Annotated in this window: 201 protein-coding genes, 3 tRNA genes and 2 pseudogenes (2 of these 206 cut by a window edge); 101 read left to right on the plus strand and 105 right to left on the minus strand. The window is 57.7% G+C overall.

The genetic code is table 11. The features are described from left to right. Together IB213_RS03920 and IB213_RS03925 are read left to right on the plus strand one after the other, a co-directional pair. On the plus strand, positions 1–926 hold the 3' portion of the coding sequence (locus IB213_RS03920) for a response regulator (protein WP_192405454.1). Its footprint begins 3145 nt before the window's first position; 926 of the gene's 4071 nt are visible here — the last part of the coding sequence; its start codon lies off the left edge, out of view; it ends in the stop codon at positions 924–926. Positions 927–936: 10 nt separating this feature from the next. After that, a complete protein-coding gene (locus tag IB213_RS03925) occupies positions 937–2460 on the plus strand; it encodes a transporter substrate-binding domain-containing protein (RefSeq protein ID WP_192405455.1) in 1524 nt (507 codons plus the stop codon). Positions 2461–2492: 32 nt separating this feature from the next. On the opposite strand, the gene IB213_RS18215 is transcribed toward IB213_RS03925, so the two are convergent. The 8 genes from IB213_RS18215 to IB213_RS03960 form a co-directional block, all read right to left on the minus strand. Next, entirely contained in the window at positions 2493–2627 is a 135-nt protein-coding gene (locus IB213_RS18215; RefSeq protein WP_255501817.1) for a hypothetical protein, read from the minus strand. Between the two features lie 53 nt (positions 2628–2680). After that, entirely contained in the window at positions 2681–6871 is a 4191-nt protein-coding gene (locus tag IB213_RS03930; protein WP_192405456.1) for an NACHT domain-containing NTPase, read from the minus strand. A 519-nt stretch (positions 6872–7390) separates the two neighbouring features. Continuing rightward, positions 7391–9760: a DNA polymerase II gene (locus IB213_RS03935; protein ID WP_192405457.1), complete on the minus strand. Its 2370-nt coding sequence runs from the start codon at positions 9758–9760 to the stop codon at positions 7391–7393. A 256-nt stretch (positions 9761–10016) separates the two neighbouring features. Then, positions 10017–10391 carry a DCL family protein gene (locus IB213_RS03940; RefSeq protein WP_192405458.1) on the minus strand — a complete coding sequence of 125 codons (375 nt, stop codon included), beginning with the start codon at positions 10389–10391 and terminating at the stop codon, positions 10017–10019. 13 nt (positions 10392–10404) lie between these two features. Then, the gene (locus IB213_RS03945; RefSeq protein ID WP_192405459.1) at positions 10405–12543 is read right to left on the minus strand and encodes a DEAD/DEAH box helicase; all 2139 of its coding nucleotides are present in this window, start codon (positions 12541–12543) and stop codon (positions 10405–10407) included. Beyond that, complete coding sequence (locus tag IB213_RS03950; protein WP_192405460.1) at positions 12540–13376, minus strand: DUF1837 domain-containing protein; 837 nt, start codon at positions 13374–13376, stop codon at positions 12540–12542. Before IB213_RS03950 ends, IB213_RS03945 begins: the two co-directional genes overlap by 4 nt. Before the next feature lie 80 nt (positions 13377–13456). Beyond that, complete coding sequence (locus IB213_RS03955) at positions 13457–14251, minus strand: hypothetical protein (protein ID WP_192405461.1); 795 nt, start codon at positions 14249–14251, stop codon at positions 13457–13459. A 381-nt stretch (positions 14252–14632) separates the two neighbouring features. Further along, positions 14633–15430, minus strand: coding sequence for a DNA-binding protein (locus tag IB213_RS03960; protein WP_192405462.1), 798 nt, complete (start codon positions 15428–15430; stop codon positions 14633–14635). Between the two features lie 1069 nt (positions 15431–16499). Between IB213_RS03960 and IB213_RS03965 the strand changes: the two genes are divergently transcribed. After that, positions 16500–17513: a hypothetical protein gene (locus tag IB213_RS03965; RefSeq protein ID WP_192405463.1), complete on the plus strand. Its 1014-nt coding sequence runs from the start codon at positions 16500–16502 to the stop codon at positions 17511–17513. A gap of 73 nt (positions 17514–17586) precedes the next feature. Here the strand turns inward: IB213_RS03965 and IB213_RS03970 are convergent, their stop codons facing one another. After that, a complete protein-coding gene (locus IB213_RS03970) occupies positions 17587–17919 on the minus strand; it encodes a helix-turn-helix domain-containing protein (RefSeq protein WP_192405464.1) in 333 nt (110 codons plus the stop codon). Positions 17920–18060: 141 nt separating this feature from the next. Between IB213_RS03970 and IB213_RS03975 the strand changes: the two genes are divergently transcribed. Then, positions 18061–18582 carry a hypothetical protein gene (locus IB213_RS03975; RefSeq protein ID WP_192405465.1) on the plus strand — a complete coding sequence of 174 codons (522 nt, stop codon included), beginning with the start codon at positions 18061–18063 and terminating at the stop codon, positions 18580–18582. Positions 18583–18594: 12 nt separating this feature from the next. After that, on the plus strand, positions 18595–19068 hold the full coding sequence (locus tag IB213_RS03980) for a hypothetical protein (RefSeq protein ID WP_192405466.1): 474 nt from the start codon (positions 18595–18597) through the stop codon (positions 19066–19068). Positions 19069–19795: 727 nt separating this feature from the next. On the opposite strand, the gene IB213_RS03985 is transcribed toward IB213_RS03980, so the two are convergent. From IB213_RS03985 to IB213_RS03995, 3 genes are all read right to left on the minus strand, one after another. Further along, on the minus strand, positions 19796–20569 hold the full coding sequence (locus tag IB213_RS03985; protein ID WP_192405467.1) for a hypothetical protein: 774 nt from the start codon (positions 20567–20569) through the stop codon (positions 19796–19798). A 237-nt stretch (positions 20570–20806) separates the two neighbouring features. Next, positions 20807–22234, minus strand: a complete 1428-nt coding sequence (locus IB213_RS03990) for a UvrD-helicase domain-containing protein (protein WP_192405468.1) — start codon at positions 22232–22234, stop codon at positions 20807–20809. Then, positions 22224–23954, minus strand: a complete 1731-nt coding sequence (locus IB213_RS03995) for an ATP-dependent endonuclease (RefSeq protein WP_192405469.1) — start codon at positions 23952–23954, stop codon at positions 22224–22226. Before IB213_RS03995 ends, IB213_RS03990 begins: the two co-directional genes overlap by 11 nt. Before the next feature lie 635 nt (positions 23955–24589). On the opposite strand from IB213_RS03995, the gene IB213_RS04000 reads away from it, so the two are divergent. Then, on the plus strand, positions 24590–25480 hold the full coding sequence (locus tag IB213_RS04000) for a DUF6602 domain-containing protein (RefSeq protein ID WP_192405470.1): 891 nt from the start codon (positions 24590–24592) through the stop codon (positions 25478–25480). A gap of 165 nt (positions 25481–25645) precedes the next feature. Here IB213_RS04000 and IB213_RS04005 read toward each other — a convergent pair whose 3' ends face one another. The 4 genes from IB213_RS04005 to IB213_RS04020 all read right to left on the minus strand — a co-directional run bounded on the left by IB213_RS04005 (position 25646) and on the right by IB213_RS04020 (position 28340). Continuing rightward, the gene (locus IB213_RS04005) at positions 25646–26365 is read right to left on the minus strand and encodes a hypothetical protein (RefSeq protein ID WP_225560942.1); all 720 of its coding nucleotides are present in this window, start codon (positions 26363–26365) and stop codon (positions 25646–25648) included. 199 nt (positions 26366–26564) lie between these two features. Beyond that, positions 26565–27131, minus strand: a complete 567-nt coding sequence (locus tag IB213_RS04010; protein WP_370551171.1) for a recombinase family protein — start codon at positions 27129–27131, stop codon at positions 26565–26567. Positions 27132–27301: 170 nt separating this feature from the next. Next, on the minus strand, positions 27302–27775 hold the full coding sequence (locus IB213_RS04015; protein WP_192405472.1) for a hypothetical protein: 474 nt from the start codon (positions 27773–27775) through the stop codon (positions 27302–27304). A 190-nt stretch (positions 27776–27965) separates the two neighbouring features. Further along, entirely contained in the window at positions 27966–28340 is a 375-nt protein-coding gene (locus tag IB213_RS04020; protein ID WP_192405473.1) for a hypothetical protein, read from the minus strand. Between the two features lie 84 nt (positions 28341–28424). Between IB213_RS04020 and IB213_RS04025 the strand changes: the two genes are divergently transcribed. Next, on the plus strand, positions 28425–29174 hold the full coding sequence (locus IB213_RS04025) for a hypothetical protein (protein ID WP_192405474.1): 750 nt from the start codon (positions 28425–28427) through the stop codon (positions 29172–29174). Further along, positions 29155–29859 carry a hypothetical protein gene (locus tag IB213_RS04030; protein ID WP_192405475.1) on the plus strand — a complete coding sequence of 235 codons (705 nt, stop codon included), beginning with the start codon at positions 29155–29157 and terminating at the stop codon, positions 29857–29859. Before IB213_RS04025 ends, IB213_RS04030 begins: the two co-directional genes overlap by 20 nt. Positions 29860–30125: 266 nt before the next feature. On the opposite strand, the gene IB213_RS04035 is transcribed toward IB213_RS04030, so the two are convergent. From IB213_RS04035 to IB213_RS04080, 11 genes are all read right to left on the minus strand, one after another. After that, on the minus strand, positions 30126–31934 hold the full coding sequence (locus tag IB213_RS04035; protein ID WP_192405476.1) for a DUF6538 domain-containing protein: 1809 nt from the start codon (positions 31932–31934) through the stop codon (positions 30126–30128). Positions 31935–32079: 145 nt separating this feature from the next. Next, positions 32080–32652, minus strand: a complete 573-nt coding sequence (locus IB213_RS04040) for a recombinase family protein (RefSeq protein WP_192405477.1) — start codon at positions 32650–32652, stop codon at positions 32080–32082. Between the two features lie 17 nt (positions 32653–32669). Continuing rightward, positions 32670–33359, minus strand: a complete 690-nt coding sequence (locus IB213_RS04045) for a hypothetical protein (protein ID WP_192405478.1) — start codon at positions 33357–33359, stop codon at positions 32670–32672. A gap of 602 nt (positions 33360–33961) precedes the next feature. Then, complete coding sequence (locus tag IB213_RS04050) at positions 33962–35143, minus strand: zonular occludens toxin domain-containing protein (protein ID WP_370551159.1); 1182 nt, start codon at positions 35141–35143, stop codon at positions 33962–33964. 7 nt (positions 35144–35150) lie between these two features. Further along, positions 35151–35450 (minus strand): DUF2523 family protein, encoded by a 300-nt coding sequence (locus tag IB213_RS04055; protein WP_192405480.1) that lies wholly within the window; start codon positions 35448–35450, stop codon positions 35151–35153. After that, complete coding sequence (locus IB213_RS04060) at positions 35450–36865, minus strand: hypothetical protein (RefSeq protein ID WP_192405481.1); 1416 nt, start codon at positions 36863–36865, stop codon at positions 35450–35452. Before IB213_RS04060 ends, IB213_RS04055 begins: the two co-directional genes overlap by 1 nt. A gap of 166 nt (positions 36866–37031) precedes the next feature. Next, on the minus strand, positions 37032–37166 hold the full coding sequence (locus IB213_RS18220; RefSeq protein WP_255501820.1) for a hypothetical protein: 135 nt from the start codon (positions 37164–37166) through the stop codon (positions 37032–37034). A gap of 1 nt (position 37167) precedes the next feature. Next, entirely contained in the window at positions 37168–37368 is a 201-nt protein-coding gene (locus IB213_RS04065) for a hypothetical protein (protein ID WP_192405482.1), read from the minus strand. Next, on the minus strand, positions 37361–37618 hold the full coding sequence (locus tag IB213_RS04070) for a hypothetical protein (RefSeq protein WP_192405483.1): 258 nt from the start codon (positions 37616–37618) through the stop codon (positions 37361–37363). Before IB213_RS04070 ends, IB213_RS04065 begins: the two co-directional genes overlap by 8 nt. 2 nt (positions 37619–37620) lie before the next feature. Beyond that, positions 37621–37944: a hypothetical protein gene (locus IB213_RS04075; RefSeq protein ID WP_192405484.1), complete on the minus strand. Its 324-nt coding sequence runs from the start codon at positions 37942–37944 to the stop codon at positions 37621–37623. Positions 37945–38034: 90 nt separating this feature from the next. Next, complete coding sequence (locus IB213_RS04080; protein ID WP_192405485.1) at positions 38035–38337, minus strand: hypothetical protein; 303 nt, start codon at positions 38335–38337, stop codon at positions 38035–38037. A gap of 435 nt (positions 38338–38772) precedes the next feature. Between IB213_RS04080 and IB213_RS04085 the strand changes: the two genes are divergently transcribed. Then, positions 38773–39081, plus strand: a complete 309-nt coding sequence (locus tag IB213_RS04085) for a hypothetical protein (RefSeq protein ID WP_192405486.1) — start codon at positions 38773–38775, stop codon at positions 39079–39081. Here IB213_RS04085 and IB213_RS04090 read toward each other — a convergent pair. Next, a tRNA-Ser gene (locus tag IB213_RS04090) sits at positions 39067–39154 on the minus strand. The genes IB213_RS04085 and IB213_RS04090 overlap by 15 nt on opposite strands. Positions 39155–39365: 211 nt before the next feature. Between IB213_RS04090 and IB213_RS04095 the strand changes: the two genes are divergently transcribed. Then, on the plus strand, positions 39366–39884 hold the full coding sequence (locus tag IB213_RS04095) for an ankyrin repeat domain-containing protein (RefSeq protein WP_192405487.1): 519 nt from the start codon (positions 39366–39368) through the stop codon (positions 39882–39884). Positions 39885–40153: 269 nt separating this feature from the next. On the opposite strand, the gene IB213_RS04100 is transcribed toward IB213_RS04095, so the two are convergent. The 3 genes and pseudogenes from IB213_RS04100 to IB213_RS04110 all read right to left on the minus strand — a co-directional run bounded on the left by IB213_RS04100 (position 40154) and on the right by IB213_RS04110 (position 43102). Then, positions 40154–41128 carry a tripartite tricarboxylate transporter substrate binding protein gene (locus IB213_RS04100; protein ID WP_191723530.1) on the minus strand — a complete coding sequence of 325 codons (975 nt, stop codon included), beginning with the start codon at positions 41126–41128 and terminating at the stop codon, positions 40154–40156. 295 nt (positions 41129–41423) lie between these two features. Continuing rightward, positions 41424–41801, minus strand: a complete 378-nt coding sequence (locus IB213_RS04105) for a cupin domain-containing protein (protein ID WP_191723531.1) — start codon at positions 41799–41801, stop codon at positions 41424–41426. A 272-nt stretch (positions 41802–42073) separates the two neighbouring features. Continuing rightward, positions 42074–43102 (minus strand): annotated as a pseudogene (locus tag IB213_RS04110) (ABC transporter substrate-binding protein). Positions 43103–43220: 118 nt separating this feature from the next. Between IB213_RS04110 and IB213_RS04115 the strand changes: the two are divergent. Then, the gene (locus IB213_RS04115) at positions 43221–43874 is read left to right on the plus strand and encodes a flavin reductase family protein (RefSeq protein WP_192405488.1); all 654 of its coding nucleotides are present in this window, start codon (positions 43221–43223) and stop codon (positions 43872–43874) included. A gap of 139 nt (positions 43875–44013) precedes the next feature. On the opposite strand, the gene IB213_RS04120 is transcribed toward IB213_RS04115, so the two are convergent. The 8 genes from IB213_RS04120 to IB213_RS04155 form a co-directional block, all read right to left on the minus strand. Next, positions 44014–46311: an NADP-dependent malic enzyme gene (locus tag IB213_RS04120; protein WP_191723534.1), complete on the minus strand. Its 2298-nt coding sequence runs from the start codon at positions 46309–46311 to the stop codon at positions 44014–44016. 196 nt (positions 46312–46507) lie between these two features. Beyond that, positions 46508–47995, minus strand: coding sequence for a nucleobase:cation symporter-2 family protein (locus IB213_RS04125; protein ID WP_191723535.1), 1488 nt, complete (start codon positions 47993–47995; stop codon positions 46508–46510). Positions 47996–48290: 295 nt separating this feature from the next. Further along, positions 48291–48968: a GntR family transcriptional regulator gene (locus IB213_RS04130; RefSeq protein WP_191723536.1), complete on the minus strand. Its 678-nt coding sequence runs from the start codon at positions 48966–48968 to the stop codon at positions 48291–48293. A 5-nt stretch (positions 48969–48973) separates the two neighbouring features. Continuing rightward, a complete protein-coding gene (locus IB213_RS04135; protein WP_192405489.1) occupies positions 48974–50284 on the minus strand; it encodes a C4-dicarboxylate transporter DctA in 1311 nt (436 codons plus the stop codon). 450 nt (positions 50285–50734) lie between these two features. Further along, complete coding sequence (locus IB213_RS04140) at positions 50735–52012, minus strand: M20/M25/M40 family metallo-hydrolase (RefSeq protein ID WP_192405490.1); 1278 nt, start codon at positions 52010–52012, stop codon at positions 50735–50737. Between the two features lie 26 nt (positions 52013–52038). Further along, positions 52039–53808: a 2-oxo-4-hydroxy-4-carboxy-5-ureidoimidazoline decarboxylase gene (gene uraD / locus IB213_RS04145; protein WP_192405491.1), complete on the minus strand. Its 1770-nt coding sequence runs from the start codon at positions 53806–53808 to the stop codon at positions 52039–52041. A 77-nt stretch (positions 53809–53885) separates the two neighbouring features. Next, complete coding sequence (gene puuE / locus IB213_RS04150) at positions 53886–54845, minus strand: allantoinase PuuE (protein WP_191723540.1); 960 nt, start codon at positions 54843–54845, stop codon at positions 53886–53888. Positions 54846–54860: 15 nt separating this feature from the next. Further along, positions 54861–55538, minus strand: coding sequence for a GntR family transcriptional regulator (locus IB213_RS04155; RefSeq protein WP_191723541.1), 678 nt, complete (start codon positions 55536–55538; stop codon positions 54861–54863). A 93-nt stretch (positions 55539–55631) separates the two neighbouring features. Here IB213_RS04155 and uraH point away from each other — a divergent pair, with 93 nt between their 5' ends. Then, positions 55632–55982, plus strand: a complete 351-nt coding sequence (gene uraH / locus IB213_RS04160; RefSeq protein ID WP_192405492.1) for a hydroxyisourate hydrolase — start codon at positions 55632–55634, stop codon at positions 55980–55982. A 124-nt stretch (positions 55983–56106) separates the two neighbouring features. Here uraH and IB213_RS04165 read toward each other — a convergent pair whose 3' ends face one another. Both IB213_RS04165 and IB213_RS04170 read right to left on the minus strand, forming a co-directional pair. Continuing rightward, complete coding sequence (locus tag IB213_RS04165) at positions 56107–56586, minus strand: hypothetical protein (RefSeq protein ID WP_192405493.1); 480 nt, start codon at positions 56584–56586, stop codon at positions 56107–56109. Between the two features lie 110 nt (positions 56587–56696). Then, complete coding sequence (locus IB213_RS04170) at positions 56697–57203, minus strand: hypothetical protein (protein ID WP_225560943.1); 507 nt, start codon at positions 57201–57203, stop codon at positions 56697–56699. 90 nt (positions 57204–57293) lie between these two features. Between IB213_RS04170 and xdhC the strand changes: the two genes are divergently transcribed. From xdhC to IB213_RS18345, 4 genes are all read left to right on the plus strand, one after another. Beyond that, a complete protein-coding gene (gene xdhC, locus IB213_RS04175) occupies positions 57294–58121 on the plus strand; it encodes a xanthine dehydrogenase accessory protein XdhC (protein ID WP_192405494.1) in 828 nt (275 codons plus the stop codon). Between the two features lie 216 nt (positions 58122–58337). Further along, a complete protein-coding gene (locus IB213_RS04180; RefSeq protein WP_192405495.1) occupies positions 58338–59627 on the plus strand; it encodes a urate hydroxylase PuuD in 1290 nt (429 codons plus the stop codon). A 183-nt stretch (positions 59628–59810) separates the two neighbouring features. After that, positions 59811–60434 carry a Crp/Fnr family transcriptional regulator gene (locus IB213_RS04185; RefSeq protein WP_191723686.1) on the plus strand — a complete coding sequence of 208 codons (624 nt, stop codon included), beginning with the start codon at positions 59811–59813 and terminating at the stop codon, positions 60432–60434. Between the two features lie 135 nt (positions 60435–60569). Beyond that, positions 60570–62564, plus strand: a complete 1995-nt coding sequence (locus IB213_RS18345; RefSeq protein WP_192405496.1) for a sensor domain-containing diguanylate cyclase — start codon at positions 60570–60572, stop codon at positions 62562–62564. Here the strand turns inward: IB213_RS18345 and xdhB are convergent. Together xdhB and xdhA are read right to left on the minus strand one after the other, a co-directional pair. Next, complete coding sequence (gene xdhB / locus IB213_RS04195; protein WP_192405497.1) at positions 62561–64897, minus strand: xanthine dehydrogenase molybdopterin binding subunit; 2337 nt, start codon at positions 64895–64897, stop codon at positions 62561–62563. The two genes, IB213_RS18345 and xdhB, sit on opposite strands and share 4 nt — an antisense overlap. Further along, positions 64894–66399 (minus strand): xanthine dehydrogenase small subunit, encoded by a 1506-nt coding sequence (xdhA, locus tag IB213_RS04200; protein ID WP_192405498.1) that lies wholly within the window; start codon positions 66397–66399, stop codon positions 64894–64896. The genes xdhB and xdhA overlap by 4 nt, the downstream gene beginning before the upstream one ends. Before the next feature lie 242 nt (positions 66400–66641). On the opposite strand from xdhA, the gene IB213_RS04205 reads away from it, so the two are divergent. The 9 genes from IB213_RS04205 (at position 66642) to IB213_RS04245 (ending at position 77010) form a co-directional block, all read left to right on the plus strand. Continuing rightward, a complete protein-coding gene (locus IB213_RS04205) occupies positions 66642–67436 on the plus strand; it encodes a hypothetical protein (protein ID WP_191723549.1) in 795 nt (264 codons plus the stop codon). 75 nt (positions 67437–67511) lie between these two features. Then, positions 67512–68435, plus strand: a complete 924-nt coding sequence (locus tag IB213_RS04210) for a LysR family transcriptional regulator (protein ID WP_191723550.1) — start codon at positions 67512–67514, stop codon at positions 68433–68435. Between the two features lie 82 nt (positions 68436–68517). Then, the gene (locus tag IB213_RS04215; protein WP_191723551.1) at positions 68518–70107 is read left to right on the plus strand and encodes an ABC transporter ATP-binding protein; all 1590 of its coding nucleotides are present in this window, start codon (positions 68518–68520) and stop codon (positions 70105–70107) included. Then, on the plus strand, positions 70100–71182 hold the full coding sequence (locus tag IB213_RS04220) for an ABC transporter permease (protein WP_191723552.1): 1083 nt from the start codon (positions 70100–70102) through the stop codon (positions 71180–71182). The genes IB213_RS04215 and IB213_RS04220 overlap by 8 nt, the downstream gene beginning before the upstream one ends. Next, the gene (locus tag IB213_RS04225; protein WP_191723553.1) at positions 71182–72102 is read left to right on the plus strand and encodes an ABC transporter permease; all 921 of its coding nucleotides are present in this window, start codon (positions 71182–71184) and stop codon (positions 72100–72102) included. Before IB213_RS04220 ends, IB213_RS04225 begins: the two co-directional genes overlap by 1 nt. 103 nt (positions 72103–72205) lie before the next feature. Then, entirely contained in the window at positions 72206–73363 is a 1158-nt protein-coding gene (locus IB213_RS04230; RefSeq protein WP_192405499.1) for a BMP family ABC transporter substrate-binding protein, read from the plus strand. A gap of 354 nt (positions 73364–73717) precedes the next feature. Then, complete coding sequence (locus tag IB213_RS04235; protein ID WP_192405500.1) at positions 73718–74866, plus strand: BMP family ABC transporter substrate-binding protein; 1149 nt, start codon at positions 73718–73720, stop codon at positions 74864–74866. Positions 74867–74977: 111 nt separating this feature from the next. After that, positions 74978–75952: an aromatic ring-hydroxylating dioxygenase subunit alpha gene (locus IB213_RS04240; protein ID WP_191723687.1), complete on the plus strand. Its 975-nt coding sequence runs from the start codon at positions 74978–74980 to the stop codon at positions 75950–75952. Continuing rightward, positions 75952–77010, plus strand: a complete 1059-nt coding sequence (locus IB213_RS04245) for an adenosine deaminase (RefSeq protein ID WP_191723556.1) — start codon at positions 75952–75954, stop codon at positions 77008–77010. The genes IB213_RS04240 and IB213_RS04245 overlap by 1 nt, the downstream gene beginning before the upstream one ends. 108 nt (positions 77011–77118) lie before the next feature. On the opposite strand, the gene IB213_RS04250 is transcribed toward IB213_RS04245, so the two are convergent. After that, a complete protein-coding gene (locus tag IB213_RS04250) occupies positions 77119–77562 on the minus strand; it encodes an HIT family protein (protein ID WP_191723557.1) in 444 nt (147 codons plus the stop codon). A 176-nt stretch (positions 77563–77738) separates the two neighbouring features. Here IB213_RS04250 and IB213_RS04255 point away from each other — a divergent pair, with 176 nt between their 5' ends. From IB213_RS04255 to dcd, 3 genes are all read left to right on the plus strand, one after another. Continuing rightward, the gene (locus IB213_RS04255; protein WP_192405501.1) at positions 77739–78839 is read left to right on the plus strand and encodes a BMP family ABC transporter substrate-binding protein; all 1101 of its coding nucleotides are present in this window, start codon (positions 77739–77741) and stop codon (positions 78837–78839) included. A 178-nt stretch (positions 78840–79017) separates the two neighbouring features. Beyond that, complete coding sequence (gene guaD, locus IB213_RS04260) at positions 79018–80310, plus strand: guanine deaminase (RefSeq protein ID WP_192405637.1); 1293 nt, start codon at positions 79018–79020, stop codon at positions 80308–80310. A 64-nt stretch (positions 80311–80374) separates the two neighbouring features. Continuing rightward, positions 80375–80941, plus strand: coding sequence for a dCTP deaminase (dcd, locus tag IB213_RS04265; protein ID WP_191723577.1), 567 nt, complete (start codon positions 80375–80377; stop codon positions 80939–80941). Positions 80942–81007: 66 nt separating this feature from the next. Here dcd and IB213_RS04270 read toward each other — a convergent pair whose 3' ends face one another. After that, complete coding sequence (locus IB213_RS04270) at positions 81008–82702, minus strand: diguanylate cyclase (protein ID WP_192405502.1); 1695 nt, start codon at positions 82700–82702, stop codon at positions 81008–81010. A 231-nt stretch (positions 82703–82933) separates the two neighbouring features. Between IB213_RS04270 and IB213_RS04275 the strand changes: the two genes are divergently transcribed. The 3 genes from IB213_RS04275 (at position 82934) to IB213_RS04285 (ending at position 85621) form a co-directional block, all read left to right on the plus strand. Beyond that, positions 82934–83164, plus strand: a complete 231-nt coding sequence (locus tag IB213_RS04275) for a hypothetical protein (protein WP_192405503.1) — start codon at positions 82934–82936, stop codon at positions 83162–83164. A 64-nt stretch (positions 83165–83228) separates the two neighbouring features. Beyond that, positions 83229–84098: a neutral zinc metallopeptidase gene (locus IB213_RS04280; protein WP_191723579.1), complete on the plus strand. Its 870-nt coding sequence runs from the start codon at positions 83229–83231 to the stop codon at positions 84096–84098. A gap of 110 nt (positions 84099–84208) precedes the next feature. Continuing rightward, positions 84209–85621, plus strand: coding sequence for a DEAD/DEAH box helicase (locus IB213_RS04285; RefSeq protein WP_191723580.1), 1413 nt, complete (start codon positions 84209–84211; stop codon positions 85619–85621). Between the two features lie 67 nt (positions 85622–85688). On the opposite strand, the gene IB213_RS04290 is transcribed toward IB213_RS04285, so the two are convergent. After that, positions 85689–86534, minus strand: a complete 846-nt coding sequence (locus tag IB213_RS04290; protein WP_192405504.1) for a symmetrical bis(5'-nucleosyl)-tetraphosphatase — start codon at positions 86532–86534, stop codon at positions 85689–85691. Positions 86535–86772: 238 nt separating this feature from the next. On the opposite strand from IB213_RS04290, the gene IB213_RS04295 reads away from it, so the two are divergent. After that, on the plus strand, positions 86773–87063 hold the full coding sequence (locus IB213_RS04295) for an H-NS family nucleoid-associated regulatory protein (RefSeq protein WP_191723582.1): 291 nt from the start codon (positions 86773–86775) through the stop codon (positions 87061–87063). Between the two features lie 356 nt (positions 87064–87419). Next, positions 87420–88631, plus strand: a complete 1212-nt coding sequence (locus IB213_RS04300) for an FAD-dependent monooxygenase (RefSeq protein WP_192405505.1) — start codon at positions 87420–87422, stop codon at positions 88629–88631. 3 nt (positions 88632–88634) lie between these two features. Here IB213_RS04300 and IB213_RS04305 read toward each other — a convergent pair whose 3' ends face one another. Beyond that, a complete protein-coding gene (locus tag IB213_RS04305; protein WP_225214173.1) occupies positions 88635–89852 on the minus strand; it encodes an MFS transporter in 1218 nt (405 codons plus the stop codon). Between the two features lie 403 nt (positions 89853–90255). On the opposite strand from IB213_RS04305, the pseudogene IB213_RS18350 reads away from it, so the two are divergent. Continuing rightward, a pseudogene (locus IB213_RS18350) lies at positions 90256–90531 on the plus strand (methylated-DNA--[protein]-cysteine S-methyltransferase); the annotation flags it as partial. Between the two features lie 136 nt (positions 90532–90667). Here the strand turns inward: IB213_RS18350 and IB213_RS04315 are convergent. From IB213_RS04315 to IB213_RS04345, 7 genes are all read right to left on the minus strand, one after another. Next, a complete protein-coding gene (locus IB213_RS04315; RefSeq protein ID WP_191723585.1) occupies positions 90668–91315 on the minus strand; it encodes a PolC-type DNA polymerase III in 648 nt (215 codons plus the stop codon). 105 nt (positions 91316–91420) lie between these two features. Then, the gene (gene kynB, locus IB213_RS04320; protein WP_192405506.1) at positions 91421–92056 is read right to left on the minus strand and encodes an arylformamidase; all 636 of its coding nucleotides are present in this window, start codon (positions 92054–92056) and stop codon (positions 91421–91423) included. A 68-nt stretch (positions 92057–92124) separates the two neighbouring features. Next, entirely contained in the window at positions 92125–93492 is a 1368-nt protein-coding gene (locus IB213_RS04325) for an esterase-like activity of phytase family protein (RefSeq protein ID WP_370551162.1), read from the minus strand. Between the two features lie 71 nt (positions 93493–93563). After that, positions 93564–94940: an amino acid permease gene (locus IB213_RS04330; RefSeq protein WP_192405639.1), complete on the minus strand. Its 1377-nt coding sequence runs from the start codon at positions 94938–94940 to the stop codon at positions 93564–93566. 301 nt (positions 94941–95241) lie between these two features. Then, complete coding sequence (locus IB213_RS04335) at positions 95242–96081, minus strand: AraC family transcriptional regulator (protein ID WP_192405507.1); 840 nt, start codon at positions 96079–96081, stop codon at positions 95242–95244. A 10-nt stretch (positions 96082–96091) separates the two neighbouring features. Next, positions 96092–96727: a LysE family translocator gene (locus IB213_RS04340; RefSeq protein ID WP_370551163.1), complete on the minus strand. Its 636-nt coding sequence runs from the start codon at positions 96725–96727 to the stop codon at positions 96092–96094. 192 nt (positions 96728–96919) lie between these two features. Next, complete coding sequence (locus IB213_RS04345; protein ID WP_191723590.1) at positions 96920–97240, minus strand: YkgJ family cysteine cluster protein; 321 nt, start codon at positions 97238–97240, stop codon at positions 96920–96922. 193 nt (positions 97241–97433) lie between these two features. On the opposite strand from IB213_RS04345, the gene IB213_RS04350 reads away from it, so the two are divergent. The 3 genes from IB213_RS04350 to IB213_RS04360 are packed head-to-tail and all read left to right on the plus strand — an operon-like array spanning position 97434 to position 99908. Further along, on the plus strand, positions 97434–97757 hold the full coding sequence (locus tag IB213_RS04350) for a FeoA domain-containing protein (protein ID WP_191723591.1): 324 nt from the start codon (positions 97434–97436) through the stop codon (positions 97755–97757). Further along, on the plus strand, positions 97754–99688 hold the full coding sequence (locus tag IB213_RS04355; RefSeq protein WP_192405508.1) for a ferrous iron transporter B: 1935 nt from the start codon (positions 97754–97756) through the stop codon (positions 99686–99688). The genes IB213_RS04350 and IB213_RS04355 overlap by 4 nt, the downstream gene beginning before the upstream one ends. A 19-nt stretch (positions 99689–99707) precedes the next feature. After that, complete coding sequence (locus tag IB213_RS04360; RefSeq protein WP_192405509.1) at positions 99708–99908, plus strand: hypothetical protein; 201 nt, start codon at positions 99708–99710, stop codon at positions 99906–99908. Between the two features lie 53 nt (positions 99909–99961). On the opposite strand, the gene IB213_RS04365 is transcribed toward IB213_RS04360, so the two are convergent. The 5 genes from IB213_RS04365 to IB213_RS04385 all read right to left on the minus strand — a co-directional run bounded on the left by IB213_RS04365 (position 99962) and on the right by IB213_RS04385 (position 103666). Then, positions 99962–100513 carry a dihydrofolate reductase family protein gene (locus IB213_RS04365; RefSeq protein WP_192405510.1) on the minus strand — a complete coding sequence of 184 codons (552 nt, stop codon included), beginning with the start codon at positions 100511–100513 and terminating at the stop codon, positions 99962–99964. 170 nt (positions 100514–100683) lie between these two features. After that, entirely contained in the window at positions 100684–101049 is a 366-nt protein-coding gene (locus IB213_RS04370; protein WP_192405511.1) for a YkgJ family cysteine cluster protein, read from the minus strand. A 161-nt stretch (positions 101050–101210) separates the two neighbouring features. Next, complete coding sequence (locus IB213_RS04375) at positions 101211–101513, minus strand: hypothetical protein (RefSeq protein ID WP_192405512.1); 303 nt, start codon at positions 101511–101513, stop codon at positions 101211–101213. Positions 101514–101529: 16 nt separating this feature from the next. Beyond that, entirely contained in the window at positions 101530–102453 is a 924-nt protein-coding gene (gene argF, locus IB213_RS04380; RefSeq protein ID WP_192405513.1) for an ornithine carbamoyltransferase, read from the minus strand. 16 nt (positions 102454–102469) lie between these two features. Next, complete coding sequence (locus IB213_RS04385) at positions 102470–103666, minus strand: aspartate aminotransferase family protein (protein WP_192405514.1); 1197 nt, start codon at positions 103664–103666, stop codon at positions 102470–102472. A 241-nt stretch (positions 103667–103907) separates the two neighbouring features. On the opposite strand from IB213_RS04385, the gene IB213_RS04390 reads away from it, so the two are divergent. Further along, the gene (locus IB213_RS04390; protein ID WP_191723599.1) at positions 103908–104237 is read left to right on the plus strand and encodes a DUF3579 domain-containing protein; all 330 of its coding nucleotides are present in this window, start codon (positions 103908–103910) and stop codon (positions 104235–104237) included. Positions 104238–104329: 92 nt separating this feature from the next. Here IB213_RS04390 and IB213_RS04395 read toward each other — a convergent pair whose 3' ends face one another. The 3 genes from IB213_RS04395 to rpsT all read right to left on the minus strand — a co-directional run bounded on the left by IB213_RS04395 (position 104330) and on the right by rpsT (position 108135). Next, entirely contained in the window at positions 104330–105706 is a 1377-nt protein-coding gene (locus IB213_RS04395; RefSeq protein ID WP_192405515.1) for an MATE family efflux transporter, read from the minus strand. Between the two features lie 102 nt (positions 105707–105808). After that, positions 105809–107515 (minus strand): malate dehydrogenase (quinone), encoded by a 1707-nt coding sequence (gene mqo, locus IB213_RS04400; RefSeq protein ID WP_192405516.1) that lies wholly within the window; start codon positions 107513–107515, stop codon positions 105809–105811. Between the two features lie 326 nt (positions 107516–107841). Continuing rightward, the gene (gene rpsT / locus IB213_RS04405; protein ID WP_191723602.1) at positions 107842–108135 is read right to left on the minus strand and encodes a 30S ribosomal protein S20; all 294 of its coding nucleotides are present in this window, start codon (positions 108133–108135) and stop codon (positions 107842–107844) included. Positions 108136–108383: 248 nt separating this feature from the next. Between rpsT and murJ the strand changes: the two genes are divergently transcribed. After that, positions 108384–109946 carry a murein biosynthesis integral membrane protein MurJ gene (murJ, locus tag IB213_RS04410; protein WP_192405517.1) on the plus strand — a complete coding sequence of 521 codons (1563 nt, stop codon included), beginning with the start codon at positions 108384–108386 and terminating at the stop codon, positions 109944–109946. A gap of 59 nt (positions 109947–110005) precedes the next feature. After that, a complete protein-coding gene (locus IB213_RS04415; RefSeq protein WP_191723604.1) occupies positions 110006–110854 on the plus strand; it encodes a SirB1 family protein in 849 nt (282 codons plus the stop codon). 125 nt (positions 110855–110979) lie between these two features. On the opposite strand, the gene IB213_RS04420 is transcribed toward IB213_RS04415, so the two are convergent. Together IB213_RS04420 and purM are read right to left on the minus strand one after the other, a co-directional pair. Further along, on the minus strand, positions 110980–112041 hold the full coding sequence (locus tag IB213_RS04420) for an AI-2E family transporter (RefSeq protein WP_192405518.1): 1062 nt from the start codon (positions 112039–112041) through the stop codon (positions 110980–110982). Positions 112042–112063: 22 nt separating this feature from the next. Continuing rightward, a complete protein-coding gene (gene purM, locus IB213_RS04425; protein WP_191723606.1) occupies positions 112064–113116 on the minus strand; it encodes a phosphoribosylformylglycinamidine cyclo-ligase in 1053 nt (350 codons plus the stop codon). Between the two features lie 359 nt (positions 113117–113475). Between purM and hda the strand changes: the two genes are divergently transcribed. Genes hda through folK form a run of 4 tightly spaced genes read left to right on the plus strand, consistent with a single transcriptional unit; the run spans position 113476 to position 116980 of the window. Next, positions 113476–114174 carry a DnaA regulatory inactivator Hda gene (gene hda / locus IB213_RS04430; protein WP_191723693.1) on the plus strand — a complete coding sequence of 233 codons (699 nt, stop codon included), beginning with the start codon at positions 113476–113478 and terminating at the stop codon, positions 114172–114174. Between the two features lie 54 nt (positions 114175–114228). Further along, a complete protein-coding gene (locus IB213_RS04435; RefSeq protein ID WP_192405519.1) occupies positions 114229–114930 on the plus strand; it encodes an HAD family phosphatase in 702 nt (233 codons plus the stop codon). Continuing rightward, positions 114927–116489: a polynucleotide adenylyltransferase PcnB gene (gene pcnB, locus IB213_RS04440; protein WP_192405520.1), complete on the plus strand. Its 1563-nt coding sequence runs from the start codon at positions 114927–114929 to the stop codon at positions 116487–116489. The genes IB213_RS04435 and pcnB overlap by 4 nt, the downstream gene beginning before the upstream one ends. Further along, positions 116486–116980 carry a 2-amino-4-hydroxy-6-hydroxymethyldihydropteridine diphosphokinase gene (gene folK, locus IB213_RS04445; protein ID WP_192405521.1) on the plus strand — a complete coding sequence of 165 codons (495 nt, stop codon included), beginning with the start codon at positions 116486–116488 and terminating at the stop codon, positions 116978–116980. Before pcnB ends, folK begins: the two co-directional genes overlap by 4 nt. A gap of 162 nt (positions 116981–117142) precedes the next feature. On the opposite strand, the gene IB213_RS04450 is transcribed toward folK, so the two are convergent. Beyond that, entirely contained in the window at positions 117143–117601 is a 459-nt protein-coding gene (locus IB213_RS04450; RefSeq protein ID WP_191723610.1) for a RidA family protein, read from the minus strand. A 173-nt stretch (positions 117602–117774) separates the two neighbouring features. Here IB213_RS04450 and IB213_RS04455 point away from each other — a divergent pair, with 173 nt between their 5' ends. From IB213_RS04455 to IB213_RS04480, 6 genes are all read left to right on the plus strand, one after another. Continuing rightward, positions 117775–120072, plus strand: a complete 2298-nt coding sequence (locus IB213_RS04455) for a DNA internalization-related competence protein ComEC/Rec2 (protein WP_370551164.1) — start codon at positions 117775–117777, stop codon at positions 120070–120072. 507 nt (positions 120073–120579) lie between these two features. Next, positions 120580–121953 (plus strand): SEL1-like repeat protein, encoded by a 1374-nt coding sequence (locus tag IB213_RS04460; protein WP_192405522.1) that lies wholly within the window; start codon positions 120580–120582, stop codon positions 121951–121953. A gap of 370 nt (positions 121954–122323) precedes the next feature. Then, the gene (locus tag IB213_RS04465; protein ID WP_192405523.1) at positions 122324–123868 is read left to right on the plus strand and encodes a circularly permuted type 2 ATP-grasp protein; all 1545 of its coding nucleotides are present in this window, start codon (positions 122324–122326) and stop codon (positions 123866–123868) included. Positions 123869–124003: 135 nt separating this feature from the next. Beyond that, positions 124004–124144, plus strand: a complete 141-nt coding sequence (locus tag IB213_RS18355; protein ID WP_192405524.1) for an alpha-E domain-containing protein — start codon at positions 124004–124006, stop codon at positions 124142–124144. Beyond that, positions 124138–124278: an alpha-E domain-containing protein gene (locus tag IB213_RS18360; protein WP_192405525.1), complete on the plus strand. Its 141-nt coding sequence runs from the start codon at positions 124138–124140 to the stop codon at positions 124276–124278. Before IB213_RS18355 ends, IB213_RS18360 begins: the two co-directional genes overlap by 7 nt. Then, positions 124272–125234: an alpha-E domain-containing protein gene (locus IB213_RS04480; protein WP_191723623.1), complete on the plus strand. Its 963-nt coding sequence runs from the start codon at positions 124272–124274 to the stop codon at positions 125232–125234. The genes IB213_RS18360 and IB213_RS04480 overlap by 7 nt, the downstream gene beginning before the upstream one ends. Before the next feature lie 81 nt (positions 125235–125315). Here the strand turns inward: IB213_RS04480 and bfr are convergent, their stop codons facing one another. Continuing rightward, entirely contained in the window at positions 125316–125798 is a 483-nt protein-coding gene (gene bfr / locus IB213_RS04485; RefSeq protein ID WP_191723624.1) for a bacterioferritin, read from the minus strand. Between the two features lie 236 nt (positions 125799–126034). On the opposite strand from bfr, the gene ahpC reads away from it, so the two are divergent. Then, positions 126035–126598 (plus strand): alkyl hydroperoxide reductase subunit C, encoded by a 564-nt coding sequence (gene ahpC / locus IB213_RS04490; protein ID WP_191723625.1) that lies wholly within the window; start codon positions 126035–126037, stop codon positions 126596–126598. Between the two features lie 95 nt (positions 126599–126693). Further along, a complete protein-coding gene (gene ahpF / locus IB213_RS04495; protein ID WP_192405526.1) occupies positions 126694–128250 on the plus strand; it encodes an alkyl hydroperoxide reductase subunit F in 1557 nt (518 codons plus the stop codon). A 111-nt stretch (positions 128251–128361) separates the two neighbouring features. On the opposite strand, the gene IB213_RS04500 is transcribed toward ahpF, so the two are convergent. Together IB213_RS04500 and IB213_RS04505 are read right to left on the minus strand one after the other, a co-directional pair. Beyond that, positions 128362–130167: an alpha/beta hydrolase-fold protein gene (locus IB213_RS04500; protein WP_192405527.1), complete on the minus strand. Its 1806-nt coding sequence runs from the start codon at positions 130165–130167 to the stop codon at positions 128362–128364. Between the two features lie 65 nt (positions 130168–130232). After that, the gene (locus tag IB213_RS04505; RefSeq protein ID WP_192405528.1) at positions 130233–132218 is read right to left on the minus strand and encodes a TonB-dependent receptor domain-containing protein; all 1986 of its coding nucleotides are present in this window, start codon (positions 132216–132218) and stop codon (positions 130233–130235) included. Positions 132219–132359: 141 nt separating this feature from the next. Here IB213_RS04505 and IB213_RS04510 point away from each other — a divergent pair, with 141 nt between their 5' ends. After that, a complete protein-coding gene (locus IB213_RS04510) occupies positions 132360–133322 on the plus strand; it encodes an AraC family transcriptional regulator (protein ID WP_192405529.1) in 963 nt (320 codons plus the stop codon). Positions 133323–133563: 241 nt separating this feature from the next. Here the strand turns inward: IB213_RS04510 and IB213_RS04515 are convergent, their stop codons facing one another. The 3 genes from IB213_RS04515 to IB213_RS04525 form a co-directional block, all read right to left on the minus strand. Then, positions 133564–134529 carry a tripartite tricarboxylate transporter substrate binding protein BugE gene (locus IB213_RS04515; protein ID WP_191723630.1) on the minus strand — a complete coding sequence of 322 codons (966 nt, stop codon included), beginning with the start codon at positions 134527–134529 and terminating at the stop codon, positions 133564–133566. A 233-nt stretch (positions 134530–134762) separates the two neighbouring features. After that, positions 134763–136022 carry a CaiB/BaiF CoA-transferase family protein gene (locus IB213_RS04520; protein WP_192405530.1) on the minus strand — a complete coding sequence of 420 codons (1260 nt, stop codon included), beginning with the start codon at positions 136020–136022 and terminating at the stop codon, positions 134763–134765. A gap of 316 nt (positions 136023–136338) precedes the next feature. Then, complete coding sequence (locus IB213_RS04525) at positions 136339–137532, minus strand: acyl-CoA dehydrogenase (protein ID WP_191723632.1); 1194 nt, start codon at positions 137530–137532, stop codon at positions 136339–136341. Between the two features lie 225 nt (positions 137533–137757). Between IB213_RS04525 and IB213_RS04530 the strand changes: the two genes are divergently transcribed. Further along, entirely contained in the window at positions 137758–138705 is a 948-nt protein-coding gene (locus IB213_RS04530; protein WP_192405531.1) for a LysR family transcriptional regulator, read from the plus strand. Here IB213_RS04530 and IB213_RS04535 read toward each other — a convergent pair. The 6 genes from IB213_RS04535 to IB213_RS04560 all read right to left on the minus strand — a co-directional run bounded on the left by IB213_RS04535 (position 138693) and on the right by IB213_RS04560 (position 142263). Further along, positions 138693–139415, minus strand: coding sequence for an LrgB family protein (locus IB213_RS04535; RefSeq protein ID WP_191723634.1), 723 nt, complete (start codon positions 139413–139415; stop codon positions 138693–138695). The two genes, IB213_RS04530 and IB213_RS04535, sit on opposite strands and share 13 nt — an antisense overlap. Then, complete coding sequence (locus IB213_RS04540; RefSeq protein ID WP_191723635.1) at positions 139412–139771, minus strand: CidA/LrgA family protein; 360 nt, start codon at positions 139769–139771, stop codon at positions 139412–139414. The genes IB213_RS04535 and IB213_RS04540 overlap by 4 nt, the downstream gene beginning before the upstream one ends. A gap of 273 nt (positions 139772–140044) precedes the next feature. Next, on the minus strand, positions 140045–140509 hold the full coding sequence (locus IB213_RS04545) for a LexA family transcriptional regulator (RefSeq protein ID WP_191723636.1): 465 nt from the start codon (positions 140507–140509) through the stop codon (positions 140045–140047). A gap of 5 nt (positions 140510–140514) precedes the next feature. Continuing rightward, positions 140515–141816, minus strand: coding sequence for a Y-family DNA polymerase (locus IB213_RS04550; RefSeq protein WP_192405532.1), 1302 nt, complete (start codon positions 141814–141816; stop codon positions 140515–140517). A gap of 238 nt (positions 141817–142054) precedes the next feature. After that, positions 142055–142131: transfer RNA gene (locus tag IB213_RS04555), tRNA-Met, on the minus strand. 47 nt (positions 142132–142178) lie between these two features. Beyond that, positions 142179–142263, minus strand: a tRNA-Leu gene (locus IB213_RS04560). Between the two features lie 39 nt (positions 142264–142302). Between IB213_RS04560 and cysM the strand changes: the two genes are divergently transcribed. From cysM to IB213_RS04575, 3 genes are all read left to right on the plus strand, one after another. Then, complete coding sequence (cysM, locus tag IB213_RS04565; protein WP_191723638.1) at positions 142303–143211, plus strand: cysteine synthase CysM; 909 nt, start codon at positions 142303–142305, stop codon at positions 143209–143211. 77 nt (positions 143212–143288) lie between these two features. Beyond that, complete coding sequence (locus IB213_RS04570; RefSeq protein WP_192405533.1) at positions 143289–143900, plus strand: NUDIX domain-containing protein; 612 nt, start codon at positions 143289–143291, stop codon at positions 143898–143900. 91 nt (positions 143901–143991) lie between these two features. Then, entirely contained in the window at positions 143992–144219 is a 228-nt protein-coding gene (locus IB213_RS04575) for a sulfurtransferase TusA family protein (protein ID WP_191723640.1), read from the plus strand. Between the two features lie 73 nt (positions 144220–144292). On the opposite strand, the gene galU is transcribed toward IB213_RS04575, so the two are convergent. The 6 genes from galU to hemC form a co-directional block, all read right to left on the minus strand. Continuing rightward, positions 144293–145180 carry a UTP--glucose-1-phosphate uridylyltransferase GalU gene (galU, locus tag IB213_RS04580; RefSeq protein WP_191723641.1) on the minus strand — a complete coding sequence of 296 codons (888 nt, stop codon included), beginning with the start codon at positions 145178–145180 and terminating at the stop codon, positions 144293–144295. 74 nt (positions 145181–145254) lie between these two features. Beyond that, positions 145255–148152, minus strand: a complete 2898-nt coding sequence (locus IB213_RS04585) for a valine--tRNA ligase (protein WP_192405534.1) — start codon at positions 148150–148152, stop codon at positions 145255–145257. A gap of 175 nt (positions 148153–148327) precedes the next feature. Beyond that, positions 148328–149614, minus strand: coding sequence for a heme biosynthesis protein HemY (locus tag IB213_RS04590; protein ID WP_192405535.1), 1287 nt, complete (start codon positions 149612–149614; stop codon positions 148328–148330). A 23-nt stretch (positions 149615–149637) separates the two neighbouring features. Then, positions 149638–150738, minus strand: coding sequence for a uroporphyrinogen-III C-methyltransferase (locus IB213_RS04595; protein WP_192405536.1), 1101 nt, complete (start codon positions 150736–150738; stop codon positions 149638–149640). After that, entirely contained in the window at positions 150722–151519 is a 798-nt protein-coding gene (locus IB213_RS04600) for a uroporphyrinogen-III synthase (RefSeq protein WP_192405537.1), read from the minus strand. The genes IB213_RS04595 and IB213_RS04600 overlap by 17 nt, the downstream gene beginning before the upstream one ends. 10 nt (positions 151520–151529) lie before the next feature. Then, complete coding sequence (gene hemC, locus IB213_RS04605; RefSeq protein ID WP_192405538.1) at positions 151530–152465, minus strand: hydroxymethylbilane synthase; 936 nt, start codon at positions 152463–152465, stop codon at positions 151530–151532. A 91-nt stretch (positions 152466–152556) separates the two neighbouring features. On the opposite strand from hemC, the gene ppc reads away from it, so the two are divergent. Further along, the gene (gene ppc / locus IB213_RS04610) at positions 152557–155409 is read left to right on the plus strand and encodes a phosphoenolpyruvate carboxylase (protein WP_192405539.1); all 2853 of its coding nucleotides are present in this window, start codon (positions 152557–152559) and stop codon (positions 155407–155409) included. 318 nt (positions 155410–155727) lie between these two features. Here the strand turns inward: ppc and IB213_RS04615 are convergent, their stop codons facing one another. Both IB213_RS04615 and IB213_RS04620 read right to left on the minus strand, forming a co-directional pair. Then, entirely contained in the window at positions 155728–156210 is a 483-nt protein-coding gene (locus IB213_RS04615) for a Fur family transcriptional regulator (RefSeq protein WP_192405540.1), read from the minus strand. 111 nt (positions 156211–156321) lie between these two features. After that, on the minus strand, positions 156322–157338 hold the full coding sequence (locus IB213_RS04620; RefSeq protein ID WP_191723649.1) for a cytochrome-c peroxidase: 1017 nt from the start codon (positions 157336–157338) through the stop codon (positions 156322–156324). Between the two features lie 327 nt (positions 157339–157665). Between IB213_RS04620 and IB213_RS04625 the strand changes: the two genes are divergently transcribed. Then, positions 157666–159312 (plus strand): acyl-CoA synthetase, encoded by a 1647-nt coding sequence (locus IB213_RS04625; protein ID WP_191723650.1) that lies wholly within the window; start codon positions 157666–157668, stop codon positions 159310–159312. A gap of 337 nt (positions 159313–159649) precedes the next feature. Here IB213_RS04625 and IB213_RS04630 read toward each other — a convergent pair whose 3' ends face one another. The 5 genes from IB213_RS04630 to IB213_RS04650 all read right to left on the minus strand — a co-directional run bounded on the left by IB213_RS04630 (position 159650) and on the right by IB213_RS04650 (position 166192). Next, complete coding sequence (locus IB213_RS04630; protein ID WP_191723651.1) at positions 159650–160861, minus strand: ABC transporter substrate-binding protein; 1212 nt, start codon at positions 160859–160861, stop codon at positions 159650–159652. 142 nt (positions 160862–161003) lie between these two features. Next, complete coding sequence (gene mltB, locus IB213_RS04635; RefSeq protein ID WP_192405541.1) at positions 161004–162179, minus strand: lytic murein transglycosylase B; 1176 nt, start codon at positions 162177–162179, stop codon at positions 161004–161006. Beyond that, complete coding sequence (locus tag IB213_RS04640) at positions 162176–164194, minus strand: DUF3488 and transglutaminase-like domain-containing protein (RefSeq protein WP_192405542.1); 2019 nt, start codon at positions 164192–164194, stop codon at positions 162176–162178. The genes mltB and IB213_RS04640 overlap by 4 nt, the downstream gene beginning before the upstream one ends. Positions 164195–164252: 58 nt before the next feature. Continuing rightward, positions 164253–165275, minus strand: coding sequence for a DUF58 domain-containing protein (locus IB213_RS04645; RefSeq protein ID WP_192405543.1), 1023 nt, complete (start codon positions 165273–165275; stop codon positions 164253–164255). Then, on the minus strand, positions 165275–166192 hold the full coding sequence (locus IB213_RS04650; RefSeq protein WP_191723655.1) for a MoxR family ATPase: 918 nt from the start codon (positions 166190–166192) through the stop codon (positions 165275–165277). Before IB213_RS04650 ends, IB213_RS04645 begins: the two co-directional genes overlap by 1 nt. 92 nt (positions 166193–166284) lie before the next feature. Between IB213_RS04650 and IB213_RS04655 the strand changes: the two genes are divergently transcribed. The 14 genes from IB213_RS04655 to IB213_RS04720 all read left to right on the plus strand — a co-directional run bounded on the left by IB213_RS04655 (position 166285) and on the right by IB213_RS04720 (position 183289). Continuing rightward, complete coding sequence (locus tag IB213_RS04655; protein WP_192405544.1) at positions 166285–167190, plus strand: histone deacetylase family protein; 906 nt, start codon at positions 166285–166287, stop codon at positions 167188–167190. A gap of 21 nt (positions 167191–167211) precedes the next feature. Then, positions 167212–167988 (plus strand): enoyl-CoA hydratase, encoded by a 777-nt coding sequence (locus IB213_RS04660; protein ID WP_192405545.1) that lies wholly within the window; start codon positions 167212–167214, stop codon positions 167986–167988. A gap of 77 nt (positions 167989–168065) precedes the next feature. After that, positions 168066–169382, plus strand: a complete 1317-nt coding sequence (locus IB213_RS04665) for a mechanosensitive ion channel family protein (protein ID WP_192405546.1) — start codon at positions 168066–168068, stop codon at positions 169380–169382. A gap of 187 nt (positions 169383–169569) precedes the next feature. Next, positions 169570–170319, plus strand: a complete 750-nt coding sequence (locus IB213_RS04670) for an electron transfer flavoprotein subunit beta/FixA family protein (protein ID WP_192405281.1) — start codon at positions 169570–169572, stop codon at positions 170317–170319. A gap of 160 nt (positions 170320–170479) precedes the next feature. Beyond that, positions 170480–171412, plus strand: a complete 933-nt coding sequence (locus IB213_RS04675; protein ID WP_192405547.1) for an electron transfer flavoprotein subunit alpha/FixB family protein — start codon at positions 170480–170482, stop codon at positions 171410–171412. A 106-nt stretch (positions 171413–171518) separates the two neighbouring features. After that, complete coding sequence (locus IB213_RS04680) at positions 171519–172667, plus strand: ABC transporter substrate-binding protein (protein WP_192405548.1); 1149 nt, start codon at positions 171519–171521, stop codon at positions 172665–172667. A 68-nt stretch (positions 172668–172735) separates the two neighbouring features. Then, positions 172736–174526, plus strand: a complete 1791-nt coding sequence (locus IB213_RS04685; RefSeq protein ID WP_192405549.1) for an acyl-CoA dehydrogenase — start codon at positions 172736–172738, stop codon at positions 174524–174526. A 143-nt stretch (positions 174527–174669) separates the two neighbouring features. Then, positions 174670–175629 carry a nitronate monooxygenase family protein gene (locus IB213_RS04690; protein ID WP_191724663.1) on the plus strand — a complete coding sequence of 320 codons (960 nt, stop codon included), beginning with the start codon at positions 174670–174672 and terminating at the stop codon, positions 175627–175629. Between the two features lie 148 nt (positions 175630–175777). Continuing rightward, positions 175778–177463, plus strand: coding sequence for a thiol reductant ABC exporter subunit CydD (cydD, locus tag IB213_RS04695; RefSeq protein WP_192405550.1), 1686 nt, complete (start codon positions 175778–175780; stop codon positions 177461–177463). Beyond that, positions 177460–179151 (plus strand): ATP-binding cassette domain-containing protein, encoded by a 1692-nt coding sequence (locus IB213_RS04700; RefSeq protein WP_192405551.1) that lies wholly within the window; start codon positions 177460–177462, stop codon positions 179149–179151. Before cydD ends, IB213_RS04700 begins: the two co-directional genes overlap by 4 nt. Positions 179152–179236: 85 nt before the next feature. Next, positions 179237–180823 (plus strand): cytochrome ubiquinol oxidase subunit I, encoded by a 1587-nt coding sequence (locus IB213_RS04705; RefSeq protein WP_192405552.1) that lies wholly within the window; start codon positions 179237–179239, stop codon positions 180821–180823. 18 nt (positions 180824–180841) lie between these two features. Then, the gene (cydB, locus tag IB213_RS04710) at positions 180842–181993 is read left to right on the plus strand and encodes a cytochrome d ubiquinol oxidase subunit II (RefSeq protein ID WP_192405553.1); all 1152 of its coding nucleotides are present in this window, start codon (positions 180842–180844) and stop codon (positions 181991–181993) included. A 113-nt stretch (positions 181994–182106) separates the two neighbouring features. Continuing rightward, positions 182107–182235: a cytochrome bd-I oxidase subunit CydX gene (gene cydX / locus IB213_RS04715; protein ID WP_191724658.1), complete on the plus strand. Its 129-nt coding sequence runs from the start codon at positions 182107–182109 to the stop codon at positions 182233–182235. Positions 182236–182380: 145 nt separating this feature from the next. Then, entirely contained in the window at positions 182381–183289 is a 909-nt protein-coding gene (locus tag IB213_RS04720; RefSeq protein ID WP_192405554.1) for a DUF3014 domain-containing protein, read from the plus strand. A gap of 61 nt (positions 183290–183350) precedes the next feature. On the opposite strand, the gene IB213_RS04725 is transcribed toward IB213_RS04720, so the two are convergent. From IB213_RS04725 to IB213_RS04750, 6 genes are all read right to left on the minus strand, one after another. Continuing rightward, complete coding sequence (locus IB213_RS04725; protein WP_191724656.1) at positions 183351–183941, minus strand: GbsR/MarR family transcriptional regulator; 591 nt, start codon at positions 183939–183941, stop codon at positions 183351–183353. A gap of 106 nt (positions 183942–184047) precedes the next feature. Beyond that, on the minus strand, positions 184048–184461 hold the full coding sequence (rnk, locus tag IB213_RS04730) for a nucleoside diphosphate kinase regulator (protein WP_192405555.1): 414 nt from the start codon (positions 184459–184461) through the stop codon (positions 184048–184050). 191 nt (positions 184462–184652) lie between these two features. Next, positions 184653–185987: a phosphoglucosamine mutase gene (gene glmM, locus IB213_RS04735; protein ID WP_191724654.1), complete on the minus strand. Its 1335-nt coding sequence runs from the start codon at positions 185985–185987 to the stop codon at positions 184653–184655. A gap of 14 nt (positions 185988–186001) precedes the next feature. Then, positions 186002–186844: a dihydropteroate synthase gene (folP, locus tag IB213_RS04740; RefSeq protein ID WP_225560945.1), complete on the minus strand. Its 843-nt coding sequence runs from the start codon at positions 186842–186844 to the stop codon at positions 186002–186004. 69 nt (positions 186845–186913) lie between these two features. After that, positions 186914–188839, minus strand: coding sequence for an ATP-dependent zinc metalloprotease FtsH (gene ftsH / locus IB213_RS04745; protein ID WP_192405556.1), 1926 nt, complete (start codon positions 188837–188839; stop codon positions 186914–186916). 170 nt (positions 188840–189009) lie between these two features. Continuing rightward, entirely contained in the window at positions 189010–189663 is a 654-nt protein-coding gene (locus IB213_RS04750) for an RlmE family RNA methyltransferase (RefSeq protein ID WP_191724652.1), read from the minus strand. A gap of 32 nt (positions 189664–189695) precedes the next feature. Between IB213_RS04750 and IB213_RS04755 the strand changes: the two genes are divergently transcribed. The 4 genes from IB213_RS04755 to IB213_RS04770 all read left to right on the plus strand — a co-directional run bounded on the left by IB213_RS04755 (position 189696) and on the right by IB213_RS04770 (position 192464). Then, a complete protein-coding gene (locus tag IB213_RS04755) occupies positions 189696–190163 on the plus strand; it encodes a YhbY family RNA-binding protein (RefSeq protein WP_191724651.1) in 468 nt (155 codons plus the stop codon). A 21-nt stretch (positions 190164–190184) separates the two neighbouring features. Further along, entirely contained in the window at positions 190185–190934 is a 750-nt protein-coding gene (locus tag IB213_RS04760; RefSeq protein ID WP_191724650.1) for a glycosyltransferase, read from the plus strand. Positions 190935–191039: 105 nt separating this feature from the next. Continuing rightward, complete coding sequence (locus tag IB213_RS04765) at positions 191040–191273, plus strand: VF530 family DNA-binding protein (RefSeq protein ID WP_191724649.1); 234 nt, start codon at positions 191040–191042, stop codon at positions 191271–191273. A gap of 210 nt (positions 191274–191483) precedes the next feature. Then, the gene (locus IB213_RS04770) at positions 191484–192464 is read left to right on the plus strand and encodes a GGDEF domain-containing protein (RefSeq protein ID WP_225560946.1); all 981 of its coding nucleotides are present in this window, start codon (positions 191484–191486) and stop codon (positions 192462–192464) included. Between the two features lie 93 nt (positions 192465–192557). Here IB213_RS04770 and fghA read toward each other — a convergent pair whose 3' ends face one another. Next, positions 192558–193421 carry an S-formylglutathione hydrolase gene (fghA, locus tag IB213_RS04775; protein WP_191724647.1) on the minus strand — a complete coding sequence of 288 codons (864 nt, stop codon included), beginning with the start codon at positions 193419–193421 and terminating at the stop codon, positions 192558–192560. 280 nt (positions 193422–193701) lie between these two features. Between fghA and IB213_RS04780 the strand changes: the two genes are divergently transcribed. After that, complete coding sequence (locus IB213_RS04780) at positions 193702–194235, plus strand: hypothetical protein (RefSeq protein ID WP_192405558.1); 534 nt, start codon at positions 193702–193704, stop codon at positions 194233–194235. A gap of 90 nt (positions 194236–194325) precedes the next feature. Here the strand turns inward: IB213_RS04780 and IB213_RS04785 are convergent, their stop codons facing one another. Further along, entirely contained in the window at positions 194326–195603 is a 1278-nt protein-coding gene (locus IB213_RS04785) for a DEAD/DEAH box helicase (RefSeq protein ID WP_191724645.1), read from the minus strand. Positions 195604–196131: 528 nt separating this feature from the next. Here IB213_RS04785 and IB213_RS04790 point away from each other — a divergent pair. Together IB213_RS04790 and IB213_RS18000 are read left to right on the plus strand one after the other, a co-directional pair. Next, on the plus strand, positions 196132–197751 hold the full coding sequence (locus tag IB213_RS04790; protein WP_192405559.1) for a sodium:solute symporter family protein: 1620 nt from the start codon (positions 196132–196134) through the stop codon (positions 197749–197751). Between the two features lie 51 nt (positions 197752–197802). Next, a complete protein-coding gene (locus IB213_RS18000; RefSeq protein ID WP_225214298.1) occupies positions 197803–197934 on the plus strand; it encodes a putative transporter small subunit in 132 nt (43 codons plus the stop codon). Positions 197935–198034: 100 nt separating this feature from the next. Here IB213_RS18000 and IB213_RS04795 read toward each other — a convergent pair whose 3' ends face one another. Then, the gene (locus IB213_RS04795) at positions 198035–199144 is read right to left on the minus strand and encodes an S-(hydroxymethyl)glutathione dehydrogenase/class III alcohol dehydrogenase (RefSeq protein WP_192405560.1); all 1110 of its coding nucleotides are present in this window, start codon (positions 199142–199144) and stop codon (positions 198035–198037) included. A gap of 510 nt (positions 199145–199654) precedes the next feature. Continuing rightward, on the minus strand, positions 199655–200473 hold the full coding sequence (locus IB213_RS04800) for a hypothetical protein (RefSeq protein ID WP_225560947.1): 819 nt from the start codon (positions 200471–200473) through the stop codon (positions 199655–199657). Between the two features lie 149 nt (positions 200474–200622). Between IB213_RS04800 and IB213_RS04805 the strand changes: the two genes are divergently transcribed. Beyond that, complete coding sequence (locus IB213_RS04805) at positions 200623–201645, plus strand: GlxA family transcriptional regulator (protein ID WP_192405561.1); 1023 nt, start codon at positions 200623–200625, stop codon at positions 201643–201645. 67 nt (positions 201646–201712) lie between these two features. Here the strand turns inward: IB213_RS04805 and IB213_RS18005 are convergent, their stop codons facing one another. Then, a complete protein-coding gene (locus IB213_RS18005) occupies positions 201713–202087 on the minus strand; it encodes a helix-turn-helix domain-containing protein (RefSeq protein WP_225560948.1) in 375 nt (124 codons plus the stop codon). A 54-nt stretch (positions 202088–202141) separates the two neighbouring features. After that, complete coding sequence (locus IB213_RS04815) at positions 202142–203722, minus strand: phospholipase D family protein (protein ID WP_192405562.1); 1581 nt, start codon at positions 203720–203722, stop codon at positions 202142–202144. Between the two features lie 531 nt (positions 203723–204253). On the opposite strand from IB213_RS04815, the gene IB213_RS04820 reads away from it, so the two are divergent. Next, positions 204254–206308: a TonB-dependent receptor gene (locus IB213_RS04820; RefSeq protein ID WP_370551172.1), complete on the plus strand. Its 2055-nt coding sequence runs from the start codon at positions 204254–204256 to the stop codon at positions 206306–206308. A gap of 94 nt (positions 206309–206402) precedes the next feature. Here IB213_RS04820 and IB213_RS04825 read toward each other — a convergent pair whose 3' ends face one another. From IB213_RS04825 to IB213_RS18365, 3 genes are all read right to left on the minus strand, one after another. After that, complete coding sequence (locus tag IB213_RS04825) at positions 206403–208262, minus strand: gamma-glutamyltransferase family protein (protein WP_192405564.1); 1860 nt, start codon at positions 208260–208262, stop codon at positions 206403–206405. A gap of 173 nt (positions 208263–208435) precedes the next feature. After that, entirely contained in the window at positions 208436–209674 is a 1239-nt protein-coding gene (gene gltS, locus IB213_RS04830) for a sodium/glutamate symporter (RefSeq protein WP_191724639.1), read from the minus strand. 480 nt (positions 209675–210154) lie between these two features. Then, positions 210155–211687 carry a diguanylate cyclase domain-containing protein gene (locus IB213_RS18365; RefSeq protein WP_192405565.1) on the minus strand — a complete coding sequence of 511 codons (1533 nt, stop codon included), beginning with the start codon at positions 211685–211687 and terminating at the stop codon, positions 210155–210157. Positions 211688–211910: 223 nt separating this feature from the next. Between IB213_RS18365 and surE the strand changes: the two genes are divergently transcribed. The 19 genes from surE to hflC form a co-directional block, all read left to right on the plus strand. Next, positions 211911–212699 (plus strand): 5'/3'-nucleotidase SurE, encoded by a 789-nt coding sequence (gene surE, locus IB213_RS04840; protein WP_191724637.1) that lies wholly within the window; start codon positions 211911–211913, stop codon positions 212697–212699. Then, entirely contained in the window at positions 212696–213466 is a 771-nt protein-coding gene (locus IB213_RS04845; protein WP_192405566.1) for a protein-L-isoaspartate(D-aspartate) O-methyltransferase, read from the plus strand. Before surE ends, IB213_RS04845 begins: the two co-directional genes overlap by 4 nt. A gap of 13 nt (positions 213467–213479) precedes the next feature. Beyond that, positions 213480–214325: a peptidoglycan DD-metalloendopeptidase family protein gene (locus IB213_RS04850; RefSeq protein WP_192405567.1), complete on the plus strand. Its 846-nt coding sequence runs from the start codon at positions 213480–213482 to the stop codon at positions 214323–214325. Between the two features lie 90 nt (positions 214326–214415). Further along, on the plus strand, positions 214416–215432 hold the full coding sequence (locus IB213_RS04855) for an RluA family pseudouridine synthase (RefSeq protein WP_370551166.1): 1017 nt from the start codon (positions 214416–214418) through the stop codon (positions 215430–215432). A gap of 106 nt (positions 215433–215538) precedes the next feature. Then, on the plus strand, positions 215539–216282 hold the full coding sequence (gene scpB / locus IB213_RS04860) for an SMC-Scp complex subunit ScpB (protein ID WP_192405568.1): 744 nt from the start codon (positions 215539–215541) through the stop codon (positions 216280–216282). 77 nt (positions 216283–216359) lie between these two features. Continuing rightward, positions 216360–217625: a 23S rRNA pseudouridine(2605) synthase RluB gene (gene rluB / locus IB213_RS04865; RefSeq protein ID WP_191724633.1), complete on the plus strand. Its 1266-nt coding sequence runs from the start codon at positions 216360–216362 to the stop codon at positions 217623–217625. Positions 217626–217734: 109 nt separating this feature from the next. Further along, positions 217735–218160 (plus strand): nucleoside-diphosphate kinase, encoded by a 426-nt coding sequence (ndk, locus tag IB213_RS04870; protein WP_191724632.1) that lies wholly within the window; start codon positions 217735–217737, stop codon positions 218158–218160. A gap of 93 nt (positions 218161–218253) precedes the next feature. Further along, the gene (gene rlmN / locus IB213_RS04875) at positions 218254–219375 is read left to right on the plus strand and encodes a 23S rRNA (adenine(2503)-C(2))-methyltransferase RlmN (protein WP_191724631.1); all 1122 of its coding nucleotides are present in this window, start codon (positions 218254–218256) and stop codon (positions 219373–219375) included. 24 nt (positions 219376–219399) lie between these two features. Then, positions 219400–220230, plus strand: a complete 831-nt coding sequence (locus IB213_RS04880; RefSeq protein WP_192405569.1) for a tetratricopeptide repeat protein — start codon at positions 219400–219402, stop codon at positions 220228–220230. Further along, on the plus strand, positions 220223–221179 hold the full coding sequence (locus IB213_RS04885) for a helix-turn-helix domain-containing protein (protein ID WP_192405570.1): 957 nt from the start codon (positions 220223–220225) through the stop codon (positions 221177–221179). Before IB213_RS04880 ends, IB213_RS04885 begins: the two co-directional genes overlap by 8 nt. Positions 221180–221182: 3 nt before the next feature. Further along, complete coding sequence (ispG, locus tag IB213_RS04890) at positions 221183–222454, plus strand: flavodoxin-dependent (E)-4-hydroxy-3-methylbut-2-enyl-diphosphate synthase (protein ID WP_191724628.1); 1272 nt, start codon at positions 221183–221185, stop codon at positions 222452–222454. A gap of 125 nt (positions 222455–222579) precedes the next feature. Next, entirely contained in the window at positions 222580–223875 is a 1296-nt protein-coding gene (gene hisS / locus IB213_RS04895) for a histidine--tRNA ligase (protein ID WP_192405571.1), read from the plus strand. 18 nt (positions 223876–223893) lie between these two features. After that, a complete protein-coding gene (locus IB213_RS04900; protein ID WP_192405572.1) occupies positions 223894–224574 on the plus strand; it encodes a tetratricopeptide repeat protein in 681 nt (226 codons plus the stop codon). Positions 224575–224612: 38 nt separating this feature from the next. Then, positions 224613–225740, plus strand: a complete 1128-nt coding sequence (gene bamB, locus IB213_RS04905) for an outer membrane protein assembly factor BamB (RefSeq protein ID WP_191724625.1) — start codon at positions 224613–224615, stop codon at positions 225738–225740. Between the two features lie 13 nt (positions 225741–225753). After that, on the plus strand, positions 225754–227088 hold the full coding sequence (der, locus tag IB213_RS04910) for a ribosome biogenesis GTPase Der (RefSeq protein ID WP_191724624.1): 1335 nt from the start codon (positions 225754–225756) through the stop codon (positions 227086–227088). A 116-nt stretch (positions 227089–227204) separates the two neighbouring features. Next, entirely contained in the window at positions 227205–227459 is a 255-nt protein-coding gene (gene hfq / locus IB213_RS04915) for an RNA chaperone Hfq (protein WP_191724623.1), read from the plus strand. Between the two features lie 52 nt (positions 227460–227511). After that, positions 227512–228720 (plus strand): GTPase HflX, encoded by a 1209-nt coding sequence (gene hflX, locus IB213_RS04920; protein ID WP_191724622.1) that lies wholly within the window; start codon positions 227512–227514, stop codon positions 228718–228720. A gap of 70 nt (positions 228721–228790) precedes the next feature. After that, entirely contained in the window at positions 228791–230158 is a 1368-nt protein-coding gene (gene hflK / locus IB213_RS04925; RefSeq protein ID WP_192405573.1) for an FtsH protease activity modulator HflK, read from the plus strand. An 11-nt stretch (positions 230159–230169) separates the two neighbouring features. After that, positions 230170–230686, plus strand: partial view of a protease modulator HflC gene (hflC, locus tag IB213_RS04930; protein WP_191724620.1) — the 5' portion only. The gene runs 374 nt beyond the window's last position; only the first 517 of its 891 coding nucleotides appear in the window; its start codon is at positions 230170–230172; the stop codon falls past the right edge of the window.

Genomic DNA, 230686 nt, shown 5'->3' on the forward strand with positions numbered 1-230686 from the left:
ATGCCGTGCTTATGGACTGCCAGATGCCGGTTATGGATGGTTTTGTCGCAACAGCAAAAATTCGTGCACAACGAAAGTTCGATGCGATCCCAATCATCGCTATGACAGCCAATGCAATGGCCGGTGATCGAGAAAAAGTGATTGCCGCAGGCATGGTCGATCACATACCAAAGCCCTTGCGCGTGGGAGAAATGTTTGCCTGTCTGGCACGCTGGATACAGCATCCGCCGGAAAAATCCGTAGCTCGCGAGGACGCCGCAGTAGGCAAGTATGGTGAAGCTCGCATTTCATCTGAGACCAGAAATCACGCCTTGTCCGACATTCAAGATTTGCCCGGTGTGAATTTGCAAGAAGGTCTTCGAATCGCGCAGCAGGATGTGAAGCTTTACCGTCGGTTGCTGAACATTTTTTCACGCGAACACTCAGAGTTCGTAGCCCAATTCACTTCTGCAATTCGAGTTGGCGATCAAACTCAGGCTACACGCTTGGCGCATACCCTCAAGGGGGCATCTAGCACCATAGGTGCCATACCCTTGGCCGCAACAGCTAGTTCGCTTGAATCAGCTTGCTTGTCTGCTGCTAAAGAGGTTGATCTGATGGAGCAACTGGGTCGCGTACAGGTTCATCTGGATCCTTTGATTGATCATTTGCAGAAGTTAGTTAAGGAGTCAGCGTTGCCTGATTCTTCAACTTCATTACGTCCCTCAAAGGGGAGATCAAGCAGCTCACAGAGGATGCTGGAACAGCTTCATCAGCTTTTGCAAGATAGCGACGCTGAGGCCGGTGAATTTCTAGAAACTCTGATAAAGCAACTGGAAGATGAAAATGATCCGCTTGCCAATCAACTGGCTATTGTGACGCGCGCCATTGAAAAGGTGGACTTCGAGGCAGCTTCGGCAGCTCTTGATAAGGCTAGAGGCTTATAAGCGGTACGGTATGAATAACTTCATACATACTTTTCTTGCGCTATTGTTCTTCGCTCTTACGGGAGGAAGTGCACATGGGCGATCTCTCGCAGAGATTCGCAGCACAGGTGAACTTCGCGTGTGCGTGGCTGGATCAAGCGCAGATTTTTATCGAGAGAATGCCGAAGAATTCGCTAGATATTTAGGCGCTCAAGCAAAAACAGAAGTTTTGCTGAACTGGGATGCACAGTTCGCTGTCACTGAAGAATTTGCTGCAAGGCTTGATCAAGCAGATGCTACGCCTTTAGCGTCTGGGCGCTGTGACTTGTATCCCAACGATCTTCACATCACTCCGCAGCGTCAGCTAAGGATGGTGCTAGTGCCATATTTTTCAACTCGCAGCGTAGTAATTGCTAGACCGGAGTTGCGCGCTTCGCTGCGCAATCAGCGTGACTTAAGAGGCCGTACAGCAGCGGTGCAAGCGGGTACTGCCTATGAAGCTTGGTTGCGAACTTTCAATTCCACAATCAAAGATGATCCAGTCAAGATCAATCTTGTCGATACTGCTCAGGCCATGCGGGAGGTCGTTGAACGCCGTGCAGACTTTACTGTGATTGCGGCGGAATCAGCCTTTAAGTGGGTTCGCGATGACTTGGATAACTTAGACCTGCTGTTTCCTATTGGAGATGTTACGCAAGTAGGTTGGGGCATTGCCTCAAACATGCCGGACTTGGAGTTGGCTTTGAATGAGTTTTTTGATCAAAGCCGCCGAGTCGGCTCTGGGTTGGATCGCTCATGGCGTAAAAAGTATGGTGTTTCATTGATGGAGTATCAAATGTTCACCGCCTCTTTTGATACTGAATCTCGGTGGCGAGAACTCCTTGTCAAATGGGGCATCCCTGCTGGTTCAGCATTGGCGGGGTTGCTGCTGGCTATGGTTTTTTGGGCGAGACGCTTAAAACGTGAGGTTGCTCAGCATCGCAAGGTCTCACAGGCGCTGAGTGAAAACCAAGAACTTATGCGTGAAGAAGTCAGTCGCGGGAAAGCGGTATCTAACTTACTCATGAGGCTACAACTTGTAGATTCTTTAGAAGCATTCGCGCAAGTAACGCTTCAAGAATTGGCGCTTCATCTGCCATTGGGGCAAGGGTTGATCGCAATGGTTAGCGAAGACAATAAGAGCCTGATTGCGCTTGCACACTACGCAGGCGTTTCCCCCACACCTGCGGAATCACTAAGAGAATTTCCGACTGCCGCAGGTTTGATGGCAAGGTGCGCCGCTACTGGAGAGTTAGTTACGGTGAATTCGCCGGGCAAAGATTATCTTCGTGTGCGATCAGGTCTGGGCAACTGTGAGCCTGTATCAATTGTGATGATGCCAATACGCCATGCCGGACAGGTAGTTGCGGTAATTGAAATGGCGACTATGCACCCTGTCAGTCAAGAGCATTTGGGGTTGCTCGCTGCTTTAGAGCCTATCGTTGCGACCGGAATACATCGTCTTCAAAAAGATGCTGAGACTTTCACAAAGCAGTCTTTGAAAGAAGTGCATTGAAAGACCGCTTCTGGCCGAGAGCGCCATTTCGGTCAAGCCCCCCGAAAGCAGTCGCTGGCTGGTTTGCTGCTGCCAGTGATAGACAGCTTTTGGGGGCCACGATGATCGCGTGCTTCCGGCCAATAGCGGTCTTCGAGCAAGATCGTCAGCAGTTGAGTCAAGCTCATAGCATCTACTGTGGTGACTTGGCGAGTAGCTAACGTTGTCTTACTTCCAGTCCTCAAGCAACTGGGTGCTGGCCCCCAGAAGGTAGGGTTAATGTAGTCTTACCTGTCCGCTTAGTCAGATCAATCCCGATGACCCGGATTTCTTCGACGCCGGGATGATGGCCGGCCACATATGTCCCATGCAACTGCAACGCATCAACCAGCGTCACGAAATCGACGGAGCTACCATCAGGCAGTACCCAGTGCTGCTTCTTGGCCCCCCTCCACACCAGCAGATAGATGCCACGGTTGGAGATCCGATCTCGCAAATAGTCGCCAGCTAGCTGCCCTTCGAGTCGCTCGAATAGCTTCGGCCCCGTCCAGTTGTCAGCGATCTTCAATTCAGTCGGCACGGCGCCAGGGAACGTTGAGCAGATCCACCGCAGATCAGGACGCTTTGCGTCTGGGAGTTCGTCCTCTTGCGGAATTACGAATCGGCCGTGGGCATGCTGGGAGCACCAAGCGGCGATCCAGTTGCGCAGTTCGGTTTCGAGCTCCGAGCGGATGACCACTGACGCGGTGCTTAGATCACTGTCCTCCATCTCATGCTTCAGGTCGAGCAAGCGCATGACTGCTAGGTCGAACATCTCGCGGTGATTAGCCGGGGACCGCTCGTAAGTTTCGGCAAATTCGCTCACCTGCTGTTCGCTCCACGCAGGCCGCTCGCTGTCGGCCTGGGCCCTTGCTAGCGCCATCTGTGCCATCCAAGGCCGGTAGTCGGCCTGGGGATGATCCTGCGACAGGCTCTGCAGCGCCAAGAATGCCTCCCGCCCAGGTATATCCTTTAGCAGCCGAACCAAGTGCTCGCGGGCATCCTGTGCGTCGTCACGCGGACCCGGTGAAAACACGCCTTTGTTGGAGCGGTCTATGTCCTCATCGGCACGCACATGCTGGTGTACCAAAAGATAGAGGCGCTTGAGCACGGCTGGCGTTCGGAATGCACCGCGCATGCAGGACATGCTCCGCCGGTTGCCCAATAGGTGTGCGGCAAACGCCATCGTGAATTCCGTACACTGCGTGGCGTCTCCCAATGCATTCAGGTGCTGCTCCACGGCATCGATGGCGGGACCGGGATCGACACTGGACCATGCTGCGGCCCAAAGTGCGCGGTGTACGGCATCTCCCTCCACCATCTGTTCACGTGCCAAGGCGGCAACGAGACCATCTGGTAGATCCGACACATGGAGGATATCCACTAGGTACTCTAGCACCTGGGGACGCCGCGGCAAGTGGGAGGTCAGAAGCAGGAGGATGCCCTGCGCCAGAGCGTTGGCGAGCAATTCCCTGGCGTGATGGGTTCGTGCCACCACGTACTGGAATGCGGTGTCTGAGTCGCTAATCCGGAGTTCGAATGCGATCTCTACCAGCAACATTTCTGCCACGAGCTGCGGGTGGGCTGCGAACAGGCAAGGAAACCAGTCTGGGAATCCGTTCATCTCTCGCATCGCGTAGCGAAACGCCACACTGGCCTCCGCAGGGGAGAGAGTTGTCATCAGCCCAGGGATCTCCTTGGCTTCAACGGTCAACCCAGTCAAGCCGAACGGATCAGCAAGCGGCATGCTGTTTATTTGTGCGCCTTCGGAGAGCAACGGCGGGGGATAACGACGCCAGAACGCCACCATGCCATCCCGGAACGCGAGTGCCGTCGGTGCGCCAAACTCCGCTTCAAGGCTGCGCCAGCTGCCTTGTGTCCGTCCTGAATGGCTGCCCTTCTCTTGCTTTCGCATGACTTCGAACAGATAAGCCTGCTCTATGCAGATACCGGAAGGATCATCGAAGCCCGGGTCACGCAAGACGTCGAGCCCGTTAGCGAGCCACACAACATCCTCGCGGCGTCGCTGCTGTGCCCGTTCCGCTTCCTCCTTGCGACGCTGTGCCCATTCGGCACTCTCACGCACCGACTTCTGAAGCGCCTCGCTCTTTTCGTACGGCACTTCAAGCTGTTGTAGCCGTTGCGCCAGCGACTCATTGCCCTCCACAGCTTTTAGTAGCTGAAAGTGCAGACTCTGCGGCCGCTCGGACTGGACATACAAACGGAATGCGATCTCCAACGCCGCCAGTCGGTCTTCTTCTAGCTCCCGCTCAGCAGTTGCCGTGATAGCAGGTGCAAAGTCGTTCTCGTCCCAGGCTATGGGATTCATGGCGGCCTGAGCCATCCTGAAGTCAACGACGCGCCGCTCCGAGCGCTGCCGATCGATGAGGAGCCAAAGCCAGGCCCACTTAAGAGCAGACCAGGTTTGCACCTGATTAGGCAGGCTTGTATCTTTCACATTAGGGAAGTCGTCGTCGTAGGGACTGTCCCGCATAAGTACATGCAACGCTGCCACTGCGCTGAGCTGCAGTGCGAGCGCATGGCGTGCGGCCACGAGACGGGTTAGCACCGCGCCGATGGGCCGGCGCAGCCATCGGTTCCTGACGGACAGAATGTGGTCATGCCGTTCCATGATCGGAGGTTTGATCAACAGCATATACAACTTATCGATGACGTTCGGAAGCAGAGAAAGGTCAGCACGCTCCAGCAACCGTATCGTTGCGGTGGTCAGGCCCGTGGTGTCGTACCCGTTGAGTTCTTCCAGCCGGGGGATGCAGTCCATCATCCAGTGCAGCGTCGTGGCGTCGGGTTGATCGATCAGGCCTAACAGCTCAGCCATGCACCGTCGGTCTAAGCTGTCATTCTCTGAGGCGAACTGGCTGCGAACGATTGCCATATCCGATGGGGTTCCCACAGAAGCCACTGCATGAAATGCAGCCACACGCACATTTGAAGACGCTGAGGCGGAGAGGGCGATCTGCATGGCCTTGGGAAATGCATCCGCGATCCGCCCGTGGCACACCATCCACATGAGGAAGCCGGTGACGGTTTCCTTGTCCTTGTACTCCTGGACCAGCCGACGCACGGTCTCGGATACATCCGGTGCGGCGAAACGCTGGATGGCGCTGTATTGGGCCGGAGTGCGATCCGAAGTTCCAGCTGCCAGTTGCCTGCAGATATCCGTCAGGATGGAACTGCGCACGTCTGAAGGAAGTTGCAGTGGGTCCCCGCCTTCGAACACGATCTCCGGCGCAACCTCCTGTACTCGCGAGAGGATGCGCATGTCGGACATGGCCAGCCAGGGCAATAGACGGCGCAGCGAGGGCGTCACTACTTGGAGCCCATACTGCTCGCGAATGAACAGGGCTTCAACCTTTTGGCGCGACACCTCTTGCTTGAGCAGCCTGTGGAACCACTGCGCGGCAAGATATTCCAGCACAGATCGGTGATGAAATCGGACGCAACCGTAGACGTCCGGATCGAACAGTGATCGCTGCAGCAGCGCGGCGATTTCTGCATCGTCCCAACCCAGCACGTTGCGAGGGCGCAAGCCTGGACCAGCCTGTGGCCCATCGGGCACCTGGATGTTTTGCTGGCGCGTAAGCACCAGGGCGGCCGCAAGCTTCTCCACCCCCTCTAGTGCTCGTGCTGGGGTCATGGGGTGCGCTTGTGCACGATCCTGGCTGTCCTGCAAGCGGCGCTGCACACTTGCGGTCATCAGTTCCAACCGTGAACCGACCCGCCCACTCTCGGTCCAAAACCCCACGAGCTCGTCCAGGTCCTGAGGACGTTGGGTAAAAGACCCTGCGTCGGCCCGCTCTATGGATTCCATGAACGGTCTCACGGCACGGATGCCCCGAGCGATAGCAAATCCCTCAACCTGCGATGACGAAAGCGGCTCTAACCGCACCACCTGGAAGACCGGCCCCTTATCCTGGCGCTGACCGGACTGTTCGGCCCCTTCCTCAGGCAGCGGGAACAACCGACCACACAGATCCAGGTCCGTCCGAGGTCGCCATGCTGATGGCCGACCTGTCATCAGGATATGCGTCCGGTCCAGTGCCTTAGCCAGCTTTACAGCGACCTTGCGCACCGCTCTCTCGAAATCCTGCGACGAGCGCAGCCGCGACTCATCAATAGAGTCAAGCAACACCCAGCCAGGCTCTTGTGAGGCAAGCCATGCCTCGAAGTCTTCGTGACTGCCGATGTCAAACGCACCCTCGAAGTCTTGGACCACATGCTCTAGCCGGAGAAAGAATGCTGCCTTGCGCTCATTGCGCAAGCGTCGCGCAGCTTCTTGCAGCAACCATGTCTTTCCCGATCCGCCTTCCGCCAGCATCACCACTCTGGGCTGCTCAAGAAGCGCACACAGAAGCACCGCCTTCTGTCCCATGGCGGGTTCCAGTGCCGCATCATCGCCTGATCGCCCTGTAGGAAGTAGTTCTTGGAAAGTCCGGTGTAACTCAATATACATGGGCGGCAAGGATAACCAACATCCTGATACATAGGCTGTATAGGTTGAACCTTGCGTGCATATAGTGATGCCGTATTGCAAACACCAAAGTTTCGTAGATAGTGAAACTGCTTCCTCACTTTTAGTTAATGACTGCAGTTTCGAAAAAATCAGTCATACCGGCTCTGAACTCGGTGGGGGCCAATCGGCTGCAAGCCAGTCAAAGCCTAAAGAGGTTTGATCGGCTGCTATGGGTCGACAGAACCAGTTCATGAGCCGCGATAGCGAACTTCTAGCAGCTCCCCAGGCTGCACTGACGGTCACTGTCGGCTGCTCATCTGAAACCTGTTGTTGGCCAGTCACCAGCCTTGATGCTCGGATGACCGTTATGTAGCCGTGACCGATAGGTCACGATGCAGTCATGAGTAGCAGCAATCGCTGCATTACAAGCGTTGCTAATCAGAAGAGAGGTTTCTGGGGAGAAATCAGCGCAGTAAAGCTATCCCCCAGCGGCACCAAGATTGCATCAGCAATGGGCTGAAGCTGCTTGCTAAGGTAGTGGTCATAATCAATGGTAGAGGTGCGCACTTCCAATGGCTCTGGCCCATTTCTAGTCATGACGTACTGAATCCAGCCACCGGTTTGGTACTGTCGTGGGCGATCCATGCGGTGGTTAAATTCGTCCGCAATGCGCGCTGCTCTCACTTGCGGGGGCACGTTTTTCACGTATTCATCCAAGTGATGCCGCAAGCGCTTGCGGTAGATAAGCAGGTCATCCTTGAGCCCCGCCAAAGTGGCATCGACATACTCAGCAACCCACTGCTGATAAGGCTCACCTTTAAAAACGCGTGAAAGCAATCCATCTTGGAACTGGCGCGCAAGCAGCGTCCAGTCGCTGCGCGCCATCTCTAGCCCCCTAAAAATCATGGATTCATTGTCTTCTGCATCAACGCTCAAGCCGGCATAGCGCTTCTTGCTGCCAACATCTGATCCACGGATGGTGGGCATGAAGAACTTCTTGAAGTGGGTGTCGAATTCAATTTCGAGATGGCTCTCCAAGCCTTCTTCGTCCCGCAGCTTTTGAGTCCACCAAGCATTGATATCTCTGACAAGTTCCGCAGCGACGACATAGGCCTGCTCGTTTGTGTGTTTGCTTTTGAGCCAGATAAAAATCGAATCTGTGTCGCCATATATGGCCTCATACCCTCGCTGCTCTACAAAGTCACGGGTCGCTTTGACCATGGTATGCCCACGCAGCGTGATGGCAGAGATCAACTTAGGATTGAAGAAACGGCATTCAGCTGCTCCCAGCACGCCCGCAAAAGAGTTCATTACCAGCTTCAGTGCTTGGGACAGCGGCTCATTCTTATTGCGCTTGGCCTCGTCACGTGCCTTCCACAAAGTCGTCACGATGCCTGGCAGACAATGCTTGTCTCGTGAGAACAGCGTATCAAGGGGCCCTTTGATGGGATCATCAGATGCGTTGAATGAGCCTTCAACCAACCCCACTGGATCCACCAAGAAGGTCCTGATGATGGAGGGATACAAGCTTTTGTAATCCAAGACCAAGACGGAGTCATAAAAACCTGGCTTAGAGTCCATGACGTATCCACCTGGCGATGACTTACCTTGTACGTCACCCACATTCGGTGCGACATATCCCAAGCGGTGCATACGGGGCAGATAGTGGTGGCTAAACGCAGCAATGGAGCCCCCAAAATGATCAAGCTGTAGCCCTGTTGTATGGGCTCGCTCCATGGCGAATGACAACAGCTTGGTTTTTTCAAAGATGCGCAGCACCAATTCGCAATCTTTGATGTTGTAGGCTGCTAGTGCCGGCTTGTCTTCCCGATAGCGGCGCTCGATCTCCGCTAGCTTGTCGTATTCAGATCCAATATCTTTGCCTTCGCCCAGCAGTTGCTGTGCGACGTTTTCCAGACTGAAAGATGGAAAGCTCCACATGGCTGCGCGCAGTGCTTCAATGCCATCGATAGCCACGCGCCCAGGCATGGGTGCAAAGAGATACTCCTGCTTGCCTGGATGGGCACGCCATGCCATGGGTTGACGCTCTCGCCCCAGCAGCAATGGTGTATGTGCATCGTCCGCATTCTTTTGAAGCACGCGCAGATCGAACTGAACAACATTCCAGCCAATGATGACGTCTGGATCATGCTGTTCAAACCAGTAGTTAAGCGCCTCGATCATGGCCCTGCGACTGGAGTAGTACCGCAAGGCAAAGTCTATGGGCTCAATGGCACCAGCAGCAGGTTCACCCAGCATGAAGACCACGCGTTCATCCAATCCATCCAAGGCAATGGAATAAAGCTCAAGGTTCTGGCTGGTTTCAATATCGAGGGAAACCACCTTCAGGTTCGGCCTGTAATCCGGGGCAGGCGACAACTTGCAGTCCTGGCACACCCCATGTTCCATACGCCCGCCATGGATCTCCACGCTAGCGGTGATGAAGCGTTCCATCAAATAACGCTCATGCGGACGTATGTCCGCCTCCAGCAGTGAGATGCCTTGAGGCTGCAAGGCTCGCGCCAGCTTGCCTAGCTGGCGAAACTGCTTGGCGTAGATGCCCAGTACCGGCTGGTTCTGAAAGCTCTTGAGCTCCAACTCCTTCAGGTACATATCCGTTGAACCCAGAAGCTGGGCTTGAACCACTGCCTTGTGCTGCGCCTCGACAAACGCAACTGAGGTTTGCTTAGTCAACACCACCTTGAGGGCACCTACATCGGTAGCAAGCCAATATTCGACCACCGTCCCCGAGCTGCTATCTCGCCAATTGCGGGTCAGGATGAAGCCGAGGGTGGGTGAAGCAGGCACGAAGTCGCAGAACTGTGAGATAGGTAGAGCGAATTCTCGGCGATTAAATAGAGAGATTTTTATCTACGCAGAAGTTCACCTGCCGCAGGCAGCGTTAGTCTGGGTACAGACGCTCAGATATATCAGATGGGTGTCAGCTAAAGCCTGAAACCTGTCTCCGAACTGTTACCAAGATGCTAGCCCGTTTCACTGACGAAAGCGATCATCTACGTCACGAAGCGCCAATGGACATCGTGGCTATTCGCTTTTCGTACGCTCAGCTTGCTTTATCCGAGGCGACATCGAGAGCTTTGATCGTGCTGAAGTCGATACTTGTTCCATCTGTTCGCACCACGAAAAAGCACGCGGTATAGCCAGGATGGTCTGTATCCCACCGCTTCTCGAAGTGGCTGACTCCGCAGCCAGCTTTGGTTGGCTCGCCAGTAGCAAGCACCGAGTCATAGACGGCAAGGAGCGCAGCGAGGTCCGCATGATCGCTTGGGTCATTGACTCGATCCCCTGCGCTGTAGCGGCTGAGCATATCCTTAAAGTGAGCACGCGCATCGCCCTTCTTGGACCAATGACGGCCAGACGTGAGGAATATAGGTTTCGCCTTTCCCATGCTTTCTCCAAGATTGACATTGTCAATCATCTTGCCTGAATTTTTATTGGGCAGCCGGTCGTGCGCACAAAGGGCTGATAAGGACTCGCTCAAACATAGTGAGGCCACTGAACTCGGCTGGCTTGCGCCTAGCAAGACTGGCCAATGCGTCATCCAATGTTTTGGGCTCGCCTAGCATTGGGACGAGTCGCGACGCAATCTGGATGGGCACTCCGTATTCTTCAAGAGCAATAACGACGGGGTTCATGAACAAGGATTCCAGCTGGGTGCAAAAGAATGCGTAGTTACCCGGCCGAATGTTGTGCCGCAAAAGGATGTCGCTTTGTATTCTCCCCACCGCACTCACGAGCCTTGGCGCTTTGAAACTGAGCCACTGGCGTGCGAATTCCAAAAACGACTCCAAAGCCTCGTCAGCGTCATCTCCTATCTTTCCTGCGATGGCGGCGCTCAATTGTGCCGAATAGTCAGGGTTTTTCCTGTACCTATTCACCAGTAGCGTCAGCTGGCTTGCTGAGCGCACGCCTGATCCAGTCTTCACCTTGAAGTGTCGCCAAGCAAGATCAAATATTTCTTTTGTCTGATCGTATGTGGGCTGCCCAGTCCAGCACAAGAGTGGCATCAATTCCTGGAGGCGGGCCTCAATTTCCTTTGCCATTTCAATCTGGCCTTGTGGGTCGATGCCGACGTTCTGCTGAATAGTTTGCGGAGAAAGCACCGCTTGCTTCCAGATTTGGCTCACCCGAGCCTTCGCATCGTCGGAAAGGTCTTGTTGTTCAAGTTGCACGAGCAGTGCGTCAGGGGCACTCTCGTTCTGAGTAAAGACCGGCACATCGACGAACTCAAGCTCACGGTTCGGCGGGGAATTGAAGAGATATACGTGACCCACGTAGTGCTGCCACATACGGCCAGACCGACCACGGATGTTGTTGAAGGTGAAGTAGTCGTATTTCTTCTTGTTGATCTTATTGTCCACGATAACAACATTTCGAGCCGCAGTGTTTACGCCTTCGATGAGAGTCGACGTGCAGACTAGATAATCTAGGAAACCACCATTGAACAGACGAACTAGTAACTGAGCGATAGAGCGAGGGAGTTTGCCGTGATGAATACCAACGCCACGCGAAAGTGCGTTGACTAACCCCCACTTCGGCGAGTAGTTGGCGCTGAGCCAGGCGATAGCCTGTTTGAGCGCTTCTTTCGGCCTGAACTCCGAACGCTCCTCTGCGATTGCTCGCCCAAACTTTCTGGCCCCACCGACCGACCCGCTGAACACAAGGGTAGGCCCTGCAAGATTGGGTACTAGCGCCTTCAACCGGGAGATGTCGTCCTTGCCATCTGGGACTAGGTGCGAGTCCGAGGCCACTGTGCTGAAGTCAGTACGAATAAACAGGCAGCGATAGTTCGGACCAAAACCGTCAGGCAACTCGTGGATGCTGGGTCCAAGCATGTAGAACTGCTTGGCACGTTTGGCCAGCTTGTAAAACGCATGGTTCAACAGCACCGCACGTTCGTCGCTTTCGGGAGAGTCCTCAATGTGTAGCTTGTAAAACTCGTCGATAACGAAGAAGTCAACATCCCGAATATTGGAGTTCTCAACAACTCGCTCCTGAGTGTGGACAAAGATGTTGCGTTCGGCCGGTTCTTGACTTAGATGGGTAATGATCTTGTAGCGGTCTCGAAACTTCAATAGGCGACGGCGCGTTTCGTCCACCAACGCGAGGGTCGGAACCACCACAACGACGCAGCGGTACTTGTCCGACGCAATGACAGCGTCGATGATCAGGCTCTTGCCGAAGCTGGTAGGCGCGCTCAAAACAACGCTGCGCCCGGCCATCAATTCGCGATAGACCTCAGCCTGCTTTGCAGTGAATACGATGTTCTCGGGCATCGCTTCTGGCCTGTGAGCCTCTGCAGCGAGTTGATCTGCAGCATCGGCATTCTTGAAGTCAAGATATGGGAAGAGGCCAACGTTGCGAAGCAGGGTCTGGATGATTGCCTCGTAGCCTTTGAACTTGGCAGAATCTTCCAAGACACGAATGAGAATGTCGCGCGCCTCCTGAAGATTGTCATCCGCCTCAGCCAGTGACGTGAAGGCAGAAAGGTCTGCTAAGAACTTAAAGGAGTCGAACTCGCCGCCATTGTTGCCGTTCAACAGGGTGTCGCGTAAATCGGCGTAGCTCATATGTTCTGTGCGGCGATGAGCCGTTTGTGGAGCTGATCAAGGAGATCTGCCTTACTCGACATGGGAAAGAGGAAGAGCTCAATACGGACGCGTGTCACTGTGTTGGCTTTCTTGAATCGAGCATGAAGTTGAGCGAGCTCGGCCTCGAGCTTCTGGGTGTACTCAGCGCAGGCCCGCGTATAGGCTTGTGTCGTCGGACTTTCATAGGCCAGCAGAACCGGAACGACGATCGTGGAGACCACCTTGTCCAGCGACGTGTTTCGGTGCAGGAGTTCCTTGAGCTTCGGAGTGCCAGACCAGGCTGGGTCGAGCTTGCGAGTGATGAGCAGAAATTCCTTCTTGAGGTAGTCGTCCTTGAAGTGGACTTCCAGCTCGGCGGCAACGTCGCTGATAGCTTTTCCAATGTCTTTGTAGAACTTCACTTCCCCTAGCCAGAGCTCAAGACCCTGGGGGGTATCAATGACGTGGATGGCGTCGAAGCCCTTGACCGTGTTGTTGACCGAGTCCTTGAAGAAAATCTTGCTAATAGCAAGCTGCGTCTGTTTCGTCTCACGTAGTAGGGCGTGCAGCAGGAGCTCACCGAACTCTCCACGCCGGTCATACTTGTCCGTGTCGTAGACGGTCTGGGCAGCGGCGCGAAGCTGGCTTACCGCGTTAGTGCCTTTGATGGATTCATGCTCGGAAAAGGAGAGGCAAAACTCCGGCAGCCACTCCATCAGGTAGTGAGAGAGCTGTTTAGCTCGCCAAGCGCCAGATTCAAATCCAGCACAGACGCCATGCAGCATCGGGTCGAGCTGAAGGTTTCTGCAATGCACATCAAAAAAAACTGGCATTCACGGGCGCACTCTAGGGCGAACTAAGAAATATTTCCTTCCGCGAAGAATCCCCATGCAGCACGAAACGCCAATAGGTTTCACGAAAGACCAGAAGCGCGCCACGTTCCGGCGCTTCTCACCAAAGGATACTGCATGTAACTGAAGTTTGACTCTAATTTGCCTGTGAGCCGCCGGACGCCTCTGCCGATCTCGGTCTTATTACGCATAAGTGCGACGTGTGTCGTTGAGTAATAGGCATCCTCATCATCCACGGTCGGGCAGTTGTTCAAGGCGCCGATTTGCTCAGGCAAGCAAGAGGGTGCAAATCTGCTAAAGGCGAACTTGTAAAGGCAACGACGAACGTAAGCGGCGGCAGCCAATGAAAAACGCTTGCCTGACTCTGGTGCGTAGCGACGCAGGGAGAACTCATCGGCTTCAAGCACACAGTAAATATCGGAGTAGAGGCCGCCACAAGCAGGCGCTTGCAGCAGGAGTTGATCGTGGGCTGTTGAAACGCGAACGATGAACTCAGCATTCGGATGACTAGGGTTGAGCAGTGCGATACGACAGCCTGCTTCGAAGAGACGCTGAAGCTGCAAAGAGATTGCCAAAGCATGCGAACGCTCTTCGGTTTGAAACTTTGCAAGCGCTTCTTTCTCCGCGAGGTAATCAGCTTCAAGCTCCTCCCGTATCTCATCAGAAGAAGGCAGGGAAGGCTTTGGAGCCAATCGCTCAATGTCGGAGGCTGGGCTCCCAGCGGGGATGTAGGCACACGCTACACCGGAATCGATGATTTCAGCGTAAAGTTCATCGTCAGGGTTGACGCACACCGAATCGATAGTGCCATCGGGGTAGTAGGTGACCAACAAGTTGTTGGCAAGGGTAGCTGTCATATGGAATCTCCTAGAGTTGGTGGAGCTGAATCTGCGCTCCATAAATGAATGTAGGAACGCACCACCCCCCATGACGGGCTGTAATTCACGTTTTCGTGAAAAAAATATATCTGTGGCACCTCGCGTGCATCTTGCTCAGGCGGCTTAGCTGTAAAAGCCGCCCACTTACTGCGAGGAGTAGGAGATGCGGCGATGGCAGAGTGTGCGGCGTCAGCTGTCATTGAGCGCATCAAACGTCGCGGCGGTATTGCAGGATGCAAGCGACGGTTGATGCGAAGCCTGGAGGCCACGACGAGTTGCTGAGAGCTCCAGAGAGCCCCCTAGACTGGGTGGCAGTAGGTCGGACTGGAGCTGGTCAAGCGGGGAGCATTGAGAGTTTGCTCAATTGGAGAGTACGTCTGCCAAGCGTTGCTCAAGCCCGTTAACACGCTCCAGCGAAACCGCGGCTTTGAGCTCTGCATTTGCGTGAGCTTGAAGTGCTGTACCCAGTTGATCGCGGCACGCGATCAGTTCTTGCTCTAATCGAGGGACGTTCTCTTCAAGGCGCCAATTGGCTTTAGCGAGTTCAATGCGCAGTTCCGCTGTACTAGCACGTTCATCGCACAGCTCTTTCTTCAGTGCTGCATGCTCTGCCTGGAAGTGGGTGAGTTGAGCCTGCGCTGCTGTGGCGCCTTCCCTCGCTTCTTGCAGTTGGGCCAGCAGTGCCGTGACTTGTGACTGTAGCTGCCCGTTTTCTTGGATTAGCTGCTGCTCCATGTCACTGGCATCTAGAAGCTCGGTGTCACATGCCTTGCGCACGGCATCTTCAGCTTGGCGCTGCAGCAGTTCCAGTTCGCGCAACAGGCCTGCCGGGAGTGGCTTGGCGCTTGCAGCTTTAACTGTTGCGGCATTACTGCGCCATTCCTTCAAGAAAGGCGCAATGGTGCTGATGCTGCCTCCTCCAATTGCATAGAGGATGGCATTCTGGGAAGGTTGTTTGCCTTCGGCGACCAGCTTGTCTGCGGCGCTGAAAACGAGGTCTTTGGTGACGAGGCGAGTACTCATGTGAGAGGCTCCTAAACGAGGTAGAGCGATATCACGATTGATATCTAAACGATATCGATACTGTATGAATACGGTACTGATCTTGATATCGTCTACAGGTGTATATGCAATCCACACTGGGATGAATGCACCCATTTCATGCTGATGAGATGGTTCCTCTAGGCCGCCTAGCCATTACAGAAAAATCGTTCCAACTTTTTTGCATTAAAGCGTGAACATCCTATGCGTCACGCCCTATACAGGTATGAGGACTACGTATGTTGGAGGTCAGAATGTCCAGTTGCGCGCATATGTAGGTCTCGATTCGTCATTGTTTCCTCGTACCTCTCCGCCCGGGCTTTATGCCCGGGCTTTTTTGCGTCCACAGCCTCTGCAGCGCGAGGTAGTTACACATGCTGATTCACTGCAAAGCGTTTAGAACCGCCTCAACCGAGCGTGCGAGCAGGGGCCTGAGGCGCTTGCGCCGAAGGGCTTAAGCGGGGGGGCCGCAACATCGGGCACGGACGCGAGCCAGGAGCTTTGCGACAGGCGTCCGGGAGCCGGTGGTGTGGGGGCGACAGCCCCAGTCCAGGCGGCAGCTTGGTCGGGGAGCCAATGAGTTTTTTGCCGCGAGCTTGGAGCTTTGCGACAGGCGGCAAAAAAGCTCATTGGGGGCGAAGCCCGCGCTCCCGGCCCATGGGGGCGGGCATGCGGGTTTCGAAAAGCGTCCTGCTACGGGGCCACGCCGAACCGCCTTGCGGTCGGTGGGGGCAGGACGGTGGTGGTGACCAGCTAAGAGCTGGGCGACATGAGAAAGCTGCATGCCCGCCCGCGTAGCGGTCCCCAAGGGGGATGGCCGTAGGCCAGTGGAGCGCCCCCAAGCCCGCCGCAGTGCGGGTGCTGGAGAAAACGACCACGCAGTGGATCGTTTGCGTGAAGGCAAGGACGGCCAAGAGCGCAGCGACCCAGTCCGCGCAGCTCCACCTGCTAGCAGCGCCCAAGGCGCGCAGGTGGGCGTAGTGCTCGAAAGAGAAGGAGCGCTAAAACGCCCTACGCAGCAGAGCGTTCTCGATGCCAAGTCACATAGCCTCTGCGTATCCGCCGTTGGGCACACGGGCTGGCCTTCGAAATACCAACATGTTCCACAGTGGCCAAGGTCAGGAATATGTGCAGGAACAGGTCGAAAAAGGTATGCGGCAACTGCTCTGCGCACGCTATACCTCATATGACGCCTCTCGATCAACACCACCACAACGACGTACGCGGCCTGCGCTGGATTTCTGATTTCGGCTGGCTACGTACCGCGGAGCTCAGTGCTCTCATGTTTACGGGTATGCACGCTCACAAGCAAGCAGAACGCCTAGTGCGCTCCTGGCGACGTCGTGGCCTGGTTCTTGAGCGCAAGTTGCCCGAACGAGCTGGTCGTGCACTGATGCTGGCTGCCAGGGGGGTGCAGTTGCTTGCAGAAGCTGGGTTCGCTACCCGCTCTGGCAAAGACATCGGCGAAACGATCAACGGTACTTGGCGACCACCGCTGACCTGGATGCATGATTTGCTTGCAGCCCAAGTGCTCGTGGAATTGCGCAAGCGTGGGTTTGGCATCCTGCCAGAGGCTGTACTGCGCCGCTCAGCCGGTGCATTGACCAAGATGCCTGATGGGTTGGCGATCAAAGGCGCCCAGGTGATCTGGCTAGAAGTAGAGTCTGCGCGCAAAACAGGCCCAGCGATGCGTCAGATGGCTGAGGCACTGAGTGCTGTTGCTGCAGGCAAAGCCGAGGCGGTCTGCGGCCATCGTCCAACGCATGCCATGGTGGCGTACCTGGCGCAGGCTCGAGATGAACGCGGGCATGCCCTCAGTCATCGCTCACGCGTGATGCATGCAGTGGCTGCATCCACACACAGCGATATGCCGCTGACATTTGCATGCTGCACACGCCAAGGTGCTGTGGGAGTTGGGCGCATCGAATTCACCGAGGAGACTGTGATCGCTGATCGCACAAATGCAATCTTGCGGCGACTAGACGCAGCAGGCTGGTATGTCGATGATGAAACTCAAGTCAATGCTGCCCACTATGGAGGTTATACGGCCTATGTCTGGCAGGACTCGGATGCTCCCGGCACTTGGTCTTATCACGCTGAAAACGCAAGCTGGTCTGCTCCGGCAGGGTATGCAGGCAGCATTGAGGAGGCAAAGCAACACGCTGCATCTCTCATATCGATGAGGATTCTTGGGGTTTGAGTAGCCATCGTTCTGCTCCGTAGAGATGCGCAATTTGCTCGTCAAAGGGTCACAGCAGTGATCATTCGAATCGTCAACGCAGTCGGCTACGTTTAACCGCAACAGGTTTTGCTGCGTTTGCACGGCGTTCTCCGGTCGGCGCTAAAGACACGCCATCTAAAGGTTTGAGCAGATCCGACAGCGTGATGTTTAGTGCGTAGCAAATATTGCCCAGCGACTCAATCGATGGGTTCGCAGCTCCTCGCTCAACAGCGGAAATAAAGGAGCGATCAATGCCAGCTTCTACGGCCACAACTTCTTGCGATTTCCCCGCCTGATGGCGACATGCTTTCACGCGCTTTCCCAAAGCCTCTGCCAACGACAAAGGCGTGGAGGTAGGAAATGGAGAGGGGCGTGTGGCAGTCATGGACGTGGATGGTGCCTAAGCCACTTTCTTGTGTTACAAACACATCAATCAGTGATGTATATATAAGTCACTGGTTGATGTTTATAAAAGTCACAAAAGCGAGCAATGAAGAAAGTAATCGTTTACATATCGGTAGTGTCTATGGCTGCTTTACTAGCAGGCTGCTCAACCACCAGCGGTGGCACTCAATACAAAGCATCCACGCACAACGTCATCAACATCCAGGAGCAAGCGGGTGGTGCCAAAGTGCGCTTGCTGGGTTTCACAACCGCGGCAGGGGTCAATGAGTCGCCTTGGTGCCGGGCGAATGGTCCGATCAGCATCGGCGCCGGCAAAACACCCGCGCAGTTCATCCATGACGCGCTTCAGGAAGAGCTGTTCATGGCGCAGGCGTACTCGCCCAGCTCACTTACCACGGTATCTGGACGTCTAGACGCATTGAGCTTTAGTTCTGTCACGCCCGCGAACTGGGAAATCAGCCTGACGCTTTCATCGAGCACCGGGGCGAGCTACCAAACAGCGAACAGATTCGATTTCGATACCAGCTGGACGGCAATAAGTGCTTGCAAGAACGCGGCGGACGCCTTTGCGCCCGCTGTGCAAGACACGCTCAAAAAGGCGGTCTCGGATGCACGTTTTAAGACCCTGTTCGGACAACCTTAAGGAGCCGCTCTAATGTCTTTCCAATTCACTTCCATCCGGCGTGTTCTTGCGGGCGTCTGCTTGGTGGCTCTTGCATTGCCTGCGAGCGCGAGTTGCACCATTTATCGCGAGACATCGTCACCTCAAGTGGACAAGGCCTTTAGTGCGAACAATGGATACACATTTAAGAAATATCATGAGGTATGCGAAAAATTACGCAAGGCGGATGCCAAAATTGTCATTCACGGCAGCAGTGGAGTTTTAGTAAATAGGTCGTACGGGTGGGCTTCGATCTCTGTGGCAGACAAGGCCAACTCGAACCTCGTCATCAATAGTTTCAGTGGCTATAGCACTAATCTGAATGACTACGCTAGTTCTGACCAAGCACAGCAAAGCCTGTGGATCGCCATCAACTATGGATTGGAAAACTGGGAGAAACTGGATGAGGCATTGGCTGAACTCAGACAGGTAAGGGCGCAAATGCGCAAGCCAGCGTCGCGTAAGTAAATCCGAGTTGCTGTGGTTTATGCCGGCACGAGCTTGTGGTGATTAGCACGTGCCTGCTCCATAAAGTACGCTCGCCTTGTCCGTGTTGGCCAACGGCGGTCGCAAACGCATCAAGTGCTCAAAAAGTTCCGTATTCAGGTCTTATAGCGCTGCACGTTTATTCGCGATAGCAGGCTTCACTGCGTTTAAGCACGAGCAGATGGTGCTGGGTCAACTGCTAAAAGGCACTTGTAGCCGCATACAGCCGTCTGACTGTCATCTGCTACTTTGAGGTATTGCAACTGGCGTGTAGCGAGTTGCTGCCCGAGATGTAGGCGCGCTCGCTGCACCCCACGTCCGGCGCTGGATGAAGAAGCCCTGTGTCAACGTTCTCCAACTGAGTAATCACATGAAATCCGCCAGTGATTAGCAACTTATAGGCATCAGGCATTTGCATCTGAAGCCCGACAGCGATTCGCATCCAAAAGCCGCCAGACATTGGCATGCAAGAGAGTGTGTTTATGAGGGCTATTCAACGTCAACAAACCAAGTGCGATAAATCAGAGTCGCTAGCGCAACGCTTCATTTCAGTAGCCCGTGTTGGAAATACCAATTTCAGCTTTTCAGCGGCTGCGGTCTCTCGCTTCCCCGAACTCGGTGCCCGAAAGCTGCCGATCAACGTCGAAATTCAACCTGACCTGCCAGCGAAGCTCACGCAGGTCGGCTGCAATGATGGGCTGAGCTTTCGCTACCTGCGAAAGTCTGGGGGCCGTGGCGTATTTGATGGCCCGCTGCCCGACTGCCCTGGGAGAGTTGGCGGCTGTGGAGACTGGAAGGCGTTGAAGACCTTGGCGCTTTCGACGAGGATTTTTTCCAGCTTCGCCTGCTGTCTAGGCCCCAGCTGCGTCTGGTTGAGCTGGTTGAGGACCTTGACGACGTCCTGTTCGGTCATGGTGGCCAGGGTGCTCTGCTCCACAGAGTACAGCAGCACGAGGACGCCGTTTCTGAGCTGCCTCGTTGACTTGATCTTTCCGTGCAAGCGACCGAATAGCGTGGAGCCGTCCGTGCCATGTTTGCCGTTCAACCAATCCAGCAGCGTTTCATGCTGCAGCAGGTCAGGCGTAGGCCCAGGCAAGGGCGTCGGAGTTGAACGCTTGATCGCAGCCAAAGTCGTTGCCCCCCAGCATGCGGGTTGGGGGTATTGGTGGTAAGCGAGTTCGTTGACGCTCACCGAGTTATACGCATACGCCAGCGGAACTTTCAGGCTTTCGAATCGCTTGGCAGCTTCGTGCTGATCAGTGTTGAACGCCTTCAGCCGTCCCGATGCGACATCCAACTCCTTGATTTCGAGGGCGATGAGGTCAGCATCGTCCATCAAGCCAAAAAGGTCGCCGCAGTACTGGCGGAGTGCCTCGCCTTGCTGACGTGGGACTGGCCTGAACTGCTGCAAATTTCTGCCTCGGCAGTACTCCTGCAACGCCATCATGATCGCCATTTCAACAACATTCTCTTCGCCAGCCACTTGGTCCTCCCCTGTCTATGTGCGGCCTATTATGCAGATGTACCTTTTGCAAGCCGTACGATATATCAGGCGTCGACGACGCCGCAGCTGACCCAGCTCTACGACAACCCTCTTGAGGGCGCCTCAGCCCTGGCCCGCGAGATGTTGCTTGACGGAGATCAAAGGACGGCTCTCGCTCGGCAGTTGAGTGGGTTTGTAGAGGAAGCTCGCGCTTGCAGTGCGTTAACGGTTGCGTCTTCAGGCGCCCGCGCGTGGCGTCAGGATGTTGGTGGGCGAGCACACCACCACCTGCCGCGCGCCGCGCGTCAGCGCCACATACAAGTGCGCAGCCGTCATGGCCTGGGGTTCGAGCACCACGGCAACGTCGGCCTCGAGTCCTTTGAGCAACAGGGTACTGCCAACCGACCGTCGAGTAACCGGCCGACTCATGTGGCGCTGACGCTCGCGCGCCTGGAGAGCTGCAGCGTATAAAGTGGAAGTGCCACGAGCGGCGACCTCCATGGCCGCTTGGCAGCAGCGCAGCACCTCGGGGCGGTACACATGAGTGCCAGGCTGACGAGCGAACGCTTGCAGCAGCCTAGATGCCTCCGCGACGCTGGGAGCCTGAGCAAACGCCAAGGCGGCAGCCTCAATTGGTGTCGGTGGATTGCGAGGCCTGCCATGCTGCAGAACGCGCACACGCTCTAGTAGTACGGCCGCCCCCACGCCAGTCATCAGGCTCGCGGCAAACTCGACCACTTGCTCTAGCGGATTGGCGCCTGCGGGGTCAAAGAATCGTGCGAACTGGATGAGCTCCACAAGGTCGACGCGCTCCACTACCGTCGCGCCAGGTGTCTGGCTAGTCAGCTGGTAGCGCCCGCGGACATTCATCGCGTCGCCAATGATGAGCACGCTGTCCTGCGCGTTGCGCCCGCGTGTCCTTGCTGCGGCCCGGCGCTGCTCTTCAGCCGTCGCCGCGGCCAGTTGCACCCATTGCACTTCGGCTGGCGCTCCCTGTAGGTCTACAGACCGTCCGGCTTGCAGCAGCGCTCGCGCGTTCAGCAGCCATTGCCCCAGCTCCTCGGTACCAGCCATCCTCCAGCGCCAAGGCGTCTGCAGCATGCCCAAGGCAGGAAACTGCGCCTCAACATCGATTTGCCAGTTGACCAGGCGATTGCCACCGAACCCGAAGATCGCCTGCATGGGATCACCGAGCACGCACGTGGGCAGTGTCTGCGCGGCCCAGACCACCAGGCTATGTTGTGCCGCATTGCAGTCCTGGTATTCATCGACCAGTAGCCTTGCGTAAGTAGCTCGTAGCGGCGCGTTGATGTGTCCGGCCTGCAGCAGGTTGGCCGCTGCAGCTCGAATCGCCGGATAGTCCTGGCCTGGATTGGCAAGTTCCAGCGTCTGGGCAGGAAGGCCGCTGCGCAGCGGAAACTTCCCGGCGAGTCGCATGGCGAAGCCATCGATTGTCGAGATCCGGTACGCCGAATTGGGGATAGCCGCTCTGGCCATGCGAGCCCGCAATGCCGCGACACCGGCGTTTGTGTGGGTCAAGACCAGAATGGGCTTACTGCCGGTGTGCGCTGCCAACGTATCGGCGATGAGCTGCGTCTTGCCGCAGCCTGCCGGCGCAGTCACCGACCCGCGTGCGACTGAGAGCAGGTCGAGCTCAGGCGGCATGGGTGAAGTCCCACAGCCGGTTCAGCACCTCGAGAAATCCGGCGTCCGAGTTGTTGCAATGCGGTCCCACGATCGTGCGGCCGACATGCTGATAGGCAGAAACGGACTTGAACCAGCCGTTCTTGTTGACCCGCGCTGCGCGGCCCAAGAGCTCGCGTGTCACTGCCGAATAGACGCCCTGCGCTGCTCGCTCAGCCTCGATGGCTTCGAGGGTTCTCTGACCTTCGGACTTGGACCGAATGTGCTCGGCCACGTCATCTCGGCCAATGCGTTCAATGGCGTAGGCGAGCAGAGAATCGATCGCCGCGTCCGCCATACTGATGAACAGTTCATCCTCCAACGCGCGGCCGGTCCGCCAGGTGAGGAGACCAACACCCTCTGCAGCGAGAGTCACGAGGAGCGCCGATGTCGGTGGCTTGTCCGCATCGATGAATGCAGTGACGTTGTAGCCTAGCCGGCGCAAGACGAGCGCTTTGTCCAGACACTGGTCTGGCGTGCTGCCCCCTGCATTGACGTATGCGCCGCCGAGCGCGAAGAACGACGTTCGGTTGTGAACCTCCACGCCATATTGGTCGATGCCTCGCGCCAGCCCGATCTCACTGGCCCCTTCGCAGACCAGGACAGACTTCGCAAGGAAGGCCTCTGGGTCCGTGCGCAGGATGCTTTGCACCTGATCGGTCACACCGGCAGGTCGCACTACATGAACATCACCCTCGCGCCTGACGATGAACAACTGGTTGCCGGAGAGCTCGCGCAGCGCAACGGGCGAGTGCGTCGTCATGAACGCCTGTAGGGGCAGGTTCGCGTCCTTGGCACCCAGAGAATCAAGCAGGCGCTTGAGCCGGTGAGGCTCCAAGCCGAACTCGATTTCGTCCACAAGTGCGATGGTCGCTGCTTGAGCGGCTTCGCGCTGCAGCCCCGCCATCAACAGCCGTGCCGACCCCGTCCCCAGCGAGCGCAGCGGAATGCCGCTCTCGCTGTGCAGTGCTATCGCACCATCTCCAATGGAGACCGCGTGTGCGTCCAGCATTGCCTGGGCCTGGCCTATCGGCACGCCCAGTGCGGTGGCGGTGCGCGTCACGACCTGCAGGGTCTCGGCCAGTTGGGCCCCCGCCTGGTTACCAAACCCTGTTCTCGCGTCACGCGCTGCGCGAGCCAACTCGGCGCCCAGCTCGGGGCGTTCGTCAGTCAGCCGGTTGAGCACAGAGCTGCGGCTCCAGGACAAATGAGTGCTGGCGTAGTTGCCGATGCGCGCCGGAGCTAGCGCAGCGCGATGCTTCCAGACGAGGCCACGCTCTATCCCTTGCTCTTGTGCCCTCTCAGAGTACAGCAGCCATGACGGTTCCAGGTCTGCGCCGATCTCAAGGCGTAGCGTCAACACGGTCTCGATGTCAGCCCTGGGTTCCGGCTCGATCTGCCCAGTCGCTGGATCATGCCCCCGCAGATACTCTCCGTAGGCCTCCAGACTCAACAGCTCGTCGGACAGACCACCCAAGGTCACCGTGATGACGATAGGCTCGGTGACGACAAGCCCGTGGAAGTCTGTGTCGGCGATGCTGACGCTGCGCCGCGCGCCCAAGCACAAGTCGATGGCATCCAGGATGGTGGACTTGCCACTGTCCCCTGGACCGATGAGGCAGTTGATGCCTGCCGAGGGCGCCCAATCGAGTGTCTTGATCGAGCGGAAGTTGCGGATTTCCAGCCGGCGGATGCGCGCCATGCTCCTCCCCTAGTCGTACGTCATTGCCTCTAAGTATCCGTGCTTTTTCGTCAGTTTGCTTGGCCGGGCAGCTGGCGCCGCGCGCTACCGATACGGGCGGTTCTGGATCCCACTCGACGTGTGGCGTAGACAAAACACACAGCAACGATCGCAAGGGAGTCCACATCCATGTTCGGCAGCATAGGATGAATTCCGGCCAATACCCTTGCTGAGGGTTGATGAGTACGTCACTGCAAAAAAGCAGGAATTGCGCACAGCTGAGGGGCCGCTAAGCCGTCGTTGGTGAACTTCAGCAACCAGCCTAAACGTGCCGCCGGCGGTTCTGACCCGAAGGACTGCTAGTGGTCGGGAGTGTGAGTTCGACATAAATCCCCAAAGCAGACGCTCAAACTGAAGGCAAATCAGCCAGTGACTGCTTTCTGAAACATCAGTGAAATGGGGCTCTCGGCCAGAAGCAGCCATTAGGTCATTGATCTTCTGTATCCACCAAAGACTGAGGTCAAAATTTTAGGCATGTCTAAACACTGCAACAGATAATTTGCCTACTAAGCTGCAAGTTCATAACTTATTAGATGAACTAGAAATGCCTGTTGCATTTCTTCTAAATCTAGTTGGACCTAAGAGAGGGATAGACAATGGACAAAACTTTCAGTCCACATAAATTTCTTGATGGACTCGCAGAAGAGTTGATTTTCAACTTTGCAAGAGCCGGAGGCGGAACTACCCCAGGGCTCGTTGGAAGTGCACGCGAACACGAAGTGAGAAACAAACTGCAATCCGTTCTTCCAACAAAAGTAGCTGTTGCCACAGGGTGTGTGATTGACTCATTCGGAAACACCTCGAACCAATGTGATTTGATTCTCTACGAAAAGGATCATTGTCCTGTGTTTTCCATCAACGGAGATCCTGCCGCAACTTATATCCCGTGCGAAAGCGTCATCGCAGTTGGTGAAATCAAGAGCTCGGTCGGCACTTCGGAAATCAACGATGCCGTCGATAAAATCGCAAAAGTGAAGTCATTGCGACGCTACCTTAACGATCCAACATGCTTCCGTAAATACGGCTCAGTAATGTCGATGCAAGGCGCTCCGTCTGAATCATTTGACCCAGAACACAAGCCATTTGACCAAATTTATGGTTTTATTCTTTGCCATGGATCGTCTCTGGCTACTGCCACGCTTGCAGAACGATATGCAACAGCATGTCGCCGTTATCCAGAGCACCTGTCTCCGAATTTGACCGTATCTCTCAAAGACGGACTAGTTTTATTCACTAACGAGATGCGTCAGGTTCTGGAAAATCGTTTGAATGCGGCGCACATCTTCATTGGAAAAACACCAGATGGCGAAGTCCCGTTTTTGATCAACAAGCTCGCTACGGTGGCAAACATAGGGCGAACAACTGAGGATCTGCCATATGCACGTTACCTATTGAAGAGCGGGAGCGCTGCTTTTTCAGAGGGTACTTTTTACCCTGCAGCACCAACCCAACCCGTTGCGCTAGGGGGCGCTCTGCCTGGAGTGTAGGCGTTGCACACCTTAGCTGTGTCATAGGCGAATGTCTGGAGTGGGTCGATTTGCGACGGTCGCAGATCGACCATGAGCCGTCGTTGATGTGCCAAGAAGCAGACATTAAATGTAAAGATGACCCGCGGCCAGCGGCAAGGCGCTTGATATACAAGGGTGCCTTGGTCAGCGTCGGCCCGTTGCCTCTTTCGCTTTGAGTCTGCACCCTCTAGGCGTCCATATCCAGGGTGATTCGTAGACCTCCCCGGTGCTCAAGTCCAGCCAGCCCACCTTAGGTACTCGCTTTACTTTTGCATCTGGAGGTAGCAATGCCTTGAGCCATCGCGGAAACATTGCCTGCTGTACCGCTTGTTTGGCTTGTTCATCTACACCACCATGGCCAAAAGCTCGTGCACCTTTTGGAAGGTCTGTCTTGGAACTACGCTTGCTGATGTAGTGAATCCAGCCAGAAACCTTGCGGCATCGCTGTGTCCATGTGCTTCCCCAAGGCCACCACCTCGTCAAATCAGAGTGATTCAACATAAAGCCGCGAGGTAACCAAATGGCGAGGTGATAGTGCAAAGCGCCCGAACGCTCAAGCACCCATACATAGCGCGGCTTGTGGCCTGTTGGTTTGAGTTTGGACCGCAAACAATTAAAGAATTGCGACAGGTTTCTTGCACAGAAATCCGCATCCTTAACGTAGGTCAAGGTGACCGCTACAGCGTACAAACCTTCTGTTTTTGCGATGCGGCGATGTTCTTTCGTTACTGCCTTGAGCTTTTTTCGGCAAATGCGTATGCGCTTGTTGAGCGTTGACGCACTTGTTTCGATCTTATTGACAAGTTCACCGAGGCTATGGGTGCCACGGAGAGGGGGAATATGCGGATGCATGGTGCGCTCCATAGAGCGCTCGCCACCATCTGTCCTCATGCCAGCCGAGGCTGGTAATTAAATTTGTGCCCTTAATTGCGAGCGAGTTGTTTTTGTTGAACGCGCCCTGTACTGGTTCGGATGGTTTCAGTAATGGGACGCACGATGAAAGCCGAATGGCTCCGGCTTGATTTCATGGGCTTTGGGGTGACCTCAACGCCCATGTTGTGGTTCAAGCTGCGTTTCGGCTGTTGGCCGCAAGGTTGTATAGCGTCGAACGCGATACGCCGAACTGCTTACAAATCTCTGCAATGCTCAAGTCGCCGTTTTTCATTAGCGATAAAGCCATATTTTTTTGTGCCGTTGACAAGCTGGCAGGCCTGCCACCTTTACGACCACGGGCTCTTGCTGCATCAAGCCCGGCCAGCGTCCGTTCACGCAGCAACTCACGCTCGAACTGAGCAAGAGCCGCAAAAAGGTGAAACACCAACTTGCCAGCTGGCCCGCGGGTATCAATCGATTCCTTAAGGGATTTGAAGGTCACCCCTCTGGCTTCAAGCTCGTTGACGATGCGGATAAGGTCTTGCAGATTACGACCTAGTCGATCCAATCGCCAGACTGTCAGCGTGTCGCCTTCCCGCAGTGCTTTAAGGCAGTGCTGTAGCTCGGGCCTCTCGGCTGTCTTGCCACTGGCCTTGTCTTCATAAATGACCTCAACGCCAGCTCGCGTGAGCTCATCACGCTGTAGGTCTAGGTTTTGCTCATGCGTGCTGACTCGTGCATATCCAATTTCCGCCACGGAGGCCCTTTCTTTGACGTTGATTAATGAATGACTTCTTGAACATTTCAGAATAGTTTTTTGCACCCAGGGCGCTGGGTTCCTGCGATGTGCTGAAACCCATCGTTTTTTAGACAGCATCTATCCAAGCAAGCAGTGCTATCAATTGCCGAGAGAAGTACATCACTAGCTCAGCTAAGGACCTCCAAGGCACTATCCACTGGATGCTTCTGACTGCGCCATGCGCGTTCAAATACATCAGTGAGTGCCATCTGCTGAAGCACATCCAAATTGCAGAGCTTGCGTATCAACTCTTCAATGGCAGGGGTTGGCTCATCATCCCCCACATATTCGGTGGATATCAAGCTGGCGAAAAAGCAACCATGCCCCCCGTTCAATTCTGGCCACCATGGTTGTGGGTAGGCATTTAGGAGTAGGTAAAGTTCATCGGCGGTAAACGTGCCTTGCAGCGATGCCCTACCGATTTCCAACAACTCCACATACCGAGTTTGTGCAACCAGGCTAACCATCTCGCGTGAGGCTGCTTCGCTCACACGCTCAGTCATGTAGCGGTCAAGCTTCTCTAGATAATATTCGTTCTCATCTTTCCAACAGTCGAACAAAAATTCCGACACCGTTACTTCTTTGCGAATGCTTTCTTGCATAACTTGCTCCATGAAAAAGTTGAAAAATGATCACGTCCCGCATTCAAATAGGCCTTTGTGATCGGAATGCCGCAGAGCGGCGGGGACGAGTTGCTCTCTGACAATGAAGGCAACTACACATAAGTTCGATTAGGTGGAATAGCAGCCAAAACTCCAGGCTGGCAGGCGTTTGCAGCTCTTAATCAGCGACCTACTGTTCACACTGGACGCCTAGGTTCCAGCGCGCAGCCAGCAGTTCAAGAGCTTCTTCTCCGCCATCAATGTCTTTCTCGACGTTGGTGTGTCGAACACTGTTCATGTATAGGACAGCGATGCAGTCCTGAATGACTGGCTTATCGAGTGCGCGCAAATCCGTCATGTCAAAAGTGAAGCGGCTTGAGTCGTACAGGCTGAGAAGAAAGCAGGCGACTTTCCGTGGCTGTCCTGAAAAGCCCTGGGCGAATTCGAACAACCGCTGCAAGGCCGCTTTACCTCGCGCAACCTCTTCTGGTGACATGGGCTTCATAGCCTCGCGCAGCTGAGACAGCAACTCAGCTTCGATTAATCTAGGGTGGTCTGTTGGCATAGAACTCCTTGTGACATAATTCCTCATCAAAATTGACGATGAATGAAGTCTATGGCAATCCTATCCAAAAATGCAACCCCTGTTATGAACGACATCAAAAATTCAGACGTAAAGTCGATCGCACCCAATGACGTACGCTCTTTGCTACAGTTTTTTGCGAAGCGCCATCCTGGGCGATCACAAAAATCTCTTGCTGAACTGGCAGATCTAGATCCTGGGAACATTCAAGCCAGCCTCAATGGGCGCCGAGCACTTGCGCCAGAAAGCGTGCCGCTTATTGCTGCATCTCTGGGGCTGAAATACAAAAGCACTGATGCAGACGGTGGTCACTTGGCCCTTGAGCAGGATTGCGTTGCTCAAGTTGAAGTGCCAATTGAAGAGCTGGGTTTGCTAGATGCGGCTGTGCGTTGCATCACAAGCGGTCCACCTCGTTGGATCCTGATATCCAAGTTGTGGGCTCAGGGCGTTGTGGAAGACGGCACTGATGAGTCAGTTCCAGGTGTTTACACCTTGCTAATTGGACGAATCTCGGAAAGCTACCTGATCGTCCATCTGAGATGGCCTTCGCTGCGAGATGCGATAGAGCAAAGCGACATTTGCGTGAAGCTGTCCAAAATGCTCTATGGCAGCTGGGACCGAGACCAAGGGTTAGGTATGTCCGTGAGTTCAGCACATTGGATAAGGCTGGCGGCTGGAGTAGTTGGTACTCGCAGCTTGGACAAACTGTTTGGAGATGAGGTGCGTCCAACCTTAAGTGAATGGGCGAACCTGCTTCTTGCGCTAGAAGCCAAGGGTGCTACGCCGCAAAGTGTTCTTGCTGGGCTGGGCGGGTAACCTGTCAAAATTCAACAAAACAGATGGAGGGAAAATCATGCAAAGAAGAAAGAAGCTCGGCCTAGGATTGGTGGCCGTTGCAGTGCTGAGCGGTTGCGCTGGCGCTGAACTCGTGCACTTGGCGTACCAAGCAACGGTGGAAACCTTCACCATTCAATATCGTACGGCACTAGATGCCAAGTACGCTTCGTGGGATAACGGATTCAATGCTGTTCAGGCCATGACCTTCAAGCGCCATGGTTTGCGTGAAGAAAGCGCGTGCGTTTTCGATGGTGTGCTGATCCCGTGGGCGCGTACCTGGGAGCAAAAGACTGTGTCTGGAGGAGTTGAAAGCGTCCTACCTCCAGAACCAAGCAAAGTTGCAGGCTACGCAGCAGTGGTTTACAGCAAGAAGTGTCCAGGACAGTCAGAGCAAAAGATCCTCCATGCAGGGCCTCAGGAAGATGTGCTAATGGCTCAGGGTAAGGCTGGTGTACTGAACAATCGACCTGCTCGAACTATGGATCTGTTTAGCAGTAACCAAGATTTGCGCCCTGAATGGGTGCCGCAAGTTGTGGAGCGTGCAATCGGGTTGGCATCAAGTAATCGTGCTGCCAAAAGCTTCATCGTTAGTGCACAAGACCAGCTAGTTGGGTTATTGCCAGAACAAGCTAGCGCGATTACGGCTGCTGCCGCAGTCAACTAATAGATTGCAAGGCTGAGATAAGTGTTCCTCAATCCTCCTTGAGCCGCTACTTTCAAGCATGATTCATTCCATACGCTTGCTAAAGCGCGGATGAAAAAAGGCCCGGCAAAAAGCCGGGCCAAGAGAGGTAGAGGAAACATCTGACACATGAGGGCCTTTTTGCACAGGCACTTGCCTCTTCAAAATCTGCCCTCAAACCTGTATAGCGCGCAAGTTAGAGGATGATGAGCATCGTGACTGTTTTTTGAAGCCTGCGCCTCATTAAGCTACGGGGTCTTATGGGTCTCTTCTCTCCATCGCTGCACATGTGAAAGCAGTCGCTTACTTATGATGACTCTCCCTTGGAGCCAATCTTTAAAGGGGGGTGGAAGCTTTACATTAGGGTAGGTGATTCGTTGGATGTAGGGTCTGAACGCTTCAAGTTCGTATCCATATCCATAGTGTCTTTCACTACCTTCTTTTTCGATTTCGCCTTTGTCTTGGGGGCGCACTGATGCTCGGCCTGTATAGGCTTGTGCTAGCCCTTTAGGCCATTGGTCTTCAACGTTTGCTGCTCTGATTCTGTCTTCCAGAGAGTGCCTGAAGCTGTGATTGCCATAGCCGCTACCGAAACCTAACTTATCCCGTACAAAACGAACAAATGGCTGCTCGTATGCTCGTCCCCACTTGGGTGATTTTCCATCACATTCAGGAAGGGCTGCCGGGAAGAGGGGGCCCTTCGAATAGTGGTTCATGACGCTGCGGACGAAGTCGACAAAACCTTGTTGTATAAGAACATGGTGAATCGGTACGACACGCATCGATGCTTCATTTTTAAGAGCTCGAGCAGGGCCAAACTCGGTTTCTCCATCTTGAATCAAGATACCTAAGTCTTTGAGTAGCACATCCTCTACTTGTATTTGAGCTGCCTCGCTGACGCGTAATCCATGCCACATGCAGATGAGCGGAATCCAGTAGCGAGCCCCAAGATCGTCTTTCATCTTGCCTCGCCAAGCTGACGAGTTCGGGTTGTACCAGTCTGATGCAAATAATTTATTGAGGTGGTCGGGCTGATAAGGAAAGCGGGGCTTTTGGCGAAGTTTTTCTTGCTTGGCGTCGACAGTAGGCATCACATCTAGTTCTACCACTGGATTGTTGTTGATGAGTTTCTTTGTTTTCCCAATACCAAATGCAGTGTGCAAAGCTCTTTTTACGCGGCCTGCTACGTACTTGTAGCTCCAAGCCGCTTCTTTGTCTTGCAGACGGTTTTCCAGGAAGTTGTAGACATCATCTGAGCTAACCAAATGCAGGGGCTTGTTCTCTGCGAAGTCAACAAATCGCTGCCAAATCGACAGATAAGTAGACTGGGTTTTGGGATATTTGGGGGATAGATAGCGTTTGTAGTGAGGTGTGATGTCCGCCAAGCGATTTACTTGTGGAATGGGCGCGCGTTCTGGCTGCGGCTCCCATGCGGCTTCAAGCGGTGGTGGCAGTTTTGAAAGATCAGGTGGTCCTAGGGATTCACCTTGCTGTCGGGCAGCGAGAGTTTTGTAGCCAGTCTGAAAATGCTTAACAACATCGTATGTGAGTGTTTGCCACTGTGCATCTGTCGCGACTAATTCATATCCACGGAACACTAAAAGTTGGTTCACTGCTTCGTGGAAGCTACCAACTTGGCCCCTGGCTAATGCGTGGTCGATGCTAGGCCGCATTTCCTTGATGCTCGCATCTAGCGACTCAAAGTCCTCATCTTCCATCCCCTGTCTGCGTGCTTGAGCATCAGCTTCCAGCGTGCTCAGCCAAAGTGAAGCGATTTGCCCAGGGAGCTCTGGACTGATCGAAAGCCTTTTAAGCCGCGTCTCACGAGGCAGCTTAAAGAAAGAGTCGATGGAAGTTGCTTGCGCTGAGTTGGATCGCGCTGCGGCAAGCTCGCGATCTGTTTGCACGATCAGCAAGGCGCAAAGCTCTTTGGCCTTTTTATAGTCTCGCCCGAGCCTTTTAACGAAGTTGGCTTTTTGGAAAAGCGGGCGCAAATCTTGGGGGATGGGACGAAGGAAACGATAACCGTGGTCGTCCTTGCGCAAGTAGGTTGGCATGTCAGCGTCCTTTGCTGGCCGAACCTTTTGCTGCCACTGTGTACCAGTCATTTGTACCACTTCAGGAGTAAAACTCCTTGGTCTGAAGCGATTTCAACAACTTAGTTCAATTTGGCGGAGGCTGTTGCTTTCGCCACACAGAACACTACGAACGGTAGCCGGGTTTTGTCTTTTTATAAACCAGACGCTTCACCACAGATTCAGAAACCCCAAAGCGCTGGCCAACGCCCTTGAGTGTGTATAGACCAGTAGCGTAAGCGTCAACGATGGCTTGTGCGGTGGACTCATCAACAGAGAGTTGCCGCCCGCAGTGCACACCGCGTGCCATCGCCTCACGTTGACCAGCCATGCATCTCTCACGAATTAGAGAGCGCTCAAACTCAGCCATAGCACCAAGAATTTGAAGCATTAAACGACCAGTAGCCGTACATGTATCAATAGGCTCAGTGACGGAGCGAATAGTCGCGCCAGCGCGTTCTATCTTGTCCAAGATACGCAGCAAATCGGCAAGAGAGCGTGCCACTCGATCGAGCTTGTAAACAACGAGCTGATCACCTGAGCGGAGCGAATCTATACAGCTCCATAAAACCGGACGGTCATATCTAGCACCACTTGCCTTTTCTTCAAAAACTTTCCCTACCCCCAAAGCCTTGAATGCAGAGAGCTGTAAAGCCGTGTCTTGATCTTGAGTGCTGACACGTGCATATCCAATAAGCATAAATTCCCCTGTTATGTTTATGAGCAGGGAGACGACGCAGGCTCTGTATGTAGCACGAACCAATCTTTCCAACGATCAAGCCGCCCGATAGCAACGCGGTGACCTTCTGGCATGAGAGCGTATGCAGCTTCGATAGCAGCAATGGGGCCGCAGTAGATGCCCAGCTCGACAGGTGCAGGCACAGAACCTTCACCGTATTTGGTCCAGCGGTTAGACCATTTATCACCCTCAGCGAAACCTTTGATGATGTATTTGGCAATGTAGGACGCAATCTGCGCTGCGCTTTTGCGTGAGTGAAATTTGCGCCTGGCCACATCGATGTTTCCACCCAGTTCACCCACCACCGAGCGCCAGATACGCCGGATGACCTCGTAAGACTTCAGACGCACAGCGTTTTGCCGATTGCGGTCAGCGATAGATTCAGGGATGCGACGTGTTGCCATGTGGACGTGCCAAGCGCCGCGCTTTTGCTGTTCAAACGCAGCCACAAATGCGAAGTCTGGGAGGACGCGAAGCACACGCCGATTGAATTCTCGAACGTGCTTTTTGCAGAGGTCTAGGTCTTGCTGATTGAACTTGTATGTAAGGGTCAACATGGTGTCCACACCCATGACCTTGCAAAGCTGCCTGACGCGTTTCTTAGCCCTTGTGGCAGCCCGTTTGATATGGTTCTCAGCCCGCTTTGCTTGTTCTGCAGGGTCATCCATACGGGCTTGCATGGTTTCCAAGAGGTTTTCCATGGCGATGCGGTCAAGGTTCATCTCGCGCCAGCCAACCATGCGTGAAGCGGTAATTTCCTGATGGCCGTTGCCACAGTCAGACGCTTTGAGCTTGAAATTCTCAGTTGAGAAGCTTTCGTATGCAATTCCATCTATGATTCGTATCACTTGACTACCTACCTTAGTTGAGTCATCGCCCCGGGAGGATTGCCGTCCTCGCTGGGGCTTTTTTTTGGCCGTTTGCCTTGCTTGTACTTAAAGTGTCTTAGGGATAAATCTAGGCCGCGCTGCGCGCGGCCCCGCCGCTTCGCCTAGCGGGGCCGCACGCCAGTCGGCCAAAGAACATCCAACAGCCTTGTTTTTCAGCGACGAGCACAGGCCCAGCTCGAACAGGCAGCACGCCACGCGTACCAGACCAGCTCAGGCTTTGAAGCCACGACGCGACAAGGTTTGACCAAGCGCAGCAGGAAGCCGCAGACGGGCGCACAGGGCACGCTGTGAGCACATCAAGGGGTATGCGTGCGGGACAGGGCGAATTGCGTGCAGAGCGCCCCAAACGAGGCATGCGCGCACAAGATGCAGTGGACATATCAGCGACCTAAAACACTTACCGATTCAGTCATCCGGGGGCCATAGCCACCCGCCTCAGCTCGTGCCTGCGCGTTTGTGGACACAAGCCCTTGGTTCACGAGCTGGACAGGTTTGGCCTGCATTTCAGGGGGAAACGGGACAGTCCGCGCCCGCGGGCGTTCTTCGACCTGGTGCGCACGAGCTGGGGTTTCACTACGTTGCTGGACAGGCTCTTGCCAGTCAACAAACAGCCCGTTTTGCACGATCTGCTCACACATGCTTTGCGGGGTCTGCAGCTTGGTGTTTTGCTGCGTATAGCACTCACAGCGCGGCCCCATGCTCATGCAGATTGCCGGGTATGGCGCGATCTTTGGCCTTGTCAGCTCGTCGTAGCGCGGGGCCGTCTGGGGCAGGCCTTCTAACCGGGGTTTGTGGCTGGCCACGAACTCATGCACCGTCATTGGTTCATGACTGGGGGCACTTGAGCTGGTGCCAGAGCTGGCAGCAACTGGACTGCTGATCGTTTGCCCTGCTGGCTTGTCTTTGTCCTCGTTGACCATCACTTTGGTCTTGATGATGTACAGGGCCACGGCAATGCACAGCACGAAGCCCAGCAGACAGCCAAGCAGGACCCAAACCTTTTTAGGGATGTTGCGTTTGACGGTGTGCAGCGTGGCTGATTCGTACCAGTCGAATACTTCGACCGGGATCGTTTGCATGTTGGTGTCGGCTTTCTTGCCGGCACCTTGTTTCTCGCACTGCATCTCTACGGCCGGGTATTCAGCGATAGATACCAGGTTGCCGCCGAATGGCCGCTTGATGTGCCGATGCCAGCCCGGAGAGCCGATTAGCCGTCGCACGAAAGAGTCGATATTGCCCGGATGCTGATCGATCAAGTAGAAGTCAAAACCACGTCTACGGTGCTCAGCCAGCATGCGGATGTGAGCAGGCACAGGGCCAGCGGATGGCCGAATCGGCAGATCGTTATGGGCCTCATCGATCAGAAAGATCGTGCCGTCTGGCTCGTCTTGCCACTTCTCAAACGGTATCTCTTTCCACTTCTCCAAGGGGCCACCAGCCTTAACCTTGAAGCGACCGTTATGGCAAACAGGGCGACCCTCAGCGGTGGCCCGGTCCATGACCCATTTCAGGGTGTTAAGTGTTTTGCATGCGCCGTTTGCGCCCGTGACCAGGTACAGCATGCACGCCTCACTTCAGCACGAAGCGTTTGAAGGTGTCGCCGCTGACACCGTCAATAAGCATGCGGGCAAGAATGGCCGATGTGATGATGTTGATGCCTATACCGACACCGCCATATGCCAGCGCAGCGAGGAAATCAGCAGGCAGGCCATTGAGCTCAGCAAGCAGCCTGTCTTTGATCCAGCCCATAGACATTGACATGCCCGTGTACGTGACCACAGAGAGGCCCAGCGCAACTAATGCACGACCGACCAGGGTTGAGACGATATTGATCAGCACGCCACCGATTGCAGCGATAAATACAGGCATTACTTTCTCCCAAAGACTATCCAGAGACCCAGCAGAAGGCAGAAGCTGACGAAGAAGATCTTCACGTAACCGATCTTTTCGCAGTGATCCGAGAGGGGCAGCACCTTGCTGTAGCCGAACATATCGACGTTGATATCCCGCAGAGGGCAATAGCCAGCACCGAGGGCCGAGCTGGTGTCAATTCGATTAGTGAGGGCAATGGTCTCGTTACCGGGTAAGTCGTCTGTGACCTTGCCGGTTTTGCCCTTGGAAGCCTCATAAAGCTTTGATTCAGGTGACTCATTGACATGCAGCTCGCAAGAACGCTTGTGCTGCTCTTTAGCAATTGCGCACTGGAGTGCATCGCCTTCACAGGTGAAGCCACCAGAGCAGCTACCGCCAAACTTGCCTTTGCCTTCCTCTTCGCCTTTTTCGTCTTTACAGACGCCCGCTGTTTTGTTCTTGGAGCAGTAGTCGGCCTTGTCTACCGTTGTCGTAGTGCTTGAAGAACTAACCGTGTTATTAGTCGTATTGTTTGTCGTAGTGCTCGTCTTAGTAACTTCGCACTTACCGTTTTCGCACTTGACCTCTGTCTTTGAATTCGTCTTGGTGCCATCGCCGTTGTCCTTGGTTTCCGTTTCAGTGACACCTGATGAAGCGCTGAAAGGCAAGCAGACGGTGACACCATTAACGGAACCCTTTTGCCCGTTCATGCAAGTGGCATCTGGTGTTTCAGCGAGTTTTGGCTCTTCTTGAGGCTCGTAAGTCGGGTCTTTTTCAGCATTCAAGTCATCGATGATTGCCGGATCACAAGTGCTGCCGTTACCCTTTGCAGAACCGAAAGTGACCCATTTCCCGTCGGCTTTTCTATTGAACTCGTTCGAACCAGATACGACCCCCATACAGCCCTTGCTGCAGTTGGGAAACAGCGCGATCGTCCCTGATACATCAGTTGCTGGCTGGCAGACAATGGACATGCCGACCTTGTAGCCTGGCATGCTGAACCGCTTTGACTTGCCTTCGCTGCCAGCACAGGCATCTGCCAAGTCTTCGCAAGGGTCTGAAGGTGTCGGAGCTTCGCAAGCATCGCCAGCAGCGTTTTCTTTAAAGCCATCATTGCAAGCGCAAGACGTCCCTGTTTTCGTGCTGTTGGCAGGGCAGGACGTTTGCTTTGCTGGCGATACGTGGAAGCCATAGTCGTGCGGTAACCCCTTCCAGTTTGTGGTGTAGCACCAAGCCACGCCGTCAACCACCTTGACGTAAGTCGTGCCGGGGAACCCTTTGCTTTTACATGCATCTACAGGGTCAGAAAACCATGTTGGCGGGTTTCCTGAACCATTCCAGCCATCGGTTGTCACTGTGCCTAACGCGAAGGCGTTACTGACAGAAAGCACCAGCAAAGCGACGAACCCAGAAAACCGCAAAAAGCCTTGCACTGCAGCACTCCTATCACCGAAAAACTAACGCAACAGAATCCACATTCCGCCAAGGAATGCGATCAACACATAGACGCCTTCACCCACTAGCAACCCCTTTTCCAAAGCACTGATGCTTTGAGAAAGGCCCCGGTCTGCAGCCCGAGGCAATCGCGTTTTGCAGCGATTAGCGAACCATGCTGCCGATCCATTTCCACGCAGAACCAGCCAAGTGCATGAGCACCTTGCCGCCGCCGATCACGCCCAAAACCGCACCAACGGCCAGAAAACCGGCCATGATTTCAGTAGTTTCAAAAGTCATTTCAAGTCTCTCTTTCATCAGATCGATCAGGTTTTACGGAGTCGCCTATCACTTTCCAGAAGTAGGCGATGCACCAGCACAGCGCGATCGCACCGCCGAGCTGGAATGCGGTCGGAATATCAATATTCAGACCCGCAATGGTTAGCTCATGGCGCACAGTCACAGTGCACGCCGATGAGCATTGAATGACTTGTTCAGCCATGACGCAGTTTTCGCAGCTCACGACGCGCAGTCATGGCAGCAGTTAGGAGCACCCGGCGCTTTGTATGCAGTTCACGCGAACGCGCCTCAGGGCTACGGGTGACCTTTTCCAGACCAGTTGTCACGAGTCCAAAAAGTCCGAGCAGAATCGGCCCAGCCATGGAGCCAACCACACCACCGAGGAAGGCCGCATAAATCACCAACTGCGCAAACTCGACGAGCTGGTCAGGGGTCAGGGATTCGATGAACATGCTTAGCCCTTAGCAGCTACACCGGAGGCAGGCGCAGGCTTGTACGGGGTCAGGTCAACCAGTACAGGTTCAATCACACGTTCGCGATTGACACGCATGCCGTAGACGGGCCGGAAAAAGCCAGTTTTGATCTGACCGTGCAAGTGCGAGGGGACGCGGATGATGCCCACTTGCAGGGGTTGTCCAGCGTCATCTAACGCGAGGCATTCGAGTTGCTGGGACTTGTACTCGCGAGACTCATATTTCTTGTCGAGCACAGGGCCCGGAACGAGCACTTGGATAACGGATGGCAGGACGTGGGTGACAGCTTGGTTTTCAGTAGACATGGAGATACTCCGAACAGGTTGATGCGGTAAACGCTTTAACGAGCAACAGTGCTCTACGCTCCCCTGCACGCAAGAGAGCGTGGAGGGCTGTCAGCGCGTCTGGAGGAATTCAGCGATGTGCGCATAGACAACGTCATGCTGTGCGCGCCGCTTTAGGGCTTCGTCTGCAGATATATCGCCACGGGTAAGAAGGCTGCGATCAGATCTCGCACGCGCCTCAACGTGCTCATGAAAGGCCGCAACAGTGGCCGTTGTTGAAGGCTCGATAAGCCACCTGCACAGCGCGTAGGTGCCGGTGACGGCAATGCAGAGCAAACAAACCATCAAGAACGGGAAAACAAAGCGTTCGAAGAACCAGTCCGCAAACTTTTCAGAAGGTTTAGACGTAGTCATGCGGAGTGCTCCAGCTTGAAGTGCACCAACAGACTGGTGGCAGCACGGCAACTGCTGATCAACGTGGAGCAACGCCACTGATGGGCTTTGCGCGAATCACCTTTAGCTGGCGGCTTATCAAAGGCATGGCTTGCTTCGTGGGCCCTGTCTTCTAACCAGCGCTGGAATTGCTCAAGCGTTGGAGGAATGCACGCCCCACTGCCGGACTCTGAAGCGTGAGCTACCACGGCAGCGGAGCCGGGATTAGCAGGGGGCGTGCAAGGGGATGTGCGAGGGTTCATGTGTAGCTCCATGAGTTAGCTCATAGAACCACCCTGCTTCTGGCGGTAGGACAGGCTGTGAATCACTGCACAAGGTCCGGGTGGCTTCATGAGAAAATTGTCAAATTGATAAAGTTATCAATCTGATACCGGATGCTACACAGGAGTTATCTAAATGACAACAGATAAAGATTTGGAAACGCTGATTGAGGCAGCTTCAACGGCAGCTGGCAATCAATCAAAGCTGGCAGAAATCCTTGGAATCCCTAAAGGAAATCTGACGCAAATGAAGCAGGGGAAGCGAAACGCAAACTGGCGAATCAGAGGGAAGATGCGCGCCGTTACAGGGGAAGACCCTGCGCATGCATTCATGGCCGCGATGGTTGAGGACTTAGAGCAGTCGGAAAACGCGGACGAAAAAAAAGCCGCCGACGGTTTCAAAACCATGCTGGCAGCTTTTCCAAATGAGTGGCGGAGGCTGTGAGATTCGAACTCACGGACCCTTGCGAGTCGGCAGTTTTCAAGACTGCTGGTTTAAACCGCTCACCCAAACCTCCGTAAGCTGCGTATTCTACACAAGGAATGGACGCAGAAATTTCAAGCGTGGGCGCAGGCAGTGAGGCTGTGGGGTTGATGGTGCAGGCGATTGCTTTCTTCAATCTTGGTCATCGATAAGCACAAACCATAGCGTACGAGCTAGTCTCTACACTGCTTGCATGCCGCCACAGCTGTGGCTTGATTGTTGGAATGGTGTGAAAGGTGGTCGCAATGGATGAGCAAAACCCCGCGTTGGATGATGCGACTTTGGAGTTTGCAGAGCGCGTGTTTGATGCAGCGCGCAAGGGCGATGCGTTGCAATTGACACAGTGGCTGGAAAACGGGTTGCCAGCCACTTTACGCAACGCAAAAGGCGACAGTTTGTTGATGCTGGCCAGTTATTACGGGCATGCAGATGCTGCCAGGGTGTTGTTGCAGCATGGCGCGGATGCGCAAATACCCAACGGACGAGGCCAGACGCCATTGGCAGGCGCTGCATTCAAAGGTGATCTGGAGATGACGCGCTTGCTGCTGGACCATGGTGCGCAGGTAGATGGCCCATCGCCCGATGGGCGCACGCCGTTGATGTTTGCAGCCATGTTCAACCGCACGGACATTGTGGCACTGCTGCTGGAGCGCGGTGCGCATATCCGCCAGGCAGATCACCAGGGAACGACGGCTTTGGCGTGTGCCACCGCCATGAATGCCCATGATGCGGTGGCTTTGCTTCAGCAGCGGCTTCAAGACTAAAACATGCAGTATTTGAAATTTTGAAGAGCACCCTGCGCTGTGTTTGCAAGAGATTGCGTATTAAAAGATGCTCAATGTGAATAAGGCAAAGCGCTTGGTGCTCTTGCAAGCTGAGCATGCATGTTCCACGAAAGCATCTATTAATGCACCAAGGACTGCATGGATGAATGCTCAATGGGTGCGCAATGCAGTCATCAAAACGGGAGTGAAAACGGGCATAAAAAAACCGCCTTCGATGTGAAGGCGGTTCAGTTTGGGCGGCGTAAGACTTAGTCAGCCGTTGCGCCGGAGGCTTTCACGGCATCGCCCCATTTTTTGATATCGGCATCAATCAAGGCCGCGAAATCTGTGGTGCTCAGGCCGTAGGCTTCAGCCCCCAGATTGGAGATTTTTTCTTTGACACTGTCTTGCGCCAGGATGTCGCGCACATAGCCGTTCATGCGTTCGGCCAGTTCCTTGGGCATCTTCTTGGAGCCGATCATGCCGTACCAGGGTTCGACTTCAAAATCGGTGTAACCCAGTTCGTGCAGGCTCTTGACGCCGGGGAATTTGGGCGAAGCGTGCTTGCTGGTAATGGCCAGAGCCTTGAGCTTGCCGCCGTCGATCTGGGGCTTGAGGGGCACAGGGTTGTCAATGCCGTACTGCACTTCATTGGCCATCAGGGCAATGATCAGCGGGGCCGATCCCTTGTACGGGATGTGCGGCGACTTGGCCTTGATTTGCATGTGGAACATTTCAGCAATCATGTGCTGGGGAGAGCCAGCGCCGGCCGAGCCAAAGTTCAGCTTGTCGGTCTTGATGTGCTTGACCAGTTCGTCCACGCTGTTGATGCCCGATGTGGCCCCGGTGACCAGCAGGAAAGGTGCCTTGGCGATAGGGGTGATCGGTGTCAGATCGGTTCTGGGGTTGTACGGCACGCTTTTGTACAGCGAGGGCGAAATCACTACGGGGCTGCTGGAGCCCACCAGGTAGGTGCCGCCATCGGGTTTGGCGCGGCTGACAAAGGCGGTGGCGATGTTGCCGTTGGCGCCGGGCTTGCTTTCGACGATCACCGAAGCGTCAATGCGCTTTTCCAGCTCCAGCGCCACGATACGGGCCAGCATGTCGCTGGTGCCGCCGGGGGCGTAGGGTTGAACCAAAGTGATGGTTTTGACGGGCCATGCATCTTTGGCTTGAGCCAGTGCAGGCAAGGCTGCGGTGACGGCGACTGCAGCGCTTGCAGCCAATACGGTTCTTCTGAACATGTCCACTCCTGGTAGTTTGAGTTCATGCGTGTGAACCCAATAGTGATCGCAGAGAACGATTCAATTTGGTGCACTTACGTGCTTGTGAATCAGATTTAACCCGTAAATACTAACCCGCACTTTTGCGCTAGGCAGGCGCTGAAAGCCTGTAGATTGAAATAAATGATGTGGGTTCTACGTAGAAAAGGATGTATTTTTCAAGAAGTAGTTTTCTATTTTGTAATATGAAAAATGCTGCGTTGCAGCATGTTTTTAAAAGACTTTTTCAGAAAATTTGAAAATACCAAAAGTGTGACTACTTGTGTAGGCTAGTTGTTTGTGTGATGAAAAAGACTTTCTTCACACGCTCATCGACTTCCCAGTGACCGGCAAAGCCTTCGGGCAGAACAAAGCTGTCGCCCGCACCAAAGCTGTGAATGGTGCCGTCGGGGTCCACTACGCGGCAGCTGCCTTCGACGATGTGGCAAAACTCGACATAGCCCGCGCAGTGGGAGCGAAAAGCCCCAGCGGTGGCCTCCCATACCCCGCTGGAAAGCTGGCCGCCCATGGCGCTGAAGCTTTCCAGCGTTTTGTAAGTGGTGTGGCCGCTGATAGGGCGGCTGGGTTTGCCGGGTTTGGCCTGCGACAGGTCTTGGGTTTCGATACGAACGAGGGTGGGCTGTGATGAGGTCATGGCAAAGCAAGTGAGCAGTACACGCAGGCGTGAGGGCGATATGTTGCCATCTTGTAGCCGGTGATGGCCGGTGCACGATAGGGCGCACTTGATAAGTGGATGGCCATGGCGGCATCGCTTTCGCCGCCTATCAGCAACGGCACCAGCGCAGTGCCTTGATCTGAAGCATGCACCTCATCAGGCGCTGACAGCTCATGATTGAGTAGCGCATGAAAAAGGCCTGCATGCAGCAGGCCCTGTCACTTCACTTACGTCAATTTTCCCCGGAATGTTCAGCGTTTGGGCAGCACATCCAGTTCAGCGGCGCTGGGCAAGAAGCTGCCATTCCATACGGCATCGACAGGAATGGGGTTCTTGGTTTCGTAGGCCGTAGCCACTTGCTCGGCCATCAGCTTCAGGCGCTCAGGTTTCAGGCGGCCAAAGCCTTCTTTGCGGGCACCTTCGCTGTCTACGGCGGTTTCAATGGTCAGCTTCAGGCGCTTGATTTCCAGATCTGTCTTGACCAGGCCATCTTTGGCTTTGAGCGAGGCAATGGCCACTTCAGGCTGCGCAATGGCTTCTTTGGTGCCCTTGGCGAATGCTTTGAGGAAGGCGCGCAGGGCTTCGGGCTTTTGTGCAATCAGCTTGGGGCTGGCAATGATGACGTTGCCGTACAGCTGCACGCCGTGTGTGGCGTAGGGCAGCACCACAATGTCTTCGCGTGGGATGCCGCGCGCTTCCAGGTTCAGCAGGCTGGTGAAGGTGTAGCCGGTGACGGCATCGAGCTCACCGCGTGCCAGCATGGTTTCGCGCAGCGGCGGGTCCATGGTGGTCTATTGCACTGGGCCTACGCCGTTGGCCTGTGCAAACAGGGGAAAGGTGCGGCGGCCTGCATCAAAAATGGGCGCGCCCATTTTCTTGCCGGTCAAATCTGCGGCTTTGGTAATGCCCGATTTCTTCAGCGCCATGACCGATGCGGGCGTGGTGTTGTAGATCACCATGACGGCCACGGGTTTGATGGGAGCTTCGGGGTTGTTGGCGTGAAACTCCATCAACGCCGCCAAATCGGCAAAGCCCAGATCGTGCGTGCCCGATGCCACGCGCTGGATGGCACCTGCGCCGCTGGCAGCTTCTACATTCACATCCAGGCCCACTTCTTTGAAGTAGCCCTTTTGCTCAGGGTGCACAAAAAAGGCGGCTGGGCCTTCAAAGCGCCAGTCCAGCTGGAACTTCAGCGGCGTGGTTTGCGCTTGCGCGCTGGACAGGGCGGAGCAGGCAAGCAGGGCCGCTGCCGCGGTTTGCAGAAATTGGCGTTTGCGCATGGGTGGTGCATTCAAAGGGTGGATGACACACCGCTTGAGCAAGATCAATGCCTGCATTGCATACACAATTGGCATGCAAGTTGCGGCACTGCCGCATCGACAATGAACGGACCGTTGCATGACAGAAATCGACTTTTCCACGCTGGGCGTGTACGAACGCTACAAGCTCATGGCCAGCCTGATCGTGCCGCGCCCGATTGCTTTGGTGACAACGCTGAGCGAAGACGGCACGGTGAACGCCGCACCTTTCAGCATGTTCAACATGGTGGGCGAAGACCCGCCCGTGGTAATGCTGAGCGTGAACAAGCTGCAAGACGGGCAACTGAAAGACACGGCTGCACACATTTTGCGCACCAAAGAGTTTGTGGTGCATCTGGCCGATGAGCCGATTGCCGCCGCCATGCACCGTTGTGGTGACCGGCTGCCCGTGACCGAGAGCGAGCTGACCTACACCGGGCTGAGTACCGTGGCCTCCAAAACCGTGCAAGTGCCGCGCATTGCTGAAGCCCCGGTCGCTTTTGAGTGTGTGCTGCACGAGCTGCTGGAAACTGACAGCCGCTACGTGTTCATTGGCCGCGTGCAATGGCTGGCGGTGCGCGATGGGCTGGTGGACACCGAAAAGTGGCGCGTCAAGCTGCAGGATTACTTTCCGGTGGGTCGCTTTGGTGCCAGCTTTTACGTCACCTGCCGCGAGCGCTTTGCGATCGAGGCCAATGAGGGCAAGGCCGAAATGCAGCCGGGCAGTGCAGCCACTGCCATTGATGAAATGTGAGCGCACATCGCAATCTGATAAACGATTTCAGATACTTTTATATCTGAAATCAAGTACTGGTAAGCGATAAGCGCTTCTATAAAAAAAAAGCCCCTGGCGCAGGCCAGGGGCTTTTTTACGGGCAGCAACTGCGCTGCGATCAGGCTTTGCGGGCCTGTGCCTGAGCGGCAGACAGTGCCGTCATGTTCACCAGGCGACGAACGGTAGACGACGGTGTCAGCACGTGGGCAGCAGCGTTGGCACCCATCAAGATCGGGCCAATGGTGGTGCCGTGACCGGACGTGGTTTTGAGCACGTTGAACAGAATGTTCGCCGCATCCAGGTTGGGGCAGATCAGCACGTTGGCTTCGCCTGTCAGGCTCGAGTCCAGCAGCGTGCGGTGGCGCACGTTTTCGTCCAGAGCGGCGTCGCCATGCATTTCACCGTCGCACTCGATGCCGGGGTTGGCAGCGGCAAACAGGTTGCGCGCAGCGCGCATCTTCAGCGCAGACTTGCGGCTGGAAGAGCCGTAGTTGGAGTGCGACAGGAATGCCACCTTGGGCGGCAGACCAAAGCGCGCCACTTCATCAGCGGCCATCTTGGCAATCTGTGCCAGCTCTTCAGCGGTGGGGTCTTCGTTGATGTAGGTGTCCGCGATGAACAGGGTGCGGTTTTCCAGCATCACGGCGTTGACGGTGGCCAGACGGTCGGCACCGGTCTGGTGGCCCAGCACGGTTTCGATGTAATCGAGATGGCGGTCAAAACGGCCCACCAGGCCAGACAACATGGCGTCGGCATCACCCAGCTTGACCATCAGCGCTGCAATCAGGGTGTTGGAGCGACGCACGGCAGCCTTGGCAGTCTCAGGCGTCACGCCTTCACGGCCCATCAGGTGGTGGTAGGTTTCCCAGTACTGGCGGAAACGTGGGTCGTCTTCGGGGTCGCAGACTTCCACATCCACACCCAGTTGCAGACGCAGACCGGCTTTTTCAACGCGCGCAGCAATCACTGCGGGGCGGCCAATCAAGATGGGTTTGGCCAGGCCTTCTTCCACCACCACTTGCACGGCACGCAGCACGCGCTCGTCTTCACCTTCGGCATAGGCCACGCGCTGCAAGTCTTGCTTGGCGGCGGCAAACACGGGGCGCATGAACATGCTGGTCTGGTAGACAAAGCGTGACAGGCTCTCGCGGTAGGCTTCGATGTCTTCGATCGGGCGAGTAGCAACACCCGACTCGGCAGCAGCCTTGGCCACCGCAGGCGCAATGCGCAAGATCAGGCGTGTGTCGAAAGGTGTGGGGATCAGGTAGTCAGGGCCGAACTTCAGCTCCTTGCCCTGATAGGCGGCGGCAACTTCATCGCTCACGTCTTGCTTGGCCAGCGCGGCGATTTCGCGCACGCAAGCCAGCTTCATGCTCTCGGTGATCTTGGTGGCACCACAGTCGAGTGCGCCACGGAAGATGTAGGGGAAGCACAGAACGTTGTTGACCTGATTGGGGTAATCCGAGCGGCCTGTTGCAATGATGCAATCGGGGCGCACGGCCTTGGCCAGCTCAGGGCGAATTTCTGGCTCAGGGTTGGCCAGCGCCAGGATGATGGGCTGGCTGCCCATGGTCTTGACCATGTCTGCAGTCAGTGTGCCAGCGGCGGAGCAACCGAGAAACACGTCAGCGCCGTTGACGGCATCGGCCAGTGTGCGGGCGTCGGTCTTTTGTGCGTACTGGGCCTTGGAGGCATCCAGACCACCGGGGCGGCCTTCATAGATCACGCCCTTGGAGTCGCACATGAAGACGTTGGAGCGCTTGACGCCCAGGCCCACCATGACGTTCACGCAGGCAATGGCAGCAGCGCCAGCGCCGGAGACGGCAACCTTGACTTCATCAATCTTCTTGTTGACCAGCTCTAGACCATTGAGCAAGGCTGCGCTGGAGATGATGGCGGTGCCGTGCTGGTCGTCATGGAACACCGGAATGTTCATGCGCTTGGAGAGTTCCTGCTCAATGTAGAAGCACTCTGGCGCCTTGATGTCTTCCAGATTGATACCACCCAGTGTGGGCTCCAGCGAAGCGATGATGTCAATCAGCTTGTCGGGATCGCGTTCAGCCAGCTCGATGTCAAACACATCAACGCCAGCGAACTTCTTGAACAGGCAACCCTTGCCTTCCATCACAGGCTTGGAAGCCAGCGGGCCGATATCGCCCAGACCGAGCACCGCGGTGCCGTTGGTGATCACGCCCACCAGGTTGCCACGGGCGGTGTATTCGAAGGCCTTGGATGGATCTGCTTCAATGTCCAGGCAGGGGTAGGCTACGCCGGGCGAGTACGCCAGCGACAAGTCACGCTGATTGGACAGCGGCTTGGTCGGGGTGACCGAAATCTTGCCCTTGTTAGGGGTGCAGTGGTACTCACGCGCTGCATCGCGCAGAGCTTGTTCAGCGGTGGACAGGGTTTGCGTCATACAAAAATATCTCGTGAATCTGGCAAATCAAGCCAAAAGGCTTGCCGACCTAGAGCTTACCCTAGGTCTCGAACTCCCAATCAATGAACGCTTGTGCACTGCAACAAGCGCCGTCTCAGGCGCAAAACCCCTGCGGAGTGGGCAGGGGTTTCGTGGAGCCCGGTGATGGCCGGGCCTGGGGAGGAGGCAAAACGCTTTAGTGGGCGTCTGCCTGGCGCGCAGCATTGATGACAGCTTGGGTATCGCCGCGTGCGCCATTAAAGAACACATTCAGGAGCACGGCAGCGAGCGAGGCCAAGAGGATACCGGATTCAATCAGGGGGTGAATCGCGTGGGGCATCCACTGGCGAAAGTTAGGGGCAACCAGTGGAATCATGCCCACACCAATCGATACGGCCACGATCATTGCGTTGTTCCGGTTGTGCTTGAAGTCGACGGTCGACAAGATGCGGATGCCGGTGGCGGCCACCATGCCAAACATCACCAGGCCGGCGCCACCGAGCACCACGGTGGGTAACGATTCAATCAGCATGGCCATTTTTGGCAGCACACCCAGCACAATCAAAATTACGCCACCAGCCACGCACACCCAGCGGCTCATCACGCCCGTGACAGCGACCAAGCCCACGTTTTGCGAGAAGCTGGTGTAGGGGAACGTATTGAAAATACCGCCAATCAAAGTGCCAAGACCATCGGTGCGCAAACCCCGGGTCAGTTCGTCCTGGCTGATCTTCTTGCCTGTCATCTCAGACAGTGCCAGAAACATGCCGGTGGATTCAATCATCACCACGATCATCACCAGGGTCATGGTCAAAATCAGTATGGGGTCGAACACCGGGGTGGCAATCTCAAAAGGCAGCACCAGATTGAACCATTTGGCCTCAGCCACCTTGTGAAAGTTCATCAGTCCCATGGCTGCGGTAATGACGCCGCCCACAACGATGCCCAGCAGCACCGAAATATTGGCAAAAAATCCCTTGCCAAAGCGTGCAATTAGCAAGATGGTCAGCAGCACAATTCCGGAAATGCCAACGCCAGTCAGGTCGGCGTATTTCGGGTTGGGGATGGTGGGAACAACGGCAAGCCCCTTGGGAATGGGTGACAGGGCCGAGCCGGGAGCTCCTGCCATGGCCTGTGCTTCTGTCAGCCACTTGAGGTGCTCAGGGTTGGGCACGGCGGGTGCGGTTGGGCCCACAGGGTTGCCAAAAATCCAGTTGATGCCCACGCGCATCAGGCTGATACCGATCACCGTAATGATGGTGCCGGTGACCACTGGAGGAAAGAAACGCAGCAAACGGCTGATGACTGGAGCAATCAGCATGGAGGTGATGCCTGCACCAATGACCGCACCAAAAATCAGCCCGGCTCCTGCATGACCGCCTGTACTTTGCGCCATGGACACCATGGGTCCTACGGCTGCAAAGGTGACCCCCATCATTACAGGCAGCTTGATGCCAAACCACTGTGTACATCCCATGGCCTGAATCAAGGTGACCAGACCGCAGACAAACAAGTCCGCCGAGATCAGCATGGCCACCTGTTCAGGGGGCAAGTTGAGTGCGCGACCCACGATCAGTGGTACAGCCACTGCACCGGCATACATCACGAGCACGTGCTGCAAGCCTAGTGCAGTGACCCGCCCTAAAGGCAGTTTTTCATCGACAGGGTGGACGGTAGTTTGCATGGCGTCTTCCTTGGAATCCTTTGTATATTTGACAGAGAGAAATGCACCTGCTTGTGCACAACGCTCCATACAAAAAGTGTATACAAAATGAGGAAAAAGAAGCCGCTCCAAAACCCCTGTTTGATGCCTGTCCTGATAGGGTTTGCCCGCTGTTAGCGGGATATCGCAACAAAAGCCCGGTGAACGTTTTTGAAGTGCAAAAATCTTTTTTGCAATGTGAAAAATAAAACGCACTGCAGGTGATCAATGAAGCGCATGGCAGAAGCTGTGCACGCCTTTGGCATTCCTGTGATCACTAGGATGGTAGATCCATGGGCTGCAGTTGTTTGCGCAATGGATCGTGAGGCTGGGCATTGTCGGGGTTCAGTGATTGCTCGACTTCTGCCAAATGCTCATGCAGCAGACGCGCAGCCAGTTGTGTGTCGCCCGCTTCCAGGGCCTGTACGATGCCTTCGTGCTGTTGGCACGACAAATTCGCATCTTGCTGTGATTGATAGAGCGTGGCCGCCAGGGTGGTGCGTGCCGTGAGATCGCGCAGGATCTGGCTCAAGGCATCGTGGCCCATGCTTTGCGCCAGACACACATGAAAATCCGCCAGCAAGAAGGCCCGCATTGCGGGGTCTACGCCTTCCAGGGCCGCTTGCTCCTGGGCAATGTGCTGGCGCAACTGTCGCGTCACTTGCTGCAAGGGGCGGCCTTGCTCTTGCAGCAGGCCTGTTTCAATGACGCGGCGCGCAGCAAAGGCATCACGCGCTTCAGTCACGGATGGCTCAACCACAAACCAGCCACGGCGTGGATGCACGTTGACAAATCCGCGCGCTTGAAGCTGCATGAGTGCCTCGCGCACCAACGTACGGCTAACGCCAAACACATCAGACAGGGCTTGCTCGCCCAGACGCTCTCCGGGCTGCAGTTTGCGCGCCAGAATGGATTGGACGACGAGCTGAGCGATGGATTGCGTAGGGCGTTGCATGGGGTCTATGTTAGATGAGGGATGGGGGCGAGATCTTCTGGCAGATCAAGTGCGGGCACCGTTTCTCCGTTGAGCACCTGGTGTGCCCGCGCTTTATCAATATCACCTTCCCATGCAGCGATAGCGACGGTGGCGACACAGTTGCCAATCAAATTGCCCAGTGCACGGGCAATGCCCATGAACCAGTCCACCGACAGCACCAGCACCAGGCCAATGGCCGGAATGGCTGGCACGGCTTGCAACGTGGCTGCCAGCACCACAATGGCTGAGCCGGGTACACCGTGTGCGCCTTTGGATGTGAGAAGGGAAATGGCCAGAATGGTCAGCAAATCCGTCATGGTGATTGGCGTGTTGGTCGCCTGGGCAATAAACACTGCCGCCATGGTGATGTAGATGGAAAATGCGTCCAGATTAAACGAATAGCCCGTGGGTATGACCAGCCCCACGGTGGAGTCGCGGATGCCCATGTGCTTGAGCTTGGCCATGATCTGCGGCAGTACGCTGTCAGAGGATGTGGTGGCAAACACCACGGCCAGTTCTTCGCGCAGATAGCGCAGCAGCTTGAACAGGCTAAAGCCTGAAAAACGCAAAATTAGCCCCAGCACCCCAAACACAAAAATAAGCACAGCGCTGTAAAACAGTACGACCAGCATGCCCAGCTGCTTGAGGGAGCCCAAGCCGTATTTGCCCACAGTGAAGGCGATGGCACCGAGCACACCCAAAGGGGCCAGCTTGATGAGAATGCCCATGGTCTTGAACAGCACCAGTGACAAATCTTCGATCAGGCCCGTGACTTTGCGCCCCCTCTCACCCAGCAGGGAAAGGGCGCAGCCAAACAAGATGGAAAACAGCAGCACCTGCAGCACATCGCCGGTGGCAAAAGCGCTGACTGCCGTGGTGGGTATGAGCTTGAGTAAAAACTCTGCGGTGCCGCCACCTGCCAGTTTTTCAGCATTGCTGGCATAGGCGCTCATGGCCGAGGCATCCAGTCCCTTGGGGTCCACGTTCATGCCTACCCCGGGTTGAAACCACACCGCCAGCAGCAAGCCCAGCGCCAGCGCGATGGTGGTGACAACTTCAAAGTAGATCAGGGATTTGACACCAACGCGGCCCACGCGCTTGAGATCGCCTGTGCCCGCAATGCCATGCACCACCACGCAGAAAACGATCAACGGGATCAGCATCTTGATGAGCTTGATAAACCCATCGCCAAGAGGCTTCAGGGCGATGCCTGTATCAGGCCAAGCCAGGCCGATGACGACACCTGCAACCAGTGCCAGCAGTACTTGTCCAAACAGTGATTTCAAAAAGCGCATGGAGAACCTCGCAGTCTTGATGTCCAAATCTTGTATACAAGAAATGTCTTCAAGATTGATGCCAAGGTCACGAGGGTTTGCACGCAAACTGTGGCGTGCAGTGAACGCGGGTTAGCGAGGGGACGTTCGGGGTGTGCGGCTGTGCTGCCGCTAGGGCTGCACTTGCCGGTTGTGATGCCAGCATCGCCGTGCAGTGTTGCCTGCGTGCTGTTCAAACGCGTGCATGGTGTTTGTGTGTGTGGCTACTGTGTTGGCGAGTAGTGAACAGTGAGCAGTGAGTGCACATGCTTTCACGTGCCATCACAGGGCGCCTGGACACGCTCTTTGCCCAGAGCAATAGCGCACTGCGCTGCATATACGGCCGCCATGACATCTTCAGCGCTGCCAAAAAGAAGAAAGCCCCCAGCTGGTAACAGCTGGGGGCTTTCTTCGTTCAAAGTGACAGTCGGTTTAGGCCGTCAAATCCACCAGACTGCGGGCAATGACTTTGGTAGCGCGACGCAGGTCCTCCAGTACCAGGCGCTCGTCAGCACGTTTGGCATGGCTTTCCAGCACGGTGCGCGGACCTGCTCCGTAGATCACGCCGGGTATGCCGCGCTCCACATACAGGCGTACATCGGTGTACAGCGGGGTGCCCACTGCCGGTGGTTTTTCACCAAAGACAGCTTCAGCGTGCTTTTGAATGGCATTGACCAGCGGTGCATTGCCTGCCAGTGGGGTCATGGCGTTGGCCAGCAGCAGGCGCTTGATGTCGACACGCACGGCATCTTCACCGGCATAACCGTGCTGGGCGTTGAAATCTGCTGTGGCTTTGGCAATTACGGCGCGGATGGACGCTTCTACCTCGGCGGGGTTCTCCTCGGGGATCATGCGGCGGTCCAGCTTGAGTGAGACCTTGCCGGGGATCACATTGGTATTGGTGCCGCCTTCGATGCGGCCAATGTTCACATACGGGTGCTTGATGCCGGGCACCTTGGACAGCACCTGCTGGTATTTGACGTTTTCAGCGTACAGGCCGTTCATGATGGCTACGGCCGCTTGCAGCGCGTCCACCCCGGTGTGGGGGACAGCGGCGTGGGCCATCTTGCCGTGTACCGTCACTTCCATCTGCAGGCAGCCGTTGTGTGCGGTGACCACTTCGTAGCTAAAGCCTGCCGCCACCATCAAGTCAGGCTGGGTCAGACCTTGCTCCAGCAGCCATCCTGGGCCCAGCAGTCCGCCAAACTCTTCGTCGTAGGTGAAGTGCAGCTCTACCGTGCCCTTGGTGGGCTGGGCTACGGCTTCCAGCGCCCGTACGGCAAAGGTAAAGGTGGCAAAGTCGCTCTTGCTCACCGCAGTAGCGCGGCCAAACATCTTGCCGTCTTCAATCTCGGCACCGTAGGGGGCTTTGCTCCAGCCTTCGCCCGGTGGTACCACATCGCCGTGGGCATTCAGTGCAATGGTCCTGCCGCCATCGCCCGGTGTGCCGTAGGGGCGACGCACAATCAGGTTGGTGATGGACTCCATGCCGTAGTCCTTCACCTGCTGCGCAGGCACGACGTGTTTTTCGGCGTTAAAGCCAAAGGCCTCAATCAGATCTGCCGTACGCTCAGCGTGGGGGGCATTGTTGCCTGGGGGCGTATCGGTGGGCACTTGTACCAGGGCCTGCAAAAACTGCACTTGCTCGTCAAAGTGCTGGTCAATCCATGCATCCAGTGCGGCGTAGGTGGCTTGGCGGTCTTGGGTCATTCTTGTTGTCTCTTATGGGTGGTGGTTTATTGGGCGCTCATTTGCGCCAGCACGTGGCTGAATGCATCCACAGCCAGTTGCATGTCGTCGCTGGTGGTCGATTCCAGCGGGTTGTGGCTGATGCCGCTGTTCAGGCCTCGCGTAAACAACATGGCCTGGGGCATGATTTCATGCAGTTTCATGGCGTCGTGACCGGCGCCACTGGGCATGCGGTAGACAGGTACGCCCAGCGCGGCCACAGCTTTTTCCCAGCAGATTTGCAATGCCGGGTTGCTGGGGGCAGCAGCGGCCTTCATGGCCAGTTCTTGCTTGGTCTGCAGACAACGGCGCTGGGCAATTTCTTCGAACTTGGCCAGTACATCGCTCACCATGGCATCGCGCTGTGTGTCGGTCGGTGCGCGCATGTCCATGCTGAATGTGCATTTTCCAGGCACTACGTTGATGGAGCCATTGGGCACCTGCAGCATGCCTATGGTGGCCACGCTGTCACCATCTTGCGCGGCGCGCTGCTCCATGTACAAAGCCAGCTCGGCCACGCCAAGCGCGGCATCGCGGCGGCGGTCCATGGGGGTGGTGCCTGCGTGGCTGGCCGTGCCGATCATTTCGCAGACGTAGCGCACGCCACCATTGATGGAGGTCACCACGCCCAGTGGAATATCCAGCTCATTGAGCACGGGGCCTTGCTCAATGTGTACTTCCACAAACCCGAGGTATTGCGCAGCATCGCGCTGAATTTTAGGGATGTCGTCAATGCACAGGCCTGCGTGCTGCATGGCTTCGCGCATGGTGATGCCGTCGGCATCTTTTTGTTCCAGCCATTCAGGCTTGAAGTCGCCGATCAGCGCGCCAGAGCCCAGGAAGGTGGCCTTGTAGCGCTGGCCTTCCTCTTCGGCAAAGCCTACAACTTCAATGCCAAAAGGCAGGCGCTTGCCTTGGCGGTGCAGCTCACGCACGCACGCCATGGGGACAAAAATACCCAGGCGGCCGTCGTACTTGCCGCCGTTGCGTACGGTGTCGTAGTGGCTGCCAGTCAGCAGATACTTGCCGCCATCTTGAGCAGGTTTATAGCGACCCACCACGTTGCCAACGGCATCAATTTCGACTTCATCAAAGCCGCAGTCGCGCATCCAGTGGCTGATGCGCTGGGCGCAGGCGCGGTGTGCATCGGTCAGGTAGGTGACGGTGAGCTGGCCTTTTTCGATATAGCCGGGTTCGCTGTGCTGGGCCAGTTTTTCCTGCCAGTCCCAGACGTCGTTGCCCAGCGTGGGTTCATAGCCAAACTTGTCGTTGAGACGAATCTCCGCAATCCGGTGGATGTTGCGCAGGGCTTCAGCACGTTCAAAGTCAGGGTGGTTGGACAGGCGCCGCGCAAAGGTGTCAATGATTTCTTGCTTGAGCAGTCCCGTGCCGCGTGGGCCACGCACTGCAAGAATGAAGGGAAAGCCAAAGCGCGCGTTGTAGGCCGCGTTCAGCTGCTGGATGTGTGCAAACTCTTCGGGCGTGCACTGGGTCAGGCCTGCCTTGTTTTGTTCGTTGGTCGACTCTGCTGTGAGTGACTTGGCCACCATGGCTTTGCCTGCAAGCTCCGGGTGGGCACGAATCAGGTCCAGCTGCGGCTGCACACCCGCTTGCTCAAGCACCCGCACCATGGCGTGCTTGAGGTGGGCCAGCGACGTAAACGGACGCTGGGACAGCGCGCTCTGGGCAATCCAGGGTGAATGTTCGTACAAGCCATCGAGCATCTGCACGGCGCTGGCAGCATCGGCAGTGTTGAGTTGTTCGAGGGTCAGTGCCATGGTGCTTCCTATCAATAAAAAGAGCTGTCAGCGCTTATGGGGTAAGCGCCAGGGCTGATTCGGCTTAAAACTTCGACTTACAGGGCTGGTGCTGGAAAGCGCTGTGCCCAGTGGCGTGCAATGTCAATGCGGCGGGCCACCCACACCTGATCGTGTTGCTGGATGTGATCCAGAAAACGTTGCAGCGCGGTGATGCGGCCGGGGCGGCCCAGCAGGCGGCAGTGCATGCCAATGCTCATCATCTTGGGGGCGTTGTCGCCCTGTGGGTCGCCTTCGGCGTACAGCGCATCGAACGTGTCTTTGAGGTACTGAAAGAACGGATCTGCATGCGAGTAGCCCTGTGGCAGGGCAAAGCGCATGTCGTTGCAGTCCAGCGTGTAGGGCACGATGAGCTGCTGGTGCTTGCTGCCATCGGTTTTGCCTACGGTCATCCAGAAGGGAAGGTCGTCGCCGTAGTAGTCGCTGTCGTAGGTAAAGCGGCCATCATCTGCCACGATACGGTGGCTGTTGGGGCTGTCGCGCCCTGTGTACCAGCCCAGGCCGTGGTCGCCGTCATGGCCATAGAGTGCTTCAAAGATGGCCATGCACTGCGCCATGTGCGCGCGCTCCACTTCTTCGGGCACGCCCTGGTAGTGAATCCATTTGAGACCGTGGCAGGCCACCTCATGACCGAGCTGTGCAAAGGCCTGGGCCAGTTCAGGGTGCTTTTGCAGTGCAGTGGCCACGCCAAATACGGTCAAGGGCAGGTCGCGCTTTTCAAACTCGCGCAGGATGCGCCACACGCCGGCGCGTGAGCCGTATTCGTAAATGCCTTCCATGCTCATGTGGCGCTCAGGGTAGGCGGCAGGGTTGAACATTTCAGACAGAAACTGTTCGCTGGCCGGGTCACCGTGCAGCACGCAGTTCTCGCCACCTTCTTCGTAATTGAGTACAAACTGCACCGCAATGCGCGCCTGACCCGGCCACTGCGGGTGCGGGGTGTTGCGGCCATAGCCAATCAAATCACGGGGGTAGGGGGCGCAGGCGTTGTAGGTCATGGGGCAAAACTCAGATCAAAGCGTGACGCTGGACAGCGCCATGGATAAATCGTTGGTGGGCATGTCGCGGTCAAAGGTCAGACCCTGTTCCACATGCTGCAGATGGTCCTGCATCAGGCGCACGGCGGTGTCTTCGTCTTTGGCAGCCAGGGCTGTAACGATGGCTTCGTGCTCTTCGTGCGAATGCTCGGCAGCACTGGCACTTTGGTACATCAGGGTAATGAGGGCGCAGCGCGAGATGAGATCACCCAGCAGTTGTGCCAGCACGTGGTTGCCCATTTGCTCGGCCATGACCACGTGAAAATCGCCCAGCAACTCCGTGCGCTGGCCCACATCGTTGCGGTCCATGGCCTTTTTCTCTGCGGTGATGTGGTTTCTCAGCGCTTTGATCTGTGCGGGCTTAATCTGGCGCACAAAGGCACGTGTCATTTCTGACTCCAGCATGCGGCGCACGGCAAAGACCTGTTTGGCTTCATCGACCGAGGGGGTGGCCACAAAGGCACCGCGTGCCGGTGCGAGCGTGACCAGGCGGTTTTGCGAAAGCTGGAACAAAGCTTGCCTGACCAGTGTGCGAGAAACGCCGAAGTGGTCGGCGAGCTTTTGTTCCGCCAACTTGGTGCCAGGGCGCAATTTGTGCTCGACGATGGCACGCGTCAATGCGTCGGCAATGGCGCTGGTGGAGGATGTTTCCATAGGGATCATCATAGATGCGTTTGAACAAAAATTGTATACACTTTTGGTGAACAAGCGACTGTTAGGCAGTCGCAGCAAATTAAGGAGTTACCCATGGGCTTGAGTACCCACGTTCTAGACACCATGCATGGCGGCCCTGCCGCAGGCATGACAGTGAAACTTTTTGCTACGCAGGGTGACACGGCCACTCTCATTCAGAGCCTGACCCTGAACCACGATGGCAGAACCGACGCACCACTTTTTGACAACAACAGTCTCAAAGTGGGCACCTACCGCTTGTCCTTCGATGTTGCAGGCTACTTCAAAGCAAAAGGCGTGCAACTTCCCGAGCCTAATTTTCTGAATGTGGTGAGCCTGGACTTTGGCGTAGCGCATGCAGATCAGCATTACCACGTGCCATTGCTGGTCAGCCCATGGAGTTATTCCACGTACCGTGGCTCTTGATGGGCATGGGGCGATCAAATAAAAGAGAGCGGCTAGCGCCCTTCACTCCTTGCTTTCGGGTACATATGTATCTGAAACACTGAAGGCATAAGCGCTAACCGCTCTCTTTTAATTTCTTCCTGATCTAACCGCCTGTCAGTTGTCCTTCAGACAGGCTATCGAGCTGGAACTGCCCGGATCGGTCCCACAGCCACGTATCTGTGTACGTGACGTTGCCCGCACCCGTGGGCGGAAATGGTGCAGCGGCGCGCACCAAGCGCTCAATTTCCTTGACCACTTCTGGTGCATGGCTGGGTGTGCGCATCCAGCTCAGGCGGCGGATATGGCCCGTGCCCGAGAGAAAAATCTGCAGCACGCCCACGGCATAAAGCATCGGCGGCAGCTTGCCGCGGTAGATGCGCTGTGGGTAACGCTGGTAAAGGTGGCGGGCTGCTTTTTGCTCGTATGCGGCAGACGCCGGGTTGCCTGCACCGAGCAGGTCGCCAGGTAGCCGGATCGGTACGCCGCAAGCGGTCAGCGAGGCCGCAGCCACCGTGGTCATGCCACCGAGCAGCCACTGGCGGCGCGAGAGGGGGCGGGTAGAGGGTGTGGGCAGGGTCGTCATATCGCCAGCTTATCGATTGCACGGGGCATGTAGTCGCTGCGCCATGGGCGCTTGTTGCTGTAGGTCTGGGCGCAGTGAATGGATTTTTCAGCCGGGGTGCCACGAATGGCTCAGCCGCCGTTCAGCTGGCCTTCTGTCAAGGTGTCCAGCTGAAAGCGCCCTGACTTGTCCCACAGCCAGGTGTCGGTGTACGTCACATAGCCCAGCTTGCTGGCAACCGGGAACGGTGCAGCGGCGCGCACTGTGCGCTCAATCTCGCGTACCACCTCGGGGGCATGGCGGGGCGCGCGCATCCAGCTCAGGCTGCGCACATTGCCGCTGCGGTCCAGATGCACTTCCAGCACGCCCACGGCATAAAGCATGGGCGGCAGCTGCCCTTTATAAATACGCTGCTGGTTGTGCTGGTACAGGTGCTGTGCGGCATCTTTCCGGTAGGCACGTGCAGAGGATGCGCTGGATGCCGCACTGGGCGGTGCTGTGGAAGAGCCGGTGGGTGGCGCTGATGGTGCAACGCCGCAAGCTGCCAGCACGGCTGCGATCGCCGTTGCAAAGCCACCCCAGAACCAATGGCGCTTAGGATGGGCAGAAGATGGAGTTAAGGCGTGCTTTTCAGTCATGGTGCGAGCTTATCCTGATCCACAAAGACGCAAAAGTGGCAAGACTTGTGCTTGCCATGGTGATGGCTGTCAACAAATAAGGTGAACCGGGTGAATGATTGGGAATGTCTGCACGCTGCGCTGGCGCAAGGCCCGGTGTGCTTGGTGGAGGTCACGGCCATCCAGGGCTCAGCCCCGCGTGGCCCCGGTGCCTGGATGGCGGTGCAAGAAAATGCCTTGATTGGCACGATTGGCGGCGGTCATCTGGAGTGGGAGGCCACGCGGCTGGCGCGCGAATGGGTGCAGCAAGGCTTGCAGGGCCATAGTCGCACCCACCGTCTGGCTCTGGGTCCATCGCTGGGGCAGTGCTGCGGCGGTGCGGTGGATATCCGCCTGAGTGTGGTGGCTCACCAGGCAGCGCTAGAGGCAGTGGCTGCCCGCCTGCAGCAAGTACGAGTGCCTGTGGCCTTGTTCGGGGCGGGCCATGTGGGCCATGCCTTGGTGCGTGTGCTGCAGCCCTTGCCTTTCACTGTGCATTGGGTAGACAGCCGCGATGGCGTGTTCCCCTCGCCAGTGCCTGCGCATGTGTTTTGCGAGCACTCTAGCCCGGTGCAAGACGCGGTGCGCGATCTGCCCGCTCATTCTTTGGTGCTGGTGATGAGCTTTAGCCATGCAGAGGATCTGGATGTTGTCTGCGCATGCCTGCGCCGCCAGCGCACGCAGGGCGATATGCCGTTTTTAGGGCTGATTGGCAGTGCCACCAAATGGGCTGTGTTCCAGCGCCGTTTGCTTGAGCGCGGATTTACGCAGGCAGAAATTGCACACATCACCTGCCCGATTGGGGTTGCGGGTGTGCCCGGAAAAGAGCCGGAGGTGATTGCCATTGCCGTTGCGGCACAGTTATTGCAGCAACGGCAGCAACAGCTTTCATCGTGCTAAAGCCTTGCCAAAGGGCTAGGTAGTTCTCCTAGGAGCGTAATCGTTGCTGTTTTTGGAGACAAAAATTGCATACACTTTGATGAAAGACAGGTCGCAGCGGTGCCCAGAATGGTTGTTAAAACCCAGGTGCGCGACCCTTTCTTCTGCTCAGAGCGCCCGCAGTGGTGAGTGGATTGATCTTCACGTGCAGCCCTTGTGCTGCCGGAGTTGGGTGCTATGGAAAGCTATATCCTCGACTGGGCCAATCTGCTGTTGCGGTGGCTCCACGTCATTACTGCCATCGCTTGGGTGGGCTCGTCGTTTTACTTTGTATTTCTGGACAGCAGTCTGACGCCACCTACCGATGAAGACCTGAAAAAACAAGGTGTCAGCGGTGAGCTGTGGGCCTTGCACGGCGGTGGTTTTTACCACCCGGTCAAATTTGCGGGCGCACCGCCCAAGCTGCCCGATCACCTGCACTGGTTCTATTGGGAAAGCTACACCACGTGGCTGTCAGGCTTTGCGCTGCTGACGGTGTCATACCTGTGGAATGCCAACATCTACCTGGTCAACCCAACGAACCCGATCATGTCTTCCAGCACGGCGATTGTGGTGGCGCTGGCCTTTTTGGTGGTGTTCTGGCTGCTGTACAACGCAGTCTGCCGCCTGTTCGGCGAGAAAGAGGGCGGCGACGGCATTGTGGGCGCACTGGTCTTGGTGCTGGTGTGTGTGGCTTCGTACCTGGCCTGCCATCTGTTTCCCGGCCAAGCGGCTTTCTTGCTGGTAGGAGCCATGCTGGCCACGTCCATGAGTGCCAACGTGTTCTTCTGGATCATTCCTGGCCAAAAGAAGATGGTGGCATCTATCAAGGCGGGTGAGCCAGTCGACCCCATCCATGGCAAGCGCGGCAAGCAGCGCAGCGTGCACAACACCTACTTCACGCTGCCCGTGTTGTTTGCCATGCTGTCCAACCACTACGGCTGGTTGCACAGCCATCCGCAAAACTGGCTGGTGCTGATTTTGATGATGTTTGCGGGTGCTGCCATTCGCCAGTTCTTCGTCATGCGCCACGGCTACAAGCTCGGTCGCAATCCCCATCCGTGGAAGTACGCCGCCATAGGTGTGGTGGTGTTGCTGGGGGTGATCGCCTGGCTCAAACCTGCTCCACCTGCGGCAGTGGCGGTTAACCCTGCAGTGATTGCTCCAGTGGGGCAGTCCGTGCTGCAAGGCGAAGTCGTGGTGGTGGAAGAAAAGCCAACCTCTGGCGCAGATGCAGCACCTGCAGGCAGCTATGAAAAAATTCATGCGGTGATGCAGCAGCAATGCGTGGTCTGCCACAGCGCCAACACCATTGCGCAAAAGAACGTCAAGTTTGACACCCCTGAGGAAGTCAAAAGCCATGCCCAGCAGATCTATCAACAGGTGGTGCTGCTGCGCAAAATGCCGTTTGGCAATCCTGGCGCTTTGACGGATGCAGAACGCGAAGCCTTCAAGCAATGGTTTGAAAACGGTGCACCTGCCCGCTGACGGGGGTTCAACCCGTAGCCACACCCGCAGCCATGCGCTGCGGGTTTTTTTATGCCTGCGGCAAGCGGGGTGTGCAAGGCTGCCGTGCGCGCAGGTAGATCCAGTGAACGCGGGTTGTAACTGCATCAAATTATTGACATGGCTCAACACGATATGGCAGGTGCTGCTGCACAGTGCGTAACCATGTTCCACATCCCATCTTTTGATCCATTGGCTCAGGCAGAAGTGGTTTCTGCCGGTCAACTGCTGCGCCAGCGAGGCACGCGCCCTGACTCCGTTCTGTATCTGGACAGCGGATGTGTGGTGCTGGGCGTCAGAGGCGAGGGTCAAATGCGCCACCAGCTGGGTGTGGTGGAAGGCCCTGCCTGGCTGGACGCTGCTTTTGCCCTCACAGGCAAGCCTTGCGGCGTTGACATGGTGACTGACTCCCGTGTTCGCCTGCGCCGTATTTCGCTCAGCTCTTTTCAGAGCAGTCTGGATGCTTTGCCCGATACCGTTGCCACTTTGGTGCGTGACATGGCGCAGGGGTACTGCCAGCAAACCGAAACGGCGGTGAGCCGCTTGGCGCAAGATGCTGAAACACGCTGTGCCCAGTGGCTGCTGCGCCATGCCCAGCATGACGTGAATGGCACACTGCGCGTGACGCTGAACCAGCGCAAACGCACCATTGCAGCCCAGCTTGGGATTGCGCCAGAAACCTTCTCGCGTGTGCTGCGTCATCTGCGTGAACATGGACTGATTGCGGGTACAGGCAATGTGTTGAATTTGCCCCAGCCCAGTGCACTGCAAAGCGTGGCGGGTATCTAGAGTCTGAAAACTAGACAAGCAAGGGGCCGCAAGGCCTCTTTTGCTTTGAGGCGCTTCTCTTTTCGTGCTGTCAGTGCTTGTCTGGCAAGGGTTCCACCCGTATAGAGCGGGTGCAGCGCATGCCTATAGTGGGGCGTGAACCGAAAGATTTCTTTTGCTAAACAACCGCCTGACGGCAGCCAATCGAGCTGGTATGGATTGCGCGCGGCTGTCTGCGTGACGGTGGCACTGGTTGTGACTGCCATGGCGTTGTGCGGTTTTTTTCTGGTGCGTGTGTTTGATGCCCGTACACAGGAGCGTCTGGTTGCTTTTCAAAGTCTAGAGGCTGATTTGTGGGCGCGCATGCTGACGGCACGCGTGGAGGCACACCAGCGTTTGCTGACCTCGATTGCGCAAGGCGTACATACCAGTTTGCTGGACAAGCCCGAGGTGCTAGATGCGCTGATGCAGCAAGACGGCTCCATGCTGCGCTTGTTTGAAAGTTTGCATGTTGCGCTGCCCACGGGCTCTATCAGCAACCATGGTGCGGTGGGGGCTGTGGCGGAGGTCGATACACCGGGGCTGGATGCCTTGCGGCGCACCATTGCCGATGGCAAACCCACGGTCTCTTTTGTTCAGTCGGTAGAAGATGCACAGCACTTGCGGATGTTGCTCAGTGTGCCCATAAGGCGCACAGATGGCAGCGTCTCAGGGGCCTTGGCCGCCATAGTGAAACTGCCTTTGGCGGCGTTGATGCCAGAGCTGGTAGAGCCCGATCAAGGACTGCAATACATGTTGCTGGACAGTGAGGGGCTGGTGCTGGCGCATTCGGATGCGACGCAGCGCTGGAAAAATGTCAGCGATGTCATGGGCGTGCATGCCAGTGACTGGAAAGCCTTGTCAAAGCCATCCTCACCCAATGCCGATACCCGCATCTGGGGCGAGTTGCTGGCCACCCGTGTGGGGCTGCCTTTGCCGCAGTGGCAGGCGGTGGTGCTGAGAGACATGTCGGCAGACAAGCAAATGGACCAGGGTTTGCCACTCAAAGTCTGGGCAGGCCTGGGCGGCGGGGCGTTGTTGCTGACGCTGCTTGCGGGGTGGATGCTATGGGGCTGGTTGGCGCCGTGGCCTAAGAAAACTGGGCTGAAAGTACATGGTGTGCAGGTGCAGCCAGAGCATGAAGATGTGTTTGAAGCGCAAGAGCAAGACACCAGCTCAGCACAGCCCCAGATCATCCAGGCAGGTGCAATGGCCATGTTTGAGGGGGTACCTTCGGCCATGCTGCTGGAGCAGGATGGGCAGGTCATTGTGGCCACACCGCTGGTGGCGGTGATGCTGGGCTACTTTGGGCAGGATGCCGATCAACTCACGCTGGCGCAGCTGGTGGAAAGCCCCGGGGCCCTGTCAACGGTGCGACAAGCGCTGGAAGAGCTGGGCAGTTACGAGGGGGCGCTGCAACTGCGCAAGAAAGATGGTGACTGGGTGCTGGTCAAGGTATTGGCATGGTCGTCTTCGCAACTGCCCTCAGCCACGCTGTGGCGTTTGCATTTGCCCTGGCGCCAGCAGCGCGGCGCCCCCCTGCCTGCCGATGCACATGTCTGGCGGGACGGGCTGACGGGTTTGCCCAATCGGGAAGCTTTTATGTGGGAGCTGCAGTCCTGGGTGTTTGACAGCATGCAACCTGTGAAGTCAGACCCGAGCAGTGCCATGGTGCGGGTGCCTTCACAGGGCTGTTTGCTGTTTGCAGACGTGGACCATCTGGGGATGATGAACGAAGTGACCTCCCGCGAGATGGGCAACAAGATACTGCGCCATATCGGACGCTTGCTGGCCAGCCAGACCCAGCCCCTGGGGAGTCTGGCGCGGCTGGGAGGCGATGAGTTTGCGGTGATGCTGCCGGGAATCAGCCTTGCACATGTACAAGGTCTGGGCCAGGCTTTGTGTGATGCGGTATGGCGCTGGCAGCCCAGCTGGGGCGGGGAGCGCCACTGGGTCAGCATCAGCATTGGGGTGGTGGCAGTGGATGCGCAGCGACATACGCCAGAGCAGGCGCTGCGTGCCGCCGACATGGCCTGCTACGAGGCCAAACGCCGTGGCCGCTGCCAGGTGGCAGTTGGGCAAATTACGGCGCACCCCACACTGGAGGTTTAGCGCTGCAGCGATTGCAGCACGTGTTCGGCTGTAGCCGGTGCCTGCAGCTGAACCACACCGGTTTTGCCTTGCTGCTGCCGGGCGCTGGCAATGGCATTGCGCAGTGCCTCGTACACGCTGATGGCCAGCATGAACGGTGGCTCGCCCACCGCCTTGCTGCCCCCTACGTTGTCTTCGCGGTTGGGTTCGTTGAACAGCTCCACCTTGAAGTGCTCGGGGATGTCGCCCGTGGCGGGGATCTTGTAGGTGCTGGGTGCGTGCGTGGTCAGCACCCCCTTGTCGTTCCACACCAGTTGCTCGGTGGTCAGCCAGCCCATGCCCTGGATGAAGCCACCCTCTACCTGGCCAATGTCAATGGCTGGATTGATGCTGCGCCCCGCGTCGTACAGCACGTCAATGGCCAGTACCTTGGACTCGCCAGTGAGCGTATCAATCGCCACTTCGGTGCATGCCAGACCATAAGCAAAGTAGTAAAACGGGCGACCGGTGAGGGTGGCTTTGTCGTAATGAATCTTGGGCGTACGGTAAAAGCCGTCGCTCCACAGCTGAATGCGGTTGGCATAAGCTTCTTTGACCACTGCATTGAAGGGCCGTGAACCGCTGGGAGAATGAATCAAACCACCTGAGAACGTGATGGCACCAGCCCCGCAATTGGCCAGGCCCGCCACAAAAGCGGCCAGGTTGTTGCGCACCTTGCCTGCCGCGTACTGGGCGGCACGGCCGTTCAGATCGGTACCGCTGCTGGCAGCGGTGGCGCTGGCGTTGGGTACTTTGCTGGTGTCGCTGGCCGTTACTTGCACCTGCGACAGCGGCACCCCCAGTTCATCGGCCACGATCTGTGCGACTTTGGTGTTCAGGCCCTGGCCCATTTCGGTGCCGCCATGGTTCACCTGCACCGTGCCATCTGTGTAAACGTGCACCAGCGCGCCTGCCTGATTGAACAGGGTGGCGGTAAAGCTGATGCCGAATTTGACCGGCGTAATGGCCATGCCGCGTTGCAGGACGCTGTTTTGCGCATTCCAGGCAGAAATGGCTGCTAGCCTTTGCTGGTAGTTTGCATTCTGCTCTAACTTTTGCGTCATGGGCAGCAGGATGTTGTCTTCTACCTTCATCTGGTAGTGGGTGATGGCGCGTGGCGATGTGGCATCTGCATCGTAGTAATTGCGGCGGCGTACCTCCAGCGGGTCCAGCCCCAGCGTGTGCGCAATGTCTCCCATGATGGTTTCAATCACGATGACGCCCTGCGGTCCGCCAAAGCCACGGAAAGCTGTGTGGCTCTGCGTGTTGAGTTTGCAGCGGTAAGAGGTGATGCTGACATCCGACAGGAAGTAGGCGTTGTCGGCGTGAAAAATGGCGCGGTCGGCCACGGGGCCAGACAAGTCGGCGCTGAAGCCGCAGTGCACCGCCATTTGCAGCTTCAGGCCGGTGATCAGACCGCTGGCATCAAAGCCGACATCCCACTCATACGAGAACGGGTGGCGCTTGCCGGTAATCATGAAGTCGTCATCACGGTCCAGCCGTAATTTGATCGGGCAGGCAAACTTGCGTGCAGCCAGTGCAGACCACACCGCCAGATGACCTGCCTGCGTCTCCTTGCCACCAAAGCCACCGCCCATTCGGCGGCACTGCACGGTGACCGCATGCGCGCCCACGCCCAGTGCGTGGGCCACCCATTCCTGCACTTCACCGGGGTGCTGGGTGCTGGAATGCACCACCCACTGGTTTTGCTCGCTGGGAATGACGTAAGCAATCTGCCCTTCCAGATAGAAGTGCTCCTGCCCGCCCACTTCCAGCGTGCCTTGCAGGCGCTGTGCGGCGCGGGCCAGACCCGCATCGGCATCACCGCGCTGCACGTGCACCGGGGGCAGTACAAAGCTCTGTTGGGCAATGGCAGTTGCGGTGTCCAGCACGGCGGGCAGCGGCGTGATGTCAGCGACCACCTTGCGTGCAGCGCGGCGCGCGGCCATCACGCTGTCTGCCACCACCAGGCCAATGACTTGGCCCACGTGCCAGACCTTGTCGAGCGCGAAAATCGGTTCATCGTGGCCAAAGGCCGCAAGGATGGGGTCGCCCGGAATGTCAGCTGCCAGCACCACGCCACGCACGCCGGGCATGCGCAGCGCTTCGCTGCTGTCTACGCCATGCAGGGTGCCGTGGGAGATGGTCGAGAGAATGGGCGCGGCGTACAGCGTGCCGCGCAGCTCGGGCACATCGTCCAGATAAGGGGCCTGACCCAGTACCTGCGCACGGGCGCTTTCATGGATGCTGGATTGGCCGACCACGGCAGTGGCGCTGGTGGTGGTGCTCAGCACGGTAGTGACAGGGGCCTTCATGCGCAAACCTCCACGCGGATGTCTTCCAGCGATGCGCTGGTGTGGCCCTGGCTCTCCAGCCAGAAGCGCTGCACCAGACTGCCCAGCACATGGCGGCGGTAGTCGCCGCTGGCGCGCATGTCTGAGATGGGGCTGAACTCGGTCTGCAATACGGTGGCTGCAGCTTGGGCCGTAGCCTGCGTCCAGGGCTGGCCGAGCAAGGCGGCCTCTGTCTTGACTGCGCGCGCGGGTGTGGCGGCTACCCCGCCAGCGCCAATGCTGGCATGTATGACCACGCCGCCTTGCACTTGCACGTTGAGCACCAGGCACACGGCCGAGATGTCGTCGTCCTGGCGCTTGCTGATTTTGTAGGCGCGCAAATAGGTGGTGTGATCGGTGGTGCCGGGCAGTGGCACATCAATGCGAGTGACCAGCTCGTCGGCGGCCATGACGTTCTGGCGGTAGCCGGTATACAGCGCCTGCAGGGGCAGGCTGCGCTCACCGCGCACGCTGGCCAGTACCACCTGGGCGTTCAGTGCAATCAGCAGCGGCATGGAGTCGCCAATCGGCGACCCATTGGCCACATTGCCACCCAGCGTGCCGCTGTTGCGCACGGGCAGTCCGGCAAAGCGCGCAGCAAATTTGTGCAGTTGCGGCCACTGGGTTTTGAGCGCGGTGAATGCTTCTTGCAGCGTGGCGGCGGCACCAATGCGCAGGTGCCCATGGGTTTGTGCAATCACTTTCAGCTCGACAGCGGCGGTGACGTCCAGCACCATCTCGAAACGTTTGTGCTGCTTGGTCACCCACAGGCCCACATCGGTGCAGCCTGCCACCACTTGCGCCTGAGGGTGTTGTGATCGAATTTGTAGCAGCTCACGCAGACTGTGTGGGCGTTTGTAATAGTTTTGTGCTTCAAAGCTATTGTCAGTAAGCGCTAGTAGCTCTAGTTTTTGTAAAACCACAGGAGCGTTGACGGTCGCAGGTGGCAAGCTGGCCATTTGCTGTGCAGCATCCAAGATAGGGCGATAGCCGGTGCAGCGGCACAGGTTGCCTGACAGCGCCTCTTGCGCGCCCTGACGATCCAGTGTGCTGCCGCAGGCGTGGTTCTGGTACATGCCAAACATGCTCATCACAAAGCCCGGAGTGCAGAAGCCGCATTGCGTGCCGTGGCACTGCACCAGCGCCTCCTGAACGGGGTGCAGGTCTTTGCCCTCGGGCAGTTGGATGTCGGGGTCTTGCGCCAGATCTTCTACGGTCCACAGCGCCATGCCGTCAATGGAGTGTGCCAGTCGAATGCAGCTGTTGATGGCTTTGTAGCTCAGTTGGGGTTTGCCGCTGGCATCGCTCGTGCGTTCACCCAGCACCACGGTGCACGCGCCGCAGTCACCTTCGCCGCAGCCTTCTTTGGTGCCGGTGCAGTGCAAGTCTTCGCGCAGCACCTCCAGCAAAGTACGGTCAGGTGGAACGTTGTGCAGTGTCACGGGCTGACCACCGCGCAGAAATTGGAGAGGGCGTGAGGACATAGGCTTGCAATCTGGCGGTTTTTTGGCGATTAAGCCACTCGAACACGGGGATGGCATATAGACTTCTGTATGCAGTCTATGCGTTTAAAGCAATAAAGTCGGCGGTGGTGTCGCCGTTGACGATATGCTGCAATTTGTATACAGACGCTGTAAGCAATTTTCGTGCAAGGCTATTGATTCCTTTGAGCTGCCTTGTGATGGTTAAACTTCCTGACCTTTTTTCTTAGACCTTTTGCCGCAACATGAGCTTTTCTAACTTTTTGCGACGCGCCAAAAGCTCTCTCAATTTCTGGTCAGCACCCGTGCAGCTGGCATCTGATTCCCCTGAGTTCCATATTGACGAAGTTTCCGAGCGAGTGGCCAAGCTCCAGGCTCCCAAAGCCAAAGAGCCTGCGCAATTTCACTCTCTGGTCAAGCTGGCCCCAATCCCTGTACCGCGTGAGGTGCGCTGGGAAAGTCAGGCCATATATATGGGGGCATGGGCTGGAGTCGCAGTGCTTGCATGGGGGGGCTTTCAAGTACCTGCAGACTGGTTGCTGTGGTATGGCGCTGCCGCTGTCCTGATCTTTGCGATGCTTTTTCGCATTGAAGGTCCGCGTACACGGGCTGAGCGGCTGCAGCGTGAAGCAGAAGTGCAGCGCTGTCATGAAGCCTATTTGCAGGCAGAGGCCCATTTGAAGGCCGTGCTCAGCGAAGGCTTCAATGAGCGGATGGAAGAGCTCAACAGTATCCGTTCGACGTACGACGATGCTTGCCGCGCTCTGGGGTCGGTGGATCCGGGCAAGAACAGCAAACTGCTTGCAGCGCTTGCGAATCCGTCACGGACCGAAAAGACAGAGGAAGATGAGCTGATGGAGCAAATGTCGCAGATGGAGCGAAAGATGCTGAAGTTGGTGGATGAGCTGGAGGATTACTCTGATGTCCACAAAGTAGCGATCGATGAGGCCATCATGGCGCGCCATAACGCTCGACTGGCGTACTGGCAGGCCAAACTGGACGAAGCTGCATTAACGGGTGAAGCCGTACAGCAACATTGACAACCGAATAATCCCTGCCCTTGTGGCACCAACGTATTGGCATACTGGGTCGCATTCGCGGCCCTTATTTCTTTCATGCGAGAAGCCACGCTTTTAGAAAAAATAGATCTGCACTTGATACGCGTGCTGCACACGGTGATTGCCGAAAGCAGCGTCTCGCGTGCAGCAGTGCGTCTGGGCATGCACCAGCCGGCGGTTTCTACGGCGCTCAAGCGCTTGCGGGATTTGTCGGGGGACCCCATTCTTGTGCGCTCGGGCAGTGGCATGCAGCCCACCGATGCAGCGCTGAGCATGCTGGAGCCTGCGGCCGCCATCTTGCAAGCCGCAGAAAACTTGTTTACCGAGGCGCGTGCATTTGATCCACGCGTGGCAACGCGAACCTTCCGTATTGCTGCCAGCGATTACCTGGATCCCCTGTTCCTGCCCCAACTGGTTGCGCACCTGAAAAAGCAGGCCCCGCTGTGTACGGTAGAGATCATGGCCTTGAACCATGATGTCGATTACAGCGGGCAATTGGCCCAGGGCGATGTGGATATCGTGATCGGCAACTGGCCCCAGCCCCCGGCTGAGCTGCGCATGGCGCAGCTGTTTGCCGATGACACGGTATGTCTGGTCAGCCACAAGCACCCGGCAGTGCGCCGGGGCTGGAAGGCCAAAGAGTGGCTGGATGCTGAGCACATTGCGCCGATGCCGACCCACCCTGGCGCGAAAGGCGTCATTGACGAGGCGCTGAATGCACTGAATCTGCGTCGCAACATTGCGGTGCGCTGTGCGCACTTTGGCTTGATGCCTCAAATGGTGGCATCGAGCTTGCTTGTGCTGACGACAGGCCGGCAATTTTGTGAGCGCTATGCCGCGCAGCTGCCGCTGGCAATTTTGCCGCCCCCAATTGCGCTGCCGCAAATGCGCTACTACCAGCTGTGGCACGACCGTACGCACCACTCCAGTGCTGGTGTCTGGCTGCGAGAAGCTGTAAAGAATACTGCCATGAAGCTATAAAAAATATAGCTATTAAATTAAGCCAAATCTGCTTCTGAGTAGGTTTTTCACAAGATTTATTGAAACTGAAACAATCTCGCGCATGAATTCCCCTCAATCCATCCCCACGCCCGGTGCCGTGCCACCGCGCTTGCAGCTGGTGGGCATTACCAAGCGATACCCGGCCGTGGTGGCCAATGACGGGGTATCGCTGACGGTGCAACCCGGTGAAGTGCACGCCGTGCTGGGTGAAAACGGCGCAGGCAAGTCCACGTTGATGAAGATCATCTATGGCACGGTCAAGCCTGATGAAGGCCAGGTGCTGTTTGATGGCAAGCCCGTCAATATCCGCAATCCCCAAGAGGCACGCCAATACGGTATTGCGATGGTGTTCCAGCACTTCAGCCTGTTTGACACGCTGACCGTTGCTGAGAATGTCTGGCTGGGACTGGACAAGCGCATGTCTTTGGCTGAGGTCACAGCACGCATCGAATCCAAGGGCGCTGAATACGGCATGGATATTGATCCCTTGCGCCCTGTGCACACCCTGTCTGTGGGCGAGATGCAGCGTGTGGAAATTATTCGTGCCCTGCTGACTGACCCGCGTGTATTAATCCTGGATGAGCCAACGTCCGTGCTCACACCGCAAGCGGTGGACAAGTTGTTTGTGGTGCTCAAGAAGCTGGCCTCGCAAGGCTGCTCTATCTTGTACATCAGCCACAAGCTGCACGAAATTCGCGAGCTGTGCACCGCCTGTACCGTGCTGCGTGGCGGCAAGGTCACGGGTTACTGCAATCCACAAGAAGAAACGAATGCCTCGCTGTCGCGACTGATGATTGGTGCCGAGCCACCAGCGCTGCAGTACCGTGAAGTAAAGACCGGCAGCGTTGTGCTGCATGTCAATGGCCTGAGCCTCAAAAAGCAGGACCAGTTCGGCGTGGACCTGATCGACATGCGGTTTGAAGTGCGTGCTGGCGAAGTGCTGGGCATTGCCGGAGTCTCGGGCAATGGCCAGCGCGAGCTGCTCTATGCGTTGTCAGGCGAAGACACGCGAGCAGCGGCACACATGATCGAGGTGGCTGGCAAAGCTGCAGGGCGCCTGAACCCCAGGCAGCGCCGCCAGTTGGGCCTGCACTTTGTGCCAGAAGAGCGCCTGGGCCGTGGTGCCGTGCCCACCATGGGGCTGGCACACAACATGCTGCTGACGCGTGATGACGCGGTGGGCAGGGGCGGCTGGCTGAACATTGGCAAGCTGCAGGTGCATGCGGCAGACATCATCCGGCGTTTTGGTGTCAAGGCAGGAGGGCCGAACGCGCCGGCCAAGTCGCTCTCCGGCGGTAACCTGCAAAAGTTCATTGTGGGCCGGGAAATTGATGCAAAGCCCAAGCTTTTGATTGTCTCGCAGCCCACATGGGGCGTAGATGTAGGGGCCGCAGCGCAGATTCGTGGTGAGATTTTGGCGCTGCGCGACGCTGGCTGTGCGGTGCTGGTGCTCAGCGAAGAGCTGGACGAGTTGTTTGAAATCAGTGACCGTTTACACGTGGTAGCCAAGGGGCAGTTGAGCCCCTCGCTGCAGCGTGCAGATGCCACGCTGCAGTTAGTGGGTGAATGGATGAGCGGTTTGTGGAATGCCGATGTGCAGCAGCACCTGGCCCAGGTTGAAGCAGAAAACGGAGGCACGCAGCATGTTTAAGCTCGAACCCCGTCCTCAGGTCTCCAAATTCTGGACCTATGGCGCACCCGTCCTGGCGCTGTTGATCACGGTGGCGATAGGTGTGATGTTGTTCATTGCTCTGGGCAAAGACCCGGTCAACGGCCTGCAGGCATTTTTCTGGGAACCTATCAAAACAAGCTATGCCCTGGGCGAGCTGGTGATGAAGGCCACGCCTTTGCTGCTGATTGCGCTGGGCTTGTCGGTCTGCTTTCGCTCCAACATCTGGAACATTGGCGCAGAGGGGCAGTTTGTCATTGGTGCTGTCACGGCAGGCGGCGTAGCGCTGCTGGCAGACAAAAGCACCGGTCCCTGGATTGTTCCGGCCATTTTGCTGGCCGGAGTGCTGGGTGGGATGTTCTGGGCAGGCATCGTGGCATTTTTGCGCGACAAGTTCAACGCCAATGAAATCTTGGTCAGCCTGATGCTGGTGTACGTCGGTACGCTGGTGCTGGGCTATCTGGTCTATGGCCCCTGGAAGGACCCCATGGGCTACAACTTCCCGCAGTCCAAGGCATTTGAGCGCGTGACGCAGATTCCCAAGCTGATTGAAGGCACCCGCGTGCACATTGGCACGCTGCTGTCGTTGCTCGGTGTGGCTGCACTGTGGGTGTTTTTGTTTCGCACCAAGGCCGGCTTTGCCCAGCAAGTGGGCGGTATGGCGCCTGCAGCTGCACGCTACGCAGGCTTTTCGTCGCGCCGCGCGCTGTGGACGGCGTTGCTGATCTCTGGCGGCACTGCCGGCTTGGCGGGTGCGCTGGAAGTGGCAGGCCCCATTGGGCAACTGACCCCATATGTACCTGCCGGCTATGGCTTTGCCGCCATCATCGTGGCCTTTGTCGGCCGTCTGCATCCTGTTGGCATGATCTTTTCGGCAATTTTGATGAGCATGTTCTATATCGGTGGCGAGCTGGCGCAGTCGCGTTTGGGCTTGCCTAAATCTTTGACTGGCGTGTTCCAGGGGCTGTTGCTGTTTACGCTGCTGGCTTGCGATACCTTGATTGCCTATCGTGTCCGCTGGGTAGCCGCTAAACCTGCAGTGAAGGGAGCGCCGTAATGGATGCGTATGCATTGCTGTTTGCTTCAACGCTGAGCGCTGGCACCGTGCTGGCCTTGGCTGCGATGGGGCTGCTTATCAATGAAAAAGCGGGTGTGATCAATCTGGGTGCTGAAGGCATGATGCTGTGCGCAGCGCTGGCCGGTTTTGCTGCCGTGGTACATACCGGCAGCACGTGGATAGGTTTTCTGGCAGGGATGGGCGCTGGTGCTTTGCTGGCCGCCATCTTTGGCGTGCTGGTCATCTGGCTCAATACCAACCAGTCGGCCACCGGCTTGGCACTGAGCCTGTTTGGCGCAGGATTTTCGGCATTCGCTGGGTTGAACTATGTTCAGGCCAAGATGCCAGAGTCGCCCAAGTATGCGATTCCCTATCTGGCTGATCTGCCTGTGGTGGGCCCTGCCTTGTTTCGCCACCATCCCCTGGTGTACGGGGCCATCATCATTGCGGCGCTGCTGGTGTATTTCCTGTATCGCACGCGTGCGGGCCTGGTCTTGCGCTCGGTGGGTGAGTCGCCAGAGTCTGCCCATGCGCTGGGCTACAACGTGCGCATGATCCGCTTGGGCGCTGTCATGGCCGGTGGCGCACTGTGCGGTCTGGCAGGCGCTTATGTGTCAACGGTCTACACGCCTTTGTGGGTGGAGGGCATGGTGGCTGGCCGCGGCTGGATTGCCTTGGCTCTGACCACTTTCGCCACATGGCGGCCAACGCGAATTTTGCTGGGTGCCTACTTGTTTGGTGGCGTGACCATGTTGCAATTTCACCTGCAGGCCTCGGGCGTACACATTGCCAGCCAGCTGCTGAGCATGCTGCCTTATGTGGCGACCATCGTCGTTTTGGTGCTGATTTCGCGCAATCCTGCATGGATTCGTGCGAATATGCCGGCTTCGCTTGGAAAGCCGTTTTACCCGGGCTCTTAAACAGAGCTGACAACCATGACGCTGTGCTCTGGCAAAGGGCACGCAAAGCGCAAGGCGGGCTTTTCAGGTCCGCCTTTTTTATATCCATGTCGAGGAAACACACATGTCCCAACTGCACAAACGCACCGTGTTGAAGATGGTGGCCCTGTCGGCCATCACCATTGCCACTTTGGCCGCTTGCGGCAAGAAAGAAGAAGCCGCTCCTGCTCCCGCTGCAGCACCTGCTGCAGATGCTGCTGCCAAGAGCGAACCGCTGAAGGTTGGCTTTGTGTACGTCAGCCCCATTGGGGACGGCGGCTGGACATTCCAGCACGAGCTGGGCCGCAAGGCGGTGCAAGACAAGTTTGGTGACAAGATCGCGACCTCGTTTGTGGAAAGCGTGGCTGAAGGTCCAGACTCCGAACGCGTCATGCGTGACATGGCTGCGCAAGGCAGCAAGCTGATTTTTGCAACCAGCTTTGGCTACCAGGAGTATGTGCAGAAACTGTCCCCAGAGCTGCCAGAAGTGAACTTCCAGCACGCAACGGGCTACAAGCAGTCTGCAAACAGCTCGACCTACGACGCCAAGACCTTTGAAGGCGCGTACATGGCCGGTATCGTGGCTGGTGCCATGAGCAAGACCAAGACCATTGGTGTCGTCGCTTCTGTGCCAATCCCTGAGGTGGTGCGCAACATCAACTCGTTTGTTCTGGGTGCGCAGAGCGTCGATCCCACGATCAAGGCCAAAGTGGTGTGGGTGAACTCCTGGTTCAGCCCACCCCAAGAAGCAGAAGCGGCCACCAGCCTGATCAACGGTGGTGTGGACGTGATGTACCAAAACACCAACTCTCCTGCAGTGCTCAAGACAGCAGAAGAGCGCGGCGTGTACGCCTTTGGCAAGGACGGCGACATGAGCGCCTACGCACCCAAGGCTCACCTGGGCTCTGCCGTGATTGACTGGGCGCCTTACTACACCAAGGTGGTGCAAGATGCGCTGGACGGCAAGGTAGAAAACGGTCAGAACTTCTGGTGGGGCGTCAAGGAAGGCGCGATGGATCTGGTGAAGATCTCTGACGATGTCCCGCAAGAGATCAAAGACAAGGTTGCCGAAGTGCGCAAGGGCCTGAAGGACGGCACATTCCAGATCTGGAAGGGCCCTTTGAAGGACAACACAGGCAAGGAATTGCTGGCCGATGGTCAAGTGGCTGATATGCCGTTCATCACCAGCATCAAGTTCTATGTGAATGGCATTGAAGGCAACGTGCCCGGCGCAGGCAAGTAAATTTGCTTCATCACAAGGGCGAGCTGCCCTTGCGTGGTACCAGGGCCTCCCGTTGAACGGAGGCCTTTTTTGTGGCTCAGGCGCGCATGGAAAGTGTCTGCGCTATACCCCCATTGCGTATGAAATGGCATGCATCTTGCGATTGAGCATGAATGCAACGCCGCAGCCTGCAGCCGCACGTGAATTGACCGGTTGTGAAACAGCAGCGCTAGGATGTGCCTGTTTCGTAAAAGCGCAGCTGTTTTATGCAACCATCACGCCTTTGGCAGTGGTTGCTTGAAGTGCTGGCTCAAAAGGCTGGGCGCAGGTGTTGCTGCAATGGTTTGCTTACTCCCCGATCCAAAAGGATGATTCATGACTGATCTGAACAAACGTTCCATGTTCAAGCTGGCAGCTATTTCGGCGCTGACCGTGACTGCTTTGGCTGCTTGCGGTAAGAAAGATGAACCTGCTCCAGCGCCTGCCGCAGCCCCCGCTGTAGAGGCCCCCGCCAAGGCTGAGCCGCTGAAGATTGCTTTTGCTTATGTCGGCCCTGTGGGTGATGGTGGCTGGAGCTTTGCGCACGATACGGCGCGCAAGAAATTGCAGGAAGTCATGGGTGACAAGATCGTCACTTCCTATGTGGAAAGCGTGCCCGAAGGCCCCGATGCCGAGCGTGTGCTGCGCGATCTGGCCAGCCAGGGCAACAAGGTGGTTTTTGGCACAACGTTTGGCTACATGGACTCCATCCAGAAGATTGCGCCAGATTTCAAAGATGTCAAATTCGAGCACGCCACCGGCTACAAAACGGCTGACAACGTGCGCACCTATGACAGCCGTACCTACGAAGGCGCTTACATGGCGGGCGTCATTGCCGGTGGCATGACCAAGACCAACACCTTGGGCATCGTCGGTTCCGTGCCAATTCCTGAGGTGATTCGCAACATCAACTCCTTCACGATGGGTGCCCAGTCGGTCAACCCCAACATCACGACCAAGGTGGTGTGGGTGAACGAATGGTTCAGCCCTCCCAAGGAAACAGAAGCAGCCACCAGCCTGATCAACGGTGGCGCCGACATCCTGTTCCAGAACACCGACTCGCCTGCCGTGCTCAAGACCGCTGAAGAAAAGGGCAAACGCGCTTTTGGCTGGGATTCTGACATGACCGCCTACGGCCCTAAAGCCCACCTGGGCTCGGCCATCATTGACTGGTCGCCTTACTACATCAAGGCCACCAACGACGTGCTCAACGGCACGTGGACCTCGGGTCGTGCATGGTGGGGTGTGCAAGAAGGTGCCATTGACCTGGTATCGCTGGCTGACGACATTCCTGCCGAGCTGAAGGCCAAGGTTGATGAAGTGAAGGCTGGCTTGAAGTCTGGTTCGTTCAAGATCTGGAAGGGTCCGCTCGCATCTAACGATGGCAAGGAAATTTTGGCCGACGGCGCTGTGGCTGACGATGCCTTCCTGTCGGGCGTGAACTTCTACATCAAGGGCGTAGAAGGCAAGGTTCCCGGCCAGTAAGCCATCACCAACGAGCCTCTGACTGGCTCGGTTATTGCAAGGGCAGCCTGTGGGCTGCCCTTTTTTTTGGAAAGATCGCGGTCTATGAAAACAACTGTGACAGTGATCCCCATGATGGAAAAAACCCAATGGCATCCCGTAGCCCTTTCGAGCGATGTGCAGCAAGGCCCTGTGGGCGTGCGTTTGCTCGACGAAGATCTGGTGCTGTGGCGCGATGCCGAGGGTGTGGCCAACGCTTTTGTGGACCGCTGCCCGCACCGGGGTGCACGCCTGTCGCTGGGCCGTGTCAATGAGGGCAACCTGGAGTGCCCCTACCACGGCTGGCAATTTGCCGACAGTGGCCAGTGCGTGAAAGTGCCTGCTGTGCCCAGCTTTACGCCTCCACCCCAGCATTGCGTCAAATCGTTTGGTGTGCAGGAAGCCTGCGGCCTGATCTGGGTGCAGTTGCAGGCCGCTGATGTGCCCCTGCCTGCGTTTGAAGCCGAAGGCGATGCGCGCCTGCGCAAAGTCAGCTGCGGCCCTTACGACGTGGCTGCCAGCGCACCGCGCATCATTGAAAACTTTCTGGACATGTCGCACTTTGGATTCGTGCACGAAGGCTGGCTGGGCAGCCGCGATGCGACGGAGATGTCGCCCTACAACGTAGAAAACACGGCGTTCGGTGTCAAGGCCACCAATTGCAAGGCGGTGCAGCCGCTGTCCAATTTGCACTCCACCAAGCCGGCGCAAGTGCACTACACCTACGAAGTCACGGGGCCTTACACCGCGCTGCTGACCAAGATTCCCGAAGAAGGTACGACCAAGGACGGCTGGCGCGAAGCCATTGGTCTGTTCATCTGCCCCATCACACCAGAGAGCAGCCGCGTGTGGTTCCGTCTGGCCGTGGCAGACTTTGAATCGAGCGACGAGCAGTTGCAAGCTTTTCAGCACACCATCTTCACGCAGGACCAGCCGGTGCTGGAGTCGCAATTGCCCAAGCCTTTGCCGCTGGACCCGCGCGCAGAGCTGCATTCCTCGGCAGACCGCATGTCGGCTGCTTACCGCCGCTACCTGAAAGCCAGTGGCGTCACTTTCGGAGTTTGTTGATGACCTACGCAGTGCCCTCCACGGTTTCCCGCATTCCGGCCGATTGCCTGCCTGCGCTGCTGCGCGCCATGCCCAAGGCAGAGCTGCACATGCACATCGAAGGCTCGCTGGAGCCCGAGCTGATCTTTGCGCTGGCCCAGCGCAATGGTGTGCAGCTGCCGTATGCCGATGTGGAGGCGCTGCGTGCGGCCTACGCCTTCACCGATCTGCAAAGTTTTCTGGACATCTACTACGCCGGGGCCAGTGTTTTGCTGCAAGAGCAAGACTTCTACGACATGGCCATGGCGTACCTCCAGCGTGCCGCTGCTGACCACGTGGTGCGTGCAGAAATCTTTTTTGACCCGCAAACCCACACCGAGCGCGGCGTGGCCATGGAGACCGTGATTCATGGCCTTGCGCGCGCCTGCAAGGACGCTCAGGCCCAGTGGGGCATCAGCGCTGGACTGATCTTGAGCTTTCTGCGCCACCTCAGTGAAGAGGCCGCCTTTGACACACTGCATGCCGCGCTGCCTTATCGGGAGCACTTCATCGGTATCGGGCTGGACAGCTCAGAGGTGGGTAACCCGCCCGAGAAGTTTGCGCGTGTGTTTGAGCAGTGCAAGGCGCTGGGCTTTCACCTGGTAGCCCATGCGGGCGAAGAAGGGCCTCCGGCTTATGTCTGGAGCGCTTTGAACGTGCTGCAGGTGCAGCGCATTGACCACGGCGTGCAGTCAGAAAAAGACTGGGATCTGATGCAGCGCCTGGCAGATACGCGCATGCCGCTGACGGTATGTCCGCTGTCTAACCAGAAGCTGTGCGTCTTTCCCGACCTGCGCGACCACAATCTGCCGCGCATGCTGGCCGCTGGGCTGAACGTGACGGTCAACTCAGACGATCCGGCCTACTTTGGTGGCTACGTCAACGAGAACTACCTGCAAGTTTTTGCGGCCACCGGCATGGGCGCTGAGCAGGCCTACCAGCTGGCCCGCAACAGTCTGGAGGCCACCTTTGCCAGCCCAGAGCAGCAAGCCTTGTGGGTGCAGCAGCTTGATGCCTGCTTTGAGAGCATGGCTGCATAAAGAATAGCTGCTAACGTATGCTGGTAAAGGTTTTGAGATAGTTTTATATCTGAAACCTTTGCTGTATAAGCGTTAGCAGCTACTTTTTTAAATTAAAAACACCCAGGTCTAAGCCTGCAGCGCTGCCTTCAGTTGCTCTGCGTAGGCTTGCAGCATCTGCATGCCCGGCTCTTTGCGTGGCCAGGCAAGTGCCATGCCATCGCCTTCATGGCGCGGCAGCACATGCATGTGAAAGTGAAAAACCGTCTGCCCGCCCGCTGCGCCATTGGCCTGAAAGAGGGTGATGCCATCGGGGTCAAACGCCGCTTGTGCGGCCACGGCTACGCGCTGTGCGGTCTGCATGATGGCGGCGGCTTCTTCGGCCGTTAGCTCCAGCACGGTCACCGCGTGGCGCTTGCTGGCGACCAGCACATGGCCCGGGTTGACCTGGCCGATGTCCATGAACGCCACGGTTAGCGCATCTTCATAAATTTTTGCCGCTGGAATCTCGCCCGCCGCGATCTTGCAAAAAATGCAGTGACCGGGTGGGGATGTGTCAATAAACATGGGCATGGCAATCTGTCTCCTGCAGTAAATGGCTGCCATCGTAGGCAGACCGGCCGCTGACCGCCAGTCTGGTTAGTCCGAACGCAGCAAAGGCTACTGAGCAGCGCTAGAATTCGCCCCTTCGCAAGCTGGTTGCTCCATTGGCTTGTGTTTTTCATTTCGGAGCCATGTAGAGGAACACCATGTACAAAAACCTCGCAGCCACGCTCGTGGCCGCTTGTTTTGTCGTCAGCGCATCTGCGCAAACCCCCAAACCCACAGCTTTAGCCAGCCAGGCACCGCTCAAAGCGGCGTTTGTCTACGTCACGCCTGTACTGCCTGCGGGCTGGACGCGCCAGCACGAAGAAGGTCGCCTGCAACTGGAGCGCGATCTGGCTGGCAAGGTGCAGACCACGGCGGTGGACAACGTGGCCGAAGGCCCTGATGCCGAGCGCGTGATTCGCGATCTGGCGGCGCAGGGCAATCAGCTCATCTTCACCACCAGTTTTGGCTATATGGAGCCGACGCTGCGTGTGGCGCGTGAGTTTCCGAACGTCAAGTTTGAAAACATCACGGGCTACAAGCAGGCCGACAACGTGGCCACGGCCAATGCCCGCCATTACGAAGGGCGTTACCTGTCGGGCGTAGCGGCAGGCCGCATGAGCAAGACGGGCGTGGCCGGTTTTGTGGCCGGCTTTCCCATTCCGGAGGTGGTGCAGGGCGTGAATGCCTTTGTGCTGGGCATGCGCAGCGTGAACCCCAAGGCGCAGGTCAAGGTGGTGTGGCTGAACGCCTGGTTTGATCCCGCACGTGAACGCGAGGCCGCCATGGCGCTGATGGACCAGGGCGCTGATGTGCTGTCCTTTCAGGTGGCGACCACAGCAGTAATGGCAGCGGCGCAAGAACGCGGCAAGATGGCCATCGCCTTTCACTCCGACATGCGCAAGGATGCGCCAGATGCCCAGTTGCTGGCCATCACCCACCACTGGGGCAACTACTACGCTGCGCGCGCCAAGGCGGTGCAAAACGGCACGTGGAAGCCGGGTGACACCTGGGGAGGCGTCAAAGACGGCATGGTGCGCGTAGAGCACTTTGGCCCCAAGCTGCCGCAAGCCGTGCGCGCTGAGGTGCTGGCACGCCAAAAAGAAATGGCCGCAGGCAAGCTGCAGCCTTTCCAGGCCGTGAAAGCCGCGATTCGCGACAACCAGGGCAAAGAGCGCATTGCCAGGGGCACGCAGCTTACTGACGAGCAGTTGCACCACATGGACTGGCTGGCAGAAGGCGTGATTGGCAGCGTCAAGTAACGCGGGCCTGTGCGTGCGGGCGGTAAATACTTAGACTGTGCACAGCGATTACGCCGGAAAATCAGGAGCGCCTTGCGCACGTGATTGCTAGGCTTTGGCATGATTCATGCGTAAAAAGCAATCAATATCAGCGCAAGCTGCTCCCGAAATGTGTGCAACCGTAGAGAGTGCCGTGTTCATGAAAATCTACCGCAGTGCCTTGCTCCGTTTTGCCCCAGATGGCAGCCCCGTGTATGACAGCGACGGGCTGCTGGCGGTAGCGCCAGACGCCAAGGGCCAGGAGCGGGTGGTTGCAGCAGGCAGCTGGCAGGCGCTGCAAGCGCAGTATGTGAACCAGCCGGGCGCAGCGCTCATCGCCCTGCCGGGCCGGCTGATTGCGCCCGGTTTTGTGGACATGCACATCCACTACCCGCAAACCGATGTGATTGGCGCGCCGGCCGATGGCTTGCTGCCATGGCTGGAGCACTACACCTTTCCGCATGAATCGCGCTTTCATGACCGGGCCTATGCCGACAGCGTGGCCACATTCTTTCTGGATGAATTGCTGCGCAACGGCGTAACCACGTCGCTGACCTTTGCCACCTCGCACCCCGCATCGGTGGATGCCATCATGCATGCCTCACAACAGCGCGGCATGCGCATGATGGCAGGCAAGGTGCTGCAAGACCGCAACAGCCCGGATGGCGTGCGCGATGACACCGAGCAGGGCTTGATCGATACCGAAAACCTGATTGAACGCTGGCACGGCGTAGACCGTCTGGGCTATGCCATCACCCCGCGTTTTGCGCCCACCAGCACGCCCGAGCAACTGCGCGGGGCGGGTGAGCTGGCGGCCAAGTACAAAGATGTGTGGGTGCACTCGCACGTTTCAGAAAACCTTGATGAAATCCGCTGGGTGCGCCAGCTGTATCCGCAAGCGCGCAGCTACCTGGATGTGTACAACGGCTTTGGCCTGATGCGCGAGCGCGCCGTGTACGCCCATTGCATCTGGCTGGATGACACCGACCGCGCCCTGATGCGCGAAACCCGCACGGCTGCGGCCATCAGTCCGACCAGCAACCTGTTCTTGTCCAGCGGCTACTTTGATTACTTGAAAGCCGATGCTGCAGGCTTGATGTATGGCCTGGCCAGCGATGTGGGCGGCGGCATGAGTTTTTCACCATTTCGCACCATGCAGGCAGCCTACATCGTAGGCCGTGAGCAGCACAGCAAAGCGGGCTTGAGCCTCAAGCCCGCCCACCTGTGGTGGCAGCACACGGCAGGTGCGGCCAGGGCGCTGGGCCTGGAGGGTGTGATTGGCAATTTGCAGCCCGGCTGCGAAGCAGATTTTGTTGTCATCAACCCTGCCTGCACCCCGCTGCTGGCGCGCAAGACACAGCAAACCGCATCGCTGGATGAGCTGCTATTTGCCATGATCGTGCTCGGGGATGACCGCTTGATTGAGCAAACCATTGTTTCTCAAGCAAAATAGCACCATTGCGCTGATATGAAAAGCGCTTCATGCTATACAAAATTCAGCGAAACAGGACACTTTCATGAGCATCATGAGCGACAAATGGATCCGCAAGATGGCGGAGCAGCACGGCATGATCGAGCCGTTCGAGCCCGGTCAGATTCGCGAAGCCGACGGCAAGAAAATCATCAGCTACGGCACCTCCAGCTACGGCTACGACATTCGCTGCGCACGCGAGTTCAAGGTGTTCACCAACATCCACAGCACCGTAGTGGACCCCAAGAATTTTGACGAAAAGAGCTTTGTGGACTTTGAGGGTGACTACTGCATCATCCCGCCCAACAGCTTTGCGCTGGCCCGCACGGTGGAGTACTTTCGCATTCCACGCGATGTGCTGACCGTGTGCCTGGGCAAGAGCACTTATGCGCGCTGCGGCATCATCGTGAATGTGACGCCGTTTGAGCCAGAGTGGGAAGGCTATGTGACGCTGGAGTTTTCCAACACCACGCCACTGCCCGCCAAGATTTATGCAGGCGAAGGCTGCGCGCAAGTGCTGTTCCTGCAAGGCAATGAGCCGTGCGAAACCAGCTACAAGGACCGTGGCGGCAAGTACCAGGGCCAGCACGGCGTGACGTTGCCGCGTACTTGATTGGCAAGGTGTTGCCAATAAAAAAGCGGGCTAAACGGCCCGCTTTTTTTGTGGGGCTGCACGGCCTCACCCGGCGCGATGAACCCGGTTGCGGCCAGCGCGTTTGGCCTCGTACAAGGCTTCGTCGCTGCGCTTGATCATGCTGTGCAGATCATCGCAGGCCTCTTCGCTGCGCAAGCTGCTCACGCCAGCGCTGACAGTGATGTGGCCCACTGTCGGTATGGGGGTGCGTTCAATACTCTCTAGAAGTTCCTGGGCCAGTTGCTGTGCTGCACTGGCGCTGGTGTCGGGCAGCAGCAGTGCAAATTCCTCACCGCCAATGCGTGCGACGATGTCTGCTTGGCGCGTGCGCTGGCGCAGGATGTCTGCCAGATTGGCCAAGACGCTGTCCCCCGCATCGTGGCCAAACTGATCGTTGACGGATTTGAAGAAGTCAATATCCAGGCTGATCATGCTCAAGGGGCGGCCACTGCGGCGTGCCAGGGCCAAAGCCAGGGTGGCCTGGGTATCAAAGCCGCGGCGATTGAGAAGCTGGGTGAGTGCATCGGTATTGGCCTGGCGCTGCAATTCGGCATTGGCTGCTTGCAGCTCCTGCGTGCGTCGATGAACCTGCTTTTGCATTTCTTCATTGGCGCGCAGCAACTGCGCCGTCATGCCCGACAAGGCCTGAGAAAGCTTGAAGACTTCACGGTTGCTGTGAAGCAGGGGGATGCTGGCGTGCGTGTGGGCCTGAATCTGGCTGGCAGCCTGGGCCAGTTGCTTCAAGTCATCGCTCACATGTCTTGCCAGGGTCCAGGCGACCAGGGCAGTCAGCAAGCCTGCAATGCCAGCAAAGCCAAGGGACAGCCACAGCATGCGGTTGGCGTCTGCGTAGGCAGCTTCAACCGGTTGGCGTGCCACGATCCACCAGCCCAGATCATTGGCCGGGCTGGGTGTGGGAAGCTGCACAGCGGAGGTGAGAAAAGGCTGCGCCCGATCTTTCCATTGCACCAGGTTGGCATTGGGGCTGTTGCGCTCCATCGCCTCGGGCAGGGTCTGCTCAAGCCTTGTGTAAGGGGCCGTAGCGCCATCGGGGGCGTAGATCAACGTACCTGCTTTATCAAAGATGAAAATGCTTTGCTGGTTGTTTTTTGCCGCACCTTGCTGCAGCCGCTCGACCGCATCGCGCGCCCAGTCCCAGCTGCTGTGAATGCCCAGAACACCCAGTAAAGAGCCATCAGGGCCTTGGATCGGCGCAGCAAAGTCCACCACACGCAGTGCTTGTGCAGATGCATCTGCAGATTTTTGGAGCAATTGAGTCAGTTGCTGGGATGTGTAGACCTGGCTGATGAACGGGCCACTTTGTGCGTACTGAAACCAAGGGCGTTGCGAGACATCTGTGCCCTGCAGCAAATGGTCTGTGGCGTTTTGCACGGTCCCGTGGACATCGGCAACCCCAATCCATACGTTATGAGGATTGATGTGCTGCATGCGGGCCAGCATATCGGCTACGCCGCGTGAGGCCAAACCCTGTTCCCACAATTCTTTGGATGTAGCCAGTACCTGCGCACGGCGGCTTTGCTGCTGCAAATCTTGCTGCAGCATCGTGGCGGTATTGCTGGCCACGATATGCAAGGCAGTAGCGGCTTGTTGCTGCAAACGCCATTTCAGAAATTCACCCGCCAGTAAACAAAGCACCACGGCCAGAAATACCGAAAAACCACCAAATACCAACGCAATTTGAGTTCGAAGGCTGCGGTAGGGTGGGTCGGTTTGGGGCATGAATCTTTTGGTGGGCACAGGGCAAGTTAAAAGTCAGGGCCGCAGCAGCGTTGGTGCGATATGCAGTGTTTGCAAAAAAAGGCTGGAGCGTCAAGTGGCGTGCTTGTCAGTCAAGAACCCTTGGCAGGTGGTGGCTGTATATGAAAGTCCTACAACGACTTGGCATGCATCACGCTACGCAGCGTGCAAGCGAAAAACTAGCATTCACGCATTGCATGACGGACTTTTGATATGAGCGAGCACAAACTGAATCACGTGTTTTTTAGTCTGTTGTTGCGTGGCTGTCTTTTTTTTGGTGCAGCTGTCTTGCTGGTTTGGCAATTCATCACATTCATGGACGTTGTACAGATGCACACTGCACGGGCGCAGAATGTGAGCCGCTCCGCCAGCTGGTCCAACCAGCCTGTGGGAACGATGCCGCAGGCGTCGCACGAGCAAGAGCAGGCGACGCAGCACGAATGACAATGAATACAGATACAGGTATGCCGCGCGCAGCGCTACCTTGAGGTGTCCAGGAGAAACAACGATGAAATGGGAAGGCAATCGCCAGTCGGACAACGTGGAAGACCGGCGCAGTGGCGGCGGTGGGGCACCCATGCTGGGTGGCCGCAATATCGGGATCGGTACGATCGTGATTGCGCTGATTGGAGGCTGGGTGCTGGGTGTGAACCCATTGACGATTTTGGGCGTTATCAGTGGCGGCGGTATGCCTGCGACGCAGCAGCAAGCACCAGCGCAAGCGCCTCCGGCCAATGACACCATGGCTAAGTTCGTATCTACCGTGCTGGCGGATACGGAAGATGTGTGGACGCAAATTTTTAGACAAGGCGGGGCAACTTATCAGGACCCTCGACTGGTCCTGTTCCGCGGTGCCATTGCTACGGCATGTGGCACAGGCCAGTCAGCCATGGGGCCCTTTTACTGTCCGGGCGATCAAAAAGTCTACATTGACCTGTCCTTTTATGACCAGCTGAAAAACCAGCTGGGCGCTCCCGGTGACTTTGCGCAGGCGTATGTGATTGCGCATGAGGTCGGTCACCATGTGCAGAATCTGCTGGGTATCTCTGGCCAGGTGGATCAAATGCGGGGGCGTGTCAGCAAGGTGGAATACAACAAGCTGTCCGTCAAGCTGGAGCTGCAGGCAGATTGTCTGGCCGGTGTGTGGGCGCACCATGCAGACAGTCAGCGCCAAATTCTTGAGCAGGGAGATGTTCAGGAGGCCATGAACGCCGCTGCAAAAATTGGTGACGATGCATTGCAGAAGGCGCAGACTGGCCAGATCGTGCCAGACAGCTTTACACACGGCAGCAGTGCACAGCGTCAGCGCTGGTTTAAAACCGGTTTACAGACAGGATCCGTGCAGTCATGTGACACTTTTTCTGCCAGCAGCTTGTAGCAAAAATGCGCTTAAAGTGAGGTTTTATTTCCACGGAATCCGCCAAGAAACGCTGGATTTAAAGACCTCACAAGGAGCTTGGCGTTCACAGTGCGACAATAGCACCCTCAATGACAAGTTCTTTTTCCTCTTTACTCTTGGCGGAGCCTCTGGCACGCGCCGTGGCCGAAATGGGCTACGAGTCCATGACCCCCATCCAGGCCCAGGCGATTCCGGTGGTTTTAACCGGCAAGGATGTGATGGGAGCAGCGCAAACTGGCACGGGTAAGACCGCTGCTTTTTCGCTGCCACTGCTGCAACGTCTGATGCGGCATGAGAACACCTCGGCATCTCCAGCCCGTCACCCGGTTCGTGCTCTGGTGCTATTGCCAACGCGTGAGCTGGCCGATCAGGTGGCTCAGCAAATTGCGCTGTACGCAAAGCACACCAAGCTGCGCAGCACCGTGGTTTTTGGCGGTATGGATATGAAGCCCCAGACGCTGGAGCTGAAAAAAGGCGTGGAGGTCTTGGTGGCAACGCCGGGCCGTCTGCTGGACCATATTGAAGCCAAGAATGTGGTGCTCAATCAAGTTGAATATGTGGTGCTCGACGAGGCCGACCGCATGCTGGACATCGGGTTCCTGCCCGATTTGCAGCGCATTTTGAGCCATTTGCCCAAGACACGCACTACGCTGCTGTTCAGTGCGACGTTCTCGCCAGAAATCAAGCGTCTGGCTGGCAGCTACCTGCAAGACCCGGTCACCATTGAAGTCGCTCGCCCCAATGAGACGGCCTCGACGGTAGAGCAGCGCTTCATTGCTGCCAATGACGACGACAAGCGCCGTGCCATCTGTGAGGTGCTGAAAGAGCGTGGCATTCGCCAGGCTTTCATCTTCTCTAACAGCAAGCTGGGATGCGCCCGCTTGACCCGTGCTCTGGAGCGCGATGGCTATCGTGCAACCGCTTTGCATGGCGACAAGAGCCAGGATGAGCGTTTGAAGGCGCTGGAAGCTTTCAAGCAAGGCGAAATGGACCTGTTGGTGTGTACCGACGTGGCTGCACGTGGTCTGGACATCAAAGATGTGCCTGCCGTGTTCAACTACGACGTGCCATTCAACGCCGAAGACTATGTGCACCGCATTGGCCGCACTGGCCGTGCTGGCGCGACCGGTCTGGCAGTGACCATGGTGGGTAGCTCGGATGCCAAATTGGTGGCTGATATCGAGAAGCTGATCAAGAAAAAGATCACTGTCGAAACCATTCAACTGTCTGATACTCGCCGTTTCCGTGACCGTGACAGCCAGCGCGAAGTCGCAGGCCGTGAAGAGGTGCAGCGCAGTGCTTCGGTACAAGGCACCCGCCCTATGCGTGGTGCGCGCCCTGTGCGCAGTGCTCCGGCAGATCCCTTCTTTGATAAGCCCTATCAGGAGCGTGAGTCCTATACCCCTGCATGGGATGCCAGCCCTGCTGCGCCCAAAGCAGCTGCGGGTGTGAAGTCCAAACGCAAGGTTGCAGCTTTGTTCAAGCCCATGGGGAGCTTCTAACAAGTCGCTGCAGCCATAAAAAGAACCACGCCATTGAGCGTGGTTTTTTTATGGCTGCAGCTTGGGCTTAACCGGGTTTTTGAGCTTGTTCGCAATGAATCTGGTGCAAACGCCGTTCTTCAAAATCACTGCCAATTTCCATGGCGCTGAGGCAGCCACCCCAGACACAGCCGGTATCCAGTGCCATGAGATTGGGGCGGTTCATCAGTCCTAATGTTGACCAGTGGCCAAAAGCAATAATGTCATTCATTGTTTTTCGCTCAGGGCATTCAAACCAGGGGATTAATCCTGCAGGGGCTGCATCAGCAGATTCAGAGCTTTCAAAATCCATCACACCATCGGTGCTGCAGAAGCGAATGCGTGTCAGCGCATTCACAATCACGCGCAGCCTGTCTGCGCCAGACAATTGCGAATCCCACTGATTGGGGGTGTTGCCATACATATGCATGAGAAATTCTGGCAGGGCATCGCTGTTGATCTGCTGGTGTACTTCATCGGCCAGTGCTAGCGTGTCTGCAAGACTCCATTGAGGCAATACACCCGCATGCACCATCAATAATCTCTGGCCTGAAGCACTCTCTAGGCAACGCGCCAATGGTTGCTGTGAAACCCAGTGCAATAAGTCAGATCGGTCTGGTGCATTCAAAATGCTCTGCAGCGTGTCACGTTTGCCTGGTTTGCGAACACCATAAGCACTGGCCAGCAGGTGCAGGTCATGGTTGCCCAGCAAGGGTTTGACGGCATCACCTAGCTGCATGCAGCGGCGCAGGACTTCGGCAGACGCAGGCCCCCGATTGATCAGATCTCCCAGTAAATACAGAGTGTCGCGGCTGGGTGAGAACGAAATCTGGTGAAGCAGCTTTTCCAAAGCACTGTCGCAGCCCTGGATGTCACCAATTAAGTAAGTGGACACTTTCTTTGCTTTCTTTGTAATTCAAGAGGAATACATCATTTGCAATGACTGGTATTCAATAGGCGTAGTGTAAATTGCAGATCAGGAATCTCAGTGGCACACAGCGTGCAGCAAGAGAAATTGAATAAAACTTTCCTATTAAATAATGGGGTTTTTATTTTTTATTAATACTTGTGTGTGCATTCATGAAAACACATTGGTATATATAATTTTTGCACCTAACTAAAGGAAGTACGACATGAGCTCTTATAAAGATCTTTTGAAGCAACGTGAAGCACTCGAAAAGCAAATTCAAGAAGCGCGCAAGCGTGAGTTGGCTGAAGCTGTCAGCAAGGTGCGTGGGTTGATTGATGAGTATGGTCTGAGTGCTGCAGACGTATTTCCTGCCGCGCGCTCGGCGCGCAGTAGTTCCGCTGGTTCCAAAGTTGCGCCTAAATACAAGAATCCTCAAACAGGTGAAACATGGACAGGGCGTGGTAAAGCCCCAAAATGGATTCAAGACCAGGACCGCAGCAAGTTTGAAATCTAAAGAGTCTAAAAAAACCCGCAGTAGCGGGTTTTTTTATGTGTCCACCGACATGGCGTTGTCATTTTTAGACAGACAGCAGATGACCTTCTAGAGTGGTTGATACCGTCCGGAAAATTAAAGGTTTGCGGTGAATGCGAAGCCACAAGTAGCTCGCCGCGCACCATACGCTGCACGCTCAAGTGCGACGAAGCAAGGCCGCGATGTATCAAGGATGGAGCCTATGGCTTTTGGGCACAAGTGTGTAGCGCTGGGTGTTGGGGGAGCTTGCTTAAATACTGAGCAGATTTTGCGGCGTATCAGATTTATCTGTCTCTGTGAGTGCACGCCTCACGTATTTCAGCGCCACAATTTGGCGCATGAGAAAACAAGTACTGATTGCTGGTGGCGGTATTGCCGGTATGGCGGCTGCATTGGGTGCATCACATGCGGGCTGGGATGCACGCTTGTTTGAACGTTCGCCCCAATTTTCTGAAGTGGGCGCGGGGGTGCAGCTGGGGCCGAACGTGGTGCGACGTTTGCAGGCCTGGGGCTTGCAAAAAGCTTTGCAGCAAGTGGTTGCATTGCCCCAGCAACTGGTGGCACGCAGTGGCATCAACGGAAAAGTTCTGGCCAGTGCGCCGCTGGGGCAGTCCATGGTGGAGCGCTATGGCGCAGCCTACGTCACGATTCACCGCGCTGATTTGCATGGTGTCTTGCACCAGGCGGCGCAGCAGCGCGCAGACATCTTTATCAATCCAGGGCAAGAAGTGAGTGAGTTGCTGGGGGCTGAGCGTGTCACCACCATTCGAACTTCGGCCAACAAGGTGGTGGAAGGTGATGCGCTGATGCTGGCCGATGGCGTATGGAGCAAATTGCGTGGTCCCCTGCTGGGCGACAGCAGCCGCCCGCGTGTGTCGGGGCACCTGGCATACCGCGCACTGCTGCCTATGGCAGACGTGCCTGTGGGCTGGCGCAGCAATGAGGTGACGGTATGGCTGGGCCCACGCATGCACGCGGTGCATTACCCGGTGCGGCGTGGAGAAATGATGAACATCGTGGTCATCATTGAAGGGCCTGCGCCGCAAGATATGGAGCATTGGGACCATGCCGCCAATGCGCAGGCGCTGGAGCAGGCGCTCAAGCATTGCTCGAGCAATTTGCAGGATCTTGTGCGCAGTGTGCCCGCTGCCGGTGGACAGTGGCGGCTGTGGCCCTTGTCAGACCGAGCCCCCTTGCAGGGGCCAGAAGGCATGGCCAGGGGATTGGTCGGTTTGATTGGCGATGCTGCGCACCCGATGCGGCCTTATCTGGCACAAGGTGCGGGCATGGCGATTGAAGATGCGGCAGAGCTGCAGCGCGCACTGGCGATGGATGATCTGGAGGTGGAGCTGCGCCTGCGCCGCTACGCCATCAACCGCTGGGAGCGCAATGCACGCGTGCAGGCACGCTCCATTCGCAATGGCAATATCTTTCATGCCACCGGGCCTGTGCGCTGGGGGCGCGATCTGACCATGCGCATGCTCGGCAGCCAGCTGATGGATTTGCCGTGGCTGTACCGGGGCGATGGCTCCAGCGCCAGCAGCTTGTAGGCGCTACGTTCTGGCAGCTTGCAGCAAGGGCGATGCAGGCAGCAGCCGGTATGCCGTAGATGCCGCTGCCAGCCACAGTGCAATCGTGAGGGCTACTGCCGTGTAAGGCTCCCAGGCGTTGCGGATGGCCCATGCCGCCACGATGCCGGTGAACCACTGCATCAGCGCAACGCCCAAAAACATGGCCATGGTGAACAGGGACAGCGCCCGCCCTGTCATGTGGTTGGGGTAGGAGGTGCGCACATCGGCGTATTGCAGCAGGCCGTAGCCCGAGAGCATGGCCATGGCCACCAGGGTCAGCACGTTGGCCACCGGCTGCCGCCACAGCGCCAGCACCACGAACAGCGCTGCCATGCCCAGCGAAAAATGAACCAGCCATTGACGCCGGCGCAGCGTGCCGGGGTCCAGACGGCCGAAGACCGCAGGGCTGAACAGCGAAATCAGTGACACCAGGAAGGCCACATGCCCGCTGCTCACCAGGCTGAAGCCATGGCGCTCCATCAGCAGTGGCCCAATCCAAAGCCCGCGTAACGACAAAAAAGCGGCATAGCACGACATGCCCAGCACCAGCATGCCCCAGGTGTAGGGAAGGGTGAGCAGCTCTGCCATGCGGACAAAGGCCTGGCCCCAGGTTTCTTTAGCCGTGCTGGCGGTCTGTGGCAAAGCGGGTTCATGCACTTTGAAAAAGATCAGCAGCCACGACAGTACGCACAGACCGCTGAGCAGCCAGAACCCGCTGCGCCAGCCACCCATCTCGACCACCCATGCCAGCGGTGTACCGGTAAACAGCAGACCAAGTCCGCCTACACCCATGGACAGGCCCGAAATGAAGGCAAACCGCTCCGCCGGAAAGTGGCGCGCAATGAAAATGGTGCAGGCCAGAAAAGCAGGTGAGCAGCCCACGCCAATCATGAGCTGGCCCAGCATCAGCCAGCCATAGCTGGGCGCGGCAGCCGAAAGGGCAGAGCCCACAGCTGCCAGTGGAAAAGCGCACAGCACCGTGCGGCGCAGGCCGTACAAATCCATGCCAATGCCCATCATGAGCTGGGCGACACCAAAAGACAGGCCAAACAGCCCGGCAAATGCGCCCAGAGAGCTGGCGCTGATGCCAAAGTCCTGCTGCAGGCCCTGGGCCAGGATGGCGGTGATGGTGCGAAAGGCCTGGCTGAGCGCAAAGCCGCTGAGCAATGCCAAAAGCATGATCCACAGCTGACGCTGCATGGTGCTGGGTGCTGTGTTGGGGGTGTTATTGGGCACGTGGCTGTCTCCTGGCCGCAAGGGTAGCGCGCAGCGTTTACAAGAACTGTCTCCACTGTGTAGGGATTTGCCCTTGGCGGGGTCTTTGGAGTGGCATAAAGTGGCTGCCATGAGCACCCGCACCTCCACCTCTTCAGCGCCTTTGGTCTTGCACTACACCCTGCGTCAATGCGCGCTGGGGCAGGTGCTGGTGGCGTCCACGTCCAAAGGTATCGCAGCAGTATTGCTGGGCGATAGCAAGTCTGTACTGATCAGCGACTTGCAGCAGCGCTACCCCAAAGCGCAACTGGATACGGGCGGCCCGCTGCTGCACCGCTGGAGCGATACGGTGCTGGAGATTTTGGTGCACCCCACGCTGCAGCATGTTGTACCTTTGGATGTGGTGGGTGGCACCGACTTTCAGCGCAAGGTCTGGAAGGCGCTGCGCAGCATTCCCCCCGGGCAAACGCGCACGTATACCGAGGTGGCCAAGGCTGCAGGCCAGCCACAGGCGGTGCGCGCCGTAGCCAGCGCCTGTGCAGCCAACCCTCTGGCTGTGCTGGTGCCGTGCCACCGCGTGCTGCGCAGTGATGGCGGCTGGGGCGGTTACCGCTGGGGGCTGGAGCGCAAGCAGCAGTTGCTGCAGCAAGAAGGCGCTATCTGAAAATCAAAATAAATAGCTGCTTACGCATGTGTAGTAAGCTTTTACGCATTAAAAGTATTTGAAGTTGTTGACAGGCAAGCGCTGATAGCTCTGTTTTTGAGAGAACTCTGTTTTTGAGCGTTGCGGCGCAAGTCTTTCAGTGCGCAATGCCCGGCAGCTCGGGCTGCGTTTGTTCGGTCGATGTGCGTTGCAGCAAGGCAGGTACGTGCTGGCGCTGGCTGCTTTGAATCATGTGCAGCAAGGCATAGTCGGGCTGGGGGATGTGCCAGCGTGTCTGTAAATCGCTGTGCATGCGCAGCAGCAGGTGCGCGGTCATCTCGGCATCGGCCAAAGCGCGGTGGGCTTTGTCGGCTGGGGGCAAATCCAGAAAACGCACGATGCGGCCCAGCGAGTGGCTGGGCGCCTGCGGGTACAGCCGGCGCGACAGCAGCACGGTGCAGGCAAAGGGCTGCGAAGCATCACAACCTGCGCGCTGCAGCTCGTCGACCCAGAACTTGCGATCAAACGATGCGTTGTGCGCCACCATGGGGGTATTGCCGACAAAGGCCGCCGCCTCGCGCATGACAGCGTCTGCGGGCGGCGCTGCTTGCACCATGGCGTCGCTGATGCCGGTGAGCTGGGTGATGTTCCACGGCATGCGCTGGCCAGCGTTCATCAGGCTTTGAAAGCGATCGACCATGCGCCCGCCCTCAATCACCACAATGCCCACCTCGGCGGCGCGTGCGCCGTGGGCGGGGCTCATGCCGGTGGTTTCAAAGTCGATGATGGCGATGCGGTCGGTCATATGGTTTTGATAGCTTTTGGCCCTTGAAGCATAAGCGTTAAAGGCAGGCTCACCTGAAGAGCGCTTTGCCTCAGATATGCATCGACCTCATCGGGCTGATTTGGCTTATAGGCTGCGCAAAACGGCGCGCACGGGCGAGGCGTCGGCCTGCATGAGTTTGAGCGGCAGGGCGATCAGTTCGTAGTCGCCCTCTGGCACGGCATCCAGCACCAGATTTTCCAGCACCCGCATGTTGCGTGCGCGCACCAGCATGTGGCTGTCCAGCGTCTGGCTGCTGGCGGGGTCAATGCTGGCGGTGTCAATGCCGAGGAGCTGTACCCCCAGATCAGCCAGCCTCTCGATGGTGTGGGGGGCAAAGCCGGTGAGCTGATCGTCCCAGTGCTGTGGCACCTGGGCATAGGTGCGCAGCAGCACGCGTGCTGGCAGATCGGGCGTGATGGCGTGGGCAATGTGCTGCCACTGGATCAGCGGCCCGCAGGCAATCGCATGAATGACCCGGCAGGGGCCAATGTAGGCGGCCAGATCCACGCCACCCATGGCAGCGCCTTGCGCGTCGTAATGCAGCGGTGCATCGGCGTGGGTGCCGATGTGGGGCGACATCTCGATGGTGCTGACATTGACCGGGCATTGCGGGCCAATGCTGGCTGTCCAGACCTGGCGGTACGGCGTATCACCGGGGTAGACCGGGCTGCTGTGGTGGATGGGAGCTGAGATGTCCCAGAGCTGACGGGTGCTTGTCATGGCATGCGGGCAGTAAAAAAGCCTGTGAGCAGTGTGCTCACAGGCTTGCCAGTATGCAGGTGTGCGGATTATTTGGCTTGCAGCAGGCTACGTACGTTCAGCAGCACCAGCTCGTTGTCATCTTGCTGGTTGGGGTGGCGGCTGGAGCTGTAGGGCAGGTTGTTGTCGTTGCCCACCACGATGTGCTGACTGTCCACCACGGCCACGTTTTCGATGGTGAAGAAGGGAAACTGCAGCACGCCCTGGGTCAGCGGTTTGCGGGACAGCTTTTTGGGGTCCTGAATGTTGAGCAGATCAATGTAGCCAATCTTGCGCATCAAGCCGCCCACATTTGCCTCGCTCATCTCAACTTTGTACACGCGTTTGAAGGCGGGCAGTTTGCCAAAGCAATCGGTGCGTTTTTCACCGGCGGGGCACGCCTGATCAGGGGTGCCTTCACCGTCGTCACGCTCAATCACGAGGGCAGTGGTGGCGTTGATCATGTTGAAGTCGCCAATGGAATGCGTGGCTGCTTCCAGAGGGTACTTCCACTGGCGGCCTGTCCACTTTTTGCCCTGCACATCAAACTCCAGTGCGCGCAGATAGGTCACACCGTTGTCGCTTTCCAGTGCGCCGGTCTTGCTGTCCCACAGCGCGCCCTCCAGCAAGGGGTACAGCTTGCTGCCGTCGGGGCTGGCCGCCATGCCTTCAAACCCTTTGGAACGGCGCACAGGGTAGAGCACGGGCTTGGCATCGGGCGAAGCCGCTGTGCGCGCTGCGGGGTGGTCTGGCGACTGCACGGGCTTGCCGTCTACCAGAGTGTCAAACACCGCCAGCACTTTGCCCTGCATGTCGGCCTGAATCAGAAAGGGGCCAAACTCGTCACCAATCCAGAGGTGGGGGCCAACGATCTGCAGGCTTTCGGGGTCAAAGTCAGAACCAGTCAGGTAACGCTTTTCGGTGCCTTCCTGAGTGATGCGAAATGGCACCTTGCGGTCTGGGTCGTGCAGGAACACGGTTTTGAGCAATTTGAAATCGCCTTGCTTGAAGTCAACCTGATAGTGGCTCAGGTGCAGCATGAAGTCCGATGAATTGGCTTTGTTGCCAGCGCCGTTGTCAGTGATGATCCAAAAAGAGCCATCGTCCATGCGCACGATGCCTGAATGGCCCTGACGGGGCTGGCCATCAAAAGGCAGCTTGACCCCGGTGGGGCGGCCATCGGATTGACCTTCCACGCTGCCCAGTACGTAGGTTGGCGCTGTGGTGGTGTATTTGCCGCTGCTGCGCAGGTCTGCAGGTGCGTCTGCGGGAGCGGGCATGATGCTCAGCGCTGTCAGCACCGCGTGGCCCGCCAAAGTGGCCTGATGTGCTGGGGTGCTGCTGGCGTGGGACGGTGTAGCGATGCTTGCCAGCAGGCACAGGCTGGCAATCCAGGAAAGACGAGGGGGAGTGTTCACAGTGGTCACAGCAGTTGAAGGATGGTGGCAATCATTCAAGCTGCGTGTGTCACTGTGATGGCAGATTGAAGTCAGTTGGGTGTCACTGCGCGTGCACGGCGCAACAGGTAAATCACACTGAGCATCAGCAGCCAGGGCAGGCCAAAGGCCAGCGTCAGGCGAAACTCGGGTGTGAAGGCGGTGGTGATCAGTACGCCGCCCATCAGTGCCGCGCCCAGCAGCGTCAGCCATGGAAAGCCCCACATGCGAAACGGTACGCGCTCCTGGCCTTCGCGGTCGCGGCGGCGGCGAAAAGCCAGGTGGGTCACAAAAATCATGAACCATGCAAACATGGCGCCGAACATGGCAATCGACATCATCCACATGAACGATTGCTCAGGCCAGAACGCATTGATCACCATGGCCACGGCAGCCCCCAGGCTGGACACCAGAATGGCCGCCACAGGCACGCCATCGGGATTGGTTTTGCCAAAGGTGGCGGGTGCCTGCTTGGCGCGCGCCAAGCTGAACATCATGCGCGAGGTGGTGTACAGCTGGCTGTTCATGGCCGACAGGGCAGCCACCAGCACAACAAAATTGAGCACGCCAGCGGCGTAAGGAATGTTGATGATCTCCATCACCCGCACAAAGGGGCTGGTCTGGGTGGCCGCTTCTGTCCAGGGCACGATGGCCAGCATCAGGGCCAGCGTCAGCAAATAAAACAGTACCAGGCGCAGGACGGTGGTTTTCATGGCGCTTTGCACGGCTTTTTGCGGGTGCTGGGCCTCGCCTGCGGCCACGGCAATGGCCTCTACGCCCAGGTAGCTGAACATGGCCACAATCACGCCCAGCCACATGCCGCCCAGACCCTTGGCCCAGAAGCCACCGCCGCTTTGGTAGTTGTGCAGACCGATGCCTGGTGTGTGGCTGCCAAAGACGACATAGGCGCCAATCAGTACAAAGGCAATGATGGCGGCGACTTTGATGGACGAGAACAGGTATTCCGCTGCGCCATAGACTTTCACGCTGCGCAGGTTGATGCCAATCAGGATGGCCGAGAACACGGCAACCCACACCCATTGCGGTACCTGCGGGAACCAGTAAGCCATGTAGATGCCTACGGCAGTGACCTCCATGCCGACGGCAAGGACCAGCGCAGCCCAGTACGCATAGCGCAGCACAAACCCGGCCATTGGTCCCAGGTAGTACTCGGCATAAGCGCCGAATGAGCCGGAGGTGGGGTGGGCCACCGTCATCTCACCCAGACAGCCGATTAACAGCAATGCAATGAATGCACCGATGGCGTAGCTGATCAGCACGGCGGGGCCCGCAAAGCCAATGGCAAAAGCGCTGCCCATGAACAAGCCTGTACCGACTGCGCCCCCAATGGCGATCATCACCATCTGGGCGCTGGTCAGGTGTTGTTGCAGGCCTGTTTCGCGTTGTTGAATATCGTGGAAGTTGGCCATGTGCGCCCAAGGTTCTAGTCGAAACAAAACCTTCAAGTATCTGCGCAGGCGCGATTTATTGCACAGACAAGGCGAAGCAACCGCTCATGAATCGCCCGGATTGTCGGCCAGTGTCTGTTCCATGCACAGCACCGCCATCATCACGCCACCCACAATGAAAGCGCAGGCAATCAGCATTAACAGTGTGAACATGGTGACCTCCTTGGCTGGAAGCAACGGTTGTGACCAGTATCTGACGATGTGGGTGACCATGCTGCGAGGCAGGTGCTTGTATAGATGCAGGCAGTGAGATTACAAGGTCTTACATACGGGCGGGCAGGCCTTGGGCGTAGCGCCCCGGTGTCAGTGCGTGGTGGGACTTGAAGGCACGCTGCAGATGGGATTGATCGGCAAAACCCATGGCATGGGCCGCTTCAGCCAGCGGCATGCCCTGTGCCAGCAGGCGGCGTGCGCCATTGAGGCGCAGGTTCAGGCGATATGCACCGGGGGTGACGCCGGTGGCGTTCTTGAAATGGCGAATAAAGCGGGAGGCGCTCATACCCTGGGCCTGCGCCAGTGTCTGCACGCTGGGGGCTGTGTCCGGGTGCTGGTGCCACTGCTCCAGCGCGTGCAGCACGGCGGCTGTCTCAGGCTGGGGAGCCTGCGAGGCCGTCAGCAGCGGTTCTGCGATGGCCGGTTGCGATAGCAGGTGCAGCAGCTGCGCTGTCCACTCACTGCCAATGGGGGCTGTACCGGGGCTTGTGCTGGCGTGGCCAGTCTCCAACTGCTGGCACAGTGCATGCAGCAACTGGCGGGTATCCGTGGCATGCGTTGTACGCCGTGTAAAACGCAGCCCGGCAACCCCTAGCTGCGCATGCAGCCAGTCGGCCTGGATGTACAGCATGCGATAGGACCAGCGTGTGGCCTGTGCAGGGTTGCATGCATGCCAGACACCCGGCTCGATCAGTACCACGCTGCCTGCGGTCAGCAGCTCACAGCCGTCAGCATGCTGAAACAAGGTCTGGCCCTGGTCCACGATGCCCAGCGAATACTCGGCATGCATGTGCAAGCGGTAGCAATGTGGAGATTGCTGGCTCACGCGCAGTTCTGCCCAGGGCAGGGTGGCTAAGCGGTGGAACTGGTGTGGCGAGGGACTGCGCATGACCCGTGCATCATGCCAGCACAGTGACCACACTGACGACCAGCAGCAAGGCCAGAGCCAGGTTCAAGGCTCGCTGGCGCCGGGGTGTATGCAGCCAGCGTATCAACATACGTCCGAGTGCCGCCCAGCACCCGACGCCGATCAGGCAAGCCAGCAGGGAGATCGCGCACAGCCACCCTAAATTGGCGTGTGGCAGGTGGCTTTGCGGCAATGCGTAAAGCCCCACGGCAGACAGCGCAAACAGCCAGGCCTTGGGGTTGAGTATTTGGACCGCGACCCCCTGGTTGAAAGCCTGCCATGGGCTGGGGTGGTGACTGGGCTGGACAGCCAAAGGCTGAAGGGCTGGTGCGCGCGCCAGTTGCCAGGCCAGCCAGAGTAAATAGGCTGCGCACAGCCATTGCGCGCTGTGTGCCATCCCCGGGTGTTGCCCCAGCATGCGGGTGCTTCCAAAGCCCATGCATGCCACCACGACAACGTAGCTCAGGCTTGCCCCCAGTACATACATCAGAGCCTGGTAGCCCGGCCCCTGGCTGCCATGGCGTAAAGCCAGCACATTGACAGGCCCGGGGGTGATGGCACCGACCAGTGCAAAGCCAGCCATTGCCAGCAAGCTCGTCCATAGAGAAGATGTGTGTAGTTCATTCACAGGCCGCACTGTGCCCAAAGCTGGCTGGCCGGTATTGAACAAAATTGCAGGCCAAGGGGCAATTTGGCGGGCAGCAGTTGCGGCGACTGGTGCACACCACAGATGCTGCAGGCCCCTGTACTGAACTTGGCAGGGGCGCTGCGTTGCCGCAGCCGTGGTGCTGTGATGCCGTGGCGTTTGGCGCCACAGGTCTTAGAGCAAACCGTTCTCTAAGGGCGCAAGCCCCTGGCGCTGACGCACGCGGTTGCATGCATCAGAGCCTGCTGCAAATTCACGGCAGGGCGATGGACGCCACTCGTAAATACCACAGGCCGCTTTCTCGCCGACTGTGCCCGTCAGCGCAGCACAGCGGGGGCGCGCATAGTCGGTGCCACGCATGCGGCACATGGAGGTGGTGATTTCATCCGCCAGCCCGGCTGGTACGCGCCCGCCATGGGTTTCAGATTCATAGATCGAAAAATCCACGCGAAAAGCAGCGCAGCAAGCGCCGCAGGTTAGGCAGGGGTGGGTCATGGACGTGGGGGCAGGGCAGTGGGCCGCGTGATTGTGTCCGGAAAATGTGGCCCCTTTTGCTGCAAGGGACTAGCCGTGTGGGATGGCGGCCTGACGGATGCAAAAGCCCTTTGCGCCACTCTGGTTCAGGCAGACATCAGGTTCAGCGATGGGAGTAAAAAGAAAATAAGAATCAAAATCAATTAAAACTCGTATGCATACTTTTTCTTCGGCGGCACCGCAAGCGGTGACTTCGCCTGCAAAGCCCAGCGGTGCTGTGACTGTGGTGGGGCTGGACTGCCTTGCGCCGCAAGTGCTGGCCCGTGTGATCGATCTGGCTCCTGCAGCCACTGAACAAGAGCATGGCTTGCTGCTGCGCTTGATGGAGATTGGCTTTTTGCCAGGGGAGACGGTGCGCGTTGTGGCTACCGGCTTCCCCGGGCCAGACCCGCTGGCCGTGCGCGTGGGACAGGCAACGTTTGCGCTGCGCCGCCACGAGGCCTCCAAGGTGCTGGTGCAGCTGGAGGCCACAGAATGAACGCACGCGAAGTACCCGTGCACTTGAACGCACCATCGGCACACAGCGAATCTGCACCACTGCGTGCGGCACTGCTGGGCAACCCGAACTGCGGCAAGACAGCCTTGTTCAATCTGCTGACAGGTGCGCGCCAGAAGGTGGCCAATTACGCTGGCGTGACGGTGGAGCGCAAAGAAGGCTGGCTGACCACGCCGGGCAAACGCCGCGTGCGTCTGCTGGATTTGCCGGGCACCTACAGTCTGGATGCGCACAGCGATGATGAGCGTATTACCCGCGACATCGTCACGGGTCAGCATGCACGCGAAGCCCCTCCTGAGTTGCTCGTCTGCGTGACCGATGCCACCCACCTTCGCCTGAATTTGCGCCTTGTGCTGGAGGCTCGCGCTCTGGGGCTGCCCATGCTGCTGGTGCTGAACATGAGCGACATGGCGCGCCGCCAGAGCCTGCACATCGACAAGGCACGGCTGAGTGCACTGCTGGGCGTGCCAGTGATCGAGAGCGTGGGTGTGCACCAAAGCGGAGCCAAAGAGTTTTTGACCTGGCTGGACAGCCAGGCGGCCCGCACGTTGCAGCCGCCGGTTGCGGATGGGCGATTCATGCCCGAGGTGGGACGCAATACGCGTGAGCAACTGCTGGCCTTGCACCAGCAGGTGGCTGAGATCATGCAAGCCGCCGTGCAAGAGCCCGCGACACCCACACACCGCGATGACCGCATTGATGCCGTGGTGCTGCACCCGCTGTGGGGCACATTGCTGCTGCTGGTGACCTTGTTTCTGATTTTTCAGGCCGTTTTCAGCTGGGCCGAGCCCTTGATGGACGGCATTGAAAGCAGTGTGGCCTTTGCCGGCGAGTGGCTGTCAGGGGCGATGCCTGAAGGCGTGCTGCGCAGCCTGCTGGTGGATGGAGTGATTGCAGGTACGGGCTCGGTGCTGGTGTTCTTGCCGCAGATTCTGATTCTGTTTTTCTTTATTCTGGTGCTGGAAGACTCTGGTTACCTGCCGCGTGCGGCGTTCTTGCTGGACCGCATCATGGGCACGGTGGGCCTGTCTGGGCGCTCTTTCATCCCGTTGCTGTCCAGCTTTGCGTGTGCGGTGCCGGGCATCATGGCGACGCGCTCAATTCCCAGCTGGCGCGACCGTTTGCTGACCATCATGATTGCGCCGCTGATGACCTGCTCGGCCCGTCTGCCGGTGTATGCGCTGCTGATTGCTGCGTTCATTCCGGATCAAACGGTGGGCGGCATTTTCAACCTGCAAGGCTTGGTGCTGTTTGCGCTGTACATCGGTGGCATTACCAGCGCCATGGCGGTGGCATGGGTGGCCAAGCTGGGGCGCAGCAATCTGACCCGAACGCCGCTGCTGATGGAGCTGCCCTCGTACCGCTGGCCCAGTCTGCGCAGCCTGGCCCTGGGTTTGTATGAGCGCGCCATGATTTTCCTGCGCCGCGTGGGCGGCATTATTTTGACGGTGAGCATCGTGCTGTGGTTTCTGGCCAGCTACCCGGGTGCGCCCGAAGGCATTACCGAAGGGGCCATCCGCTACAGCTATGCCGGTCAGATTGGCCACTGGCTGGAGATGGTGCTGTCGCCCATTGGCTTTAACTGGCAGATTGCCATCGCTTTGGTGCCTGCCATGGCAGCCCGCGAAGTGGCGGTCAGTGCGCTGGCCACGGTGTATGCCCTGTCGGCCACGGGCGACGATGCGGCTGCCCAGCTGGGCCCGCTGATTGCGGGCAGCTGGTCGCTGGCGACTGCGCTGTCTGTGCTGGTGTGGTTTGTGTTTGCGCCGCACTGCATCTCGACGCTGGCCATGGTCAAGCGCGAGACCAATGGCTGGCGTTACCCGCTGATCATGGCGGGCTATCTGTTTGGTCTGGCCTATCTGGCCAGCTTTGTAACCTACCGCATCGCCGTGGCGCTGGGGTGGGGTTGATGAGCGAAAGGGCTGCGCAATGTGGCAAGAATGGACGGTTGGTTTGATTGTGGCAGTGGCCGTGGCGTCGCTGCTGTGGCGTTATCTGCCTGCGCGCTGGCGCCAGCAGGCTGGGCGCATGCACCCAGCGCTGGCTCCGGCTGCGGCCAAAGGTGGTGGGTGCGGAGGTTGCAGTGGCTGCGGAGGCAGCAGTTGCGCGCCTGCTGCCAAAAAGCCCTGAGGCTTCAGCGCAGTTGAGGCGAATACATCGGGCCTGAGGCGCTGGTCAGCGTTTCAGGCCTTTTTGTTTTCCAGCGCGTAGCGGCTTTGTACCAGCCCGAAGTCCCAGCTGCGCGTGTCCAGATGGCGCAGCTGTACCTCGGTGTGCCCCGCACCCAGCGGGCCAAACAGTGGCAGACCGTTGCCCAGCAGCACCGGAATGCGGGTGAGGGTGATTTCATCGAGCAAACCCGCCGCAATGAACGATTGCACGGTCAGGCCACCATCCACATAAAGCCGTGTCTGGCCTTGGCGCTGGGCGTGGGCAAGCAGCTCAGCAGGCGTGCCCTGAAAAAGTTGTACGCCTGCAGGTGCGTCGGGCAATGCCTGCACAGTGCGGCTGAGTACATAGACCGGCTTGTCATACGGCCAGGGTGTAAAGCCGCGCACTGTTTCATAGGTGTTGCGGCCCATGACCAGTGCATCAATGCCCTGCATGAACGCGGCATAGCCACAGTCTTCGGGCGGGGTGATGCGGGCCTGGGCTGCGTTCAGCCAGTCCAGATTTCCATCGGGGCGGGCAATAAAACCGTCAAGGCTGGTGGCAATGTAGGCGTAACAGGGCATGGTTTGGCTCAATTCAGACAGGGGACGTGGTGCTTGCTGACAGCCATTTTCCGCCATGAATGGTGTTGCAGACCCAGATGCCAAGGGGCCAGCAACTATTTATGCCTGTGTACAGCCTTGTATGGTTGATGGCCAGCCAGCTGCGATCTGTCAGGCAGTACTGCCTTCGATCAGGCGCTTTCCAGCCACGGCGTTATTTCATGCTCTTGCAGCGCAGGCAGTCCAAATTTTTCGCGGGTGTCGTGGCAGCCATAAGAGGCAAAGGGAAAGTCGCGGCACGGGCGTGAGCGCTGCTCATAAATGCCGCAGCCCACACAGCCTTCGCCCAGATGGGGCAGATCGCTCAGTGCGGCGCATCGCACGGGGTGCCGTTCGGTGCCGTTCATGCGGGCGCGGTTGCCTTTGGCGGGTACTTCATGGGCCAGATGGTCGGGCACGGTGCCGCCCATGGATTGCAGCTCGTAGATGGAAAACTCGACGCGGTAGTTCTGGCAGCACTTGCCGCACAGCAGGCAAGGGTGAATGGCTTCGGACATGGTGGGGGAAGCGGTGAAGAGCTTGGTTTCGATAGGCAAAAAAATAAAGGCGCACAGCAGACATCGCCGTGTCGCGGGTGGACGCCTAACTGCATAAGCAAGGCACAGGCCAGCCCACGGCAAAGCGCATGCATGCCATGTGAAAAAAGTAAGAAAAGGCCCTAGGTGTGGCCGAGCAGGTAGCGCGGCGTTTTCAGCAAGTGGCTGCAGGCGATGGAGTGCAGCGCGCTGCTGCAGCGTGACATGCGGCGCAGATCCAGGGTGCGCGTACCGCTGGCTGAGCAGGAAAAGGGGCGCTGGCCGCGCAGGACTGTGATGGTGCTGCGGGGTTTAAATAAAAAAAGAGCTGCTAACGCTGATCCTGCCTTGCTTTGCAAACGAAAGACGTGTGAAAGCTTTAGCAGGCGCGCGTAAGCAGCTCCTGTTTTTGTGAGAGGCGTGCAAAAGGCGCGCATCACGGTCATGGCATGGCGATAGGCGTTAATCCGCCTGCTTGCCCAGCAGCAGGTACTCCATGAGCGCCTTTTGCACGTGCATGCGGTTTTCTGCCTCGTCCCAGACCACGGACTGCGGGCCGTCAATCACATCGGCCTGTACCTCTTCCCCGCGGTGGGCTGGCAGGCAGTGCATGAACACGGCTTCGGGCTTGGCGGCGGCCATCATTTCCTGGTCCACACACCAGTCGGCAAATGCCTTCTTGCGTGCTTCGTTTTCAGCCTCGTAGCCCATGCTGGTCCACACGTCGGTGGTGACCAGATCAGCACCCTTGCACGCTTGCAGCGGGTCTTTGAACACTTCATAGCAGCCTGGGTTGACGGGCTTGCCACTGAAGGCCAACTGCTCGTTCACTTCATAGCCGCCGGGCGTAGACAGGTGCACCTTGAAGCCCAGCAGGTCTGCTGCCTGCAGCCAGGTGTTGGCCATGTTGTTGCCATCGCCCACCCAGGCGACAACCTTGCCCTTGATGGAGCCGCGGTGCTCAATGAAGGTAAAGATGTCGGCCAGAATCTGGCAGGGGTGGAACTCGTTGGTCAGGCCATTGATGACGGGCACGCGCGAATATTGGGCAAAGCGCTCAATCTTGTCCTGGCCATAGGTGCGGATCATGACCAGGTCGGTCATGCGGCTGATGACGCGTGCGCTGTCTTCAATCGGCTCAGCGCGGCCCAGCTGGCTGTCGCCCGTGGTCAGGTGAACAACGGAGCCACCCAACTGGTACATGCCGGCTTCAAAGCTGACACGGGTGCGGGTGCTGGCCTTCTCGAAAATCATGGCCAGCGTGCGGTCGCTGAGCGTGTGGTGCTTTTCGTAGCCCTTGAACTTTTGCTTGATCAAGGCGGCGCGGGCCAGCAGGTAGTCGTATTCGTCGGCGCTAAAGTCGCTAAATTGCAGGTAATGCTTCATGCACGATTCCTTGGGGTCAGGCAGCCAGCAAGGCTTGTACCAGAGGTTTGAGCTTGGCGACGATTTCGTCTGCTTCGGCTTCGCTCAGGATCAGTGGTGGCACGATGCGGATCACGGTCTCAGAGGTCACGCTCAGCAGCAAACCGGCTTCAGCGGCCTGACCGATCAGCTGGCCGCAGGGTTTGGCCAGCTCCACGCCAATCATCAGGCCCTGGCCGCGCACTTCGACAAAGCCTTCAATGCCACCCAGCTCGGCTTGCAGCTTGGCCTTCAGGTAGTCACCCACCTGGGTGGAGTGGGCCAGCAAGCCGTCTTGTTCCATGATGCGGATGGTTTCGACCCCTGCACGCATGGCCAGCGGGTTGCCACCAAAGGTAGAGCCGTGGTTGCCCGCCTTGAGCACTTCGGCAGCCGCCTTGTGTGCAACGACAGCACCAATCGGCACGCCCGAGCCCAGGCCCTTGGCCAGGGTCATCACATCGGCCGTGATGTCAGCCCACTGGTGGGCAAACCACTTGCCGGTGCGGCCCATGCCGGCTTGCACCTCGTCCATGATCAGCAGCCAGCCATTGGCATCGCACAGTGCGCGCACCTTCTTGAGGTAGTCGGCACGCATGGGGTGCAGGCCGCCTTCGCCCTGGATGGGCTCCATCATCACGGCCACAATGTTGGGGTTGCCTTCGGTGGCCTCGACCAGTGCTTCGTAGTCGTTGGGGGCCACACGGGTGAAACCGTCCAGCAAGGGGCCAAACCCATTGCGCACTTTGGGGTTGGCCGTGGCGCTCATGGTGGCAATCGAGCGGCCATGGAATGCATGGTCATAGACCACGATTTCAGGCTTTTCAATGCCCTTGTCGACACCGTACTTGCGGGCAATCTTGATGGCCGCTTCGTTGGCTTCCAGACCTGTATTGCAAAAGAACACATTGGTCATGCCTGCACGCTCAGTCAGCAGCGCGGCCAGTGTTTCCTGGCCCGGCACATGGTAGTAGTTGGATGTGTGGATGAGCTTGGTCAGCTGCTCTTGCAGCGCGGGCACCAGCTTGGGGTGGTTGTGGCCCAGTGTGTTCACGGCAATGCCACCCAGTGCATCCAGATATTCCTTACCGTTCACATCCCATACTCGGCAGCCTCGGCCGTGCTCCAGCGCGATAGGTACGCGGCCGTAGGTGGGCATTACGTGGGGCGAGGCAGCCTCAATGTGAGCGGTCATTACATCAATCTCCGGATATGACAGTCGTGGCACAACTTTTGCGAGCTTCAACAAAAGACAAGAGAACGATTCTAGGGCCCTGCAAGCAAGGCCACATGCTTTTGCTGCATATTTGGATGAATCCTCTACATGGTTTCAATCCCCCGTGCCATGTTCCTGTCTTATATAAGAGTTAGAATTGCGACCATGGTGTCCACGATGGCGATCCCGATTGGCACCCTTTTTACCCAGATTTACCCTGATGGTTTCCCCAAGCTCCAAAGAACTGTTCATCCAAGGCGTGACCTTGGACGGAAAAACCTTTCGCCCCAGTGACTGGGCCGAACGATTGGCGGGAGTGATGAGTCAGTTTCGCCCCGGTGGTGCCCAGCGCGGCAGCCATCTGGGTTATTCCACATGGTGCATCCCTACCACGATGAACGGCATCAAGTGCGTGGTGGTGCACCGCGACTTGCAGGCCCATGAACCCATGGCCTGGGATTTTGTACTGAACTTCGCCCGCGATAACCATCTGCAAGTGGCAGAGGCCTGCCTGATTCCTGACGAGGCCCCTGATCGCAAGAAGGGGTGAGCCCCTCTCGACTGCATGGACACGCTGTACCAGCCAAGGCTTCCAAGGGGAAGCTTTTTTGTTTCTGCGACAAGAGCAAGTCGCACCGGTTTTCACGATGGCAGGCAGCCGTTGTTTAGCAGCCGGGCTTGGCGCCAGCCGCCCCAGCGGTAGTAGATCAGTAACATTAGCAGCGACATCACGGCGCTCAGTGGAAAGCTCCACCACAGCGCATTCAGTCCCCACAGGGGCTGTAATCCCCAGGCCAGTGGCAGGCGCACACCCCAGAGGGCTGCGGCCAGGATAGCCAGCGGCATCAGCACTGCTCCCGTGGAACGCACGACCCCTGCGAGTACGTTGCTGATACCCAGTAGCGCGAACGAGCCCAGCACGATGCGGTTGATGTCAAGTGCAGGCTCCAGAGCGGCGCTGCCTTCGGGCAGGAACAGGGCAAGTACCTGGCGTTCAAAGGTCAGGGCCAACGCGATGCAGATGCCCGTCAGCAGCAAATGGCAGGCCACACCCGCGCGGGCTGTGTGTGCCACACGCGCCCATTGGCCTGCCCCAATGCTCTGGGCAGCCATGGTGGTGCAGGCTGAAGCCACGGCAATCGCAGGCATCTGCACATAGGTCCACAGTTGCAGTGCTGCGCTGTAGGCGGCAGAGGTTTGGGCGCCATGGGCGTTGACCAGACTGAGCATCAGCACCAAAGAGAGCGAGACCACGAGCATCTGCAGTCCCATGGGCAGGCCTTTGGTGACCAGACAGCGCACCAGGGCGGGCGCTGGACGCAGGTAGTGGCGTTGGCGCCAGCCTATCCACAGTGGCACACGGCGCCAGCGCAGCCAAGTCAGCAGTCCCAGCAACCCTAAGCTGTTGGCCACCAGGGTGGCCAAGGCAGAGCCTGCGATGCCCCAGGCGGGAATTGGGCCTGCGCCAAAGATGAGCAAGGGGTTGAGCGCAGCATCGCCTGCGGCAACGGCCAGCAGTGCAATAAAGGGCGTGCGGCTGTCCCCTGTGCCGCGCAGCACGGCGGCCACAAATATCAGTAGCAGCATGGGCGGCAGTGCCAGGAACAGCATTCGCAGGTAATCGACCGCCAGTGTTGCGGTGGCAGCATCCGCACCCATAGCGCGTAGCAACGGGGCAGCCAGCGGCCAGCCCAAGGTTGCCATGAGCAGGGATACTGCCAGAAACAGGCCTGCACTCGTGCCCGTGGTGCGCCGTGCCAAGCGCCACTGGCCCGCACCCACAGCCTGTGCCACCAAAAGGTTGGTGGCCTGGCTGATGCCAAACACCAAGGCGATCAGCATGAACAGCAGGTTGTTGGCATGCACGGCGGCGGACAATGCAGCTTCACCCAGGTGGCGGCCGATCCAGAATGCATTGACCGAGGTGTTGAGCGACTGCAGAACGTACCCGCCCCACAGGGGCATGGCAAAACGCATCAGTGCGCGGCCAGTCGGGCCGTGGGTCAGGGGGCGGTGCATGCAAAAGAAGCAGACGGGTAGTGCTGGGTGTCCCAAGAAAAAACCCCGCGCGGCACAGGCCGGCGGGGTATACCGGCATGGCCGGTGTCTGGGGAACCAGGCTTAGAGTGCCTGCATTTCCTTGTTCAGTTGCGTGGGGTTTTGGGGTGCGGCGGGTGCAGCCTCAGGTTTCACGGCGGGAGTGTCTGTCTGCTTGCCCACGGTCGGTGGCACATCCAGATATGGCAGCTTCAGGGCCGAGCTGGTCATGCGACGAATTTCGTTGGTATAGCCTGCGTCATCGTTGATCTTTTTGCCGTATGAGGGCACGATCTTTTGGATGTGGTTCTTCCACTCGGTGCTGGCCATTTGCTCAGGGAAGGACTTCTTGAGCAGGTTCAGCATGATGTGGGGTGCGGTAGAAGCGCCGGGCGATGCTCCCAGCAACGCAGCGATGCTGCCGTCTTGCGAGCCGACGATCTCTGTGCCGAACTGCAATACAGCGCCCTTTTCGGGATCGCGTTTGATGATTTGCACGCGCTGGCCAGCTGTCACCAGGCGCCAGTCTTCACGCTTGGCGTGGGGGAAGTACTCTTGCAGCACTTGCTGGCGGTCTTCATCTGTGAGCTCGGCCTGTTGCAGCAGGTACTGAACCAGGTCCAGATTGTGGATACCCACGCGCAGCATGCCCATCAGGTTGTCGTGGTTGACCGAGGAGAACAGGTCCCACCATGAGCCGTACTTGAGGAACTTGGTTGTAGCCAGTGCAAAGGGGCCAAACAGCATCACAGGCTGACCGTCGAGCTGGCGAGCATCCAGATGGGGTACTGACATGGGGGGCGAGCCGGTGGAGGCAATGCCGTAGGCTTTGACATCGTGGCGTTTTGTGAGCTCCGGGTTCTCAATCGCCAGAAACTGTCCGCCGACAGGGAAGCCTGCGTAGTTCTTGGATTCCGGAATGCCCGAGGCTTGCAGCATTTTGAGCGCAGCACCACCGGCACCTACGAAAACGAACTTGGCTTTGATGGTTTTTTCCTGGCCAGCGTTGGCCAGGTCGGCCACGGTTACGTTCCAGGTCTTGTCGGCATTCTGGCGCAGGGCAGTCACTTCGCTTTGCAGGTGCAATTTGAAGTTGGCCGTCTTTTGCAAAGATGCCATCAACTGTTGCGTCCACACGCCGTGGTTCACGTCAGTGCCCAAAGGCATATAAGTGGCGGCGATCTTCTGTGCCGGGTCACGGCCTTCGATCATCAGTGGTGCCCACTGTTTGATTTTCTCTTGGTCCTCGGAATATTCCATGCCGTAGAACAGAGGGTTCTGGATCAGGGCTTCTTGGCGTTTCTTCAGGAAGCTAATGTTGTCCTCACCCCAGACAAAGCTCATGTGGGGTGTGGCGTTCACGAAGGTTTCAGGCGCCTGCAGGTGGCCGCGGCCAACCTGGTGAGCCCAGAACTGGCGTGTTACCTCGAACTGCTCGGCAATGCCGATGGCACGCTTGGTTTCCACGCTGCCATCAGGCAACTGAGGGGTGTAGTTCAGTTCGGCAAAACCGGAGTGGCCCGTGCCCGCGTTGTTCCAGCCATAGGTGCTCTCCAGAGCCACGCCGTCAAGGCGCTCGAAGACTTCCATCTTCCAGTCGGGCTGCAGCTCCTGCAGATAAGTGGCCAGCGTGGCGCTCATTGCGCCTGCGCCCACCATCACCACGTCCACCGGCTGCTCGTTCTCTGCCTTGGGAACTGAACGGGGGAACAGTGGCCAGTTTAAAAATAACAAGGCCGCCAGGATCAGGGTCGCAACAACGCCCAATCCTATTTTGATTGACTTTTTCATGACTCTTCGAGGCTGGATGACAAAAAAAGCCTGCGCGCATGTGGCAGGCTTTTGTGTTGATTCAGAAAGCAGGTCATATAGATGACACAAGACTTTTCGACCTCAAATTATCTTTGATCAATAAAAAATTGATGCTAATCAATTGGTATTAGTACTAATCTGATAAGCGGTTTGCACGCGTTCGTATGGGATGCACGCTGGCGTGCGTTCAATGGCCGATGTACAGGCAACAAAAAACCGCCCGAAGGCGGTTTGATGTTTCGCTGGCAGCGCACCCGTAGCAAACGGCGGATGGCCAGGCCATCCGGGCGATGCCTAAATGTGGATTAGGCGGCCAGTGCCAAGGCTTTAACCTTGGACGACAGGCGGCTCTTATCGCGAGCAGCCTTGTTCTTGTGGAAGATGCCCTTGTCGGACACGGTATCCAGCACGGACTGAGCCTTGGCAAACAGTTCGGTAGCCTTCACCTTGTCGCCGGCCAGGACAGCCTTCTCGACGTTCTTGACAGCAGTACGGTACTTCGAACGCAGCGATGTGTTCGCAGCGTTCAGCTTGACGTTTTGGCGAGCGCGCTTGCGGCCGGAGGCCAGGCGGGGGTTCTTTTTGGCTTTAGTTGCCATGATGTATTCCTTGAGTTGTCTGTGGATGATGCCAGCGAAGCCCGCGATTATAGCAACGCTTGCGAGGGCTTGCAGTAGATGGCGTGCGCACCACAAGTGGGCGCTGTGATTTATTTGGTGCATGTGCTGCATGTGATGCACCAGATTGGTGTTTTTGAGGTTGGAGCCCTAAACGGCACAACGTAACGGATTGCTGCTTTGCTGCGCGCTGCGTGTCAGCCGAGGTTTGGCATAGCTACACTGCCGGGGTGTCACTTCTCAAATCCGCCTCCACTGTTTCGTTGATGACCCTGGCCTCCCGGGTCACAGGTCTGGCCCGTGATCTGATCATGGCCTCCATGTTCGGGGCCAATGCGCTCACGGACGCCTTCAACGTCGCCTTCCGTATTCCTAACCTGTTTCGGCGCTTGTTTGCCGAAGGGGCGTTCAGCCAGGCCTTTGTTCCTGTGCTGGCGACCACCAAGACCCAGGAGGGCGAGGAGCGAACGCGCGCATTGATTGGCAATGTTGCCACCGTGCTGTTTTGGGTGCTGCTGCTGACGTGCGTGGTGGGCGTGGCAGGTGCTCCGGTATTGGTATGGCTGCTGGCCAGTGGCTTTGAAAGCGGGCATGCCCAAGAAGCAGCAGTGCTGATGACGCGCTGGATGTTCCCCTACATCGGCTTCATGTCCATGGTGGCGCTGTGTGCTGGGGTGCTCAATACCTGGAAACAGTTTGCGGTACCCGCGGTCACGCCGGTCTTGCTGAACGTTTGCATGATTGGTGCAGCCTTGCTGCTGGCTCCATGGCTGGATCGCCAGGGCATTGAGCCCATATATGCCATGGCCGCAGGCGTTGTGCTCGGTGGCGTGCTCCAGTTGGGTGTGCAGTTACCCGTGCTGAAAAAACTGGGTTTGCTGCCCCGCATTGGCCTCACGCCTTCGGCCATCAAGGCCGCGTGGAGCGACGGTGGTGTGCGCCGCATCCTGTCACTGATGCTGCCTGCCCTGCTGGGGGTGGGGGTGGCGCAGGTCAGCCTGATGATTAATACGCAAATTGCGTCCTACCTGACACCGGGCAGTGTGACGTGGCTGTTTTACGCCGATCGGTTGATGGAGTTTCCCACCGCGCTGCTGGGGGTGGCGCTGGGTGTTGTGCTGACACCGCAGCTGGCGTCGGCCAAAGCGGCGGGCGATGCGCAACGCTACTCCGATATGCTCGACTGGGGTCTGCGTCTGGTGGTGCTGCTGGCGGTGCCCTGTGCCGTGGGGCTGCTGGCATTTGCCGAGCCATTGGTGGCCACCTTGTTTCACCGTGGTGCGCTGCAAAGCAGCGACGTTTCCAAAATCGCTTTGGCGCTGGTTGGCTATGGGGCCGGACTGGTCGGTCTGGTGGCAATCAAGGTCTTGGCGCCCGGCTACTTTGCCAGTCAGGACATGCGCACGCCGGTGAAGATTGCTGTGGCTGTGTTGGTGCTGACTCAAATCATGAATGCGGTCTTGGTGCCCTGGATTGCGCATGCGGGCCTGGCACTGTCTATTGGGCTGGGTGCACTGGTTAACGCGGTGTGGCTGCTGGTTGGCCTGCTGCGCCGCGGTGCCTACAAACCTGTTGTGGGCTGGGGCAAATACCTGCTGCAGGTGGCCGCTGCAGCCATGTTGCTGGGTGCTTTTTTGGGATGGGGTGCGCACCAGTGGGACTGGAAGGCTTTGCAAGCCCATGAGTGGCAGCGCATTGGATTGATGACGCTGATGCTGGCTGGCTCAGCAGCCATTTACTTTGGAGCACTGTGGGCTTCGGGCTTGAAGCTGCGCCGTTTGCTGCGTCGCTGATGGTGTCTATACCGTGACAAGGGCTTTGCAGTTCGATAAATCACGGTAGAGTGCGCAGCATGTCGTTCAATTTCGAAGTCCCTTCTGCGCTTGACCACTTCCAGTGTCTGGTTGGCCACGATGTGGCCTTTCCGTTGCTGGAGGCGGCGGCCAGTCTGGCGCAAGAGGCTGTGCCGGAGCTGGACGTACAGGACGTTCTGTTTCAGGTCGATGGCTTGGCTGAGCGCCTGCGTAAGACCATTCCCTGGGGCGCAACGGCGATGCAGCGCCACTTCATGCTCAATGAGTTTTTTTACGAAAAACTCGGGTTCGCAGCCAATGCCAACGACTTTACAGATCCGTCCAACAGCTACATGCACCATGTGCTGCAAACGCGCCGGGGCATTCCCATTTCTCTGGCGGTGCTGTGGATGGAGCTGGCGTGGGGGATTGGCCTGAAGGTCGATGGCATTTCTTTTCCCGGACACTTTTTGGTGAAGGTGCGTGTGGATGAGGGCATCATCATTCAAGACCCTCTGACTGGGCGCGGCCTGACGCAGAACATGCTGTCGGAGCGGCTGGAGCCTTTTCGTGAAGGCTGGGGGCTGGCAGAGGACGATATCGCACCGCTGCATATGTTTTTGGTGCCTGCCAGTGGCGCAGAGATCATTGAGCGCATGCTGCGCAATCTCAAAAGCATCTACGTGCAGGACGGTCAGCAACCGTTGCTGCTGGGCGTGCTCAACCGGCTGATTATTCTGAGCCCCAAGCATGCGGACAACTACCGTGACCGTGGTCTGGTGCTGGCTCAAATGGGGCAGCGCAATGATGCCTTGCGCGATTTGCAAACCTATGTGCGCATGGCACAAGCCCCCCATGACTTAAGCTTGATTGAGGCACGGATCGAGTTGCTGCGAGCTGCTCGATAAAGGCGATGGGGTTGCGCGGGTTTATAAAAAAATAGAGCGCATGGCGCTCTATTTTTAATGGTTTCAAAGTGATTTGTATCTGAACTGCTTTAAATGCATGCGCAGACAGCTCTCTTTTTAATTGCTCACACAAGCCTGGATGCTTCCAGCTCTTTCTTGAGGTAAGCATAAAACAGCGGGGCAGCCACCAGGCCTGCAGGGCCAAAGACCGATTCGGCCACAAACATCACGGTCAGCAGCTCCCAGACGGCCATGTGTGTGCGCTGACCCACCACCTTGGCGTTGATGACGTATTCGGCTTTGTGAATCAAGATCAAAAAGCCCAGACACACAGCAGCAGCCACGGGTGAGACGGACAGGCCCACAATGGTCAGCACCACGTTGCAAAACAGATTGCCAACGATAGGGATCAGGCCGGCCACAAAGGTCAGCATGATGAGTGCTGGTGTATAGGGCAGAGCCATGTCCAGCGCAGGCAGGATGAACAGCAAGAAAATGGCGGTGAGCGAGGTGTTGAACAGCGCAATCCAGAACTGCGCGGCCACAATTTGGCGAAATGCTTCGCCCAGCAGCATGACACGGCGCTGCAGTGCCTGCGTCAGCGGTGCGCGCGGAGCAATCCGGGGACGAACGGCTGCCAGCGCACCAATCAGCAGGCCCATGTAGGCATGCAGCAAACCACCCAGCCATGCCTTGCCAGCAGAAGCCAGGCTGCCTGCTTTGGTGGCCAGATAGGTGGCAATGGTTTGCTGAATCTCAGCAGCCCCCTGGGGCAGCATGGTGCCCAGCTCTGCGGGCAGTTTTTGGCGCAGCTCCAGCACGGTGTTGGCCAGGTAGTCCAGCAGCTCTTTGTACTGGTGGGGAATGTCGGTCAGGTAGCCGCGCGAGTGGGTCAGCGCAATAGCCAGCCAGATCAGGGGGGCAATGGACACCAGTGTGGCTGCAGTCACCTGGGCCCAGCGATCCGGCGTGGGGCCCGGAGGGCGGCGATCAATCAGTGACAGTATCGAGGCCAGACCACGCGTCAATAAAAAGCCCAGGCATGCGCAAAGCAGCCCGGGCAGCAGTTTTTGCCACATGACCAGCAGCAGCGTGCAGGCCATGAGCAGGTAGCTGGCGATCATCACACCGCGAGAAGGCGCGGCAGGGGGGGGGCAAACGGTTGAAAGTTGATGCTGATTCCCCATATGTGACGATCTGTAGAAGTGTTTACAAAACTTGGACGGCAGCGCCTTCGCTGCGTTGCGTAATGTTACCGATCGTATAGACCGTTTCACCCAGTTGGCGCAAAGTTGCTGCAGTGGCCTCGGCTTCTTGCGCGTCAACCACCACCACCATGCCAATGCCGTTGTTGAAGGTGCGGTTCATTTCCACATCATCAATGCCGGCGGTTTTTTGCAGCCAGGCAAACAATTCGGTCTGTGGCCAGCTGCCGGCCTTCAGGTCAGCGCCTGTGCCTTCGGGCAGCACACGGGGAATGTTTTCCAGCAAGCCGCCGCCGGTGATGTGGGCCAGTGCCTTGATGGGGTGCTGGGCCAGCGCAGTCAGTACGTTCTTGACGTACAGGCGTGTGGGCTCCATCACGGCTTGCTTGAAGGGCTTGCCATCCAAAGTAGCGGGAACATTGCCTTGGCTTTCAGCGCGTTCAATGCACTTGCGCACCAGCGAGAAGCCGTTGGAGTGCACGCCTGCAGAGGCCAGGCCGAGCACCACGTCGCCAGGCTTGACGTTCTGGCCAGTCAAAATTTTGGACTTTTCCACGGCGCCCACAGCAAAACCTGCCAGGTCGTATTCGCCAGCGGGGTACATGCCGGGCATCTCAGCGGTTTCACCACCGATCAGTGCACAGCCGGACAGCTCGCAGCCCTTGGCAATACCGCCCACTACGGCTGCAGCGGTGTCTACATCCAGCTTGCCGCAGGCAAAGTAGTCCAGGAAGAACAGTGGCTCGGCGCCTTGCACCAGCACATCGTTGACGCTCATGGCAACCAGATCGATGCCCACGGTGTCGTGCATGTTCCACTCAAATGCCAGACGCAGCTTGGTGCCCACACCATCGGTGCCGGAGACCAGAACGGGTTCTTTGTAACGCTTGGGCACTTCAAACAGCGCACCGAAGCCGCCAATGCCTGCCATCACGCCTTCACGCATGGTTTTCTTGGCCAAGGGCTTGATGCGCTCAATCAGTGCGTCGCCCGCGTCGATGTCAACGCCAGCGTCTTTGTAAGAAATGGGGGTAGATTGGGAGGCAGAGGAGCTCATGGGATAGATCTGTGCAGGGATGGTGCCCGGGCGGGTGCAGGGCAGGGGCCGATTCTAAGTCGATACCCAGTGACATGTCCTTCATGCCGCTGTGTCATAGCAGGGCATCGCGGGTTATAAGAACCCGCTTGGCAGCTCTTTGCTAGTGCCAAGAGCAAGCCTGTGTCTGTGGAATTGGCGGAAGCAGACTAAAATAGACCCTTGTACCGCACACTTTTGGTTACTTTTATGTCCCTTGCCACTTGGCTGCAAAGGGTTTCGTTCTTTTTCTTCATGCCCACGTTGCTGCTTTTGACTGCATTTTTTTTGCATTTTCGCTTGCGTAATCGCTGGCAAGACGTATCGACGGCATGCCCTCTATGAAGCAGTTGGCGCTGGATATTGGCTTGCCCACAGGGCCATCCCTTTCGCGCTTTTATGCTGGCCGCAATGCGCCGGTGGTCAGTCATCTGCAAAACTGGGTCAACGATGGCTTTGGTGCCGCCCAGCGCTCGCCCGTACCGACTTACCTTTGGGGGGCTTCAGGCTCGGGCAAAACCCATTTGCTCAAAGCAGTGCGCGAAATGCTGCGTGAGCAAGGTGCCCAGGTGGGCTGGCTGGATGCATCGACCGGTTTTCCACCTGAGTTCGATGAGCGCTGGTCGGCCGTGCTGATGGATGACGTGCACCTGTACACGCCCATGCAGCAAGCCCGTGCCTTTAACTGGTTTGTGAACGCCATCAATCCGCCCAGCGGCTCTCCACGGTGGATTTTGTCGGCCGGAGATACGCCGCCAGCTGCGATGGAGGTGCGTGACGACCTGCGCAGCCGTCTGGGCTGGGGCCATGTGTTCCAACTGCATGTGCCCAATGAGGAAGAGCGCCGAGAGGTGCTGAAGACGGAAGCCGCGGCGCGTGGTGTGACCTTGAGTGCCGATGTGGTGGACTACATGCTCAAACGCTTTTCGCGTGATCTGGCCAGCTTGATGCAGTTGCTGGACATGCTCGACGAATTTGCTTTGCGCAATAAGCGTGCAATCACCATTCCCTTGCTCAAAACCATGCTGGAGACTGAATAAGCATGACGCAGTAGTGCGCCACGCTTGCAGTTTTCGCTCTTATTGAAAGCATTCATGTCTTCTGTCACCCAGATACTGCGGCCTCGCTTGGCACTGTTTGACCTTGACCACACGTTGATTCCCATGGACTCTGACCATGGCTGGGGAGAGTTTTCGATTGCCATTGGCTGGAGTGACCGTGCAGAGTTTGGTCAGCGTAATGACGAGTTTTTTGCGCATTACCAGGCAGGCACATTGAATGTGCACGACTATGTGCGTTTTGCCACCGAAGCGGTGGTGCAGCGGGGTGCTGATGCAGCCAACGCTGCGCACCAGCGTTTCATGCAGGAAGTGATTGGCCCTGCCATCAAGCCCCAAGCCATTGCGCTGGTGCAAAACCATCTGGATGCGGGTGATACCGTGGTGATCACATCGGCCACCAATGAGTTTGTAACCCGCCCGATTGCCCAGGCATTTGGCGTGCAGGAGTTGATTGCCACCGATTTAGAGCGTGATGCCACTGGCTGGTATACGGGTGCGGTCAAAGGCATACCCAATATGCGCGAAGGCAAGGTGGCGCGCATGGATGCCTGGCTGGCACAGCGCGGGCTGAGCTGGGATGAGGTGGAATCCACCTTCTATAGCGACTCCATGAACGACGTGCCTTTGCTGGAGCGGGTCAATCACCCTGTTGCCACCAACCCCGAGCCCCGTTTGCGTGCATTGGCGCAAGAGCGCGGCTGGCGCGTCCTGGATCTGTTTACTGAGAACACATGATTAAGACCATCATTGATAAATTGCTGGGCAAAGAGCCCGCCTCCCGTTCGCGCAAGCCGCGTTTTGGCAAGCGTGAAGAGGTGCCGGCCAGTGTGCACGGCATTGATCTTCAACTGGTGGATCCGCGCGCGATCGATGTCGTGCGCACGCTCAAAGACGAAGGCTATGAGGCCTACGTTGTGGGCGGTGCTGTGCGTGACTTGCTCCTGGGCCTGCGCCCCAAAGACTTTGACGTAGCCACCAATGCCACGCCCGAGCAGGTCAAGCACCTGTTTCGCCGTGCCTTCATCATTGGCAAACGTTTCCGCATCGTGCACGTGGTGTATGGCCGTGGCCGTGAGCATGAGGTCATTGAGGTTTCCACCTTCCGTGCCTTCCTGGACAACAGCCTGGCTGAACAGGTCAGCGGCAATGAGCGCACCAGCAAACTGGCTTTGGCGCACATGAAGCATGCCGTAGATGCCAGTGGCCGTGTGCTGCGCGACAACGTCTGGGGCCCGCAGGACCAGGATGCCACGCGCCGCGACTTCACGGTCAATGCCATGTACTACGACCCGGAAACGCAGGTTGTGGTCGATTTTCACAAGGGCATTCAGGACGCACAAAAACGTGTGCTGCGCATGATTGGTGACCCCACCACGCGTTACCGCGAAGACCCGGTGCGCATCATTCGTGCCGTGCGTTTTGCGGCCAAGCTCAGCCCCCTGGGTTTCAAGATTGAGCCCAAGACAGCCAAGCCTCTGGTGGAGTCAGAGCATTTGCTCAAGGACGTGCCCCAAAGCCGTTTGTTTGACGAAATGCTCAAGCTGCTGCAGACCGGCCATGCGCTGGCCTCGATCGAGCAGCTTAAAAAGCTGGGTCTGGCCAAAGGGATTTACCCCTTGCTGGATGTGGTGGTTGAGCGTGCAGAGCATCCATTTGTCAAAGCGGCGCTGGCCGATACCGACCGCCGCGTGGGCGAGGGCAAGCCGGTAGCTCCCAGCTTCATGCTGGCCTGCGTGCTGTGGCAAGACGTGAAAAATGGCTGGGAGCAGCGGCTGAAAAAAGGCTTTCATGCATTCCCGGCGCTCAACGATGCGATTGACGAAGTCTTTGACCAGCGCATTGGCGATGTCTCTGGCCGCGGCAAGCTGGCGGCCGACATGCGCGAGATCTGGATCATGCAGCCACGCTTTGACAAGCGCACGGGCGCTACGCCCTTTGGCATGGTGCTGCAGGCCCGCTTTCGTGCAGGTTTTGACTTTATGCGCCTGCGTGCAGACGTGGGTGAAGTGGAAGAAGCCCTGGCCGAGTGGTGGCAAGAATTTCAAACCGCAGACGATGCCCGCCGCGAAGATTTGGTAGCCCAGGTGCGCGAAGAGCAGCGACAAAAGCAAAAGGCGACGCAACCTGCTCGCCGTGTACCGCGCAAGGTAGAGGCTGCTGAGTCGCCACTGGATGACATGGCAGCACAAAGCACCAGTGAGCTGGGTGATGCGCCGGCCAAAAAACGCCGCCGTCGCCGCCGTAAACCGGCGGGCAATAGTCAAGCCGCCGCTGCTGACAGCTCACAAGCATGACCGTGCGTGTGTATGTAGGGCTGGGTGCCAACCTGGGCGACCGGGGAGAAGCCTTGCTGCATGCTTTAAAGGGCATGGCCGCTTTGCAAGGTACGCGGTTGCTGTCGGTCTCTTCGCTCTACAGCAGTGCACCCGTGGATGCCACAGGGCCGGATTATTTGAACGCCGTGGCCGCGCTAGACACGGAGCAAGCGCCGCAGGCTTTTTTGCAGGCCTTGCAGATGCTGGAGCAGGCTGCAGGGCGCGAGCGCCCTTATCGCAATGCCCCGCGTACGCTGGATCTGGATATTTTGCTGTGGGGCGATGAACGCATGCATGGCGTGGCGCTGACGGTGCCCCATCCGCGCATGAATGAGCGTGCGTTTGTGCTGCTGCCCCTGCAAGAGCTGGATGCGCGCTTGGTCAGTCAAGAGCAGCTGGCGGCTGTGGCCGACCAGCGCATTATGGTTGCCCAGAATGCGCAGTGGGCAGCCAGTGCCCTTCACAGCTAGGCTGCAGCCTCTGCACTTGCAAAAAAGCGCGGTCCTGGGTAGCCAGGACCGCGCTTTTTTGATGATGTTTTAAAAATAGTAGCTGCTTTCGCTTATGAGTACTAGTTTTCAGTATGTTTTCATATTGAAAACGTTTACCTGTAAGCGCTGATAGCTATTTTTTTATTTAATCTCTGCAATCAATTCAATCTCAACGCAAGCGCCCATGGGGATTTGGGCCACGCCAAAGGCGCTGCGTGCGTGCTTGCCCTGGTCGCCAAACACTTCGGCCAGCAGCTCGGAGCAACCGTTGGTGACCAGATGCTGCTCAGTGAAGGTGGGGGTGGAGTTGACCAGGCTCATCACTTTGACAATGCGCTGTACACGGTTCAAGTCACCACCACAGGCCGCTTGCAGTGTGCCCAGCAAATCCACGGCCACAGCACGCGCAGCTTGCTTGCCTTCTTCGGTAGAAATATTGGCACCCAGCTGGCCTGTCCAGGCTTGGCCGTCTTTGCGGGCAATGTGGCCACTCAAAAACACCAGGTTTCCGGTTTGCACAAAAGGCACGTAGGCGGCAGCAGGGATGGAGACAGGGGGCAAGTTGATCTGGAGGGCTTGGAGTCGGTCGTAAATGTTCATGGTGTTGTTCCTTTCGTCTTGTCTGTCGTAGCGGGTGAACTGTGCAAACTGTGCAATCGGCTTTGCCTGCACAGCGTTGTGCCTGCATGCTTGGCAGTATGCCAAGACATTGCACAGTTTCTACACACCTTCCTGCGACGGGTGTCTGCGGGATGTGCGGTGTGGTGGCTGGCGTGGCGTTACAACTGCAGCAGGCACAGCTTGGGCCCATGTGGCTATATGTAGCTGCGGTGGTTGCGGTTGTGGTGGCGGCGCTGGCGCTGTGGCGCCGGCCGGGCTGGCGCAAAGCTGCAGTGTATGTGCTGCTGGGTGCCGGGCTGGCATGGGGTCTTACGGGCTGGCGTGCCACCGTGTTTCAGGCGCAGCGCATGCCTGCAGCATGGGAGGGGCGCGATGTCCGGGTGAAGGGTGTGATTACGGAGATGCCCCAGCCCGTTGCGCGTGGCGTGCGCTTGCGCTTTCAGGTGGAGCAAGCGTTGTCTTTGCAAGACCCCCCGCAGGCAGTCCCGCTGCCACAGCGCATTGCATTGTCCTGGTATGGCGATACACCGACACAGGGTTTGCGTGCCGGGCAGCGCTGGGAGTGGACGGTGCGCTTGAAAGCCCCGCATGGGGAACGCAACCCTCATGGCATGGATTGGGAGCTGTGGTCATGGAGCCAGGGCATTCAGGCCACGGGCTATGTGCGCCACGGCCCCCGTGACAGCCCCCCCAATTGGTTGAAGCAGACGGGATATGCACAGGTGGCGCAGTGGCGTGGCCATCTGCACCGAGCCATGCAAGCGCCCAAAGATGCATCGCAGCGGCAGCGCGATTCTTTCGGTGTGGTGCAGGCCTTGGTCACGGGGGCGCAGTCCAGCATCAGCCGCAGCGACTGGCAACTGTTTCGAGACACGGGCGTGGCCCACCTGGTGAGCATCAGTGGATTGCACATCACCATGTTTGCCTGGCTGGCGATGGCCGTTGTCAACCTGCTGTGGCGGCGCAGTCCCCGACTGTGCCTGCAATGGCCTGCACCTGTGGCAGCTGCATGGGCGGGGCTGATGCTGGCGGCAGCCTATGCGGTGTTCAGCGGCTGGGGGATTCCGGCTCAGCGAACCATTGGCATGCTGTGCGTGGTGGTGGTGCTGCGCAGCCTGGGGCGCAGCTGGCCATGGCCTTACGTGTGGCTGGGCGTGCTGACCGCTGTGGTGCTGGTCGACCCATGGAGTTTGCTGCAAGCAGGGTTCTGGCTCAGTTTTGTGGCCGTGGGTGTGCTCTTTGCCACGCAGCCTCAAGATCGCAATGTGCCTGATCGGCGCTGGCGGCATGCCGGCATGCGCTTGTTGCGTGAGCAGGCTGTGGTGGGTCTGGCGCTGTCACCGCTGACGCTGCTGCTGTTTGGGCAGATTTCAGTGGTCGCAATGATTGCCAACCTGTGGGCCATTCCGTGGGTGACGCTGGTGGTGACGCCGCTGTCCATGCTGGGGGCTTTTTGGCCACCGCTGTGGACAGCTGCCGCGCACAGCGTGACCGCCATGGTATGGCTGCTGGAGCAGATGGTGACTTGGCCAGTGGCGGTGCTGTACTTTGCCCAGCCCGCGTGGTGGGCGGGATTGGCGGGGCTGCTAGGGTGTCTGTGGCTGGTAATGCCCTGGGGCTGGCGCTGGCGTGCGCTGGGCCTGCCGCTGATCGTGCCGATGCTGTGGTGGCAAAGCGCAGTACCGCCGTGGGGGCACTTTGATCTGCTGGCTCTGGACGTAGGCCAGGGCAGCGCGGTGTTGCTGCGCACGCAGCAGCACAGCTTGCTGTTTGATGCAGGGCCGCAGTGGTCAGCGCAGTCCGATGCCGGTGAGCGCATTGTGGTGCCCGGGCTGCGTGCGCTGGGTGTTGTGCCGACCGCCATGATGGTCAGTCACAAAGACCGTGACCATGCAGGAGGTGCTGCGTCAGTGCAGCAAGCTTTTGTACGCATGCAGTGGATGGGATCCGGCGGCGTGCCGTGCCAGGCAGGGCAGTCCTGGACATGGGATGGGGTCAGGTTTGTGGTGCTGTTTCCTTTTGAAGGCTCCAGTCCAGGCAAGACCACCAAAAGCAACGCCACCAGTTGCGTGCTGCAAGTGCAAAGCCATGCGGGGTCTCGTGCGCTGCTGACGGGCGATATCGAAGCGGCGCAAGAAAGAGCGTTGCTGCGGGCAGGTGCTGACGTTCAGTCCGATGTGCTGCTGGTGCCGCACCATGGCAGCAAAACATCATCGAGCACGAATTTTCTGAACCGGGTGCAGCCCAAGGTGGCCATTGTGCAGTCGGGCTATCGCAACCGGTTTGGGCACCCCGTGGCGGCGGTGGTTCGCCGGTACCAGGAGCGCAATGTCAACTTGGTCAGCACGCCCAGCTGTGGCGCTGCGCACTGGCGCTCCTGGAGCCCAGAATCGGTGCTGTGCGAGCGAGCCATAACCCCGAGGTACTGGTCGCCAGCTGCGCCTGAGTGACCAAGTGCTTTAGCGCTTTAACGCGGTGCTGTGTTGAGTGCCAGTTGGGGTATCCCTGTGGCGTGCCTTGCATGCCGCGCCACTGAACGATGGTGGGATAGTGCGACCATTTCCTGTGTTTTTCAGTCCCCATGCTGCGGAGTTGGCTGCACATTCCACAGACCATCTGCAGGGCGCATGGCACACCATTTGGCGACGAATACAACCTGCTAGATGTGCACAGGTGAGCTGGGCTGGCAACCCTTTACAGGAGCCGCTTGAGTGCGGCCACAGCTCTATAGTGCATTGCCGATAGATTGCCCCTGCCGTGGTGGCTTTCGCTGCGTTAAGCGCAGCTATCATGCTTGGCGATCCATTCAGAAACACTGCATAAGTGCCCATACAGGTTTGCCTGTGGCTGCCTGAAATTGTCTGTTCGAAAAATTCCCGTCTGACCTGTTTGCGGTCAAAGCGTCGTGCCTGGCATCTGGCTTGTGTCTGCGCCGCTGTCCCCTCGAGATTGATGCCATGTCGCGATTGTTTATTGCCCTGTCCCTCAGCCTGTGTTTCACGCACGCTGTTGCTGCCGCCGATCTGGATGCCTTGTTCAATCAGGAGCGCTATGGCGAGTTTTTTCCAAAGGCTCACAGCGCTGCGGCCACAGGAGATGCGCAAGCCTTGTTCCTGCTCGGCAAGGCCTATCACCTTGGGCAAGGTGTAGACAAGAGCGAGGCGCTCGCCAAAAGCTATTACGAAAAAGCACGCGCTGCAGGCTCCGCACGCGCCAGCCACAATCTTGGCGCTGTGCTCATGAGTGAAAAGCGCTCTGTCGAGGCCATTCCTTTGCTGGAAGAGGCGTTGCAGCGTGGTTTGCTGATGCCGACACTGTTCAATCTGGGCAAGGCATACAGCCCTGGCGATAGCGACTATCAGGTGCAGCGCCATGGCGCGGTTGTCAGGGCCGAGCAAGCGGGAGACTACTTTGTCCTGTCTTATGAGCAGGATGCGGACATCACCTCGCTGATGGAAGCCTCGCGCAATTATCTGCAGGCATATTTGGCGCTGCGCAATAACCACTTCAGCGTTCCAGCAGAAGACGCGCGTGAGCGGCTGCGGGGCAAGGCATTGGCAGGGTTGAAGAAGGGCATGGCTCGCGACAACGCGCAGGCATGGAGCAACTATGGCGTCATGCTGCTGGAGGAGCAAGATTTCAGCGGTGCCCGACAGGCTTTGCAGCAAGGTGCGCAGCGCAAGGTGGCTGTGGCGCACTACCATCTGGCGCGCATGGCTGCCAAAGGTTTGGGGCTGCCTGCTGTTGACCGCAGGGCAGAAGCGTATCACTACGAGCAAGCCGCTTTACTGGGGTTGAAGGAGGCTGCCCGGCCAGCCATTAGCCGCCTTGTGGAAGTGCTTCGATACGAGACGGATCTGGCCGCACTCGAAGACGGTGCAGGCAGGCTGCGGGTGTTGCAGGCTGCTGACGGCGATGGCTTGCGGGCTGACTCCGTCTTGTCTCGTCTGGAGTGGGGGCGTTTTCTGCAGAGCCAGCGCAAGCAGGCCAAGGCCTTGCCCGATAAGCCGCTGTACCTGCAAGCCTGTGGCCTGGGTCTGAGCCAGCTGTATGGCGGCACTTACAACCTTGGCTTTAACACTTCGTGGCGATTGCAGGTGCACCGTTCACTGGAAAAACCAGAGCGTCTTCCTATCGAAGGGCAGGTCGATGAAGACGGTTGTGCCACGCTTGTCGAGCCTTTGCCGCAGCGTATTCGAGCAAGCCTGAGTGATGGCGCAGTGCTGGCTCTTGCCTTTCCGAACTTCACCTTGCCACTGGCCTTGAAGGAGGCCGATGACCGCTTGCAGCTCGACATGCAAGCCATAGAGCTGCCGATTCCCAGGTTTTAGTTGGGCGCAGGCTCCTGTGCCCATTGGTGCGGTTTTTTTCACCCAGCGCAGCCGCAGATGACCATTGGTAGGTCAGGCTATTGCAACCGCTGGGGGCAAGGTGTGATGGCGATGCTTTGCCGTGACCACAAGCGCAGTCAACTTGGTCAGCGCGCCCACACCTGTGCCGCTGCGGGAGCCCTGAATCTGTGCTGCACGAGCGCTCCATACCCCCGAGTACTGCTCGCCAGTTGTGCCTTGGTGCGGGGCTGCATTGCTACACTGACCGACACATAAAGTGCAGGAATGGCATCGTTTTCGAGGAGGGCAGGGCTGTCAGGCCTGATTCTTGCTCAATAACAGGCAATCCATTCGCAGGAGGCGTGCAAGCATGCAGAAATTCGACGAAATGTACGCAATGCTGCCCTTTGACGGCAGCGATGTACGGGCCCATTACAAGGCCTATGCCCAATGGCTGGCGCGCCAGCCGCACGCCACCATGCAAGCCCGCATGGCGGAGGCCGAGATGATCTTTCGGCGCGTGGGGATCACCTTTGCCGTCTATGGCGACAAGGACGAAAGTGGCGCGGGTACGGAGCGGCTCATTCCGTTCGATTTGATTCCGCGCATCATCCCCTCGCATGAGTGGCTGCGCATGCAGCAAGGCTTGGTGCAGCGCGTCACGGCCCTCAATCGTTTCATTGGCGACATCTACCACGGGCAGGACATTCTGCGGGCGGGGATTGTTCCGCGTGACCTGATTGATGGCAATGCTCAGTTCCGTCCGCAAATGCAAGGGGTGCAGGTGCCCTGCAACATTTATGCGCACATTGCGGGCATTGACATTGTGCGTGCCCCGAATGCGCTCGGTGAGGGCGAGTATTACGTGCTGGAAGACAACTTGCGCGTGCCTTCCGGCGTGTCTTACATGCTGGAAAACCGCAAGATGATGATGCGGCTCTTTCCGGAGCTTTTCAGCAGCCATGCCGTGGAGCCTGTGGCGCATTACCCCGACTTGCTGCTGGACACTTTGCGCGCCAGTGCGCCACCGGCTGCAGCCAGTGCCTCTGCCACCGTGGTGGTGCTGACGCCTGGCATGTACAACAGTGCGTACTTTGAGCATGCATTTCTGGCCCAGCAAATGGGCGTAGAGCTGGTCGAGGGGCAAGACTTGGTTGTGCGTGACAAGGTCGTCTACATGCGCACAACCCGAGGCCTGCAGCGGGTGGATGTGATCTATCGCCGTGTCGATGACGACTTTCTGGATCCCGACGTGTTCAGGCCCACATCCACACTGGGTTGCTCGGGCTTGATGGATGCCTACTGCGCAGGCAACGTCACCATTTGCAACGCTGTAGGGACAGGCATAGCGGATGACAAGTCGGTCTATCCGTACGTGCCTGACATGATCCGTTTCTATCTGGGCGAAGAGCCCATCCTCAATAACGTACCGACCTGGCTGTGCCGCAAGCCAGATGACCTGAAATATGTGCTGGCTCATCTGCCTGAGCTGGTGGTCAAAGAGGTGCATGGCGCAGGGGGCTACGGGATGTTGATTGGCCCCACCTCTAGCAGCGCTGAAATTGAAGACTTCCGACGTGCCTTGCTGGCCAATCCTGCGGGCTACATTGCACAGCCCACCTTGAGTTTGTCCAGTTGCCCCACCATGGTGGAGGCCGGTGTGGCGCCGCGCCATATTGATCTGCGGCCCTTTGTGCTGAGCAGCAGCCAGCAAGTGCGGATGGTGGCCGGTGGGCTGACGCGCGTTGCCCTGAAAGAGGGCTCTTTGGTGGTCAACTCTTCCCAAGGCGGCGGCACCAAAGACACCTGGGTGATGGGGGCTGGGAGTGTGGATCACGCTGCGCACATCCCGCCAGGCATGGCACAGACCATGCGCCCATGGGCCATGGAACAGTCTTTGAGCGCAGGGCTGTGACATGTTGAGTACAACTGCCGATCACCTGTGCTGGTTGCCTGTCTGCACCGAACGGGCAGACAAGTGCGCCGCACTTGCATCACAACACGGCCAGCCTGCGCAGCAGGCGCGGGGTTTTTTGCCCGGGAGGAGCACATGCTAAGTCGCACCGCTGACCACCTGTTCTGGATGTCCCGTTACACCGAACGGGCAGACAAGTGCGCTGCACTTGCATCACAACACGGCCAGCCTGTGCAGCAGGCGCGGGGTTTTTTGCCCGGGAGGAGCACATGCTAAGTCGCACTGCTGATCACCTGTTCTGGATGTCTCGTTACACCGAACGGGCAGACAAGTGCGCCGCACTTGCATCACAACACGGCCAGCCTGCGCAGCAGGCGTGGGGTTTTTTGCCCGGGAGGAGCACATGCTAAGTCGCACTGCTGATCACCTGTTCTGGATGTCTCGTTACACCGAACGGGCAGAAAACACCGCCCGTATGCTGAACGTGAGCTACGACACCTCCATGCTCCCCATGCGCCCGGAAGATGCCGAGCGAGCGTGGCAAGGGGTGCTGTCCATCAGCGAACTGGTTCCGGCTTACCAGGCCCGATACCGGCAAGTGACACGCGACAACGTCTTGTTCTTCATGGTGGCCGACGAGACCAATCCCACCTCGATCGTCTCGTGTCTGCGTGCTGCGCGTGAAAATGCGCGGGCGGTGCGCGGCACGTTAACGACGGAAGTCTGGGAAACGCAAAACCAGACCTGGCTGGCGCTGCGCAAACAGCTGCAAGACGGTGCTCTGGAAAAAGATCCGGGGCAGTTCTTTGAATGGGTGAAATACCGCTCGCATCTTTCGCGGGGCGTGGTGCTGGGCACCATGCTGCAAGACGAGGCGTTTAACTTTCTGCGCCTTGGCACATTTTTGGAGCGTGCAGACAATACCGCGCGTTTGCTGGATGTGCGCTTTCACGCAATTTCGCGAGACTACTACGGCACAGACCCCAGCCGCAAAGGTGTGCAGCAGTTCGATTTTTATCACTGGAGTGCCTTGCTGCACAGCGTCTCGGCCTTTGAGGTCTATCGCAAGGTCTACCGCGATGTGATTACCCCAGAGCGTGTGGCAGAGCTGCTGGTGCTGCGGGCAGACATGCCGCGCTCTTTGCATGCCTGTCTGCGAGAGGTGGTCTACAACCTGAAAGTTGTGGCGCACGAAGGCGCTCTAGACAGCCAGCGCAGGGCCGGGCGACTGCTGGCAGATTTGCAGTACGGCCAGATTGACGAGATTTTGGAAACGGGTCTGCACGCCTACCTCACGCAGTTTCTGGATCGCGTGAATCAACTCGGTGAGTTCATTGCCAAGGACTATCTGGTGCCCGAGCTTTAGGCTTTAGGCGATGCACATGGCGACGCACATAAAAAAAGAGCCCCAGTGGGCTCTTTTTATTGATGGTCAAACCACTCACGCTCAATGTGCTTCGGCTTCGCCCATTTGCGTTTGCAGGTAGTTCTGCACGCCCACCTTCTCGATCAGGTCCAGCTGTGTCTCGAGGAAATCGATGTGCTCCTCTGTGTCATCCAGAATCTTGAGCAGCAGGTCGCGCGAGACAAAGTCATGGGCTGTCTCTGCCGTGCGGATGCCTGCTTTGATGGTGGCTTGCGCGGCAGTTTCCAGGTTGAGGTCGCACTGCAGTGCTTCTGGCACGTTTTCACCGATTTGCAGCTTGCCCAGATCTTGCAGATTAGGCAGGCCATCGAGCATGAAGATGCGGTCCATCAGAACATCAGCGTGCTTCATCTCGCCGATGGATTCTTTGTATTCAATCTTGGCCAAGGCCTCAAGACCCCAGTGTTTGTACATGCGGTAGTGCATGTAGTACTGGTTGATTGCCGTCAATTCGTTTTTCAGCTGGGCTTGCAGCGCAGCGATGACTTGCGGATCGCCTTTCATGAGGGACTCCTTGTTGTTGTGAGGGGTGAGTGCATTGTCATGCACTCCTACGGCATCACCAAGTGTGGCAAGCAAAACCACGCGCGTGCGTATTGGCTGCGTGTGATGCTGAGTTGCGTTCTCGTTAGAGTTGAATAGTTTTTTATAATCAATAGTATTAAATCAATTGATTGAAATTATTCTGCATAGGCTTTAGACTACACAGTGTTCTCAGCTGTATCACATAAGGAAACAACATGTCCGTTATCAACACCGTTATCAAGCCTTTCCAAGCCTCCGCTTTCAAGGACGGCAAGTTCATCGAAGTGTCCGAAAAGGACGTGCTGGGTAAGTGGGCTGTGTTCTTCTTCTACCCTGCTGACTTCACCTTTGTCTGCCCCACAGAGCTGGGCGACGTGGCTGACCACTACGACCAGTTCCAGAAGCTGGGTGTGGAAATCTACTCGGTGTCCACTGACACACATTTCGTTCACAAGGCCTGGCACGATTCTTCCGAAACCATCGGCAAGATCAAGTACACCATGATTGGCGACCCAAGCGGCGTGATCACGAACAACTTTGAAGTGATGCGCCCCGGTGTCGGCCTGGCTGACCGCGGTACCTTCATTGTGGACCCCGATGGTGTGATCCAAGCCGTGGAAATCACTGCCGAAGGCATTGGCCGCAATGCAGAAGATCTGCTGCGCAAGGTCAAGGCTGCTCAGTACGTGCGCAACCACCCCGGTGAAGTGTGCCCTGCCAAGTGGAACGAAGGCGATGCAACCTTGGCTCCTTCGCTGGACCTGGTCGGCAAGATCTAATCTTTGCCCGGAAAAAGCCCGGGGAGGACCCGGGCTTTTTTTCAACCTCGCTATCGTTGACTATTAAATAAATATTTCATTAGGGATTGACTATTATGCTGGACGCCAACCTCAAAACCCAACTCAAGGCTTACCTCGAACGTCTGCAAAAGCCGCTCGAACTGGTGGCAAGCTTGGATGACAGCAAGGCGGCTGGTGAAGTCAAGTCGCTGCTGGACGATCTGGCCGCGCTCAGCGACAAGATCACAGTGCGCCAGAACAATGATCTGGATGTGCGCAAGCCATCGTTTCTGATTACCAACCCTGGCGTAGATTCCGGTGTGCGTTTTGCGGGTGTGCCTCTGGGACACGAATTCACATCCCTGGTGTTGGCGTTGCTGCACGTGGGTGGACATCCCTCCAAGGAATCTGCAGACCTGCTCGAACAAGTCAAGGCGATTGATACGCCGTTGAACTTTGAGACCTATTACTCGCTGTCTTGCCACAACTGCCCTGACGTGGTGCAGGCGCTGAATCTGATGGCCGCGTTGAACCCGAACATCACGCACACCGCAATTGATGGTGGCCTGTTCCAGCAAGAAGTGACGGACCGTGAAGTCATGGGCGTTCCCACAGTGTTCGTCAACGGCGAGCGCTTTGGCCAAGGCCGCATGGAGCTCGGTGAGATCGTCGCTAAGGTGGACACCGGCGCTGCTGCCCGCGAAGCTGCCAAGATCTCGGCCAAGGACGCGTTTGATGTGCTGGTCGTCGGTGGTGGCCCTGCTGGCGCAGCCGCAGCCATCTACGCGGCTCGCAAGGGCATTCGCACGGGTATTGCAGCCGACCGCATCGGTGGTCAGATGCTCGATACCGTGGACATCGAGAACTTTATTTCGGTCAGCAAGACCGAAGGCCCCAAGCTGTCGGCGGCCATGGAAAACCACATCCGTGACTATGACGTGGACATCATGGGTTTGCAGCGTGCAGCCAAGCTGTTTCCTGCGGCCACCGAAGGCGGTCTGATCGAGGTGCAGACAGAGTCCGGCGCCACACTCAAGGCCAAGACCGTAATCTTGTCCACCGGCGCCCGCTGGCGCAACATGAACGTGCCCGGTGAAGAGCAGTACCGCACCAAGGGCGTGACTTACTGCCCGCACTGTGACGGCCCCCTGTTCAAGGGCAAGGACGTGGCCGTGATCGGTGGCGGTAACTCGGGTGTCGAGGCTGCCATTGATCTGGCTGGCCTGGTCAAGCACGTTACGGTGCTGGAGTTCGCCGCTGAACTCAAGGCCGATGCCGTGCTGCAAAAGAAGCTACGCAGCCTGCCTAACGTGACTGTTATCTTGAATGCCCAGACCACCGAAGTGAACGGTGACGGCAAGAAAGTGACCGGCATCACCTACAAGGACCGCACCACCGACGAGATCAAGCAGATCGCGCTGGAAGGTATCTTTGTGCAGATCGGTCTGCTGCCCAACACCGACTGGCTCAAGGGTACGGTCAACCTCACGCGCTTTGGCGAGATCGAAATCAACGCCCGTGGCGAGACCAATGTACCTGGCGTGTTTGCTGCCGGTGACTGCACCAACGTGCCGTACAAGCAGATCATCATTGCAGCGGGTGCAGGTGCAACGGCAGCACTGTCGGCCTTTGACCATCTGATTCGCCATTGATGGCTAGATCGTGACGTTGGCTTGATGCGCGTGCCTGCCAAGCGCACAGAGCCATTGAAAAAGGACTGCCCAGGCAGTCCTTTTTTTGTGGGCATACATGCAGGTGGGCATTCAACGGGGCTGCGTGCCTGTGCCCAGCAGGGCCTCCAGCCCCAGAGCGATTTCTTCGCCCCAGGCGTAATAGTCATGCCCGCCCGCAAACTCATGAGTGGTGACGGTGTAGCCCTTGGCTTGCAAGACGTTGCGCAAGTGGCGGTTGTTGTCGATGATGCCGGCCTCGCCCTGAACACCGCGCTCCAGCAGACCGTAGGCCAGATGCCAGCGTACGGCTTGGGTGGGGCCGTGCAGCACTTGGCGCATGAACCAGTCACCTTCGGCCCAGCGGTGCGGGACAGGCTCGTTTTTGGGTGCAGTGGGTGCCCACCAGTACGAGCCAGACAGCGAGAGCACATTGCCAAAAGTCTCTGGGTGTGCCCAGCCCAGCCAGCCAGCGGCCAGCCCCCCATAGCTGGAGCCAGCTACTACCACTTGGTGTGCCTGTGTGGCAATCGCGGGCTGCTGCCCGCGCAGCCAGGGCAGCATCTCATGGGCCAGCATGTTGCCAAACGCCGGGGTATGAGGGGGCAGCTCGGTGGCGCGATCCGCACGCTGTGGGTTGCCTACCAGCAGCACGGCCATGGCCGCAAGGCGACCCTGGGCGATCCATGCATCCAGACGCTGGTGAATGCGCACACGCTGTAGATAGGCCTCGCGGTCAAACAGCACCAGCAGTGGCAGGCTGCCTGCGGCGTGGCTGCCACTAGGCAGGTACAGGCTGAGGCTGCGCGTGTTGTCCAGCAGTGCGCTGGTGTAGCGCAGGTGCTGCAACTGGCCCGAGGGTAACTGGGTGACGCTGGCTGGCGTGGTGCTATCTGCAGCCATGTTGCGCAAGGGGCCTGTGGCAGCAATCTTCAGCACCGAGCGTTCGGCATGAACGGCGGCCGCACTGCCTGCGGGCAGCTCCGGCGATCCGGCATGCCAGCGGTGCGGGTTCAGCGGGTCGCGCTGGGCAGACAGTTGCTGGGTCTGTACACGCTGCATGCGGCTGGGGGCCACACTGGCCGCCAGCACGGAGGGCCATTGCACGGGGTCAACCACCAACTGGTAGGCGGCCTGCAAGCCGCGTGGCAGCGGCAGGCTCAGATGCCAGATGTCTGTATCTGCCAGGCGCTGGAATGTGAAAGGCTCTGCGGAGCGCATGGCCCATTCCAGTCGCACATGGTGGGGCTGGTCTTGCGTGCCCGCAGGCGCACGCCACAGAAAGGTGACCAGGGCTTCTCGGGGTTGATGGGGCAGTGGCTCCAGCAGGGGGGTGCCTTGGGTGAGGGTGGCAGACCAGAACTCTTGGATCAAAGCAAGCTTTTGTGCAGGTGTTGCCTGCGCAAGCTGCACCTGCAGATGCAGCAAAGCAGGGCTTTGCACAGCTGCTGGCAAGGCTGCCGCAGGGGCCGCATCAGCGAGCGCCGGGCCGCTGGTTTTGAGCTGCCAGGTGGGCTGCACGTCGGTCTGCGTAAAGAATGGGTTGTGTGCCTCTAGTCGATAGCGGCCAGTGGTGGGGGTCACCCAGCCTATATCTTGTGTGCCGTTGTGAACGGCAGGCCAGTGGCGCAGCAGCCGGCCATCTGGATCGGTGAGGCGCACGGTATGCGCATGGGTGCCGCTGTCCAGCGTCCACAGCAGCACCTGCCCGGCCTGGGCCTGTACTTCCAGGGCGTGACCTGCCAGCACCTGGCTGCATGAAGGCCAGCGCGTATCTGGTTTATCGGGCAGCAGGCTGCACTGGGCAGTGGAGCTGCTGGCCCAGGCTGCGGCCATGCCCACCAGCAGTGTGCAGGTGGCCAGTAGCCTGAAAAATGAAAGACAGAATTGGTTCAGCATGGTGGGTGGCATGGATGAAAAAAGCCCCGTACGGCATACGTACGGGCTGGCTGTGGGCTGCTCCATCAGAACCTGGCGTTTAACGACACGTAGATGCGACGGCCTTCTTCGCTGTAGTCACTGGCGTTGATGCGGTCAAACGTGCGGTCGGCCACGTTCAGTACACCGCCGCGCAAGGTGGTGCGTGGGCTGACTTGCCAGGTGGCGCTCAGATCCACCAGACCGTAACCTGGCTTGTACACGGTATTGGCTGCATTGAGGGGCTGCTCGCTTTGCATGCGCCAGGTGGCTCCCAGATTCCACTGCGCATTGACTCGCCAGTCGGCGTCCACATTCAGGTTGTGGCGTGAGCGGTTAACCAGCAGGGTGTGTACGGCTTTGCTCGTGTTCTTGGCTGACAGGTAGGTGTAGGTGGTCTTGAACTCCACATCGCGCAAGGCCTGCCATTTCCAGCTGCCTTCCAGACCGCGTGTGCGGGCGCTGTTGATGTTCTGGTAGCTGAAGATGGGGCGGCCATCGGGCAGAAAACCGACAAAGTTGTCGTAGCCAGGAGCCAGCGTGACATCGCGCGTGCGGCTTTCAATGTCGATCATGTTCTTGAGCTTGGTGTCAAACACCGTGGCGCTGGCACTGTGCACGCCCTGCGTGTACTGAATGCCCAGCTCCTTGCTGATTGCGGTCTCGGGCTTGAGGTCGCGGCTGCCGATGATGTAGCAGCCTGTAGTGGCGCTGCCGCAGGAGACCGATCCCCAGTTGGGGCTGTTTTGCACCAGCGTCGGGGTGCGAAAGGCGCGCGAGAGTCCGCCCTTGAAGGTCCAGGCATCGTTGAGATGAAAGACGCCATAGGCACGTGGACTGTGGTGGCCGCCAAAGTTTTCGTGGTGGTCAAAACGGTTTCCCAGCGTGATGGCAAAGCGGTCGGTCAAACGGATTTCGTCTTCCACAAACACCGCGTACTGCTTGACCGATGTAGTGGGCGAGCTCTGTGTGGTGGGCACGCCGGGCAGGCCTTTGAGGTTGGCGGGGTCCCACAGACGCTCTTTGCGGGCATCAAAGCCCACGGTCAAGAACTGGTTGCCCCAGCTCACGGGAAAGCTGGCCTTGCCGTTGACGCCGAAGGTGTTGGACTTGTTGGGGTTGGTCTGTGTATCGATCATGCCTTTGAGGTTGCGGATCTCATCGGTCGAGACTGTCAGCTCGGTGACCAGTGCATTCCAATTGCCCTTGTGGCGCAGGGCGAAGGCATCGCGCTCCATGGTGTACATGCCTTGTGTCTTGTTGCTGACATCGGCATCCAGTGTGAGGCTCTGGCGTGCATCAGGGCGCCATGCCAGCTGGCCGCCCGCATGGCGGTTGAGCGTGCGGGCAAATAGCGGGTAACCCGCGTTGAATGTGCTTTGAGCCTTGCTGTCTGAGCGGTGGTCGTAGTTGCCATACAGCTTGATGCCCAGCGTATCGCTGATCAGCGGCCCATTCATGGAAAAGCCCAGCTTCTGGCTGTCCGCCAGATCACGGTCTTGCTGCAGGACGGTCTCGGCGGTGATCGAGCCCTTCCACGTTTTGCCAATGGGTTTTGTGATGATGTTCACCACGCCCCCAATGGCATCTGCGCCGTACAGCGAAGACATGGGGCCGCGCACCACTTCTACGCGCTCAATATCGTCCAGAGGCACCCAGCCGCTGTCATAGGCGGTACCGCCACGGAACATGGAGGTGCTGGAGTTAACGCGCTTGCCATCGATCAGCATCAGTGTGTAGGCCTGATCGAACCCCCGCATCTGAATGGTGGGCGTGCCATTGGCACTGCGGTTGAGCGTCACGCCTTCCACACCAGCCAGTAGCTGCGCCAGCTCGTGCGCGGGGCGCTGGCGCAGCTCTTGCTGTGTGATGACCGAAATGCTGGCGGGCGCATCTTTGATGTCCTGCTCGCTGCCGCTGGCAGTGACCACGACGGTTGCCAGGTTCGTCTCAGGGCTTGCCTGCTGGGCTTGGGCGTGAAGGGCAAATGCACAAAGGCAGGCCAGCGACAAAGGGCGCATGGTGAACGGCATGGTGGTCAAGGCTCCGGCGGAGATGTGATTAAATGAGAATTAATTTTATTTAGATGTGTGTTTTTCCTCTGCCTCTGGCCACTTCTGATGTCTGAATTTCATTCAAAAAACGCTGTTTTTCACTCACAACCTGGCGCTGTCTTGCACGTTCCAGACATTGAGCAGTCATTGCTGCCCATGGGCGAGGAATACATCGTGGGGGACCTTGGGGTGACGGCTGCCACCGATGTGCTGCAAGGCAGCATGCAGGTGCTGTCAGTGCAGGAGGGCATGGTTCTGTACCGCACGGCGGTGCGCGATCTGTGCACCATGCGCACGTCCAATCTGCTGTATCCGGGGATCAAGATCGTGCTGGTGCTGGAAGGGGAGACGCAGCTGTCGTATGGCGCTTTGCGCCTGCACCTGCGCGCCCGTGAGGCAGGCCATTGCGCCGCCATGGTGGCGCTGGCACGTACCGACCGGTTCATGCGGCAGTGGCGCATTGGGCGGCATGAACGCAAGCTGGTGCTGACACTCACCCCGCAGTGGCTGGCCCAGACCGGTGTGCTGCACGGGCGGGTGGCAGAGTTCATGGCACAGCACCTGGCAGTGGCGCCGTGGCAGCCTTCTGCCCGTGCGCTGGTGCTGGCCGACCAGTTGCACCGTGGGTGCCCGCTGCCAGATCACCTGCACGCTTTATGGAACCAGAGCCGGTGCATGCAAATCGTGCTGGAAGCCCTGGCCAGCGTAGAGATTGGCAGCACGCAAGAAGGGGCTGCGCCGCTGCCGCGCACCGGGGTGCGTCAGCACGTACGGCTGGCGGCGCTGAGAGACTGGTTGATGACCCCGGCGGCAGATGGCATGGATGTGGCCGCCATTGCCCGGCACGCCGGTATGAGCGTGGCGCATCTGCAGCGTCATTTCCCAACGGTAGCTGGCCAGAGCCTGGGGCGTTTTCTGCGTGTGCAGCGCCTGCTGCGTGCGCGCGCTGCGCTGGAGCAGGGGCGTGCCACCGTGACACAGGCGGCGGGCATGGCGGGTTACCGCAGCAGTACCCATTTTTCAGCAGCATTTCGGGATCACTTTGGCATGCTGCCCTCCAGCCTCAAGCTGCTGGCGCATTAAGAGCCGCGAACACCGCCTGGCAAATCTTTGAGTTGTGTTAAAGGCGAGGCGCAAAGCCTCAGAAGTACAGAAGTAAAGACGTGCGACAAGGTCAGGCCACAACGATCCAGAGGGTGGGGGCAGTGGGTCTAACTGGGCAGCGGCTTGCATGGCCCTGAACGGGGCTGGCTCCATCGATGTGCCTGCGCCATGCAAAAAGCCCCGCATGCGGGGCTTTGGTTTTCGGCTAAATAGCGCTTGCTTAGTCCATGGTCAGCTTTTGCTTGTCCACAACTTCCTTGTAGGCGGTGTATTCAGCCTTGATTTCCTGCGCAAATTTTTCAGGGGTGTCCGCCACGATCAGCGAGCCGGTATCTTCAATGCGCTTGCGAATTGCTGGGTCTTGCAGCACTTTGTGCACGGCCTTGTTGATCTTGTCCACAACGTCCTTGGGCGTGCCCTTGGGGCCAACGATGCCGTAGTAGGCCATGCGATTGACGCCGGGGGCACCTACTTCAGCCAGAGTGGGTACGTTGGGCAAGACAGCCAGACGCTGGGGTGCAGCCACCACCAGCGGTGTCAGGCGCTTGCTTTGTATAAAGGGCAGAGCGGATGGGAAGTTGTCAAAAATCAGCGGAATTTGGCCAGCAACCGCGTCGTTCAATGCAGGGCCCGAACCACGGTAGGGAACGTGCTGCATCTGTGTGCCGGTTGCCAGCATGAACATTTCCATCATCAGGTGACCGATGGAGCCTGTGCCCGGTGAACCAAACGAATGCACGCCGGGGTTCTTTTTGACTTCTGCCAGGAACGACTTGTAGTCCTGACCCACAAATTTGGGGTTGGCTGCAATGATGTTGGGCGTGGCGGCAATGTTCACAATCGGCGCAAAGTCCGTGAACACGTTGTAGGGAATCTTGGGGTTGATGGCCGGGTTGGTGGCCGTGGTGGAAACGGTAGCCAGACCCAGGCTGTAGCCATCGGCAGGAGCACGGGCGGTTTCAGCAGCACCAATTGCACCGCCACCACCACCCTTGTTTTCGACGATCACGGGCTGACCCAGTTCGCGGCCCAGCGGGTCAGCGACAACGCGGGCAATCAGGTCGGTGGTGCCACCAGCGGCAAAAGGCACCAGCAGCTTGATGGGCTTGTTGGGGTAGTTGGACTGGGCGTGGGCGGCACCCAGGGTGCTCAGGGCGGCCAAGGCCAAAAGAGTGCGACGCAACATGTATTTATTTCCTCGTTGTTGTTGTCAATGTGACGCACATCGTAAAAGGCGGCTTGGTGCGCACGGTCGTGCTTTTTCTGGGTGATAACCCTTGATGAAGGGTAAATGCTGATGCTTATTTTTGTAATTTACGGGCGCATAAATCCCTGGCTTGAATGCACCATGTCGTGATCGCTGGCTGTGAAAAAATGGGGCTGGGAGCGCAAGCCAAACGCCACCCAGCCTCGGCGTGGTTACAGCACGTGTGCGGTCCTCAGTGCATGCACTTCGTCTTCGCTCAATCCCAGCTCCTGCAGTACCTCTTGTGTGTGCTGGCCCAGGGTGGGAGGTGCGCTGCGGTAGCTCACGGGAGTGGCTGACAGGCGCATCGGACTGGCTACGGTGGCCACCTGGGCAATGTCATTGCCTGTCTGGCATGGCAAGGTCATGTGAATGCCGCGTGCCTGCACCTGAGGGTCATCAAAAGCCTGCGCCACGGTGTTGATGGGGCCACAGGGCACGGCCTTGTCTTGCAGCAGCGCAATCCATTCGGCAGTGGAGCGTGTCTGCATCAGCGGTTGCAGCCATTCCAGCAGCGCTGCGCGGTGCTGTACACGGCCGGTGTTGGTGGTAAAACGAGCGTCCTGGGCTTGTGCGGGCTGGTGTACGGCAGCGCAAAAGCGTGCAAATTGCCCATCGTTGCCAATAGCCAGCAGCACATTGCCATCGCTGGTTCTGAAGTCCTGGTAAGGCGCAAGGCTGGGGTGTGTGTTGCCAGCGCGCTCCGGAGTCTGGCCAGTGGCCAGAAAACCAGCCGCCTGGTTGGCCAGCACGGCCATGCCCACATCCAGCAGCGCCATGTCGATGTACTGGCCTGTGCCTGAGCCATTGCGCGAGCTGTCTCGGGCGTTGATTGCAGCCAAGATGGCATTGCTGGCGTACAGACCGGTGAACACATCGATCACAGCCACGCCGACTTTGAGCGGGCCACCGCCGGGCTGTGCATCGGCATGGCCGGTGATGCTCATCAGTCCGCACATGGCCTGCACCATCAAATCGTAGCCGGCGCGTTCGGCATAAGGCCCGTCTTGACCAAAGCCGGTGATGGAGCAGTAGATCAGCTTGGGGTTCAGTGTTTTGAGGCTGTCGTAATCCAGCCCGTACTGCGCAAGGCCGCCCACTTTGAAGTTCTCTACCAGCACATCGGCCTCGGCTGCCATACGGCGCAGCAGTGCCTGCCCTTCGGGATGGGCCATGTCGATGGTGATGGAGCGCTTGTTGCGGTTGCAGGCGGTGAAGTAGCTGGCCTGGCGCGTGTCGTTGCCGTCGTCGTCCTTTAAAAAGGGCGGGCCCCAGTGGCGCGTATCGTCTCCAGCTACGGGGCGCTCTACCTTGATCACGTCTGCACCCAAATCGGCCAGCATTTGCGTGGCCCACGGGCCAGCCAGCACGCGCGATAAATCCAGAACCTTGATGCCCGACAGCGCGCCGGGCGTAGATGCAGTGCTTGGCATGTGCAACTCCTGCCATTCAAGGCGAGGAAAAGAAAAAAAGAGCAGCTAGCGCATATGTATGAAGCGTTTCAGATACTTTTATATCTGAAAGCAAGCAATAACAGGCGCTAGTAGCTCATAAATAAATAATACTGTGGCGGCAACTTGCAAAACACGCCGCAGGTTGAGCGGGGCGTTTCAGCTTAGGCGGAGACCGCAAAGGTTGCAGCCCAGCAGTGAAGATCGCGGCGGAAAAGAGGCGTCACCCACGCAGGCAGTAGCAGCGCTACGACCAGCGGGTGCAACGACGTATTCCGGTGCGATCTTTGCTGCGCGCTTAGTTAGCAAAAGCGGCGATGCCGGTCTGTGCGCGGCCCAGGATCAGCGCATGCACATCGTGCGTGCCTTCGTAGGTGTTCACCACTTCCAGGTTCACCAGATGGCGTGCTACGCCGAACTCGTCGCTGATGCCGTTGCCGCCCATCATGTCGCGTGCCAGGCGGGCCACGTCCAGCGCCTTGCCGCAGTTGTTGCGTTTGATCAGCGAGGTGATTTCCACCACGTTCTGGTGCTCATCCTTCATGCGGCCTACGCGCAGGGCAGCTTGCAGTCCCAGCGTGATTTCAGTCTGCATGTCGGCCAGTTTTTTCTGAATCAGCTGGTTGGCAGCCAGAGGGCGACCAAACTGCTTGCGGTCCAGCGTGTACTGGCGCGAGGTGTGCCAGCAGAACTCGGCCGCACCCATGGCACCCCAGGCAATGCCAAAGCGTGCGCTGTTCAGGCAGGTGAACGGGCCTTTGAGGCCGCGCACTTCGGGGAATGCGTTTTCTTCGGGTACAAACACATCGTCCATCACGATTTCGCCGGTGATCGAGGCGCGCAGGCCCACCTTGCCGTGGATGGCAGGTGCGCTCAGGCCCTTCATGCCCTTGTCCAGAATAAAGCCACGAATCTGGCCGACGTTGCCGCCTTCAGACACTTCCTTGGCCCAGACCACAAACACGTCTGCGACGGGGCTGTTAGTGATCCACATCTTGCTGCCCTTGAGCTTGTAGCCGCCGTCCACCTTGTAGGCACGGGTGGCCATGGAGCCGGGGTCGGAGCCGTGGTCAGGTTCGGTCAGGCCAAAGCAGCCGATGAATTCACCCGAGGCCAGCTTGGGCAGGTATTTTTGCTTTTGCGCTTCGGTACCAAATTCGTTGATGGGCACCATCACCAGTGACGACTGCACCGAAGCCATGGAGCGATAGCCCGAATCCACACGCTCTACTTCACGGGCCACCAGACCGTAGCTCACATAGTTCAGGCCTGCGCCACCGTATTCGGTCGGAATGGTGGGGCCCAGCAGGCCCAGCTCGCCCATCTCGCGGAAGATGGTGATGTCGGTCTTTTCATGGCGGAACATGTCCTGCACGCGGGGCATGAGCTTGCCTTGGCAGTACTCATAGGCCGCGTCGCGGATCATGCGCTCGTCTTCTGTCAGTTGCTGGTCGAGTTGGAAGGGGTCGTTCCACTGAAAGTTGCTGGCCATGTTGTGCTCCTTGAATGCTCAGTTGTAGGGGGCGCTGGCATGTGACGCTGCGATGTGACTACGCGCATGCCTTGTGCGTTATGGAGTTCATCGTACGAAGGTGGCAGTGCCCAGGCAAACCATTTGTTTGCATCCAGATATGAGCTTTTTGCATCTCTTGCTTGAGAAAATAGCTGTTTTGCGGCAGCATTGCCTCTGTCCCTCGTTTTTGCTTGGCACCCTGATATGCGCCGTTCCATTCCTTCTACCCAGGCGCTGGCCTGTTTTGAGGCCGCTGCCCGCCACGAAAGCTACACGCGTGCAGCGCAAGAGCTGGCGCTGACACAGGGGGCTGTGTCGCGCCAGGTGATTGCGCTGGAAGAGTTTGTCGGGGTGGAGCTGTTTCGCCGCACCCGCCATGGCGTGGCGCTGACGCCAGCGGGCGATGCCTATGCGCGCAAGGTCCGCAGCTGGTTGCTGGGTGTGGAGCGTGACACGCTGGATTTGATGGCCCATCAGGGCACGGGCGGCACCATCAAACTGGCAGCCGTGCCCACATTTGCCACACGCTGGCTGATGCCGCGCCTGCCGCTGCTGGCCAAAACCCAGCCTGATATCACCGTGCACATCGACACGCAAACACGCCCTTTTTTGTTTGCCGATACGGGCTTTGATGCCGCGCTGTATGCAGGCACCCCCGAGCAAGTGCGCAACTGGCCAGGAATTGAAGCCATGCACCTGATGGATGAAGATGTGGTGCCCGTGTGCAGCCCTCTCTTGCTGGACCGCGCCACGCAGCGGGCACCGGGGCGGGCATGGCAGCCGCTGCAGCCACAGGCGCTGGCAGATTTACCTTTGTTGCAGCAAAGTACGCGCCCTCAAGGCTGGGCGCAGTGGTTCCAGTCGGTAGGGGTGGATGCCCCACGGGCCATGGATGGCCCTCGCTATGAGCTGTTTTCGATGCTGGCTGTGGCGGCCACGCATGGCATGGGGGTGGCGCTGATCCCGCCAATGCTGATTGAAGCCGAGCTGGCGCGTGGCGAGCTGGTGGTGGCCAGTGCCCAGCCTTTGCGCGGTGAGCGCAGCTATTACTTCATCACCCCCGCGCAGCAGGCACCATCGAATGTGCTGCAGGCTTTTTCAAGCTGGCTCCAAGCGATGGCGCAGCAGTGCGCTGAGGCTCAAAGCCGCTGAAAAACGGCTACGCTCAGGGGCATCAGCAGTGCCGTCAGCACACCGTTCAAGCCCATGGCCAATGCAGCAAATGCCCCGGCTGTGGGATTGATCTGAATGGCGCGTGCCGTGCCAATGGCGTGGGACGTCAGTCCTTGTGCAAAACCCTCGACAGCGGGGTCTTTGCTGCCGATCAGGCGCAGCAGCAGGGGGGCCATCATGCAGCCGCTGATGCCAGTGACAGCGACGGCGACAGCGGCCAGCGATGGCAGGCCGCCAAAGCGCTCAGACATGGGCAGTGCAATCGGGATGGTGGCTGACTTGGGGGCCAGCGAGATGATGGTCTCCCAGCTGCCGCCCAGCGCCCAGGCAATGCCCATGGCCGAGAACAGGGCCACCACGCAGCCAATGCTCAGAGCGACACATATGGGGCGCCACAGCGCATAAATGCGCGCGCGCTGTGCATACAGCGGGATGGCCAGCGCCACGGTGGCAGGGCCAATCAAAATGCTGAGCCACTCAACGCCTTGCTTGTAAGTGGCGTAAGGGGTATCCGTGGCCAGCAACACGCAGACGATGATGATGACCGAGGGGAAAACGGGAATCAGCATCGGGTGGCATTTGTAGCGCTTGTACAGCGCCATGGTTGCCAGGTACACGGCCATGGTCAGCACCAGCCAGGGCAGGTGGGTGACAGAGAGGCTGGCAAGCAGGTTGTCCCACTGGTTCATGGTGCCTCCTGCTGTGGTTTTTCTCGGGCCAGCATCCACTTGAAGGTGAAGGCAGTCACTAAAAAGGTGATCGCTGCGCCTGCAATGCCCGCCACCAGAAACGGCTTCCATTCGTTGGCAATGCGGTCAAAGTGCAGCATGACGCCTGCAATCGTCGGGATGAACAGCAGCATCATGTTTTGCAGCAGCATCTGCGAGGTTTGCTCCAGGGCCTGCGGCAGGCGTCCGTAGATCAGCAAGCCGATGAGCAGCAGCAAGGCACCCAGCAAGGCACCAGGGAAGGGGAGTTGAAAAAACTGAACCATGGCCTCACCCACCAGTTGAAAGGTGAACAAGGCCGCTAACGCATACAACATGGCAAGCATCCATCAAAACAATGGATGCGAAGTCTAGGGGGTCTGCCAGCTTTGGCAATGCCTGTTTTGCTGCATAAGTGACTGTGCGTGTTTTTTGCTGCTGATGCTTATCAATTAAGCGCAGGCAGCTATGCTTTTCTAAGATTTGCCTGCTTTCTAGGCAGGGTAAGGTGAAGCCAGGAAAAACAATGGCTTAGAGGTTGTTGTCCCTGCAGATGATCGAGTTGTCCACAGGCTTGTTCAGTGGTTTCGTGGAAAATCTAGGGTTTGTACTTACTTCGTGCGCCGAACGTGCTGCAGGTGCTCCACGATGGAGGCTGTCACCACGCCCCAGACCTGAAGTTCTTGCAGGCCTTGCAAAACGATGGGCGAGAAGGCGGCGTTGGCAGCGTGCAATTCGCTGCGGCCATGGCGCAGGAACAGCCGCTTGACCGTGAATTCGCCATCCACCACGGCCACCACAATATGCCCGTGCTGCGGTGCAATGGCCCGGTCGACCACGATCATGCAGCCGTCCAGGATGCCCGCATCTTGCATGCTGTCGCCACTGACGCGCATGGTGAAGGTGGCGGCAGGGTGCTGTGTGATGTGCGCCATCACATCAAAAACCTGCAGGGGAAAATCTTCTGCAGGGCTGGGAAAGCCGCAGCGTACCTGCGCACCAATCAAGGGCAGCGGCGCTGGTGCCAGTGCGCAGGGCACGGGGTGGCTGGCGTGGTCAGGGCGTGTGTGATTCATGGCAGTCAAGCCTGTGCAACTGGTAAATCTTCATAGCGCATGGTGTACAGCGGGCTGCGCATGGCTTGCTTCATGCGCCAGCCAGTGCTGTCCTGGCCGGGCAGGCCGCAACTGGCCAGGTGAATGGTTTGCTTGCCGTAGCGCGCATTGATGGCATCTACGGCCTGCATCAAATGCGTGGAGGTGCTTGGGATGTCAGCGTCGGCAAACAAATCGCTGGTTCTTGGCTGATGGGAGGGCTGCAAGCCCAGCAAGATGACACCCGCTTTGCTCAGTGGGTGCCCGGCTTGAAAAAAACTGCGCGCTGCGTGGGTCGCTGCCTGAACCAGGCTGCGTGCATCGTTGCTTGGCTGGCGCAGCGGCACCGTCATGGCTCCGTGCCAAGGCAAACCTTGGCGAAAGGGTGAGGTGTAGGCAAACACATGTACCTGCGCTGCAAGGACACCCGCAACACGGGCTTTTTCTGCCGCACGAGATGCAAATTCACTGACGGCTTCCAATAAAGGGGGCAGCGTATGTACGGCCTGCCCAAAACTGCGCGTGCATGCTATTTGCTGTTTGGCTGCAGGCGCGTTATCCAGTGTCAAGCAACTGATGCCTTGCAGCTCGCGCGCGGTGCGCTCCAGTACCACGCCACCCATGCTGCGTGCCAGCGCTGAGGGGAGTTGTGCCAAATCGTATGCGGTGGTGCACCCTGCCTTTGCCAGCTGCGGGCCCATGCGCCGGCCAATTCCCCAGATGGCGGCCACGGGAGTGTGTTGCAGCAGGGCGATTTGCTGGGAGGGCGATATTTCCTGCCAGTTGCACACCTGGGCCCAGGCTGGTGAATAGCCACCTTGCCGGCGTTCTGCCTCTTTGGCGATGTGGTTGCAAAGTTTGGCCAGGGTTTTGGTTGGCGCAATGCCTATGCAGCAGGGAATGCTCAGGCACCGCTCTATCCGCTGGCGAATGGCGCGTGCCCGTGTGGTGAGCTGGGCGATGCCTTCTAGTCCGCCAATGAAGCATTCGTCAATGGAGTAAATTTCTTGACTGGGCCCGAGCGCAGAGGCCAGACGCATCATGCGTGCGCTCATATCGCCATACAAGGAAAAATTGGCCGACAGGGCTGTGATGCTGTGTGCAGCCAGCTGTTCTTGCAGCTGGTAATAAGGCTGGCCCATCTTGACGTGGACCTTGGCCTCATTGCTGCGAGAGATGACGCAGCCATCGTTGTTGGACAGCACAACCACGCCGCGCTGCGCCAAGCGCGGGTTGAAAGCGCGCTCGCAAGAAACGTAGAAGTTATTGCCATCAATCAGTGCGAACATGGGTTAACTGTATATCCATACAGTTAACTTCGCCATGAAGCCATACAAATGGCTGCGCTTGGAAGGTGGTCTGACCCCGGTTGCAGGCGCTTGTGATGGGGCAGATATGGGCTGAAGACGGGTTTTTTCAGCCTTCAGATATCCACTTTGAGAGAGTGGATAGAAATTTTTTTGCGAAAGACAAAAACAAAAAAGGCCAACGTGAGTTGACCTTTTTTGTTTGAAGCCTAAGCTTGATTGGTTGCGAGGGCTGGATTTGAACCAACGACCTTTGGGTTATGAGCCCAACGAGCTACCAGACTGCTCCACCTCGCGATAATTCTGGATATGCCTTGATGACAACGCTAAACACCATTAAGGTATGGTGCCCGAGGCCGGAATCGAACCGGCACGCCTTGCGGCGGCGGATTTTGAGTCCGCTGCGTCTACCAATTCCACCACCCGGGCGTCATCAGTGCATGAACGGAATTATGGCACATTTATGGAATGAAAAAAGAATATTCTTCAATTGAAGCGGCAATTGGTTCAACTCCCTTGGTCGCGCTGCAGCGTATTGATGCGCTAGCGAATACAGAGCGCGGCAATGTGTTGCTGGGTAAGCTGGAAGGCAACAACCCAGCTGGCTCGGTGAAGGATCGTCCCGCGTTGTCGATGATTCAGCGCGCACAAGAGCGCGGTGAAATCAAGCCTGGCGATACCCTGATTGAAGCGACGTCTGGCAATACCGGCATTGCACTGGCCATGGCTGCGGCCATCAAGGGCTACCGCATGGTGCTGATCATGCCGGAGGACCTGTCTATTGAGCGCGCGCAGACCATGAAGGCCTATGGCGCAGAACTTATTTTGACCCCCAAGAGCGGCGGTATGGAATATGCGCGTGATCTGGCAGAGCAAATGGTGGCGCAGGGCAAGGGCGTAGTGCTGGACCAGTTTGCCAACGAAGACAATCCGCGTGCGCACTATGAAACCACAGGCCCTGAAATCTGGGAGCAAACGGGCGGTGAGATCACGCACTTTGTGAGCGCCATGGGAACAACGGGCACGATCACGGGTGTGGCCAAGTACCTGAAGGAAAAGAACCCCAATATTCAGATCATTGGTGCGCAGCCTTCTGAAGGTTCGCGCATTCCGGGTATTCGCAAGTGGCCTGAGGAGTACTTGCCCAAGATTTACGACGCCAGTCTGGTCGATGAGCTGGTGTATGTCAGCCAGGACGATGCCGAAGACATGTGCCGTCGCATGGCGCGTGAGGAGGGTATTTTTGCGGGCATCTCGGCCGCGGGTGCTTGCTGGGTCGCGCAGGAGATTGCCAAGCGCGAGCACAATGCCACTATCGTATTCATTGTGTGTGACCGTGGTGATCGCTATTTGTCTACGGGCGTGTTTCCTGCCTGAGCGGGCGTTTCATGCCTGAAAGGTCGCACCGGTTGCGGCCTTTTTTTTGCCCTTTTCTTTGTGAGAAAGCTTGCTCTATGAGCCATGAGATGCGTTTTTGCCCCAATTGCGCCACACCGTTGCAGTGGATTGCCTCGCAAGAAGACAGCGGGATGAAAGATCGCCTGCGCTGCGTGGCCTGTCACTGGACGCACTGGGGCAACCCTACACCGGTGCTGGCAGCCGTGGTGGAAAACGACCGGGGCGAGGTATTGCTGGCGCGCAATGCGATGTGGCAGGAGGGGGTGTTCGGTCTGATTACCGGTTTTATGGAAGCCGGTGAATCCCCGGAGCAAGGTATTTGCCGCGAGGTGATGGAAGAAACCAGTTTGCGCGTGAAAGCACTGCGTATCTTGGGGTCGTGGGAATTTCTGCGCATGAATCAGGTACTGGTGGCCTACCACGTGCGTGTGGATGGGGATGTGAAACTTTCGCCTGAGCTGCTGGAGTACCAGTGGAAGACGCCACAAGAGGCCCGCTGCTGGCCTTCGGGCACCGGTTATGCCCTGGCACACTGGGTGCGCAGCAAGGGCGTGGAGCCACAGTTTGGCGCCTTCAGGCCAGGGCAGTCGCCAGAGCCAGACCCGGTCAAGTGGCCGCCCAGGCCGTGGGCAGAAGATGCCCGGTTTGTTCTGCCACCACTGTTTTGAATGCCAGATGTGATCTGGGCTTTGCGTGCAAAGCTACTGCGGCAGCTGCAGCGGGTGCCTACAATGTGCGTCAGTTATAGGAAGCATTGCCATGAATATCTACCGAGAAATTGACACGCGCGGTTTGAACTGCCCCCTGCCTATCTTGAAGGCCAAGAAGGCATTGGCAGACATGGTCAGCGGGCAGTTGCTCAAAGTGGTGGCCACCGATACCGGCTCACTGCGCGACTTTCAAGCGTTTGCCAAGCAAACGGGTAATGAGCTGGTGGAGCAAAGTACGGTAGGTGCCGAGTACATCCATATCCTGCGTCGCCGTTAAAACAATAGCTGCTAGCGTAAGAAAGGCCTGCAATTGCAGGCCTTTTATATTTGAAACGCTTACAGCATGGGCGTTAGATGCTCAGATTTTTGAGATAGTCGCGAAAGTGCTCCCCCACGTCAGGGTGTTGCAGGGCCAGCTCTACCGTGGCTTCCAAGAAGCCTTCTTTGCTGCCGCAGTCGTAGCGCTTGCCTTGGTACTGAAAGGCGTACACGGTTTCGTGCTTCATCAGGCGTTCAATCGCATCGGTCAGCTGAATCTCACCACCCACCCCTTGGGGCTGGTTGCGAATTTCCTCAAAGATACGCGGCGTCAGCACATAGCGGCCTGCGACACCCATACGCGAAGGTGCTTTTTCTGGCGCGGGTTTTTCCACGATCTCGTCGATGCGCATCAGCGGGCCACCGGCTGCCTCGCCCTTGACGATGCCGTAGCGCTTGGTGTGCGACAAAGGCACTTCTTGCACGGCCAGCAGTGAGCGGCCCTGCTTTTGAAACGCCGTGGTCATCTGCGCCATCACGCCGGGGCCACCGGCCTCACCAGTCATCAAGTCGTCGGCCAGGATGACTGCAAACGGTTCGTTGCCCACCAGCGGCTCGGCGCACAACACGGCGTGGCCCAGACCCAAAGAGCGGGGCTGGCGCACGAACAGGCAGTTCATGTCCGCCGGTGCAATGCTGCGCACCAGGTCCAGCATGGCGTGCTTGCCAGCGCGCTCCAGTTCGTTTTCCAGCTCGTAAGCCGTGTCGAAATGGTCCTCGATGGCGCGCTTGCTGCGGCCCGTCACAAAAATCATGTCGCGGATACCCGCTTCGTAGGCTTCTTCTACGGCGTACTGGATCAGCGGCTTGTCCACCACAGGCAGCATCTCCTTGGGGGATGCTTTGGTGGCCGGTAAAAAGCGGGTGCCAAGGCCGGCCACGGGGAATACGGCTTTGCGCACTCGGGTTTGATTGGACATGGTCAATCCTTCTTGTTCGGGATGGAAAAAAGGCGCAGTTGCCTGCGCCTTTTTGTCGCTCAACTCAAAGCATATCAGCCCAGGCGGGCCAGTTGCTCCTGAATGCGGGTCAGTGTGGTGCCAAAGTCAGCCACGCGTTTTTTCTCTTGCTCCAGCACAGCTGCAGGCGCCTTGGCGCAGAAAGCTTCGTTGTTCAGCTTGCCATTGGCCTTGGTGATTTCACCTTCCAGGCGCTTGGCTTCTTTGCTCAAGCGGGCCTTTTCGGCTTCTACGTCCACTTCAACGAACAGTGCCAGACGGGCATCTGCCACCACGTTCACGGGCGCCGACTGGGCTTCGGCTTGCCACGCGGCTTCGGTGTCAAAGACCTTGACTTCGCTGAGCTTGGCCAGGTTCTTCAGCACATCTGCGTTGGCACGCAGGAACTGCGTCGCCTCTGCGGTGTCGCCCATGACCAGCAGTGGCAGGCGCAACGCAGGCGAGACACCCATCTCGCCACGCAGCGTGCGGCAGGCATCGACCATGGCCTTGATGCGGCCCACGTAGGCGATGGATGCTTCGTCAATCTTCTCTGGCTGGGCTTCAGGGTAGGCCGCGACAGCGATGGAGTCGCCTTGCTTGCCAGCCACTGGAGCCACCTTTTGCCACAGCTCTTCCGTCACGAACGGGATGATGGGATGGGCCATGCGCAAAATGGTTTCCAGAACGCGGATCAGCGTGCGACGTGTGGCGCGTTGCTGGGCTTCGTTGCCGGTCTGGATCTGTACTTTGGCAATTTCCAGATACCAGTCACAGAACTCGTTCCAGACAAAGTCATAGATCGTGTTGGCGACGTTGTCCAGGCGGTACTCGCTAAAGCCCTTGGCCACTTCAGCCTCGACCTTTTGCAGCTGCGAGACGATCCAGCGGTCAGGCTGGCTGAACTGCAGGTAGCCACCGGCGCAGTCTGCTCCCGAGTGCTCTTTCAAGCCGCAATCAAAGCCTTCGCAGTTCATCAGTACAAAGCGGCTGGCGTTCCACAGCTTGTTGCAGAAGTTGCGGTAGCCTTCGCAGCGCTTGCTGTCAAAGTTGATGGAGCGGCCCAGCGATGCCAGCGCAGCAAAGGTAAAGCGCAGTGCGTCAGCACCGTAGGCAGGGATGCCTTCGGGGAATTCTTTTTGCGTGTTCTTGCGCACCTGGGGAGCGGTTTCGGGCTTGCGCAGACCGGTGGTGCGCTTGTCCAGCAGGGGCTCCAGCGAGATGCCGTCAATCAGATCGACCGGGTCCAGCACATTGCCTTCGGACTTGGACATCTTCTTGCCCTGCGCATCGCGCACCAGACCGTGGATGTACACATGCTTGAATGGCACGCGCCCGGTGAAGTGCTTGGTCATCATGATCATCCGGGCGACCCAGAAGAAGATGATGTCGTAGCCAGTGACCAGCACGGAGGACGGCAGGTACAGGTTGAAGTCGTCGTCAGCAGCGTCGGTCTGGTTGGGCCAGCCCATGGTGGAAAACGGCACCATGGCGGACGAATACCACGTGTCCAGCACATCGGCATCGCGGCGCAATGTTTTGCCGGGGGCTTGTGCCTGGGCTTCGGCTTCGTTCTTTGCGACGTAGATGTTGCCTTCTTCGTCGTACCAAGCTGGAATCTGATGGCCCCACCACAGCTGGCGCGAGATGCACCAGTCCTGGATGTTGTTCATCCACTGGTTGTAGGTGTTGACCCAGTTTTCGGGCACAAACTTCACATCGCCCGAGGCCACTGCATCGATGGCCTTTTGTGCGATGGATTTGCCTGTGGCGTCACCCGTGCCTTCATTGGCTACCTTGCTCATGGCAATGAACCACTGGTCGGTCAGCATGGGTTCGATCACCTGGCCGGTGCGGTCGCAGATGGGAACCATCAACTTGTGCTTCTTGATTTCGATCATCAAGCCAGCTTCTTGCAGATCAGCCACGATGGCCTTGCGGGCGACAAAGCGGTCCATGCCGCGGTATTTTTCAGGCGCTTCGTCGTTGATCTTGGCGGTCAGCGTCAGCACGCAGATCATGGGCAACTGGTGACGCTGGCCGACCTGGTAGTCGTTTTGGTCGTGGGCCGGTGTGACCTTCACTACGCCGGTGCCGAACTCGCGGTCCACGTATTCATCAGCAATGATGGGAATCTGGCGACCCACCAGTGGCAGGGTTACGGTCTGGCCGATCAGGTGCTTGTAGCGTTCATCTTCCGGGTGCACCATCACGGCCACGTCGCCCAGCATGGTTTCGGGGCGGGTGGTGGCCACGACCAGCTGACCTTCACCGCTGCTCAATGGGTAGGCGATGTGCCACAGCGAGCCGTCTTTTTCCTGGTTTTCAACTTCCAGATCAGACACTGCAGATTGCAGCACCGGATCCCAGTTCACCAGGCGCTTGCCGCGGTAAATCAGACCTTGCTTGTACAGCGTGACAAAGGTCTCGGTGACCACGTTGGACAACTTTTCGTCCATGGTGAAGTACTCGCGGCTCCAGTCCACGGTATCGCCCATGCGGCGCATTTGTGTGGTGATGGTATCGCCGGACTTTTCTTTCCACTCCCACACTTTCTTTACAAACTCATCGCGGCCTAGGTCGTAGCGGCTGACGCCTTGGGCTTGCAGTTGACGCTCCACCACGATTTGCGTGGCAATGCCAGCGTGGTCGGTGCCGGGAATCCAGGCCGTGTTGTGGCCCTTCATGCGGTAGTAGCGCGTCAACGAGTCCATGATGGTCTGGTTGAAAGCATGACCCATGTGCAGCGTGCCCGTCACATTGGGGGGGGGCAGCTGGATAGAGAAGTTCTGACCTGCGGCAGTGGCTTGCGCACTGGGCTGGCCCGTGCCGCGGTAGCCCGCATTGCCATAGCCGCGCTTTTCCCATTCGGGGCCCCAATGGGCTTCCAGTGCGGCGGGTTCGAAGGATTTGGACAGGCTGTTCAGACCTGGCTGGGCAATGGATTCACTCATGGCGGATTCGCAAATGAAAACGGCATCCTGCAGGGGATGCCGTCTGTAGGCTGTTAGCTGAAAGGACGGATTGGGTTTGATTTTACCGACCCAGCCCAGAGATAGGGCGAGCGGGGCATTGTTTGAAGTCAAATTGGCTGCCAGCGCTTAGCCAGTATGTGCTGACAGCTATGCTTTATCTAGAAAGTGCGTGCAAAGCCGCTTCGCGCCAAGCCCTGGCAGCGGCAGCGGTGTCTTCACGCTGCTCAGCCATGATAGCCAGGGCCTTCCAGGCGCTGGCACGCAGCGGGGCATCGCTCAAGCGGCCCACAGCACTTTGCAGCAGCTGTTCGCCTTTGCCCCACAGCTGTCGCTGTACACAGGCCATGCCTGCCAGATACAGCAGACGTGGCTCTTGAGGTGCTGCACGCTGTGCAGATTCAATGCGTGCCAGCCAGTCGGCATCCAGTTCGTCCAGCGCCTGCTGCAAATTGACGAATAAACGCTGGACTTGCGCGCCGGACAGGGACTGGGGTGCTTGCAGAAACTGCTCCCAGACGGGGAGCAACCAAGTGCGAGCCTGGGATGGGCTGCCTTGCAGCTCCATCAGTTTGCGGGCTGCCGCCAAAGCCACATCAGGGGCGCGCTGGTCTGCAGGCTGCAAGCCATTCCAGGCGCGCTGCAGTTGATCTGCATCGTGCGTGTGCTGCAACTGCTCCAGGATCAGGCCCCGGGTGATGCTGTCGGCTGCTTCTTGCGACAGACCGCCATGTTTGGCCAGAAGCCGTGCCGTATCCAGGGCCGATTGCGTAGCGTGGGCCAAACGGCTGGCCTTGAGCTGAATGCGCAAGGCCATGGTGCGGCGGCTGGCTCCCGGGGGCAGCTGTGCCAAGCGCTGCAGCGCTTCTTGGGGATCCCGGTCATCCAGCGCCCAGCGCGCAGCGCGCATTTGCGCACCTTCGCGCACCTCTTGTTGCTGCAAGGTGCCATTGGCGGGCACATCGTTCATGGCTTCTTCGTAGTGCTCGTTACGGGCCTCTACATCGCGCAAGGCATGGGCGCTGTCAGCGGCCAGCATGTGAGCAATGGCACGCAAAGTGGCATCTTGCGGCACGTCAGCATGCTCGGTGCGCAGTTCATCGCTAAGTTTGAGCAGGACAAGTGCAGATTTGCGGGCACGGACATAGCGACCAGCCTGCAGGTGGGACAGACTTTCCACCAGGGCCTGGTACATCTGGCGCTCTTTTTGTTGCTGGCGCCAGCGCTTGGCCTGGTGCGGCAACATGACCAGTACTGAAAAAGCCCGCAGGGCGGCGTAGCCGGTGGCAAACACAGCGAGCAGCAACAGCAGCACCATGTTGAGCGACAAATCGACCCGATATGGAAGCCAGAACAAGGTGACAACGCCCTGGTTGTTACCGGCAAACAAAGCCAGTGCCACAGCCAAAGCAAACAAACCTACAAACCAAAGTGCAGCGCGCATCATGCGGTAGTTCCTTTGTGCACTTAAAGGCCGGCGGCGGCGGTAGACAGTGTGGCCAGGGTCTCATCCAAAACTGGTTGCGTGGTCGCCTGCATGTGGGTCTGCAGTTGTGCCAGTACAGCTTGCGCCTGGTGTGTGCGGCGAGAGCCGGGGTCAAAGAATTTACTCAGCGTGGTCTGCGCAGTGCTGATGTCGGTGCGGGCTGCCTCATATTGACGTGCCAGCACGGCCAGGCGTGCGTTGAGCAGCTTGAGCTTGAGGTTCTCTCGCACGAAGAACGCTTGCTCCGGTGCCATGAGCATGACGTCAGCATGCTCAATCCGGCTCACGCGCAGTAAATCACGGGTTTCTTCGCGTGTGGCCTGCCAAATTTTTTGTCCCCAGTCACTCCACCATATCCATTGCGTAGGAGATGTGGCTGTAGCGTCAGTGTCTGTGCTGCCTGGCTCAGGGGCCTGACGCCGTGGCTGGCGCTGCTCGCTGGGGACGGGGGCACCAGTGCGTACGTGCATGTCGTCGACCATGCTGACGACCGCATCGAGCCGCGCCAGCAGGCTGGCCGTGTCGGTCACTGCCGATTGCGACAGTCGTTCCAGGTCGCGCTCCATGGCTTGCTGAACAGGTACCAAACGGGGCTGTGCCGCCCGTTCAATCCGCTTGATGCTGCTTTGCAAAATTGCCACCAGAGGCTCGGTACTGCCTGTCAGTTGTGTTTGCTGCTGGGCCATGCGAATGGCTGATTCGATATCCACCACCAGGGTTTCATCCCGCGAGCGGGTCAGGTTCTGAACCAGAGCGTCCAGCTGTCCCCGCTGCAAGCTGACTTCGTTGACGCGCACGTCCATGACCGAAAGCTTGGCGTTGGCATCGCGCACCAGATCTTGCGACTCACGTGCCAGAGCGCGGGCTTCAGTGGCCTGGGCGGTAGCGTCTGCGGACTGGCGGGCCAGTTGTTCTTGCATGCCGTCAACTTTTTGCCACAGCAAAAGACTGCAGCCAAGGCCTGTTGCGCCAATCACCAGAGACAGCCATGTCCAGCCAGGCGCTGCTGGGCGTGGTGCATGCAGCGATTCAAAAGGAACAGCTTGGGAGGGGATAGGAGCGCCGTCAGGGGTGGTGGTCATGCAATGATTTTATCGAGGCCACGATGCTTTGCACGGTTGGCATGGTTTCAATGATGCGGCCAAAGCCGGCCTGGTGTGCTTGCTGGGCGATGCGTGGGTGTGTAGCCAAGGCTGTGTGTGCTTGCCAGGACCAGTCGGTGTTGGAAAGACGCAAATGTTGCACGCACTCAGAGCTGCTGAACAACCACACTGCTTGCAGGGTGCGCAGCGTTTCAATGGTTTGCAGGAGCGCAGGTGTCGCTTGTGGTGCCATGCGCTCGTACACAGCAGCGAAATCGACCCGTACACCGCGTTGCCGTAATTGCTCGGTCAGCCACTGGCGGCCTTGGCCAGCGGCATCATGCCCATCACCGCCACGGACGATGAGTACTTTTTGACCGCTGCAGATTTGGTGCTGAACATGTGTCCACAGCGATTCCGAATCAAATTGTGGAGCGTCTGGTGAAGGCTGGGTCAAGCTGAGGGGTGAAATTCCTTCGGAAAACAAGACCTTGGCAGTTCCGGGGCCAGGGGCCCAAAAGCGTGTGTGTGCAGCCGGGCGCAGTGCTTGTGCGCGCAGCTGAGCAAAAAAGTAACGTGCCGCATTGCCGCTGACGAACATGATGGCGTCGTAGCTGCTCAGTTGCTGCAAAGCCGCGTGCACGGTAGCGAGCGCATGCGGGCTGCGGCTGGGGCCTATTTCCATCATCGCAAGTGCAGTGGCCTCAATACCTTGCGCCTGCAACTGCTGCACCCACAGCGCTGCATCAGGCTGTGGGCGGGTTACAACAAGGTGTGGCATGCCTGCAGATTCAGGACTGGGTGCAGATCTTTGCGCCTGCAGCTTGCAAATGTGCGGCCACTTGCGCGCCTAAGGCTTCGGCTTGTGCCAGCGTAGTGACCGTGGCTGTCTGCTGCGCGCAGATCAGGGATTGAACGCCTTGCGGGTCGCCCCAAGCCGCATCGATGCGCATCAGATCACCATCCAGCACTGCGTGTGCAGCCAAGGGCACGGAGCAACTGCCACCCATGCTGCGGCTTACCGCGCGTTCAGCAGCAACGCGCAGCCAGGTTGGCATGTGCACCAGTGGGGCCAGGGCCTGTGCCAGGTCCTGGCGGTCGGCTCGAATTTCGATACCCAAAGCGCCCTGGCCTGCAGCAGGCAGCATGGTGGCGGGGCTGAAAATGGCGCGAATGCGGTCTTGCATGCCCAGGCGTTTGAGGCCAGCGGCAGCCAGAACAATGGCGTCGTACTGGCCTTCGTCCAGCTTGCGCAGGCGTGTATCCAGGTTGCCACGCAAAGGCTCTATCTTCAGGTCTGGGCGCAAGGCTTGCAGCAGCACTTGGCGACGCAAGCTGGAGGTGCCAACCACTGCCCCCTGGGGCAAAGCATCCAGACTGTTGTATTTGGGTGACACGAACGCATCGTGCGGGTCTTCACGCTCCATGACGCAAGCCAGGGCAAAACCTTGCGGCATATCCATGGGTACGTCTTTGAGTGAATGCACGGCGATATGGGCACGGCCTTCTTCCAGCGCAACTTCCAGCTCTTTGACGAACAAGCCCTTGCCACCGACTTTCGAGAGCGTGCGATCCAGGATTTGGTCGCCTTTGGTCGTCATTCCAAGCAGCTCAACGGTGTGCCCACGTGCTTGCAACAAGGCCTTGACATGCTCGGCTTGCCACATGGCGAGTCGGCTTTCACGGGTGGCGATGACGATGGAGAGGGGGGATGTTGCTACGGTCATGACTTTCAATACGCTGGCTCGTGGCCTTTCAATCAACGGGCGATGCTAGCATGCTGTGTTGCCATAGAAACCGGCTGGAGTATTCACAGAAATGACTGCTGCGATAAAGAAAGACCGAGATCAACGTGCCCGTGCTTTACCAAGCAAAGCAGCGCGTAAAAACGACAAAGATCAGCCGCTGATTGACGATATTCGTCTGCTGGGCCGTATTTTGGGGGACATTATTCGCGAGCAAGAAGGTGTCGCGGTCTATGAGCTGATCGAGCAGGTACGACAGCTGTCAGTGGCATTTCGTCGAGATCAGGACCATGAGGCGGACAAGACGCTCAAGAAGCTGCTCAAAGGCCTGAGCACGGATCAAACGGTGAGTGTGATCCGTGCGTTCACCTACTTTTCTCACTTGGCAAATCTGGCGGAAGACAGGCACCACATCCGCCGCCGTGCAGTCCATGAGCGAGCAGGTAATACGCAGGAGGGCAGCATTGAGGTGGCGCTGTCCCGACTGCGCTGGGCCGGCATTACACCCGATGAAATTGCGCATACCTTGGCGCAGGCTTATGTCTCCCCCGTATTGACGGCGCACCCGACGGAAGTGCAGCGGCAAAGTATTTTGCAAGCAGAGCATGACATTGCCCGCTTGCTGGTCGATCGCGATGACATCTTGGCGCGCGCGCAACTGTTTAACAGCGCCAAAGATGCGTTGACCCCTCGCGAGCTCGCGACCAATGAGGCCATGCTGAGGGCTCGTGTGGCGCAGCTGTGGATGACGCGTCTGCTGCGCTACTCCAAATTGACGGTGGCCGACGAAATTGAAAATGCCCTGAGCTATTACGAGGCTACGTTCCTGCGCGAAATTCCAAAAATTTATGCGGCACTTGAGGATGCGCTGGAAGGTCAGACGGTTCATAGCTTCTTGCGCATGGGGCAGTGGATCGGAGGGGACCGTGATGGCAATCCCAACGTGACGGCTCCCACCCTGGAGCTGGCATTGCGCCGTCAAAGTGATGTAGTGCTGCGTCACTATCTGACGGAGGTGCACTACCTCGGGGGGGAGCTGTCGGTTTCAGCGCGGCTGGTTGAGGTCTCTGCCGCGATGCAGGCACTGGCGAGTGCTTCGCCGGATAACAATCCCCATCGGCAAGATGAGCCATATCGCCGGGCATTAACAGGTATTTATGCGCGTTTGGCCGCATCGTTAACGCATTTGACGGGTGGCCAGGCTGCCCGTCATGCTGTGGCGCCGCACAACCCTTATCTGAATGCGCAGGAGTTCCTGGAGGATTTGCAAATCATTCATGACTCTTTGCAAGCACACCATGGTGAGAGTCTGGCTGTACAGCGGCTGCATCCTTTGATGCGTGCGGTGCAAGTTTTTGGTTTTTGTTTGTCGACGGTAGATTTGCGGCAAAGCTCTGACAAGCATGAAGCGGTCATGGCTGAACTGCTGGCCGTGGCGCAGGTAGAAAACCACTACGCCCAATTGGATGAAGCGGCAAAATGCGCCTTGTTGCAGCGCTTGCTGCAAGAGGCGCGCCCACTGCGTGTCATGGGTGCAAGTTATTCAGACTTGGCCTGCAGCGAGCTTGCCATTTTTGAAATGGCAAAGACCATGCGCCAGCGCTATGGGCGCGAAGCCATCATTCACTACATCATCAGCCACACAGAGTCCGTCAGCGACCTGCTGGAAGTGCTGCTGCTGCAAAAAGAAGTGGGCTTGATGCAAGGCACTTTAGAACAAGCAGATGCCTCGCTGGATCTGATTGTGGTGCCTTTGTTTGAGACGATTGGTGATTTGCGGGCGGCATCTGCCATCATGCGCGCCTACTTTGCAGTGCCTGGCGTAGCAGGGCTGCTGCAGCGTTCGGGTGCTGTGCAGGACATCATGCTGGGGTACAGCGACAGCAATAAAGACGGGGGCATCTTTACGAGTAACTGGGAGCTGTATCAGGCAGAGCTGGCACTGGTTGAGCTGTTTGATGAACTGCAAAAGCAGTTTGGTTTGCGCCTTCGCATGTTTCATGGGCGCGGCGGTACCGTAGGGCGTGGCGGAGGACCCAGCTATCAGGCTATTTTGGCGCAGCCACCAGGGACTGTGCGCGGGCAAATTCGTCTCACAGAACAAGGCGAAGTCATTGCCTCCAAATACTCCAACCCGGACATTGGACGAAGAAACCTGGAAACCCTGGTCGCCGCGACGCTGGAAGCAACGCTGCTGCAGCCCACCAAATCTGCCACCAAGGCTTTCTTGCAAACAGCTGAGCTGCTGTCCCAGTCCAGCATGGGGGCCTACCGCAAGCTGGTCTACGAGACCGCAGGCTTTGCCGATTACTTCTTCAGCGCGACACCGATCCGTGAAATTGCGGAGCTGAACATTGGCTCACGCCCTGCATCGCGCAAGGCAACGCAGGCCATTGAGGATTTGCGTGCAATCCCTTGGGGCTTTAGCTGGGGGCAATGCCGTCTGACGCTGCCGGGCTGGTATGGCTTTGGGTCTGCGGTGCAGGCGTTCTTGCAGGCGCAGGGCGCAGATCCTCGGCGTCAGCTTGCACTGCTGCAAAAAATGTATCGCCAGTGGCCTTTTTTTAAAACCTTGCTCTCCAACATGGACATGGTGCTGGCCAAGAGTGATCTGGCGCTGGCTTCACGCTACAGCGAGTTGGTGACAGATGCACGTTTGCGCAAGCGCATTTTCTCCAGCATTGAGGCTGAATGGCTGCGTACCACCGAGGCCCTGGCGCAGATTACCGAAGAGAGTGATCGACTGGCCAGCAACCCCGCGCTGGCACGTTCGATCCGCCACCGCTTTCCCTACATTGATCCGCTGCATCATTTGCAGGTGGAGCTGGTACGCCGTTGGCGCACGGGGCAAACGGATGAGCGTTTGAAGAACGGAATTCACATCTCTATCAACGGTATTGCCGCCGGGCTGCGCAATACAGGTTGAGGCTGCAATAAAAAAGGCCTGCATCAAAGATGCAGGCCTGGTCTCCTCCGCTCTGATGAGTCTCAGAGCATTCCTCATTTATTGGGTTCGCTAGTGCGTTGGGTGGATTGTAGGAATGAATCGGCCCGCTGCGTGTGAAAGGGTTAATTTTTATAAAAGATGTCTTATATAAAACATCTTTTTTTTTGGTGGTAAAAGGCGGTGTGCCTGAAGGTTGATTGATTGTAAGTATTTGATTTTTATTGTTTTTATATAGTTTTGTAATGTTTGAAAATAGTGTTGTTCACGTTGCTTGTTTGAAATAACCAAGCCTGGCAATCAGCCTCTCTGGTTATTTGGCTGCTGTTTCTGGGCTGTGCATTGCGTTGGGCGCTGGCGAACACGCACAATCAAATCCAGTCCGACCAGTTCCAGATTTTCGGAAATGACGGGAAGACTAGGCCATTGAAGTATTTCAGCCGGAAGGTCTTCCAGCATGCCCGTGTCTTCGTGATAGATGTGGGAGTGCGTATCTGTGCGAGAGTCATAGACGGTGCGCTCCGGATCCAGACGCAGCGCTCGCAGCAACCCTTTTTCTACGAACAAAGGCAGCGTGTTGTAGACCGTGGCGCGAGAAAGACTGGGCAAAAAGTGGCGTGCAGACAGCAAAATGTCATCGGCCGCCATGTGCACGGGGCTGTGCAGGAGAACTTGAGCAATTGCCATGCGCTGGCGCGTTGGTTGAATGCCGGCATCGCGCAAGCGCGTTTCCAAGTCGCTGTCAGTTGTCGGGAGGGGGGCAGGGTGGTGAGAAACCGTCATGTGTCTTCAGGTCTGATCTGCAAAGCAATATCCGTAAAAGCCGCCATTGCAGCTTTTACGGATCGAAGCCCTTGGCGAGGCTGGATGCAAGACCCATACGGGTCTTGGTGATTACTTCTTGGCGAAAGGCTCAGGGCGGGGAGTCTTGTCGCTGGAAGGTGGCAATATCGGCATCATGATCTTGGGTTGATCGCCAGTCAGTGTCTTCAGGAAAGCGACAATCTTGGCATTTTCTTCTTTGGTGAAGCTCTTGCCCAGCTGTACGCGGCCCATGGTATCCACGGCCTGGCCCAGTGTGTCTGCAGCGCCGTCGTGGAAGTAGGGGTAGGTCAGCTCTACGTTGCGCAGAGTAGGAACCTTGAAGTTGAAGCGGTCAGCGTCGGTGCCAGTCACTGCAACACGGCCTTCTGCGGGGTTGTTGGTCTTGTAGGGCTCGACAACACCCATGCGCTGGAAGGAGTTACCACCCACAGCCGCACCGTTGTGGCAAGCCACGCAGCCGCTGTCACGGAACAGGGCGTAGCCTTCCAGTTCAGACTTGGTCAGGGCCTTTTGGTCACCTTTGAGCCACTTGTCAAAGCGCGAATTGGGCGTCACCAGTGTTTCTTCAAAAGCGGCAATCGCATCGGTCACCTGGTCGATGTCGATCTTGTCTTTCTTGAATACTTTCTTGAAATCAGCCTGATAGCCAGGGATGGAGTTCAGCAGATCTACAGCCAGTTCGTGGGTGAACGCCATTTCGCCAGGGTTGGCGATGGGGCCACCTGCTTGCTCTTTCAAGCTGCCGGCACGGCCATCCCAGAACTGCGCCACGTTCAGGCTGGAGTTGAGCACTGTGGGCGAGTTGATGGGGCCTTCTTGCCAGTTGTGGCCAATGGAGGTCTTCAGGTTGTCGCTGCCACCCATGGACAGGTTGTGGCAGGAATTGCAGGAAATGAAGCCCGACTTGGACAGGCGTGGATCAAACCACAGCTTCATACCCAGCTCGACCATGGCGGGGTTGGTAACAGTTGCTGCAACCAAAGGAGTGATGGGTTCGTTGTTCGGTTGCATGGCCCAGCTAGGGGCAGCAGCAAAACCAGCGACGATCATGGCGGCTGCAACGAGGGGACGCAGTTTGATTTTCATGTGTGGCTCCAGAGTACTTGTCGTTTTCGAATGCATGACGAGCCTGTAACCCGCGCGCCATGGTTATCTGCTCCGTCTAGTCGTGAGGCTTTTCGGTGTCTACAGAGTGCGTCACCTTGAGTTACACGCTTTAGACCCAGTCCAGATAACGATTTGATTTCACCCGATACTGAAATTAGTGATATTGCGCGGCATCAAAAGATCAGGCGTTGCGTAGTCTGCACAAGCGGGTTTTTGCTGATGTTGCGAAGAGGCCGCATTACATGACAGTGTGGGGTGTTTTGAAACTTGAAAAACACACCCCACAACAAGATGGAGCGCAGGGAGATGCACAGTAAATTTGATCAACATCTGGATCGCAATGCTGCCAATTTCGCGGCATTGAGTCCGCTGAGTTTTTTAGAACGCACAGCCTCGGTATATCCGGAAAAACTGGCGATCGTGCATGGCTCTTTGCGACAGGACTGGGGCATGACTTATGCCCGTTGCCGCCAGCTGGCCAGTAGTTTGCAGCGAGCGGGCATTGGCAAAAACGATACGGTAGCGGTGATCTTGCCCAATACACCGCCCATGGTGGAGGCGCACTTTGGTGTTCCCATGTCGGGGGCCGTACTCAACACACTCAATACGCGTTTAGATCCTGAGGCTCTGGCGTTCATGCTGGACCATGGTGAAGCCAAGGCGCTCATCGTTGACCCGGAGTTTGCCCCCGTGATTGCCAAGGCACTGAAGCTGCGCACGCGTAGCGAGCCCCTGCTGGTGATTCAAGTTGACGATGAGGTCTACGGAGAGGCTGCTGCGCAAGTGGGGACGGTGAGCTATGAAGATTTTGTGGCGCAGGGCGATGCCAGCTTTGCCTGGGAGCTGCCAGAAGACGAATGGGATGCGATTGCCCTGAACTACACCAGCGGCACCACGGGCAACCCCAAAGGTGTGGTCTACCACCACCGGGGGGCTGCCACCAATGCCATCAGCAATGTGCTGGAGTGGGATATGCCCAAGCACAGCGTGTATTTGTGGACGCTGCCCATGTTCCATTGCAACGGCTGGTGCTTTCCGTGGACGGTGGCTGCGCGCGCAGGCGTCAATGTGTGCTTGCGCCGCGTGGATGCCAAGGCCATCTTTGATGCCATTCGCATGCACGGCGTTACCCACTACTGCGGAGCACCCATCGTGCAGTCGCTGCTGGTCAATGCATCTGAAGAGCTCAAGCAAGGCCTGCCTGCGGGCGTCAAGGCAATGGTGGCTGGTGCTGCACCGCCGGCTTCCATGATTGAAGGCATGGAGGCTTTGGGTTTTGACTTGACCCATGTATATGGCCTGACTGAAACCTACGGCCCGGCCACCGTGTGTGCCCAGCATGAAGCATGGAATGCGCTGGATATTGGCGAGCGAGCACGCCTGAATGCACGCCAGGGGGTGCGTTATCACCTGCAGCGCGAAGTGCGCGTGATGGACCCGGAGACGCTGCTGCCCGTGCCATGGGATGGTGAAACCATGGGAGAGATCATGTTTCGCGGCAATATCGCCATGAAGGGTTACCTCAAGAATCCGCAGGCCACTGACGATGCATTCCGCGGTGGCTGGTTTCACAGCGGTGACCTGGCTGTGCAGTACCCCGATGGCTACATCCAGATCAAGGATCGCAGCAAGGACATCATCATCTCGGGGGGGGAGAACATCTCCTCCATTGAAGTGGAAGATGTGCTGTACCGCCACCCGGCAGTGCTGGCGGCTGCGGTGGTGGCCAAGCCCGATGAAAAATGGGGTGAAACACCGTGCGCATTCCTTGAAATCAAAGCCGGGGCGCAGGTCTCGGAGCAAGACATCATTGCGCACTGCAAGCTGCATCTGGCTGGCTTCAAAGTGCCGCGTACGGTCGTGTTTGGTGAGTTGCCCAAGACCAGCACCGGAAAAATCCAGAAGTTTGAGCTGCGCAAGCAAGTGGGTTCGGTACAAGCTGTGGCGATGTAAAGCGCCGCGCACCAGCTTGGATGGGGCATTTTTCCCGGTCTGCTGGTGCTGTTTTCCCCCCGTTGGGGCGCTTGTGACTGTGCGGGTTGCTGCCTGGCGGCTCTTTAGTGCACCGGCCGGAACGCAGTGATGCCATGTACTTGCGATTCGGTGAGGCTTTACTTTTAAAAGATAGCTGTTGGCGCTTACACATCAAGGATTTCAAGGTGTTTTATATCTGAAGTGCTTGTAAACAAAGCGTTGGTAGCTATTAAATAAATGTTAAAAATAAAAAGCGCAGATTCAATCTGCGCTTTTTATCGGGACGGTGCTTATCAGTGCAGCCGCGGCAGTGGCATTACTTCCAGTACTGGCACTTGCTCTCTTCCTTGGTGGTCCAGACCTGGTCGGCCGGCAGGGTCTTGATGAGCTTGTAGTAATCCCAGGTGCCTTTGGATTCAGCGGGCGACTTCACTTCCATCAGATACATGTCGTGGGCGTAGCGGCCATCGGGGCGGATGCGGCCCTTGCCAAAGAAGTCGTTGATCTCCATGCCCTTCCAGGCGGCCATTACCTTGTCGGCTTCCAGGGTGCCTGCTTTCTCGACGGCCTTCAGATAGTTCCAGGCGGCTGAGTAGTCAGCGGCCTGAATTTCGCTGGGGCGACGCTTGGTTTTGGCCATGAACTTGTCGGCAAACTTGCGTGTTTCGGCGTTCAGATCCCAGTACCAGCTGGTGGTGAACTGCAGGCCTTCGGTGTTGCGCACGCCCAGGCTGTGGATGTCGCTAAAGAAGATCAGCAAGCCAGCCAGTTTCATGTCCTTGGTGACCCCGAATTCTTTGGCTGCCTTGATGGAGTTGACGGTGTCGCCTCCCGCATTGGCCAGACCCAGAATCTGCGCTTTGGAGTTTTGTGCCTGCAGCATGAAGCTGGAAAAATCTGAAGCATTGAGCGGCGTTTTCACTGAGCCCATGACCTTGCCGCCGTTGGCCTCGACGATCTTGGTGGTATCGGCCTCCAGCGCATGGCCGAAGGCGTAATCGGCCGTCAGAAAGAACCAGCTCTTGCCGCCGTTATCGACCACGGCTTTGCCTGTGCCTTTGGCCAGTGCCACGGTGTCAAAGGCGTAGTGCACCACGTAGGGACTGCACTGCTCATTGGTCAAAACCGAGGTGCCCGCGCCGTTGTCAACAAACACGCGTTTTTTCTCAGTGGCCACTTTGGCCATGGCCAGCGCGGTGGCCGAGTTGGTGCCGCCAAACACCAGGCTGATGTCTTGCTGGTCAATCCATTCGCGGGCCTTGCCTGCGGCAATATCGGCCTTGTTTTGGTGGTCGGCGCTCATCAGCTCAATGGGCTTGCCCAGCACCTTGCCCCCAAAGTCATCAATGGCCATTTGAATGGCGGTAGCGCCGTATTTGCCTTCCACATCGGCATACAGGCTGGACATGTCGGTGATGAAGCCGATCTTGACCTTGTCGGGCTCTTTGAACTGGGCGTGGGCGCCGCCGCTGGCCAGCCCCAGTGTGCAAAGTGCCAGAGCCACCGGCGTAAATGTCCAACGACGCATGCCAATCTCCTCGCAAGTAATGAAGCCCCCAGCGTGCGCTGTAGCAGGCTTGCTGCCTAGTAGGAGCATCCCATTGAGGGATTGCACGCAAAGTGCACGTTTGCCCGCTGTGCGCAGGCGGGTAAACGTGCTGTAGCAGTCTTTACTGTGCGTTGGCGGGCGCAGGCACGCTAAGGGCCGGTGTCGCCGGTGCGGGGATCGTGACTGGCATCGCAATGGCTGGGGTGCTGCCAGTACGCGCTGCCAGCACTTCTTGACCCAGATCGTACACAGCCATGGCGTAGTAGCTGGACCAGTTGTAGCGCGTGATGGTGTAGAAGTTTTGCGTGCCAACAACGTAGCTGGGGGCCGCGTTGCCATTGCGCAGTTCAATCAAGGCCAGCAGTCCCTGGTGTTCCATGCCGTCCTGTGGAATGACGCCCAGGCCTGCCATTTGCGCCGGGGTAAAGCTGGGAAGAATGTCTGGTGCCAGCAGCGTGGGAAGGTTCAGGCTGTCGGTGTTGAACAGCGCGGGATACCACACGGGTTGTCCCGGTACCCAGCCATGGGCTTTGAAGTAATTGGCCACGGAGCCAATTGCATCGGCAGTGCTGTTGAACAGGTCAATGCGGCCATCGCCATCAAAATCAACCGCCCACTGCGCCCAGCTGCTGGGCATGAACTGACCCAGTCCCATTGCTCCTGCATAGCTGCCGCGCGGTTCTGTGGTGGGGGTGCCGGCGTTGCGCATCATCACCAAAAATTGCTCCAGCTCACCTTGAAAGTAGCGCTGACGTTCTGCGGCACGCGGGTGGGCTTCAGGGAAATCGAAAGCCAAAGTGGCCAGACTGTCGAGCACGCGCAAGTTGCCCATATTTTTGCCGTAGATGGTTTCCACGCCAATGATGCCCACGACCATGGCGGCAGGAACGCCGAACTGTGCTTCGGCGCGGGCCAATGTCTCGGCGTTGTCATTCCAAAAGCGCACCCCTGCCTTGATGCGTATGGGGTCAATAAAGCGGCGGCGGTAGTCTGCCCAGTCGCGTGCCGTGGTATTGGTTTTGGGGGCTGGTGTCATCAAGCGTGGCACCTGCGGCAAAAATTTTGCTTGGGCCAGCTGTGCCTGTACCCATGTGGCATCCAGACCTTGGCGCGCTGCCATCTCTTTGGCCCATTGCTGGGCGTCAGTGCGCTGGCCGTAAGGCGTGTTCGATGTGGTGCTGGCGGCCTTGGGGGAAGGGGGCGTTTTGGTGCCGCTGTGCTGGGCATCAGCAGGCAGGTGGGTGGCGCACCCAGTAGCCAGAACGAGGAAGAGCAAAGGAGAGAGCAAGCGTTTCATGGTGTGCGAGATCGTGGCCAGGTCAAGGCGCGGTAACTGCTGCGCAAAGCGGCCAGGCTGGGGGTGTTTGGGCCATGCGGTGCATAGCGCCATTGTTCCATCTGCAGCAGCCACTGCTGCAGATGCGCAGATTCATCCCCCCATTGTGCTTGGGCTGTGCGGGCCAGCGCTTGCAGCCCCAGACTTTCTGCATGGGTAATGCCTGCCTGTTGCAGCTTGCGCCGGGCATGTGCGGCCATGCGCAGCCATGGGTCTTGAATGCGCCGTGAGCGCCAGCGCTGCAAGGCAAAAGCCATGGCGACCAAGGCAGCGGTGGCAGCAAACCACAGTGCTGCTTTGGCTGCGTTCCAGTGCGTCCACTGCAGATAGCCCAGCACACTGCTCTGGTTGTCGCTGGAATAGTTCAGTACCCAGTTGTTCCACCGGTGGTTGACGGCTTCCCAGTTGGCACGCAAATGCTGCAGCACATTGTGGCCCACCATATTGCCCATGGCGTTGTTGAGCAGCGTGGCGGGGGCGGGCAGGCGCTGCAGCTGTTCGGTACGTGCGGGGGATACGGCGGAGGTGGGGTCAACGCGCATCCAGCCTTCACTGGGCAGCCACACCTCGGTCCAGGCATGGGCATCGCTTTGGCGCACCGTCCACAAGCCATCCACGGTATTGCGCTCTCCGCCTTGGTAACCTGTCACGATGCGGGCAGGAATGCCTGCGGCGCGCATCAGCACGGTGAATGCTGAGGCAATGTGCTCACAAAAGCCGCGCTGACTTTCAAACCAGAAGTGGTCGGCAGTGTGCGCGCTGCTCACCTCACCCGGCTGCAGGGTGTACACATAGCCTCCATTGCTCAGGCGCGACAAGGCCGCCTGGATGATGGCCGTGTCGTCATTGCCGTGCAACTGGCGCAGCTCTTGTGCCCAAGCCGACGTACGGGGGTTGAGGTCTGTGGGCAACTGCAAATGCAGGTTGCGCTGGTAAGTGGACAGCTGCTGCCCGTATGCGTAATGCACGTAGGCTTGGGCCTGGTAACGCAGTACCTCCGTGATGGGGCGGGTGGTGAGCCATTGCAGGTTGGCTGTGGCGTGCGTGCGGCGTTGTGCAATGTTTGGTGCCTGCAGCGTCGCCTCCAGCGTGAGCAGCCAGCGTTGCTGGTGTGGCTCCAGCGTGACTTCATAGTTCACGGCCTCACCAAGGCCGGTAGCGGGCATGCCAGTGCCGGAGGGCAGGCCGCCATCAGAGGGAGCTCTCCAGTTGCGGCCATCAAAGTCGCTGAGTACAGGGCCACGGAAATACAGCAAACGCTGTGGCGGTGTCTGGCCGTCGGCGGTGTCAAAGCGTACGCGCAGAGCTACGCTATGGTTTTGTGCCAGTTGTGCCACTTGACCTACTGTCATGTCGTTGGACAGCCCGGTTTGCCCTTGCGCAGTCTGAGAAGGAAGCCCCCACAGTGGAGCTATACGCGGAAAACTGACAAACAGCACCAGCATGACTGGGGTCCCCAGCAGCATCAGCACACCCGAGGTACGCAGCAATTGCCGCAGGCGGGGGTAGCCTGCAGGCATGTGGGCGTTGACAAGTGCTGCCAGTAAACCCCAGACAGACAGCAGCATGGCTATGGCGATGGGCAGTGATTGCGAATGCAGGAACAACGTGAGCAGGGTGAAAAACCCGAGAAAAAAAATCACCATGGCATCACGCCGTGCACGCATTTCCAGGGTTTTCAATACCAGCAGCAGCACTAGCAATACGACCCCTGCTTCAGGCCCCGCAATGGAGCGAAACTGCAGCACCGTGCCTCCCACTGCCAGGGTCAGCAGTGCTGCCATCAGCCACTTGCCGGGCAGACTTTGACCGCAACGCGCTATCCACAGCCGCCACATCAGCAGGCACAGCGCAAGAGCACTGCTCCAGACGGGCAGGTAGGCCACCTGTGGCAGCAGCACCAGTGCCACCACCCCGAGCACCAGCAAGGTGTCTCGTGTTTCGCGCGGCAAGGTTGGGGGCGAATCAATTTTCATGCTTGATAGCTTTTAACGTATATGTCTGAAGCGCTAGAGTGCTATTTGGTCTGGAAAATTAATCATGCAGTGATGAAGGCTTGCCATCGATGGCAAGCGCTGCCAGGCAATCGTGCAGGTGCTGCACACCAGTGGCTGGCTCAATGCGCAGCCCGCTGGGCAGTTTCAAACCCCAGCGCCATTGCTGAGCGTGGGCCTGCAGCACCCACGCGGTCAGTCGCGCAATTTGCGCTTCTGGGTCTGCCAGCCTTGTGGCGCGCGCATCCAGCCACACGCTGTGGGTGTGCGGGCTGTAGTTGTTGCGCACCACCAGATCGCCGCTGCCTGTGGCCAGTGCAGTGGCGGTTTTCTTCCAGACCACGCTGCGCAGGGCATCGCCTCGCTGGTAAGCGCGCACGCCATCGTGTTCTGTGGAGCCAGAGCTGTGCGGCGCTGCAGTGGCTGGCTCTTCGTTGTCACCGTACTGGATGGGTGGGGCGGGCATTTCAGGCGCGGGGTAAACCAAGACGCGCCCTTCTGGCTGCCAGTAGCTCCAGATTCGAAAGACGCCCAGAGGAAAACGGCTCTCTAGCACCACACGAGGTACACGGTGCCAGCCGCGCTGATGGGGCACGCTGCCCAGCTCCACAGTGCACAGCTGCCCGGCTGTGACATCAGTGTGGACCCAGGCTAATTTTCCGTGTGAGCGGTTCAGGGCCACTGACAGGCCGTGGCGATCGCGTTGTCCTGCTGCGGTTTGAATGCCAATGGGAACGGTGGCACGGTCACCTTGGAACACGGGGTGCAGCGCTCCCAGGTGCAGCTGTAGCCCGTACACATTGCGGTGGCCCAGCCACACACTGGCCAGTGCACTGCCTGTTATCAAAAAAGTGAGTGCATAGCCCAGATTGAGCTGAAAGTTGATGGAGGCAATCAGCAGCACCAGCAGGGTCACGCCGAGCATGCACCCCGCTTTGGATGGGAGCACGTAGATATTGCGGTGCCCCAACGTCTGGCTCAGGCTGGGCTGCTGGCGGCGTGTGATCCAGTTGTGCAGAAATTGCCGCCATGGGCTGCGCGTAGGCAGTTGGCTGTCAGGCATCAGGCAACAGCCACGGCTTGCAGCATGGCTCGCGCTTGCTCAATGGTGCCGCGCCCTGAGCGTGCGACGGCATGCAGGCGGTGGGCCATGGTGGGGACAAACATGGCCTGCACGTCATCGGGAGAAACGTAGTTGCGTGCATGCATCAACGCATTCGCCTTGGCTGCGCGCAGCAAGGCAATCCCGGCACGAGGAGAGAGCCCTTGCACAAACCATTGGCCATTGCGTGTGGCTTCCAGCAGGTCCTGAACGTAGTGCAGCAGTGGGTCCGCTGCATGTACCTGCAGTACGGCCAGCTGTAAGTGCGCCAGCTCTTGCGCACTCAGTTGCGCGGCTAAATGATCTGCCTGTGAGCGGTGGCCGTGGTGGGCCAGAAGTTGCAGCTCCGCAGCACGGTCAGGGTAGCCTAGGCTGATGCGCATCAAGAACCGGTCGAGCTGGCTTTCAGGCAGCGGGTAAGTGCCGAGCTGCTCTTGTGGGTTTTGTGTGGCAATCACAAAAAAAGGCGTGGGAAGCGGGTGAGTTTTCCCTTCCACAGAGACTTGCTTTTCCTCCATGGATTCCAGTAGCGCGCTCTGGGTTTTAGGGCTGGCACGGTTGATTTCATCAGCCAGCAAGACTTGCGTGAAAACGGGACCCGGGTGAAACACAAAGCCTTCGCTGGCCCGGTCATACACCGAAACACCTGTCAAATCACTGGGCATCAAGTCAGAGGTGAACTGCACGCGTGCAAATTGCAGGCCAAAGCTGTGCGCCAGCGCGTGCGCCAATGTGGTTTTACCGACACCGGGAACGTCTTCAATCAGCAAGTGCCCGCCTGCCAAAAGGCAAGCAACGCAGTCTTGTACTTGCTGCTTTTTGCCAACGACCACCGTGTTAAGCTGATCCAAAAGAGACTGGATTTTGTGCAAAGTCATTGGCAAAAGTTATCCTAAAACAAAGATGACAGGGGACAAGCAAAGTGGGCAAGACAGGCTATTTCTCTCACCGTTCATGCCGTCAACATGACATGGGACCCGGGCACCCAGAGTGCCCGCAACGCTTAGATGCTATTGAAGACCGCTTGCTGATGACAGGGGTTTTAGATGGCTTGGAGCGCATTGACGCACCTCAAGCCGCCTTGAGTGATGTTGAGCTAGCCCATGATCGCATGCATGTGGCGGCGCTGCGTGGTCTGACAGACCGTTTGCTCGAAGAGCAGGCTGCCGGTGGGCCACAGTACATGCAGCTGGATACGGATACCTCCATCAATGCGCATACTTTCAATGCGGCATTGCATGCCGCAGGTGCCGCCGTTGCAGCGACCGATGCCGTCATTGATGGTGAACTCGAAAATGCGTTTTGTGCCATCCGTCCGCCTGGGCACCATGCCACCCGAGACAAGGCCATGGGCTTTTGCTTTTTTAACAATGTGGCGATTGCCGCCTTGCACGCACTGCAGCGGCGCAACCTCAAGCGCGTAGCGATCGTTGACTTTGATGTGCACCACGGCAACGGCACGGAAGACATCCTGGCGGGCGACAACCGTGTGCTAATGGTGAGTTTTTTTCAGCACCCGTTCTATCCGTTCAGTGGCGACAAAGAGCCCGCATCCAACATGCTCAACATTCCGGTGGCGGCCTATACCAAGGGCATGGATATCCGCGAGTTGGTGGAGATGGTGTGGATACCTCGTCTGGAAGCCTTCAAGCCCGAAATGATCTTTGTCAGTGCCGGGTTTGACGCCCATCGTGACGACGATATGGGGCAACTTAATCTGACTGAAAACGACTATATCTGGCTGACAGAGCGGATCAAGGATGTGGCCCGCCGCTTTAGCAAAGGGCGCATCGTTTCGTGCCTGGAAGGTGGTTACATGATGGGGCCGCTGTCGCGCAGCGTTGAAGCCCATTTGCGCGTGCTGGCAGATGTTTAGACAAACAAGGGGTACCCATTCATGACCGAGTTGTTGCTGCAAACACAGGACGCCCGCGGCGTTGTGACATTGGTGCTCAATGATGCTGCCCGTTTCAATGCACTAGGCAGTGACATGCTGCAGGAGCTGCAAGAGGCGCTGGACAAGATTGCAATGGACGACAGCGTGCGGGCTGTGGTGCTGGCTGCCAATGGAAAAGCTTTTTGTGCGGGGCACAACCTCAAGGACATGGCCGCACACCCGGACTTGAGCTACTACCAGGAGCTTTTTACGCAGTGCTCACGCATGATGCTGAGCATTGCGCGTTTGCCTGTGCCAGTGATTGCACGGGTACACGGCATGGCCACGGCAGCAGGCTGCCAGTTGGTGGCGCAGTGCGATTTGGCGGTTGCCAGTACCGAAGCCAGCTTTGCCACCAGTGGCATCAACTATGGTTTGTTTTGCGCAACACCCAGCGTACCTTTGGTGCGCAATGTGCCATTTAAACAGGCGATGGAAATGCTGCTGACCGGAGACTTCATTGATGCGCATACGGCACAGGCACAGGGGCTGGTGAACCGCGTGGTGACACCGCAAACCTTGGATGCCAGTATTGAACAGCTGGTGAGCTCGATTGTGCAAAAACCTGCAACGGCTGTGCGCATGGGCAAAGCGTTGCTGTATCGACAGCGTGAAATGGGTCTGGAGGCTGCTTACCTGCTGGCCGGAGAGTCGATGGCCTGCAACATGATGGACGCTGATGCACAGGAAGGCGCCCAGGCTTTCGCTCAGAAACGGCAGCCCCAGTGGCGTGGCTGACTGCGGGGCGTCAGTAGTTTGCCATCTGCATGCTATGGAGAGGCGCATTGCCTGGACCCGCGTTAATGTGAGTCGTTATGGACATTTTTGACAAACTCATTCATGACTTTCGCAGCTCCAGTGCGTGGGTTGAGTTGCTCATCTTGCTGGTGTGCTTGCTCTTGGCATACACCGTGGTGCGTTGGTGGGGCCGCAACCTCAAGGAGCGAGAGCGGGTATCGCCCATCTGGTTTGGCAGCAAACCTCTGGATGGTGCGATGCTGCCGATGCTGGCGCTATTTTTTACCTACGTCGCTGAACTGATAGCCGTTCAGTACATGCCGGTGTTCTGGCTGCGCTTGGCGGTATCGCTGCTGTTTTCGCTGACCATCATCCGGTTTGTTGCCCGCGTATTGAGTGCCAGCTTTCCGCAATCGACCACTATGCGCTTGATGGAGCGCGTGTTCTCCTGGGTGGTATGGGGAGTGGCAGTCTTGCACAGCTTGGGTTTGTTGCCCGTGGTGCGCGAAGAGCTCGACTCCGTCAGCCTGACACTGGGCAAGTCACAAGTCAGCTTGCTCAATTTGGTCGAAGGTACTTTGTCTGCTGGTTTGATGATGGTGGTGGTGCTGTGGATTGCCAGCTTGTTTGAGCAGCACCTGATCAACCGGTGGGTCAGTGATCTGTCCATGCGCAAAGTGGGCGTCAACATCACGCGGGTGGTGCTGATCACGGTGGGCTTGCTGGTGTCTTTGTCTTGGGTAGGGGTTGACCTGACTACTTTGTCTGTGATGGGCGGCGCTTTAGGTGTCGGCCTGGGCTTTGGCCTGCAAAAAATCGCATCCAATTACATCAGTGGTTTTCTGGTCTTGATTGAGCGCGCATTGCGTATTGGTGACAACGTGCGAGTGGATGGTTTTGAAGGACGTATTACCGACATCCGGACCCGCTTTACGGTGATTCGTGCATCCAATGGGCGCGAGTCAATTGTTCCTAATGAAACACTGATCACGCAAAGGGTGGAAAACCTCACGCAATCTGATCGTCAGTTCTCGCTGTCAACCACCGTGGTCGTTGGTATAGACAGTGATGTATCTCAGGTGACCAGCATTTTGCTGGATGCTGCCAAGCGGCAGCCACGTGTTCTGGCAAAGCCTGCGCCTTCAGTTCAACTGGTCGATTTTGTTGAGCATGGACTGCAATTTACGCTGAGCTACTACATCAGTGATCCCCAGAACGGGCAGGGGAATCTTCGCTCCGACGTGAACCTCACGGTGCTGCAAGGCTTGCGAGAGGCAGGGGTTCATCTGCCTATGTCGCGGCAGGTGGTGCAATTTGTGGCACTTGATGAGAGCGCGACTGGCCACGCGGACAAGGGGCTGCATGTGGCTGAATCACCTAGGGAAAACCCATAGACGATTGAAATTAATGCTCTGCGTTGCGTGATGCATGCATAAAATGGAACGATCGTTCTTTTCTGCGTGAATGTCTGCGCGGTGTCCCTAGGACAGCTTTGCTGCATCGCCGCATAGAATGTTTTCAGTTTACGTTCACGTCAATTCAAACAATCTGTAATCACACTGATTCCCAAGGAGCAGCAGCATGAAGGTATTGGTCCCAGTCAAGCGCGTGGTGGACTACAACGTCAAAGTCCGTGTGAAGTCTGACGGCACAGGCGTAGATATCGCCAACGTCAAGATGAGCATGAACCCGTTTGACGAAATCGCGGTGGAAGAAGCCGTGCGCCTCAAGGAAAAGGGCGTAGTCACGGAAATCATTGCCGTCTCCTGTGGGGTTGCGCAGTGCCAGGAAACCCTGCGCACGGCCATGGCCATTGGTGCCGATCGTGCCATTTTGGTGGAGACCGATGCTGAGCTGCAGCCCCTGGCTGTTGCCAAACTGCTCAAGGCCCTGGTGGACAAAGAGCAGCCTGGCCTGGTGATTTTGGGCAAGCAAGCCATTGACGGCGACAACAACCAGACGGGCCAGATGCTGGCTGCGCTGGCTGATCTGCCCCAGGCCACCTTTGCCTCCAAGGTGGAAGTTGCAGGCGACAAGGTCAGCGTCACCCGCGAAGTGGACGGAGGTCTGGAGACACTGAGCCTGTCTACCCCCGCCATCATCACCACCGATCTGCGCCTGAACGAGCCCCGCTACGTCACCTTGCCCAACATCATGAAGGCCAAGAAAAAGCAGCTGGACATCGTCAAGCCCGAAGAGCTGGGTGTGGACGTTGCGCCCCGCATCAAGACCTTGAAGGTGGCCGAGCCTGCCAAGCGCGGCGCTGGCGTCAAGGTGCCGGATGTGGCGACCCTGGTGGACAAGCTCAAAAACGAAGCGAAAGTTATTTGACCCCCTGAGCCGCTTCGCGTCTTCCCCCTTGGAGGGGGAAGACAGCCTCGCGTCGGGGCGGCCCTAGCTCGCTGTCCCTGATTTTGGGGCGTGCGAATTTGAAGGCCGTTTGCCCTATCCGCAGACTTCGCAAGAACCTCAAAGAATTTTTGGAGTTGAAATGACTTCTCTCGTAATCGCAGAACACGACAACGCCACCATCAAAGGCGCTACCCTGAACACCGTCACGGCCGCTGTAGCCTGCGGTGGTGATGTGCACGTACTGGTCGCTGGTGAAAACGCAGCTGCAGCAGCTGCAGCCGCTGCCCAGATCGCTGGTGTCGCCAAAGTCATCCACGCTGACGGCGCCAGCCTCAAAGACGGTCTGGCAGAAAACCTCACGGCCCAGGTGCTGGCTATTGCTGGTAACTACAGCCACATCCTGTTCCCAGCCACCGCCAGCGGCAAGAACGTTGCCCCGCGTGTAGCGGCCAAGCTCGATGTTGGCCAGATCAGCGACATCACAGCGGTCATCTCGGCGGACACCTTCGAGCGCCCCATCTACGCGGGCAACGCTGTTGCCACCGTGCAATCGTCGGATGCCACCAAAGTCATCACCGTACGCGGCACCGGGTTTGACGCAGCGGCTGCCACGGGCGGCGCAGCGGCGGTGGAAACCACTGCAGCGGTTGCCGACTCAGGCAAGAGCGCCTTTGTGGGCCGTGAAGTTACCAAGAACGACCGCCCCGAGCTGACGGCTGCCAAGATCATCGTCTCCGGTGGCCGCGCACTGGGCAGCGCCGAGAAATTCAACGAAGTCATGACCCCGCTGGCCGACAAGCTGGGTGCAGCCATTGGTGCCAGCCGTGCAGCGGTGGATGCAGGCTACGCCCCCAATGACCTGCAAGTGGGCCAGACCGGCAAGATCGTTGCCCCGCAGCTGTACATTGCAGCGGGCATCTCGGGTGCGATCCAGCACTTGGCGGGCATGAAAGACTCCAAGGTGATCGTGGCGATCAACAAGGATGCGGAAGCCCCGATCTTCTCGGTGGCCGACTATGGCCTGGAGGCTGACTTGTTTGTGGCCATTCCAGAGCTGGTGAAAGCGCTGTAATTTGCGGAAAAAAAGGAGGGGCAGGCCCCTCCTTTTTTGCATCAGGGGCAGGCATGCGTTGAGCGCGGATTCAACAACAATGACCTGACGACAAGGGAGATACGACATGCAGGAGACAAGCAGGGGCAGGCTTGGCCAATGGGTGCTGGCCGTAGCTTGTGCCACCACAGGCACATGGGTGCATGCTGACTGGGTCATTGGGCAAGTCGCACCACTGACAGGTGCTGGGGCCGTGCAGAGCAAGGCCTATGCACAAGGCATGCGCCTGTATTTCAATCAGGTCAATCGCACAGGTGGCGTGCACGGCGAGCGCGTGCGTCTGGTAAGTCTCGACGACCGCTCCAGCCCGCAGGACACGGTCAAGCAAACTCAGCGCTTGCTCCAGGAGTCCAAGCCCATCGCGTTGGCTGGTTATTTTGGTAATCGCAATTTACTGGCCTTGCTCGATAGCAAGGTGCTGGATCAGGCGCAAATCAGTCTGGTTGGCTTTCATAGCACGAATGCCCGTGTTCTGAAGGCTCAGCAGCTGTTTAGCACCCGTGCGGTATTGCCGCAAGAGATTGAGAAAATTACCAAGCATCTGGCCACGCTGGGTTTGACTCGCTTGGCGATCGTATATGACGAGCGTGATGACCAGGAAGGCAAGGCGCTGGAGGCACAGGTCACTGAGATTGCTGCGGCTTCAGGAGCCAAGCTGATTCACAGCCGCATGCTGAAGGCCGGCAAAGCAGCGCAAGAAGCGGTGATTGATAGTTTGCAAAAAGCGCAACCCGGCGTGCAGGCCATCATCGTCGTGGCGTCCAGTCCAGTGACTGCAGCTTTTGTGGAGATTTACCGTGCCGAAGGCGGGGCTGCTCAAATTTATGCCACTTCCGGTGCAGACATTGAGCAGTTGGCAACCCGGTTGCATGTGGATGTGATGCGCGGCGTCTCGATTGCGCAGGTGGTGCCCAACCCGTACCGTTCTAACAACCGTTTGAACAAAGAGTTTCGCGACGTGGTGAGCAAGCAGCCTGACAGTGACGCAATACCGGTGAGCTATCCCATGATGGAAGGCTATGTGAATGCCAAGGTGCTGGTGGAAGCCATGCGCCGCACTCAGCCACTGACCAGTGAAAAACTGGCTGACAGTCTGCGCAATCTGAATGCCGTGGACTTGGGCGGTTACTGGGTCAGCTTTCGTCCTGACTCTCAATCGGGCTCCAAATTTGTGGATTTGAGCATTGTGAATGCCCAAGGACGTGTGACGCAATAAATCAGAGATAGCCGCCTGCGTAGGCCAAATAAGACCACAGCCATTTTTGAATACAAGAAAGACGAGACATGAGCTACACCGCACCCATCAAAGACATGCTGTTTTGCATGGAGCACCTGGCAGGCCTGAGCCAAGTGACGCAAATCCCCGGTTTTGAAGATGCAGGTTTAGAAACCGCACAAGCCGTGCTGCAAGAAAGCGCCAAGCTGTGTGAAGGTGTGGTGGAGCCACTGAATATTCAGGGAGACATCAACCCTTCCAGCTTTCAGAACGGAAAAGTGACAACCACGCCGGGTTTCAAAGAGGCTTACCAGCAATTCATGGCAGGTGGCTGGCAAGGTTTGCAGCACCCAGCGGACTTTGGTGGTCAGGCCTTGCCCAAGACCATTGGTGCTGCGTGCGTGGAAATGCTCAATGCTTCCAACATCAGTTTTGCGCTGTGCCCGCTGCTGACGGATGGCGCGATTGAGGCGCTGCTGACAGCAGGCAGCGATGCGTTGAAAGCTACTTACCTTGAAAAGCTGGTGACCGGGGAGTGGACGGGTTCCATGAACTTGACTGAGCCGCAAGCCGGCTCGGATCTGGCTTTGGTGCGCACCAAGGCTGATCCCCAGCCCGATGGCTCGTACAAGGTATTTGGCACCAAAATTTTCATCACCTACGGTGAGCACGATATGGCGGACAACATCGTGCATCTGGCGCTGGCCAGGGTGTCGGGCGCTCCGGAGGGGGTCAAGGGTATTAGCCTGTTTGTGGTGCCCAAGTTCTTGGTGAATACCGATGGCAGTCTGGGGGCTCGCAATGATGTGCACTGTGTCTCGATTGAGCACAAGATGGGCATCAAGGCATCACCTACAGCCGTGCTGCAATACGGTGACAACGGTGGTGCAATTGGCTATCTGGTTGGTGAAGAAAACCGTGGCCTGGAGTACATGTTCATCATGATGAACGCTGCGCGCTACGGCGTGGGCATGCAAGGTATTGGCGTGTCTGACCGCGCCTACCAGCGTGCAGTGCAGTACGCGCGTGATCGTGTGCAAAGTCGCCCTGTGGACGGCAGTGTGGCGGGCAGCGCAGCCATCATTCACCACCCCGATGTGCGCCGCATGCTGATGACGATGCGTGCTACCACTGAAGCTTGCCGCGCCATGGCCAGTACGGCTGCGGCGGCCTACGATGCAGCCCACCACCACCCCGATGCTGAAGTGCGCAAGGCCAACGCAGCGTTCTATGAATTCATGGTGCCGCTGGTCAAGGGCTACAGCACGGAGATGAGCTTGGTCGTAACCAGTCTGGGTGTGCAGGTGCACGGAGGCATGGGATTTATTGAAGAAACCGGTGCTGCCCAGTATTACCGTGATGCCAAGATTTTGACCATCTACGAAGGGACAACGGCTATTCAAGCCAATGACTTGGTGGGGCGCAAGACAGCGCGTGATGGCGGTAAAAATGCCCAAGATATCGCGGCCCAGATCGCCAAAACCGAGGCGCAATTGTTGGCCAGTGGTACCGAGGCCGCTCAATCCATGGCGCAGCGTTTGAAGGCCGCGCGCCAGGCTTTTTTGGATGTCGTGGAATTTGTGGCGGGCAAGGCCAAGGCATCACCCAACGCCGTATACGCGGGCAGTGTGCCGTATTTGATGCTGACCGGAAATTTGCTGGCTGGCTGGCAGATGGGGCGCGCTTTGCTGGTGGCTCAAGATCAAGCGGCTCTGGGGGTAGATGTGGCCTTTATGCAGGCCAAAGTGGTCACGGCGCAGTTTTATGCGGAACACATTCTCACCCAAGTACCAGGCCTGCGCGACAGCGTTTTGGCAGGTGGAGAGAGCGCCTGTGCATTGCCTCTGGATGCATTCTGACGCAAGGGTGACAGCCCGAGCATCGGTGCAAGGCAGATCATGCAAGGTCTGCATTTAAGATGAAAAAAGTGAGCTGCTAGTGCTTTTGAAATAAGCGCTAGCGGTCAATTTTTCTTGTAAATAACAACCACGGAGACAGCTGCATGTCGAAAATTCCTGCGGTGCTACAAAATTTGGCGCTGCCAGTCATTGGTTCGCCCTTGTTCATCATCAGCACCCCCAAGCTGGTCATTGCCCAGTGCAAGGCGGGCATTGTCGGTTCCATGCCTGCATTGAATGCAAGACCTGCAGAGTTGCTCGATGACTGGCTGGCTGAAATTACCGAGGAGCTGGCTGCACACAACAAAGCGCACCCTGATGCGCCTGCTGCACCTTTTGCCATCAACCAGATCGTGCACAAAAGCAATGACCGCCTGGAGCACGATCTTCAGGTGTGCGCGAAGTACAAAGTGCCACTGATCATTACAAGCTTGGGAGCGCGTGAAGATTTGAACCAGGCCGTACACAGCTGGGGCGGTGTGGTGATGCATGACATCATCAACAACAAATTTGCCCATAAAGCGATTGAAAAGGGCGCCGACGGTTTGATTGCTGTGGCGGCTGGGGCAGGCGGTCACGCGGGTGTGAAAAGCCCGTTTGCACTGATTCAGGAAATTCGCCAGTGGTTTGACGGCCCTGTAGCCCTGTCAGGCTCCATTGCATCTGGCGGTGCGGTTTTGGCAGCCCAGGCCATGGGAGCCGACTTTGCTTACATTGGTTCTGCCTTCATTGCCACACAAGAGGCGCGGGCTGAAGAAGCCTACAAGCAAGCGATTGTGGATTGCAACTCGGACGATGTGGTGTATTCCAACCTGTTTACGGGTGTGCATGGCAATTATCTGGCACCGTCCATTCGTGCTGCGGGTCTGGATCCAGATAACTTGCCAGACTCTGACCCTAGCGCGATGAACTTTGGTTCTGGCCGTACCAAGGCCTGGAAGGACATCTGGGGCTGTGGCCAAGGCATTGGTGCGATTGACAAAATTCAACCTGCAGCTGATTTGGTCGCGCGTTTGAAGCGTGAGTACCAAGAGGCTCGACACCGCTTGTTACAAACTGCGTAATTACTTGACGCAAGTCATATAGCACCTTAGGGTGCTTTTTTTATGTCACCGGAGTTATTCACTGGGATTTGAATTGCAGTTGTAACTAAGGCTACTTGAATCGTCTAGCATTTACACAAATTTCAGTAAATACTGAAATTTAGAAAACATGCAAAATATTGACACACCTCAGGCAGCTTGTGCTTCGGCACAACACCGACCCAACAGCGCCCAACCCGGCAGTGGCTGGCTGGTGCTGGCTTCGCTGTTGTGGCTGCCGCAAGCTGGGGTGATTGCCTGGGCGGTGCAGTGCTTTGCAGCAGGGCAGGCACTGGATTATTTGGCAATACAGGTTGCCGCAGTGATGCTGCTGGGCATTGTGCGTGCTTTGTGTGAAGGACGTGGGGTTCGAGTGACCTATGTGCATGCACGTGCACGGGTCAGCAGTCTGCGTGCCCAGACATTGCAGGCGCTGGCGCAGACTTCTCCGATGGATCGCACCCGTCCTGCCTCAGGGCTGGCTGCCAGCGCTTTGGCCGAGCAGGCTGAGGCGATTGTTCCCTGGCTTTCACGCTACCAGCCAGCCATGTGGCGCGTGCGGGTCGTGTCACCCATCATCGTGCTGGCCGTTGCCACCCAGTCATGGCTGGCTGCGCTGATCTTGCTGTTCTGTGCCCCTCTGATTCCTCTGTTCATGGCCATTGTTGGCTGGCGTGCCAAGGCCGCCAGTGAGGCTCATATGGTGGAGCTGGGTCAGATGAATGCGTTTTTGCTCGACCGTTTGCGCGGGCTGAGTACATTGCGCGCATTGCATGCAGTACCTCACACCGCCAGCCGCCTGCGTGCACAAGCGCAATCATTGTGTGAGCGCACGATGCGTGTACTGCGCATTGCCTTTTTGTCATCAGCGGTTTTGGAGTTGTTTTCTGCCTTGGGCGTGGCCATGGTTGCCATGTATGTGGGTTTTCACCTGCTGGGCAATCTGCCATTCGGTGCCTGGGGCGACAAGCTCAGTTTGGGTCAGGCGCTGTGGGTGTTGATGCTGGCGCCCAGTTTTTTTGATCCCCTGCGTGAGCTGTCTGCTGTGTGGCATGACCGTGCTGCAGGGCAGGCTGCGATGGAGGGATTGCAGGCATTAAGTCAAAAGAATCTGCCTTTGCCTGCTGCGCTGGCTCCAGCCCCTGACACAGTTTCAGCAGATGCGATCCGCGTGGATACCTGTAATTTACTCATCACCGTAGATGGTCAGGCGGCTTTGGCACCTGTGAATTTGCACGTTGATGCAGGGGAGCATGTTGCGATCTGGGCCCCTAGCGGAGCTGGTAAGTCGGTGCTGCTGGCACAGCTGGCTGGCTTGCTGCCTGTTGCACCAGAGCAGCTCATGCTGGATGGACAAATTTTGCATACCTCTGATTGGCCGGCAATGCGTGCGCGTACTGCATGGATGGGGCAGCAAGCCCACGTCTTTGCCGGTAGCGTCAGCCGCAATGTGCAGCTGGGCCGCGAGGGCGTCAATGCGCAGGCCGTTGAACATGCACTGACACAAGCGGGACTGGATCAGGCCCTGGTCCAGCGTCAGGGCAGCAGTCTGGGAGAGGCCGGGCAAGGGCTGTCCGGCGGTGAAGCGGTGCGTCTGGCTCTGGCTCGCATGGCCATACATCAGCATGCTGGTTTGTGGCTGGTGGATGAGCCCACTGCCCATCTTGACCCCGCAACTGCCCTGCAGGTGATGCACAGCCTGCGCCGCATGGCAAAGGGGAAAACTTTGATCGTAGCCACGCATGACGCGGTCTTGGCCGCACTGATGGACCGCACCATTTATCTAGAAGCAGCAATGCCAAAGGTGCTTGCATGATGCCTCACACCCGATTGCGTGATGTCGCTCACCTGCTCAGTGCCATGGCTCCCAGGCGCTGGTGGCTGGGCGGCGCGGCCATGGCTGCATTGACCGTGCTGATGGGCATGGCCTTGCTGGGGCTGTCTGGCTGGTTTATTGCCGCCACGGCGCTGGCAGGTTTGGTACCTGCAACGGCCTTGGTGTTTGATGTCTTCATGCCTTCGGCAGGCATTCGCTTGCTGGCCATGGGCCGAACAGCATCGCGCTATGGCGAACGTGTAGTCACCCATGAAGCCACCTTGGCCGTGCTGGCAGCCTTGCGCGAGAAACTGTTTGTAGGCTGGGCACAGCCTGACGCAGCCCGCTTGCTGCAATTGCGCCCTGCGCGTTTGCTGCAGCGCTTGACGTCGGATGTGGATGCGCTCGATAGCCTGTATCTGCGCATGATTGTTCCGGCGGTCGCTGCCTGTGGTGCCGCCTTGCTGGCGGGTGTGGTGCTGGGCGCTTTGCAATGGTGGCTGGGGCTGGCCGTACTGGCTTGGCTGCTGCTTGCAGGTGGTTGCCTCACCGCCTGGCTGGCGGGCCGCAGTGCGGTGCCGGCTGTGCAGCGTGCCGTGGCGCTGGAGCGTTTGCGTGCAGACGCGGTGGATATGGTGGCTGGCCAGACGGAATTGCTGATGGCTGGCCGCTTGGCCGCTCAATGCGCGCGTGTGCAGCAATCTGATGCCCGAGTAGCACAGGCCGATCACCAGCTCAACCGTCTGGATGCCAAGGCCGCTGCCGGTTTTGGCGTGGCCGGTGCTGTGGTCCTGGCCGCAGTGCTGGCCGCCGCAGGCTACCTTGTGCATGCACAGATGATTGGAGCACCGGGTGCGGCTATGGCACTGCTGGTGGCCTTGACCGCCATGGAGCCTTTTGCTGCGCTGCGCCGCGGCGCTCTGGAAGCCGGTCGCACGCGTTTGGCGGCCCGCCGTCTGGGTGCGCGCATGCAGCAAGACGTTCAGGACGCACACTTGCCCGCCCCACAGCCAGGTCTGGCCTTTGAACTGCAGGCTGCGGTAGTCCAGCATGCAGACGGTGTGCTGCCGGCAGTCAATGGCATCCACTTGCAAGTGCACAAAGCAGAGCGCGTGGCCTTGATTGGTGCGAGCGGAGCAGGCAAGTCGACCGTCATGGCTGTGCTGGCAGGCGAACAAGCATTGACCCGGGGCACAGTGACTGCTTTGTCCTGCGTGTGGCTGACCCAGCGAGTTGCACTGTTCCAAGACAGTGTGCGCGACAACCTGCGTCTGGCGGCACCTCTGGCCGATGACGCTGCGCTGTGGACTGCGCTGCAAGACGCAGGCCTTGCGGACGATGTGCGCGCCATGCCTTGGGGGCTGGACAGCATGCTGGGTGAAGGGGGCTTGGGTCTGTCGGGTGGTCAGGCCCGCCGCCTGGGGCTGGCGCGCTTGCTGCTGGCCCAGCAGCAAGCATGGCTACTGGACGAGCCTACTGAAGGGCTGGATGCCCCGACAGCTCACGACGTATTGCTGCGTCTGATGGCGCGCGCGCAAGGCCACACGGTGGTGATGTGCACGCATTTGCAACGCGAGGCGGTATTGGCGGACCGGCTGATCTGGCTGGAAGCGGGTGCCGTGCAAGCGCAGGCGCGACGTGGAGAGGCTGGGTTTGACTCGTTGCTGCAGCGCTTGCGAGCGGATTAAAAGTTTGACCTGTTTTTGTTTGGATGCATGGGCAGGCTGACTGCCTCAGTAGCACTCCCTTGAGGACCCTAGAAAGGACAACACCATGGACCTCGATATTGTCGACTTATCGCGGCTGCAGTTTGCGATAACGGCGCTCTACCACTTTTTGTTCGTGCCGCTGACCATTGGTCTGGCGGTGATCGTAGCCATCATGGAGACCGTCTATGTGATGACGGGACGCACCATCTGGCGCGACATGACCAAATTCTGGGGGGTCTTGTTTGGCATTAACTTTGCCATGGGCGTAGCTACGGGCGTGGTCATGGAGTTTCAGTTCGGTATGAACTGGAGCTACTACAGCCACTATGTGGGCGATATCTTTGGTGCACCGCTTGCGATTGAGGGGCTGATGGCCTTTTTCTTGGAAGCCACCTTTGTGGGCCTGTTCTTTTTTGGCTGGGATCGCATGACCAAGGTGCAGCACTTGGTGGTGACGTGGCTGGTAGCTATTGGCTCCAATTTTTCGGCATTGTGGATTCTGATTGCCAACGGCTGGATGCAAAACCCTGTGGGCGCAGCCTTTAACCAGCAAACCATGCGCATGGAAGTCAATGACTTCTTTGCCGTGCTGACCAACCCGGTGGCGCAGGCCAAGTTTGTGCACACCGTGTCTGCGGGCTACACCGTGGCGTCGATTTTTGTATTGGGCATCTCTGCCTGGTATTTGCTTAAAGGGCGGCACGTGGCTCTGGCCAAGCGTTCTATGACTGTGGCGGCATCGTTTGGTCTGGCCGCTTCACTGTCCGTAGTGGTTCTGGGCGATGAGAGTGGCTATTTGTCGTCAGAGCACCAGAAGATGAAGCTGGCGGCCATTGAAGCCATGTGGGAAACCGAGCCTGCACCTGCCGCGTTTACCGTAGTGGGCATTCCGGACAGCGCCGCACGTGAAACGCACTACGCCGTACACATTCCATGGGTGATGGGCCTGATTGGTACGCGCTCGCTGGATACTGAAATTCCGGGCATTAACGATCTGGTGCTGCGCGCACAAGACCGTATTACCTCGGGCATCAAGGCGTACGACGCACTGCAAACCATCCGCAGCTTCAAAAAACAGGCGGACGTGCCCGCCGATGTGGTGACCACCTTTGAAGACCATGGTGCAAACCTCGGCTATGCACTGCTTTTGATGCGCTACACCGATGACCCGCGCAAGGCCACGCAAGCGCAGATCCAGCAAGCTGCGCAAGATACCGTTCCACCCGTGGGGCCGCTGTTCTGGAGCTTCCGCGTCATGGTGGCACTGGGCATGTTCTTCATCGCGTTGACTGCAACGTTCTTTGTGCTGTCTGCGTGTCGCAAGCTGGATGCTTATCCGTGGCTGCTCAAAGTGGCGGTGATGGCCATTCCTTTGCCGTGGATTGCGGCTGAATGCGGCTGGATCGTTGCGGAGCTGGGCCGTCAACCCTGGATCATTGAAGGCGTACTGCCCACGGCCATGGCAGTTTCCAACCTGGGGGCTGGCACGGTGCTGATGACGATCGTTATGTTTGTGGCCATTTACACCGTCATGTTCGGTATCGAAATGGTATTGATGCGCAAGGCTATCTTGACGGGGCCCACCGAAGAGAGCGAACCCCACCTCAGTGCGTACGCGAAGAAATTCGTGAATGCCTACAGCGGCAAGTAACCGAAGGAGTCACATACCATGATCTTGCATGAACTTTTGGGCTATGACGTTTTGCGCGTCATCTGGTGGCTGCTGCTGGGCGTCTTGCTCGTGTGCTTTGCAGTCACTGACGGTTTCGATCTGGGCGCAGCAGCCTTGCTGCGTGTCACGGGCAAAACCGATGTAGAGCGCCGTGTGGTGATCAACACCATTGGGCCTATCTGGGAAGGCAACCAAGTGTGGTTGATTTTGGGGGGAGGCGCTATTTTCGCGGCCTGGCCTCAGCTGTACGCGATCTCGTTTTCTGGCTTTTACATGGCCATGTTCGCTGCGCTGGTCTGCTTGATCTTGCGGCCTGTGGCTTTCAAGTTCCGCAGCAAGCGCGAAGGGACAGCCTGGCGCAATGGCTGGGACTGGGTGCTGTGCCTGTGTGGCTGGGGCCCTGCACTGGTCTTTGGTGTGGCCATGGGCAATGTGCTGATGGGCGTGCCTTTCCGTCTGGCTGACGACATGCGCATCTACTACGACGGCAGCTTCTTTGCGCTGTTTTCGCCCTTCGCGGTGCTGTGTGGCCTTGTCTCGCTGTCGATGCTGCTCATGCATGGTGCAGCGTGGCTGGTTTTCAAGACCGAAGGCGATGTGCAGGCGCGTGCCACTCGCTGGGGTATGGGTGCTGCCATTTTGACCACGGTTCTGTATGCCGTTGCTGGTGTCTGGCTGGCCAAGTTAAGCGGCTACACGCTGACCGAGGCCATGAGCACGACAGGTCCCTCCAACCCACTGCTCAAGTCGGCGCAGCTGGGGCAGGGCGCCTGGATGGCCAATTACGCCAAGCAGCCATTGCTGTGGATCGTGCCTGCACTGGGTGTGTGCATGCCATTGCTGGCGGCCTTGGGAATGAAGTTGCGACGTGAGTGGCTGGGCCTGCTCAGCAGTGGTCTGGCCATTGCTGGCATTGTGCTGAGCGTGGGCGTCTCTATGTTCCCCTTCATCCTGCCCTCATCGGTCAACCCGCAGTTCAGTCTGATGGTCTGGGACGCATCGTCCAGCCACCTGACGCTGTTCATCATGCTGGTGTGTGCCCTCATCTTCTTGCCCCTCATCCTGGCCTATACCAGCTGGGTCTACAGCATCATGCGTGGCAAGGTAGACCCCGATGATATTGAACAAGGCAAGGGTCACGCTTATTAAAAAGAGAGCTTCTAGCGATTGATAGACAACGTTTTACATATGTTTTCATATTGAAAACAAGTAATACAAAGCGCTAGTAGCTATCAAAAATTGAATTTTGAAAGGAAGATGCAATGTGGTACTTCTCTTGGATTTTGGGCTTGCCACTGGCGGCTGCGTTCGCTGTGCTGAACGCCATGTGGTTTGAATTAGTGGATGACGAAGCCACCCGCAAGCAATTGCTGGAAAAGGCCAAAAACTAAAAACACCTGGTTCCGGCATCACCGGTTCTGGCCTGAAGTAACCCGCAGCTGTTCAAGGCTGCGGGTTTTTTTGTGCGTGCATGACCGCTAGGATGGAGGCATGCGAAATGCTTGACGGCATGCATTACGCACAGCAAGGAGCGCCATGACTGAGCAAGATTTACGTCCACCCAAGCAGCAACGCATGCGTCAACAGACTTCAAGCGATGGGACCACCAAGTGGCTGCTGATTGTTTTAGCCATTGCTGCGGCGGGTTATGCAGCCTGGTACGCACGAGAGTACTGGGCAGCCAAAAGCACAGGTGCAGCGCCTGCTCTGGAGGCCCCCATTTCAAAGCCGGCGGATGCACCTGCACCCGTAGTACAAGAGCCAACTGCGGTTGCACCATTGGCAGCGCCGCAAGACGCAGTACCGCAGCACCCCTTGCCAGCTGCCACTGCAGATGCGGTGCCTGCCGATGATGCGCAGGCTCTGGACCGCATGGCTAAAGACTGGCTGGGCAGCCAGGCTTTGAAATTTTTGGTGATGCCGGGGCTGGCACACCATATGGTTGCCACCATCGACAACCTGCCACGTGGTCATGCCGCCCCACGTCTGTGGCCGCTATACCCCGTTGGCGGGCAGATGCAGCTGACGCAAAGCGAGCAAGGCATGCACATTGCCAGCACCAACAGCGCCCGCTACGACGCCGTGGTGGGTTTTGTGACCAGCATTGAGCCGGCCCAGGCAGCCGCATGGTATCGGCAGGCCTATCCGCTGCTGCAGCAAACCTATGAGGGCTTGGGCTACCCAGGTCAATACTTCAATGACCGGCTGGTGGCCGTGATAGACCACTTGCTGCAGACACCCGAGCCACAAGAGCCCATTGCTGTGCAGCTGGTGCAGGTGCAGGGCCAAGTTCCGTCTCAGCAACCATGGCTGCGCTATGAATATGCGGACCCCAAGCTGCAATCGTTGTCTTCAGGGCAAAAGATACTGCTGCGTCTGGGCACTGCGCACCGCCACCGCGTTCAAAGCTATTTACAGGCCTTGCGGGCACAGATCACGGCATAAAAAAAGCCTGCGTATGCAGGCTTTTTTTTCGGGCACTGGTGTGCACAGCGCGTTCAGCGCATCAACTCTCTTTGCCCTCTGCTGCATTTTTGTTTTTGTCTCCGCCCAGCATGCGGTCCTTGAAGTCCAGCACCCGAGTCACTGCCGCCCCCATGCCCATGAGCTGCATGGCAGTTTCGGGTTTGAGGCGTTGCACATCGTCAAACCAAGTCATCAGCTTTTCAATCAGCACATACATTTCTTCAATGCGTTGCTGTGCATGGCGCTCGTCGTCGGTTGAAACGTCTTCCAGCAAAGCGGAGCGCAACATCGACTGAGTGGGCTCAATTTCCCGGCGACGACGCTCTTCAGCCAGGCGGCGAAAGATTTCCCATACGTCTTGCGGTGCTTCAAAGTACTCGCGCCGGTCACCGGCATGGTGGCGCAGGTTGACCAGGCGCCACGACTGCAATTCCTTCAGACCCATGCTCACGTTGGAGCGAGAGAACTCCAGCGTTTCCGCAATATCTTCTGCATTGAGTGCACGGGGTGACAAATACAGCAGCGCGTAGATTTGACCCACGGTGCGGTTGATGCCCCAACGGCTACCCATCTCGCCAAAGTGCGAGACGAACTGCCGGTTCAATGGAGGGAGTGGGGTGTTTTGTGTCATATCCGCATTGTGCCTAGGAATGCCTGTATTCCTGCAATTGCTGAATTTACCGATATCCGTGTGTATGGGCTATTTCGCAACGCGCTACGAGCAGGGGGTTCGCGGTCTAGCGATGCAACTGACCAGCGTTTTCAGGCTGGTAGGTAATTGCATCGACCTTGACTGTGACGGGTTTGCCTGCGGGGCTGGGCAGCTCGAACACGTCGCCCACGCGCAGTCCAAGCAATGCCGTGCCCACAGGCGCAAATACCGAGACTTTGTCAGGGCTGCCATCCGCCTCCTTGGGGTACACCAAGGTCAGGGTTTGGGTCTTGTCACTCTCTTGCAGCGTAAAGCGCACGGTGGAATTCATGGTGACCACGTTGGCAGGCATTTCCTGTGGGTCCAACACGTCAGCGCGGTTCAGCTCCGCTTCCAGCGCGCTGCGGCCCGGAAAGTTGCTTGGCAACTTTTCCATGAGGTTTTCAAGGCGGTCCATGTCCAGTGAGGACAGGGTGATCGCGGGTTTTTTGTTGTCCATATGCGGCTTCTTTGCGAAGGTGTGGAGCAAACCGTGTGTCAAAACTCAGATGTCTACACGGAGAACGGCCCGGACAACGGCGGTTGTCAGGGCCAGCGTGTTTGCACATTTTTGGTGCGTTGCAGGCATTGTGGCTGCCTACTTAATAAAAGCAAGCATTGGGCAAGCTATTGGTACGAATCAGTGGGGCTTTAGCCGGCTTTCGCCGCATCAACCAACTTTTGTGCACAGAGACTCGCTTGTGCGGCATCGCGCGCTTCAACCATGACCCGCAACAACGGCTCGGTACCGCTGGCGCGGATCAGGACGCGGCCCGTGTCGCCAAGCAGTTGCTCCACCTCAGCCTGTGTTTGTGCAAGCAGGTGATTGCTTTTCCAATCCTGGCCAGGAGCCAGGCGAACATTGATCAGCACCTGGGGGTAGAGCGTGAGAGTGGACAGTTGTGCTGCCAGCGTCTTGCCGCTGCGTACACAGCTTTGCAGCACTTGCAGCGCACTGACAATGCCATCACCTGTTGTGTGTTTGTCCAGAACGAGTAGATGGCCAGAGCCCTCTCCACCAATTTGCCAGCCTCTGGCGTTCAGCGCTTCCAGTACATAGCGGTCACCTACTTTGGCACGCACGAACTCCACGCCTTGCTGCTTTAGGGCTACCTCGACAGCCATGTTGGTCATCAGCGTGCCAGCAGCGCCAGCCGTTGGCTCGCCACGCTGCAGCCGGTCTTGAACCATGAGGTACATCAGCTCGTCGCCGTTATAGATGCGGCCTGCGCCATCGACCATGAGCAGCCGATCGGCGTCACCATCCAAAGCGATTCCGTAGTGGGCATGGTTGGCGCGGACAGCCAGTGCAAGCGTTTCCGGGTGGGTGGCACCCACGCCATCATTGATGTTCAGCCCATCGGGTTCACAGCCAATTTCAATGACTTCTGCGCCCAGCTCGTGAAAAACTTTGGGGGCTATGTGATAGGCAGCGCCATGGGCCGCATCCACCACAATACGCAGCCCATGCAGCGACAGGTTGCTGTCGAATGTGCTTTTGCAAAACTCGATATAACGGCCTGCCGCATCATCGAGACGGCGGGTTTTACCAAGTGCGGCTGAGTCGCTCCACTGAGGTGCCTCCTCTAATGCCGCCTCAACGGCTTCCTCCCAGGCATCGTCGAGCTTGGTGCCCTGGGCACTGAAAAATTTGATGCCGTTATCGTAGAAAGGGTTGTGGCTGGCACTGATCACAACACCCAGACTTGCGCGCTGGGTACGTGTCAGGTAGGCCACACCAGGTGTGGGCAACGGGCCAAGCAAAATGACATCCACGCCAGCGGCGTTAAAGCCAGCTTCCAGGGCAGCTTCCAGCATGTATCCAGAAATACGGGTGTCTTTGCCGATAAGAACGGTAGGGCGTTCCTGGGTCTTTTTGAGCACACGGCCCACTGCGTGCGCCAAGCGCAGGGCGAAGTCGGGATTGATGACGGATTGCCCTACCTTGCCGCGGATGCCATCCGTGCCGAAATACTTGCGAGCCATTGTGGTGTTCCTTGTTAGGGGTGCTGGCGTTGTTGATCGTGCATGGCCTGCCATACCGACAAGGCAGCCTTGGTGTCTGCCACATCATGCACGCGCACGATGCGAGCGCCGCGCTCTACGGCCAGCAAAGCTGCAGTCACGCTAGGAACCATGCGTTGCTCAACAGGTAATCCGCTGACCTGGCCCAAAGAGCCTTTGCGTGACCAACCAGCCAAAAGCGGAAAGTCTAGTGCGAGCAATTCTGTCTGGCGAGCAAGTAACGCAAAATTTTGTGCCACGCTTTTGCCAAAGCCAATGCCGTAATCCCAAACAATGCGTTCGCGGGATACGCCACGCGCCATCAGCGCTTGAGATGCATCGCGCAAAAAATCACACACCTGCGCTACAGCGTCACCTTGCATATGGTCAAGGTGCATGTTTTGCGGTGTCTGGTGCATATGCATGATGCAAACCCCGCACCGGGGATGAGCGGCCACAACGTCCTGAGCGCCGGGTTGCCGCAGCCCCCATACGTCATTGATGATGTCTGCGCCCAAATCCAGGACTGCCTGCATTACCTGAGGTTTGTAGGTGTCCACAGAGATGGCAACGCCCAGCTTGACCGCTTCTTTGACGATGGGCAGTACACGGCGAATCTCTTCATCTTCTGGCACGGCAGGTGAGCCGGGGCGGGTCGATTCGCCGCCAATATCCAGAATGTCAGCGCCCTCTTTGACCAGTTTTTCTGCATGGCGCACAGCATCGAGATCTCGGTGCTTGCCACCATCAGAAAATGAGTCCGGGGTATTGTTCACAATGCCCATGATCAAGGGGCGTTGCAGATCCAGTAAAAAATGCGTGGTTTGCCATTGCGCCATAACGAGCTCCAACAAATGATGGCCATGAAAAAACGGGGCGCATGGCCCCGTTGTTTGGTAGGTGCTGCTTTATGCCGCAGTAGGCGCTGGGTCAGTATCTACAGCAGGAGTGCCACCACCCGAAGAGTTGCTATCGTCGCTGGACTTGGGAGTGCGTGGCACCCAATCTTTAGGCGGACGAGGCTCCTTGCCTGCAAAGATGTCATCGAGCTGTTCCATGTCGATGGTTTCCCACTCGAGCATGGCCTTGGCCATGGCATGCATTTTGTCTTGATTGTCTTCAATCAGCTTGCGGGCCAGTGCGTACTGCTCGTCAAGAATACGGCGCACTTCGTTGTCGACCTTTTGCATGGTGGACTCGGACAGGCTTGTGCCCTTGCTGAAGGTGCGACCCAGGAAAGGCTCACCTTCTTGCTCTGAGTACACCATGGTGCCCAGGGCATCGCTCATGCCGTAACGCGTCACCATATCGCGTGCAATCTGGGTGGCACGCTCGAAGTCGTTGGATGCACCAGTGGTCATCTGGTTCATAAACACTTCTTCAGCAATACGGCCACCAAACAGCATGGCAATTTGGTTCAGCATGAACTCCTTGTCGTAGGAGTAACGGTCTTTCTCAGGCAGGCTCATGGTGACGCCCAGTGCACGGCCACGCGGGATGATCGTGACTTTGTGCACAGGGTCGCACTTGGGCAGCAAGCGGCCAATCAATGCGTGGCCTGCTTCGTGATAGGCCGTATTGCGGCGCTCTTCCTCGGGCATGACCATGCTCTTGCGCTCGGGGCCCATGATGATCTTGTCCTTGGCCTTTTCGAAGTCCTGCATTTCAACGGTGCGCGCGTTGCGGCGGGCTGCCATCAAGGCGGCTTCGTTGCACAGGTTGGCCAAATCAGCGCCGGACATGCCTGGTGTGCCGCGTGCGATCACTGACGGATTGACGTCCTGACCGGCGGGAATCTTGCGCATGTGCACGTTCAGAATCTGCTCGCGGCCCCGGATATCGGGCAGCGTGACGTAGACCTGACGGTCGAAACGACCGGGGCGCAGCAAAGCGGCATCCAAAATATCAGGGCGGTTGGTGGCTGCCACGACGATCACGCCGAGGTTGGTCTCAAAACCGTCCATCTCCACCAGCATCTGGTTGAGTGTCTGCTCGCGTTCATCATTGCCGCCGCCCATGCCCGCACCACGCTGGCGGCCCACAGCATCAATTTCATCAATGAAGATGATGCAAGGAGCGTTTTTCTTGGCGTTCTCGAACATGTCGCGCACACGTGCTGCACCAACACCCACAAACATTTCGACGAAGTCAGAGCCAGAGATCGAGAAGAAAGGCACTTTGGCCTCACCAGCGATCGATTTGGCCAGCAATGTTTTACCTGTGCCAGGAGGGCCAACCAGCAGCAAGCCACGTGGAATGCGGCCGCCCAGTTTCTGGAACTTGTTGGGGTCTTTCAGAAAGTCGACGACTTCCTTGACTTCTTCCTTGGCTTCATCGCAACCGGCAACATCGGCAAAAGTGACGGTGTTGTTGTTTTCATCGAGCATGCGGGCTTTGCTTTTGCCGAAGCTGAATGCGCCGCCCTTGCCGCCGCCTTGCATCTGGCGCATGAAGTACACCCACACGCCCACCAGCAGCAGCATGGGGCCCCAGCTGATCAGCAAGCTCATCAGCAGCGAGCCTTCTTCGCGTGGCTTGACATCAAATTTGACGTCGTTGGCGATCAAGTCACCGACCAGACCACGGTCCAAATAGGTTGCGGTTGTACGGATACGGCGATCGTCGGTGGTTAGCGCAACGATTTCAGTGCCGCCTTGGCCTTCCTGAATGGTCGCACTCTTGATGCGGTTGTTGCGCACCTCGGCCAGGAATTCCGAATAGCCGACTTGGCCAGCGCTAGCACTTCCACGGGTATCAAATTGCTTAAATACCGTAAACAGCACCATGGCGATGACCAGCCAGACGGCGATTTTTGAAAACCACTGATTGTTCAAGCGGGGCTCCAGAGGAAAAGAGGAGAAATACATTCACATGGGAACGCTATGTCCCCATATGAGGTTCATTTTAGGTCTTTCAAGCGACTGTGCCGAAGCCTTATTCCTGTCAAGGCGATGGAGTACAAGGGTTTTCAGGAAAAAAGGGCCTTGCAGCCTTGTGTGCCGGCCTATTTGAGGCCAATGCCAATCAAGAAGGTCTCCGAGGATTTGTCTCGCGATGACTTGGGTTTAAGGGGCTTGACTTGCTTGAAATGCGCACGGAAAAGCTTGATCAAATCGTCATAACCGGGGCCATGAAATACTTTGGCAACCAAAGCACCTTCAGGCTTGAGGTGGTTGATCGCAAAATCCACCGCCAGTTCAATCAACAGTTCTACGCGGGCCCCATCGGTGGTGCTGTTGCCAGACAGGTTGGGTGCCATGTCAGACACCACCAGATCCACAGGGCGATCCTGCACGACTTCTTGCAACTGTGCCAGTACGGACTCTTCCCGGAAGTCTCCCTGGATGAAGTGCACACCCTCGATGGGCTCCATGGGCAGTAAATCCAGGGCGATGATGGTGCCGTTAAGGGCTCCAACGGCGGCACCTGTGGGCGACAGGCGTCTGCGGACATACTGGCTCCAGGCACCAGGCGTGGAGCCCAGATCCACCACAACGTGGCCGGGGCGAATGAGCTTGAATGTCTCGTCAATCTCCTTGAGCTTGTAGGCGGCACGAGCGCGATAACCGTCCTTTTGTGCAGCTTGCACATAAGGGTCATTCAAGTGGGCATTGAGCCAATTCTTGTTGAGCTTCTTGCTTTTCGATTTGATATTCATCGCAAATTTCTTCCTGCCTCGATAATACGGGCATGCCCCAAATTGATTTAACTCCCGCTGAGCGCCGGGAACACCGCGCCAACGCCCACCACTTGGACCCCGTGGTCATGATTGGTGGTGACGGCCTTACACCCGCCGTCCAGAAGGAAATTGACGGCGCACTGAACGCGCACGGCCTGATCAAGGTGCGTGTGTTCGGTGACGATCGTGCTGCCCGTGAGCAGGTCTACCTGCAACTGTGCGACGAGCTCAACGCCGCCCCCATCCAGCACATCGGCAAGCTGCTGGTGCTGTGGCGCCCAATCCCTGAAAAGGAAAAGGCTTTTGACGATGACCGCATGGCCGGTCCGCGTGACATCAAGCTGCTTAAGTTCGGCCGAGCCGGCAGCAAGCCTGAGGTCAAGCAAATCCGTGTGCTGGGTAACCAGCGTCTGACCCAAGGCGGCTTGGTCAAGCGTGCCAAGAAGAGTGGCCCTAAGTCGGCAAAAAAAGGCCACTAAGTATCCAGACTTCACTTCAGCATGACCACCACAACTTCCACAATATCTGAGCGCCACATCCTTTGCATGAAATGGGGTACCAAGTACGGACCGGAATACGTTAACCGGTTGTACGCCATGGTGCGCCGCCATCTCAGTGGTGATTTTCGCTTTGTCTGCCTGACCGACAACGCTGAAGGGATACGTTCAGAGGTGCAGTGTCTGCCAATTCCTTCGCTGGACCTGCCGCCGGGCATTCCTGAGCGAGGCTGGACCAAGCTGACGACCTTCTCCAAAGACCTGCATGGCCTGAAGGGTACTGCGCTGTTTCTGGATGTGGACGTGGTGATTACAGGGTCGCTGGATGATTTTTTTACCTATCCGGGTGAATTCCTCATCATTCACGATCACAAGCGCCCATGGCGCGTCACGGGTAACTCTTCCGTGTACCGCTTTGAGCTGGGCGCGCACCCGGATGTGCTGGAGTACTTTCGACGCCACTTTGATGAAATTCGCAAAGAGTTTCGCAATGAGCAGGCGTATTTGTCGGATGCCATACACAAGCAAGGCAAGCTCAAATACTGGCCTGAGGAGTGGTGCCCCAGCTTCAAATACCACTGTATTCCAAGCTGGCCGACGAATTTCTGGAAGCCTCCTTTTGTGCCTGACAACGCGCGCATCGTGATTTTTCATGGTGAATGCAATCCGCCAGATGCGCTGGCCGGCCGGCGTAATCGCCGTTTTCGTTTCATCAAGCCTGCAACGTGGGTGGCTGAACACTGGCGTGAATAATTTTTAGTTTGTTAGAAAGCCAAAGGCCTCGACCTATGTCGAGGCCTTTTTGTTGATTCATTCATCCAAAAACACGCACGGTGTGTGTGCAAGGAAAATAGGGCCATGGACTCCAAAGAACAACCGCGCAACCCGTTACATGGCCTGACGCTCGAGCGCATGCTGACCGACCTGGTGGATTACTACGGCTGGGCAGAGCTGGGCGAGCGCATCCCTGTGCGCTGCTTTAATGCCGACCCCAGCATGTCATCAAGCCTGCGTTTTTTGCGCAAAACGCCGTGGGCACGCGAGAAGGTGGAGCAGCTGTATCTCTACACGCTGCGCAAAACGCAGCGCTAGCGCTACGTATGTCCGCAGCAAACCTGGGCGTTGTGGTGGCACAAGGAGCGCTAAAGGGCGTTTTTCAAAAAGGCTTTGTTGCAAGGCAATGTGCAGGGGTGCACAGGAGGGCAATGCCATTAGTTATCGCTTGGTTTCTTGCTATGTAAGTCAATGAATTTGCGAGAATCCGTGCCTCTTCCTTTTGCGATTTGTACGCAGGACGGTACCTTGTTCACCGCTTCTCAATACCAAGCTATTTGCGATAGTTTGCCGGACCCAACTTTCATCTTGACCGAGTCGGGGCGCTACGTGGCGGTGCTGGGTGGAAAAGACAAGCGCTACTACCACGACGGCAGCTGCCTGGTGGGGAATCGCATTGCAGACGTGCTTGCGCCGGCTAAAGCGGCATGGTTTGAGCAGCAAATCCAAAGCGCGCTCACCTGCCAGAAAATGCTGGTGGTGGAGTACGAACTGAGTGCACACGATGTGCTGGGCTTGCCGTCAGAAGGCCCCGCAGAGCCTATCTGGTTTGAAGGCCGCATCAGTGCGCTGGAGCAGCTGTATGACGGTGAGAAAGCCGTTTTATGGGTGGCCAGCAACATCACGGCCAGCAAAGAGCTGCAGCAGCAATTGCAGTTGCATGCCTTGAGCGACGAGCTGACGGGTTTGCACAATCGCAGGCGCTTCATGCAGGCCCTGGATGCAGCCTATGCAGGTTTCATACGCCATGCGCAGCCCGCTTACCTGGTGTGCTTTGATGTGGACCACTTTAAAACCATCAATGATGGGCAGGGCCACCCCGTGGGCGATCAGGCGCTGAGAGATTTGGCGCAGGCGGTGCAGCAGCTCGCTGAGGATGACTATCTGGTCTGTCGCTTAGGCGGTGATGAGTTTGCCGTTCTGTGCCCAGAGCGCAGCATGGCTGAGATTCGAGCTTTTGCACAGCAGTTGCTGATACGGGGGTACCAGGCGCTGGCAAGCTATGCCGCAGGCGGAAAGACGCCCGCGCTGAGTATCGGGCTGGCGCACTTCACTGCCTCAGATACCAGCATGCAAGACATCATGCGCCGGGCTGATCAGGCCTTGTATATCTCCAAGATGCAGGGCGGCCACCGGCTCAGTACATCAGAGTGCTGCCTGGATCAAAGCGCAGAAGTTAAAGCGCAGACGGGCGTTGCCTTGAAGGTGCCTCTGGCGCCTGCGCCTTGATGGTTGTGTGTCAGTGTTGCATGTCATGCCTGCCCGGTGCTGGGTAACACCCATAGCCCACAACCCATAGCAGGCAGTGCATGTGTGCTGCGCTTACTGACCCAGTTGCTGCGCGTGGTGGCGCAGATGGTCATCCATGAAGGTTTGAATGAAGTAGTAGCCGTGGTCATAGCCCGCTTGCTGGCGCAGCACCAGGGGCTGGCCGACTTTGGCGCAGGCCGCTTCAAAGGCTTCGGGCAGCAATTGCTTTTCGTGCAGAAATTTGTCGGCCATGCCTTGGTCAATCAGTATGCCTGCGGGGTAGGGGGCTTTGCCCTGCGATTCCATCAGGCGTGTGGCGTCGTGTTGCGCCCATACTGCCTCGTTGCTCCCCAGATAGCCGGTGAATGCCTTTTGGCCCCATGCGCAGCTGCTGGGGTTGGCAATGGGGGCAAAGGCCGAGACGCTTTTGAATATGCCGGGATGACGCAGTGCCAGCGTGAGTGCGCCGTGGCCGCCCATGCTGTGGCCAAAAATACCCAGCCGTTGCATGTCAATGGGCAGGTAGCGGCCCAGCATGGGCAGCAGCTCATCGATGATGTAGCTTTCCATGCGCCAGTTTTGCTCCCACGGCGCTTGTTGAGCGTTCAGGTAAAAGCCCGCGCCCACGCCAAAGTCCCAGGCATCGGCCTGGCCGGGCACGTTGGCATCGCGCGGGCTGGTGTCGCAGGTGATCAGCGCAAGCCCCAGTTCAGCCGCCAGGCGCTGTGCGCCCGCCTTGGCCATGAAGGTTTCTTCGGTGCATGTCAAGCCGGCCAGATATAGCAGTGCCGGCACTTTTTCGCCCAGGACCGCCTTGGGTGGCAGGTAGACCGAGAACTTCATGGGCAAGCCGATTTCGCGTGAATCGTGCTTGTAAAAGCGTTGTGCACCACCGTAGCAGGCGTGTGCAGTCAGGAGTTCAAACGGGGTGGACATGAAATTAGATACTCCTAATAAAAGAGCTGTTACCGCTTATGTATATTGATTTTCAGATAGTTTTATATTTGAAAATCAATGCAGTAAAGCGAAGGCAGCTCTTATTTTTAAATGACAAGTCTGTATGCAAAGACGTTGCCAAGCAGTGTAGGGGCTGTATGCATCAGCCCGCTGCAAGTCCCTGAAAGACAGCTGAAATGCCTGACTGTATGTCGTCCTACGCGGTGGGCGCTGAGGTGGTGAAAAGATGGCGCATCTGCATTTTTGAGCCATACATGCCATGAAAGCTGTTCACTTTTTGTTCACTGCCGTGCATGCACTGATGGCACTGCTGTTTGCCCTGGTGTCACTGGCCTTGCTGTGGATTGCGATTAGCAAGGGCTGGGGCGCGCTGATACAGGGATTTGATGGGGATTCCACGCTGCACATGGTGGAGGCCATGGGCGTGCTGGCCGCTGCGGTAGTGGCGCTGCAGATCAGCCAGACGGTGGTGGAAGAAGAGGTGGTGCGCGACGCCAGCATTGCCGGGCCTACGCGGGTGCGGCGTTTCCTGTCGCGCTTTCTGGTAGTGGTGGTGGTGGCGCTGGCGATTGAGGCACTGATAGCCACGTTCAAAGGGCAGGAGTCGCCCAGTAACCTTATCTATTCAGCAGCGCTGATGGTGGGTGTGGGGGCCATGCTGTTTGGCTGGGGCATGTTTGTGCATCTGAACCGTTCTGCCGAGGAGCTGGAGCCCGAAGCGCTGCACGAGGCCACACAAGAGGATGTAGAGGTCAGTGCTGATGCTGAGGCAAGCACGGACGCAGGGCGCTGAGCTTTCAAGCGATGCCCGCCTGGGCCCTCATGCGTTAAAAAGCCACGCTCTGAGGCGTGGCTTTTTGAGGGCGATGAGGGTGCTGTGCGCTCAGTCGCTGGATTTTTGTCCGCTGGCCGCCGCAGCACGCAGCTTGTCTTTTTTACTCATGCGCTTGCCTTTGATGCCGCCGTTGTTGCCGTCTTCATGTGGCTGGCGCTGTGGGGCGGCTTCGGTGACGGGGTATTTGGGCAAAGTCTCCAGCTCGATCTCCAGCGCATTGCGCTTGGCAATCAGTTGCCAGTGCGCCAGTGCATCGGGCGATACAAAGCTGATAGCCGTCCCGCTCAGGCCAGCGCGGCCAGTGCGGCCAATGCGGTGGGTGTAGTCGTCGGGCGAGCGTGGCAGGTCGTAGTTGATCACCACGGGCAGCGCTTCAATGTGAATGCCGCGCGATGCCAGATCGGTGGTCACCAGCACCTGCCATTGACCGGCTTTGAATTCACTGAGCACTTTGTCGCGTGCGCCCTGGCTCAACTCGCCGTGAAAAGCGGTAGCAAAAATCTTCTTTGCGTACAGCTTGTTGGCGACATGTTCAGCGCTGTAGCGGCTGGCCACAAACACCAGTACACGCTGGCCGGGGTGCTGCTCGACCAGTTCACGCAGCAATGCACTGCGGCGTGCTGCATCGATATGGATGGCACGCTGGGCAATGGTGGCGTCTTGCTGGTGGGTCGATTCAATCTCGACGCTGTGGTGGCCTTCGCGCAGCAGCTGGCCCACCAGGTTTTGTACGCTGGGGCCAAAAGTGGCTGAAAGCAGCAAGGTCTGGCGCTGGCCCTTGGCGGGCAGCAGGGCCAGAATTTGTTCCAGCTCTTCGGCAAAACCCAAGTCCATCAGGCGGTCGGCCTCATCCATCACCAAGGTCTGGATGGTGCTGAGCTTGAGCTGGCTGTGGGCCACCACGTCCAGCAAGCGACCGGGCGTAGCAATCACCACGTCCACACCACCGCGCAATGCCATGAGCTGCGGGTTGATGGACACGCCACCAGTGAGTACCGCCACCTTGGGGCGGCGGCCCATGGCTTCGCCCAGGTGGTAGATCAGCTCAGCCACTTGGCTGGCCAGCTCGCGTGTAGGTACCAGCAACAACGCCTGCGTATTGCGGCTGCCTTGGCGCTGACCAGCGTCGCTCAGCATCCATGCTTGCAGCAGGGGCAGCACATACGCTGCTGTCTTGCCCGAACCTGTGGGTGCGCAGGCACGCAGGTCCTGGCCATTCAAAATCGCAGGAATGGCTTGGGACTGAATGGCCGTAGGGGCAATCAGGCCCTGGGCCTGGGCCGCATGGGCGAGCGATGGGGCAAGGCCCAGAGCGGAAAAGGACATGAAGGTGCAGCTAGGCAAAAATAAAAAGTAAGGCATTGTCGCTCTAGTGGGCCGAAAGCGGAGGGCGCTGGCGCTGCGACCCGACAATCCACTGGTACTTGCGCGCTGCATAAAAGATAGTGGCTATGGCTTGCACGCCTTGACTAAAAGTACTCAGCAGAGTATCCTTCGAGGCTATCTAGGGAATGCGTTCATCCGCACTTCGGCTTGCACACGCTGCAAGCACGCTGAGGCACATATCGTGTCGCGCAACATGGGTTACCCCTGTCATTCCCTGCAATGGCTGTTTTCAAGCAGTCATTTTCAACAGGCCCACAAGGCTGCAAATCCCGGGAAGGCTGCTTTCGCAAGCCGCTTCCGGTCTTTTTTTTAATTTGGCGGTTTTGTCTGCGGTAGCGCCCATTTGGGCGCAGCTGAACATATTCGCAAAACCCTTGATCTGCACCGCAGTCGCTCTGACACGTGGTGTGCAGGGCTGCGCGCATTTGTCTGTCACCACAGAGCACAACCGCTTTCTGTGGAGCACCCATGCAGCAGCTATCGCTGACAACCGTTTTACTTTTGTTATTTGCCTTCTACGGCTTGTCTTTCTGGATGACCATGCGCATTGGCCAGAAGGAGGAGAGCGCCGACGGCTACATGACATCCAACGGTTCCATCGGCTTTGGCATGTCTGCCTCCAGCATGACCGCCACCTGGGTCTGGGCGGCCTCCATTTACGCCGCAGCCACCTCTGGCTATCAATACGGGCTGTCCGGTGCTGTGCATTACGGGTTCTGGGGCGCGCTGATGATTTTGTTCGTCTACCCTTTTGGCAAACGTTTTCGTCAGATCGCCCCGCATGCCCATACGCTGGCAGAAATCATGCATGCCCGGCATGGGCGATGCAGTCAGATGATTCTGGCGCTGTCCAATGTATTGGGCAGCGTCATCAGCCTGATGGTTAATTTCACAGCAGCTGGCGCATTGGTCTCCATGTTGTCGCCATTGAGCTTCCTGCAAGGGGTGCTGATTGTCGCCGTGGGTGTGTTGTCCTATACGCTGTGGTCGGGTTTCAGAGCATCGGTGCTGACCGATTTCGCCCAGCTGGTAGCCATGATTTTGGCTGCGGTGATCATCATTCCGTTCATGTTCTTTGCGCTGGGAGGCCCGGATCTGTTTGTGCAGGGCTGGCACCGTCTGGATGTAGAGCAGGCGAGCTTTTTTTCTGAAAAAGCCATTCTCGAACAAGGCGCCCCGTACTTTGTGGCCGTGCTGGCCTATGCCATTGGCAATCAGACCATTGCGCAGCGCTTGTTTGCGGTGCGCGAGGATTTGATCAAGCCGACTTTTCTGACTGCCTCGGTGGGCTACGGCGCTATCGTCATCGGCCTTGGCATGCTGGGCTTTTTAGCACTGCTGGCTGGGGTGGTGCCATTGAATGGCGATCTGAATAATCTGGTGCCTCAGATGGCTGCTACCTATTTGCCACCGGCACTGATCTGTCTGTTCTTCATCTTGGTCATTGGCTCGTTGTCGTCAACTGCTGACTCTGATCTGGCTGCCCTGGCCTCCATTGCCATGACGGATATCTATGGCAAAAACCTGGCGCGTGGTAAACCGAATCCCCGCGTTATGGTTTGGCTGGGGCGTTTGACGATGGTGCTGGCCACAACACTGGGGGTTTGCTTTGCCTATCTCAAGCTGGACATCCTTTCCATGCTGGTGTTTGTAGGAGCGCTGTGGGGCTGCATTGTTTTTCCGGTCATCGTCAGCCTGTACTGGGATCAGGTCAGTAACAAGGCCTTTACCTTGGCTGTCTTGTCTGCGTTTACGGTGTTTTTGCTGGTGCGTTTTAACCTGCTGCCATTAACTGGTGGTACGGCCTATGTGCTGGAATTTCTGGGCTGTATCGGTGGTGGCGTGGTGATTGGCCTGATGGCATTTGGCCTGCTGGGTCGACGCGCTGGCTTATGCATTGGGCTGCTTGCAGCGCTGGCCCTGATGCCCTGGGCGATGGATCAGCTGCGCAACTACCAGGTACTGCTCAGCTCACTGCTGGCCTATGGCGTCAGCGCGCTGGTCTGCACCTTGCTCAGCCTAGGCAATCGCCAGCGCTTTGACTTTGACCTGATTGGTCAGCGCATCACCAGTTTTCAAGCACGTTAACGTGTCCATGTCCCGACTTTTTGTTTGTTTTGTTTGTGAAGGAGTGCTCTTATGTCTGTTTTTTGGTTGAGCTTTTATGTGCTGATCTGGCCGATCATTACGGTGGGGGTGCTGGCTGTTTTGAGTGTGGGAGTCTTCAAGGATGTGCGCCAGGCGCAGCTTAGCGGAGAGAGTCTGGTCTGAGAGCCCTGCCGGCGCTGACTGCTAGAAACAACAAAGGCCACCGCTAGCGGTGGCCTTTGTTAATTGCGGTAGTTCACACCATGCCTGGTGACGGGTTCTGTCAGTACTTGACCACCGAGCGGATCGACTTGCCTTCGTGCATCAGGTCAAACGCTTCGTTGATCTTGTCCAGCCCCATGGTGTGGGTGACGAAGGGTTCGAGCTGGATCTTGCCGCTCATTGCGTCTTCCACCATGCCGGGCAGCTCGCTGCGGCCCTTGACACCGCCAAAAGCAGTGCCCATCCACTTGCGGCCGGTTACCAGCTGGAAGGGGCGGGTGGAGATTTCTTGGCCTGCACCGGCCACACCAATGATCACGCTCTGGCCCCAGCCACGGTGCGCGCATTCCAGTGCGGCGCGCATCACGCTGGTATTGCCAATGCACTCAAAGCTGTGGTCCACGCCCCAGGTGGTCATCTCTACGATGACTTGCTGAATGGGCTTGTCAAAGTCCTTGGGGTTGATGCAGTCGGTGGCGCCAAAAGTCTTGGCCAGATCGAACTTGCTGGGGTTGGTGTCCACGGCAATGATGCGGCCCGCCTTGGCTTGCTTGGCGCCTTGAATGACAGCCAGGCCAATGCCTCCCAAACCAAACACAGCCACGGTGTCACCTTCTTGTACCTTGGCGGTGTTCTTGACAGCGCCCAGACCGGTGGTTACGCCGCAGCCCAGCAGGCAGACCTGCTCCGGGTTGGCATCGGGGTTGATCTTGGCCAGCGAGACTTCGGCCACCACGGTGTACTCCGAGAAAGTGGAGCAACCCATGTAGTGGTAGATGGGCTGGCCGTTGTAGCTAAAGCGGGTGGTGCCGTCGGGCATCACGCCTTTGCCCTGGGTGGCGCGCACAGCGGTGCACAGATTGGTTTTTCCGCTCTTGCAAAACAGGCACTCGCCGCATTCGGCGGTGTACAAAGGAATGACATGGTCACCGGGTTTGACGCTGGTCACGCCTTCACCCACCTGCACCACAATGCCGGCGCCTTCATGGCCCAGTACAACGGGGAACAAGCCTTCGGGGTCTTCACCGCTCAGGGTGAATGCATCGGTGTGGCACACACCGGTGTCGGTGATTTTGATCAGCACCTCGCCTTTTTGCGGGGGCGCGACGTCGATTTCCACAATTTGCAGGGGTTCACCAGCTTTAAAGGCAACAGCGGCGCGGGATTTCATGGCAGGTCTTTCTTGGAAGGCTGAGGATGCGGTGGCTGCCCGAGGCGGGGCCGAGGCCTGGCTGGGCGTACCGATTGTGAAGTGTGAATGTAGGTGATCCCGCTGCCCTATGGAAATTCGTGGCCGCAGATGGCGGCTCTTTGGCCGAATGTCACACGGTTCGCTGGATCGTCTTTCGTCGGCTGGCGATGCCATGAATCCTGATCAGCCGCTTTGCACTCCGGCTGAGGCCTCCAACATCGGGGCTGGCATGGTCAGCATCCATCCTGCCACTGGTGGACCCTTGAACATCATCCGCAACTTGACCGCGTTCTTGCTGGTGGTTCAGGCTGCATGCGTCGAAGCATTGAAATTTCCGGCACAGCCTATGAGGCGACTGATCCCGCGAGGTTGATTGGAAAGCTCCTTTGCAGGAAGGGCAGCTCGTCAGGTCTGTCATCAAGCCGAAGCCAGCTTGGGTGTGCTGACCGCACCAGCAAATGGGGTCATGGTGCGCCCGGCGTCTCCAGCTCAATCCTCATTCGGTATCAGCGTCCCCCATACCGGCAGCTGTGCGCCTGGCGGTGCAGGGCCTTCATAGGCGGGTTGCACTTCAATCGCGGGCTTGCCCTCCTTGCAATCGATGAACCCCCATTGACTGGGACGGTAGCGCGCCTTGGGGCCGTCAGGCGCTCCGACCAGAAACTCGGCCTGGATGTCATAGTCGATCAAGGGCACATGCAGGCTGGCGATATCGCCCTTGCGGCATTGCAGATAGGGGCGCTTCGGGTCGACCACCCAGGCGCCATAACCTGGCTTGGCATCGGGGTCGAAATGGAATACCGGGCCGAGGCGCTGGTCGCGGGCCAGCTCCAACCCGCCGTTGCCGATGGCGCTGACCCAGGCGCCCGCGATCTGGACTGGCTGCGTGAAGCGCGCCGCACTCAGTCCTCGCAGACCAAGCGGTCGCTGGCGCTCGCCGTTGTCAAAGGCGTCGTAGCGATTGATCAGGGTGCCTTTGGGAAATAGCTGCTCGCCATAGCGGAAGTCCTCGGGCAGCACAAAGCGCTGTCGGCTCTCGCGATAGTGGGCCCGCAGCGTCACGGCCTCTTCAATCTGCACCAGCTTGCGCGCCAGCACCAGGCCCCATAGATCGCCGGCCAGGGCCAGTATCGCCACCACCACGACGAGCCAGTGCCAGAACGGCGGGCGTTCAGAGGCGGGTGTGTGCCTATGGTGCAGCCACCAGAACAGCCCGCGCAGCAGCAGCCACAGGCTCAGGCCGGCTGCCACCCAGGGGGCGAGCAGCAGCAGCAACATGGGCAGCGTGAAAAGAGGTCCGGGAATCATGGGCAGGAAAAGGGGCAGAAGCCCTGGACTTTAGCAGTGGATGCACCTGCCACAACCAGGTGCCCAGAGGGCTTGCGTATAGTCTGGGTCTGTGCGCTGCAAGTGCCTGCAGCGCTGGTTGTAAATGCTCGAACTGCTCTGATTTTTGTATGGAACACCATCACGCTGGCGCCCACCGCGTCGATCTGGTTGTCTACCCCGGCTTCAAGGCGCTGGAGGCCATAGGTCCCATGTCCGTGTTTGACTATGCCAATGTGCATCTGAGGCACAAAGGCCTGCCTGACGGATATGTGGTGCGGGTGGTGGCCTCACAGGCCGGTCAGGTGCCTTCGGATACCTTGATGGGCTTGCAGGCCAGCCATACCCTGGCGCAGGTCGAAGCCGAGGGCACGGGCTGCACGGTGCTGCTGGTGGGTGCGCGCCATATCGAGCAGGTGCTGGCGGCTTCGCCCGAGCTGGTGGACTGGGTGGCGCGAGTGGCTCCCGGGGTCGGGCGCATGATCGCGCTGTGCAGCGGCAGCTTCTTTCTGGCGGCAGCCGGTCTGCTCGATGATCGCCGTGCGGCGACGCACTGGAGTGTGGCCGCAGCGCTTGCCCAGCGTTATCCGCGGGTGCAGGTGGATGCCGATGCAATCTATGTGTGCGACGAAATCAAGGACAGCGACGGTAAGCGTCAGCTCTGGACTTCGGCCGGCGTCACTGCCGGCATTGATCTGGCGCTGGCGGTGGTGGAGCATGACTTTGGCCATGCGCTGGCACTGCAGGTGGCGCGCGACCTGGTCATGTATCTCAAACGCCCGGGCGGTCAGTCGCAGTTCAGCGTATCCCTGGCCGCGCAGGCTACGCAGCACAGCGGTATTGGCATGGTGCAGCAGTGGGTGCTGGAGCATCTGGATCAGCCCATGCCGCTGGCTCTGCTGGCGGGCAAGGCGGCGATGAGCGAGCGCAACTTTCGTCGCATTTTTCAGCAGGAAGCAGGCTGTCCCCCCAGTGTTTTTGTGGAGAACGCACGCCTTGAGGGGGCCAAGCAATTGCTGGAAACACGCGGCGATTTGCCATTGAAAACGGTTGCCGCCAAGGTCGGTCTGGGCTCTGAGCAAGCGCTGCGTCATCTGTTTCAAAAACGGCTGGGCATCACCCCTGTGGCTTACCGCGAGCGCTTTGGGGATTAGGCGCAGAAGTATCTGGCCGCTTTTGCCGCGCCTGCAGCACCCGCCCATTGCTCCCACCCCACTGCACTTACTGACTGCACATGGGCCACTGGGCCAGCAGATCGGCAAACTCATCGGCCACAGAAGCGGTATTCAGGGTTTGGGCTTGAGTCACTGGAACCAGGAAATCAGGCTGTGCAGGGGCGCAACTGCCCAGTAACCCAAGCAGGTTCAACTGTGGGTTGACCAGCCACAGGCACATGACATATGTCGCAGTGGCAATAGCTGGGTCGCCGCGCTCTATGCGTGCCATGGTGGGCTGCGAGATGCCCAGTTTTTCGGCCCACTGCGCCTGCGTTTCTCCCCGGGCTTTGCGTGCAGTGACGATGCGTTGGGCAACTTCTTCAATCTGGCGCAAGATGAATGACGGAAAGTCTGCAGGGCAGGTGTTCTGGCGGGGCATGCCTGAAATGGTAGTGCCGTTCGTCGGTACGCAGAGGAAATCTATGAATATTTTTTAGAGCAACCATTCAATAGGCAGCAGACCTAAAAACCATATCGTCCAGCGCTGATACCACCGTGTCTGTGGCTCAGTGGTGTATTGCGGCGGTGACTGACCCACGCCACTGATCCAGCGCAAATGGCCTTCCTCGTCCAGGCTCACCCGAAACGCCCGCGAGGGGATTTGCGAGTCAAAGCTTTCGCTGATTTGCTTGGCAAGGGTGGGGCTTTCAATCAGCAGGCCCATCTCGGTGTTGAGCAGCATGGAGCGCGGGTCGAAATTGAATGAACCGACAAAGGCACGCTGACCATCGACTGCAAAGGTTTTTGCATGCAAGCTGGTGCCTGAGCTGCCGAACTGAGTGAAATTGAGCTTGAGTTTTTCATCTTCACCGGCGTACTCCGGTGCCTGCCCGCGCATTTCGTACAGCTCAATGCCCGCTTGCAGCAGCTGCTTGCGGTACTTGGCATAACCGGCGTGAACGATGGCGACGTCTGTGGCCTCCAGCGCATTGGTCAAGATGCGTATGCGCAGGCCCTGTGAGCGCAGTTGTGCAAAGGCCTCTACCCCGGCCTGTGTCGGCACAAAGTAGGGCGAGACCAGATCGAGCGACTGCTTGGGTATCCCAATGGCCCTGCGCATTTGCTCGCCAATCAAGGTTTTGTGCTCGGCCTGGGCTTGAATTTTTTCTGGGGGATCACTGACCAGGTGCGCCGCCGCCCACTCCATGGGAAGCTGTGCTTGCAACAGGTGCTGCACCAGCGGTGTGTTTTCCAGGGCGTGGCGGTAGCTTTGTGCCTGCGGCGATTGCTCTAGCGCTGCGCCGTTGCTGCGCAGTGCATCCAGGGTCAGTCGTGGTGCTTGGCGTACAACTTGATCAACTGGGTAGGCTGCGACATTGTTCCAGTAACGATCAAAGTCTTGCTCAATGGCTTGCACCACGGGGCCAATGGTGAGCACGTCCAAGTCGGCAAACAACACGCCATCGGTCGCGCCAAAATATTCATTGCCGACATTGCGGCCACCCACAATGCTGGCCTGTCCATCGGCTGACAAAGATTTGTTGTGCATGCGCCGGTTCGCGCGCTTGAATTCTGTGACGTAGCCCACGGGCTTGAGCCAGCCACGCAGCGCAAAGGGGTTGAACAGACGCACTTGCACATTCGGGTGGCGGCTCAACGCCTGCAGTTCGTCGTCCAGCCCGGAGGTGCCGCCGTCATCGATCAACAGCCGCACGCGCACACCCCGGTCCGCAGCCCTCAAAAGTTCGTGCAGCAGCAGCAAGCCCGTTTTGTCATTGCGCCAGATGTAGTACTGCACATCCAGCGTTTGCTGGGCCGCACGCGCCAGCAAGCTGCGCGCAGCAAACGCTTCTTGCGGGTCGTACAGGGCATAGATGCCGGACTGCGTGGCGCCAGCTCGTGCCTTGGCACGCAAGGCCGCGTGTGCTTGCCCCAGATGGGTGCTGGCGGAGATATCTGGCGCAATGGCCTGGCTGTCGGGCGCAGGGTGCGAGGCTGGTGGTAAACCGCAGGCACTGAGCAGCAGCATGGATGCCGCAGTAACGCAGAGAGTGAAGCGCAGACGTAAAGCCATGAGGGATCAGCGATGAGCGTCAAAAAAGGTTGAAAGAACCATAGCAACAGTGGCTGGCATCGGCACAGGTAAACAGGGGCTTCAGTTGTAGGAAGAAAGCATCGGAATGTGGTTTTGCGCGGTGCACAGCCCATCCAGACAACTGCAAGCCTGTTTGGGTCCGCCATGAACAGTTTAAGGATGCAAGCGCTATTTCAAGCGACGCGCCTTGCTCAAGGCGGCTGTGGCGGCCGCAGCCACCTGAGCGCTTTGCAGACATTTTTTAGGTCCTGGGATGGCGATGCAGCAATGGCCGGTGCTGCACAGCCACTACCTTCACCCAGGTGCTTGTGGCAGGAATGCCACGACTTTCAAACTTGACCAACATCAGATCTAATTAATACTGATTCTCATTTAGAATCTAGTTCTTTCATTTCAAGGGCTGTAAAAGCCCGGAGGGAGGGCGTGATGACGCGCAACAAACAAGTCCTGACTCGGGGCGCTGGCCAAGGTCAAGCCGGTGTGCTGAGGCCTGTGGTGGTGGCGGTGCTGATGCTGGGGGTGCAGTGCCTGGTTCAGGCGCAGGAGATGACGGAGCAAGAGGTTCAAGCACTGCCTGTCGTGCAGGTGAAGGCCTCGGAATACGATGCGGACGATGTGCGCCCAGAAGGTGTGACCACGGCGACCAAAACCTACATGGCGCCCAAAGACATTCCGCAGACCATCGATACGCTGGAAGTCAACAAATACAAGAGCTACGGCATCAATGACCTGTCCGTCATGCTCGATGGTGTTCCGGGCGTCAATACCACCTACGACATGCGTGGTGAAGGCGTGCTGATTCGCGGTTTCAGTGCGGATGCAGGGGACATTTACCGTGACGGTGTCCGTGAATCTGGGCAGGTGCGCCGCAGCACGGCCAACGTGGAGCGTATCGAGATACTGAAAGGTCCCGGCTCGGTGCTGTATGGCCGTGGCGGCGGTGGCGGCATCATCAACATGGTGAGCAAGCAGGCGCGCTTTGATGGCAAAAGCAGCGTGATGCTGCGCGGCGGTTCCTGGGAAAACGTGGGTGGAACCATTGATATCAACCATGTGATCAACCCCAACGTGGTGGTGCGTGTGACGGCGGATCGCGAGCAGGCGCACAGCTTTCGCAATGGCATTCGCAACAAGAACGAGATGATCTCGCCCAGCATCCTGATCAATATGCGTAACGGGCTGCGCTGGACGGGGCAGTACACCTATGACAGCGTCTGGCGCGTACCAGACCGCGGGCCAGCCTATGAGAACATGCCAGCCGGGGTCTCCATTCGCACGGGCTTTCAACATCCGGGCGACTATGTGCAAGACCAGTTGAAGGTGGCTCGCTCTGACCTGAGCTACGACTTCAATGACAAATGGAGCGTGCGCTGGGTGGCCAGCCAGCGCGAGGCCAATCAAGATTTTGACCACTACTTTGGGGGCACCTACAACGCCGCCACGGGTCTGATTCGGCCCAACTACGCATGGCAGGAGACCGTGAACCGCACCACTGCCAACACCGTAGATCTGACTGGCAAGTTCAATACGGGCAGCATCGGGCACGATCTGCTGGTGGGGGTGGAACTCAGCGAGGAGCTGCGTCGCCCCAAGGTGTATGGCACGGTGCCCGGCTCGTTCTCGTACGATCCGTTCAATCCGAATACAGGCGCATGGCCGGCACGACCAGCCCGGGTAGCTCCCACGCAGAACAATCGCCACGAGGGAGAAACCGAGGCGGTGTACCTGCAGGATTTGATCAGCCTGACAGAGCAGTGGAAAGTGCTGCTGGGCATGCGCCATGACCGGTTCAAGTTTCATTCCACCAACTACGTGACGGGGTTTGAGCGCGGTTACGAGGGCAGCTCCACCAGCCCCCGCGTGGGTGTGGTCTGGCAGCCTGTGCCTAGCCAGAGTCTGTACGCCTCGTACAGCAAGAGCTACTCGCCTTACGGCGGGCGCGGCACCATCTCGGTGGATACGTCGGCGACGGCGGTCTATGACGACCAGCCACAGCACTCTCGCCAGATTGAAGCGGGCCTCAAGAGCGACTGGTTCGATGGCGCCTTGTCCACACAAATGGCGGTTTATCAGCTGGAGCACTACAACATTCGCTACCGCCCCGATGCCACCAATCAGCCCACAATCTGGGCAATCCGTGGCAAGGAGCGTTCGCGGGGTGTCGAGCTGAGCGCTTCGGGCCGTCTGGCCACTAGCTGGTATGTCCGCGGCGGTGTGGGTTTCATGAGTGCCAAGGTGGTTGAAGACCAGCAGGCCCCTGCCAATGTCGGCCTGGATTTGCAAAACACGGCCAAGCGCAACGGCAATCTGTTTGTGCGCTATGCACCTGCCGGTCCGTGGTATGCAGAGGTGGGCGTGACCCATACCAGCGCGCGCTGGAGCAATGCGGCCAACACAGCACGCTTGCCGGGCTACACCCGCTGGGATGCGCTGGTAGGCTGGCGCGCAGCACCGTGGACGGTGACCATGGCGGTCTCCAATCTGCTGGACAAGGAGTACTGGCGCTCCAACGCCATGCCAGGCGCACCGCGCTCATTCCTGGTAAGTGCCAACTACCAGTTCTGACGCAAGGCGGCCTCAGGCCGGCAAGCCTGAGCGAAAAAAAGCCTGACAGCGTGAAGCTGTCAGGCTTTTTTATGGGCTTTGGCGTGCTGTGCGCTCAATCTCCCATCACCACGCCTTCACGGCGTGGATCAGCACCGCCAAACCAAAATACTTTGCCGTGGGCTTCACCGCGTGTAATGGCTTGCAGGCCACTGGTCAGATCTTGCTCTTTGACCTCGGCGCCACGGGCCTTCAAGGCCTCAACGGTGGATGCCGGGAAGCGTTTGGCCTCCAGCAGCGTGGGTCCGTTCAAGCTGCTGAAATTGGGCAGATTGATGGCTTGCTGCGGCGTCAAACCCCAGTCCAGCACCCCTTGCAAAGTTTTGGCTGTGTAGTGAATGATCTGTGCGCCGCCAGGGCTGCCGGCACTCATGATGACGTTGCCCGTTGCCTTGTCAAACACCAGTGTGGGGGCCATGGATGAGCGAGGGCGTTTGCCGGGCTCGACCCGATTGGCAATGGGCTGTCCGTCAGCGGCTTTCGGGGCCATGCTGAAGTCCGTCAACTCATTGTTGAGCAAAAAGCCCTTGACCATCTGGCGGCTGCCAAACTGGTCTTCAATGGTGGTGGTCATGGCCAGTGCGTTGCCAAAGGCATCCACGATGCTGATGTGGCTGGTGCCGTATTCGATCTGCTCGGGCATCGGGGCTTGGCTGACCTTGAACTTGGCGGGGTTGCCCGCCTGTGCCACCTTCATGCTTTGCTGGCCAATCAGGCTGGAGCGTTCTTTCAGATAGCGGTGGTCCAGCAGGTTCATCCAGCTGTTGCCGGGGGCCTGAACAAAATCGGGGTCAGCCACGTAGAGTGCGCGATCGGCAAATGCCAGGCGGGATGCCTCGGTGTAAAAGTGCAGCCAGTCTGCCGTGGGCAGACCGTCTTGTCCCAGCGGCATTTGTGCAGCTGGGGTGTGGCCCAAGATGCCCAGAATTTGGCCAATGGCAATCGCGCCTGAGCTGGGGGGCGGGAAGCCGCACACCTGGTAACTGCGCACGGGCATGCCTTGTGTGGCTGGCAGGTTCCAGTCGTAGCACAGTGCTGCCCGTTTCTTGGGTTGGTAATTGGCCAGATCCTGGGTCGACAGAACCCCCGGGTTGGTGGGGTGGCTGCGTACTTTTTGCACAATGGCCTGCGCCACTTCCCCTTCGTGCAGGGCCTTGCTGCCTTGCTTGGCAATGGCGCGCAGCACCTGGGCGTATTCGGGGTTTTTCAGCACTGCGCCTACAGGCAAAGGTTTGCCATCAGCACCAAAGAAATAAGCGCGGGCAACGGGATCGCTGGCCAGAAACTTTTCATTGGACAGCAAGCTGTTGAGGCGCGGGCTCACTTTGAAGCCTTGATCGGCCAGCCTGATAGCGGGCTCAAACAGGGCGGCCCATGGCAGTTTGCCGTGCTCCTTGTGTGCCAGCTCCAGCATGCGCACCGCCCCTGGGGTGCCGACGGAGCGGCCACCTACGACAGCGTCATGAAAGGCCATGGGTTTGCCATCGGCCTTCAGGAAAAGGTTTTCGGTGGCGGCTGCCGGTGCGGTTTCGCGTCCGTCATAAGCTTCCACCTTGCTGCCCGCAGCGTGCAGCAAAAAAGCGCCTCCACCGATACCGCTCGATTGAGGCTCTACCAAGCCCAGCACCATTTGCACGGCAATGGCGGCATCCATGGCGCTGCCTCCTGCCTTGAGGACTTGATAGCCTGCATCGGTGGCCAGCGGATTGGCGGCAGCCACAGCAAATTTTTCAGTGGCCCAGCCTGGTTTTTCGGTGTAGCCCGAGCTGCCTTCAGGCTGGTCTGGAACCTGGTAGGCCAAACGTTTTTCAGCCGTCTCAGGTGCAGAGCTGCACGCAGCCAGCAAGGCTGCAGAAACAACAACGCCCAGCACAGTGGCTGGGCGGCAAAGCAGTTGGGCGTTGGCGTCACGCATGGGGCAGTCTCCTTGTCGAGTGAATGCCCCAGTGTGCGTTAAAACTGCCGGGTTGTTTGTAGGTCTGCCCCGCAGCTGCCTATTTAGTACCCTTCACCCCCTTCAAATGCCTGGTTGCGCTGCTTTGTGTTCAGCGTAAACTTTTGGATTGTCTGAAGGTGGGTAGACAGCCTTTAGCGCACCAAGTTGATGGATGCCTGAATCAAGAAGGCGTTGACGATATCAATGAAGAAGGCGCCCACCAGCGGCACGATCAGGAACGCCTTGTGCGAAGGACCGTACTGGTTGGTAATGGCCTGCATGTTGGCAATGGCGGTGGGGGTGGAGCCCATGCCAAAGCCGACTTGACCTGCGGCCAGCAGTGCGGCGTCGTAATCTTTGCCCATGGCACGGAATGTGATCCAGTAGGCAAACAGCGCCATGGTCACGGTTTGTGCAAGCATGATGATCATCAGTGGGCCAGCCAGATCTGCCAGTTCCCACAGGCGCATCGACAGCAGGGCGATGGCCAGGTAGATAGACAGGGCCGCATTGCCAAATACGTCGATGGCACGGTCAAACACCTTGAAGCCAAAGATGTAATCCAGGATATTGCGGATCAGAACGCCAGCGCCCAGGCACCACACAAAGGTGGGCAGCTGAAACGAGGAATCCTTGGTCAGGTTGGACATCAACTCGCCAAATGCCAAGCAACCTGCAAACAGTGCCATGGTTTCGATGGCAGCGTCGGAGGTGATCAGGCGGGGGGCTTTGGACGGAGCCTCAAATGCAAAGGCATCCAGGTTCTCGGCCACCGGAGGCAAATCGCTGCGGGTTTGCTCGCTCAGGCTGCGGGGTTTGGCCAGCTTGTAACGGCTCACCAAGCGCTTGGCCAGAGGGCCGCCCATGATGCTGCCAATCACCAGGCCACAGGTAGCGCAGGCAATGCCCAGCGTGGTGGCGCCGGTCAAGCCATATTGTTGCTCCAGCACGGTACCCCAGGCACCGGCAGTGCCGTGTCCACCAACCAGGGTGATGGAGCCAGCCACCACACCAATCAATGGGTCCAGTCCCAGTGCAGCGGCCAAGCCCATGCCCACACCGTTTTGCACCACGATGAAGCCGGAGATGACCAGCAAGAACACCACCAGGCCCAGCCCACCTTCACGCAGTTTGGCGAAGTTGGCGCTCAAGCCGATGGACGAGAAAAACACCAGCATGAAGGCGGTCTGCAGGCTGCTGTCAAAAGCAAACGTCCAGCCTGCGATCTGATTCATGGTCAGAATGCCGGCCGCAACCACCAAGCCCCCAGCTACAGGCTCTGGAATATTGAATTCGCGCAGAAAGCGCACGCGAGAAACCAGTAGCTTGCCCAGCAGCAAAACCAGGACAGCCATGATGAGCGTGTAGTACGCACTGAAAGTGATATGCATGAAAGAGATCTTTCATTGAAAAGCAGCAAAGCAACGATCCATGCGCGGGCCACAGCTGGCGCATGGAGAAAAGCGCTGACGGTTGAGGGTCAAAGACTCGTAGGTACCAGATATGAGAAAAATTAATCTCTATTGCTATATTTAAAATAGCTATAAGCGCCTATGAATAAAGCGCTATCTGGCATAAATCTTTATTTTTTGAAAAATCTATTTATGAGTTTTCGGAATGTGATACCTGTGCACTAAAACGGCACAGGTTCATGCGCGCAAACTATGCATCAATGTGTGCGTTAGCGCTTGCTGTCGCGATTTTCCCTTTTGGGTGCTATCGGTTTACTTGAATTGCATTTGCAAAATGTGATAGGGGTCTTGTGCAAGACCTCTTGCTCCAAATTGGGGCGTGCGCGCAGGCAGATGCGCAGGTCGGTGTGCAGCCGTGGTGCCCTGTTGGCAGCACCACGGCGCTGGATGGCCAAACCTTCAGGACAAAGCCACGCGGCCCATGCCCATGTGCTGTGCCTGCTCGCAAGCGTGTGCTGCGCGGGCCAGGGCTTGAGCGGGGGTGTCGAGGTCATTCAAGGCAATCACCCCGGCACTGAAGCTCAATGTCCAGCGCCGGTCGGCATGCAGCAAAGGGCGTTCGCTGATGGCCGCTTGCAGGCGCGCCAGGGCCTGTGCCGCCTGCGCAGGCTTGGTGCCCGGAAATAGCACGGAAAACTGGGTTGGGCTGGTGCGGCCTGCCGCATCTTGTGGGCGCAGCGTGCTGCGAATCAGCCGCGCCATGTGAATGAGTGCGGCCGAAACGGCGGTAGGGCCTGCCTCTGCTTCGATGGCAGCCAGGTGGTCCACCTGCAGTGTGGACAGGCTGATCGGCTGCGTTTGGCGGTGACTGCGCGCGGCCTCGCTCATCAAGGCATCGTGAAAGCCCAGCAGGTTCAAGGTCCCGGTTTCGGGATCATGGCGGGTGCTGTCTTCGATATGCGACAGGCTGATGGCCAACTCTTCAATGGTGTGCTCCTGTGCTTCGGTTTGCTCACGCAGGTCAGCAAGCTGCGCTTGCACCAGGCGGTTTTCGGTTGCAAGGGCGCTGCCGGATTGAACGACCGATTGAAGAACCATCGCCAGATCGCCCAAATCTTGCGCCTGCTGAATGCGCTCTGCGCAGTCGTGCAGTTCGTGGGCGTGGTGCTCGCTGAGTTTGCCCAGGCTGGCCATTTGGTGGGTGTGTTCCGCCAGCAGGTCTTTGAGCTGCTGGTGAGCCTCGTTGCGGTGGCCGTCAATTTCAAGGTGGCGAAACAGCAGGCTTTTCAGGTGCGCCTGCATGGCGTCCAGCTGGCGCAATGTCCAGGGTTTTTCCATGGCGCTCGATAAGGCCTGGGCCTGTTTTTGCAGGGGCCCGTCGTGCGAGGCAATAGAGACGATGTGTTCGCCCACCATGCGCAGCAGCGCATGAATGCTGAGGCGGCGCTGCGCCTGGTCTTCCGCGGTGAAAGACAGGCGGTAGCTGTAGTTGCTGAGCAACTGCTCCAGCGCGGCAACTGGTGGCGCATCTTTTTGCAAAAAGCTCACCAGTTGCTGAGACAGCTCGTACATGCGTTCATCTTCTTCGCCAAACGCAGAGATGATGGTTTCAATCAGGCGCACCAATTGATGGGCCAGATTCGGAGGCAATACATCAATCGTTTGCGGCAAGAGGTCGGGCGGCGCTAGCGGGGGGGCGCTGGTGTTGACATCCAGTTTGGCAAAATCTGCAATGGCACTTTGCAGGGCGGTCCAGTCTTCGTCTTCGATGGCCTGTGAGAAATTTCTGGTGATGCGTTTCTGCGCCGGTGTCTGGCTGGGTAAAACGGTGGCAATGCGACGCAGCGGTGCTTTGGGGAATGGGATGTGCGGCAGCAGCCCTGCCACTTCTTCGTAAATGGCCTGATAGTTTTCGGGGGTTGGCTGCAGGCGGCGTGCTGCGAGCAGCTTTAATGTGTCGCGAGCGAAATCAGCAGGAGAGCGTTCAGCCACAGGCTTGCTTTCGAATTTTGAAGATTCTGCGAGTGTCGCAGAGGCGCCGTGTGTTTGTTAGGTGGTGAAAGAGCGTAGCCATTAAATTGCGCAAGCGTGTCGATGAATGCGGGCATTGCGCGTTAATGAGGTGTTCTGCGGCTGCTTTGTGCGTGCGTCTGCAGATACTCTGATGGCGATTGGCTTTGTGCCACCTACAATCGGCATAACCTGTTTAGAGCCCATGAAGATTCTCATTTCCAACGACGACGGTTATCAGGCGCCCGGAATCGTCGCGCTGCACGATGCCTTGGCTTCCATTGATGGTGTGGAAGTCGAGGTGGTTGCCCCTGAGCACAACAACAGTGCAAAGTCCAACGCCTTGACTTTGCACTCACCTTTGTATGTACAGCGCGCAGCCAATGGTTTCCGCTATGTAAATGGTACGCCTGCAGATTGCGTGCACATTGCCATGACCGGTCTGCTCGGGTATCGCCCTGACTTGCTGGTTTCCGGGATCAACAATGGTGCGAACATGGGGGACGACACCATTTATTCGGGCACCGTCGGCGCTGCCATGGAGGGTTATCTATTTGGGGTGCCTGCCATTGCGTTCTCGCAGGTGGAGCGTGACTGGGGCGAGCTGGCCTCAGCAGCGCAAAAAGCCAAACAGCTGGTGCAGCAGATGCGTCAGCAGCAATTGGTTGGCAACGCGCCCTGGCTGCTCAATGTGAATATTCCCAATTTGCCGCTGCAGCAGATGGGCTCAGTCAAGCTTTGTCGCCTGGGACGTCGCCATTCCGCAGAACCTGTGATCACGCAAATTAGCCCGCGGGGGGAGACCATGTACTGGATTGGCAGCGCTGGTGCCGCCAAGGATGAATCGGAAGGCACAGACTTTCATGCAACAGCCCATGGCCATGTGGCCATCACACCTTTGAAGGTTGATCTGACAGACCACGATCATCTGGTTTACTGGGCGCAGACAGCATCCCGGCTGGACATGGCCGTCAGTGCGCAGGAGGCGGCATGAATCAGCCCAAGCGTCCCGGGTTTCCTGCATGGATCGCCACTTCTGCCGCACCGAAAACGGTGAATGCACGGGCGGTGGCAACAGCGCCGGCCATGGCCCCTGTAGGGCTGGGGCTGGACTCGGCAGCCGTGCGCATGCGAATGGTGCAGCGTCTGGCCGCCTCTGGTATTCAATCTCCGAACGTGTTGGGTGCGCTAGGGCGTGTAGAGCGCCATTTGTTTGTAGATAGTGCGCTGGTCAATCAGGCCTACGAAGACACCAGCCTGCCCATTGGCCTGCAGCAGACCATCTCCAAGCCCAGCGTGGTTGCCCGCATGATTGAGTTGCTGGAAGGTGCCGAATGCGTGCGGAGTTCGGGCAGTTTGGGGCGGATTTTGGAAATAGGTACAGGCTGTGGCTATCAAGCAGCGGTGCTTTCCTGTGTGGCAAAACAGGTGTATTCGATTGAGCGCTTGCGTGGTTTGCATGAAAAAGCACGGAACAATTTGCGCGCTTTAAGGCTCACTAATGTGCAGCTTTTGTTTGGTGACGGAATGTTAGGTTACGCGCAAGGCGGGCCTTATGCAGGCATCATTTCGGCAGCCGGGGGGGAAGCAATTCCTAAAGCGTGGCTAGATCAATTGGTTGTGGGTGGGCGTCTGGTGGCCCCCACGGTAAGAAGTACGGGACAGCAAGCTTTGTTGGTGGTGGATAAAACCCCTCACGGATTTACAGAATCTGTGCTCGAAGCTGTGCACTTTGTTCCCCTAAAATCTGGGATTGCCTGAAAGGGAAATAAATATGTTGTTATCGCGAGGCCTTGGAACGTTGGGCACAGTACTGGTGGTTGGTGGTTTGCTGGCTGGTTGTGCACAGGTGAACAAGGCTCCGGTGGAGGATCGAGGTGGCTGGGGCTCCAAGTCCAGTACACAGGTAGACCCTGCTAAGTTGCCAGGCGCTGAAAATGCGGGCAAGCCGGGTTATTACACCGTCCAGCCTGGAGACACTCTGATTCGCATCGGTTTGGAGCATGGTCAAAGCTGGAAAGATATTGCGCGCTGGAGCGGTCTTACCAATCCAGATCTGATCGAGGTCGGTCAGGTCGTGCGCGTGGTGCCGCCGGGTGCCGAAGCCGAGGGCGCGCGTCCTGTGGCTTCAACTTCAGTGCAGCCAGTTGTTTTGCCGCCGGCTGGCAGCACTAGCACGGCGCCTGCTGCGACAGCACCGGCTGCGGTTGCTCCTGTCGATACGACCAAGGCAACCGCTGGCGGTGATGCCAGCGGGCTGGCTTTTATCTGGCCTGCATCGGGAGCAGTGATTGCTGGCTTTAACGAGGCGACGAATAAAGGTGTGGACATTGCTGGCAAGGCCGGTGACCCTATCTTGGCAGTGGCCGATGGCCGTGTGGTGTATGCCGGCGCAGGTTTGCGCGGGTACGGCCACCTTGTCATCTTGAAGCACAACAACACCTATTTGACTGCGTATGCCCATAACCAGAAGTTGCTGGTCAAAGAAGATCAGAATGTGAAGAAGGGGCAGAAGATTGCTGAGATGGGAAGCACGGATGCTGACCGGGTGAAACTTCATTTTGAAGTGCGTCGCCAAGGAAAGCCCGTAGATCCATCGCGCTACTTGCCAGCGCGTTAATGCGCTGACAGGCAGGTGTCTGCTGGTGAAATGCCCGGTGCGATCCACCGGGCATTTTTATTGGAATGTTGTTTGGAATTAGGAATTTGTGTGAGCGAAAGATCATTGCCACTAGCGCAAGACGGAGCACTTGAGTCAGATGATGCCGTAGAGCTTGGCATCTCTTTGGCTGAAGTAGAGCTGCGTTCGTTCACCGTGGAGATGCCCCAGCATGGCGTGCGCCTGGATAAGGCGCTGTCTGACTTGGTGTCAGAGTTTTCGCGCAGCTATTTGCAGCAACTGCTGGAGCAAGGTGCAGTGCAGTTGAATCAAAAAACTGCGACCAAAGCATCCGTCAAGGTCAAGCTGGGTGATGTCATTGGCATTGAAATGCGGCCGACAGCGCAAAGCCAGTCGTTCAAGCCTGAGGCGATGGAGCTGGATGTGGTCTACGAAGATGCACACCTGCTGGTGGTCAATAAGCCTGCGGGCCTGGTGGTGCACCCGGCGCCAGGCAACTGGAGCGGCACTTTGCTCAATGGTTTGCTGGCTCATCACGCAGGTGCTGCCATGGTGCCTCGTGCAGGGATCGTTCATCGGCTGGACAAGGACACCAGTGGCTTGATGATGGTGGCCAAAGACAGGTCAACCATGGATGCCTTGGTGGCATTGATTGCGCGCCGCGATGTCAGTCGCCGCTATCTGGCTTTGGCGCACAAGCCCTGGAAAGGCGCAGAGCTGCAAAAAGTCGATGCGCCTATTGGCCGCGATCCGCGAAATCGTTTGCGCATGGCGGTGGTAGATCTGGCGCAGCATGCAGGCAAAGAAGCCAGAACCGACATTACTTGCTGGGACACCACGACCGAGCATTGTCTGGTGCATTGCAAGCTGCACACAGGGCGAACCCATCAAATTCGGGTGCACATGCTTTTGCTGGGTCATCCGCTGGTTGCTGATGTACTGTACGCAGGCGCCCAAGCCGGTGGGATGCAGCGCCAGGCATTGCACGCATTCCGTCTGGCCTTTGTCCATCCAGTCACGGGTGAGAGTCTGGAGCTGGCAGCAGAGCCACCTGCAGATTTCCTTGCGGCAGTCGAGCAATTGGGCCTGCGCTACAATCCCCGCTGAATTTAAAGGCAGGCCTTGTGCTTGCCTATATCGTTGGTGTACTTGCCCGTGAGGGTCCAGTTCATCTGTCTTTACCCTTTCCTCACGCGAGGCTTGCGTCTAAACCATGAATTCGGTTGATGCCAAACGGGTCCTGGAAACCGCTTTGATCTGCGCACAGCAGCCACTGCCGCTGAGGGAGCTGCGCGCCTTGTTCGATGGAAATCTGGGGGCCGATACGCTCAAAGATCTGCTTTTGTCTTTGCAGCACGAGTGGGCCGGCAAAGGGGTGGAACTGGTACAGGTTGCATCGGGCTGGCGTTTTCAAAGTCGCCCTGAAATGCGTGGCTACCTTGATAAATTGCACCCGGAAAAACCTCCGCGATACAGCCGTGCTGTCTTGGAGACGTTGGCCATCATTGCCTACCGTCAACCCGTGACGCGTGGTGATATTGAGGACATCCGCGGGGTGACTGTCAATAGTTTGATCATCAAGCAGCTGGAAGACCGGGGATGGGTGGAAGAGATCGGTCACCGAGAAACGGTTGGGCGCCCAGCTTTGCTGGCCACCACAAGGCAGTTTCTGGATGACTTGGGGCTGAAGTCGCTGGACGAGCTTCCGATGCTGGACGAGCCTGAGTCCCAGGCCTCTCTGTTTAAGGCGCTTGATGAGGCGGAAGGTGGCTCTGACATGCCCCCTTCTGCGCATTCTGCTGATGAAGAAGCCTCTGTCGTGGTCGAAGGTGACCTGTTTGCAGAGCCTGTCCTGCCGATGGACGAGGTTTTCATGCCTGTTGAAGCCTTGCCAGAGACTTCGCTAGCCGATGTGGCGCTGGATGCCACTGAAGCTGAAGAACTCCATAAAGCTTAAGTGCTTGGCGTACATCGCCTAATTTGAATACAAGCGTCTTGCCGATAGTTGAATGGGCTGGCGCAGAAACGGAAATCATGACTAAAGAACACAAGCCCGCTCATCGTGCACCACGCAGTGCCGATCGCAAGCCGCAGGCTAGCCGCGCACCAGCGACGGCTGCAAAACCTCTCGAGCAGCCCGCACAAGCTCAAGACATGCTGGATTTGCTCATCAGTGCAGAGCAAGGCTATGACTTTGACTCGGTGATCTCGGGCGAGCTGGATGCCGCACAAGAGTTGCCAGAGGCTGCAAGTGAAAAGCGTGTTCTCAAGCCTGAAATGGAGTCTCCCAAGCTGCACAAGGTGCTGGCGCAGGCGGGTCTGGGTTCGCGGTTGGAGATGGAGCGCTTGATTACGAGCGGCCGTATTACAGTCAATGGAGAGCCTGCACACGTGGGCCAGCGCATTCAGCTGGGTGACAACATCAAGGTGGATGGAAAGCCGGTCAAGGTGCGAATTGATCCGCCCGCTGTTCGCGTGCTGGCGTACCACAAGCCTGCCGGTGAAGTGGTGACCTTGGACGATCCGCAGAATCGCCCAACGGTGTTTCGCCGGTTGCCTAAGCTGCATAACGGCAAGTGGCAGTCGGTGGGGCGCTTGGACTTGAATACCGAAGGTTTGCTGCTGTTTACCAGCTCGGGCACTTTGGCTAATAACCTGATGCATCCCCGCTTTGGTCTGGAGCGTGAGTACGCAGTACGCGTGCTGGGTGCTTTGACCAAGGAAGAAAAACAACTGCTGACAACGGGCGTGCAGCTCGAGGATGGCGAAGCATCATTTGGCTCGATCGAAGACGGTGGTGGCGAAGGCGCCAACGTCTGGTATCGCGTGACGATCTCTGAAGGCCGTAACCGCGAAGTGCGTCGCATGTTCGAGTCGGTCGGGCGTGCAGTCAGCCGGTTGATCCGCATTCGTTATGGCGCCATGCAGCTGCCCCGTGGTTTGCGCCGCGGCGCATGGATGGAGCTGGATGAGCGTGATGTGCAAAGCCTGATTCAGGCCTCGGGCGTGGCCATGCCGCAAACCCGCAAACCAGCCGCGCAGCCCAATGTGCGTCGTGAGTCTGATCGCGCGGGCTCACGTGCCAAGGCGCGTGTGACTGCATCTGCCGAGGCGCGTGAGTTGCGCGCTCGCCGTGGGGCCAAGTCGGCACCCAAGCGCACCAGCAACAACAACTACCAGTTGCCTAGCGCTCAGCCAGATCCGATGAAAACATCGGTGGGCTATATCGGCCACGACAGTCTGTCGCGCGCTCGTGCTGAGCAAAAGCGCAAGCCAGGTGGCCGTCGCTCAGGTCGATAACCTGTCGCGGCGCTTTTCAATCAGTTTTTTAGGGTTGGCGGCGCCCCGTTAGAATTAAGGGTTTTGCCGAGTCGGCAAAAAATTTATCCCATTTCACTAGGAATACCCAATGGCAATCGAACGCACTCTCTCCATCATCAAGCCTGACGCAGTTGCAAAGAACGTGATCGGTCAGATCTACAGCCGTTTTGAAACTGCAGGCCTGAAGATTGCTGCAGCCAAGCTGGTGCACCTGTCGCGCGCTGATGCTGAGCAGTTCTATGCTGTTCACGCTGCACGTCCTTTCTTCAAGGACCTGGTTGAATTCATGATCTCCGGCCCTGTGATGATCACAGCTCTGGAAGGCGAAAACGCTATCTTGAAGAACCGCGAACTGATGGGCGCTACCGATCCTAAGAAGGCTGAAGCCGGCACCATCCGCGCTGACTTCGCTGACAGCATTGATGCCAACGCTGTGCACGGTTCCGACGCTGCTGAAACTGCAGCTGTTGAAATCGCTTTCTTCTTCCCTGGCATGAACGTCTACGCACGTTAATTCCATGAATCCCATGCTGGCCGTGCTTGCTGTGACGGCGGCACTCCACGCATGGGAGTGCTGCCCTGTTGTAAGTGGTCCGGGGTATTGCATATGACCACGAACTTATTGAATTTTGACCTTCAGGGCCTGACCGCTTATTGCGAGTCGCTGGGGGAAAAACGTTTTCGAGCTACGCAGCTGTACCGCTGGATTCACCAGCGCGGTGCCAGCGATTTTGACCAGATGACCGATCTGGCCAAGTCCCTGCGTGAAAAGCTCAAGGGCAATGCCTGTATTGAAGGCTTGTCTGTCATCTCCCAGCACGAGTCGCAAGACGGCACTATCAAGTGGCTGTTTGATGTGGGTGATGGCAATGCGGTGGAGTCCGTATTTATTCCTGAAGATGACCGTGGCACCTTGTGCGTGTCATCTCAAGCCGGTTGCGCGGTGGGCTGCCGTTTTTGCTCGACCGGGCACCAGGGCTTTAGTCGCAATTTGACAACGGGCGAAATTCTGGCTCAGTTGTGGTTTGCGGAGCACTTTCTGCGCAAGCACCTGAACAAAGAAGATCGCGTGATCACCAATGTGGTGATGATGGGTATGGGCGAACCCATGCAGAACTACTCGGCTTTGGTGCCTGCACTGCGCACCATGCTGGATGACCATGCCTATGGTCTGTCACGTCGCCGGGTGACTGTGTCTACATCGGGTGTAGTGCCCATGATGGATCGCCTGGCGCAGGACTGTGCCGTGGCTTTGGCGGTTTCGCTGCATGCGCCCAATGATCCCTTGCGTGAAAACCTGGTGCCACTCAACAAGAAGTATCCGCTGGATGAGTTGATGCAGGCGTGTGTACGCTATCTGGAGTTTGCACCCCGCGATTTCATTACGTTTGAGTACTGCATGCTGGATGGTGTGAATGACCAGCCAGAGCACGCACAGCAACTGATCGATCTGCTTCGCAAGCACGGCAGTGGCAAGCCATGGTGCAAACTCAATTTGATCCCGTTCAATCCGTTTCCTGCCTCGGGCCTATTGCGCTCGTCCAATGCTGCCGTGAGTGCTTTTGCGAAGAAGCTGAGCGATGCTGGCATCGTCACTACCGTGCGCAAAACCCGTGGTGATGATATTGATGCTGCCTGCGGGCAGCTTGCCGGTGATGTGAAGGACAGGACGCGAGCCGCTGAGCGTATGGCCAAGCAACGTACCATACCGCTGATACCCATTTCCTAACGGTTTTTGATAACAAGGATGTGCATGCCCGCCCCATTGGTTTCCATGAAGCAGCTGTTTAGCAAGGTCCGCAAGGGCATGGGAGGGGGGCTTGCGGCATGTCTGCTGGCCGGCTGCATGACTGGTGCGGGTACGCTGTCTCCAGAAGAAATACCTGGCTCGGCAGCAGAAACAGAAGTGCACCGTCTGGCCAAAACTCGCTTGCAGCTGGCTGCGTTGCATTTTGAAGAAGGGCGCGCTGAGGTCGCTTTGGGTGAAATTGCGCAAGCACTGCAGGCATACCCGCGTTATGTGGATGCGTACAACCTCAAAGGTTGGATTCACATGAGCCTGCAGGACTACAAAGGTGCCAATGACAGCTTTGTGCAAGCCTTGGCCTTGCGCCCGGGTGATGCTGATGCCCTTTACAACCTGGGGTGGTTGCAGTGCCAGCAAAAGCAATTTGCCTTGGCTGAGCGTAATCTGGATGCAGCATTGGCCGCGCCGCGCACCTCTGGGCAGTCGGTTTCACGCCTTTGGCTGGCCAAGGGCGTGTGCTTGCGGCAAGCGGGGCAGCTTGACGCAGCGATGCAAGCCCTCGAAAAAGCCCACGAAATAGAGCCAGGCAACCCTGCAGTTGCCTACAATTTTGCAGATGCGCTGCACGCTCAGGGTCATACTGAGCGTGCGCGTTTTTATGTGCGTCGCATCAATAATGGCCAATGGGCTTCTGCGCAATCGCTTTGGTTAGGGATCAAAGTTGAGCGAAGCCTGGGTGACAACGTAGCGATGCGACAGTTGGCTGATCAATTACATAAGCGATTCCCTGATTCCAAGGAATGGCAACGGTTTGAGCGGGGAGCTTTTGATGACTGAGGTGGTATTGGGTAACGCAGAGCAACAAAGCGACAGCAATGCCGCTGCACAGCAATCGGGCAGCGCGGGCATGCTTTTGCGGCAAGCGCGCGAGCAGCAGCATATGTCAGTTCAGACGCTGGCCTCTGCGCTCAAGGTGCCTGTGTACAAGCTGCAGGCATTGGAAGAAGACCGCTGGGATGTATTGACCGATTCGGTTTTTACACGCTCTCTGGCGCTGAGTATTTGCCGGTTGCTGCGTATTCCGTCAGAGCCTGTACTTGCTGGCTTGCCCAAGCATGAAGCTGCCAAGCTGGCCTCTAACCCCGAAGGCATCAATGCTCCATTCAAGGAAAAAACACTGCGTTCATTGATGTCGCCGGCACAGGAGCCTGGCACTGGCAGTGCGGTCAAGCTGGTAGCAGTTTTGCTGATTGCTGTGGCGGGTGGCGCCGGCTTTTACTTCTGGCCCCAGTGGCAGTCTGCACAAGGTGATGCCATAGATGCTGTGGCGCAAGGTGCTGCAAGTGAGCCTTTGTTCATGCCTCAGTTGCAGGCGGAGCCTGAGGCATCGAATACAGAAGGTGCGGCAGCAACGGCTCAGGATGCAGCCGCTGCGGTGATGGCCGAGCCTGCCACTGCGCCGGCACAGCCCGCACCTGCTGAGGTAGTCGCTGTCACACCACCAGCCACCGCTGCTTTGCCAGCACCAACTGGTGCCGTGGCGGGAGAGCGTGTGTTGCGTTTTACGGCCACGGCTCAATCCTGGGTGCAAGTGCGAGATGCGCAGCAGCAAGTGGTGATGGAAAAGATTTTGAAGTCTGGCGACGTTTTTGAAGAAGTTGCCGTGGGACGGCCTTTGCACGTGGTGATCGGTAATGCCGAAGCAACGCGTGTGGAGGTGGATGGCAGTGCATTTGATTTCGCAGGGTCTGCGAAAAACAATGTGGCCCGATTCGAGGTGAAGTAAAAAGTGTCTGACAACACATTCCAGGCATCGCCCATTGCGATTGCCTCTGCACTGCCCCGCAAGAGCCGTCAGGCCCGCGTGGTGTGGCGCAACAACGTGGTTACGGTGGGTGGCAATGCGCCTGTGCGCGTGCAGTCCATGACCAATACCGACACTGTGGAGGCGGTGGAAACCGCCATCCAGGTGCGCCAGCTGGCGCAGGCAGGCTCGGAGATGGTGCGCATCACGGTGAACACGCCTGAGGCTGCCGCTGCAGTGCCCTATATCCGTGAGCAGCTCGACCGCATGGGCGAGTACGTGCCGCTGGTGGGTGATTTTCACTACAACGGCCACCGCCTGCTCACCGATTACCCTGACTGCGCGCAAGCACTGTCCAAGTACCGCATCAACCCCGGCAACGTGGGCAAGGGCGACAAAAAGGACAAGCAGTTCGGTCAGATGATTGAGATTGCGGCCAAGTACGACAAGGCAGTGCGCATTGGTGTGAACTGGGGCTCGCTGGACCAGGAAATCATGGCCCAGCTGATGGACCAGAACTCGCTGCGTGCCCAGCCGTGGGAAACCCGCCAAGTCATGTACGAGGCGCTGATTACCTCGGCCGTCAGCTCTGCCAAGCTGGCTGAATCGATAGGTTTGAACCCCGACAACATTATCTTGTCGTGCAAGGTCAGCGGTGTGCAGGATTTGATCTCTGTGTACCGGGCCTTGGCCCAGCGCTGCGATTACGCACTGCATCTGGGGCTGACGGAAGCCGGCATGGCCACCAAGGGCACGGTGGCTTCCACCGCTGCGCTGTCGGTGCTGCTGCAAGAAGGTATTGGCGACACCATTCGCGTCTCGCTCACACCCTTGCCGGGTGAGGCGCGTACGCAAGAAGTGGTGGTGGCGTCCGAGATTTTGCAAAGCCTGGGGCTGCGCGTGTTTGTGCCCAGCGTCACCGCCTGCCCTGGCTGTGGCCGCACCACCAGCACTACGTTCCAGGAGCTGGCCAAGCAAATTGACGACTATCTGCGCGGGCAGATGCCTGTGTGGCGCGTGCAGTACCCGGGCGTGGAGGCCATGAAAGTGGCCGTGATGGGTTGTATCGTGAACGGTCCCGGTGAGAGCAAGCATGCCGACATCGGCATCAGCCTGCCGGGCAATGGCGAAGCGCCTGCAGCGCCCGTGTTCATCGATGGCGAAAAAGCCATGACGCTGCGTGGCGAAGGCATCGCCACGGAGTTTCAGGCGCTGGTGGAATCCTATGTGCAACGCCGTTATGGCTCAGGTGCTTGATTAAAACAATAGCTGTTAGCGTGCGTGTATAAATACTTTCGAATATAAAAGTATCTGAAAACCGTATCAACACAGCGCAAGTAGCTCTTTTTTTAAAGTGCTGCACTTTTGGTGAGAACTTCCAAGTGGCTAAGACCGACAAACTTTCCGCCGTCAAAGGCATGAATGACATCCTTCCCGGCGAATCTGCACGCTGGGAATGGCTGGAGGCGCAGGTGCGCGAGCTGATGGGCCGCTTTGCCTACAGCAATGTGCGTACCCCCATCGTCGAGCACACCCAGCTGTTTGTGCGCGGTATTGGCGAGGTGACCGATATTGTGGAAAAGGAGATGTACTCCTTTGAAGACAAGCTCAACGGTGAGCGCCTGACGCTGCGCCCCGAAGGCACGGCCAGCCTGGTGCGCGCCACCATCGAAAACAACTTGCTGTACGACGGCGGCAAGCGCATGTGGTACATCGGCCCCATGTTCCGCCACGAGCGCCCGCAGCGCGGTCGCTACCGCCAGTTTCACCAGATTGGTGCCGAAGCCATGGGCTTTGCCGGTCCGGATGTCGATGCCGAGCTGATCTTGCTGGCCGTAGCACTGTGGAAGCGCCTGGGCCTGACCCAGTGGCGCCTTGAAATCAACAGCCTGGGCCAGCCTGAGGAGCGCAAGGCGCACCGCCAAGCACTGATTGCCTACCTGGAGCAGCACACCGATGTGATGGACGAAGAGGCCAAGCGCCGCATGTACAGCAACCCGCTGCGCGTGCTGGACACCAAAAACCCTGCCATGCAGGACATGGTGAACGCTGCGCCCCAGTTGCTGGACTATCTGGGTGAGGCTTCGCTGGCGCACTTCAACGGCTTGAAGGCCATTTTGGATGCCAACGACGTGCCGTGGACGGTGAACCCCCGTCTGGTGCGTGGTTTGGATTACTACAACCTCAGCGTGTTTGAGTTTGTGACCGATCTGCTGGGCTCGCAAGGCACCATCTGCGCCGGTGGCCGCTACGACTACCTGATCGAGCAAGTAGGCGGCAAGCCTGCTCCCGCTGTTGGCTGGGCGCTGGGCGTAGAACGTGTGCTGGAGCTGGTCAAAGAGCTGGGCACCGATATCCCTGAGCAGCAGCTGGACGCTTACGCCATCGTGCCGGATGTGGCCGCCATGCCGCAGGTATTGCGCACGCTCACGCAGCTGCGTGAAGCCGGTGTCCGCGTGCAGATGCACACCGCAGGTGCGCAAGGCATGGGCTCGATGAAATCGCAGTTCAAAAAGGCTGACGCTTCGGGTGCACGCTTTGGCCTGATCTTCGGCGCAGACGAGTTGGCGCAAGGCAAAGTCACCGTGAAATCTCTGCGTGACGGGCAGGGCGAACAAGTGCAGCAACTGCTGACCGAAGCGACCTCTTGGGCGCACACCCTACAATCGAACGCTTAATTTGTAACGACACCAGATATGGCAACGCATCTCGACCTCGAAGAACAAGAGCAACTTGATCAGATCAAGCACTTCTGGAGCAAGTGGGGGACCCCCATTACGGGCATCGCCATCGTGGTGATGGGCTCATTTGCAGCATGGAATGGCTACCAGTTTTGGCAACAGCGCCAGGCGCTGCAAGCGTCTGCTTTGGCAGATGTGGTGGCCGTTGCCGTAGAAAGCGGAGATCAAACCCGTGTGGCCCAGGCTTTCGACGCCATCAAGGCCGATTACAAAGGCACGCTGCAAGCGGGCTATGCAGCCTTGCTGGTGGCACAGTCTGCAGTGAATGCAGACAAGCTGCCAGAAGCCAAGGCGGCTTTGCAGTGGGCTGCCGACAGCACCAAGGATGAGGGCTATCAAGCTGCAGCCAAGCTGCGTCTGGCTGCGGTGTTGATGCAGGAAAAAGATCTGGATGCCGCTGCCGCCTTGCTGCGTGGCAGCTTCCCCGCAGAATTCAAGGGTTTGGTGGCCGACCGTCTGGGTGATGTTTTGCAGTTGCAAGGCAAGTCCAGTGAGGCCGTTGCAGCTTACAAAGAGGCATGGAAACTGCTTGATCCTCAAGTAGATTACCGCACGCTGGTGGGCTTTAAGCTCAATGCACTGGGCGAGGCAACCCCTGAATCTGGCACAGCGATTTCGACGGAGACAAATAAGTGAATCACAGCGCACAAAACCAACAAGGTTCTCGTTTTTGGATGACTGCTCAACGTACGGTGCTGGCTGCAGCCATGGTGACGGCCCTGGGCGGTTGTGCGTGGTTTGGCTCAGGCAGTGCAGTAAAGCCTGCAGATCTGGGGCCGAATGTGGTGAATTTACCTGTGCGTCAGGCATGGCAGCTGAGCATGCCTGCGATCAAGAATGCCAGCATCCGTGCTCAAGTGCAGGGTGACAACGTGGTGGTTGCCGCTGCTGATGGCACGGTCGTCAGCGTCAATGCGGCCACAGGGCGTGAAAACTGGCGTGGTCAGGCTGGCAAGACTTTGCAGGCTGGCGTAGGTGCAGACGGCCAATTGGCCGCTGTAGTGACAACCAGTAACGATCTGGTGGTGTTTGAAGCCGGTAAAAAGCTGTGGAGCAAAACGCTGACAGCATCGGCTTTTACTGCCCCGTTGATGGCTGGTGGCCGCGTGTTTGTGCTGGCTGCAGACCGTTCAGTGTCGGCATTTGATGCGCAAAACGGTGCACATTTGTGGACCCAAAAGCGCGAAGGTGAGCCTTTGGTGCTGCGTCAGCAGGGCGTCCTCATGCCATATGGCAACACCTTGCTGGCGGGTTTGTCCGGCCGGCTGGTAGCGTTTAACCCTGATAACGGCAATGTCCAGTGGGAAGCGCCTCTGGCGTCACCGCGTGGAACGAATGACGTAGAGCGTCTGGTTGATCTGGTCGGACCTGCCAGCCGTGTGGGCAATGCCGTGTGCGCGCGCGCCTTCCAAGCAACGGTGGGTTGTGTTGACGCTAATGTCGGGCGCACAGCATGGACACAAACTGCCAAGGGAGCAGTGGGAATTGCAACTGATGCAGAGTACGTGTTTGGTACCGAAAGCAACGGCATTGTGCAAGCGTGGAGCTTGGCCGATGGCGAGAAGCGCTGGTCGGTAGACCGTTTTCAGCACCGCAAGCTGACTGCACCGTTGGTGCTGGGGCGTGCGGTGGTAATGGCTGATGAGTCGGGTTTGGTGCACATGCTGTCTAGAAAGGATGGCGCGCACTTGAATCGATTGAATACAGATGGAACTGGCGTAGCTGTGGCGCCAGTGGTGGCCGCCGACACTTTGGTGGTTGTGACACGCGGTGGTGGCATTTACGGCTTCCGCCCGGATTGACAGAATTTTTCGAATGAAGCCAGTTATTGCCCTTGTGGGGCGGCCCAATGTGGGCAAATCAACCTTGTTCAACCGCCTGACAAAGACGCGTGACGCTATCGTTGCCGACTTTGCAGGGTTGACGCGGGATCGCCATTACGGACAAGGCCGACAGGGTAAGCACGAGTACATCGTGATCGATACCGGTGGCTTTGAGCCTGATGCATCCAAGGGCATCTTCAAGGAGATGGCCAAGCAAACCCGTCAGGCCGTAGCTGAGGCCGATGTTGTGCTGTTTGTGGTGGATGCTCGTGATGGCTTGTCTGCGCAAGATCACGACATTGGAAACTACCTGCGTCGTCTGGGTAAGCCTTGTGTGCTGGTTGCAAATAAGGCCGAAGGCATGAAGGCAGGTGCACAGCTGGCAGAGTTCTATGAACTTGGCCTGGGTGAGGTGTATCCCGTCTCTGCCGCACATGGTCAGGGTGTGCGCGAATTGATTGAGTTGGCGTTGGGGCCACTCAATGTGCAGGATCCCGAGGCTCAGACCATTGAGGATGTGGAGGCCAAGCCTGTGCGTTTGGCTTTGGCAGGGCGCCCGAATGCGGGCAAATCCACCTTGATCAATACGTGGCTGGGTGAAGAGCGCTTGGTGGCGTTTGACATGCCAGGGACAACGCGCGATGCGATCTCCGTGCCTTTTGAGCGCAACGGTCAGCAGTTCGAGTTGATCGATACCGCCGGTTTGCGTCGCAAAGGCCGGGTGTTTGAATCCATTGAGAAGTTCTCCGTGGTCAAAACACTGCAAGCCATTGAAGACGCCAACGTCGTAGTGATCTTGATCGATGCCACCGAAGGTGTCACTGATCAGGATGCGCACATTGCCGGCTATGTCTTGGAAAGTGGCCGCGCCGTGGTGGTGGCCATCAACAAGTGGGATGCTGTTGATGATTACCAGCGCCAGTTGGTCGAGCGTGCCATTGAAACTCGCCTTGGGTTCTTGAAATTTGCAGCGTTGCACTATATCTCTGCTGTCAAGCGCCAAGGTTTGGGGCCACTGTGGGCTTCCATCGTGCAAGCGCACAAGGCTGCGACCTGCAAGATGCCAACCCCTGTGCTCACGCGAGTCCTTATGGAAGCCGTGCAGTATCAAACGCCGAAGAAGGTGGGAGCCTACCGTCCGAAGCCGCGCTATGCGCACCAGGGCGGTATGAATCCTCCGGTTATCGTGGTCCATGGAAATTCTGTGGAGCACATTACAGATGCCTACAAGCGTTTTCTGGAAGGCCGTTTTCGCAAGGAATTCGATTTGGTGGGAACACCTCTTCGAATTGAGCTTAAAACTTCCCACAACCCCTACGCCGACTGAGGCGGGAAGCCATCATCACAGCGCTGATGTGAACGAATTCCTGCGGGGAGGAGGGCATAAAAGCTGCTGTGGTAAGGTGTCGGTTTACAACAACATTTCCGAACACGGAGAATATCGTGAGCAATAAAGGCCAACTCCTGCAAGATCCATTTCTGAATGCGCTGCGCCGCGAACATGTGCCTGTTTCCATTTATTTGGTCAACGGTATCAAGCTCCAAGGCCAGATTGAGTCTTTTGACCAGTATGTGGTGTTGCTGCGCAATACAGTGACACAGATGGTTTACAAGCACGCTATTTCCACCATCGTTCCCGGCCGTGCCGTCAATTTCAGCATGGCTGATAACAACGACAGCGAGGCACCTGCCGCTTGAAGCTGTTGACTTATCCCTTCCCTGCGCAGCAGCGTGGGGTGGGGGAGGTGGCATGAGCGTGAACGCCAAATCCTCCCCTGACGCCACTGCCGTTGTTTTGGTTGGCGTTGATTTCGGACTTCCACACTTCGACAACGAGCTTGAAGAGTTGGGCTTGCTGGCAAAAACCGCTGGCTTGAACCCTGTGGCACGCATCACCTGTAAGCGCAAAGCACCTGATGCCGCACTGTTTATTGGCAGTGGCAAGGCTGATGAGATTCGCATGCTTGCGCAAATGCATGGCGCCAAAGAAGTTTTGTTTGACCAGGCTTTGAGCCCTGCTCAGCAGCGTAATTTAGAGCGCCACATGGAGATGCCAGTCAACGACCGCACGTTGTTGATTTTGGAAATCTTTGCGCAACGCGCGCGCAGTCACGAAGGCAAGCTGCAGGTGGAGCTCGCCCGCTTGCAGTACGTCAGCACCCGCCTGGTTCGACGCTGGACCCACTTGGAGCGTCAGATGGGTGGTATTGGCGGTCGTGGTGGCCCTGGTGAAAAGCAAATTGAGCTCGATCGTCGCATGATTGCCGAGTCCATCAAGCGCACCAAGGACAAGCTGCAAAAAGTCAAGAAACAGCGCCAGACCCAGCGTCGCCAGCGTGAGCGCAGAGATGTGTTCAACATTTCGCTGGTGGGCTACACCAATGCGGGTAAATCGACGCTGTTTAACGCCTTGGTGAAGGCCCGCGCATATGCCGCCGATCAGTTGTTTGCAACGCTCGACACGACAACGCGCCAGCTTTATTTGACGGAGGCGCAGATGTCCGTGTCGCTGTCAGATACGGTGGGGTTTATTCGTGACCTGCCGCACGGTTTGGTGGCAGCTTTTCAAGCCACCTTGCAAGAAGCGGTCGATGCTGATTTGCTTTTGCATGTGGTGGATGCTTCGAACGAAACTTTCCCCGAACAAATGGATCAAGTGCGCAGGGTGTTGGGTGAAATCGACGCCTTGGGCATCCCACAAGTGCTGGTGTTCAATAAATTGGATGCCTTGCCTGATGGGCGCTCGCCTGCATCTTTGCAAGATACTTATGAGGTCGACGGGGTGGAAGTGCCCCGCGTGTTTGTGAGTGCGCGCACGGGTGAAGGTTTGCCGCAATTGCGCCAGGTTCTGGCCAATGCAGCTTTGGCTGCAAGCAATGCACCCGACGAAGGGGCGGTACAAGACGGCGATGATGATCTACCGTCTGAGTCAATGTCCCCTGAAGACAGCGACGATTGAGCAAAGTGCCCTTTAAACATTTGGGCACAATGCAATATGTTTCATAGCAATATCAATTGAGACTTTTCGCATGAATTTCCTGAATCGCGCCCCTCGTTGGGCAGTGCTGCCAGAACGCTTGCGGGGAATGTTCAATCTGAATGACCCCCGCTGGGGCCGTGGAGAGGACAACAACGCAGGGGAGGGCGATCAGCGCCCAGATTCTGATCGTCCCGTACCGCCGCCTTCCTCCAATACACCGCCACCACGCGGGCAAAATAATCAGGCGGGTCAACCTCCCGATCTGGATGAGCTGTGGCGCGATTTGAATCGCAAGCTTTCTGGTCTGTTTGGGGGCAAGCCTCCACGTGGGCCGCAGGGCGGCAATAGCGCGCAGCCTCCTGAAATGAAGGGCGCAGGTATTGGCGTTGGACTGATCGCCGGCATTGCTGTGCTGATTTGGCTGGGCACTGGTTTTTTCATTGTGCAAGAAGGCCAGCAGGCCGTCATTACGCAGTTCGGTAAATACAACTCCACGGTTGGTGCCGGTTTTAACTGGCGCCTGCCTTATCCCATCCAAAACCATGAGTTGGTATATGTGTCGCAGATTCGCTCTGTGGATGTGGGGCGCGACACCGTTATCAAAAGCACGGGCCTGCGTGAATCGGCAATGCTGACGGAAGACGAGAACATCGTTGAAATCAAGTTTGCTGTGCAGTACCGCCTCAATGATGCGCGTGCCTGGCTCTTTGAGAGCAAGAGCCCGGATTTGGCTGTGGTGCAGGCTGCCGAAAGTGCGGTTCGCGAAGTGGTCGGCAAGATGAAGATGGATACCGCTTTGGCCGAAGAGCGAGACCAGATTGCCCCCCGTGTACGCGACTTGATGCAGACCATTCTTGACCGCTACAAAGTGGGCGTGGAAGTCGTGGGCATCAATATGCAGCAAGGTGGTGTACGTCCGCCAGAGCAGGTGCAAGCAGCGTTTGACGATGTGCTCAAGGCTGGTCAAGAGCGTGAGCGCGCCAAAAATGAGGCACAAGCCTATGCCAATGATGTGATCCCTCGTGCCACAGGTACGGCAGCACGTCTGAAGGAAGAGGCAGATGGCTATCGTGCACGTATTGCAGCGCAAGCCGAAGGTGATTCAGAACGCTTTAGCTCTTTGCTGGCCGAGTACAAGAAAGCCCCGCAAGTGACGCGCGATCGTCTGTATACCGATGCGATGCAAGAGGTCTACAGCAACGTGACCAAGATTTTGGTGGATTCCCGTCAGGGCTCTAATTTGCTGTATCTGCCGCTGGACAAGATCATGCAAGGCGCAGGTGTGGCACCTCAGGCAACGCAAGATGCCGCCGCACGTGCGCAATCGCAAAATGCCACGACTGCCGTGCCCGCTGCGCCCCCTGTTGATACACGTGCCCGCGACCTGAACCGTTCGCGTGATCGCGAACCACGCTGAGGAGATCTGTTGTGAACAGAGTTGGATTTATTGCCTCGAGCCTGCTGGTGGTGTTGGCGCTGTTGAGCTCGATGCTCTTTGTCGTTGACCAGCGCCAGTTTGGTGTCGTGTACGCCTTGGGTCAAATCAAGAGCGTGATTACTGAGCCAGGCTTGAACTTCAAGCTGCCGCCGCCGTTCCAAAACGTTCGTTATATCGACAAGCGTTTGCTGACGTTGGACAGCACCGATACCGAGCCCATGCTGACGGCTGAAAAGCAGCGGGTGGTGATCGACTGGTATGTGCGCTGGCGCATTTCTGATCCATCGGAGTACATCCGCAACGTTGGCCTGGACGAAAGCGCCGGGGCCATGCAGCTGAACCGCGTTGTGCGCAACGCTTTTCAGGAAGAAGTGAACAAGCGCACTGTGCGTGAGTTGCTTTCTTCCAAGCGCGATACGCTGATGGCCGATGTCAAGGCCGAGGTGCTGAAGGCCGTTACCGGCGGGAAACCCTGGGGGGTGGATGTGGTGGACGTGCGTATTACCC

The organism is Comamonas sp. CMM02, from assembly GCF_014851485.1.
GTDB lineage: Bacteria > Pseudomonadota > Gammaproteobacteria > Burkholderiales > Burkholderiaceae_C > Comamonas > Comamonas avium.

Excerpts from the sequence above, each read along its gene's own strand:
- IB213_RS03925 (WP_192405455.1), top strand. The coding sequence starts at position 937 with ATGAATAACTTCATACATACTTTTCTTGCGCTATTGTTCTTCGCTCTT.
- IB213_RS18215 (WP_255501817.1), bottom strand. The coding sequence starts at position 2,627 with ATGAGCTTGACTCAACTGCTGACGATCTTGCTCGAAGACCGCTATTGG.
- IB213_RS03930 (WP_192405456.1), bottom strand. The coding sequence starts at position 6,871 with ATGGGACAGAAGGCGGTGCTTCTGTGTGCGCTTCTTGAGCAGCCCAGA.
- IB213_RS03940 (WP_192405458.1), bottom strand. The coding sequence starts at position 10,391 with ATGATTGACAATGTCAATCTTGGAGAAAGCATGGGAAAGGCGAAACCT.
- IB213_RS03945 (WP_192405459.1), bottom strand. The coding sequence starts at position 12,543 with ATGAGCTACGCCGATTTACGCGACACCCTGTTGAACGGCAACAATGGC.
- IB213_RS03950 (WP_192405460.1), bottom strand. The coding sequence starts at position 13,376 with ATGCCAGTTTTTTTTGATGTGCATTGCAGAAACCTTCAGCTCGACCCG.
- IB213_RS03955 (WP_192405461.1), bottom strand. The coding sequence starts at position 14,251 with ATGACAGCTACCCTTGCCAACAACTTGTTGGTCACCTACTACCCCGAT.
- IB213_RS03960 (WP_192405462.1), bottom strand. The coding sequence starts at position 15,430 with ATGGGTGCATTCATCCCAGTGTGGATTGCATATACACCTGTAGACGAT.
- IB213_RS03965 (WP_192405463.1), top strand. The coding sequence starts at position 16,500 with ATGACGCCTCTCGATCAACACCACCACAACGACGTACGCGGCCTGCGC.
- IB213_RS03970 (WP_192405464.1), bottom strand. The coding sequence starts at position 17,919 with ATGACTGCCACACGCCCCTCTCCATTTCCTACCTCCACGCCTTTGTCG.
- IB213_RS03975 (WP_192405465.1), top strand. The coding sequence starts at position 18,061 with ATGGCTGCTTTACTAGCAGGCTGCTCAACCACCAGCGGTGGCACTCAA.
- IB213_RS03980 (WP_192405466.1), top strand. The coding sequence starts at position 18,595 with ATGTCTTTCCAATTCACTTCCATCCGGCGTGTTCTTGCGGGCGTCTGC.
- IB213_RS03990 (WP_192405468.1), bottom strand. The coding sequence starts at position 22,234 with ATGCCGCCTGAGCTCGACCTGCTCTCAGTCGCACGCGGGTCGGTGACT.
- IB213_RS03995 (WP_192405469.1), bottom strand. The coding sequence starts at position 23,954 with ATGGCGCGCATCCGCCGGCTGGAAATCCGCAACTTCCGCTCGATCAAG.
- IB213_RS04000 (WP_192405470.1), top strand. The coding sequence starts at position 24,590 with ATGGACAAAACTTTCAGTCCACATAAATTTCTTGATGGACTCGCAGAA.
- IB213_RS04005 (WP_225560942.1), bottom strand. The coding sequence starts at position 26,365 with ATGGAGCGCACCATGCATCCGCATATTCCCCCTCTCCGTGGCACCCAT.
- IB213_RS04015 (WP_192405472.1), bottom strand. The coding sequence starts at position 27,775 with ATGCAAGAAAGCATTCGCAAAGAAGTAACGGTGTCGGAATTTTTGTTC.
- IB213_RS04020 (WP_192405473.1), bottom strand. The coding sequence starts at position 28,340 with ATGCCAACAGACCACCCTAGATTAATCGAAGCTGAGTTGCTGTCTCAG.
- IB213_RS04025 (WP_192405474.1), top strand. The coding sequence starts at position 28,425 with ATGAACGACATCAAAAATTCAGACGTAAAGTCGATCGCACCCAATGAC.
- IB213_RS04035 (WP_192405476.1), bottom strand. The coding sequence starts at position 31,934 with ATGCCAACCTACTTGCGCAAGGACGACCACGGTTATCGTTTCCTTCGT.
- IB213_RS04040 (WP_192405477.1), bottom strand. The coding sequence starts at position 32,652 with ATGCTTATTGGATATGCACGTGTCAGCACTCAAGATCAAGACACGGCT.
- IB213_RS04045 (WP_192405478.1), bottom strand. The coding sequence starts at position 33,359 with ATGGATGACCCTGCAGAACAAGCAAAGCGGGCTGAGAACCATATCAAA.
- IB213_RS04050 (WP_370551159.1), bottom strand. The coding sequence starts at position 35,143 with ATGCTGTACCTGGTCACGGGCGCAAACGGCGCATGCAAAACACTTAAC.
- IB213_RS04055 (WP_192405480.1), bottom strand. The coding sequence starts at position 35,450 with ATGCCTGTATTTATCGCTGCAATCGGTGGCGTGCTGATCAATATCGTC.
- IB213_RS18220 (WP_255501820.1), bottom strand. The coding sequence starts at position 37,166 with ATGACTTTTGAAACTACTGAAATCATGGCCGGTTTTCTGGCCGTTGGT.
- IB213_RS04065 (WP_192405482.1), bottom strand. The coding sequence starts at position 37,368 with ATGGCTGAACAAGTCATTCAATGCTCATCGGCGTGCACTGTGACTGTG.
- IB213_RS04070 (WP_192405483.1), bottom strand. The coding sequence starts at position 37,618 with ATGTTCATCGAATCCCTGACCCCTGACCAGCTCGTCGAGTTTGCGCAG.
- IB213_RS04075 (WP_192405484.1), bottom strand. The coding sequence starts at position 37,944 with ATGTCTACTGAAAACCAAGCTGTCACCCACGTCCTGCCATCCGTTATC.
- IB213_RS04080 (WP_192405485.1), bottom strand. The coding sequence starts at position 38,337 with ATGACTACGTCTAAACCTTCTGAAAAGTTTGCGGACTGGTTCTTCGAA.
- IB213_RS04085 (WP_192405486.1), top strand. The coding sequence starts at position 38,773 with ATGACAACAGATAAAGATTTGGAAACGCTGATTGAGGCAGCTTCAACG.
- IB213_RS04095 (WP_192405487.1), top strand. The coding sequence starts at position 39,366 with ATGGATGAGCAAAACCCCGCGTTGGATGATGCGACTTTGGAGTTTGCA.
- IB213_RS04100 (WP_191723530.1), bottom strand. The coding sequence starts at position 41,128 with ATGTTCAGAAGAACCGTATTGGCTGCAAGCGCTGCAGTCGCCGTCACC.
- IB213_RS04105 (WP_191723531.1), bottom strand. The coding sequence starts at position 41,801 with ATGACCTCATCACAGCCCACCCTCGTTCGTATCGAAACCCAAGACCTG.
- IB213_RS04115 (WP_192405488.1), top strand. The coding sequence starts at position 43,221 with ATGACAGAAATCGACTTTTCCACGCTGGGCGTGTACGAACGCTACAAG.
- IB213_RS04120 (WP_191723534.1), bottom strand. The coding sequence starts at position 46,311 with ATGACGCAAACCCTGTCCACCGCTGAACAAGCTCTGCGCGATGCAGCG.
- IB213_RS04125 (WP_191723535.1), bottom strand. The coding sequence starts at position 47,995 with ATGCAAACTACCGTCCACCCTGTCGATGAAAAACTGCCTTTAGGGCGG.
- IB213_RS04130 (WP_191723536.1), bottom strand. The coding sequence starts at position 48,968 with ATGCAACGCCCTACGCAATCCATCGCTCAGCTCGTCGTCCAATCCATT.
- IB213_RS04135 (WP_192405489.1), bottom strand. The coding sequence starts at position 50,284 with ATGCGCTTTTTGAAATCACTGTTTGGACAAGTACTGCTGGCACTGGTT.
- IB213_RS04140 (WP_192405490.1), bottom strand. The coding sequence starts at position 52,012 with ATGACCCAAGACCGCCAAGCCACCTACGCCGCACTGGATGCATGGATT.
- uraD (WP_192405491.1), bottom strand. The coding sequence starts at position 53,808 with ATGGCACTGACCCTCGAACAACTCAACACTGCCGATGCTGCCAGCGCC.
- puuE (WP_191723540.1), bottom strand. The coding sequence starts at position 54,845 with ATGACCTACAACGCCTGCGCCCCCTACCCCCGTGATTTGATTGGCTAT.
- IB213_RS04155 (WP_191723541.1), bottom strand. The coding sequence starts at position 55,538 with ATGGAAACATCCTCCACCAGCGCCATTGCCGACGCATTGACGCGTGCC.
- uraH (WP_192405492.1), top strand. The coding sequence starts at position 55,632 with ATGGGCTTGAGTACCCACGTTCTAGACACCATGCATGGCGGCCCTGCC.
- IB213_RS04165 (WP_192405493.1), bottom strand. The coding sequence starts at position 56,586 with ATGACGACCCTGCCCACACCCTCTACCCGCCCCCTCTCGCGCCGCCAG.
- IB213_RS04170 (WP_225560943.1), bottom strand. The coding sequence starts at position 57,203 with ATGACTGAAAAGCACGCCTTAACTCCATCTTCTGCCCATCCTAAGCGC.
- IB213_RS04180 (WP_192405495.1), top strand. The coding sequence starts at position 58,338 with ATGGAAAGCTATATCCTCGACTGGGCCAATCTGCTGTTGCGGTGGCTC.
- IB213_RS04185 (WP_191723686.1), top strand. The coding sequence starts at position 59,811 with ATGTTCCACATCCCATCTTTTGATCCATTGGCTCAGGCAGAAGTGGTT.
- xdhB (WP_192405497.1), bottom strand. The coding sequence starts at position 64,897 with ATGAAGGCCCCTGTCACTACCGTGCTGAGCACCACCACCAGCGCCACT.
- xdhA (WP_192405498.1), bottom strand. The coding sequence starts at position 66,399 with ATGTCCTCACGCCCTCTCCAATTTCTGCGCGGTGGTCAGCCCGTGACA.
- IB213_RS04205 (WP_191723549.1), top strand. The coding sequence starts at position 66,642 with ATGAGCTTTTCTAACTTTTTGCGACGCGCCAAAAGCTCTCTCAATTTC.
- IB213_RS04210 (WP_191723550.1), top strand. The coding sequence starts at position 67,512 with ATGCGAGAAGCCACGCTTTTAGAAAAAATAGATCTGCACTTGATACGC.
- IB213_RS04215 (WP_191723551.1), top strand. The coding sequence starts at position 68,518 with ATGAATTCCCCTCAATCCATCCCCACGCCCGGTGCCGTGCCACCGCGC.
- IB213_RS04220 (WP_191723552.1), top strand. The coding sequence starts at position 70,100 with ATGTTTAAGCTCGAACCCCGTCCTCAGGTCTCCAAATTCTGGACCTAT.
- IB213_RS04225 (WP_191723553.1), top strand. The coding sequence starts at position 71,182 with ATGGATGCGTATGCATTGCTGTTTGCTTCAACGCTGAGCGCTGGCACC.
- IB213_RS04230 (WP_192405499.1), top strand. The coding sequence starts at position 72,206 with ATGTCCCAACTGCACAAACGCACCGTGTTGAAGATGGTGGCCCTGTCG.
- IB213_RS04235 (WP_192405500.1), top strand. The coding sequence starts at position 73,718 with ATGACTGATCTGAACAAACGTTCCATGTTCAAGCTGGCAGCTATTTCG.
- IB213_RS04240 (WP_191723687.1), top strand. The coding sequence starts at position 74,978 with ATGATGGAAAAAACCCAATGGCATCCCGTAGCCCTTTCGAGCGATGTG.
- IB213_RS04245 (WP_191723556.1), top strand. The coding sequence starts at position 75,952 with ATGACCTACGCAGTGCCCTCCACGGTTTCCCGCATTCCGGCCGATTGC.
- IB213_RS04250 (WP_191723557.1), bottom strand. The coding sequence starts at position 77,562 with ATGCCCATGTTTATTGACACATCCCCACCCGGTCACTGCATTTTTTGC.
- IB213_RS04255 (WP_192405501.1), top strand. The coding sequence starts at position 77,739 with ATGTACAAAAACCTCGCAGCCACGCTCGTGGCCGCTTGTTTTGTCGTC.
- guaD (WP_192405637.1), top strand. The coding sequence starts at position 79,018 with ATGAAAATCTACCGCAGTGCCTTGCTCCGTTTTGCCCCAGATGGCAGC.
- dcd (WP_191723577.1), top strand. The coding sequence starts at position 80,375 with ATGAGCATCATGAGCGACAAATGGATCCGCAAGATGGCGGAGCAGCAC.
- IB213_RS04270 (WP_192405502.1), bottom strand. The coding sequence starts at position 82,702 with ATGCCCCAAACCGACCCACCCTACCGCAGCCTTCGAACTCAAATTGCG.
- IB213_RS04275 (WP_192405503.1), top strand. The coding sequence starts at position 82,934 with ATGAGCGAGCACAAACTGAATCACGTGTTTTTTAGTCTGTTGTTGCGT.
- IB213_RS04280 (WP_191723579.1), top strand. The coding sequence starts at position 83,229 with ATGAAATGGGAAGGCAATCGCCAGTCGGACAACGTGGAAGACCGGCGC.
- IB213_RS04285 (WP_191723580.1), top strand. The coding sequence starts at position 84,209 with ATGACAAGTTCTTTTTCCTCTTTACTCTTGGCGGAGCCTCTGGCACGC.
- IB213_RS04295 (WP_191723582.1), top strand. The coding sequence starts at position 86,773 with ATGAGCTCTTATAAAGATCTTTTGAAGCAACGTGAAGCACTCGAAAAG.
- IB213_RS04300 (WP_192405505.1), top strand. The coding sequence starts at position 87,420 with ATGAGAAAACAAGTACTGATTGCTGGTGGCGGTATTGCCGGTATGGCG.
- IB213_RS04305 (WP_225214173.1), bottom strand. The coding sequence starts at position 89,852 with ATGCAGCGTCAGCTGTGGATCATGCTTTTGGCATTGCTCAGCGGCTTT.
- IB213_RS04315 (WP_191723585.1), bottom strand. The coding sequence starts at position 91,315 with ATGACCGACCGCATCGCCATCATCGACTTTGAAACCACCGGCATGAGC.
- kynB (WP_192405506.1), bottom strand. The coding sequence starts at position 92,056 with ATGACAAGCACCCGTCAGCTCTGGGACATCTCAGCTCCCATCCACCAC.
- IB213_RS04330 (WP_192405639.1), bottom strand. The coding sequence starts at position 94,940 with ATGGCCAACTTCCACGATATTCAACAACGCGAAACAGGCCTGCAACAA.
- IB213_RS04335 (WP_192405507.1), bottom strand. The coding sequence starts at position 96,081 with ATGCGCAGTCCCTCGCCACACCAGTTCCACCGCTTAGCCACCCTGCCC.
- IB213_RS04345 (WP_191723590.1), bottom strand. The coding sequence starts at position 97,240 with ATGACCCACCCCTGCCTAACCTGCGGCGCTTGCTGCGCTGCTTTTCGC.
- IB213_RS04350 (WP_191723591.1), top strand. The coding sequence starts at position 97,434 with ATGCATACTTTTTCTTCGGCGGCACCGCAAGCGGTGACTTCGCCTGCA.
- IB213_RS04355 (WP_192405508.1), top strand. The coding sequence starts at position 97,754 with ATGAACGCACGCGAAGTACCCGTGCACTTGAACGCACCATCGGCACAC.
- IB213_RS04360 (WP_192405509.1), top strand. The coding sequence starts at position 99,708 with ATGTGGCAAGAATGGACGGTTGGTTTGATTGTGGCAGTGGCCGTGGCG.
- IB213_RS04365 (WP_192405510.1), bottom strand. The coding sequence starts at position 100,513 with ATGCCCTGTTACGCCTACATTGCCACCAGCCTTGACGGTTTTATTGCC.
- IB213_RS04370 (WP_192405511.1), bottom strand. The coding sequence starts at position 101,049 with ATGTCCGAAGCCATTCACCCTTGCCTGCTGTGCGGCAAGTGCTGCCAG.
- IB213_RS04375 (WP_192405512.1), bottom strand. The coding sequence starts at position 101,513 with ATGACCGTGATGCGCGCCTTTTGCACGCCTCTCACAAAAACAGGAGCT.
- argF (WP_192405513.1), bottom strand. The coding sequence starts at position 102,453 with ATGAAGCATTACCTGCAATTTAGCGACTTTAGCGCCGACGAATACGAC.
- IB213_RS04385 (WP_192405514.1), bottom strand. The coding sequence starts at position 103,666 with ATGACCGCTCACATTGAGGCTGCCTCGCCCCACGTAATGCCCACCTAC.
- IB213_RS04390 (WP_191723599.1), top strand. The coding sequence starts at position 103,908 with ATGGTTTCCCCAAGCTCCAAAGAACTGTTCATCCAAGGCGTGACCTTG.
- IB213_RS04395 (WP_192405515.1), bottom strand. The coding sequence starts at position 105,706 with ATGCACCGCCCCCTGACCCACGGCCCGACTGGCCGCGCACTGATGCGT.
- mqo (WP_192405516.1), bottom strand. The coding sequence starts at position 107,515 with ATGAAAAAGTCAATCAAAATAGGATTGGGCGTTGTTGCGACCCTGATC.
- rpsT (WP_191723602.1), bottom strand. The coding sequence starts at position 108,135 with ATGGCAACTAAAGCCAAAAAGAACCCCCGCCTGGCCTCCGGCCGCAAG.
- IB213_RS04415 (WP_191723604.1), top strand. The coding sequence starts at position 110,006 with ATGTCGTTCAATTTCGAAGTCCCTTCTGCGCTTGACCACTTCCAGTGT.
- IB213_RS04420 (WP_192405518.1), bottom strand. The coding sequence starts at position 112,041 with ATGGGGAATCAGCATCAACTTTCAACCGTTTGCCCCCCCCCTGCCGCG.
- purM (WP_191723606.1), bottom strand. The coding sequence starts at position 113,116 with ATGAGCTCCTCTGCCTCCCAATCTACCCCCATTTCTTACAAAGACGCT.
- hda (WP_191723693.1), top strand. The coding sequence starts at position 113,476 with ATGAAGCAGTTGGCGCTGGATATTGGCTTGCCCACAGGGCCATCCCTT.
- IB213_RS04435 (WP_192405519.1), top strand. The coding sequence starts at position 114,229 with ATGTCTTCTGTCACCCAGATACTGCGGCCTCGCTTGGCACTGTTTGAC.
- pcnB (WP_192405520.1), top strand. The coding sequence starts at position 114,927 with ATGATTAAGACCATCATTGATAAATTGCTGGGCAAAGAGCCCGCCTCC.
- folK (WP_192405521.1), top strand. The coding sequence starts at position 116,486 with ATGACCGTGCGTGTGTATGTAGGGCTGGGTGCCAACCTGGGCGACCGG.
- IB213_RS04450 (WP_191723610.1), bottom strand. The coding sequence starts at position 117,601 with ATGAACATTTACGACCGACTCCAAGCCCTCCAGATCAACTTGCCCCCT.
- IB213_RS04460 (WP_192405522.1), top strand. The coding sequence starts at position 120,580 with ATGTCGCGATTGTTTATTGCCCTGTCCCTCAGCCTGTGTTTCACGCAC.
- IB213_RS04465 (WP_192405523.1), top strand. The coding sequence starts at position 122,324 with ATGCAGAAATTCGACGAAATGTACGCAATGCTGCCCTTTGACGGCAGC.
- IB213_RS18355 (WP_192405524.1), top strand. The coding sequence starts at position 124,004 with ATGCTAAGTCGCACCGCTGACCACCTGTTCTGGATGTCCCGTTACACC.
- IB213_RS18360 (WP_192405525.1), top strand. The coding sequence starts at position 124,138 with ATGCTAAGTCGCACTGCTGATCACCTGTTCTGGATGTCTCGTTACACC.
- IB213_RS04480 (WP_191723623.1), top strand. The coding sequence starts at position 124,272 with ATGCTAAGTCGCACTGCTGATCACCTGTTCTGGATGTCTCGTTACACC.
- bfr (WP_191723624.1), bottom strand. The coding sequence starts at position 125,798 with ATGAAAGGCGATCCGCAAGTCATCGCTGCGCTGCAAGCCCAGCTGAAA.
- ahpC (WP_191723625.1), top strand. The coding sequence starts at position 126,035 with ATGTCCGTTATCAACACCGTTATCAAGCCTTTCCAAGCCTCCGCTTTC.
- ahpF (WP_192405526.1), top strand. The coding sequence starts at position 126,694 with ATGCTGGACGCCAACCTCAAAACCCAACTCAAGGCTTACCTCGAACGT.
- IB213_RS04500 (WP_192405527.1), bottom strand. The coding sequence starts at position 130,167 with ATGCTGAACCAATTCTGTCTTTCATTTTTCAGGCTACTGGCCACCTGC.
- IB213_RS04505 (WP_192405528.1), bottom strand. The coding sequence starts at position 132,218 with ATGCCGTTCACCATGCGCCCTTTGTCGCTGGCCTGCCTTTGTGCATTT.
- IB213_RS04515 (WP_191723630.1), bottom strand. The coding sequence starts at position 134,529 with ATGTTGCGTCGCACTCTTTTGGCCTTGGCCGCCCTGAGCACCCTGGGT.
- IB213_RS04520 (WP_192405530.1), bottom strand. The coding sequence starts at position 136,022 with ATGCCAAGCACTGCATCTACGCCCGGCGCGCTGTCGGGCATCAAGGTT.
- IB213_RS04525 (WP_191723632.1), bottom strand. The coding sequence starts at position 137,532 with ATGGCCAGCAACTTTCAGTGGAACGACCCCTTCCAACTCGACCAGCAA.
- IB213_RS04530 (WP_192405531.1), top strand. The coding sequence starts at position 137,758 with ATGCGCCGTTCCATTCCTTCTACCCAGGCGCTGGCCTGTTTTGAGGCC.
- IB213_RS04535 (WP_191723634.1), bottom strand. The coding sequence starts at position 139,415 with ATGAACCAGTGGGACAACCTGCTTGCCAGCCTCTCTGTCACCCACCTG.
- IB213_RS04540 (WP_191723635.1), bottom strand. The coding sequence starts at position 139,771 with ATGTTGTATGCGTTAGCGGCCTTGTTCACCTTTCAACTGGTGGGTGAG.
- IB213_RS04545 (WP_191723636.1), bottom strand. The coding sequence starts at position 140,509 with ATGAATCACACACGCCCTGACCACGCCAGCCACCCCGTGCCCTGCGCA.
- IB213_RS04550 (WP_192405532.1), bottom strand. The coding sequence starts at position 141,816 with ATGTTCGCACTGATTGATGGCAATAACTTCTACGTTTCTTGCGAGCGC.
- cysM (WP_191723638.1), top strand. The coding sequence starts at position 142,303 with ATGAAAAAAGAATATTCTTCAATTGAAGCGGCAATTGGTTCAACTCCC.
- IB213_RS04570 (WP_192405533.1), top strand. The coding sequence starts at position 143,289 with ATGAGCCATGAGATGCGTTTTTGCCCCAATTGCGCCACACCGTTGCAG.
- IB213_RS04575 (WP_191723640.1), top strand. The coding sequence starts at position 143,992 with ATGAATATCTACCGAGAAATTGACACGCGCGGTTTGAACTGCCCCCTG.
- galU (WP_191723641.1), bottom strand. The coding sequence starts at position 145,180 with ATGTCCAATCAAACCCGAGTGCGCAAAGCCGTATTCCCCGTGGCCGGC.
- IB213_RS04585 (WP_192405534.1), bottom strand. The coding sequence starts at position 148,152 with ATGAGTGAATCCATTGCCCAGCCAGGTCTGAACAGCCTGTCCAAATCC.
- IB213_RS04590 (WP_192405535.1), bottom strand. The coding sequence starts at position 149,614 with ATGCGCGCTGCACTTTGGTTTGTAGGTTTGTTTGCTTTGGCTGTGGCA.
- IB213_RS04595 (WP_192405536.1), bottom strand. The coding sequence starts at position 150,738 with ATGACCACCACCCCTGACGGCGCTCCTATCCCCTCCCAAGCTGTTCCT.
- IB213_RS04600 (WP_192405537.1), bottom strand. The coding sequence starts at position 151,519 with ATGCCACACCTTGTTGTAACCCGCCCACAGCCTGATGCAGCGCTGTGG.
- hemC (WP_192405538.1), bottom strand. The coding sequence starts at position 152,465 with ATGACCGTAGCAACATCCCCCCTCTCCATCGTCATCGCCACCCGTGAA.
- ppc (WP_192405539.1), top strand. The coding sequence starts at position 152,557 with ATGACTGCTGCGATAAAGAAAGACCGAGATCAACGTGCCCGTGCTTTA.
- IB213_RS04615 (WP_192405540.1), bottom strand. The coding sequence starts at position 156,210 with ATGACGGTTTCTCACCACCCTGCCCCCCTCCCGACAACTGACAGCGAC.
- IB213_RS04620 (WP_191723649.1), bottom strand. The coding sequence starts at position 157,338 with ATGAAAATCAAACTGCGTCCCCTCGTTGCAGCCGCCATGATCGTCGCT.
- IB213_RS04625 (WP_191723650.1), top strand. The coding sequence starts at position 157,666 with ATGCACAGTAAATTTGATCAACATCTGGATCGCAATGCTGCCAATTTC.
- IB213_RS04630 (WP_191723651.1), bottom strand. The coding sequence starts at position 160,861 with ATGCGTCGTTGGACATTTACGCCGGTGGCTCTGGCACTTTGCACACTG.
- mltB (WP_192405541.1), bottom strand. The coding sequence starts at position 162,179 with ATGAAACGCTTGCTCTCTCCTTTGCTCTTCCTCGTTCTGGCTACTGGG.
- IB213_RS04640 (WP_192405542.1), bottom strand. The coding sequence starts at position 164,194 with ATGAAAATTGATTCGCCCCCAACCTTGCCGCGCGAAACACGAGACACC.
- IB213_RS04645 (WP_192405543.1), bottom strand. The coding sequence starts at position 165,275 with ATGCCTGACAGCCAACTGCCTACGCGCAGCCCATGGCGGCAATTTCTG.
- IB213_RS04650 (WP_191723655.1), bottom strand. The coding sequence starts at position 166,192 with ATGACTTTGCACAAAATCCAGTCTCTTTTGGATCAGCTTAACACGGTG.
- IB213_RS04655 (WP_192405544.1), top strand. The coding sequence starts at position 166,285 with ATGGGACCCGGGCACCCAGAGTGCCCGCAACGCTTAGATGCTATTGAA.
- IB213_RS04660 (WP_192405545.1), top strand. The coding sequence starts at position 167,212 with ATGACCGAGTTGTTGCTGCAAACACAGGACGCCCGCGGCGTTGTGACA.
- IB213_RS04665 (WP_192405546.1), top strand. The coding sequence starts at position 168,066 with ATGGACATTTTTGACAAACTCATTCATGACTTTCGCAGCTCCAGTGCG.
- IB213_RS04670 (WP_192405281.1), top strand. The coding sequence starts at position 169,570 with ATGAAGGTATTGGTCCCAGTCAAGCGCGTGGTGGACTACAACGTCAAA.
- IB213_RS04675 (WP_192405547.1), top strand. The coding sequence starts at position 170,480 with ATGACTTCTCTCGTAATCGCAGAACACGACAACGCCACCATCAAAGGC.
- IB213_RS04680 (WP_192405548.1), top strand. The coding sequence starts at position 171,519 with ATGCAGGAGACAAGCAGGGGCAGGCTTGGCCAATGGGTGCTGGCCGTA.
- IB213_RS04685 (WP_192405549.1), top strand. The coding sequence starts at position 172,736 with ATGAGCTACACCGCACCCATCAAAGACATGCTGTTTTGCATGGAGCAC.
- IB213_RS04690 (WP_191724663.1), top strand. The coding sequence starts at position 174,670 with ATGTCGAAAATTCCTGCGGTGCTACAAAATTTGGCGCTGCCAGTCATT.
- cydD (WP_192405550.1), top strand. The coding sequence starts at position 175,778 with ATGCAAAATATTGACACACCTCAGGCAGCTTGTGCTTCGGCACAACAC.
- IB213_RS04700 (WP_192405551.1), top strand. The coding sequence starts at position 177,460 with ATGATGCCTCACACCCGATTGCGTGATGTCGCTCACCTGCTCAGTGCC.
- IB213_RS04705 (WP_192405552.1), top strand. The coding sequence starts at position 179,237 with ATGGACCTCGATATTGTCGACTTATCGCGGCTGCAGTTTGCGATAACG.
- cydB (WP_192405553.1), top strand. The coding sequence starts at position 180,842 with ATGATCTTGCATGAACTTTTGGGCTATGACGTTTTGCGCGTCATCTGG.
- cydX (WP_191724658.1), top strand. The coding sequence starts at position 182,107 with ATGTGGTACTTCTCTTGGATTTTGGGCTTGCCACTGGCGGCTGCGTTC.
- IB213_RS04720 (WP_192405554.1), top strand. The coding sequence starts at position 182,381 with ATGACTGAGCAAGATTTACGTCCACCCAAGCAGCAACGCATGCGTCAA.
- IB213_RS04725 (WP_191724656.1), bottom strand. The coding sequence starts at position 183,941 with ATGACACAAAACACCCCACTCCCTCCATTGAACCGGCAGTTCGTCTCG.
- rnk (WP_192405555.1), bottom strand. The coding sequence starts at position 184,461 with ATGGACAACAAAAAACCCGCGATCACCCTGTCCTCACTGGACATGGAC.
- glmM (WP_191724654.1), bottom strand. The coding sequence starts at position 185,987 with ATGGCTCGCAAGTATTTCGGCACGGATGGCATCCGCGGCAAGGTAGGG.
- folP (WP_225560945.1), bottom strand. The coding sequence starts at position 186,844 with ATGGCGCAATGGCAAACCACGCATTTTTTACTGGATCTGCAACGCCCC.
- IB213_RS04750 (WP_191724652.1), bottom strand. The coding sequence starts at position 189,663 with ATGAATATCAAATCGAAAAGCAAGAAGCTCAACAAGAATTGGCTCAAT.
- IB213_RS04755 (WP_191724651.1), top strand. The coding sequence starts at position 189,696 with ATGCCCCAAATTGATTTAACTCCCGCTGAGCGCCGGGAACACCGCGCC.
- IB213_RS04760 (WP_191724650.1), top strand. The coding sequence starts at position 190,185 with ATGACCACCACAACTTCCACAATATCTGAGCGCCACATCCTTTGCATG.
- IB213_RS04765 (WP_191724649.1), top strand. The coding sequence starts at position 191,040 with ATGGACTCCAAAGAACAACCGCGCAACCCGTTACATGGCCTGACGCTC.
- fghA (WP_191724647.1), bottom strand. The coding sequence starts at position 193,421 with ATGTCCACCCCGTTTGAACTCCTGACTGCACACGCCTGCTACGGTGGT.
- IB213_RS04780 (WP_192405558.1), top strand. The coding sequence starts at position 193,702 with ATGAAAGCTGTTCACTTTTTGTTCACTGCCGTGCATGCACTGATGGCA.
- IB213_RS04785 (WP_191724645.1), bottom strand. The coding sequence starts at position 195,603 with ATGTCCTTTTCCGCTCTGGGCCTTGCCCCATCGCTCGCCCATGCGGCC.
- IB213_RS04790 (WP_192405559.1), top strand. The coding sequence starts at position 196,132 with ATGCAGCAGCTATCGCTGACAACCGTTTTACTTTTGTTATTTGCCTTC.
- IB213_RS18000 (WP_225214298.1), top strand. The coding sequence starts at position 197,803 with ATGTCTGTTTTTTGGTTGAGCTTTTATGTGCTGATCTGGCCGATCATT.
- IB213_RS04795 (WP_192405560.1), bottom strand. The coding sequence starts at position 199,144 with ATGAAATCCCGCGCCGCTGTTGCCTTTAAAGCTGGTGAACCCCTGCAA.
- IB213_RS04800 (WP_225560947.1), bottom strand. The coding sequence starts at position 200,473 with ATGATTCCCGGACCTCTTTTCACGCTGCCCATGTTGCTGCTGCTGCTC.
- IB213_RS04805 (WP_192405561.1), top strand. The coding sequence starts at position 200,623 with ATGGAACACCATCACGCTGGCGCCCACCGCGTCGATCTGGTTGTCTAC.
- IB213_RS18005 (WP_225560948.1), bottom strand. The coding sequence starts at position 202,087 with ATGCCCCGCCAGAACACCTGCCCTGCAGACTTTCCGTCATTCATCTTG.
- IB213_RS04815 (WP_192405562.1), bottom strand. The coding sequence starts at position 203,722 with ATGGCTTTACGTCTGCGCTTCACTCTCTGCGTTACTGCGGCATCCATG.
- IB213_RS04820 (WP_370551172.1), top strand. The coding sequence starts at position 204,254 with ATGCTGGGGGTGCAGTGCCTGGTTCAGGCGCAGGAGATGACGGAGCAA.
- IB213_RS04825 (WP_192405564.1), bottom strand. The coding sequence starts at position 208,262 with ATGCGTGACGCCAACGCCCAACTGCTTTGCCGCCCAGCCACTGTGCTG.
- gltS (WP_191724639.1), bottom strand. The coding sequence starts at position 209,674 with ATGCATATCACTTTCAGTGCGTACTACACGCTCATCATGGCTGTCCTG.
- surE (WP_191724637.1), top strand. The coding sequence starts at position 211,911 with ATGAAGATTCTCATTTCCAACGACGACGGTTATCAGGCGCCCGGAATC.
- IB213_RS04845 (WP_192405566.1), top strand. The coding sequence starts at position 212,696 with ATGAATCAGCCCAAGCGTCCCGGGTTTCCTGCATGGATCGCCACTTCT.
- IB213_RS04850 (WP_192405567.1), top strand. The coding sequence starts at position 213,480 with ATGTTGTTATCGCGAGGCCTTGGAACGTTGGGCACAGTACTGGTGGTT.
- scpB (WP_192405568.1), top strand. The coding sequence starts at position 215,539 with ATGAATTCGGTTGATGCCAAACGGGTCCTGGAAACCGCTTTGATCTGC.
- rluB (WP_191724633.1), top strand. The coding sequence starts at position 216,360 with ATGACTAAAGAACACAAGCCCGCTCATCGTGCACCACGCAGTGCCGAT.
- ndk (WP_191724632.1), top strand. The coding sequence starts at position 217,735 with ATGGCAATCGAACGCACTCTCTCCATCATCAAGCCTGACGCAGTTGCA.
- rlmN (WP_191724631.1), top strand. The coding sequence starts at position 218,254 with ATGACCACGAACTTATTGAATTTTGACCTTCAGGGCCTGACCGCTTAT.
- IB213_RS04880 (WP_192405569.1), top strand. The coding sequence starts at position 219,400 with ATGCCCGCCCCATTGGTTTCCATGAAGCAGCTGTTTAGCAAGGTCCGC.
- IB213_RS04885 (WP_192405570.1), top strand. The coding sequence starts at position 220,223 with ATGACTGAGGTGGTATTGGGTAACGCAGAGCAACAAAGCGACAGCAAT.
- IB213_RS04900 (WP_192405572.1), top strand. The coding sequence starts at position 223,894 with ATGGCAACGCATCTCGACCTCGAAGAACAAGAGCAACTTGATCAGATC.
- bamB (WP_191724625.1), top strand. The coding sequence starts at position 224,613 with ATGACTGCTCAACGTACGGTGCTGGCTGCAGCCATGGTGACGGCCCTG.
- der (WP_191724624.1), top strand. The coding sequence starts at position 225,754 with ATGAAGCCAGTTATTGCCCTTGTGGGGCGGCCCAATGTGGGCAAATCA.
- hflX (WP_191724622.1), top strand. The coding sequence starts at position 227,512 with ATGAGCGTGAACGCCAAATCCTCCCCTGACGCCACTGCCGTTGTTTTG.
- hflK (WP_192405573.1), top strand. The coding sequence starts at position 228,791 with ATGAATTTCCTGAATCGCGCCCCTCGTTGGGCAGTGCTGCCAGAACGC.